Source organism: Blastococcus sp. OS1-29 (genome assembly GCF_057628075.1).
This window is the reverse complement of the sequence record NZ_JBXXJK010000004.1, coordinates 1-225,389: the sequence shown is the minus strand read 5'-3', so window position 1 is coordinate 225,389 and position 225,389 is coordinate 1. Positions and strand designations below refer to the sequence as shown.

The following is a 225,389-nucleotide window of genomic DNA, read 5'->3' as shown; positions in this document are numbered from 1 at the left end:
GACGTCGACCGTCACGCCGTCGTCGGCCGCCCCCGGCGCGAACGCGTAGGACAGCGGCAGGGTCAGTCCCTGCGAGAGGTGGACCTCGTCGGGATAGTCCTCGGCGCGCACCTGCCCCGCGGTGGCGGCGTTGGTGAGCATCTCCGGCGTGAACGTCAGCAGGTCCGGCTGCCGGCGGCGGACGTCCTTCCACCAGCGGTCGAAGTGGCGGGTCGAGACGACGTCGGGCGGGATGCGCTCGTCGTAGAGCTCGAACACCGTCTCCTCGTCGACGCGGATGTCGCGGCGGCGGGCCCGTTCCTCGAGTGCGGCCACCTGTTCGACGGCACGCTGGTTGTCGGCCCAGAAGCGGTGGTGCGTCGTCCATTCACCCTCGACGAGCGCGTGGCGGATGAACAGCTCCCGGGACACGACCGGGTCGATCGAGCCGTACTGCACGCGCCGGCCGACGACGAGCGGCAGCCCGTAGAGGGTGACCCGTTCGGTGGCGACCACCGAGCCGCGCTTCGCGTCCCACCGCGGCTCGGAGTACTGCCGCTTCACCAGGTGGTCGGCGAGCTTCTCCACGGTCTCGGGGTCGATGCGCGCCACCGTCCGGGCGAACAGCCGGCTGGTCTCGACCAGTTCGGCGGCGACGACCCAGCGCGGCGGCTTCTTGGCCAGCGGCGTCCCCGGCGCGATCACGAAGCGGGTGCTGCGGGTGCCGAGGTACTCGCGGCTCGGCCGCTTGTCGCCCTTCGCCTGCTCGGCCTGGAGGCCGACGTGCGACAGCAGCCCGGCGAGCAGGGCGGCGGTGATCCCGCGCTCGTCGGGCTCGGGCGCCGGCTCCCCCACCGTCATGCCCAGGCGCCGGGCGGTGCCGCGCAACTGGCCGTGCAGGTCCTGCCACTCGCGGATGCGCAGGTAGTGCAGGAACTCCCGCTTCACCGTGCGCCGGAACTGGCTGCCGGAGAGGGCTCGCTGCTGCTCGCCGAGGTACCGCCAGAGGTTGAGCAGCGCCAGGAAGTCGGAGTTGTCGTCGGCGAAGCGGGCGTGCAGCTGATCGGCCGCCTGCTGGTGGTCGGTCGGCCGCTCGCGGGGGTCCTGGATGGTCAGGCCGGCCGCGATGACCAGCACCTCGTCGAGGACGCCCCGCCGGTCGGCCTCGACCACCATCCGGGCCATCCGCGGGTCGAGCGGCAGCGCCGCCAGCGACCGCCCGGTCTGCGTGAGCTTTCCCTGCTCGTCGAGCGCGTGCAGCTCCTCGAGCAGCGCGACGCCGTCGGCCACCGCGCGGCGGTCCGGCGGGTCGACGAACGGGAAATCCTCGACGTCGCCCAGGTCGAGCGCGGCCATCTGCAGCAGCACCGACGCGAGGTTGGTCCGCAGGATCTCCGGATCGGTGAACTCCGGCCGGCTCTCGAAGTCGGCTTCCGTGTAGAGGCGGACGGCGATGCCGGGCCCGAGGCGGCCGCAGCGGCCCGACCGCTGCCGCGCCGACGCCTGGCTGACCGGCTCGATCGGCAGCCGCTGCACCTTCGTGCGATGGCTGTACCGCGAGATGCGGGCGGTCCCCGGGTCGATGACGTAGCGGATGCCCGGCACGGTCAGGGAGGTCTCGGCGACGTTCGTCGAGAGGACGATCCGCCGTCCGCTGTGGGGGGTGAAGACCTTGTGCTGGTCCGCGGCCGAGAGGCGCGAGTAGAGCGGGATGATCTCGGTGCTCTGCAGCGCCCGTTCGGCCAGCGCGTCCTGGGTGTCGCGGATCTCGCGCTCGCCGGCCAGGAACACCAGGATGTCGCCCGGCCCCTCGGCGACCAGCTCGTCGACGGCGTCCACGATCGCGCTGACCTGGTCGCGGTCCGGATCGGCGTCCTCGTCGTCGGGGTCGACGACCGGGCGGTACCGGACCTCGACCGGATACGTCCGACCGCTGACCTCGACGATGGGCGCACCCCGGAAATGCGCCGCCACGCGCTCCACGTCGATCGTCGCCGACGTGATGACCAGCTTCAGGTCGGGGCGGCGCGGCAGGATCTGCGCGAGATAGCCGAGGAGGAAGTCGATGTTGAGGCTCCGCTCGTGCGCCTCGTCGAGGATGATCGTGTCGTACTGCCGTAGCAGCCGGTCGTGGGCGATCTCGGCCAGCAGCACGCCGTCGGTCATGAGCTTGACCAGCGTCGAGTCGCTCACCTGGTCGGCGAACCGCATCTTGAATCCCACGACCTCGCCCAGCGGGGTCTCGAGCTCCTCGGCGATCCGCTCGGCGACGCTGCGCGCGGCGATCCGGCGCGGCTGGGTGTGCCCGATCCGGCCGCGGACGCCGCGCCCGAGCTCCAGGGCGATCTTGGGCAGCTGGGTCGTCTTGCCCGACCCCGTCTCCCCGGCGACGACCACGACCTGGGCGTCCCGCAGCGCCGCGGCGATGTCGTCGCGACGGGCGCTGACCGGCAGCTCCTCCGGATAGGACACCTTCGGGACGGCGGCCCGGCGCCCGGCGATGCGCGCCTCCGCGGTGGCGACGTCCGCCGCGATGCGCTCCTTCGCACGCGCGCGGGCCTGCGGGTCCCGGGTGCGCCGCAGCGCGTCGAGTCGCCGCCGGAGCCGGTGCTCGTCGAGGATGGTGAGGTCCGGCAGCCGGGCGCGCAGATCGTCGGCGGGGGCGCTCACGGCAGGGCTCGGATCCTCTCGAAAAGCTGTGGGGCGATCGCTCGCGTACGCCGAAACTGTCGGACGCGGCACCAAGGATCCCACTGCAGGAACGCCGCGCAGCCGAGTTGCCCAGATCACGATCCGTGTATCGCACAACTGATTGCGTGCGTCGTACAACGGGTTGTACGGTGCATTGTCTTCATCCACCCTCTGTTCGGAGCGTCATGACCACCCCCGTCGCCAGCACCGGCGCGGTCGAACCCGTCGACCGCGCGACCGCCGTGCGCGTCCTCTCGGAGCAGGTGCCGAGGTTCATGCGGCTGGTGCACGCCCTCAAGACCCAGGCGGCCAAGAACGACAGCGGCGATCGCGCGGCACTCGTGCTGCTCTTCCCGCTGGTCCGCATGGGGCCGCTGCGCCAGGGGGCGCTCGCCGAACTCGTGCACGCCGACCCGTCGACCGTCAGCCGGCACGTCGCCGCCCTCGTGGAGCGCGGCCTCGTCCAGCGGGTGGCCGACGAGTCCGACGGTCGGGCCAGCCGGCTACACGTCACCGATGCCGGCCACGCCGCTCTCGACGCCTTCCGCCGTGACCGCGAGAACCACTTCGCGCAGGTCACGGCCAATTGGGACGCCGCGGACCTCACGGCCCTCACGACCCTGCTCGGCCGCTTCCTGGACGACATGTCCAGCCTCGCGGCCGCCTCCCCGGACGCCTGCGTTCCCGAGGGCAGCACCTCCACCGACCCCACGAGAGAGATCCGATGAGCCAGTCCACCCGCACCGACCGCCGGGATGCCCGTGCGGCCGCCGCCGCACCGGACGCCAGCGGTGTCTTCACGCACCGCCAGATCCTGACGATCCTCGGCGGCCTGATGCTCGGCATGTTCCTGGCCGCGCTCGACCAGACCGTCGTCTCCACCGCGATCCGCACGATCGCCGACGACCTGAACGGCTACGACCTCCAGGCCTGGGCCACGACGGCGTTCCTCATCACCTCGACGATCGCCACCCCGCTCTACGGCAAGCTGTCCGACCTCTACGGACGCCGGCCGTTCTACCTGTTCGCGATCGGCATCTTCGTCGCCGGCTCGATGCTGTGCGGCCTGTCCAACTCGATGTACGAGATGGCCGCCTTCCGCGCCATCCAGGGCATCGGCGCCGGCGGACTCATGTCGCTGGCGCTCGCGATCATCGGCGACATCGTCCCGCCGCGTGAGCGCTCGAAGTACCAGGGCATGTTCATGGCCGTCTTCGGCACGTCGAGCGTGCTCGGCCCGGTCATCGGCGGCTTCTTCGCCGGCCAGGGCTCCTTGCTGGGCATCACCGGCTGGCGCTGGATCTTCTACCTCAACGTCCCGCTGGGCATCGCCGCGTTCGTCGTCGTCATGCGCGTGCTGCACCTGCCACACACCCGCCGCGACCACCGCATCGACTGGCCCGGCGCGCTGGCGCTGGTCACCTGCCTGGTGCCCCTGCTGATCGTCGCCGAGCAGGGCCGCATCTGGGGCTGGGGCTCGGGCCGCGCGCTGCTCTGCTACGCCATCGGCGTGATCGGGCTGGCCGCGTTCATCCTGGCCGAGCGGGCGTACCGGGACGACGCTCTGCTGCCGCTGCGGATGTTCAAGAACCGCAGCTTCGCCGTGAGCAGCGTGGGCAGCATCGTGCTGGGCGCCGGCATGTTCGGCGGCATCCTGCTGCTGCCGCAGTACCTGCAGATCGTGCACGGCTCCAGCCCCACGGTCGCCGGCCTGCAGATGATCCCGCTGGTCGCCGGCATCATGACCGGGGCGATGAGCTCGGGCATCATCATCGGGAGGACCGGCAAGTACAAGATCTACCCGCTGGCCGGCATCGTCTTCATCGTCGTCGCGCTCGTCTCGATGTCCTTCATCATCGGCGCCGACACCTCGGTGTGGAGCCTCGTGCCGTTCATGGTGCTGCTGGGCCTCGGGCTGGGCTTCAACTTCCAGCCGGTGATCCTGGCGGTGCAGAACGCGGTGCGCCCGCAGGAGATGGGCGTCGCGACGTCCTCGGTCACGTTCTTCCGCCAGATGGGCGGCACGATCGGGGTCGCTGCGTTCCTGTCCATCCTGTTCACGACGCTGCCCGACAAGATCAGCAACGCGTTCGCCTCCGCGGCGACCAAGGACCCGCGGGTCGCCCAGGCGCTGCAGAGCGGTCAGCTGAAGGGGAGCGGCGACCTGTCCGACACCTCGTTCATCCAGAAGCTGCCCGAGTTCCTCGCCACCCCGTTCAAGACCGGGTTCTCCGACTCGATCGACCTGGTGTTCCTGGTGGCGGCCGTGGTCGTGGCCCTCGGGTTCTTCGTCATGTGGTTCCTCCCGGAGGTCCCGCTGCGCAACCAGTCGGGCATCCAGGCCCAGCAGTCGGGTGCCGGCGAGATCACCGGAACAGGAACAGCGGTCAGCCCGGAGGTCCCGGCCGACCAGCCGACGCAGGCCGTCGGCGCTACGGCTCCGACCTCCACTCCCCCGCCGGCCGGCACGGCGGAGGACCCGCGTCACTGACGCGCTGAGCACCACCTGCCGAGGGCTGTCTCTCCGATCGGAGGGGCAGCCCTCAGCGCATTCGGAACAGCTGTGGGCCGGCTGCGATCAGAAGGGCGGCGGGTCGTAGGGCGGTGGATGGGGTGGTGGGGGTCGCAGGCCCGGTGGTCGGGTGGTGCGGGTGATCCCGGTCGGGCTGGTGACGTGCAGGGTGCCGTCGGGGTCCATGCGGAAGGTCCAGCCGCGGGCGAAGGTCTTCAGCCGGTGGTGGGACCGGCACAGGCAGCACAGGTTGGCGCACGAGGTCTCACCGCCGCAGGAGTGCGCGATCACGTGATCCAGATCCGCCCAGCCGACCCGCTGCCCGCAGTTGGGCGTCCGGCAGGTGCGGTCCCGGGTCGTGACGAGCGTCTTCTGCCGGCCGGTCGGCGTGTAGGCGTGCGTGTCCGCCGCCATCCCGAGCACCGGACACCCGCAGTCACCCTCCCCCTCCCCGTCGGGGTGGTCGGGACAGCCCTTTTTCGCGATCCGCAGCAGTTCGGCGACGGTGGTGGTGGCCAGCAGCCGCCCGTCGGCGTCGGTGATCGCGAACACCAGGCTGCCGCCCTCGGGACAGGTCAGGCCGAGCGAGCCGATCCGGGCCAGCAGCTCCCGGACGTGCGCGGCGGTGATCGTCAGCCCGTTCACCGACCCGGCCTGCACCGAGGGTCCGGTCAGCGAGTCCAGGGTGGCGGTGATCGTCAGGTGCGCGGCCACCCCGGGTTGGCCGTGCCCGCCGGGGCGGCGCAGCAGAAGGGAGAACAGCTCGGCGCGGAGCTGCCGGATCGGCCGCTCGTCACCGTCGGCCTTGGCCATCTTCGCCAGCTCGTCGAGCACCGCGTAGGCCTCGCCGGCCTCGTCGGCGGCCAGGTCCGCCCCGAGAGTGGCCCGCCCGTCGGCGCCCGGCTGCAGGAACACGTCCGCGTTCCGCTCGGCCTCGGCCCGCCGCTGCTCGACCGCGGTGGCGTCCAGCTCGGCCAGCAGCTCCAACGCCCGGGCCTTCAACCGCGCCACCGACAGGTCGCAGGCTTCGGGGAGGAGGATCGTCTCCACCGCCTGCGCGAGTTCCGGGCTGGTGGACTGCAGCACCTCGGCCAGCACCCCGGCCCGGCGCTCGTCGATCTCCCCGCGGTGCAGCGCCGTCAACGTGGCCGGCAGGTTCTGCGACCAGGCGTAGGCCCGCCGGGTGCGGAACGCGGCGGTGCCCCGACCCACGTTGAGCACGTGCGCCAGCCCATCGGGAAAGAACTCGCTCACCCCGGCAAACTCCGGGGCGGTCTTCCGCCAGGTGCGGCTGCGCGCCCCCGGGCTGTCCGGGCCCGGGTCGTCGACGTCGGGGCGCAGCTGCGCCAGCCGCACGATCAGCTCCGCCTCACGCGCAGCATCCCGCGCCCGGTTGCGCTGGATCCGCGTCAACTCCGCGGCGACCTCCGCATCGCCCAGCCAGCCCGCAGGCAGCCGCGGACCCGGCTCCGGCCGGCACACCACCCAGTCGAACAGCATCTGCTCGACCCGGGAGGTACCCGCCCACCGCTGCATGACCCGAACATAGGTTCGACATCTGACAGTTTCGGTCTCGGCCTACTCTGGCGACCGTGCCGTCGTCCCTGATCCTGTCCCGCCGCGACCTCGACTTCCTGCTGCACGAGTGGCTCGACGTCGAGTCGATGACCAAGCGGCCACGGTTCGCCGAGCACTCCCGGGAGACGTTCGACGCCGTCCTCGATCTGGCCGAACAGATCGCCACCGACCACTTCGCGCCGCACAACCGCAAGGCCGACGAGAACGAGCCGCGGTTCGTCGACGGCAGGGTCGAGATGATCCCGGAGGTCGCGAAGGCGCTGAAGGTCTTCACCGACGCCGGGCTGATGGCCGGGTCCTTCGACGAGGAGTACGGCGGCATGCAGCTGCCGCACACCGTGGGCCAGGCCGTGTTCGCCTGGTTCAAGGCGGCGAACGTCGGCACGTCGTCCTATCCGTTCCTGACGATGGGCAACGCCCGGCTCCTGCTCGCCCACGGCAGCCAGGAGCAGATCGACACCTACGTCCGACCGGAGCTGGAGGGCCGCTGGTTCGGCACCATGGCGCTGTCGGAGCCGCAGGCCGGCTCGTCGCTGTCGGACATCACCACGCGGGCGGAGCCGCAGGACGACGGCACGTACCGGCTGACCGGCAACAAGATGTGGATCTCCGCCGGCGACCACGAGCTGACCGAGAACATCGTCCACCTCGTCCTGGCCAAGATCCCGGGTGGGCCGCCCGGCGTGAAGGGCATCTCGCTGTTCGTCGTCCCCAAGTTCCTGGTGCAGGACGACGGCTCCCTGGGCGAACGCAACGACGTCGTGCTGGCCGGCCTGAACCACAAGATGGGCTATCGCGGGACGACGAACACCCTGCTCAACTTCGGCGAGGGCGTGCACCGGCCCGGCGGGAGGCCCGGCGCCGTCGGCTACCTGGTCGGCGAGCAGCACCGCGGCCTGACCTACATGTTCCACATGATGAACGAGGCCCGGATCGGCGTCGGGATGGGCGCGACCGTGCTCGGCTACACCGGCTACCTGCACGCGCTGGAGTACGCGCGCACCCGCACGCAGGGCCGGCCGGCCGGCGCGAAGGACCCGGCCTCACCGCCGGTGCCGATCATCGAGCACCCCGACGTGCGGCGGATGCTGCTGGCGGCGAAGTCCTACGCCGAGGGCGGGATGGCGCTGGGCCTGTACTGCGCGCGACTGGTCGACGAGGAGCAGACCGCGGAGACCGAGGAGGATCGCGCCCGCGCGCACCTGCTGTTGGAGATGCTGACCCCGATCGCGAAAGCCTGGCCGTCGCAGTGGGGACCGGTCGCCGACGACCTCGCCATCCAGGTGCACGGCGGCTACGGCTACACCCGCGACTACCCCGTCGAGCAGTTCTACCGGGACAACCGGCTCAACCCCATCCACGAGGGCACCAACGGGATCCAGGCGCTGGACCTGCTCGGGCGCAAGGTGGTCATGCAGGGCGGCGCAGGGCTCGCGCTGCTGGCGGAGACGATCGGCGCCACCACGGCGCGGGCCGGGGGCACCGGGTGGGCAGGCTTCGCCACCGACCTCGACGCCGCGCTCGCGCGCCTCACGGCGGTGACAGGGACGCTCTGGGGCACCGGCGACGCGGACCTCGCGCTGGCCAATGCGCACGTCTACCTCGAGGCGGCCGGCCACCTCGTGGTCGGCTGGCTCTGGCTGGAGCAGGCGCTCGCCACCGGTGAGCACCGCAGCGACTTCCACGAGGGCAAGCGGCAGGCGGCGCGGTACTTCTGGAAGTGGGAGCTGCCGCGCGTCCACCACCGGTTCGACCTGCTCGAGTCGCTGGATCGGACGGTGCTGGACGCCGAGACCAGCTGGTTCTGAGCCCCATCGAACGACCGAAGCCCCGCTCGCTCCGGGCGGAGCGGCGGGGCTTCGGTAGGTCGTGCCATGAATGCGCTACACGCTCACGGCGCCCATCGCGTCGGCGTGCGCGGGCAGCGCGGCGGTGTTCCGCTCCTCGCGCTCACGCTCGTACCGGGCGGTGGACTGCGTGCCCATCGCGATGACCAGGGCGGTCAGGACCAGGAACCCGAGAAGGGTCAAGGCCGGCCACACCATCATCTGTCTGCTCCCCCATTGCTGTTCGGATGACTCCGCCGGGTTCACGGGCGGAGCACGTCGTCGAGGGAGTCATCCCCCATCGGACGAGGTCTCAATCGTCGAATCGTGTACTTCACCTGACCGTGTGTGAGCAGCGTCACGAGGCGTAGCCCGATAACGGCGGCCCGTCGCGGATTCCCCCGGGTTCCCGAGCGCTGGACATCGGCTGGTGTGGGGCACGACACGCCGGGGCGCACGGGCAGCGGCATGGAACACGATCCTCCGGGGAACCGCTGCGGCGACGCCCCATCGCCCGACCGGAGGACCCCCATGGCCCGAGCCACCGGCTCGCACAGCCGCACCGCGGACACGAAGTTCACGGAGAACCGCGCCGGCGATCCCGCGCCCGAGACCGATGAGATCAGCGGGACCCGTGCGGACTACGCACCGACCGGCACGGATCCGAAGCCGACGACCGGTGGCACCCTCAAGCGGACGCTCAAGGAGTTCAGCGAGGACGGCCTGACCGACTGGGCCGCCGCGCTCACGTACTACGGCGTGCTGGCGATCTTCCCCGCGCTCGTCGGGCTGCTGTCGATCATCGGCCTGCTGGTCGACCCGAAGACCCTCACCGACGCGCTCACCTCGGTGGTTCCGGGTAGCGCCTCCAGCGCGCTCACTCCCGTCATCCAGCAGTTGGCCAGCAACGACAAGGCCGCCGGCTTCGGCCTCGTCCTCGGTCTCGCCGGCGCCGTATGGTCGGCGTCGGGCTACGTGGGCGCGTTCACCCGGGCGGCCAACGTCGCGTACGAGACGCCCGAAGGCCGCAAGATCTGGAAGCTCAAGCCGCTGCAGCTGCTGATCACCCTGGTCGGCATCCTCTTCGCGGCGATCATCCTGGCCACGCTCGTGCTCAGCGGGCCGGTCGTCGACGCCATCGGCTCCGCCCTCGGGATCGGGGAGACCGGTCGGACGGTCTGGAACATCATCAAGTGGCCGATCGCGCTGGTGATGCTCGCCCTCATGATCGCCGTCCTCTACTACGCGACGCCCAACGTCCGGCTGCGCGGGTTCAAGTGGGTGAGCCCGGGTGCCGCGGTCGCCATCGTGGTCGCCATCGTGGCGTCGGGCCTGTTCGCGGTCTACGTGGGCAACTTCGGCAGTTACAACAAGACCTACGGGGCGCTCGCCGGCGTGATCGTCTTCCTCATCTGGTTCTGGCTGATCAACCTCGCCCTGCTCTTCGGCATCGAGCTGGACGCCGAGATCGAGCGGACCCGGGAGCTGAAGGAGGGTGTGCCGCGCGCCGAGAAGGAGATCCAGCTCGACGCGCGGCAGGACCCGAAGCCGCAGCAGACGTCGTGAGCGACGCGGCGGCGTCAGGACGCAGGCGGAGCGGCGCGCTCGCCTGACGCCGCCGAGTGCAGCCGGTCGACGAGCCGGTCCATCGCGCTGGGGCTGTCACCGGGGCGCAGCGGCCCGGAGGGCATCAGCACCCAGAGCAGCAGGTAGACGACGAGGCCGGCGCCGCCGGCGACGGTGAGGCCGACGAAGCCGACCCGCCACAGGACGGGGTCGATGCCGCTGTACTCGGCGAGGCCGCCGCAGACACCGCCGAGCATCTTCTCGGTGCCGCTGCGGCGCAGCTGCGGACGTGCGGTCGGCTGGTCGGGCGACGGGGTGGAGAACGGTGCGGATGTCATGAGCACGAGCTTGCGTGCCGGCGGGCCCCGCGCCTATCGGGGAAGACCCCGATCCGTCCCTGGTTCCATGGTCGGGGTGGCGGGTAGGGGCCGCCCATGAGCGCCGCAGAGAACATCGTCACCTCGGACTTCTACGACCTCGAAGGCCTCCTGGACGACGACGACCGGGCGCTGCTCCACCGGGTGCGGACCTTCATGGACACGCAGGTGGAGCCCGTCATCAACGACTGGTGGACGCGCGGCAAGTTCCCGATGGACCTGATCCCCGGGCTGGCCGAGCTCGGCATCGCGGGCACCCAGTACTCGGGGTACGGCTGCCCCGGACGCTCGCCGCTGACCGACGGCATGATCGCGATGGAGCTGTCCCGGGGCGACCCGTCGATCTCCACCTTCATGGGCGTCCACGGCGGTTTGGCGATGGGCACGATCTACCTCTGCGGCTCCGAGGAGCAGAAGGAGCGCTGGCTCCCCGCGATGGCGCGCATGGAGCTGATCGGGGCGTTCGGGCTCACCGAGCCCGACCACGGGTCGGACATCGCGCGCGGGGTGCGGACGACGGCACGCCGCGACGGCGACGGGTGGGTGCTCGACGGCCAGAAGAAGTGGATCGGGAACGCGAGCTTCGCCGACCTCACCATCATCTGGGCCAAGGACGTCGACACCGACCGCGTGCTGGGCTTCGTGGTGGAGAAGGAGACCCCCGGCTTCTCGACGGTCGACCTCGAGGACAAGATCGCGCTGCGGGCCGTGCAGAACGCACTGATCACGCTGGAGGGCGTGCGGGTGCCGGAGGAGAACCGGCTGCAGGAGGCACACAGCTTCCGCGAGACGGCGAACGTGCTGCGGATGACCCGGGCCGGGGTGGCCTGGTCGGCCGTCGGCTGCTCCCGCGGCGCCTACGAGCACGCCCTGCGGTACGCGATGAACCGCACGCAGTTCGAGAAGCCGATCATCGAGTTCCAGCTGGTGCAGGACCTGCTGGTACGGATGCTCGGCAACATCACCGCGTCGGCCGCGATGTGCGCCCGGCTCTCGCAGCTGCAGGGTGCCGGCCGGATGGCGGACGAGCACGCCTCCATGGCCAAGGCGTTCTGCACGGTGCGGATGCGGGAGACCGTCGGATGGGCACGGGAGCTCATGGGCGGCAACGGCATCCTACTGGAGAACCACGTGGGCCGGTACGTCGCCGACGCCGAGGCCATCTACTCCTACGAGGGCACCCGCGAGGTCAACACGCTGATCGTGGGTCGGGCGGTGACCGGCGCCAGCGCCATCGTCTGAAAGAGGATCCCCTCCTCCCCACCCTTCGCAGGCTCGGGGCGGCCCCCGCGAGGGGGCCATTACTGGCGGTCCCACCACTTCCGGGCAGCCTGGGCCGGCGTCAGCCCCTCGGTCTCCACTGCCCGGTTGAGCGCCACCAGCTCCTCGGTCGTCAGCCGGGCGCTGGTGTGGTCGAGGGCGTCGCGCAGCCGGTGTCCCTGCCGGTCGAGCACGGCGGTGCGCACCAGGGGCACGACGTTCTCCCGCGGCTGCAGCCCACGGTCGTCGACCAGCAACAGCACCGGCGCGGAGCCCACCCGGGCGTCGGTGGTCTCCAGCAGTCCCACGTCGATCTCCCCGGCGGCCAGAGCCTCGACCGTTGCCGCCCGCGAGGGCATCGTGCGCACCTGGCCGAACCGCAGGCCGTAGACCTTGCGCAGGCCGGGCAGGCACAACGGCCGGTCGGCGCACTCGGGCGGCCCGCCGAAGACCAGTCGGGGGGCCAGTGGGACGAGCTCGGACAGGCTGCCCACCCGGTGCTCGGCGGCGAAGGCGGTGGCCACGGCGAAGCCGTTCTGGTCCTCGGCCGGCGCGGCGCCCAGGACGGTGACCCCGCGGCCGGCCAGCGCGTGCGACAGGCCCTCCCGGAGCTGTCCGGGATCGTCCGCCGGCGGGACGCCGACGAACCGCGACGCCGTCCCCAGGTAGTCGACGACGACGTCGACCACGCCCTGCTCCAGCGCCGGGACGACGATCTCGCGGGTGCCGACGCCGGGGTCGACCGTCACCCGCAGCCCCGCGCGGCGGGCCGCCTCCGCGTAGACGGCGACCAGGACCCGGTTCTCGGAGAAGTCGTAGGAGGCGAACCGGATGCTCCCGTCCGGCGCCGGCGTGGGAGCCGCGGAACAGCCGGCCAGCAGCACCAGTACGACCGCCACTGCGCAGCGGATCGCCCGGAGCACTCGCACGACGCCTCCCTCCAGACGGGAGGGAGCCAGGTTAGCCGTGCCGGGAGGGCCCGAGGGGGTATCGGACGTCCCCGGTCCGGAGGACCATCCATCGCCATGGCGACACTGCCCCCGGCAGTGACCGCGACGGGGACGGTCACCCGCCCACAGCCTCCGGCGCTGCGCCGCGTCCGCCGGCGCCGCCGTCCCTCGGGCGAGCCACCTCCGCTGCCGCGGCACCTGAACGCGTCCGGCAAGTGGTGGCTGGCGGCGTTCGGCGCCGTCGTCCTCGCGTGGATCGCCGTGGCCGTGACCGGGAGCGCGTCACTGTTCGACGCCGCCGACACCCGGGTGCTCCAGGCGTTCGCGCAGGTGCGCTCGCCGACGCTGACCCGCGTGGCCCTGATCGCCGGCGGCCTGGCCACCCCTGTGGCGGTGTACGTCCTCTGGGTCACCAATTTCGCCGTGCTGATCGTGCTGCGGCGGTGGCGGCACCTGTTCGTCTGGATCGGCGTAGGGCTGCTGATCGTGAGCCTCGGCTCGGGTCTGCTCACGCTGCTCCAGCGACCGCGGCCCTACGAGGTCCAGTTGCTCGGCCGGTGGGCCGGGTACTCGATGCCGTCGCTGCCGCTCATGGTGCTCAGCGCGTTCCTGGTGAGCACGCTCTACTCGATGGTCCCGGCGGGCCGGTTCCGGACGTTGGGCAAGTGGGTCATCGCCGGGCTGCTGGCGGTCACCGCGCTGTCCCGGCTCTACCTCGCCCAGGACCACCCGACCGACGTCCTCGCCGGCGTCGTCCTCGGGGTGGCGGTCTCCCTGGCCGCGTTCCGCTGGCTGGCCCCCAACGACGTGTTCCCGGTCACCTATCACCGCGGCCGCACCGCCCATCTCGACGTCACCGGGCCGCGCGGCGAGGCGATCGTCCGTGCGCTGCAGGACCAGCTCGGCCTGCTCGCGACGTCGGTGCAGCCCTTCAACCTGGCCGGCTCGGGCGGCTCCACCCCGCTGCGGATCTGCGTCAAGTCCGACGACGGCGACACCTACGTGTTCGCGAAGCTCTACGCGGCCACGCACGTCCGCTCCGACCGCTGGTACAAGCTCGGCCGCACCCTGCTGTACGGCCGCCTCGAGGACGAGCAGCCGTTCCACAGCGTCCGCCGGCTGGTGCAGTACGAGGACTACGTCCTGCGCCTGATGAACGACGCCGGGCTGCCCGTGTCGCACCCGCTGGGCATCGTGGAGATCACGCCGGAGCGGGAGTACCTGCTGGTCACCGAGTTCATCGCCGGCTCCCGGGAGATCGGCGAGGCCGACGTGGACGACTCGGTCATCGACCAGGGACTGTCCGCCGTCCGCCGGATGTGGGAGATCGGCCTGGCCCACCGCGACATCAAGCCGGCCAACCTGCTCGTGCGCGACGGGCAGCTCGTGATCATCGACACCGCCTTCGCCGAGGTGCGGCCGAGCCCATGGCGTCAGGCGGTCGACCTGGCCAACATGATGCTGGTCCTGGCCCTGCGCACCGACGCCGAGCGGGTGTACCGGCGGGCCCGCCGGCAGTTCACCGACGAGGAGATCGCCGAGGCCTTCGCCGCGACACGTGGGCTGACGATGCCCACCCAGCTGCGGCGGATGCTCCGGCAGCAGGGGCGTGACCTGCACGCGGAGTTCCTCGGGCTGCTCCCCTACCGGCTGCCGCCGGTCCGGATCCAGCTGTGGAGCTGGCGCCGGGGGATGCTCACGATCGCCACCCTCTTCGGCGCGCTGCTGGCCGTGATGATCGCGATCAGCGTGCTGGGACAGCCGCTGTGAGGGCGGCCCGCGCCGCGGCGGTGCCGGTCCTGACCGTCGCGGGACTGCTCACCGGCTGCGCGAGCGACTCGACGGCCATCACCTCGCCACCGCTGTGCGCGGCGCGCTCCCACGGAGCCGACAACAGCGTGATCCTCATGGCCCAGTCCGTGCCGACGGCGACCTGGGTCCCGTGCATCAGCAGTGCGCTGCCCCTGGGCTGGACGTTCCACCACCTGGACGCCCGCAACGGCGTCTCCCGGTTCTGGCTGGACTCCGACCGGGACGGCCAGCAGGCCGTCGAGGTCCGGCTCGAGAAGTCCTGCGACACCGCGGGCGCCACCGAGGTCCCCAGCGACCGCGAGGGCATGACGCGGCTGGAACGGGTCGACCGGATCAGCCCGGCCTATGCCGGACAACGCTTCTACCTGTTCGACGGCGGCTGCCTCACGGTCGTGTTCGCCCTCGATGGTGACAACGCGGGCGAGGCCCTGGCGCTCTCCTCCCAGGTGGTCGGGGTGATCCCCCGCACCGACCTCGCCGCGCAGGTGCGGCAGGAGAGCGGGGGACGGCTGTCCCTCGACCCGGGTGCGAAGGACGGCGGGTGAGCCGTGGCCACCGTCGAGTCGTCCTCGACCGGCCGCCGGCCCACCTGGCGGCGGGTACTGCCGCCGGTGCTGTCGCTGGTGCTCGTCGGCGCGGTCTTCTTCTGGTTCCTGCCGCAGTTCACCAGCATCTCCGGCATCTGGACGACGGTCCGCGACATGAGCGGGCTGCAGATCGGCGTCCTGCTCGCGGCGGCGCTCTGGAACCTGGCGACCTACCAGTTCGTCATGGTCGCGACGACGCCCGGCATGAACCTGCGGCAGGCGACGGTGTCGACCGAGACGACGACGGCGGTGTCCAACACGGTCGTCGGCGGGGCGGCGATCTCGCTGGGACTGACGTACGCCATGAACACCTCGTGGGGGTTCTCCCGCTCGCGGACGACGGTCTCGCTGCTGGTGTCGGGGCTGTGGAACAACTTCGTGAAGCTCGGGCTGCCGGTGCTGGCGCTGGTCCTGCTGGCGTTCTCGTCGCCGCCCACCCCGGGTCGGGTGCTGTCCGGCCTCCTGGGCGTCGGCGCGCTGGTCGCCGCGGTGGTGCTGCTCGGCCTGCTCCTGCGCAGCGAAGCGGCCGCGGCACGCATCGGCCGCGGCGCCGCGGCGGTCGTGTCGGCGCTGCGCCGGCCGTTCGGCGGCGGTCCCGTGACCGGCTGGGACCGGGCGACGGCGAAGTTCCGCGAGCGCACCGTGCTGCTGCTGCACGCCCGCTGGCACTGGATCACCCTCGCGACGCTGGTCAGCCACCTGTCGCTGTTCGCCGTCCTGCTGCTGACCCTGCGCATCACCGGGGTCGGCGCCGCGGAGGTGAACCTGGCCGAGGCGCTGGCCGTGTTCGCCTTCGCCCGCCTGCTCACCGCCGTCCCGTTCACGCCCGGCGGGCTCGGGATCATCGAGGTCGCGCTCATCACCGGGTTGGCGGCGGCCGGCGGCGAGCGGGTGGAGGTGGCGGCCGCCGTCCTGATCTTCCGGGCCCTGACGTACGTGCTGCCGATCCCGCTCGGGCTGGCCACCTACGTCTTCTGGCGGCGCAACCACTCCTGGCGGCGTGCGCCGAACACCGCCCCGCGCACTCCCCTCGTGCCGGAGTCGGTGTGACCGCGATCGCGGCACCCGGACGGCGGTCGACCCGGTCGTGGTCGGACGGCGTCCTGATCGCGGTCGGGGCGCTCGTGCTCGTGCTGGCGGCGCTGCCGGTCCACCGTTCCTCGGTGTCGCCGGCGGAGGCCGCCGTGTTCTCCGTGCTGAACGGCACCACCGTGCTGCCGTTCGCCGTCGTCTGGACCGTCATGCAGCTCGGCAACGTCCTCGTCGTGCCCGCCTCGGTCGTGGTCGCCGCGGCCCTGCGCCGGTGGCTGCTCGCGGTGCAGTTGCTCCTCGCGGGCGCGGGCACCTACGCGGCGGCCAAGGTCGTGAAGGGGCTGGTCCCCCGCGGCCGGCCGGACGGCCTGCTCTCCGGCGTCGTGATCCGCGGTGCCGAAGCCCTGGGCCGCGGCTTCGTCTCGGGCCACGCCGCCACGCTCGCGGGGCTCGCGACGGTGGCCTGGCCATGGCTGGGGCGCCGCGCGCGGATCGTCGTCGTCACGCTGGTGGTCGTCGTCTGCCTGACCCGGGTCTACGTCGGCGCCCACCTGCCCCTCGACCTGGTCGGCGGGGTCGGGCTGGGCGTCGCCGTGGGCGGGTGCGTCCGGCTCCTGCTGGGACACCCGCGCTGAGGCCCTGCCGTCGGGCGACCGGCCTGCCCTGTTCCGCAATCTGTGGTTGAGTGATCGGGGTCACGGAAACGCCTCGGGGGACGGCGCAGCGGACCTTTCCCCGGGAGCCGTCCCGCTGCCGCGCGTCCGGAGGAGAGTCCCGATGGCCCAGCCCGCCACCACCACCCGCCCGAAGAAGGCTGCGAAGGCCGCGCCGGAACCCGAGCGCCCCGGGCCGGCCGAGTCGTCCGGGGACGCCGCCGAGGCCGTGATGGGCCTGGACATGGTGCTCGTGGACGCCGCCCGGGGACCCCTGCGCCGGCTCGTGCCCCCGGCGGGCACCGCCCTGCGCTTCGGGTCCGCCCTGGCTCAGCAGCCCGGAACGGTGGTCAAGCGGGCCGGCGAGTTCGTCCGCGAGCTGGGCAAGGTGGCCGCCGGCAGCTCGGAGCTCGCGCCCGGGAAGAAGGACAAGCGCTTCGCCGACCCGGCGTGGACCGGCAACCCGCTGCTGAAGCGCGCCATGCAGGCGCACCTGGCCACGGCGCGCGCCGCGTGGGAGCTGATCGAGGACGCCGACCTCTCCTGGCAGGACGACGAACGGATCCGGTTCACCGCCACCAACATCGTCGACGCCCTCGCCCCCAGCAACGTGCCCGTGCTCAACCCGCTGTCGGTCAAGGCGGCCATCGACACCGGCGGCGCCAGCGTGGTGCGCGGCGTGCGCCAGATGCTGCGCGACCTCACCACGCCCCCGCGGGTGCCGTCGATGATCGACCCGGACGCGTTCACCGTCGGCGAGGACCTCGCCCACACCCCGGGGGCAGTGGTCTTCCGCACCGACGTGTTCGAGCTGATCCGCTACACGCCGACCACGGAGAACGTGCGCGCCGTCCCGCTGCTGATGGTGCCGCCGACGATCAACAAGTTCTACATCGCCGACCTCGCGCCCGGCCGCAGCATCGTCGAGCACTACGTGTCGGCCGGCCAGCAGGTCTTCATGATGTCCTGGCGCAACCCCGACGAGCGGCACGCGGGGTGGAACCTCGACACCTACGGCCAGGCGATCATCGACGCGATGGACGCCGTCCAGCGTGTCACCGGTCAGGAGAAGGTGTCGCTCCAGGCGTTCTGCTCCGGCGGCATCATCACCACGATGCTGCTGGCCCACCTGGCCGCCACCGGGGGGCTGGACCGGGTCGCCGCGCTGAGCCTCGCCGTCACCGTCCTGGACTGGTCGAAGGCCGGCACGGTGGGCGCGCTCATGGACGAGGAGTCGGTGAAGGCCGCCACCGAGAAGTCGCGCCGCAAGGGCTACCTGGACGGCGCCCAGCTGGCCGAGGTGTTCGCCTGGCTGCGGCCCAACGACCTGGTGTGGAACTACTGGGTGAACAACTACCTGCAGGGGAAGCGGCCCCCCAACTTCGACATCCTCTACTGGAACGCCGACACGACGCGGATGTCGGCGGGGCTGCACCGCGACTTCATCGACATCGCGATCGGCAACGCCCTGACCGAGCCGGGCAAGGCGACGATGCTCGGCACCCCGGTCGACCTGTCCACGGTCGACGTCGACTCCTACGTCACCGCCGGCATCGCCGACCACCTGTGCCCGTGGCAGGCCTGCTACCGCACCACGCAGCTGCTCGGCGGTGACAGCCGGTTCATCCTGTCGACCAGCGGGCACATCGCGTCGCTGGTCAACCCGCCGGGCAACCCGAAGTCGACGTTCCAGGTCGCGGAGTCCAACCCGCCGAGCGCCGAGAAGTGGCTGGCGAACGCCGAGACGGTGCAGGGCTCCTGGTGGCCCGACTTCATGACCTGGCTCGGCGAGCGCTCCGGCGAGGAGGTGCCGGCGGCATCCGTCGCGGCCGATGTGGAGGAGCTGGCGGCGGCGCCCGGCACGTATGTCTTCGACAAGTAGTCGGGAGTACGTCCGGACGGTCACTGCGGCCGGCCGGACGCTGCGCGTATCCGTCCGGCCCGGCACGGACTCGAGCGTGACGCCGTTCCTGCTGATGAACGGCATCGGCGCCAGCCTCGAGGTGCTTCAGCCCTTCCTCGACGCCCTCGATCCGCGGCGCACGGTGATCCGCTTCGACGTCCCGGGGGTGGGCGGCTCCCCGCGGCCGGTGGTGCCCTACAACCTGTTCACGTTCAGCCCGGTGGTCGCCGGCATGCTCACCCGGCTCGGATTCGACGGGCAGCTCGACGTCCTCGGGCTGTCCTGGGGCGGCGGCCTCGCCCAGCACTTCGCCGTCCAGTACCGGAACCGGGTGCGCCGGCTCGTGCTGACCGCCACCGCCACCGGGTCGCTCATGGTGCCGGCCGACCCGCGGGTGCTGGCCCACATGCTCACGCCGCGTCGGCACCGGGACCCGGAGTACGCGCGCAGCATCGCCGGGGAGATCTACGGCGGCACGATGCGCACGCACCCGGAGCGCGCCGCGCAAGCGTTGCACTCGGCGACCCGGCTCGGCCCGCGGCGGGGCTACTACTACCAGCTGGCCGCGAGCACCGGCTGGAGCAGCCTGCCGTTCCTGAAGCTCATCCGGCAGCCCACGCTGCTGGTCATGGGGGACGACGACCCGATCATCCCGGCGGCGAACGCACGGATCATGGCCCGCCTGCTGCCGAACGCCCGGCTGCACCTCTATCCGGGCGGCCACATCGCGCTGATCACCGAGGCCGACGTGCTCGCGCCGGTCATCGAGGAGTTCCTCGACGCCTGAACCGCCGATGAACACCTGGTTCTCGACATGCGCGGGACGGCCCGGCGCGGCACGGTGCCTGCGTGGACCTCACCCGCCGCGGCATGCTGACCGCGTGCGGCGCCACCGCCCTCGGCGGGCTGGCGCTCGCCGTCCCGTGGACCGCCGCGGCCGGCAGCCGACTGCCCGCACCGGCGCGCAGCGGCATCGACCACGTGATCGTGGTGATGATGGAGAACCGCTCGTTCGACCACTTCACCGGGTGGGTGCGCGGGGCCGACGGCCGGCAGGCCGGGCTGCGCTTCGTCGACCGCTACGGCGTACCGCACACGACCTGGCACCTGTCGGACTTCCAGGGCTGCGCCCACCCCGATCCCGATCACTCCTACGAGGGCGGCCGGATCGAGTTCAACCGGGGCAGGTGCGACGGCTGGCTGCGGGCGGGCCGGAACGATCCCTTCGCGATCGGCTACTACACCGCCGCCGACCTGGACTTCTGGCGCCAGGCCGCGACCGACTGGACGGTGTGCGACCGGTACTTCGCCGCCACGATGGCCGAGACCTATCCCAACCGCTTCTACCAGCACGCGGCCCGCACCGACCGCGTCCACAACTCCTTCGACACCACCACCCTGCCGACCATCTGGGACCGGCTCGCCGACGCCGGCCTCACCGGGCGCTACTACTTCTCCGACGTCCCGTTCATCGCGCTGTGGGGTTCGACGTACCTCGGCATCTCCGCGCCGTTCCCCCAGTTCCTCGCCGACTGCGCCGGCGGGAACCTCCCCGAGGTGTCCTTCGTCGACCCGCGGTTCGAGGACGAGGACCGCGGCACGTCGGGTGACGACCATCCGCACGGCGACGTCCGGTCGGGCGAGGAGTTCCTCGCGCAGGTGTACAACGCGGTCGTCACGGGCCCGGCGTGGGAACGGACGCTGCTCGTCGTCAACTACGACGAGTGGGGCGGCTTCTACGACCACGTGCCACCGCAGAAGGCGCCGGACGCCGACCCCGCGAACGCACTGCGCGGCTTCCGGGTGCCGGCCCTCGTCGTCTCGCCGAGGGCCCGCCGCGGTGCCGTGGCGCACGGCGTGTACGACCACACCTCGGTGCTGCGCGCGATCGAGTGGCGCTGGGGTCTGGCGCCGCTGACCCCGCGGGACGCGAACGCGCGGAATCTCGCCGAGGTGCTCGACTTCCAGGCGCCGCTGCGCCGCAGACCCGCGCCCTACGTCGTCCGTCCTGCTCCGGCGGGCGTGCCGTGCCCGGCGGCCCAGGCGGAGTCGGCGGAGTGGGGCCCGCTCCGAGACCTGGCCGTGGCGGCCGGATGGGACCTGGGATGACACACGGACGACGCCGGCTGCTGCTGATCCTCACCGCGGCGGCGCTGGCGGTCACGGGTCTCACCGGCTCGGCGACCGCGCGCCCCGGCCCCGCGTCGGCCTACCTGCCGCCCGCGCACCACGTCTTCGTGGTGAACCTGGAGAACAAGGGCTACGACGAGACCTGGGGACCGGACTCGAAGGCCCCGTACCTCGCGCAGACGCTGCGCGGGCAAGGGGTGCTCCTCACCCAGTACTACGGGACGGCGCACAACTCGCTGCCCAACTACCTCGGCCAGATCTCCGGGCAGGGGCCGAACCCGCAGACGCGGGGCGACTGCCAGCTCTACACCGACTTCGTCGGCGGCGGAACCGTGGCTCCCGGCCAGGCGGTCGGGCAGGGCTGCGTCTACCCCGCCACGGTGCCGACCGTCGCGGGTCAGCTCACCGCCGCCGGGTTGAGCTGGAAGGGCTACATGGAGGACATGGGGACGCCGTGCCGCCATCCGGTCCTCGACACCCAGGACGACACCCAGCAGGCCGAGGTCGGCGACCAGTACGCGGCGCGGCACAACCCGTTCGTCTACTTCCACTCGATCATCGACTCGCCGTCCTGCGCGCAGCGGGTCGTCGACCTGTCCGCGCTGCCGACGGACCTGCGCTCAGCGTCGACGACGCCGTCGCTCTCCTACATCACGCCGAACCTCTGCCACGACGGGCACGACGCGCCCTGCGTCGACGGGCAGCCGGGCGGCCTGGTCAGCGCCGACGCATGGCTGGAGCAGTGGATCCCGCTGATCACGTCGTCACCGGCCTTCCGGAGCGACGGCGTCCTGGTCATCACCTTCGACGAGTCCGACGGTCCGCAGTCGGATTCCGCCGCCTGCTGCGGCGAGGGGCCGGCCCCGAACTCGGCGCTGCCCGGGATCACCGGACTCGGCGGTGGCCGGGTCGGCGCCCTGGTCATCAGCCCCTTCGTCCGCCCGGGCACCTGGTCGACGACGCCGTACAACCACTACAGCCTGCTGGCCAGCATCGAGGAGCTCTTCGGGCTGCCGAGGCTCGGCTACGCGGCCACGCCGGGCCTCGACCGGTTCGGCCTGGACGTGTACAACGCACGCGTCTGACGGACCCTGCTCTCCTCCGCAGGGGTGAGTGGAGCGACTCCACCCATCATCCCTCCAGCTTCGCCGGTCGATGCCGATGCAGAAGGAACACCCCACGGCATCGGGCGGAAGGAGACCGGCGATGACCTCGGCGCCGCTCGCCGTCCGCAATCGGATCGTCCTGCTCGTGGCCGTCCTCGCGACGGCCGCCGGAGCACTGTGTGCCGCCGTGGTCCCGCACCTGCCCGGCCCGGTCTCCGGGCTGCACCTGCCGTGGATCGCCTGGGTCGCCGCCTTCGCGCTCACCGAGGTCCTGGTCGTGCACGTCCAGCTCCAGCGGGACTCGCACTCCTTCTCGATGACCGACCTGGTGTTCGTCGCCGGGCTGTACCTCCTCGCACCGGGCGCGCTGGTCGCCGCCCAGGTGGCAGGCGCGGCCGTCGGCCTGGCCCTGCACCGGCGCCAGTTCGGGCTCAAGCTCGCGTTCAACGCCGCCCAGTACGCGCTGGCCGCGTCGTTGGGCACCATCGTGTTCGGCACGCTCGCCCGGGCGACCGCGCTGACCGGGGCCTGGGCCTGGATCGCCGCCCTGGCCGCCGTCGCGGTGTCGACCATGACCGCGTCCGCCTGCGTGTACGCGGTCATGCGGGTCTCCGGCGCATCCCTGGCGCTGCGCGAGCTGCCGCGCATGCTCGCCCTGTCGCTGCCCTTCGCGCTCGGCATCGCGGCGATGGGGCTGCTCGCGGCTCAGACCGCGGCCCAGAACCCCGCCTCGCTGGTCCTGCTCGCCTTGCCCTCGGGCCTGCTGATCGCCGCCTACCGCGCATACACCAAGGCACGCGAGCAGCAGACCAACCTGCGCCTGCTGCACGAGGTCACGTCGCTGCTGTACAACAGCGACGACGCCCCGACCGCGCTCACCGACTTCCTCACCGCCGTGCGCGGCGCGTTCCGTGCCGGGTCCGCCGAGCTCGTGCTGTTCGGCGAGGACGACGCCCTCCCCACGCTGAGCCGCAGCCGGGACGGCGAGAAACCCGTCGCGCTGCTCCCGCTGGAGCGCCGCGAGGACGCCGACCGCCTGGTCGCCTGGTCCGCCGAGCACGAGTCGTTCACCCTGCGCACCGGCACCGCGCACGCCGCCGAGCTCGACCGCTATGCCGCCCGGCACGGGCTCAAGGACGCGATGATCTCCGTGCTGATCACCGACGGCCGGGTGCAGGGACTGCTGCTGGTCTCCGGTCGCCTGGGCGACGTCGGCACCTTCGCCGGCAGCGACCTCGCGCTGCTCGAGACCTTCGCCCGGCACGTCGCCACCTCCCTGGACCGGGGACGGCTGGAGACCGACCTGCGGCGGGTCGTCGAGCTCCAGGAGGAGCTGCGGCACGCGGCGATGCACGACCCGCTGACCGAGCTGCCCAACCGCACCCTGTTCCTGGACCGCACCCAGCACGACCTGCACCTGGCCGGCCGCAACGGCCAGTGGCCGGCCGTGCTGTACATCGACCTCGACGGGTTCAAGCCGGTCAACGACACGTTCGGCCACCAGGCCGGCGACCTGCTGCTGAAGGTGTTCGCCCAGCGACTGCACGAGTGCGTGCGCAGCGCCGACACCGCCGCCCGCCTCGGCGGCGACGAGTTCGCGGTGCTGCTGCACGGCCCGATCGACGACGGCGGCGTGCAGACCGCACTCGACCGCATCCGCGCCGCGCTCGCCCTCGACGTGGACCTCGGCGGCGGGCGGACGGCGAAGGTCGACGCGAGCATCGGCGTGGCCTTCTCCGGCCCCGACACCGACATCGACGGGCTGATCCGGCGGGCCGACCTGGCCATGTACACGGCCAAGCGGGGCGGCCGCGGCATCTCGGTGTTCTACGACCCGGCCCTCGAGCAGGACCAGCCCCAGCCGGCGCCGGTGACGACGTCCGGCTGATGTACAGCCATCGCACAGCTTCCTGCGGCACGCTGGACGCGTGACGGCGGAGATCCGGCTGGACCAGGCCGCCCCGGTCACCGGACTGTCCAGCGACGAGGCCGCGGCCCGGCTGCGGCGCGGCGATAGCAACGTCTCGGTGACCGGCACCTCCCGGACCTATGCCCGGATCCTGCGCACCAACGTCTTCTCCCTCTACAACACGATCCTGTTCGTCATCGGCGGCGCGCTGCTGGCGATGGGACGGTTCAGCGACGCCTTCATCAGCGTCGGGATCGGCGTGCTCAACGCCGCGATCAGCGCGGTGCAGGAGATCCGGGCGAAACGGCAGCTCGACCGGCTCCAGCTGCTCGCCCGGGGCACCGTCGTCGTCGTCCGGGACGGCCGGGACACCGACGTGATCCCGGAAGCGGTGGTGCGCGGCGACGTCGTCCGGCTGCGGCCCGGCGACCAGGTGGTCGTCGACGGGCCGCTGATCGAGGGCGCGATCGAGGTGGACGAGTCGCTGCTCACCGGCGAGTCGGAGGCGCTGCGCCGGCTGCCGGGTGAGGGCCTGCTGTCGGGGTCGCACTGCGCCGGCGGTGCCGGCCTGCAGCTGGCGCGCGACGTGGGCGCGTCCAGCTACGCCAACCGGCTGACCGCCGAGGCCCGCCGCGACTCCACCGACATCACCCCGCTGCAACGCCGGATCGCCTTCGTCATCCGGCTCACGATGGTGCTCGTCGTCCTCATGGGCGGGGCGATCCTGCTGCAGGCGGCGCTGGAGGGCTTCAGCCTGCTGCGCGTCGTCCAGACCTCGGCGGTGCTGTCCGGACTCGTGCCCTACGGCCTGTTCTTCCTCATCGCGCTGGCCTACACCGCGGGGGCGGTGACCAGCTCCCGCGCAGGCGCCCTGGTGCAGCGGGTGAACGCCGTGGAATCGGTCAGCAACGTCGACGTCGTGTGCACCGACAAGACCGGCACCCTGACCACGGGCCGGCTCGGGGTGGCCGAGGTGCTCCCCGCCGGGGACACGGACGCCACAGCGGTGACGGAGGCCCTCGGCGCGATGGCCCGCAGCACCGGGGCGCCGAACCTGACCAGCTCGGCGCTGGCCGCTCACCTGCCCGGCGATCCGGTGCCGGTGCGGGACGAGGTGGCGTTCAGCTCGGCGCTGCGGTGGAGCGCCCTGCAGACCGACGGCGCGACCTGGGTGCTCGGCGCCCCCGAAGCCCTCACCCCTGCACTGGACGGTGTCGACCTGACCGACGTGGTGCGCGCGCGGACCGCCGCCGGGCTGCGCGTGCTGGTGTTCGCCCGCGCCACCGATCCCGCTGTGACGTTGCGCGGGGCGGACGGCCGGGCCGTGCTCCCGGCGCTCGAGCCCCTGGCCGTGGTCGCCCTCGCGGACGAGCTGCGCCCCGACGTGCCGGCGACCCTCGCCCGGTTCGGCGAGGAGGGCATCGCTCTGAAGGTGCTCTCCGGCGACGACCCCGACACCGTCGCCGCCCTCGCGGCACGCGCCGGGCTGCCCGACACCGCTCCGGTGCACGCGGGCGGGCTGCACGAGCTCTCCGACACCGAGCTGGAGGCGGTGGTCGCCGGCGGATCGGTCTTCGGCCGGGTCGCCCCCGAGCAGAAGGAGCGGATCGTGCTGGCCCTGCGCCGTCAGGGCGGCTACGTCGCGATGGTCGGGGACGGCGTCAACGACGCGCGCGCCCTGAAGGCCGCGCACGTGGGCGTCGCGATGCGCAGCGGCAGCGCGGTGACCCGCGACGTCGCCGACATCGTGCTGCTGGACGACTCGATCGGCGCCCTCCTGCCGGCCCGCCTGCAGGGGCGCCGGATCATCTCCGGGATCGCCACGTCGACCCAGGTGTTCCTCGCGCGAGTGGCGACCCAGGGGCTGGTCATCGTCGCGGTCACCATGCTCGGGCTCGGCTTCCCGTACGCCCCCGCGCAGGGCGGCCTCACCTTGTTCACGGTCGGCGTCCCGACCCTCTTCCTCACCGCCTGGGCGCGGCCCACGGCCCCCGATCCGTACCTGCTCGGCACCCTGGGCCGCTTCGTCGTCCCGGCCGCCCTGCTGACCGCGGGCGGCGGGGTCGCCGTGTACGCGGCCCTGTACACGAGGGTCGCGTCAGCGTTCACCGACGACCACGTGCCGGCAGCCGTCGTCGCCGAGTTCGAGCGCTACACCGGGCTGACTCGGGGCGACCCGGGCTTCACCGACGCGGCGGCCACCATCGGCGCGCAGACCGGCCTGTCCACCTTCGTGTCGATCGCGTCGATCCTGCTGATCCTCTTCCTCGCTCCGCCGACGCGGTTGTTCGCCGCCTGGACCCGCCCGACCGGCGACAAGCGGCCCACCATCCTCGTGGCCGGGCTGCTCGCGGTGCTCGCCGGGGCACTGTTCACCCCGGCGGTGTCGGCCTACTTCGACCTCACCGGCGCGGCCCCGCCCGTGTACACCACCGTGCTGCCGGTGCTGGCGGTCTGGTTCGTCGGCCTCTCCGCCGCGTACCGGTTCCGGGTCCTCGACCGGCTCCTGGGAGTCGCGCACCTCCCGATGGCGTCGAGGAACTGACCGTCAGGCGGCCGATCGGACGACGTGGCCGGTGGCACCCCCGAAGGTGTCGACGACGAATCCGCGGGCGGCGAGCACATCGGCCACGGCGCGGTTCATCACGTGCTGGACGGACGCAGTGGGCGTGGAGCCGTGGACCTGGTCGATGGTCATGCGGTCGTGCTGCCGCCAGGTGACCACGATGCCGCCGAGCTCGGGCTGCGGGATCAGGCAGGCGCCGCCGATCTCCGCGCCGGCCCCGTCGGCGTCGTGCAGGGGCAGGCCGGCCTCCGCGAGCGAGGCGGTGATCTCGACGACCAGCGTCGTCAGCGGGTCCTCGTCGGACAGCAGCGTGTCCCAGTCGTCGGTCAGGCGCTCCAGCTGGTCACCGAGGTGGGCGAGCCACGCCCAGTCCTGGGGGGAGGGTCGCCGGTTGAGGACGCCGTCCGCTCGACGGACGCCGTAGACCGAACGGACACCCAGGGGCAGCTCACCCTCGTAGGAATCCGCGGCCCACCGGGCCTCGGACCGATCCGGGAACGGCCCGGCGACGATCCGGCCGGGGCCGTTCTCGTCGTCGACGAACAACCACCAGCCCTGACAGACGGGGGCGTCGAGGACGACCTCACCGCTGGAAACACCACGCACGAAACTCACCAAGCCCACTCCGTGAACACACTGTCGCCGGGGAAGGAACGACAGCCACCGCCAGCCATGGCGGACACGAGAAAGATAGGTGCACGAGGGCTCACATCCGGGACCCTCGACACGTCGAGTCGCGCGCGTTCTCGAATCGTTGCCGACGCCCCGGAACGGGCGCGCCGACCACGCTCAGAGCCCGCCTACTTGTCGACAGGGCGACCCTTCCCGAGCGTGGAAAACCACCAAAGACCTGCGCTGACTCTGTCGACGACCGACCACGGCGGCGTGTCATCGCCGCTGGTAGGGGCGCCTCGGTCAGCCGGAGGAGCCGGGCTCCCCCGCGTTCACCGCTCGGGTGCTCAGGTGGACCTCGTGGTGCAGTCCCGCCGCCTTGAGCGCCCTCTCCGCGGCGACGTAGGCCGCCGCCTCGGCGGACCAGCCCTCCCGGTGCCACTCGGCGTCCAACCGGTCCGCGGCCCGCTGCGCGACCTCCAACGGCACGACCACCTCGAGGGTGACCGCGAAACCGGCGATCTGCGGATCGGGAGCAGCCATGGGATCACGCTCGACCCTCGCGCCGGGGGCGTCAACAGTCGAAGACCGACCAGCAGATCTCGTTGCGCATGCGCTGGTCGTCCAGGACGAGTTCACGGACGGCGTCGGGGAGCTGGTCGCGCTGCCAGCGGCACTCGCGCCGTCCGGCGTCCTCGGCCTCGGCTGCGGGCACCGCGGCACGCACCGCCTTGATGGCGTACGCCGCCGCGCCCAGCTCGTGCGCGGCGACGTGCGCGACCACCGCGGCCTGGCCGGCGGCGAATGCCGCGTGCCGAGCCGGTCCCCTCAGCACCCGGGCCGCCGCCATCGCGTGACCGCCCGCCGCGCGGGACTGCGACATCGCGATCTCGCCGCGCGCCCATGCCCGGATTTCCTCGACGGCCTGGCGGGGCCGGGGGTCCGCCGGCTGCACCGCCTCGAAGAGAGGTAGGACGTGCTCCGCGCAGGCGGCCGCCCACAGGGCCAGGAGGCGATGGTCGTCGTCGGTCAGCGTTCCGCCGCGGCGCACGGTGATGAATCGTGGGTCCCGGACGTTCGGCAGGATCACCGTGCGACCGTAAGGCGGTACGGACCCGATCGCGGCGTGCGATGACCGGCGCGCCGGTCGTCCGCGGCACAGGGTCCTTCCCACGCGGATCGGGCGTCCTCATACTTTTCCCGCGAGACTGCTAGGAGCCGTTGCGGAAGCGGGGTGACGCTATCGCCGCCGACATCTCCGACGCCTTGATCGTCTCGTGCGACATCGTCGGCCACTCCGGGGTCGCGGAGCACAGCATTCAGGTCTCCCGCGAACAAGGGCTCAACGCCGTCGTCCACGAGGCGATGGCCAAGCCCGCCCTCCGTGGCGCGGTATGGGCCTCGGGCGGCGACGGGGGTCACGTCCTGATACCTGGCGCTGCCCTTGCCGACGCCATCGACCTCGCGGCAGCGCTCAGGGGGTGGGCACTCCGCGAGCACGTCCCACTCCGGGTCACCTGCCACGCCGGCAAGGTGTCCTACTTCCCGGGCGCGGACGGACGTCAGCAGCCGGTGGGCCAAGGAATCAACCAGGCCGGCGCCATCCTCGCCGCGGTGGGAGACGAGGGAATCGTCGTCTCCGACGAGTTCCGCGCCGCGGTCGAGGCGAGGGGGCTGACCATTGCCACCTTCCATGAGCCACGGACCCTCTCCTACAAGGGAAAGGGCCCGTATCCCGTGCATCTGATGTCGCTGTCACAACCCGAGCTCGAGTCACGGTGGCCGCCTCCCGTGGAACCGCAGGTGCCCTTACCGACCACGGCCGCGGCGAACGCATGGGAAGCGCTCTACGTCGCCAAGCGGCGCCTGCAGATCAACGCCTTCGATCGCGACGTCGATCGCGTCTTGCGTCAGCTCATGCCCATGGACTTCTGGTACGAGTCGACCGGCGAGAAGCCCGGTCACGACTTCAACCCGTTCTTCCAGAACCTCGATGCCAGAGCGTTGCGGGAAGTCGTTCGGGTCGGACAGCTGGTGGAGAGACGCTACAACGAGGTCATCTGCCACTACGGGGACGACGGCGACACCATGTTCGTGATCCTGCGCGGCCAGGTGGGCGTCTTCCACGTCGGGGCCGACGGCGAAGGCCGCGCCAAGAATCCTGCTGCCATTCTCCGGCAGGGCCACGTTGTCGGCGAACTCGCATTCGCGCTCAACCGGAAGCGGACGGCGGACCTGATCACTCTTGCCGACACCGCTCTGCTGGCCTTCTCCTTCGAGGAGTTCCTGGCTCGCCTGGATCGAACGCCTGGCAAGGACGAGATTCGCAAGGGTGTTGATGCGTTCATCACCGCCCGCGCGCTCGAGCACGTGGCGAAGCAGGCCGGATACCTCGTCGGGCCCGGCGAGAAGGGCCCGTTGACCCAGGCCGAAGCTGTCTGGGACAGCCTGCTGCAGGACATGCGGAACTACTGCTGCGTCATCACGTGGCAGTCCTCTTCCGGCCCCGTCAGTCTGAGCCGGCTCACCGAAGCGCGTCCGGAGACGAAGGGTGAGGGTCTGTTCGTCCTGGTGTCGGGCCGTCTGGAGAGCCGCTCGAACAGTCAGAAGAACCTGCGTGGCTCCGAACTTCCGCTGACGTACGCGAACCTCCCGGGCAGAGTCGTCTTCCCCGATCACGAGTACGTCCTCACCAAGGGGCCGGCGAAGTTCCTCCACATCGGAGCGACAGCCCTGGAGGTCCTGCCGGAGACGAACCAGAACGAGGTCGTGTCCGCGGTCACGCGTGAGCTCGCCGGCCGCTACTACTACGACGCGTTTCTCTCTTACAACTTCGGCGACGGCGAGACCGTAGAGCGATGGAAGGAGCGACTGGAAGGTGCCGGACTCCGCGTCTATGTCGACAAGCCGGAGGCTGGGACGCACTTCACGGCCAGCATCCAGACGTCGTTGCTCGACTCCCTGGTGCTGCTCGCCTTCATCTCACCGCAGGTGATGGTCAAGCAGCAGGACAAGAACTGGGTTCAGAAGGAGATCGACTTCAGGGAAGGCAATTTCACGCAGCCCTGGATCGTCCCGGTCGCTCTCCGCGGCGGCGACCTCGACGACTACAAGCTGCCCTACACCATGATCGATGCGCGATCCGACGAAGAGGGGGCCATCGCGGAGGCCATCGCCACGGTGCGCGACATACGGTCGGGTCTCAAGGAGACGCCCCTGCTCAGCAGCCGCGAGATCGGTCATGTCTTCGGTGCAGCTGCCCCGCGGACATGATCGGTCAGCGCGCGGTCAGAGGGCTGAGAATCCTGAGGGGAGAGGGGCGATGGTGACCTCCGCACCCGCGCCGCAGGGTTCGTCCCGGACGCCCGCAAAGCCTTCTCCTGTCCAGCGGGCGCTCGACAGGTACGTCCGAACCGCCCCCTCCCCGGCGCTCGACTCCGTCCGACGGGCTCTGTGGGCCCCGTCCGGACCGGTCCGCCCGGAGGAGAGTGCCGACGACCGCGCCCTCGTCCTGGAGCAGTACAAGATCTACGTCGAGATGGCCGACCGGGTCAGCGCGCGACGCGGGCTGGCCAACACGTTCTTCCTCACCTTGAACACCGCGATCTTCACGCTGATCGGTGTCCTCTGGCAGCACCCCGCACAGTCCACGCGTGCCCTTGTCGTCGTTCCCTGGCTCGTGCTGGTGGGCCAGTGCCTGGCATGGTTCTGGCTGCTTCGGTCGTACCGGCAGCTCAACTCCGCCAAGTACGCCGTGGTGGGAGCGCTCGAGGAGCGGCTGCCCGCGTCCCCGTACTGGGCGGCGGAGTGGGAGGCGCTGGGTCGCGGTGAGGACCCATCGCGCTACTGGCCGCTGAGCCACGTGGAGCAAGTGGTGCCGGCCTTCTTCGCTACCGCCTACACCGTGGGCCTCGTCGTCCTGTTGCTCGCCTGAGAGCCCGGAGCACGAGCCACCCGGGAGCTGCCGACCGGAGGTGCCCCAGCGGGCCCGTGCTTCAGCCCGGACCGCTGGGATGGAGGAGGTCGTACCCCCGGGAGAGCTTCTTCGGCACGACCATGCGCCAGGCGTCGACGACGAGCTCCCGGGCCTCGGTCCGATCCAGGGCGGCGAGGTCTGCGTGGACCCAGTGAAAGCGCAGGTCGGACGCCGCCGGCAGCTGGAACTTGCGCGGCTCGCCCAGGACGAGCGCGTCCCGCTCCTCCTTGGGGTATGCGAACCCCATCGTGGTCTCGTCGAGGGAGAACGCCACGTAGACGATCTGCTTGACGCGGAACTTCAGCCTGCCGCGCACGTACACCTCGTACGAGCGCTCCAACTCGGCGCCCAGCGGCCGGACGTCCGCGATCACCGCCACGATCAGAACCGACTCCCCATCGGAGGAGTGTCGAGGGTCAGCCGGAGCAGGTGTCAAGCATCAGCCGAACCGGGCCCGGACGAACCGGAACTCGAACTCGCTGGTGGTGGGCCCCGTGGGGATCGAACCCACAACCCGCGGATTAAAAGTCCGCTGCTCTGCCAATTGAGCTAGAGGCCCGGTGGGTGCAGAAAATCCTCCAGACAACTCACCAGACAACGCGTGAGACATCCGGGGCTCTGCGGCCCGGTGCGAGGCTACCGCCCGCTTCCCGACACCCGGCCTCGCCGACAGGAGCGCCGCGAGCTACTCGCCGACCGCCAGCGAGGTGCCGGTGGCCCCGGCCGCGGAGCTGACCCTGGTCCGGGCGGACTACCCGCTGGACGAGGAGCTCGCCGCCCGCACGCTGGTCACCCGCGCCCGCCGCTGCTGAAGAGCCGGTCCAGCCGGTACGCCAGCAGGGCCAGGGCCTCCTCCGCGCTGCGCTGTCCCGCGACCACGCCGTCGGTGAGGCCGTTGGTCAACGCCAGCAGGGTGGCCGCCTCCATCACGGGGGACCGCTCGGCCGCGACATCGCCGGTTTCCTGCCCTCGGGCCACCACCCCCGCGAGGTACCCCTCGAGGGCCTCGGGGTAGTTCGTCGCGCCACCGAGCAGCGCCGGGTCGGTGAGGGCGACGGCGAAGTAGGCGGCCCAGGCCCGGCGGTCGTCCAGCGACGCGTCGTCGTCGGGGACGATGCTGCCGAGCACCACCTCCAGCACGGTGCGCGGCGGGAGTCCCTCCCCGAGTGCCGCCGCACGTTCCCGCACCCGCCGGTCGAGCCGCGCAGCCAGCTCCGCCAGGCCGGAGGCGAGCAGCCCTGCCTTGTCAGTGAAGTAGTACTGGACCAGCCGGAGCGAGACCCCGGCCTCCGCGGCGACCTCCCGCATGGTCACCGCCTGCAGACCGCGGGTGCCGGCGACCGTCAGGAGCGCCGCCGTGATGTGCCGGCGGCGCTCCTCGTGGTCGACGTGTCGGGGCATCAGTCCGCCGATGCCGCCACGGTCAGCACGGTCCCGGCGATGAGTGACAGGGGCACCAGGCACACGAGCACGTGGGACCAGGGCTCCTCGGGTGCTGATGCCCGGCCACCGGCGAGGGCGAGCCCACCGACGGCGAGCGACAGGACGACGATCTGCAGCAGCATGTTCCTCCTGGGTGGGTGCCGGCGGGTCAGGCGTCGGTCGTCGGGCAGAAGGCGAGCACGCGGTCGAGGACCAGATCAGGTGCCTCCACCGGCAGCGCGTGGCCCGTGCCCTCGACGATCTCGACCCGCCAGGACGGCGCTACTGCGGCGATCCGCGCGGCGACGGCGGTCGAGTCGTGCAGGGCACTGCGGGCGCCGAGCAGCAGCTGCACCGGCGTCCGGACGGCGGCGAGCTCCTCGTCGGACCACACCGGGGGGTTCGGCAGGCGGCGGCGGAAGCCTCGCGCGGCCAATCCGAGGCGCATCAGGTCGTCCTCGAGCAGCGTGCCGTTGACCAGCCGCCGGGCGGCGCGGTGGCGCAGCCGGGCAGGCAGCAGGACGGTGAGGCCGCCCAGGATGACCCAGCGGTAGAAGCGACCGGTCACGGACGACAGCCCGGCCGGGTCGACGAGCGTCACCGCCGCGACCCGACCAGGAGCACGGCGCGCGAGCTCCAGAGCGAGCCAGCCGCCGAAGGAGGAGCCGACCAGGTGGGCGCGCTCGGCGCCGAGCGCGGCCAGGACGTCCTCGAGCCATCGGGCGGCCGCCGCACCGTCGGTGATCGGCTGCGTCTGCACCGACCGGCCGGCCTCACCCAGGGGGTCGACCGCCACGACGGGCCGCTGCCGGGCCAGCGGAGCCACGTACCGGTACCAGCCCAGCGCGTTCCCGCCGGCGCCGCTGAGCAGCACCACAGGGTCCGGTCCACGACCGCCGGCGCGGTAGACCCGCACTCGACCGGCCCAGGTGTCGACGTCGTCGGCCTCCACGGGCAGCGGCCACAGGCGCGCCAGCGTGCGGTCGTAGGCCGACCAGAATCGCGTTCGTGCGGCCTCGCTGGTAAAGGTCGACAGCTGCTGGTCCTCGGTCACGGCTACGCCCCCCGCTCGTTGTGATACAGGTGTATCACAACGAGTGTCCTGGTGGCCACGGCGCGGTACCGGTCATACGCCGAGCTGCCTGGGTGGACCGCGGCGAGCCGTTCCAGGAGACGCAGCGGCGCATTCCCCGGCGACCATGCGGGCGTACCGAGAACACCCGACCGGGCCGTTCGGAGTCAGGACGAAAACGCAGGCAGAAGGGTTTCTGCATCCACCAGAGGCCCGGTGGGTGCACAAGGACGCTCCGGACCACGCAGGCGACGTCCGGATGCCTCGCGGCCCGGGCCGAGGCTACCGCCGGGCGCGTTCACACCTGCGGCGAGCGGGCCCTGCGCGGGGCCGCGTCCCGTTGTGCCTGGTCGGCGGGGCGGCTTAGGTGAGCCTGGAAGTCGCCCGTGCCGAAGACCACTGCCCGCGAAGGAGATCCGTGAACAAGTCCGAACTCGTCACCAGGCTGACCGATCGGCTCGGCGGCGACCGGGCGACCGCCACGGCCGCCGTCAACGGCGTCCTCGAGGAGATCTCGAGCAGCGTCGCCCGCGGCGAGCGCGTGACCCTGGTCGGGTTCGGCACCTTCGATCGCCGCGAGCGGGCGGCGAGGACCGGACGCAACCCGCGGACGGGAGTGGCGATCCAGGTCGCCGCATCGGTCGCACCGACGTTTCGTCCTGGCGCCGGGTTCCGGTCGCTGCTCACGCCGGATGGCGCCACCACGGCGGTCAGCGAAACAGCGACGGCCGTCGCACCGCCGGTTGTCGTATCCGGTCCCGCCGTCCGGGAGAAGCCCAAGAAGCCCGCGAAGGGCGGCAAGAAGGCGACGAAGAAGGCCACCGGCAAGAACGGGAAGAAGGCGAAGAAGAAGGCCGGCTGAGCTGGATCAGGCCCGGACCGTGCCGGAAGCCATCGGGCCTGCGTCTTCCTCGAGCACATCGGCGGCCGATCCGACGATCCGCGCATCGGGGACGCCGACCTTGGCCGGGTCCTTGTCCTCATAGTCCAGTTGCGACAGCACGTGCCGCATGGCGGCGAGGCGGGCCCGCTTCTTGTCGTTGCTCTTGATGACCGTCCACGGCGCGTGCGACGTGTCGGTGTGCAGGAACATCGCCTCCTTGGCCTCGGTGTAGTCCTCCCACTTGTCGAGAGAGGCGAGGTCGGTCGGCGACAGCTTCCACCGTCGCACCGGGTCGATCTGTCGCACGATGAAGCGCGTCCGCTGCTCGCCCCGGGACACCGAGAAGTACAGCTTGATCAGGTGGATGCCGCTGTTGACGATCATCTGCTCGAAGACCGGCGCCTGGCGGAGGAACTGCTGGTACTCCTCCTCGGTGCAGTACCCCATCACCCGTTCCACGCCGGCGCGGTTGTACCAGGACCGGTCGAACAGCACGATCTCCCCGCCCGAGGGGAGGTGCTGCACATATCGCTGGAAATACCACTGGGTGCGCTCGCGCTCCGTGGGCTTGTCGAGGGCGACGACGCGCGCTCCGCGGGGATTGAGATGCTCGGTGAATCGCTTGATCGTGCCGCCCTTGCCCGCGGCGTCCCGGCCCTCGAAGACCACGACCAGCTTCTGGCCGGTCTCCTTCACCCAGCCCTGCAGCTTGAGCAGCTCGATCTGCAGCCGCCGCTTGGCGATCTCGTACTCCCGGCGCTGCATGCGGTCGTCGTATGGGTAGCCCTCGCGCCACGTCTGGACCAGCTGCCCGTCGGGGCCGAAGAGTTCCCGGTCGTCGTCCCAGTCCTCGTCCGAGTTCTCGTCGGGCAGGTCGTTGAGCCGCCACTTGGTGAGGTCGATGACGTCGCCGTCACCTCCCAGGGAGGGCAGGAATCGGGGATGTGACACGACGGGCGCTCCCCCCGGGCGATGACGCACGGCGCCGCCATCTTCCTCCCGCGCGAGGGCCCCGCGGACGACACCCGGAACGGTGCAGGTGTGCGGTGAGTCACCGCCTCGGCGGCTCTTCCACCCGATCAGGGGATGCCGTGAGTAGTCACCGACTACGTACCGTCATCACCGTCCGGTCGGGTGGCGGACGACGTCGTCCTGCCCCCGGCCCACGGAAGTGTCCGCGGCGCCAGCGCCCGCGGTACCGACCCCGGCCCGGCTGACCCGTTCCCCCCGGGGCGGCCGGGCCGGCTTCTTCTCAGCGGTTGCGCGGCTCCACCCTTGCCTGCACCCGGCCCGCGGACATCCGCACCGTCAGCTTCTCCTGCGCGACGGCCGAGGGCCCGCGCCGCGGCTCACCCGAGTCGAGGTCGAACGCCGATCCGTGCCACGGGCAGACCAGGCACTCCGCCCCGCGGACCACCTCGACCGACCCATCGTCCAGCGGTCCCGACAGGTGCGAACACGTCGCCACGAAGACGTCGACCCGGCTTCCCCGGCGGACGACGGCCAGCGGGACGGCGACGCTGCTCCCCTTGCCGGTCCGCAGCGTCGGCCGCCCCTCGGGCAGGTCGTCCATCGGCCCGAGGTCGATCCAGTCGGACGTGAGCGCCCGCGCCGTGGTCGCCGAGTGGGACACCCCCGCCGACTGCGAGTAGGACATGTGGCCGCCGACCGCCGCAGACGTGCCGGCAATGCTCAGGCCCACGTAGGCCAACCCCCGTCCGAGCGCCCCGTGGCCCTTCCGGCGCGCCACCAGCGACCCCACGTAGAGGCCGAGCGCGGTGGTGTTGGCGGCGGCATGGACGATACCCAGGCGCCGGACCCCCGGCCCCGCCTCCGACCAGTCCGCGGCCCCGGCGAGCGCCGTCGGCACCGCGGCGGCGACGCCGGCACCGATGAGCGTGGTGGCGGCCGGCCGCAGCGGCGGGACCAGGTCCAGCAGGCCGGCGGACAGCCACGTCCCCACCGGCACCTGCGCCAGGACCGGGTGCACCGGATGCCCCAGCCACGTGCCGTGCAGCAGGTCCTTGACCGGCTGTGCCCTCAGCGCTCCCTGGACGACGCGACGGACCGGTTCGGCCACCTTGTCGATCGCGGAGGCGTCGGCCACCCGATCGAGGATCCCCATGAGGCTCATGCGCCCACCCCTACCCCCGTCACGCCCCCGCGACGCCCGGAGAAGGCACCGGACGTGATCAAGGACACGGGGGATTGTCCGATCCGTCGGGCATGTTCGTGCCGAAGACCTGTTTGCCGAGGTGAGGAGCCCTGAACCCGCTCACCCGAGGACCGAGAGGATGACCGTGACCTGCCCGTCGCTGCTGCAGCGCTACCGGCCCGCCGCCGAGTTCCTCGGCGACGTGTCGCGCGCGCGACACCTCCGGGCGGCGGTTCGCGGAATCGTCGCGCGGCTGCGACGGGACGACGCCGCCGCGCAGTTCGGCCGGTTCGTGATCGTCGGCGGCGCCGCCACCCTCGTGTACGGACTCGTCTTCCTCGCCCTCAGTGCTCTGGGCTACCTGCCGGCGCACCTCGCGGCGACCGTGGCGTCCACAGTCCTCGCCAACGAGATGCACCGCCGGCTGACCTTCCGGGCCGAGGACCGGGTGAGCTGGCTCAGCGCCCAGGTCGAGGCCGGCGGTGTCGCCGTCGTCGGATTGCTGGCCACCACCGCCGCCCTGGGCTGGGTGCACTCGGCGGCCGACGACGTCCCGGCCGGCCTCCAGATCGCACTGGTCACGGCGGTGACCGGAGCCATCGGCCTCATCCGGTTCATCGCGCTGCGCTGGATCTTCCGCCCGACGGGTCTGCCCGCCGCTCGATAGCCTGGCGCGGGTGAGCGCGTCGACCGAAGCCGGCACCACCGGCAGCGACCCGACCGCGGCCCCGCCCGCGGTGTGGCCGCACCGGGCGCACGTCGCCGGCCGCTGGGCGCTGCGCCTCGCGGTCGCCGTGGCCGGTGCCGTGATCGCCGTCCTGCTGCTGGGCCGGATATCGGCACCCATCGGCCCGTTCGACGCCTCCCTCGCCTTCCGGCCGGTGGGCGGCGGGGCCGCCGTCGCCGTCCCCCCGCTCGGCGCGCTGTCCGTCGACGTCTACGACGGGCCGTTGCGCCTCGACATCGGGCTGCAGCGGGTCGACCCGGAGCGCGCCCGCGCCCTCGCGAGCGACCCGGTCCGGCTCGCCGGCGTGGTGAACCAGGTGTCCGACGACCTGCGCAGCGCGGTCGTCCGCCTGGCACTGGTGACCACCGGAGTGGCGATCCTCGGTGCCGCGGCGGCCTCGCTCCTCACCTTTCGCCGGTGGCGGGAGACGGCCATCGCCGGCGGCCTCACCGCCGTGCTGCTCGTCGCCACGGCCGGACTCGGTGCCGCGACCTGGCGGCCCGAGGCACTGTCCCAGCCGAAGTACACCGGGCTGCTGGTGAACGCCAACAGCCTGATCGGCAATGCGCAGGACATCGTGGCGCGCTTCGACGCCTACCGCGCCTCCCTCGAGGATCTGGTCGCCAACGTCGGCACGCTCTACGCGACGATCTCCGCCCTACCCTCGCCCGGCGGCACCGACGACACGGTCGCCCTCCTGCACGTGTCCGACCTCCACCTCAACCCGGCCGGGTTCGACCTGATGCGGCAGGTGGTGGAGCAGTTCAAGGTCGACGGCGTCCTCGACACCGGCGACATCACCGACTGGGGCAGCGCACCGGAGAACCAGCTGATCGGATCGGTCGGCAGCCTCGGCGTCCCCTACGTGTACATCCGCGGGAACCACGACTCCGAGACCACGGCTGCCCTCATCGCCGCGCAGCCGAACGCGACCGTGCTCGACGACTCCGCGATGACGGTTGCCGGGATCGAGATCGTCGGCACCAAGGATCCGCGCTTCACCCCGGACAAGACCACAGGCGACGACACGGCCAGCGACTCGGTGCTCACCGCCTCCGGGCAGGCCCTGGACGCCGTCGTGAAGAAACTTCCGGAGGCACCGGCCATCGCGATGGTGCACGACCCGAAGCAGGCGGTCCCGCTCGACGGTGACGTGCCGCTCGTGCTGGCGGGGCACACCCACAAGCGCAAGGTCTCCGTGCTCGACGGCGGTACCCGGCTGATGGTCGAGGGCTCCACCGGCGGGGCCGGTCTGCGCGGGTTGCAGGGCGAGAAGCCCACGCCGCTCACCTGCACGGTTCTCTACCTCGACCCGACGACCGGGGCGCTGCGGGCCTACGACGAGATCACCCTCGGCGGCCTCGGGGTGACCGAGGTGACCATCCAGCGGACCGTCGTGCCCAAGGACGACGCCACGGTGGGCACCGGCTCCCCGGCGGACGGCGCGCCGTCGTCCCCGACCGGCTGACCCGGCCTCCCCGTTCCGGCGCCGTGCGCCCCCTACTCTCGCGCCCATGTCCTCTTCGCGTGCCCGTGCCGTCCGGACAGCCGTCGGGCTGCTCGCGGGGGCGTTCGTGCTGACCGGCTGCTCGCTCAGCTCGGACAACGTCTCCTGCTCCGGCACGAAGTGCACCGCCAGCCTGAGCAGCGAGGGAGCATCGGCCGAGATCCTCGGCCAGAAGCTCGAGTTCGCCGGCACGAAGGACGGGCGCGCCACCCTCGGCGTCGGGGACACGAGCGTGTCCTGCGCCGAGGGAGAGAGCGTCAGCGCGGGTCCCCTGTCGGTCACCTGCACCACGGTGGGAGACGGAACGCTGGAGATCACGGCGTCGCTCGGCTGACCCCGTCAGGCCCCCGGCCGGAGTGCGCCAGGACGGCATGTATTGTTTCTTCCGCCCCCGGCGAACTACGAGCCCCCATCGTCTAGTGGTCCAGGACGCCGCCCTTTCAAGGCGGTAGCACGGGTTCGAACCCCGTTGGGGGCACGCACGACAGCAATGCAGTTCCACAGCACGCGGTTCCACAGCAAGGCCCTGTAGCGCAGTTGGTTAGCGCGCCGCCCTGTCACGGCGGAGGTCGCGGGTTCGAGTCCCGTCAGGGTCGCCGCCCGGTGCTCGTCACCGGCCGGGGCAGGTAGCTCAGTCGGTACGAGCGCTCGCCTGAAAAGCGAGAGGTCGGCGGTTCGACCCCGCCCCTGCCCACAGCACGACATCGCCAGTGCGACATCGCACCCGCAGGCACCTCGCGACGAGCGGCCTGCACCCGGTCAGCCGTGAGCATCACCCGGACGCACGACGCTCGCCGTCCGCGGTCGCGGCGGAGTGAGGCTCGGTCAGGTGCGGACCCGGTCCGCGGCGACCTGCCGGTAGACGGCCGCGTGCACCTCCTGCACGGCGGCACGCTGCTCGGCGCGCCATGCGCGGTCGGCCGGGCGTGGCATCGGCCGGGCGAGGGCCGCGGCCACCGCACCGGTCAGCGAGAGCGGGTCGAGCCGGCCCCGCACATCGGTCGCGTACGGCACCACCTCCGACCACTGCTCGGCGAACCAGCCGCAGGTGGGTGCCACGACCCGCGTGCCCACGTCGCGGCAGGCCTCGAGGTCTCGTGAGTGCGTGCCGCAGGGCTCGGGCAGCACCGCGACGTGCAGCTCCTGCAGCTGCCCCGCCAGGTCATCAGCTGAGTGCACGACCAGCTCGAGCTCCCCGCGGGCCGCCATGCCGCGGACGGTCGAGCCGACCCAGCGCTCCTCCGCGGCCAGCACCCGCAGCCGACCGCCGCCGGACACCGCCCCGGAGAGCGTCGCCCGCACGAGCGCCCCGGCCTCGGGCATGCCCGGCGCGGGCGGCCCGAGCCGCAGCCCGACCAAGCCGCGTTCCGCGCCCCGTTCCGGGTCGGGCGCTGCGACGGAGGGATGGGCCACGACGATCGCCGTCCGCCCGAACCGGTCGGCGATCTCGTCCGCCGCGCCCGGGGTGAGCGTCAGCACCACCTCGGCGGTCGCGAGCACGGCCTCCAGATGCGCGTCGTGCCGGGCCTCGAGCGCGCTGGGAACAGCGCCGGCAGCCCGCGGCAGCCGGTGCACGGTCACCACCAGGGGCACCCCGAGCCGGCGCACCGTCTCCGCCCAGCATTCCCCCGCGAGCGCCGCCACCCCGGCGTCGCCGGTGTGCAGGTGCAGGACGTCGATGTCGTCGGCGTCGGCCTCCAGCCGCGACACGTCCAGCCACGGGGACGGCGTGGCCGGCTGCAGGTGGACGACGTCCGGCGGCAGGACGGCCGACACGTACGCGTCGTCGTGCGGGATGGTCGCCACCCGGATCGGGCCGCCCTCGGGCGGCCCGGGTGGCGGGGGTTCTGCGCTCACGCGGTGGTTCGGCTCCTCGGACGTCGGCGATGCGGCCGCGCGTTTCGAGCCGACCTGGTCCGTCCGTCCTACCCGGTGCCCCTGACGCTGAACCAGTGACACAACTCCAACGGGTGACCGAGCGCACCCACGAAGCGGTTGCACCGCAGCTCAGGGGGTTGGTGAGGCCTGTGGGACGACTGTGTACATGTGTCGGAACGGGTGTCCTCGACATTGCGCAGGAATCGGCGAAGTCTGTGCAACTGAGCGCGGATGTTCGGTCACATCTGCCCGTACCCGCCGGGTGACACGGACCGTTCCTCTCACTTACGTTCAGTGCATGCTCTCGGAGTTCCTGGTTCTCGGCGGAGTCCTCGTGGGGTTGTTCGTCCTGCTCGCCCTGATCGTGAGCCTGAGCGCCCGGCCGCAGGCCGGCCCCCGACGCGACGCCGTCGGCGATGCCCCGGCCCGGCCGGCACGCACCTGGGCCGCCGACGCCGGCCGGCCGCACCCGGACGCCTGGTCGCCGCTGTCGACCACCAGCACCAGCGAGATCCCGGCGATCCGCTGAGGCCCCGTCCCGGGGCCCGCCCTGAGCCTGCGAAGGGTGGGGAGGACGGGGTCCTTCTACTACTCGAAGTAGCGCCGGGGGTTCGTCACCAGCATCGTCTCGATCTGCTCCTCGCTGACCCCGTGCTCCCGGAGGTAGGGCAGCACCTCCTCGTGGATGTGCGTGTAGTGCCACTGCGTGAGCAGTGACATGACGAACGGGTCGACCCAGTCGATGTAGCAGGCGGCGTCCTGCGACAGCACCATGCTCCCTGCGTATCCCCGGCGGCACAGCTCCACCACCGTGTCGGCGCGGGCCTCGAACGTCGTGTCCAGGTTGATGCCGAAGCGGTCCATCCCGAGCACGAAGCCGGCATCGGCGAGCTCGGTCAGATGGTCGACGTCCGTGGTGTCCCCGCTGTGGCCCAGCACCACCCGACGGGGGTCCACCCCCTCCTCGCCGAACACGCGCTGGACCGCCAGCCCCTGGCGACTCCCGGGGTGGGTGTGCACGGTGATCGGCACGCCGGTGTGGTGGTGGGCCTTCGCAACGGCCCGCATGACCCGCTCCACGCCGCGCGTGAGGCCGGGCTTGTCGATCGCGCACTTCAGGAAGGCGGCGCGGACGCCGGTGCCGGCGATGCCCTCGGTGACGTCGCGGACGAACATGCCCACCATCGGGTCGGGCACGGAGGTGCCGAGGGCAGCGTCGAGCGCCGGCCCACGGTGGTGGAAGAAGAACGGCACGTCCTGGTAGGTGTAGCAGCCGGTCGCCACCACGATGTTGAGGTCGACCTGCTCGGCCACGCGCTGGATGCGCGGGATGTAGCGGCCGAGCCCGATCACGGTCGGGTCGACGATCGTGGTGACCCCCGTGGCCGCCAGGGCGGTGAGCTTCGCGACGGCATCGGCCACGCGGTCGTCCTCGCTGCCCCACTCCTCGGGATGGTTCTGCTGCACGTCGGGCGTCAGCACGAACACGTGCTCGTGCATGAGCACCTGGCCGAGCTCGGCGGTGTCGACCGGGCCGGTCACCGTCTGGACCTGCGGCACTGTTCCTCCTGCGTGTGGAGTCCGGGGCGCGCAGTGACCGCGCTCACATGGGGCAGCCGATGATGCACTGCGGGTCAGGGGCTCCCGGCGGCGGTCCCCGCGCGAGCGTTCGTCTTCCGGGGCGGGCCGCCGGGGGTCATCCTCGAACTGCGCCGACCGTGCCGACAGGAGACGAAGGCGCGCAGGTCCGTGCCCGCGACCACCCGCGTCCGGGGGCGGAGGGGGAGCGAGGTGGCCGGTGAATCAACGCGCCCACCCGCGGCTGCGTGCGTTCGCCTCGCTGTTCCTGGTCGCCGTCCCTCTGGCCGGCGCCCTGACCGCCGGGATGCTCGTTCCCTGGGTGGTCGGGCCGGGCCTGATGGCGCGCTCCTCGGCCGACCTGCTGGCGCCGCTCCCGGGGGTGCTCAGTGACGAGACGCCCGCGGGCAACTCCGCCGTCCTGGCCGTCGACGGCTCGCTGATCACCTGGTTCTACCGCCACAACCGCACGCCGGTCGCGGCCGACCAGATCTCCCCGGTCATGGAGCAGGCGATCGTCGACATCGAGGACTCCCGCTTCTACGAGCACCACGGTCTCGACGTCGAGGGCACCGTCCGGGCGCTGGCCCGCAACCTGGTCGCCGGCGAGGTGATGGAGGGCGGGTCGACCATCACCCAGCAGTTGGTGAAGCAGACCCTGCTGCAGGCGGCCACGACCGATCAGGAGCGCCGGGCCGCCACCGAGTCCAGCGTGGGCCGCAAACTGCACGAGGCCCGGCTGGCGCTGGCCCTGGAGCAGCGGTACTCGAAGTCGGAGATCCTCACCCGGTACCTCAACCTGGTGTACTTCGGCGAGGGTGCCTACGGGGTCCAGGCGGCCGCTCAGCGCTACTTCAGCGTCAACGCCGCCGACCTCACGCTGCCCCAGGCCGCGACGCTCGCCGGTCTCGTGCAGACCCCCTCGCTCGACGATCCGCTCGCCGATCCCGAGCGGGCGCGGGTCCGGCGCAACCAGGTGCTCCAGCGGATGGTGCACCTGCATCACGCCTCCGCGGGGGACGTCGCCGCGCTGCTGCCCGCACCGGTGGCCGTGGCGCCGTCGGCCCCCCCGCCGAACGGCTGCGTGAACGCGGTGCGCGCCGGGTTCTTCTGCGACTACGTCCAACGTCACCTGACCCAGGACCTCGGCATCTCGCAGGCACAGCTGGAGACCGGCGGACTGACCGTCAAGACCACCCTGCGGCCGGACCTGCAGGACTCCGCCGACCAGGCGGTGCTCGACCACCTGGCCATGGGTGACCCGCTCGCGGGCATGTTCACCGCCGTCGAACCGGGCACCGGACACGTCCTCGCGATGAGCGTCAACCGCCGGTTCGGCTTCGACGTCAACGACCCGGCCCAGGAGTCGGTCGCGCTCAACGTCGTGGCCAGCCAGGGGGCCGGCTCGACCTACAAGGTCTTCGTCGCCGCCAGCGCGCTGGAGCAGGGCGTGCCCCCGTGGAACACGATCACGACCAGCGATCCCTACGTCTCGCACGTCTACAAGAAGCTCGGCGGCACCGTCGGCGCGCCCTACGTCGTCCAGAACGTCGGCCATTACCCGCCGACGCTGACCATGGTCGAGGCGCTGGTCCGCTCGTCGAACACCTACTTCGTGGCCCTGGAGGACCAGCTGGGCAGCGTCGAGGGCCCGGTGCGCATGGCGCAGCGCATGGGCCTGTTCTCCATCGACCCGGTGGCCGACCAGGTGATCGCCGATCGCCGCGGCTCGTTCACCCTCGGGGCGGAGGCGACCAGCCCCCTCGCCCTGGCCAGCGCCTACTCGACCCTCGCCGCGAACGGCACGCAGTGCGACCCGACCCCGGTCACCGCCGTCCTCGACCGCTACGGGGCGCCCCTCACCGGCGCGGACGGGGCGCCGCTGAACACCGGCGACTCGTGCAAGCCCGACGCGGTGCCCGCCGCCGTCGCCACCACGCTGAACCAGATCCTGATCGGCGACGTGGGGTCGTCCATCGGCACCGGCACGGCCGCCGCGATCCCGGGGCACACCATCGCGGGCAAGACGGGCACCAGCCAGGATCGGTTCTCCGTCGCCTTCGTCGGCTACACCCCGCAGTTCGCCGCGAGCGTCATGGTGCTCAATCCCAAGCACAACCAGGACGTCGGCGCGTACGGCGGCCGTGGCGCCGCACCGATCTGGCACGACGCGATGGCGCCGATCCTGGCCGGGCAGCCCGACGTCCCGTTCCCGCCCGCGGGCATCCCGCTGGAGAACCCGCGGCCGACCCCTCCTCCGCGCCCGGCGCCCGAGAGCGCCCCGCTCGACCTGCCGCAGACCGACCAGCCGTCCGACCAGCCGGCCCAGCAGCCGGCCCAGCAGCAGGCCGAACCGCCCTCGAGTCCCCAGGACCAGCCGCAGAACCGCCCCCGCGGCCCGCGTCACCGGCCACGGAACGGCACGTGACCGCGACCGGTGTCAGGTCATGAGCTCGGCGGCGCGCTCCCCGAGCATCACGGCGGTGGTTGCCGGGCCGCGCGAGGGCACCCGGGGCAGCACGGAGGTGTCGACCACGCGCAGGCCGCTCACCCCTCGGACGCGCAGCTCCTGGTCCACGACGGCCCCGGAGTCGGACTCCGGTCCCATCCGGGCGGTGCCGGACAGGTGGATGGCGGTGGTCAGGTGCGCCCGTATCCAGCCGTCCAGCTCGCGGTCGTCACCCAGGACGTCGTCCGGCAGGCCGGTGCGCTCTCCGACGAGTGGGGCGAGGGACGCCGACCGCAGCAGCGCGGCCGCCAACCGGACGCCGTCGCGCAGCCGGCGCCGATCGGAGGCCTCGGCCAGATAGCCGTAGGCCAGCCGAGGCTGACGCTCGGGGTCGCCGTCGTCCAGGCTGAGCCGGCCGCGGCTGTCCGGGCGCTGCAGGCCGACCCCGATCATCAGCTCGGCCGTGTGTGCACCGTCCGGTCCGCCGGTGATGCGGTCGAACGGCGTGAGCCAGGGCAGGATCTCCAAGTCGCCGGGCAGCTCCGATCCGCAGGCCGTCGCGTGCAGGACGCCGTGCAGCGGGAGATCCGGCACGGGCAGCGCGCGGGCGGGCAGATAGCCGACGTAGACGTTCGGGTGGTCGCTGAGCCGGGCGCCCACGCCGGGCACGTCGACGGTGACGGGGATGCCGGCCCGGCGCAGGTCCGCGGCCGGACCGATGCCGGACAGCAGCAGCAGGTGGGGCGATTCCACGGCGCCGGCACACAGCACCACCTCGGCGGCCCGGACCACGCCGTCTGCGGTCGCGACGCCCACCGCCCGACCGTGCTCGACGACCACCCGCCGGACGGTGACGCCGCCCCGGACCGTGAGCGTCGCCAGGTCGCGGCGGGGCGACAGATAGGCCATCGCGGTGTTCACCCGCACGCCGTCGACCACGTTCATCGGCACCGGGCCGTAGCCCGGAGTCGTGCCGCCGGAGTTCTTGTCGGGCTCGTCCGGGTGTCCCAGCTCGGCGGCAGCGGCGGCGAACGCGTCGGCGAGCGGATGGCCCTCCTGCACCCGGGTGACCGGCACGGGCCCGTGGGAGCCGTGCTCCGGGCGGTCCCCGAACTCCCGGTCGGCCTCCAGACGGCGGAAGGCCGGCAGGACGACGTCGGCGGACCACAGGTCGTTGCCGTCCGCCGCCCAGCCGTCGAGATCGGCGCGGGTGGCCCGGATGAACGATCCCGCGTTGAGCGTGCTCGAGCCGCCGACCACCCGGCCCCGCGGGACCGGCACGGTGCGCCCGTCGGTCAGCTCGCCGGTCAGGTCCCAGTTCGCCGGGTGCCCGGGCACCGCGGCCCGCATCCTCGCGGCATCCCGCAGCTCCGGCGGGAAGTCGGACGGTCGCCGATGGTCGCCCCCCGCCTCCAGGAGCAGCACGCGGCGTCCGGCGTCGGCCAGCCGCGCGGCCAGGGCGCAGCCCGCCGTCCCGGCCCCGACGACCACGACGTCCCAGTCAGCCACCGTCGAGACCGAGCACCTCGGGCAGGTCGAGCCGGCGCACCTTGCCGGTGGACGTGCGGGGCAGCTCGTCGAGCCGGTGCAGGCTCTTCGGCCGCTTCGCCGCGGCCAGCCGCTCCCCGGCCCAGCGGCCCAGGTCGTCCGGCGCCGCGCTGCCGACGTAGGCGGCCACCACCCGCTGGCCCCACTCCTCGTCCGGGATCCCGAACACCGCGCTCTCGACCACGTCGGGGTGTGCGTCCAGCACGGCTTCGACCTCGGCCGGATAGACGTTCACGCCGCCGGAGATGACGAGGTCCGCGCGCCGCCCGTCGAGCCACACGACGCCCTCGTCGTCGACCCGGCCCAGGTCGCCGACCGTCACCCGGTCCCCGCGCCAGGCGGCCGCCGTCTTCTCCGGCGCCCGCCAGTACTCGAACCGGGCCCACCGGGGCACCGCGCACCAGAGCTGCCCGCGTTCGTCGGTGTCCAGCCGCCGCCCCGGCCGGGCCCGGCCGACGCTGCCGGGGTGCGCGAGCCAGTCGTCGGGCGAGCAGACGGTGAACTGGGCCTCGGTGGAGCCGTAGAACTCCCAGACGCTGCCGCTCGGCAGGGCCTCGAGCACGGCCCGCTTGAGCGGCTCGGGACACGGTGCGCCTGCGTGGACGAGCCGCCGGAACGAGGACCAGTCGGGGCCCTGGGCCAGCAGGCGCTGGAGGTGGGTGGGCACGCAGAACGTCGTCGTCGGCCGCTGGTCGGTGATCACCGCCGCGGCACGGGCCGCGTCGAAGGGGCCGGGCAGCAGCACCTCGCCGCCGGCCAGCAGGGTGTGGATCGCGAATCGCAGCGGAGCGCTGTGGTGCAGCGGGGAGAGCACGAGATGACGGTCGCCCGGCCCGAAGTCCCAGAGCTCGATCTCCTCGGCGGCCAGCCGCCGGGCGTCGTCCTCGGGCAGGAGCCCGGACCACACGCCCTTCCGCCGGCCGGTCGTCCCCGACGTGTAGTGCATCGGCCGCGCCAGCGGCACGTCGGCGAGTTCCGCCTCGTCGTCGCCGAGCAGCCGGCCGGGATCCCCGGCCAGGTCGAGAGCTGGGTCGGCGTCCTCGGCGAGGGCCGCCCGCTCGCCCGCCGGCATACCCGGGTCCAGGACGACGGGGACGATTCCGGTGCGCAGCGCGCCGAGGACGACGGCGATCAGCTCGGGCGACGCGGCCGCGGAGACCAGCAGCCGGTCGCCCGCCAAGAGACCGGCCGCCGCCAGTCCGGCGGCCGCGCGACGCTGGTCGCGCTCGCTGTCCGCGCTGGTGACCGCCGGGACGCTCACGCCAGGCGCACCCGGTCGACGTCGGACTCGTCGGTGCCCCACCACACGACGCGCTCCTCCCGGACGAGCTTGTCCAGGGTGGCGCGGGTCGACTGGGCGGCCGCCGGCCACACCTCCCGCGGCACCTCGGCGTACACGGACGCCACGAGCTCGTCGACCGTCGCCGTTCCCTGCGCGAGGAGATCGAGCAGCTGGCGCTCCCGGTACGCCCGGTGGGCGAGGTAGAAGTCGAGGACGGCGCCCGGGTCCTCGGTCAGCTCGGGGCCGTGGCCGCAGTAGAGCGCGCTGGGACCCAGGTCGTGCACCCTGCGCAGCGACTCCAGGTAGGCGAGGACGTCGCCCTCCGGATGCGTCACCACCGAGGTCCCGCGGCCCAGCACGTGGTCACCCACGAGCACGGCTCCCGACTCCAGCCGGAACGCGAGGTGGTCGTGCGTGTGGCCCGGGGTGGGGACGACGCCGATCGTGGTGCCGGCGAGCGCCAGCCGCTCCCCCGGTTCCAGCACCCGCCCGCGCGGCCCGGCGACGGCAGCGCTGGCGGCGGCGACCGGGACGCCGAAGTGGACGCCCCACGGCAGTGCCGCCTCGGCATGGTCGATGTGGTGGTGGGTGACGAGCACGGCCACGCACTCCGCGTCGCGCGCGGCCAGGACCGCCAGCACGGCGGCCAGGTGCGTGGCGTCGTCCGGACCGGGGTCGACCAGGACCGCCTGGCCGCTGCCCGGGTCGCCGACGACATAGGTGTTGGTGCCGTCCAGGCTCATGCTGCCCGGGTTCGGCGCGAGCACGCGCGTGACCAGGGGCTCGAGGTGCACCGTCGGTGCCATCCGCCCCGGAGGGGGCAGCTGCCAGCCGGCGCGCGGGTCGACGGGCGCGGTCACGTCCGGCACCGTAGCCCGACCGGTTCTGCGCTGCGCGCCCGGCCGCTAGCCTCGCGGAATGCTCCGAACCCTCCCGATCGTCCGCTCCGGACTTGCCGTGGCCGCGGCCCTCGTCCTGCTCACCGCGTGCAGCGGTTCGGACAAGGGGAACGGCGCCTCCTCCTCGACCACGGCCGGCTCCAGCGCCTCGGAGACGACTGCACAGGCGGCGGGCTCGGAGTTCTGCACCAAGGCCGCGGCGATCCAGTCGAGCGTCACATCCGCGGTGGGCAACCAGTCCGACCCCGCGTCCCTCCAGAAGGGGCTGCAGGCGGCGGTCACCCAGATCCGGACCATCGACCCGCCCAGCGAGATCGCCTCCGACTGGTCCGCCCTGGCCGACGGTCTCGAGCAGTTGGCCACCGCCTTCGCCGGCGTCGACTTCAACGACCAGGCCGCGGTGGCGACCTTCCAGCAGACGGCCAGCAACCTCGAGACGCAGCTCAGCGGCGCGTCGGCGAACGTCCAGAAGTACCTGTCCGAGAAGTGCGGGATCACCTCGTCCACCGAGTCCGCCGCCCCGACCAGCTGAGGTCGGCAGCGACAGCAACGGCCCGCCACTCATCCCCGAAGTGGCGGGCCGTAGCTGTGGCGGGGCGCGGTTATCCGCCGCAGCCCCCGAGGAAGATGCCGCGGGCGTTGAGCCACGGCACCGGGTTGATCTGGTTGCTGTAGAGCTGGCCACCGGTGTGCACCTCGAAGTGCAGGTGCGGCCCGGTCGACTGACCGCGGTTGCCCACCTCGGCGATCTGCTCGCCGGCCCGGACACGCTCGCCGGCGTTCACGAAGTACTGGTTCACGTGGCCGTACACAGTCACCGCCCCGTCGTCGCCGAGGATGTAGACGGCCAGCCCGAAGCCGGTCGCCGGCCCGGCGCGCTTGACCACGCCCGACGTGGCGGCGTAGATCGGCGTGCCGATGGCGGCGGCGATGTCGACGCCGAAGTGGGTGACGCCCCACCGGGCACCGAAGCAGCTGGAGACGCGGCCGTAGGCCGGCTGCACGTAGTTCCCGCCGCCACCTCCCCCGCCGCCGCCTCCCCCGCTGCTGGCGTTGTCCCGGGCCGCCGCGGCGGCCGCGTCACGGGCGGCCTTCTCGGCCGCGGCCCGGGCGGCCGCCTCCTCGGCCGCCTTCTGGGCGACCCACTGGTCGTAGGCGTTCCGCGCGCCCTGCAGCTCGAGCAGGTGGATCTGCGCGGCCTGCAGCTGCTGGTCGTACGCGGCCTTCTGCGCCGAGACCTGCTGGTAGGCCGTCTGCTGGGCGGCCAGCTGCGCGTCCGCCCGCTGCTTCGCGGAGTGCGCGGCGGTCTCGGCGGCGGCCATCGCGTCGCGTGCCGCGCGGGCCGAGGAGTCGGCGTTGGCCTGGGCGACCTTCGCCACCTCCAGTGCACCCAGGACGTCGACCTGGTTCGCCGCCACGTAGTCGAGCAGCGCCGCCCGCTGGATCAGCTCGCCGGGCCCGGCGGAGTCGAGCAGCGCGGCGGTCTTGCTGAGGTTCGAGCCGTTCATGTAGCTGTCGTGCGAGAACGTCGCGATCCGGGCCTCGGCCGCGCCGACGGCCGCCGCGGCGGCCATGAGGTCGGCGGCGGTCCGCGCCGCCTTCTCCTGGGCGATCTCCAGCGCCTCCTGGGCGGCCTCGTAGGCGGTGCCGGCTGCCTCGGCCTGCACGCCGACCTTCTCGAGCTCCGCTTCGGCGGTGGCGACGAGGCCGGCGATCCGGCCGACCTCGGCGGCGGCGGCATCCTGCTCGGATTTTGCGGCGCCGAGCTGGCTGTCGGTGGGGTTGGGCGGCGGCGGAGCGGCCAGGGCCGGGCCCGCGGTTCCCACGAGGACGACGGCGGAGACCACGCCGGCGAGAAGCGTTCGCAGCGGACGGCCCGCGGAGGGCCGGCGAGAGCCGGGACGACGCGAGATCGCCGGTCCGGACGGACGGCGAGAGGACATGTGCTCGCTCCCTGGGGAAGAGGGTGGCGCGGTGGGCGGTGCAGCCCACGAAGAGTCCCAGCGTCACCCGGAGTCACAAAGGCAACACGCGGCACATCCGACACACACAACTGAATTCGCTAAGTGACCGTCCCCCTACGGAGAGACATGTCGACAACCGGGACTTTATGTACAGAAAGTCCCCGGCGGGATCAGCTGGTGGGGCGCTCCAGCTCGTGGGCGAGCTGGTCGAGCTCGGCGCCGCCGGCCATGAGCCGGGTGAGCTCGTCGCGGGTGACGTCGGCCTTGCCGAAGCTGCCGAGGCTGCGCCCACGGTTCAGCACGAGGAAGCGGTCGCCCACCGGGTAGGCGTGGTGCGGGTTGTGCGTGATCAGGACGACGCCGACCCCACGGTCGCGCGCCGCGGCGACGTACCGCAGCACGACGCCGGCCTGCTTGACCCCCAGCGCAGACGTCGGCTCGTCGAGGATCAGCACGCGGGCACCGAAGTGGACGGCGCGCGCGATCGCCACGGACTGGCGCTCGCCTCCCGACAGCGTGCCCACCGGCTGGTCGGGGTCGCGGATGTCGATGCCCATCTCGCCCAGCGCCTGACGGGTCACCTGCCGCGCCCGCCCGGCATCGAACCGGCGGAACGGGCCCCAGCCGCGGGTGGGCTCCGCGCCCAGGAAGAAGTTCCGCCAGATCGCCATCAGCGGGATCATCGCCAGGTCCTGGTAGACGGTCGCGATGCCGGCGTCCAGCGCCTCCCGGGGTGCGCCGAAGGTGACCGGTTCGCCGTCCAGCAGCACCTCGCCGCGGGTCGGCTGGTGCACCCCCGCGAGGATCTTGATCAGCGTCGACTTGCCCGCGCCGTTGTCACCCAGCACGCAGGTGACCTCGCCGGCGCGCACGGTCGTCGTGATGCCGTCGAGGGCGACCACGGCGCCGTAGTCCTTGCCGACGTCGCGCAGTTCCAGCAGTGGGGTGGTCATCACCGGAGGGGTGGGTGGGGGAGTCATCTGTGCGCCGCCTCGGCGTAGCGGCGCACCAGGCGGTTGGCCAGCACGGCGAGCAGCAGCATCGCGCCGAGGAAGAAGTAGAACCAGTCGGCGTCCCAGTGCAGGTACGGGATGCCCAGCTGGGTCATGCCGAAGATCAGCGCGCCGAGCGACGCTCCGACGGCCGAGCCGAATCCACCGGTGAGGAGGCACCCGCCGATGACGGCGGCGACGATGTAGATGAGCTCCTGCCCGACCCCGGTGTTGGCCTGCACCGAGGTCAGGCGGACGGCGAGCGTCGTCCCGACGAACCAGGCCGCCGTCGCCGTCGTCATGAACAGGGTGATCGTGGTCCGCCGGGCCGGGACGCCGACGTTGCGGGCGGCCACCTCGTCCCCGCCGGTGGCGAACACCCAGTTGCCGAACCGCGTGCGCAGCAGCACCCAGGTCGCGAGCGCGGTGAACAGCAGCCACCAGAAGATGGCGATCCGGAACTGCGTGCCCCCGACGGCGAGCTTGGAGGCGAAGATCCATTCCGCGACGGCGTAGCCGGGCACCTCGTCGATGCCACCGACGGTCACCGTGTTCGTGAACAGCTTGGTCAGGCCCACGTTCAGGCCCTCCAGCATCAGGAACATGCCCAGCGTGATGATGAAACTGGGCAGGCCGGTGCGGGTGACCAGCCAGCCGTTGACGAAACCGACCCCGAGCGCGACGACCAGGGCGACCGCGATCCCGACCCAGAGGTTCTGGTGGAACTCGACGGCCACGATGCCCACCGTCAGCGCCGTCGTCCCCGTGAGCACGCCGGCCGACAGGTCGAAGTGGCCGCCGATCATCAGCAGCGCCACCGCGACGGCCATGATGCCGAGCGTCGACGCCGGGTCCAGCCAGTTGGCCACGCCGCGGGCGGACCGGAACACCGGTGACTGGACGGCGAAGAACGCGAAGACGACGACCGCGCCGACCAGCGCTCCGAGCTCGGGCGTGACCAGCAACCGGCGCAGCGGCCCCCGCGTGGTCAGCCGCTCGTCGGCCACACGCTGCGCCGTTCCGGCGTCCGCCCCGGCGTCCGTGCCGGTGCCCGTGCCGCTCAGCGCGTGCCGGCCGACGCCAGGTCCGCGATCTCGTCGACGTTCTTCTTGTCGACGATCCCGGGACCGGTGAGGACGGGCTGGCCGCCGCCCACCGTGTTCAGGTTCTTCGCGTACAGCCGGAGCATCACGATCGGCAGGTAACCCTGCTCGTACTGCTGCTGGTCGACGGCGAAGGCGATCGAGCCCTTCTGGATGCCCTTGATGACGTCGGAGTTCAGGTCGAACGTGGCCACGATCGCCTTCGAGCCGGCGTCCTTCACGGCGCTGACCGCCACCGCGGCGACGGCGGAGTTCAGCGTCAGCACGGCGTCGATGCTCGGGTCGCTCTGCAACTGCGAGGCGATGGTCGACTGCGCGCTCTGCAGGTCGTTGATGTCCACCTGCAGCGGCGTCACCTCGGTGCCCAGTCCCTGCGACGCGCCGGAGCACCGCTGCTCGAGGCCGATGTTGCCCGCCTCGTGCACGACGCAGAGCACCTTCTTGGCGCCTTCGGTGGCGAGCTGACGGCCGGCGCCCTGCCCGGCGATCGACTCGTCCTGGCCGACGTGGCCGATGGCCCCGAACTCCGCCGACCGGTCGCCGCCGGAGTTGATGGTGACCACCGGGATGCCTGCGTGCACGGCGGCCTCGACGGAGTCCTTCAGCGCGTCCGGGTTGGCCATCGAGACCACGATGCCGTCGACGCGCTGGTTGACCGCCGCGTCGATGAGCTGCGCCTGCCGCTGCGGGTCGCCGTCGCTCTGGTAGTCGACGGAGACGCCGAGGTCCTTGCCGGCCTGCTCGGCGCCGTGCTGGACGACGTCCCAGAACGCGTCACCGGCCGAACCGTGGGTGATGACGGCGAAGCTGAGGTCACCGCTGCCGCCGCCGCTCTTCTTGCCGGAGCTGCCGCCGTCCGACGAGTGGTCGGTCGTGCACGCCGCGGCGAGGAAGAGCGGTACGGCCAGGGCGAGTGCCAGCAGTCGCTTGGGTCCGGCCATCGAGGTCCTCCTGTGCTCGCGGACGCAGCCCTGGTCCGCTGTGTCTTCGCCCCAGGATCATGCCTGGCCCGCCCCGCGGGCGCGGCCGGACCCGCGCCCGCGCCCACCGGACGGGCGACGTCGCAGATCGATCTACGCTGGTCGGCGTGGAGATCTTCAGCTCGGACCATGAGCAGGTCGTGTTCTGCAGGGACCCGGAGTCGGGGCTGAAGGCGATCGTCGCCGTCCACTCCACGGCGCTCGGTCCGGCGCTCGGCGGCACCCGCTTCTACCCCTACGCGAGCGAGGCCGACGCACTCGCCGACGTCCTCGCCCTCTCCCGGGGGATGACCTACAAGAACAGCCTCGCCGGCCTCGACCTCGGCGGCGGGAAGGCCGTGATCATCGGCGATCCGCGCACCGACAAGACCGAGGTGCTGCTGCGCGCCTACGGCCGGTTCGTCGAGGCGCTGGGCGGGCGTTACCTCACCGCCTGCGACGTCGGCACCTACAACGCCGACCTGGACGTCGTCGCACGGGAGACCCGCTACGCGCACGGCCGGTCCGAGGCCTACGGCGGCTGCGGCGACTCGTCGGTGCTCACCGCTTTCGGGGTCTTCCAGGGCATGCGTGCGGCCGCCCAGCACACCTGGGGCGCGCCGACCCTGTCCGGCCGCACGGTCGCCGTCGCCGGCGTCGGCAAGGTCGGGTCCTGGCTGGTCGGGCACCTGGTCGACGACGGCGCCGACGTGCTGGTCACCGATGTCGACCCGGCCGCCGTCGCCCGGCTGCAGGCCCGCTACCCGGCAGTGAAGGCCGCGGCCGACACCGCCGAGCTGCTCGCGACGCCGCACGACGTGTACGCACCCTGCGCGCTCGGCGGCGCGCTGGACGAGGCGACCGTGGCCATGCTGCCCGGCAGCATCGTGTGCGGCGGCGCGAACAACCAGCTGGCCACCCCGGAGGTCGCCGAGCAGCTGCGCGGCCGCGGCATCCTCTACGCGCCCGACTACCTGGTGAACGCCGGCGGCGTCATCCAGGTCGAGGACGAACGGCACGGATTCTCGTTCGCCCGGGCGCAGTCGAAGACCACCACGATCTTCGACGTCGCCCTCCGGGTGTTCCAGGCGGCGGACGCGGAGGACGTCTCGCCCGCGGTCGCCGCCGACCGTCTCGCGGAGAAGCGGATCCGGTCGGTCGGGCGGCTCGCCACCATCCGGCTGCCGCACTGACCGGCCGCGGGCACGCCCATCCGCCCTCCCGGGGGAGGGACGTGTGCTCGGGCTCGATCCGTGTCGTAAGGTTGTCCAAGACATTGTCACTCAGTCGGGGTCGCCACGCGGGCCGTTTTCAGCCCGGGGGCTGAGCTCCCGCACTCCGTAGCGAGGGGGTCGAGCCGATGGGGCGCGGCCGAGCGAAGGCCAAGCAGACACGCGTGGCCCGTGAGCTCAAGTACAGCTCACCGAACACCGACCTTTCTGCGCTGCAGAAGGAACTGACCGGCGCACCGTCGTCGTACACCGCCCCCGCACGGGCGACGGACGACGACGATGACGACGAGTACGCCGACAAGTGGGCGGACGACGACGCGGACGACGACTGGGCCGCCAGCCCTCGATGACGCACGCGCTCTGAACGACCGACACCGCAGTGCCGCGAGGCGCTGCGGTGTCGCCGTGCGCTGTCGGCCCCCTGCCGGGTCCCGCCGCCGGCCCCGTCCAGAGGCTCATCCCGAGCGTGCGAGGGGTGAGGAGGACGGGGTCCTTTCACGGTGGGGAGCAGGGGGTCCCTGCTCAGCGGTAGGAGCCGACGAGGTAGGCGGCGGGGTCGTCGGACGTGCGCCGACCGATCGTGCCCGCCACCCAGGCGGGGACGCCGGACGACGCCAACTGGGCCAGCGCCGCCTCGGCGACGTCCGCGGACACGGCGGCGACCATGCCCACCCCGCAGTTGAAGGCGCGCTCGGACTCCTCCCGCGGCACGCCGTGCTCCTCCATCAACCGCACGGCCGCGGGCAGCGCCCAGGTGCCGCGGTCGAGCACGGCGACGAGCCCGTCGGGGACCACGCGCGCGGTGTTGCCCGCCAGTCCCCCTCCGGTGATGTGCGCGAAGGCGTGCACCTGCTCGACGCCGAGCGCTTCGACCAGCGCGAGGCAGTCACGGGCGTAGATGCGGGTGGGCTCGAGCAGTGCCTCACCCAGCGTGCGGTCGAATCCCGCCGGCGTGCCGGACAGGTCGAGGCCCGCCGCGCTCACCACCCGACGCACCAGCGAGTAGCCGTTGGAGTGGAACCCGGACGACGCCATCCCGATCACCACGTCGCCGTCGGTCACCCGCTCCGGCCCCAGGACGGCGTCGGCCTCCACCACGCCCACCGCGGTGGCGGCCAGGTCGTATTCGTCGGCGTCCATGAGGTCGCCGTGCTCGGCCGTCTCCCCGCCGACCAGCGCCGCCCCGGCCTGCGTGCAGCCGGCCGCGATACCGGTGACGATCGCCGCGATCCGCTCGGGGACCACCTTGCCGCAGGCCACGTAGTCCTGGAGGAACAGCGGCTCGGCACCGCAGGCGACCAGGTCGTCGACGACCATCGCCACGAGGTCGATGCCGACGGTGTCGTGCCGGTCGAGCTGCCGCGCCAGGGCGATCTTCGTGCCGACGCCGTCGGTGGAGGACGCCAGGAGCGGGCGACGGTACTTCTGCACGTCGAGGGCGAACAGGCCGGCGAACCCGCCGAGCCCGCCGACCACCTCGGGCCGGTTGGTCTTCTCGACGGCGGCCTTCATCAGGGTGACCGCCCGCTCGCCCGCGTCGATGTCGACGCCGGCGGCCGCGTAGGTGAACTCGCTGCTCACGGTCGGGTCAGGGCGTCTTCGGCACCGACACCGACCATCGGCAGCGGCGTCCGGCCGAGCCCCTCGAGCACGTTCTTGCCGAGCAGCTCCGACTCTCCCAGCGGGATCGGGTACTGGCCGGTGAAGCAGGCGGTGCACAGCCGGCTGGCGGGCTGCTCGGTGGCCGCGATCAGGCCCTGCTCGGAGACGTACCCGAGCGAGTCGGCGTTGATCGAGGCGCGGACACCGTCGACCTCCAGGCCGTTGGCGATCAGCTCGGCCCGGCTGGCGAAGTCGATGCCGTAGAAGCACGGCCACTTGACCGGCGGCGAGGCGATGCGCACGTGCACCTCGAGCGCGCCGGCCTCCCGGAGCATCCGGATCAGCGCCCGCTGGGTGTTGCCGCGCACGATCGAGTCGTCGACGACGACGAGCCGCTTGCCGCGGATGACGTCGCGCAGCGGGTTGAGCTTCAGCCGGATGCCCAGCTGCCGGATCGTCTGCGACGGCTGGATGAACGTGCGCCCGACGTAGGAGTTCTTGACCAGCCCCAGGCCGTACGGGATACCGCTGGCCTCGGCGTAGCCGACGGCGGCGGGCGTACCCGACTCGGGCACCGGGATGACGAGGTCCGCCTCGACGGGGTGCTCCTTCGCCAGCCGGCGGCCGATCTCCACCCGGGCGGCGTGCACGCCCCGGCCGGAGATCGTGGTGTCGGGGCGGGCCAGGTAGACGTACTCGAAGACGCAGCCCTTGGGCTCGGCGACCGCGAAGTGCTGGCTGCGCAGGCCGTTCTCGTCGATCGCGATCAGCTCGCCGGGCTCGACCTCGCGGACGACGGAGGCGCCGACGATGTCCAGCGCCGCGGTCTCGCTGGCGACCACCCAGCCGCGCTCGAGCCGGCCCAGCACCAGCGGGCGGACGCCCTGCGGGTCGCGGGCCGCGTAGAGGGTGTCCTCGTCCATGAACGTGAAGCTGAAGGCGCCGCGCAGCTGCGGCAGGACCTCCATGGCGGCGGCCTCGACCGAGAGGTCGGGGCGCGCGGCGATCAGCGCGGTGACGAGGTCGGAGTCGTTGGTGGCGACGAACGCCCCGGGCACGCCGGCGTCGGCGGCCTTCGCGGCCAGCTCGCCGGTGTTGACCAGGTTGCCGTTGTGGCACAGCGCCAGTCCGGTGCCCGCTTCCGTCGTCCGGAAGGTGGGCTGCGCGTTCTCCCAGGTGGAGGCGCCCGTCGTGGAGTACCGGGTGTGGCCGACCGCGAGGAAGCCGCGCAGGCTCCCCAACGTGGCCTCGTCGAAGACCTGGCTGACCAGGCCGAGGTCCTTGTAGACCACGACCGAGCTGCCGTCGGACACCGCGATCCCGGCCGCCTCCTGACCGCGGTGCTGGAGGGCGTACAGGCCGAAATAGGTCAGCTTCGCGACCTCTTCCCCCGGGGCCCAGACGCCGAAGACGCCACAGGCGTCCTGAGGTCCGGGATTCGAGGGGTCGAGGTCGTGCGTCAGCCGTCCATCACCGCGAGGCACAGACCGAGGGTACCGGCGCGGACGACGATCCCGGGTGCCGGTGTGGTGAAGGTGGCCACTGTTCGATCCGCTTGCCGGAACTGTGGGGGAGTGCGCGGACGTTGTAGCGTGGTCCGTCCTCTCTGCGGAGGTCTTGCGTGCCCGACGTCCTGCCACCCCTGCCCTCCCCCGTCGATCAGGCCGACCGGCTGATCGCACTCGGCGTCCACGAGATCGCCGGTCTCCCGGCGGCCGCCCTGCGCAGCGCAGCGACGAGCACGCCGCCCGGGTCACTTCTCGTGGTGCACCCCGACCGGGCACCTGCCTCGGCGCTGGCTCCGCTGGTGGATCTCGGCGGCAAACGCGGGTTCGTCGTCGTCGACATGACCGACGTGGACGCGTTCACTCCGATCGACGACGTGAAGCTCCCCGAGGCGCCGATCTATGCCGTGGACGACGTGCGGCGCGGGGACGAGATGGCGAACTGGAGCCCGAACGAGGCGCTGCCGGCCATCACCGCGGAGGGGCGGACACCGCTGACGCTGACCGAGGGCCTCCACTGGCTGCTCCAGGTCCCCCAGGTGCTCGACCGCAACCACTGCTTCATGACGATCGGCTCGCGGCTGCGCAAGTCGACCGGTGCCCTCGACTCCCGTACCCCGGCCCTCTGGATCAGCAACGGCACCGGCCGCGATGGCCGCGACCGGAAGAACGCGCCGAAGGTCGGCTGGTGCTGGGCGGGGAACCGGCACACCTGGCTCGGGTTCGCATCGGCTGCCGAGCGTGGCACGGCGGGCTGACCCACCCGGCGATCGGTCGTTCAGGTCGATCGCCGTGCTCCACCTAGCGACAGGAGAAACGGGATGGCGACCGACCGACCCGACCCCAGCGAGTTCCTGGCAGCCGCCCAGCGCATGCTGCGCGACCTCTTCGGGGACGCGCACAGCGACGACGACCCCTGGGGGGAGGCGACCCGCTCGGCGCGCGAGTCCCGCCCCCGCGAGCCCAGCCCCGACCAGCAGCGCGAGAACCTCACGTTCGCGCTCGCGACCCGCGCGGTCGAGGCCCTCGAGGACCTCGCGCTGAACGTCGCCGCCATCCGGCAGCGCATGGAGCGCACGAGCCCGCCGCCCGACGGCGACTGAACTCAGGCCACGTTCGCGCTCTCCGCCGCGATCGTCGTGTCGTCGCCGTGCCCGGTGCGGACGACGGTGTCGGCGGGCAGCGTCAGCAGCCGGGTGCGGATCGACTCGACGATCGTCGGGTGATCGCTGTAGGACCGTCCGGTCGCGCCCGGGCCACCGGAGAACAGCGTGTCGCCGGTGAAGACGGTGCCGAGGCCCTCGGCGTACAGGCACGTGCTCCCCGGCGAGTGCCCGGGGGTGGCGACCGCGACGAGCGTCGTCCCGGCGACGTCGAACGTCGTCCCCTCGGTCAGCTCGTGATCGGGTTGCGCATCCGGATGGACGACGTCCCAGAGCATCCGGTCGGCCGGGTTGAACCAGATCGGCGCGCCGGTGGCCTCGCGCAGGGCGACCGCGGCGGTGATGTGGTCGTTGTGTCCGTGGGTGAGCACGATCGCGGTCACCCGTCGTCCGCTGATGGCGTCCACGATGGGCGCCACCTCGTGCGGCGCGTCGATCACCAGCACCTCGTCGTCGTCGCCGACGAGCCAGACGTTGTTGTCGACGTCGAAGTCCTGGCCGTCGAGGCTGAACACCCCGCTGACGACGGCCTTCTCGATGCGCGCGGCCATCAGAAGACGACGACCGACCGCAGCACGTCGCCGTGGTGCATCTTCTCGAACGCGGACTCGACGTCGTCCAGGCCGATGGTCTCGGAGACGAAGGCGTCGAGGTCGAGGCGGCCCTGCAGGTACAGGTCGATCAGCATCGGGAAGTCACGGCTGGGCAGGCAGTCGCCGTACCAGGAGGACTTCAGCGCCCCGCCGCGGCCGAAGACCTCGATCAGCGGCAGTTCGATGGTCATGGTCGGGTTGGGGACGCCGACCAGCACGACGGTGCCGGCCAGGTCGCGCGCGTTGAAGGCCTGCTCGTAGACGGCGGGGTGACCGACGGCGTCGATCGCCACGTCGACGCCGAACCCGCCGGTGAGCGCCTTGATGGCCTCGACCGGGTCGGCGTCCTTCGAGTTGACGGTGTGGGTGGCGCCCATGCCCTTCGCCCACTCGAGCTTCCGGTCGTCGATGTCGACCGCGATGATCTTCGACGCACCCGCCAGCCGGGAGCCGGCGATCGCCGCGTCGCCCACGCCACCGCAGCCGAACACCGCCACGGTGTCGCCACGGTCCACGCCGCCGGTGTTGATGGCCGCGCCGATGCCGGCCATGACGCCGCAGCCGAGCAGACCGGCGGCGGTCGGCGGCGCGGCCGGGTCGACCTTCGTGCACTGCCCGGAGTGCACCAGCGTCTTCTCCGCGAACGCGCCGATGCCCAGCGCCGGGGACAGCTCCGTGCCGTCGGCCAGCGTCATCTTCTGCGCGGCGTTGTGGGTGTTGAAGCAGTACCAGGGCTTGCCCTTGGCGCACGCGCGGCACTGCCCGCACACCGCGCGCCAGTTGAGGATCACGTAGTCGCCCACCGCCACGTTGGTGACGCCCTCGCCGACCGCCGAGACGACGCCGGCGGCCTCGTGGCCGAGCAGGAAGGGGAAGTCGTCGTTGATCCCGCCCTCGCGGTAGTGCAGGTCGGTGTGGCAGACCCCGCAGGCCTGCACGTCCACCACGGCCTCGCCGGGGCCCGGATCGGGCACGTGGATCGTCTCGATCGTGACCGGCGCACCCTTGCTGCGGGCGACGACGCCCCTCACCTCGTAAGCCATGACCCGAGCCTAGGTTCCCGGCGCCCTCGAGTTGCCACCGGATGCGGCTGGGCCGAACCTTCTCCGCAGTGGGGGACCGCGGCGGAAGGACGGGACCATGGCACAGGTAGAGGACAGCACCGAAAAGGTCACTCCCGGCGGCAATCGCTGGCTGCTGGTGGCAGCCGCCCTGCTCCTCCAGTTCTCCATCGGCGCCGTCTACGCCTGGAGCGTCTTCGCCAAGGCGCTGAAGGAGGCTCCCGACTTCAAGCTGACCACGGTGGAGGCGTCACTCCCGTTCACCGTCACCATCGGGATGATCTTCATCGGCAGCTACCTCGGGGGCCGGATCCAGGACCGCAGAGGCCCCCGGCCGGTCGCGATCGTGGGTGGGGTCATCTACGCCGTCGGCGTCGTCCTCGCCTCGTTCGCGCAGAACGGCGACCAGCTGTGGCTGATCATCCTGGGCTACGGCGTGATCAGCGGATTCGGCCTCGGGTTCGCCTACATCGTGCCGATCGCGATGCTGCTGAAGTGGTTCCCCGACAAGCGCGGGCTGATCACCGGCCTCGCCGTGGGCGGATTCGGGTTCGGTGCCGTGCTGACGTCGCCGGTCGCCCACTGGCTGATCGCGAAGGACCCGGGCCGTCCGACCAGCGCGTTCCTCTGGCTGGGCATCGCCTACCTGGTGATGTCGCTGGTCGGGGCGTCGATCTTCCGCAATCCCCCGGCGGGCTACACCGTGCCCGGCTACGAGCCGGCCGCCAGCGGCTCGGCGACCGACGGCGGGAACGACTACACGCAGGGCGAGGCGCTGCGGACGCCGCAGTGGTACCTGCTCACCGCGATCCTCACCCTCAACGTCACGGCGGGCATCGCGCTGATCTCCCAAGCGGCCGCGAGCGCCGAGGACATCGCCGGCTACACGGCGACCGGGGCTGCGGCGATCGTCGGTGTGCTCGCGGTCTTCAACGGCGGCGGCCGGATCATCTGGGCAGCCGCCTCGGACTTCACCGGCCGCATGCCCTCGTTCGCCCTCATGCTCGGGCTGCAGGGCATCTGCCTGCTGATCCTCCCGCACGCGTCGAACTCGGTGCTGTTCTTCATCCTCGCCGCGGTCGTCTACCTCTGCTACGGCGGCGGTTTCGGCACCATGCCGGCCACCGCCGGCGACTACTTCGGCGTGAAGTACGCCGGCGCCATCTACGGCCTGATGCTGGTCGGCTGGAGCCTGGGCGGCGTCATCGGCCCGATCCTCATCTCCGCCCTGATCGGCGGCGAAGGGAAGTACACGCTCGGGTACACGACCATCGGCATCATCGCCCTGGTCTCGGTCGTGCTGACCCTCATCACCAAGATCCCCAGCCGGACCCGGGAGACGGCTCAGGTCAGCCGCTGACGTTCAGCGCAGCGGGCGCAGCGGGAGGTGGGCGCTCAAGTCGGCACGATTGCCGCTGGCGCTGACCTTCCCCGCCGCGACGGCGTCAGCCCAGGCCACCTGCCCCGACGCCAGGCACAACCAGGTGGCGGCGTCGGTCTCGATCACGTTCGGGGGCGTCCCCCGCGTGTGGCGCGGGCCCTCGACGCACTGGACGGCGACGTGCGGAGGCACCCGCAGCTCGACCGACCGGCCCGGCACGTGCTGGGCCAGCCAGCGGGCCGACGTCTTCACCGCGGCGCCGACGACGGCGCGCGGCGGCTGCTCGGCCTCGCCGGCCAGCCACGGCCGGACCGGGTCGAGCGCGGCCCGCAGCTGCTCGGCCGCGATCGGTGCGGGCATCAGCTCGAGGGGACGGCGCCCGCGGGAACGGCGCCGACGGCGGCCTCCGGGGTGCCGAACAGCGCCGGCAGCGTGGCCGACCAGGCGGCCCGCAGCTCGGCGATGCCCAGGTCGAGCAGTCCCTCCACGCTCAGGCTGTCGCCGCCCGTCGTCCCGAGCTCGGTGACGGCCACACCGGCGCGCTCCGCCGCGGCGCGGACGGCTGCGGCGTCCGCCGTCGTGACGACGGCGCGGGCGGTGGACTCGCTGAACAGTGCGGTGAACGGGTCGCCGTCCAGCCGCAGGCGCGCGCCCACGCCGTGGCGCAGGGCCGACTCCGCGAGCGCCTGGGCCAGCCCGCCGTCGGCCAGGTCGTGGGCGGACGTGACCAGTCCGTCCCGGCCGAGGGCGCTGAGCAGCTCACCCAGCGCGCGATCCGCGGGGAGGTCCACGACCGGCGGCCGCCCGCCGAGGTGGCCGTGCACGACGGCGGCCCAGGCCGACCCGCCGAACTCGGGACGCGTCTCGCCGAGCAGCAGGACCGTCTCGCCGTCCGCCCGCCAGCCGCCCGGGATCCGCTTCCGGACGTCGTCGTGCACGCCCAGGACGCCGATCACCGGCGTCGGGTTGATCGGCACGTCGCCGGTCTGGTTGTACAGGCTGACGTTGCCGCCGGTGACCGGCAGGCCCAGCTCACGGCAGCCGTCGGCCAGGCCGCGGACGGCCTCGGCGAACTGCCACATCACCTCGGGCTCCTCCGGGGAGCCGAAGTTCAGGCAGTTCGTCACGGCGAGCGGCTTCGCGCCGGAGACGGCGACGTTGCGGTAGGCCTCGGCCAGGTTCAGCTGGGCGCCGGCGTACGGGTCGAGCCGGGCGAAGCGGGCGTTGCCGTCCAGCGCGAGCGCGATGCCGCGGTGCGACTCCTCGTCGATGCGGACGACCCCGGCGTCCTCGGGCTGCGCCAGCACGGTGTTGCCGCGGACGTAGCGGTCGTACTGCTCGGTGACCCACGTCTTGTCCGCGCCGTCCGGGCTGCTGACGACGGCCAGCCAGTGGGCCTGGAGCTCCTCCGGCGTCGTCGGGCGGGGCAGGTTTGCCGCGTCGTCGGCCTGCAGCGCGTCGAGGTCGCGCGGGCGGGCCATGGGGCGCTCGTAGACCGGACCCTCGTGCGCCACCGTGCGCGGCGGGACGTCGACGATGCGCTCGCCGTGCCAGTCGACGGTGAGCCGGTCGCCCTCGGTGACCTCACCGATGACGGTGGCCAGCACGTCCCACTTCCGGCAGACGGCGAGGAACTGCTCGACCTTGGCCGGCTCGACGATGGCGCACATGCGCTCCTGCGACTCGCTCATCAGGATCTCGGCCGGGGTGAGCGTCGAGTCCCGCAGCGGGACGGCGTCCAGGTCGACGTGCATGCCCCCGGTGCCGGCGCTGGCCAGCTCGGACGTCGCGCACGACAGGCCGGCGCCGCCGAGGTCCTGGATGCCGGTGACCAGGTCCTGGGCGAAGATCTCCAGGCACGCCTCGATGAGCAGCTTCTCGGTGAACGGGTCGCCCACCTGCACGGACGGCCGCTTGGCCGGGCCGTGCTCGTCGAAGGTCTCCGACGCCAGGACGGAGACGCCGCCGATGCCGTCGCCGCCGGTGCGGGCGCCGAAGAGGATCACCTTGTTGCCCAGGCCCTCCGCCTTGGCCAGGCGGACGTCCTCGTGCTTCATGACACCGACGCACAGCGCGTTGACCAGCGGGTTCCCGGCGTAGCAGTCGTCGAAGAGCAGCTCGCCGCCGATGTTGGGCAGGCCCAGGCAGTTGCCGTAGCCGCCGACCCCGGCGACGACTCCGGGCAGCACGCGGGCGGTGTCGGGCGCGTCGGCGCGGCCGAACCGGAGCGAGTCCATGACGGCGACCGGGCGGGCCCCCATGGTGAGGATGTCGCGGACGATGCCGCCGACGCCGGTCGCGGCGCCCTGGTACGGCTCGACGTAGCTCGGGTGGTTGTGCGACTCGACCTTGAAGGTGACCGCGTAGCCGTCGCCGACGTCGACCACGCCGGCGTTCTCGCCGATGCCGACGAGCAGCGCGTCGCTGTGCGGGAGCTCGCCGAACCGGCGCAGGTGCACCTTGGACGACTTGTAGGAGCAGTGCTCGCTCCACATGACGCTGTACATGGCGAGCTCGGCGGTGGTGGGACGGCGGCCGAGGATGTCACGGATCCGCTGGTACTCGTCGGGCTTGAGCCCGAGCTCGGCCCAGGGCTGCTCGTCGTCGGGAGTCTTCGCCGCGATCTCGACGGTGTCGATCATGCGTTCACGACCGCCTTCAGAACGGAGGTGAAGAAGCCCAGGCCGTCGGTCGACGGGCCGGTGAGGTCCTCGACGGCGTGCTCCGGGTGCGGCATGAGTCCGACGACGCGGCCGTTCTCGCTGGTGACGCCGGCGATGTCACGGCTGGATCCGTTCGGGTTGCCGCCGGCGTAGCGGAACACCACCCGGCCCTCGCCCTCGAGCCGGTCGAGGTCGGCGCCCGAGGCCACGTAGCGGCCCTCGCCGTTCTTGACCGGGATGACGATGCGCTGCCCCTCCGCGTAGTTCGACGTCCACGAGGTGTCGGCCCGCTCCACGACCAGCACCTGGTCGCGGTTGCGGAAGTGCAGGTGGCTGTTGCGGGTCAGTGCGCCGGGGAGCAGACCCGCCTCGCAGAGCACCTGGAAGCCGTTGCAGATGCCCAGGACCGGCATGCCGGCCTGCGCGCGGGCGACGACGTCACGCATCAGGGGTGCGCGGGCCGCGATGGCCCCCGCCCGCAGGTAGTCGCCGTAGGAGAAGCCGCCGGGGAGGATCACGGCGTCGACGTCCTTGAGGTCGTGGTCGGCGTGCCAGAGCGCGACCGGCTCGCCTCCGGCCAGGCGCACCGCGCGAGCGGCGTCGACGTCGTCCAGCGATCCCGGGAAGGTCAGCACACCGATACGCACGGGGTCTCTCTCAGTCGGTGGTGAGGTGCAGTTCGACGTCCTCGATGACGGGGTTGGCCAGCAGCGTCTCCGCGATCTGCTTCAGCTCCGCCTCGTCGGGCGTGCCGACGACCTCGAGCACGAAGTGCTTGCCCTGGCGGACGCTCGAGATGCTGTCGTGGCCGAGGCGCCCCAGCGCGCCCAGTACCGCCTGCCCCTGGGGGTCGGAGATCTCCGGCTTGAGGACCACGTCGACGACCACCCGGGACACGCCTGCGAGGGTACCGGCCCACGCCGACGCGCCCGCCGCGGTCCCGGTGACCCTCGTCTCCTCCGACCGCCGTCCATCCGCCGAGTGCGACGAAGTTGTGGCCATGGCGGCCTGATGACCACCACTTCGTCGCACTCGGCTGATCAGCCCAGCCCGAGCGCGGCCGCGATGGTTCGCACCGTCGCGGCCGGCCGACCGAGTACGTCGGCCGACGTGAACCGCAGGATCTGCCAGCCGGCCAGCACCAGGCCGTTCTGCCGGCGCAGATCCTTCACGAACACCCGGCGGTCGCGGTGAAGGTCGCCGTCGAACTCCACGACGACGCGTCGCTCGGGCCAGGCGAGGTCCACCTGACCGAGGAAGTCGCCCCCGGCGTCGCGGATGACGTACTGGAGCACCGGACGTGGCAGGCCGTTGTCGTGGAGGACCCATCGCAGAACCGACTCCATCGGCGAGCCGGCCAGCGCATCGGCGCACGGCAGGACCGACCGAGCCCGGGCGACCCCCCGCCGTCCCTTCGACCGGGCCAGGATCCGTGGAAACCCGCCGGCCGGGAACCCCTGCGCGAGCATCTGATCGGTGAGGGCCAGGAGCGCACCGGCGGGCAGGTCGGCGGCGAGGTCGATCCAGGTCCGGCTCGGTGACGTCACCGTGAGCCCCCGGACCACGCGTGTCTCGGGCTCGGGAACGACCGAGCAGTGGATGTGGCGGTCGCGACGGGAACGCACCCGCGAACCGGGAGGGACGGTGAGATGCACCCGCTCGTCCGCGGAGAGCAGCGGGAGGTCGTACCCCCACAGCTCCGCGGCGGTCCGATGGCTCAGTACCGCTCCGGAGGGGGCGCCGAGGAGGACGGCATCGATCCGCGGCCGGAGGCTCGGGGCCAGAGCGGCGGGAAGATAGGTGTCCCGCGAGGTCCGGAGGATCTCGCGGTGGCGCAACTGCCACTCCGAGATGCCGTCGGCCCGAGCCCGACGGCGATCGGTCGGTCGGCGCACACGCGGCGGGACCGGTGGGGTGGGCACCGCGAGAGCCTGGCCCGAAGTGCCTCCCCACCGCTGAGGCTGTCCACAGGCGCGGCGAGTGCGACGAACTGGTGGTGATCAGACGCCGATGGCCACCACTTCGTCGCACTCGGCGGGACGGGTCAGGCGAAGGCGCGGCCGGTCAGCTGTTCGTAGGCGGTGATGTAGCGCTCGCGGGTGGCGGCGACGACCTCGGAGGGCAGCTCCGGCGGCGGCGAGACGCGGTCCCAGCCGGACGACGTCAGCCAGTCGCGCACGTACTGCTTGTCGTAGGAGGGCTGCACCGATCCCGGAGCCCACGAGGAAGCCGGCCAGAAGCGCGACGAGTCGGGCGTGAGCACCTCGTCGCCGAGCACCAGGGAGTCCCCCGCGAGCCCGAACTCGAACTTGGTGTCGGCCAGCACGATCCCCGCGCCCGTGGCGATCTCCGCCGCTCGCGCGTAGAGCGCCAGGGTGAGGTCGCGCAGTTCGCCGGCGCGCCCGGCTCCGACGGCGTCCACGACCGCGGAGAAGTCGATCGCCTCGTCGTGCTCGCCCACCTCGGCCTTGGTGGACGGCGTGAACACCGGCGCCGGCAGCTGCGACCCCTCGACCAGCCCGGGCGGGAGGACGACGTCCCGGATCGACCCGGTCCGCGAGTACTCGACGGTCCCGGAGCCGGACAGGTAGCCACGCGCCACGCACTCCACCGGCAGCATCGAGAGCTTCCGGACCAGCATCGCGCGGCCGGCCACCGATGCGGGCACGTCGGTGGCGCTGATCAGGTGGTGGGACGCCCCGAAGTCGGCCAGCACCGGCGTCAGCTGCTCGAACCACCACACCGACAGCTGCGTGAGCACCCGCCCCTTGTCCGGGATGGGAGTGGGCAGCACGTGGTCGTAGGCCGAGATGCGGTCGGAGGCGACCAGCAGCAGGCGGCCGTCGCCGGCGTCGTAGATCTCGCGCACCTTGCCCCGAGCGACCAGGGGCAGGTCCAGGGTCATGACAGCGCAGCCAGCCGGTCGAACAGCGGGCCCAGGTTCGCCACGTACCGCTCCGGGCGGCAGATCTCGTCCAGCCGGGCCTCGTCCAGCACCACGCCGTCGGCCTCGGCCCGCGAGCGGAGGGTGGCGCGGAACGGCGTCCCGCTGTTCCAGGTCTCCATGGCCGCGCCCTGCACCAGCGCGTACGCGTCCTCGCGGGACAGCCCGCCCTCGACCAGCTCCAGCAGCACCGACGAGGTGTAGATCAGCCCGCCGGTCGACTCGAGGTTGGCCCGCATCCGGTCGGCGTCCACGACCAGGTTCTCCACGAGGCCCGCGGTGAGGTTCAGCAGGTAGTCGGTGGTGATCGCCGCGTCGGGCAGGAAGACGCGCTCGGTCGAGGAGTGCGAGATGTCGCGCTCGTGCCAGAGCGGGATGCCCTCCATGATCGGCACGATCGCCGCCCGCACCACCCGGGCCAACCCGGCGATCCGCTCGGACCGGATCGGGTTCTTCTTGTGCGGCATCGCGCTCGAGCCCTTCTGGCCCGACCCGAACGCCTCCGACAGCTCGCGCACCTCGGTGCGCTGCCCGTGCCGGACCTCCAGGGCGACCGCCTCGCAGACCGTCGCGAGGATCGCCAGCGCCGAGACCCACTCGGAGATCGAGTCGCGGATGACCACCTGCGTCGAGGCGTCGGCCGCCCGCAGCCCCAGCGCGGCGGCGACGTGCTGCTCCACCGACGGATCGATGAGCGAGTACGTGCCGACCGCACCGGAGATGGCCACGACGCCGACGCGGGCACGCGCCTCCCGCAGCCGGTCGCGGGACCTGGCGGCGGCGAAGGCCAGGTCGGCGACCCGGTGACCCCACACGTCGGGCTCGGCGTGCACCCCGTGCGTGCGGCCCACCTTGATCGTGTTCCGGTGCGCCAGCCCGTGGTCGCGGAGGGCCGCCACCAGCCGGTCGGCCTTCGCGAGCAGGACGTCGGTCGCGTCGGTGAGCTGCACGGCCAGCGCCGTGTCGAGCAGGTCGGACGACGTCATGCCGTGGTGCACGTACGCGGCGGCCGAGCGGGGCGTGGTGTTGTCGGCCCACGCGGTGAGGAAGGCGATGACGTCGTGCTGCGTCGTCTCCTCGATCTCCGCGACCCGCTCGGGCGTCGGCGGCGGCGCGTTGCGCACCGGCTCCACGACGTCGGCCGGCACCCGACCGGCCGCCACGTGCGCCTCCAGCACCAGCGTCTCCACGCGGCACCACAGCTCGTACTTGTGCTCGTCGCTCCAGACCCGACCCATCTCGGGGAGCGTGTAGCGCTCGATCATGCGGGTATCGCCAGACACGGCTCAGCTCGTCGCACCACGAGGACATCCTCCCGCAGGGCTAACGTGATCATGGACGGCCCCTACCGTCCCCGCCGGAGGTGCCTGATGCTGCGACGGGCCAACGACCTCACCGAACGGGCGCGCGCCCGCATCCGCGCCGCCCGCGAGCACGATCCGCACGCCTGGCCGGAGCTCGATCCCGACCGCGTGATCCTCGTCCACGACGATCCCGCGCCGATCGACTTCGTCCAGGACCCCACCGAGCACGACGAGGACGACGGCGCGACGCGACCGCCCCTGGGCAGCCCCGAGCCGGGAGCGCCGGACGTCGACGGCGCGGTCGGCCCGGGCGGCGTCAGCGGACCCCCGGAAGGTGGCCGGCCGCACCGCCCCGGCGAACGCACCCGGCGGTTGATGACCGGTGCGCGGCGGGACTCGTCGCCGGAGGCGGCCGTCCCGAACGGCCTGCGGACGGCGGCGTCCTGGTCCTGGCGGCTGATCGTGGTGATCGCCGGCTTCTACGTGCTGCTCTACGCCGCCGCGTACGTGGCCGTGGTCGTCGTCCCGGTGATCGTCGCGCTGCTGCTCGCCGCGCTGCTCCAGCCGGGCGCCGCCTACCTGGTCCGGCACCACTGGCCGCGGGCCCTGGCGGCGTTCACGATGCTGGTCGTCGGCCTCGGCGTGGTCGCCGGGATCATCACGCTGGTCGTGGAGCGCTTCACCGCGGGGTTCGCCGACCTCGCCGCGCAGGTGAGCAAGGGCCTGGAGCGGGTGGAGAGCCTCGTCGTCCGCACGTTCCCGATCACCAAGGGCCAGCTCGAGGACGCCGTCGGCCAGTTCCAGCACACCCTGGTCGACAACAAGGACTCGCTCGCCTCGGGCGCGCTGACCACGGCCGCGACGGTCGGCGAGGTGATCACCGGCTTCTTCCTCGCCCTGTTCACGCTGTTCTTCTTCCTCAAGGACGGCCGGTCGATCTGGCTGTGGCTGGTCGGGCTGTTCCCGCGCGACTCCAGGGCCTACCTCGACGAGGCCGCCCGGCGGGCCTGGCGCACCCTGATCTCCTACGTGCGCGCGACCGCGGCCGTCGCCCTGATCGACGCCATCGGCATCGGCATCGGGCTGGCGATCCTCCGCGTGCCGCTGGTCATCCCGCTCGCGGCGCTGGTGTTCCTCGGGGCGTTCGTCCCGATCCTCGGCTCGTTCCTGGCCGGGTCGGTGGCCGTCCTGGTCGCCCTGGTGTCGAAGGGCCCGATCACCGCGCTCATCGCGCTCGCGGTCGTCGTGGCGGTCATGCAGGTGGAGGGACACATCCTGCAGCCGCTGCTGCTGGGCCGCGCGGTGCGCGTGCACCCCCTCGCCGTCGTGCTGGCGATCGCGGCCGGGCTGCTCGTCGGCGGCATCTTCGGCGCGCTGATCGCCGTCCCCGTCGTGGCGTGCGCGAACGTGGCCGGCACCTATCTCAGCCGACGGCACGACGGGCCGCGGCCGCCGGAACCGAGGCCCGACCGGGCCAAACCGGCGGTCACCGCGACAGCGTAATCCGTCCCTCCACCGCGGCCAGGGCGATGTCGGTGCGCCACTGGGCGTCGGCCAGCCGGACGCCGGCCACCCGCTCGTAGGCGGCCTGCCGGGCGGCCGCGAGGTCCGCGCCCACGCCCACGACCGAGAGCACCCGTCCGCCGGCGGAGACCACCGAGCCGTCGGCTGCGAGCGCGGTGCCGGCGTGCAGCACACCGTCGCCGTCGGCCCCGGCGACCGGCGATCCGGTGCGCGGCGACTCGGGGTAGCCCGGAGCCGCGACCACGACCGTCACCGCCGCACCGGGGCGCCAGCGCAGCGGCGGGTGGTCGGCCAGCGTGCCCGTGGCGGCCGCGTGCAGCAGGCCCGCCAGGGGCGTCTCCAGCAGCGGCAGCACGACCTGGGTCTCGGGGTCGCCGAAGCGGGCGTTGAACTCCACGACCCGGACGCCGCGGGAGGTGAGGGCCAGCCCGGCGTAGAGCAGACCGCTGAAGGTCTCGCCGCGGCGCGCCATCTCGTCGACGGTCGGCTGCAGCACGGTGGCCAGCACGTCGTCGACCAGCCCGGGCGGCGCCCAGGGCAGTGGCGCGTAGGCGCCCATCCCGCCGGTGTTCGGGCCGCCGTCGCCGTCGTCCCGCCGCTTGAAGTCCTGCGCGGGCACCAGCGGCAGCACCGTCGTCCCGTCGGTGACGGCGAACAGCGACACCTCCGGCCCGTCGAGGAACTCCTCGACCAGCACCGCCCCGCCGGCGTCGAGCACCCGATGGCCGTGCGCCACGGCGGCGGCCCGGTCGTCGGTGACCAGCACGCCCTTGCCCGCGGCCAGCCCGTCGTCCTTCACCACGTACGGCGCGCCGGCCTCGCCGAGCGCCGTCTCCAGCTCCGCCGGCCCGCCGACCGGCCAGGAGCGCGCTGTCGGCACCCCGGCGGCGGACATCACGTGCTTGGCGAAGGACTTGCTGCCCTCGAGCTGCGCGGCCTCCGCCGACGGCCCGAAGCAGGCGATGCCGGCGTCCCGGACGGCGTCGGCCGCGCCGGCCACGAGCGGCACCTCGGGCCCGATCACGACGAGCTCGGCGCCCCAGTCGACGGCGACCCGGGCCACCGCATCGGGGTCGGCCGCATCGACGGCGAGCGGCTCGGCGAGCGCGCGGGTGCCGGCGTTGCCGGGGGCGCAGGCCAGCGCGGTCACCGCGGGGTCGGAGGAGAGAGCCACGCACAGGGCGTGCTCCCGGGCACCGGAGCCGATCACCAGCACGCGCACGGGAGTCGAATCTAGGGGACGGTCACCGCTGCCTGTTGGGCTGCTCCCGGATCGCGCGGTGGAACGACCGCATCTTCGCCTTCTCCGCCGCCCGCGCGCGGGCGTCGACGCGCAGCAGCTGGCGGTGCCCCTCGGCCTGCAGCTTGCGCCACGCCGAGTAGCGGGCTGGGTCGAGCGAGCCGTCGTCGATCGCGGCGGCGACCGCGCAGCCCGGCTCGGTGCGGTGCCGGCAGTCGCGGAAGCGGCAGTCGGCCGCGAGACCGGACACGTCGGCGTAGGCGGTGTCGACCCCCTCGGCGTCGTCGTAGAGCGAGAGCTCACGCATGCCCGGAGTGTCGACCAGGAGTCCACCGCCGGGCAGCAGGTGGAGTTCGCGGGCGGTGGTCGTGTGCCGGCCGCGCCCGTCGCTCCCCCGGATCCGGCCGGTCTCCGCGATCACGTCCCCGCAGAGCGCGTTCACCAGGCTGGACTTCCCGACGCCGGACGGTCCGACCAGGGCGCCGGTGCGTCCGGGCGGCACCAGGGCACGGACGGCGTCCAGCCCCTCCCCGGTCACCGAGCTCACCGCGAGCACGTCGACGCCGAGCGCGTCCTCGCGCACCTGCTCCACGAGCGCGGCCACGTCGTCGCACAGGTCGGCCTTGGTCAGCACCACCACCGGCGTCGCCCCGCTGCTCCACGCGACGGCGAGGTAGCGCTCCACCCGCCGGAGCCGCGTCTCGCCGGTCAGGGCGTCGACCACCAGCACCGCGTCGAGGTTCGCCGCCACGACCTGCGCGGCCGAGGTCCGGCCGGCGACCGTCCGCACGAAGGCGCCGGCCCGCGGGAGGACGGCGACCGCGAGCTCGCCGCGCAGCGCCACCCAGTCCCCCACGGCCGGCCCGGACAGTCCGCTCCCGTCATGGAGGGCGGCCGCCGGGTGCACCCGGCGCTCCCCCCGGGCGGTCAGCACGGTCAGCCGGCCGCGGTCGACGCGGGACACCCGGCCCGGCTCGCTGCCGGCCGGCAGGGCGCCGGCCCGGGTCGCCGTCCACCCGAGCTCTGAGACATCGATCACGACGGGCATGGTGGCTCGCTGGTCAACGCACTGTCGCGTGAATTTGACCCCGACACGTTCGCTTCAGTTCGCCGTCCGTCCATCCGATTCATGTCTCGTGAGGGACATGCGCGCGACCGAGTCGCTGGCAGTGCGACCAGCGACCCGCTTTGCCCAGCCCGTGGTCATCGGCCACCGGGGGGCCCCGGCCTACCGTCCGGAGCACACCGCCGCCAGCTACCAGCTCGCCATCGACCTCGGCGCCGAACTCATCGAGCCCGACGTCGTGGTCAGCCGGGACGGCGTGCTCGTCGTCCGGCACGAGAGCGAGCTGTCGCTGTCGACCGACGTCGCGGGCCGCGCCGACTTCGCCGGCCGCCGCACGACCAAGGAGGTCGACGGGACCGTCTGCACCGGCTGGTTCGCCGAGGACTTCACCCTCGCCGAGCTGCGCACCCTGCGCGCCGTCGAGCGGATGCCCGAGCTGCGACCCATGAACACCGCCTACGACGGGCACTTCGGCATCCTCACGCTCGGCGAGGTGGTGTCACTCGCCCGCAGCCGCTCGACCGACGACCGTCCGATCCGGGTGCTCGCCGAACTCAAGCACGCCGACTGGACCACCGCGCAGGGGCTGCCGATGGCCGAGCTGGTCGCCGCCGAGCTGTGCCGCCTCGACGCGGCCGGCACCGACGGGCCGGTGGTCGTGCAGTCCTTCGATCCCGCGGTGCTGCGCGACGTGCGCGCGCTGCTCGGCGAGCACGGGCCGCAGATGGTCCAGCTCGTCGACGACGACGCGGTGGGAGACCGGATGGTCAGCCGCCCCGGCCTGCGCGAGATCTCCACCTACGCCCAGGGCGTCGGCCCCAGCCGCGACCGCATCCTCGGCGGCCACGGACGACGGACGTCGAACCTGGTCGCCGAGGCACACCGCGCCGCTCTCTCGGTGTTCTGCTGGACCCTGCGCGCGGAGAACGCGTTCCTGCCGGAGGACCTGCGCGTGGGCACCGCCCCCCACGGGCTCGGCGACGCGCTCGCCGACGCCCGCCGGCTGCTCGCGCTCGGCGTCGACGGTCTCATCACCGACGCACCGGACTACGCCGTCCAAGCCGTGAGAGAACTGAGGATCTCGACGCTGGTCTGACGGCCCTCCCGCAGGGTCCCGCCGCGAGCCTGCGAGCGGTGGGGGCAGGAGGGTCCTTACTCGATCAGGTCGTGGATGAGCACGTTCTCGTCGCGGCCGGGGCCGACACCGATCACGCTGATCCGGGCACCGGAGAGTTCCTCCAGCCGACGCACGTAGGCCTGCGCGTTCGGCGGCAGCTCGCCGAACGTGCGGCAGTGCCGGATGTCCTCGAACCAGCCCGGCATCTCCTCGTAGACCGGCGTCGCGTGGTGGAAGTCGGTCTGCGTCATCGGCATCTCGTCGTGCCGGACGCCGTCGACCTCGTAGGCCACGCAGATCGGCACCGTCTCCAGGCCCGAGAGGACGTCGAGCTTGGTCAGGAAGTAGTCGGTGATGCCGTTGACCCGGCTGGCATACCGCGCGACGACGGCGTCGAACCAGCCGCAACGCCGGTCGCGGCCGGTGGTCACACCGACCTCGCCGCCCTGCTTGCGCAGGTACTCGCCGTTGGCGTCGAACAGCTCCGTCGGGAACGGGCCGGATCCCACGCGGGTCGTGTACGCCTTGAGGATGCCGACCACCCGCTCGATGCGGGTGGGCCCGATGCCCGAGCCCGTGGCGGCGCCGCCCGCGGTCGGGTTGGACGACGTGACGAACGGATACGTGCCGTGGTCGACGTCGAGCAGCGTGCCCTGCGACCCCTCCAGCAGCACCCATTCGCCGGCGTCGAGCGCGTTGCCCAGCAGCAGCCGGGTGTCGACGATGCGGTGCTTGAGCTGCTCGGCGTAGGCGGTGTACTCCTCCACCACCTCGTCGACGTCGATCGCCTTGCGGTTGTAGACCTTGACCAGGATCTGGTTCTTCTCCTGGAGCGTCCCCTCGAGCTTCTGCCGCAGGATCCCCAGGTCCAGCAGGTCCTGCACGCGGATGCCGACCCGGGCGACCTTGTCGCCGTACGCCGGGCCGATGCCGCGGCCGGTGGTGCCGATCTTGCGATTGCCCAGGAATCGCTCGGTGACCTTATCCAGGGCCCGGTGGTGCGGCATGATCAGGTGCGCGTCGGAGGAGATCACCAAGCGCGAGGTGTCCACGCCGCGCTCCTCCAGGCCGGCGAGTTCGCCGATCAGCACCTCGGGGTCGATGACCACGCCGTTGCCGATCACCGGGGTGCAGCCCGGCGTGAGGATCCCGGACGGGATCAGGTGCAGCGCGTACTTCTCGCCGTCCGGCGTGATCACCGTGTGACCGGCGTTGTTGCCGCCCTGGTAGCGAACGACGTAGGGCACGCGACCACCGAGCAGGTCGGTGGCCTTTCCCTTCCCCTCGTCGCCCCACTGGGCGCCGATCAGCACGACAGCCGGCATCGGGTCCTGGATCTCCTCGTCGATTCGGCAGGCCGGAGGGTCCCCGGCGGGTCAGGTGGCAGGGTATCCGCATGCCGTCGGTGCGTCTGGACCTCCGCCGCCTGGAACCGGGCCAGGCACCCCGGCCGCAGGACGTCGCCGCGGCGAAGGACGCCGAGGCGCTGGCCGTCCGCGGGCCGGTGCCGGCGCTCGCCGCCGTCCTCACCGTGCTGCTCAAGGCGGAGCGCTCGGCCACGGTTCCGGTCGCCTGGGAGCCGACCGGCGACAAGGACTCGCTGGGCCTGGCCCGCGACATCGGCGTCGGCACCGGCGAACAGCGCGAGCTCGGCCTCGTCCGGGACGACCACGGCGGGGTCCTGCTGCACCATGGCCGGATCGAGGCCGCGGGGGACGGACGACGGTCGCTGAGCCGTCGCATCGGTCTGCAGGCCCACCACGACGACATCAAGGTGGCCGACGGCGAGATCACCCGCATCGACGTCCGCCCGGACTGGCGTGCCGTCGACACGATCGGTGTGACGGTGATGCTGCAGCCGCTGCGGCCGACCCGGCAGACCAGCGGCCGCGCCCTCCAGGTCGCCTCGGATCCCGCCCGGATCGTGCGCGACGGCGTCCCGTACCCACGGCCGATCACCCGCTGGACGTGGTACGCCGACCACCGGCTGCGCTGGCTCCTGCAGCCCTGATGTGCCGGGACCTGCCCGCCGGGGCCGTGTCATGGACACTGGACCACACCCGGCCCGTCGAGGAGGTCCCGCTGCCGCCGTCCTGCGCCCCGACCGGGCGGACCCGCCGGTGATCGGAGATCGCCTGCCCCTGCTGGGTGCGTCGCCGGTCGCCCTCTCCCGCGGCCGTCGACTGGTCAGCGAGGCCCTCGCGCGGCCCAGCCTCCCGGCGCAGCTCGGCCTCGTCGTCGTGGTGGTGTTCTTCGGGATCCGGACGCCTTCGCTGCTCACGACCGGCGGGCTCGCGAGCGTGCTCGACCCGGCCGCGCTGCTCGGCATCGGCGGTGTGGCGGTCGCCCTGCTGCTGATCGCGGGACAGTTCGACCTGTCCATCGGCGTCACCGCGGTCGCGACGTCGTTGGTGACCGCGCTGCTGATCGAGCAGGCCGGCTGGAACACCTGGGCCGCCCTGCTCGGTTCGCTGGCGGCCGCGGTCCTGGTGGGCCTGGTCAACGGTTTCCTGGTGGTCAACACCGGACTGCCGAGCTTCCTGGTGACCCTGGCGACGTTCCTCGTGCTGCAGGGCGCGTCGCAGGTCGGCGTCCAGGCGCTGGCGGGCTCGGCCCGGGTGAGCGGCCTCGACGGCAATCCCGGCTGGGCCGCGGCCGAGACGGTGTTCGCGTCGACGATGCGGTTCGGGGAGGGGCGGTTCCGGGTCTCGTTGCTGTGGTGGCTGGTCCTGACCGCGGTGGCCAGCTGGGCGCTGTGGCGGACCCGGTTCGGCAACGCCGTGTTCGCCAGCGGCGGCGCGCGCCGGGCGGCACGCCAGCTGGGTGTGCCGGTCCAGCGGACGACGCTCACCCTGTTCTGCCTGACCGCGACCGCGGGGTGGCTGATCGGCACCCTCGGCCTGGTCCGGCTGGACGGCGTGCAGGTGGGTGCACCGGGTCTGGGCACTGCCGTGGACTTCGTCGTCGTCGCCGTCATCGGCGGCTGCCTGCTGACCGGCGGCTACGGGTCCACGATCGGGGCGGCCATCGGTGCCCTGGTCTACGCGGTGGCGCGCGAGGGCATCGCGCTCGCCCGCTGGGACCCGCCGTGGTTCCAGGTGTTCCTCGGGGTGCTCCTGCTCCTGGCCCTGCTGACCAACGGCGTCGTGCGCTACCGGCTGAAGGCGGTGCCGCGCTCGTGACCGCTCCCTCCCCCGCCACGGTGCCCGAGCTGGAACTGCAGCGGCTGAGCGTCCGCTACGGCAGCGTCCATGCCTTGTCCCGGGTCAGCGCCACGCTGCCGGCCGGTCAGATCACCTGCGTGCTGGGCGAGAACGGTTCCGGCAAGTCCACGCTGGTGGCCGTCGTCTCGGGGCTGCAACGGCACGACGAGGGCCTGCTCCTGATGCGCGGCGAGCCCGTGCGCTTCCGCTCCCCCCGGCAGGCCCGTGCCGCCGGGGTCGCCACCGTCTGGCAGGACCTCGCCGTCGCGCCGCTGCTGTCGATCTGGCGGAACTTCTTCCTGGGCGCCGAGCCCACCCGCGGGTTCTGGCCGTTGCGCCGTCTCGACGTCGAGCGGGCGCGGGAGATCACCGTGCGGGAGATGGAGCGCGTGGGGGTCGCCGGGCTGGACCCTGACCAGCCGGCGAGCACCCTGCAGGCCGGGGCACGACAGAGTCTCGCCATCGCCCGGGCCCGGCACTTCGGCGCCCGCGTCCTCGTGGTCGACGAGCCGACGGCGCCGCTGACAGTCGCGCAGCAGACGCTGCTGCTGCAGGCGATCGTCGCGGCCCGGAGCCACGGACTGGCGGTGCTCCTGGTGACGAACAATCCGCGTTACGCGCACCTGGTCGGCGACCGGTTCCTGTTGCTGGCCCACGGGTCGGTGGCCGGCTCGCTCACCAGGGAGGACGTCGACGCCGCGGACCTGATGCGGCTCATGGCCGGCGGGGAGGAGTTCAGCGCCCTGACCTCGGCGCTGACCGATCTGCATTCGGAGCTGGGCGACCGCTGATCGCCCCCGTCCGGGCGGCGTCCCCACGCGGGTGCGCGGCGGACGCCGTCCCGGTCCTTCGTCAGGTGAAGATGCTGACCCCACCGGGGCCGACGAGCAGACCCACGATGATCAGCACGATCCCCCAGAGCATCTGGCCTCGGAAGATCGCGAAGATGCCCGCGACCACCAGGACGACTGCGAGGATCCACAGAAGCGTGACCATGGCAACACTTCCCATCTGGACGAGCGCCGGTGTGGCGCCATGCACAGTTGTTAGTGATCACCGCAGCGCTCACCGAAACCGCGATTCGCGAATCGACCGGACGGACGGCGCGTCCAAACCCGCGGAACGGGACGATCTGTTCCGGAACCGTTCGTGAACCGCAATTCCTGTCTCGGCGGACCTGAGGTTCAGGGCGCCATCGAGGGGTCGCAGTCGCGCAGCAGCTGGACGCACCGCTCGTGCTCGTCGACCTCGCCGATCGCCTCCGCCGCCTTGGCCAGCTCGGTGACGCAGCGCAGGAAGCCCCGGTTCGGCTCGTGCGACCACGGCACCGGCCCGAAACCCTTCCAGCCGTTGCGGCGCAGCGCGTCCAGGCCGCGGTGGTAGCCGGTGCGCGCGTAGGCGTAGCCCTCGATCGTGTCGCTGAGGACGCGTTCGGACCGGCCGAGCGCCTGCTCGGCCAGCGCCGCCCAGGCGGCGCTCACGGTCGGGTGCCGGGAGGCGACCTCGGCGGGCGGGGTGCCCTCGGCGAGCTCCTCGTCGGCCTCGGGATTGGCCGGCAGCAGGGTGGCCGGCGGCTCGCCGAGCAGGTTGTGGGTGTGGGTCACGCCGTTCAGCCCGCCGTCGACTGGCCGGCGGACAGCAGGTCCTCGCACGCGGTGACGATGCGCTCGGCCATGCCGGTCTCAGCGGCCTTCAGGTAGCTGCGCGGGTCGTAGGTCTTCTTGTTGCCGACCTCGCCGTCGACCTTCAGGACGCCGTCGTAGTTGCTGAACATGTGCCCGGCGATCGGCCGGGTGAAGGCGTACTGGGTGTCGGTGTCGACGTTCATCTTCACGACGCCGTAGGACAGCGCCTCGCGGATCTCCGACTGCGCGGAGCCGGAGCCGCCGTGGAAGACCAGGTTGAAGGGCTTGTCCTCGGACAGGCCGAACTCCTTGGCGACGACGTCCTGACCCTGCTTGAGGATCTCCGGGCGCAGCTTCACGTTGCCGGGCTTGTAGACCCCGTGGACGTTGCCGAACGTCGCCGCGAGCAGGTAGATGCCCTTCTCACCGAGGCCGAGCGCCTTCGCCGTGGCCACGAAGTCGCCGGGCGCGGTGTACAGCTTCTCGTTGATCTCGTGGGCGACGCCGTCCTCCTCGCCGCCCACGACACCGATCTCGACCTCGAGCACGATCTTGGCGGCGGACGCCTTGCCGATCAGCTCCTCGGCGATCTGCAGGTTCTCGTTCAGGTCGATCGCCGAGCCGTCCCACATGTGCGACTGGAACAGCGGCTCCTGGCCGGCGTTCACGCGGTCCTGCGAGAGCGCGACCAGCGGGCGGACGTAGCCGTCGAGCTTGTCCTTGGGGCAGTGGTCGGTGTGCAGCGCGACGTTGACCGGGTACTTCTCGGCGACGACGTGCGCGAACTCGGCCAGGGCGACGGCGCCGGTGACCATGTCCTTCACCTTGGTGCCGGAGGCGAACTCGGCACCGCCGGTGGAGAACTGGATGATCCCGTCACTGCCGGCGTCGGCGAACCCGCGCAGCGCGGCGTTCACCGTCTCCGAGGACGTGCAGTTGATCGCCGGGTAGGCGAACCCGCCCTCCTTGGCCCGGCGGATCATGTCGGCGTAGACCTCGGGGGTCGCGATGGGCATGCGGGGCACTCCTGACGTGGGGACTCGACAGCTGGCTCGCGTCCAGTATCCGCTGCGCCGGTCGCCGCGGGGAGTCGGGCGGCTGCTCAGCCGTGCTCGACGCGGCTGGCCACCCGGGCCGCCACCACCACGGGGTCGTAGACCGGCGAGAACGGGGGCGCGTAGGACAGGTCGGAGCCCGAGAGCTGCTCGGCGGTCATGCGCGCCCAGATCGCGGTGGCGAACACGTCGATGCGCTTGCCGCTGCCGGGGCCGCCGACGACCTGGGCGCCGAGCAGCAGCCCGGAGCCGCGCTCGCTGATCAGCTTCACCGCGATCGGCGCAGAACCCGGGAAGTAGCCGGCCTTCGTCGTCGACTCGATCAGCTCGGACCGGAAGTCGTAGCCGGCGTCCGTGGCCTGGGTGGTGCACAGCCCGGTGCGCGCCACCTCCAGGTCGCCGACCTTCGTCATCGCCGTGCCCAGGACACCGTCGAACCGGGCCGGCCGCCCGCCGATCACCGAGCCCGCCACCCGGCCCTGCTTGTTGGCGTGCGTCCCCAGCGCCACGTGGATCGCCTCGCCGGTGAGCCGGTGCACGGTCTGCGCGCAGTCGCCGGCGGCGAAGACCTCCGGGTGCGAGCGGCTGCGCTGGGTCTGCCGGACGTCGATCGCGCCGGTGGCACCCAGCCGCAGCCCGGCCTCGCGGGCGAGCTCCACCTCCGGGCCCATGCCGAGGCCGAGGACGACGAGATCGGCGTCGTAGCTCCCCTGATCGGTGCGCACGGCCCGCACCACGCCGTCGGCATCGGTCTCGATCTCCCGGACCGGCTGGCCCGTCTGCACATCGATGCCCATGTCGCACATGGCCGCGCACACCCGCTCGCCCATGTCGTCGTCCAACTGGGCCATCGGCAGCGGGTCGGCGAGCACCACGGTGACCTCCAGCCCGCGGGTCTGCAGCACCTCGGCCATCTCCAGGCCGATGTAGCCGCCGCCGAGGACGACGGCCCGCTTCGCCCCGGCCGCGATCGCCGCGCGGATCTCGGCGCCGTCGGCCAACCGGTGCACGCCGTACACGCCGGCGGCGTCCAGCCCCGGCACCTTCGGGCGCAGCGGGCGGCCGCCGGTCGCGACGACCAGGTTGTCGTAGCCGATCGTCTCCCCGCCGGCGGCGACGACCTTTCCGGCCGCCAGATCGATCGCCTCGGCGCGGGTGTCGGTGCGCACCGTGATGTCCTGCTCGAGGAACGACTGCGGCGTGCGGGCGAGCAGCCTGTCGCGGTCGGACACCTGGTCGCCGATCCAGTACGGGATGCCGCAGGCGGAGTAGGAGATCTCCGGCCCCTGCTCGAGGACGACGATCTCCAGGTCCGCGGCATCGCGCAGCCGCCGCGCCTGGGCGGCCGCCGACAGGCCCGCGGCATCCCCACCGATGACGACCAGCCGCTGGGTGCTCACGGCGCCCAGCCTGTCATCGCGGGCCGGTCCGTGGGGAGGTCAGCCACCCGTCAGGGCGTCCACCGCCGCCAGGTCCCGCACCCCCGCCCGGCGGAACACCTTGCCTGGGTTGAGCAGGCCCTGCGGATCGAGGGCGTCCTTGATGGCCCGGTGCACGTCGAGCGCCACCGGCCCGATCTCCCGCTCCAGCCAGTCGACCTTGATGTTTCCGACGCCGTGCTCGCCGGTGATCGTGCCGCCCAGGGACAGGCCCAGCTCGAGGATGTCGTCGAAGGCGCCGTAGGCACGCTCCCGCTGACCGTCGTCGCCGCCGTCGAAGCAGACCGTGGGGTGCATGTTGCCGTCGCCGGCATGGCCCACCACGCCGATCGTGACGTCCCGCTGGGCGGCGATGTCGTCGCAGCCGTCGAGGAAGGCGGCGATCCGCGACCGCGGCACGGCCACGTCGTCGATCAGCACCGCCCCGCCGACCGCCTCCAGTGCGGGCAGCGCCATGCGCCGGGCGGCGAGCAGCAGGTCGCCCTCCGCCGGGTCGTCGGTGGAGTGGACGAAGTCGGCCCCCGCCTCCTCGCACAGCCGGGTGAGGACGGCGATCTCCTCGGCCGCGGCAGCCCCGCCGGCGTCGGACTGGGCGAGCAGCAGCGCGCGCGAGTTCGGGTCCAGGTCGGTCTTCAGCGCCGCGTTGACCGTGCGGATGCAGGTCTGGTCCATGATCTCGAGCAGGCTGGGCACCAGGCCGGAGGTGACCACCCGTTCGACGACCTGCCCGGCCTGCGCGGTCGTGCCGAACGCGGCGGCGAGAGTGGTCGGCCGCTGCGGCGCAGGCCGGAGGGCCAGGGTGGCCTCGGTGATGACACCGAGCGTTCCCTCCGAGCCCACGAACAGCCGCGCCAGGTCGTAGCCGGCGACGCCCTTGACGGTGCGGCGTCCGGTCCGCAGAACCCGGCCGTCGGCGAGGACCACCTCCAGGCCGAGGACGTAGTCGGTGGTGACGCCGTACTTCACACAGCACAGACCGCCGGAGTTCTGGGCGAGGTTGCCGCCGATCGTGCACCAGTCGTAGCTGGAGGGATCCGGGGGATAGAACAGCCCCGAGCCGGCGACCGCGTCGCGCAGGGTCTTGTTGACCACGCCCGGCTGGACGACGGCCAGCCGGTCGGCCGGCGCCACCTCGAGGACGGCGTCCATCCGGGTCATCACCATGGTGATCGCGCCGTCGACGGCGTTGCTCGCGCCGGCGAGCCCCGATCCGGCGCCGCGCGGCACGACCGGGACGCCGTGGCGCGAGGCCACCTGCATCACCGCGACCACCTCCGCGGTGCTCCGCGGCAGCACGACCGCGGCCGGGACGCCCGCCGGGGCGAGCATCGCCTGGTCCCGCGCGTAGGCCGCTGTCACGTCCGGATCGAGGAGCACGCTGTCGGCACCGAGCGCGTCCTGCAGCTCGGTCGCCCACCGCGTCGTGGTCGTCGTCACATTTCCCACGGTAGCGGGCGCCGAGTCTGCCCGTTCCGGGTCCGCGGTTGGTTGGATGGCGCCATGGCTCAGCGACGACGGTGGAGCGACCTCAGCGAGGACACCCGCAGGCGGATCGTGGTGGTCGGAGCCGTCGAGGCCGTCCTGAAGATCGTGGCCCTGGTCGACCTGAAGCGACGGCCGGCCGCCGAGGTCCGCGGCCGCAAGTGGGTCTGGGCGATCGTGCTGACGGTCGCCAACTCGGCGGGCGCCGTGCCCCTCGGCTACCTCCTCTGGGGCAGGCGGCGCTAGGCCAGACCGAGGTCGGCGAGCTCGAAGGCGGCGCGGTACTCGAACCCGGCGGCCTCGACGGCCTCCTGGGCGCCGCGGTTCACGATGACCGCCACCCCGATCACCTCTGCGCCGGCCTCCTGCAGCGCCTCCGCGGCGGCGAGCGGGCTGCCGCCGGTGGTGGAGACGTCCTCGACGACGAGCACCGCGCGGCCGGCGACGTCCGGGCCCTCGATCCGCCGCTGCAGCCCGTGCGCCTTGCCGGCCTTGCGGACGACGCACGCGTCGAGGAAGCCCTCGCCGTCGGCCGCGGCGTGCAGCATCGCCGTCGCCACCGGGTCCGCGCCCAGGGTCAGGCCGCCGACGACGTCGTAGCGCAGGTCGGCGGTCAGCTGGCGCATCACGCGGCCCACCAGCGGGGCGCCCTCGTGGTGCAAGGTCAGCCGGCGCATGTCGATGTACCAGTCGGCCTCGCGGCCGGAGGACAGCGTCACCTTCCCGTGGACGACGGCCAGTTCGACGATGAGTTCGAGCAGCCGGTCACGGTCGGGCAGGACGGCCCCGTGCCAGGGGCCCGCCCCGAGGGACGAGGGGTGGGGGGGTACGGGGTCCTTCTCCATAGCGCGGAACCCTACTGAGGCGCAGGATCGGCCCATGTCGACCCGTCGGACCCGCCTCCTGGCAGCCGCGGGACCGCCCGCCGCCGCAGCGCTCGGGGGTCTGGCCACGGACCCGGACAGCCGCTGGTTCCGCGAGTTGGAGAAGCCCTCCTGGTACCCGCCGCCGCAGGCCTTCGGCATCGTCTGGACCGGTCTGTACGCCGGGCTCGCCTGGGCCTCGGGCGAGGTGCTGGCCCGGGGCGGCGCACCGGGTTTCCGACCGGCGTATGCCGCCAACCTGGTGCTGAACACCGCCTGGACGCCGGTGTTCTTCCGGGCCCACCGCCCCTGGGCCGCCGCGGCCGAGAGCGCGCTGCTCACCGCCTCCACCGCCGACCTCGTCCGCCGGGCCCGCCACGTCTCCCCGGCCGCGGCCGCCGTCCTCGCCCCGTACGCCGCCTGGACGGCGTACGCCACGGCGCTCACGGTCGCGATCGCGCGGCGCAACCCGTCGGGCTGAGGGTCGACCGCCTCAGGACGTCGGCTTGAGCACCTGGTCGATGACGTACACGGTGGCGTTCGCCGTCCGCACGTTGCCGCAGACCACCGACGCCGCCGTCCCCACGAGCGTGCCCTCGCCGGCGATCGTGAAGTTCGTCCCGGAGCCCGCGATGGTGAGGTCGTCGTTGTTGAGCGTCGTGTGCGCGCCGGCCAGCCGGTCCGGGGTCAGCCGGCCCTGGATGACGTGGTGCAGGAGCGTGGCGGTCAGCTTCGCCGTGTCGCCCGTCAACGCCTGGAGCTGGTCGGCGGGAACCGCCGCGAACGCCGGGTCGGCCGGGATCAGCACAGTGAGTTCCGGCGTGGTGTTGAGCGGGTCCATCAGGTTCGCCGTCGTCAGCGCCTGCACGAACGCCTTCAGCGCGGGATTGCTGCTGGCCGCGGTCGCGACCGGCGCCGCGGCCATGTCGGCGAAGCTGCCCGGGCCGGTGGCGGGGACGGCGGCGCAGCCGGGACCGAAAGGCGTGTCCGCGGCCGCGGTGGCGGTGCTGGCGGCGGTCTCGCTCGCGCCGGCCGTCGTGCTCGAGGACGCGTCGCTCGCCGGCGGGCTGTCCGAACCGCAGGCGGTCAGCGCGAGGGCGAGGACGGTGGCAGCGGCAACGAGCACGCCGCGGTGGCGCAGGGAACGCTTCACGGGAATGGGGCTCCTTGTCCGGTCCGGTCGACGCATTGTCGCGGAGGAGCGCGAAACCACACGCGCCGGCCGGTCTGTCAGGCTTGCCGGGTGTCGACCATGCCCCCCGAGTCCGAGTCCCAGCCCACGCCGAGCGCCCCGCCGGTCATGCCCCCGTCCGTGCGGGTGGGCGCGATCGTCATGGGCGTGCTCGCCGCGCTGTTGCTCACCTACGCCGGGCTGCTCTGGTACAGCTTCGACGACTCCGTCGCGCAGATCGCGGACGCCGCGAAGGGCATCACCGTGGACGCCGCCCGCCAATTCGTGCTGACCCTGCTGATCCCCTGCCTGCTGATCGGGGTCCTGCTGGCGCTCTCCGCCTGGTTCCTGCCGCGCCGGCAGGCCTGGGCCCGCTGGATCGGGCTCGCCGCGAGCGGCGTGCTCGCCCTGCTGATGCTCTTCTCGATGGTGGCCGGTGGCGGGATCACCCTGCTGCCGCTGGTGCTGTTCCTCCTCGCCGCGGTCGCCGTCCGGAGCCTGCTCCGCGGCTCGACCGCCGGCTGGGTGCCCTCGCTGCGCGCCCGGCGCTGACGCCTCGGGAACCAGAACCTCCCGGTTTCCCGGGAACACTCCCTCTGCAGCCTGGGCGGCCGCGGCGATGGGCTGTCCCCATGACCACTCACTCCCTGCGCCGCTGGGGCGTCGTCCTGATCTCCGGTGGCGTCGTCATCTTCGTCTCCTACCTGTTCTTCCCCTCCACCGCGAACGACCCGCTCCTGCCGGTGTGCGCCGCAGGCGTCCTCGTCGGGCTGCTGCTGCTCATTCCGGGCCTGTTCGCGCTGCAGCGAGGGCAGTCCGAACGCGCCGCCGTGAACGGCTGGATCGGTGCCGGGGTGCTGGCCGCGGGAATCGTGCTGCTGGAGTTCCCGCACTGCATCCTCGCCCTGGTCGACATCGATCGGTTGGAGGACCTGGACGGCTACCACGCCAGCTTCTTCGGCCAGGCCGCGTTCTACGCGATCATCGCCGTCGCGGTCGGCCAGTTGGTGCTCGCCGTCGCGATGCTGCGGGCGCGGGTCTATCCGCGCTGGGCGGCCGGGATCATCTTCCTCGATGCCGCGCTCTCGGTGGCTTCTCAGGTGGTGCCCGGCCTCGCGGACTGGATCCGCATCCCGGCGCCGAACTACCTGCTCTTCGGCCTCCTGGGGACGGCGATGATCCGGCTGGCCGACCGGCGCGAGTCGTCAGTCCCAGGCGTGAACACCGCAGCAGAGGCCGTGGTCTGATCCATGCTGTCTCCCGTGCCCGCCCGCACCCAGGAGAGCGACTCGCTCGGCGCGGACCGGGCCGCCGTACCCACGTACGGCGGCCCCGTCCGCGCCGCGTGGGCCACCCTGGCCGCCCTGTGCCTGACCGGCGCAGCCGCGCTCGTCGCGGACGAGGGAGTGGCGGGCTACGCGGCGACGTTGCGGATGATCTCGGCCGCCGTCTGGATCGGGTCCGGCGCGCTCCTCGTGCTGCGGGCCCGCCCGTCGGGTCTGGTGCTCCTGACGGGCGCGATGCTCCTGGCTCAGGGCCTGGCGCCCGCCGTCGACACCGGCACCGCCGGTGGCCCGTCCGCCTGGCTGGGCCGGCTCGCCACCGCCGTGGCGCTGAGCCTCGCCGTCCTCACCCTGGCGGTCCTTCCCGACGGGCGGTTCGTGCCGGGCTGGCTGCGCTGGACGACGGGGGCCTTCGTCGTCTGGGAGCTGGCCACCGTCGTCCTCGGCCCGCTGCACGGGACGGCGGACGTCGTCGGCGGCTTCGTCTTCTTCGCCGGCGTCGGCGTCCCGATCGGCGCGCAGGTCCACCGCTACCGGCGGATGACTGATCCAGCGATGCGCGAGCGCATGAAGTGGGTGGTCTACGGCCTCACGGTCTCGATCGCCATCGAGCTGCTCGTCTCGCTGCCCTACCTGTTCCCCGGCTGGTCCGACCACCTCGTCGACCCGGGCTCTCCGTACGACCGCTTCCAGGACGCCGCGAGCACCCTCGGGCTGCTCGTCATCCCGGTCTGCCTGACCGCGTCCATGCTGTCGGCCCGGCTGTTCGACGTCGACGTCGTCATCTCCCGGACGCTCGTGTACGGCGGACTCACCCTGGCCGTCACCGCTGGATACCTCGCGATCGTCTCGGGCCTCGGCCTGCTCGTCGACCGGCGCGGCGACCAGCTCTCGCCGCTGATCGCCGTGGCCGTCATCGCGGTGCTCTTCGGCCCGTTGCGCTCGTGGCTCCAGCAGCGGACCCGCCGGCTGGTCTACGGCCTGCGCGCCGAGCCCTACGCGGCGCTGACCGAGCTCGGCCGACGGCTGAGCGAGAGCATGCCGAGCGAGGAGGTCCCCGCCCGGCTGGTGGACACGGTGCGGAGGTCGCTGCGGGTGCCCTGGGTCGCCGTGGGCATCGGTGCCGACGGCGACTTCCCGATCGCGGCGGAGAGCGGGGTGCGCCCGGCCGGACAGGTCAGCGTTCCCGTGCTGCACCGCGGCAAGCAGGTGGGGCTGCTCCTGATCGGTCATGACGACCGGCGGCCGCTGCCGGCCGCCGACCGCCGGCTGCTCTCCGATCTCGCGCACCAGCTGGGCAGCTCGATCCACGGCGTGCAGCTGACGGAGGGTCTGCGCCGGGGCGCCGCCGACCTGCAGGCGGCGCGGGAGCGGTTGGTGCTGGCCCGCGAGGAGGAACGCCGCCGGATCCGACGTGACCTGCACGACGGCCTGGCGCCGACGCTCGCCTCGGCCGGGCTGCAGCTCTCCACCGCCGCGGACCTGCGGAGGCGCGACCCCGAGGCGGGCGACCGGGTGCTCCAGCATCTCGGGCGGACCCTGCAGTCCGCCGTTGCCGACGTGCGGGCGCTGGTCGACGGCCTGCGCCCGCCGGCGCTGGACGAGCTCGGTCTGGTCCGTGCGGTCCGCGACCGCGCCGAGGAACTGGGCCCCGCCATGGAGGTCACCGTCGACGCCGACGCCCCGCTCCCCCCGCTCCCGGCCGCGATCGAGGTGGCCGCCTACCGGATCTGCCAGGAGGCGCTGATGAACGTGCGCACCCACTCGGGGGCCCACCGTGTGCGGGTCGGCCTCTCCGCCGGGTCCTCCCTCGAACTCCGGGTGGAGGACGACGGCGTGGGTGTGCGCCGGGTGCGGCCGGGCGGCGTGGGGCTGGCCTCCATGCGCGAGCGGGCGCGCGAGGTGGGCGGGGAATGCGTCGTCGAGGACGGCGCCTGGGACGACGGCCGCCGCGGGACGACGGTCCGGGTCACCCTGCCCCTGCACCCGCACGGCGAGCGCCGGTGATCCGCGTGCTGGTGGCCGACGACCACCCCATGTTCCGCGACGGCCTGCGGATGATGATCGCGGCGACCGAGGACGTGGAGGTGGTGGCCGAGGTGGCCGACGGCACCGACGTCGTCAGCGCGATCGCCGGCCTGGAGGTGGACCTGGCCCTGCTCGACGTCAACATGCCGGGCCTGAACGGCATCGACGCCGCGGCCCGGCTGACGGCGTCGAGGCCCGAGGTGGCCGTGCTGATGCTGACCATGTTCGATGACGACGCCTCGGTGTTCGCCGCGCTACGGGCCGGCGCCCGCGGATACGTGCTCAAGGACTCCGGCCGGGACGGGCTGCTCCGCGCCATCCGGGCCGTGGCGGAGGGTGAGGCGATCTTCAGTCCCTCGATCGCCGGTCGCGTGCTGGACTTCTTCGCCCGCCGCCGTCCGTCGGTGGCGCCGGACGACTTCCCGATGCTCACCGCGCGCGAGCGCGACGTCCTGCACCTGATCGCCCAGGGGCGCAGTAACCCGCAGATCTCGGCGCGGCTGGGGCTGAGCCCGAAGACCACGAGCAACTACGTCTCGGCCATCCTGACCAAACTGCAGGTCCGGGACCGAGCCGAGGCGGCCGCGCGCGCTCGCGGCGGAGCCCCGCACCCCGGAGCGCGGTGAACTCAGCGCTGGCCGTTGGCCAGCTGCCACTTCCGGAAGCGGTACCACTCGTTGGACGGCTTGAGGGCCAGCAGGATGACGCCGGCCAGCGTGAGCAGGAAGCTGAAGAGGCTCAGGCCCACCAGGAATCCCGGCTGCCCCGCCCGCGGTGTCGCGATGCCGATCAGCCCGCTCGCGACACCCAGCCCGCCGAGCACCCACAGCACGACGCGCGCCCAGTTGCGCCCGTTCCAGGCGAACCAGATGAACATGACCTGCAGTGCCGCCATGACCAGCCCGATCACCACTCCGACGATCAGCACCATGCGGACGAAGCTCTCCTGGTCGACGCCGAGGTCGGCGGTGCTCGTGCCCTGCGCCGCGAGCGCCGCGTTCATGATGTTGTCGAAGTCGGCGAACGTCACGATCGACGAGACCAGGCCCAGGATCAGGACGGCGATGAACGCCCCCAGACCCGCGCGGACGGTGGTCGGCCGCTCCATCGGCTGCGGAGCGCCGTAGCCCGTGGGGGCGGACGGCGCAGGCGCATAGCCGGGGTACTGCGGAGGTTGCGGTGCGTTCCACCCCTCCGGCGGGCCGTACGGGTTGCCGCCCTGTCCTGACGTCATTCGCGTGCTCCTCACATCGTCGGCCTCCGGCCGACACCGCCCTCACGAGCCCACTCTCGTTGCGACGAGCGTGTCATGGCATCCCGGCGGGGAGCCTCCGGCCCCCACACCGGGACGCCGGCGTGTCACCCCTTCCGAACCGTCAGGCCGCCCTCGCCGGCGCCGGTGAAGTCCTCCGGCGCGTCGACGACGACCTCGTCGCCGTCGCGGATGTCGCCGGCGAGCAGCGCCTTGGCGAGCTGGTCGCCGATCGCGGACTGCACCAGCCGCCGCAGCGGCCGGGCGCCGTAGACCGGGTCGAAGCCGTTGAGCGCCAGCCACTCCCGCGCGGCATCGGTCACCTCCAGCGTGAGGCGGCGGGCGGCGAGGCGCCGGGCCAGGACACCGACCTGGATGTCCACGATCCCGGTCAGCTCCTCGCTGCCCAGCGCACGGAACACGACGACGTCGTCGAGCCGGTTGAGGAACTCGGGCTTGAAGTGCGTGCGCACGACCTCGAGCACCGCCTCGCGGCGCCGCTCCTCCGGTACCGACTGGTCGGCGATCAGCTGCGAGCCGAGGTTCGACGTCAGGATCAGGATGGTGTTGCGGAAGTCGACCGTGCGGCCCTGGCCGTCGGTCAGCCGGCCGTCGTCCAGGACCTGGAGCAGGACGTCGAAGACGTCGGGGTGGGCCTTCTCCACCTCGTCGAGCAGGACGACGGTGTACGGACGACGTCGCACCGCCTCGGTGAGCTGGCCACCGGCCTCGTACCCGACGTAGCCGGGCGGCGCACCGACCAGGCGGGCCACCGAGTGCTTCTCGGAGTACTCGCTCATGTCGATGCGGACCATCGCCCGCTCGTCGTCGAACAGGAACTCCGCCAGCGCCTTGGCCAGCTCGGTCTTGCCGACGCCGGTGGGGCCCAGGAACAGGAACGACCCGGTGGGCCGGTCGGGGTCGGAGACCCCGGAGCGGGCCCGGCGGACGGCGTCGGAGACTGCTCGCACCGCGTCCGGCTGGCCGACGACCCGCCGGGTCAGCCCGTCCTCCATGCGCAGCAGCTTCTGCGTCTCGCCCTCCAGCAGCCGGCCGGCGGGGATGCCGGTCCAGGCCTGCACGACCTCGGCGATGTCGTCGGGGCCGACCTCCTCCTTGAGCATCGACTCGCCGGTCTGCACCGACTCCTCGGCGCTGGTCAGCGAGCGTTCCAGCTCCGGCAGCCGGCCGTAGCGCAGCTCTGCGGCCCGGGCCAGGTCGCCGTCCCGCTCGGCGCGCTCGGCGTCGAGGCGGACGGTCTCCAGCTCCTCCTTGATCCGCTGGATCCGCTCGATCGCCGTCTTGTCCTGCTGCCACTTGAACGTGAGCTCGGCCAGCTCCTGCCGGCGGTTGGCCAGGTCCTCGCGGAGGGCGGCGAGCCGCTGCTGGGAGGACTCGTCGTCCTCCTTCGACAGCGCCATCTCCTCGATCTCCATGCGGCGGACGGCGCGCTCCACCTCGTCGACCTCGACCGGACGGCTGTCGATCTCCATGCGCAGCCGGCTCGCGGCCTCGTCGACCAGGTCGATCGCCTTGTCCGGCAGGAAGCGGGCCGTGACGTACCGGTCCGACAAGGTGGCCGCCGCGACGATCGCGCCGTCGGTGATGCGGACGCCGTGGTGGACCTCGTAGCGCTCCTTGAGCCCGCGGAGGATGCCGATGGTGTCCTCCACGCTCGGCTCGCCGACGAAGACCTGCTGGAAGCGGCGCTCCAGGGCCGGGTCCTTCTCGATGTGCTCGCGGAACTCGTCCAGCGTGGTCGCGCCGACCATGCGCAGCTCGCCGCGGGCGAGCATCGGCTTGATCATGTTGCCGGCGTCCATGGCGGAGTCACCGCTGGCGCCGGCGCCCACGATGGTGTGCAGCTCGTCGATGAACGTGACGATCTGGCCCTCGGAGTCGGTGATCTCCTGCAGCACCGCCTTCAGCCGCTCCTCGAACTCGCCGCGGTACTTGGCGCCGGCGACCATCGAGGCCAGGTCCAGGGCCATCAGGCGCTTGCCCTTGAGGCTCTCGGGGACGTCGCCCGCGACCATCCGCTGGGCCAGGCCCTCGACGATCGCGGTCTTGCCGACGCCGGGCTCGCCGATCAGCACCGGGTTGTTCTTGGTCCGGCGGGACAGCACCTGCACGACGCGGCGGATCTCGGTGTCCCGGCCGATGACGGGGTCGATCTTGCCGTCGCGAGCACGCTGGGTGAGGTCGACGGCGTACTTCTCCAAGGCCTGGAACGTGCCCTCGGGATCGGGCGTGGTGACCTTGCGGTTGCCACGCACCGTCCGGAACGCCGCCAGCAGGGTGTCGCGGGTGGCGCCCGCACCGACGAGGACGTTGCCCGCCTCCCCCTCGGAGCCCGCGAGACCGACCAGCAGATGCTCGGTCGACACGTACTCGTCGCCCAGGGCGCTGGCCTGCTCACCGGCGGCGTTGATGGCGCGGAGCAGCTCGCGCGACGGTGACGGCGCGGAGACCGTCGCCCCGCTGACGCTCGGCATGCGCTTGAGCGCGGCGTCCGCCTTCGCGCGCACGTCGGCCGGGTCGGCGCCGACCGCGCTGAGCAGCGGCCCGGCGATGCCGTCGGTCTGCTCCAGCAGCGCGACGAGCAGGTGCAGCGGCTCGAGCGCGGCCTGGCCGCGGTCGACGGCGAGCCGCTGAGCAGCGGCGATGGCTTCCTGCGAACGGGTGGTGAGCTTGCTCTCCATGGTCGGGGGCGCGCGTCCTCTCGGGCTGACGGGAGCGGCCGGGTGTGCCGGCCGCGGAAGTGTTCACCGGGATCAACGATCCCAAGGTTGAGTCTGTTCCACTCAACCTTGCGACGTCCACACACGAGTTGCCGAACCGGCCCGGGCGGGGCCTGGACCTGGGGTTCTAGACTTCGTGCATGACCGCCCTGCCGGCACCGAGCGTGACGCTCGACGACCAGCTGTGCTTCGCGCTCTACGCCGCCTCCCGCGCCGTCACCGCGCGCTACCGGCCCATGCTCGATGCCATCGGCCTCACCTATCCGCAGTACCTGGTCATGATGCTGCTCTGGGAGGCCGACCACCAGACCGTCGGGCAGCTCGGCTCACGTCTCGCGCTCGACAGCGGCACGCTCTCCCCGCTGCTCAAGCGGCTGACCGCCGCCGGCCTCGTCACCCGGCACCGACGGGTGGAGGACGAGCGCTCGGTGTCCATCGAGCTCACCGACGACGGTCGCGCGCTGCGCGACAAGGCGTTCGCCATCTCCGAGGAGATGATCGGCACGATCGGGTTCGACACCGGCGAATTCGACGACCTCAAGGCCAAGCTCCGACTTCTGGCGGAGCGGGTCAGCACCCCGTCCTGAAGGAGCCCGCAATGCCCACACGTACCGCCCGCACCGCGTGGAACGGCACACTGCAGGAAGGGTCCGGCCAGGTCGAGCTGTCCAGCTCGAAGGTCGGCACCTACGAGGTGTCCTTTCCCAAGCGCGCCGCCGAGGACGCCGGTGGGACGACGAGCCCCGAGGAGCTCATCGCGGCCGCCCACTCGGCCTGCTTCGCGATGCAACTGTCGGCGAACGTCGCCGCGGCGGGCGGCACACCGCAGGCTCTCGACGTGACGGCCGCCGTGTCGCTCGGTCCCGACGAGCAGAACGGCGGCTTCCGGCTGACCGGCATCACGCTGACCGTCCGCGGCGAGGTCGAGGGACTGGACGCGGCGGGCTTCGAGAAGGCCGCGCAGGCCGCGAAGGCCGGTTGCCCGGTCAGCAAGGCCCTGACGGGGGTCGAGATCACCCTGGACGCCGCCCTGGAGTGAAGAAAAGGACCCCCTCCTGCCCACCCCTCGCACGCTCGGGGCGGGGCCCTGGAGGGGGCCTTCTCCGTGCTCTCAGACTGCGGCCGGCTCCTCCGCCTCCGCGTGCGCCCGCGCGTCGCCGCTCTGCGTCCGCAGCGCGACCTCGCGGATGAACACGATCGCGACCAGCGCGACCACCGACATCACCGCCGAGATCAGGAAGATCCGGCCGGTGGCGTCGCCGTAGGACACCCGGATCAGCGTGCGGATGACCGGCGGGGCCTGGTTGAAGTCGGCGAGGCCCACCGAGCCCGACGACGCGGCCGCCTGCGCCGCGCCGGGGATTTCCGCCAACCCCTGCTTGATCAGGTCTCCGACGTGACTGCTGAGCACAGCGCCCAGCACCGAGACACCGATCGTGCCGCCCAGGCTCCGGAAGAACGCCACGGCCGAACTCGCGGCACCCAGGTCGGTGGCCGCCACCGTGTTCTGCACGGCCAGCACCAGGTTCTGCATGGTCATGCCGATGCCGACACCGAGCACGAACAGGAACGACCCGAACAGGACCATGTTCGTCGCGTGGTCGATGGTCGAGAGCAGGCCGAAGCCGAGCGCGACGAGGATCGCGCCCACCACCAGGAAGGCCTTCCACCGGCCGGTCCTGGTGATCAGAGCACCTGACAGGGTCGAGGAGAGCACCAGTCCCCCGATCATGGGGATGGTCAGGAGGCCCGCCACCGTCGGCGAGTAACCGCGCGAGATCTGCAGGTACTGCCCGAGGAAGACCGACGCCCCGAACATCGCGACACCGACGGCCACGCTCGCGATGATGGCCAGCGTCGTCGTCCGGTCGCGGAACAGCCGCAGCGGGACGATCGGCTCCTTGGCCCGCGTCTCGGTGACCAGGAAGGCGAGGATCGCCAGCACCCCGCCGGCCACGAACAGACCGCTCTCCAGCGACGCCCACGCGAAGGTGCTGCCGGCCAGGGTGACCCAGATCAGCAGGGTCGAGACACCGGCGCCCAGGAGTGCCGCGCCGAGGTAGTCGATGTGCACCTCGCGCTTGACGACCGGCAGGTGGAGCGTCTTCTGCAGGAGCACCAGGGCCACCGCGGCGAAGGGCACGCCCACGTAGAAGCACCAGCGCCAGCCGAGCCAGCTGGTGTCGACGAGCAGGCCGCCGAGCAGCGGGCCGCCGACGGTGGCCAGCGCCATCACGCCACCGAGGAAGCCGGAGTACCGACCCCGCTCGCGGGGGCTGATCATCGCGGCCATCGCGATCTGCACCAGCGCCTGCAGTCCGCCGAGGCCGAGGCCCTGCAGCACGCGCCAGGCGATGAGCGTCTCCACCGACTGCGACAGGCCGGCCAGCATCGAGCCGGCGATGAACACGACGATCGCCAGCTGGATCAGCAGCTTCTTGCTGAACAGGTCGGCGAGCTTGCCCCAGATCGGCGTGGACGCCGTCGAGGCGAGCAGGGTCGCGGTGACCACCCAGGTGTACTGGCTCTGGGTGCCACGCAGATCGGTGATGATCGTCGGCAGGGCGTTGGAGACGACGGTCGAGGACAGGAACGCCACGAACATCGCGAGCAACATCCCCGACAGCGCCGACAGGATCTCGCGGTGGGTCATCTGACCCTGCTGCTCGACCGGCGCCACGTCAACCGTCGACGCGGGCCCATCCTCCTCCCGCAGGTCGTCGGCGGTCGGGATGGTGCTGCTCATGGTTCTCCTGAGGGGAAGTGCCGTGCGGGTGGTCGGCGGGGTCATCGAGGGGTGGGAACGGCGGACCGGGCGGACGCCGGCACACCGGCCGTCGCCAGGTCGGCCACCAGGCGGTCGAGCAGGTCGCTGAGCGCGCGGGCGTCGGACTCGTCCCAGCCGGCCAGGGCGGTCAGCGACCACTCGGCGCGGAGCTCGCGGGCGGCGTCGAGGGCGCGCGCACCCTCCGAGGTGAGGCTGAGCAGGCTGGCCCGCCCGTCTTGCGGGTCGGGACGGCGCTCGACGTAGCCCAGGCGCTCGAGGACGGCCAGCTGCCGGCTCGCGACGGAGACGTCGACGCCCACCTGGTGGGCGAGGGCGCTGCAGCGCTGGTCGCCGCTGCGCTGGAGGGGGACGAGCAGAGCCCAGCCGAACGACGGCAGATCGCCGTAGAGCTGGGTGGCCGCCCGGGCGCTCACGTGCCGCCCGGTGCGCACGAGCGCGGCGATGCTCGAGGTCAGGCGGTCCCGGGTCGACGGGGTGATGGGCATGGGATGTCCTCGCTGATGCGGATGCTTGCAGAACGCAACTTTACAAACCTTGGTTGCGGTCTACAACATTCCCGGCCGCGCGTGTCCCTCACTGTGAGCAGGAACTCACGCTGATCAGCGGGTGGTGCGGTCGATCCGGCCTTCGGTCTCGCGGGCCTCCCGGGCGTCGCCGAGGCGGTTGAGCCGGTGCAGCAGCCCGGCGAGCGTCGCGACGTCGGACGCCGGCCAGTCGGAGAGGTCGTCCTCCCATCGCGCCCGCCGGACGTCACGGATCCGCGCCAGGCGGGCGGACCCCTCCGGTGACGGCGTCAGCACCTGGGCGCGGCCGTCGTCGGGATCCGCCTCACGGTGCACGAGGCCGAGATCGACCAGGTGCGCCACCTGGCGGCTGACCGTGCTCTTGTCCAGGCCGATGCGCGCGACGAGATCGCTGGCGCGGAGGGACCCGGCGTCCTGCAACAGGGACAGCAGGCCGTAGGCGGCGCCGTCCAGGTCCGGGTGCAGCTCGCCGGCCAGCCGGGCCGAGATGGCCCGCGAGCGACGCAGGAGCAGGCCGATCTCCCGTTCGAGCCCGACGAATGCCTCGTGAGCGTCGGAGGGCTCGCTCACCGCTGCGCCCGCGGGCGCCAGACGACCAGGGACGAGCCCGGCCGGCTCTGCGGCACGAGATCACGCCCGTAGGTGGCCGACATCGCCTGCACGCTGGTCTCCGCGTGGATGCGGCGGGACTCGGACACGGCGAGTTCCTCCAGCAGTTCGTGCACCCGGGTCTGCAACGCCTCGACCTGCGACTCGAGGTCGATGATCCGCTTGATCCCGGCGAGGTTGACGCCGTCCTCCTGCGAGAGCCGCTGCACCTCGCGGAGCAGCGCGACGTCCCGTGGGCTGTACCGGCGGCCGCCGCCGGGGGTGCGGCCGGGGCTCACCAGACCCAGCCGGTCGTACTGCCGCAGGGTCTGGGCGTGCATGCCGGCGAGCTCCGCGGCCACCGAGATCACGAACACGGCGGCGTCGTCCGACACGGCGCGGGCCGCCTCCTGCGGGCTGGTCACTTCTCGCCTCCTGCCTGCACCGCCGCGGTGATCTGCGGACGTGGGTCCTCGTTCATCTCCTCGGCGAGGTTCTCGATGACCTTGCGCTGCGCCGGGGTCAGGCGCACGGGGACGGCGACGTCGAGGGTGACGAGCAGGTCGCCGTTCTTTCCCTTCGCGGGCACCCCGCGACCGCGCACCCGCAGCGTCCGGCCGCTGGCGGTGCCGGCCGGCACCTTCAGCGAGACGCTGCCGTCGAGTGTGGGCACGGTGAGCGTCGTCCCGAGGGTGGCCTCGGCGAAGGTGATCGGGACGGTCAGCGTGAGGTCGTCGCCCTTGCGCCCGAACAGCGTGTGCTCGGCGACGTGGACGACGACGAACAGGTCGCCGGCCGGACCGCCGCGCCGTCCCGGGGCGCCCTTGCCGGCCAGCCGGATGCGCTGGCCGTCCTTGACGCCGGCCGGGATGCGCACCGTGATGGTGCGGGTCTGGCTGGTCACGCCGCTTCCGGCGCAGGTGGGGCACGGGTCGTCGACCACCGAGCCGGTGCCGCGGCAGTTGCGGCACGGCTCGGAGAACGCGAACGCGCCCTGGCTCCGGCTGGTGACGCCGGCGCCCTGGCAGACCGGGCACGTGTGCGGGCTGGTGCCGGGCTTGGCGCCGTTGCCGTGACAGGTCGGGCAGGTGCCCGGGCTCTGCATGCGCAGCGGCACCGTCACCCCGAGGACCGCCTCCTCGAAGGAGAGCGTGGCCTCGGTCTCGACGTCCTGACCGCGGGCGGGGCCGGACGCGGCCTGGCTGCGCGAGCGGGCCGAGCCGGCCGTTCCGCCGCCGCCGCCGAAGAGGCCGCCGAGCAGGTCGCCGAGACCGCCGCTGCCGGCCCGGCCGCCCGCGGAACCGGCGGTGCCGAACAGGTCGTTGATGTCGAAGGTCTGCGAGCCGCCCCCACCGCCCGGGAAGCCACCCGGGAAGCCGCCGGCACGCCCACCCGCGCCGAAGAGGCGGCGCGCCTCGTCGTACTCCGCACGGCGCTTGGTGTCCGACAGCACGTCGTAGGCCTCGGACACGTCCTTGAAGCGCGCCTCGGCCTCGGCGTTGCCCGGGTTCTTGTCCGGGTGCAGTTCCGTGGCCAGCTTGCGGTAGGCCTTCTTGATCGCCGCGGCGTCGGAGTCCTTGGGGACGCCCAGCGCGGCGTAGTAGTCCTTCTCGATGAAGTCCCGGGTGCTCACCGGGCGCCCCCCTTCCGCGGGTGTCGGTCGGTCAGTCGGTGGACGCGGTCTCGTCCGTCGTCTCCGGCGGCATCGCCGCCGCCGGGGACTCGGGGTCGGTCACCCCGACCATCGCCGTCCGCAGGACGCGGTCGCCGCGGCGGAAACCCTGCCGCAGCACGGTGGTCGCGGTCGGGACGCTCACCTCCGACGACGTGTCGTGGATGACCGCCTCGTGCAGCGTCGGGTCGAACGGGTCACCCGCCACGCCGAACGCCTCGACGCCGAGGCCGTCGAGCAGGCCCACGATCCGGTCGGCCACGAGCTTGAAACCGCCGGTCAGCTCGTCGTGGTCACGCGCCCGCTCGATGTCGTCGACGATCGGGAACAGCTGCGTCGCGAACCGTTCGGCCGCCTGGTCGACGACCAAGGCGCGGTCGCGGTCGACCCGCCGTCGGTAGTTGGCGTACTCGGCAGTGACCCGCTGCAGGTCGTCGGTGCGCTCGGCCAGTTGCTGGGCCAGGTCGTCCCCTGCGGCGGGCTGGTCGACCACCGGCGTCTCGTGCTCGCTCATCTGCTCCCCTGTCGTCGCGGTCTGGCCGGGCAGGGTGCCGGCCGGCTGGTCGCCGGCCGGCACCCGGACCTCGCCGGTCACCGGGTCGATGCGCCGCTTGTCGCGGATGACGACCCGCGGCTGATCTTCCCTGTCACTCATCGGCGGTCGGTGCCCTCGTCGTCCACGATCTCGGCGTCGACGACGTCGTCGTCGCTGCCGGCCGCGCCGTCCGCCGTCGGACCGTCGCCGGCAGGCGCCTCGGCACCCTCGGCCTGCTGCGCGTAGAGCGCGCCGCCGACCTCCTGCGACACCCGGGCCACCTTCTCCTGCGCGGCCTTGATGGCGGCGATGTCGGACCCGCCGAGGGCGGAGCGCAGCTCGGTCAGGGCCTCGCCGAGCTCCTCCTTCTTCTCCGCGGGGATCTTGTCGCCGTTCTCGGCGAGGAACTTCTCGGTCTGGTACTGCAGCGACTCGGCCAGGTTGCGGGTCTCGGCCTCCTCGCGGCGCTTCTTGTCCTCCTCGGCGTGCGCCTCGGCGTCCTTCATCATCCGCTCGATGTCGTCCTTGGGCAGGGCCGAGCCACCGGTGATGGTCATCGACTGCTCCTTGCCCGTGCCGAGGTCCTTGGCGTGGACGTGGACGATGCCGTTGGCGTCGATGTCGAACGCGACCTCGATCTGCGGGACGCCACGGGGCGCCGGCGGCAGACCGGTCAGCTCGAACATGCCGAGCTTCTTGTTGTAGATCGCCATCTCGCGCTCACCCTGGAAGACCTGGATCTGCACGGACGGCTGGTTGTCGTCGGCCGTCGTGAAGATCTCCGAGCGCTTGGTCGGGATCGTGGTGTTGCGCTCGATGAGCTTGGTCATGATCCCGCCCTTGGTCTCGATCCCCAGGGACAGCGGGGTGACGTCGAGGAGCAGGACGTCCTTGACCTCGCCGCGGAGGACACCGGCCTGCAGCGCGGCGCCCACGGCGACGACCTCGTCCGGGTTGACGCCCTTGTTGGGCTCCTTGCCGCCGGTCAGCTCGCGCACCAGGTCGGTGACGGCGGGCATGCGGGTCGAGCCACCGACGAGCACGACGTGGTCGATCTGGCCCACGGAGATGCCGGCGTCGCGGATGGCCTGGTTGAACGGCGCGCGGGCCCGGTCGAGCAGGTCCTGGGTCATGCGCTGGAACTCGGCGCGGGTGATCGTGACGTCGAGGTGCAGCGGGCCCTCGGCCCCGGCGGTGATGTAGGGCAGGTTGATGTTGGTCGACTGCGCGCCGGAGAGCTCGATCTTGGCCTTCTCCGCGGCCTCGCGGAGGCGCTGCATGGCCAGCTTGTCCTTGGACAGGTCGATGCCGTTGCTGGCGTTGAAGGTCTTCACCAGGTGGTCCATGACCTTCTGGTCCCAGTCGTCACCACCGAGGTGGTTGTCACCGGCGGTGGCCTTGACCTCGATGACGCCGTCCCCGATCTCGAGCAGGGAGACGTCGAACGTCCCGCCGCCGAGGTCGAAGACGAGGATCGTCTGCTCGGTCTCGCCCTTGTCCAGGCCGTAGGCCAGCGCGGCCGCGGTCGGCTCGTTGACGATGCGCAGGACGTTGAGGCCCGCGATCTCACCGGCCTCCTTGGTGGCCTGGCGCTGCGCGTCCTCGAAGTAGGCCGGCACCGTGATGACCGCGTCGGTGACCGGCTCGCCCAGGTAGGTCTCGGCGTCCCGCTTGAGCTTCTGCAGGATGCGGGCGGAGATCTCCTGCGGCGTGTACTTCTTGCCGTCGATCTCTTCGGTCGTCCAGTTCGTGCCCATGTGGCGCTTGACGGACCGGATGGTGCGGTCGACGTTGGTGACGGCCTGGTTCTTGGCCGACTGGCCGACGAGGACCTCGCCGTTCTTGGCGAACGCGACGACCGACGGGGTGGTGCGGGAACCCTCGGAGTTCGCGATGACCGTCGGCTCGCCGCCCTCCAGGACGGTGACGACGGAGTTCGTGGTGCCGAGGTCGATACCGACCGCTCGAGCCATGGAATGGCCTCTCTTCCGTGTGCTGGGGTGATGCCTGGTCTCTGTCTCTGGTCAGTCGGAGCCCCAGCGTGCCTTGCGCGGGGTCCACTCAACTTTCCTGCCCAGACTAACGGCAGGCATGGCGGTCCTGTTCCCCGGGGCGCGTCGAATTTCCTGCCGTTCTCCACCGACTTCACGTTCCGTCCGCGAAGGTCACGCTGCACCGCATGGTCCGCGGACGAAACGCATGGGTCGCCCTCCACAGGAGTGGGCGCCATCCACGTGCGACGAGCGGGCCGGCCACGACGGGTCGCACGTCCGCAAGCTCTGCCCATGCATCCTGCGTCGAGAGCCCGGGCAGAGCGACGGTTCGACCTGTTCACGACTGCCGAGGCGATCGCAGCGGGGTACCGACACAGCGAGATACGCAGTCTCTGCGGGACCGGCCGCTGGTTTCGGATCCGCCGCGGCGTCCTGATCAGCGCGTCCGACCTACAGCCGCCGAGCAACGGGGGCGCCGCCACGACGTGGACTGCCTCGCCGTCCTGATGAGCCTCGGCCGCTCGACAGCATTCGCCGGTCACGGCTCCGCGGCCCGCCTCTGGAGGCTGCCCGTCCCACGGCTCCTGGATCCCACGATCCGCTTGACCGACACGGAACAGTGGCGACGCGGGCGGGACCGGCGCATGGTGCGCGCACCGCTCGACCCCTCGGAACGTTGGCGAACCGGGCCGGTCCGGCTCACGTCCGCCGCGCGGACCCTCGTGGATCGCCCCCGGGAGTGGCCGCTCGAGGATGCCGTCATCGCCATGGATGCCGCACTACTGGCCGAGGGGACGACGCCCGACCAGCTGCGCAGCGCCGCCGCGGCGGTCCGTCACTGGCCGGGCGCCTCCGGGAGTGGAGCAACGACTCCGTGAACTACTGGCCTCGCCGGGGCCGGCGATCCGCCGCTTCACCGCCGTCCCGCGCAGGCGGGGAGTGATCCGCGCGGCGTGAGACGTACCGACCTCACGTCCGGTCCGCCGTCCTCCTGCTGCAACGTGAGGACGGCGGACCGAACCTGCGGTGGCGACGCGTCAGTTGCCGGGGTCAGGGGCGACCGACGCCGCCGGGAACGTGGGCAGGGGGACGTCGGGCCGCGGTCGGTCCGGGACGCAGGCGCCGGGGGCCATCGCGGTGCCGTAGATGCTCACGTTGCCCGGCACGAGCTCGTAGGACTGCGGGTACGAGTTGGGCACGGGCACGCCGTCGGCCGCCTCCGGCTGCTGGAGCCGGCGGGCACACTGGTCGGCCCACCACTCCTGGAGGCCGACCTTGAGCGGCCGCCCGTCCTGGTCGTAGAGGAGGACCCCCTCGAGCGGCGTCCCGTCGGCGGCGTAGGGAAAGACGTCGGTGACGGGCCCATGGCGCGAGAGCAGCGGGTAGGTCTCGTCCGGCACCTGCGGTCCGGGCGCCCAGGCCGCGGCGTTGATCTTCCCGGCGACGTCGTGCCGCACGTCCCCGGCGACGGTCACCGACGCCAGGACCAACAGGACCCCTCCCGCGACGACGACCGCACCCAGCGCCTTGGGCAGCTTCCGCCGGCCCAGGGTCACCGACCCGGCGATCGCCCCGAGCACCAGCACGACGCCCAGTGCGTGGCTGCCCATCGGCGCCGGCACCGGAAGGTCGTCCACGTAGTCGGAACCCAGCAGGCAGGGCACCAGGACGAGCAGATATCCGCGCAGCACCCACCAGGCGGGCCGCAACTCGACCAGCAGCCGCCCGGTCGCACGCAGGGCCGGCAACGCCCGCCGGTAGGCGGCCGAGGAGAGCACGGCGTCCACGCGTGGGCGCACCCCCGGCCGGCCGCCGGTCGCCCGCGGCGGCAGGCCGGCGGCGGCACGGAGATCGGCCGCGTAGGCGTCCGGCGAACCGAGCCGGACGGCGAGCGGACGGTCGTCGTCCTCGGCGGCGAGCGCGTCCAGATGGAGGGCGAGATCCTCCAGGAGGGCGCTGCGGTCCTCGGCGGGCAGGTCGCTCAGCTCCCGCTCCACCGCGGCCAGATAGTCCGGGGCCTGCGTGGGTGAGACCGTCGGCGCGCTCATGCCGCCACCGGTCCGCCCACGAGACGGTCGACGGTGTCGGCGAACGTCCTCCACGTCTTGGTCGAGTCCTCCAGCACCGAACGCCCCCTGTCGTTGATCGCGTAGTACTTGCGGTGTGGCCCTTCGTCGCTCGGGACGACGTAGGACGTGAGCGCGCCGGCGGAGTAGAGCCGCCGCAGCGTTCCGTAGACCGACGCGTCGCCGACGTCCTCGAGCCCGGCGACACGGAGCCGGCGGACGACGTCGTAGCCGTAGCCGTCGGCATCGCGGACGACGGCGAGCACGGCCACGTCGAGCACCCCCTTGAGCAACTGACTGGCGTCCACTCCACCTCCCGGTCCCGTGCACTGCGACGGACGGGACGGTAGTGCTCAATGCGGAGTACCGTCCGGAACTGAGGACCGGCGGCGTGTCGGGTTACCCATGAGTAGGCGCCGAGGGCGACCGCTATCGTGCGGGGGGCGCCGCGTGCGCCGATGATCACTCTGGCGTCGCCGAGTGGCGGACGTGAGCGAAGAACGCCACCAGGCGTACGCGGGAGGAAAAGATGACCGGCCCGTTGCAGATCGTGCTGGGCACGATCAGCGTCCTGTTCCTGATCGTGTCGTCGGTCATGGCCTACCGGGCGGTGCGCGCGATGGTGCGGATCATCCGCACCGGCCAGCCCGACGGGACGCGGTTCGGGCCGGCGAAGGACCGCTTCAAGACGCTGGCGATCGAGTCGCTCGGCCACACGCGGATGCTGAAGTGGTCGACGATCGGCGTCGCCCACTGGTTCGTCTTCGTCGGCTTCTACGGCCTGTTCCTGAGCCTCGTCGAGGCGTTCGGGGAGGTCTGGAACCCGGCGTTCCACCTGCCGCTGATCGGTGAGTGGTTCCTCTGGAACATCTTCGCCGACGTCATCGGCACCGGCACGATCCTCGGGATCGTCTACCTGATCTACCGGCGCCAGAAGGACCACCCGCGCCGACTGGGCCGCAAGAGCCGCTTCGCCGGCACGAACGAGGGCCGCGGCTACTTCGTCGAGTTCGTCGTCATCACCGTCGGCATCTGCATCCTGCTGATCCGCGCGCTGAAGATCTCCAGCGACCTCACCGACGCGCCGGGCTGGTCGCACCCCATCTCCGGGGCCCTGGCCACGGTCCTGCCGTCCAGCCCCGACCTGCTCACGGTCGTGGCGTTCGTCAAGATCGTCGTGAGCCTGACCTGGCTCGTGGTCATCAGCCGGATCCTGAACATGGGCGTCGCCTGGCACCGGTTCAGCGCCTTCTTCAACATCTACTTCAAGCGCAACCCCGACGGCGCCCCCGCGCTCGGCCCGCTGCTGCCGATGACCAGCGGCGGCAAGCCGATCGACTTCGAGGATCCCGGCGAGGACGACATCTTCGGCCGCGGCAAGATCGAGGACTTCACGTGGAAGGGGATGCTCGACTTCACCACCTGCACCGAGTGCGGGCGGTGCCAGAGCCAGTGCCCGGCCTGGAACACGGGCAAGCCGCTGAGCCCGAAGATGCTGATCATGGACCTGCGGGACCACCTGTACGCCAAGGCCCCGTACCTGCTCGGCGCGCAGACGGCGAGTGAGACCGTCCCCGACTTCGACGTCCTGCGGCCCAGCGACGAGCAGGCCTGGGCGTCCGGCTACGCGCGCATCGAGGGCACCAACGACGCCCAGGCCCACCGCCCGCTGGTCGGCACCCTCGAGGAGGGCGGGGTCATCGACCCCGACGTCCTGTGGAGCTGCACGAACTGCGGCGCCTGCGTCGAGCAGTGCCCGGTCGACATCGAGCACGTCGACCACATCCTCGACATGCGCCGCTACCAGACGCTGATCGAGAGCAACTTCCCCTCCGAGGCCGGCGTGATGCTGCGCAACCTGGAGAACCGGGGCAACCCGTGGGGCGTGGGCGGCAACGTCCGCGAGGAGTGGATCAAGGAGCTCGACTTCGAGGTCCGCATGGTCGACGGCCCGATCCCCTACGAGGTCGAGTACCTGTTCTGGGTCGGCTGCGCCGGCGCCATCGACGACCGCGCCAAGAAGGTCACCAAGGCCGTCGCCGAGCTGATGCACATCGCCGGCGTCGAGTTCGCCGTCCTCGGCTCGGGCGAGACCTGCTCGGGCGACCCGGCCCGCCGCATGGGTAACGAGTTCGTCTTCCAGCAACTGGCCATGGAGAACGTCGAGACCCTGAACGCCGCCTTCGAGGGCCGCGTGCCGGGCATGCGGAAGATCGTCGCGACCTGTCCGCACTGCTTCAACTCCCTCGGCCGGGAGTACCCGCAGGTCGGCGGTGAGTACGAGGTCATCCACCACACGCAGCTGCTCAGCACCCTGGTGGAGGAGGGCCGGCTGACGCCGGTCACGCCGGTCGACCGCAAGGTCACCTACCACGACCCGTGCTTCCTCGGCCGGCACAACAAGGTCTACACGCCGCCGCGCGAGATCCTCGACTCCGTCCAGGGCCTCTCCACCCAGGAGATGCACCGCTGCAAGGACCGCGGCTTCTGCTGCGGCGCCGGCGGCGCGCGCATGTGGATGGAGGAGAAGATCGGCAAGCGGATCAACGCCGAGCGCACCGAGGAAGCCCTCGAGCTCGATCCGGACGTCATCTCCACGGCCTGCCCGTTCTGCATCACGATGCTCAGCGACGCGCTGAACACCAAGAAGCAGAACGGCGAGGCGAAGGACCACGTGGAGGTCCTGGACGTCAGCCAGATCCTGCTGCGCTCGATGGCACCGGTCGGGGCCCAGGGCACGGCGTCGGGCCCCGAAGTCGGCGACGTGGCCGACGACCCGGCGGGCACCGGCTCCCCCGCCACGGGACACGGCGACCCGAGCTAGCCGCCACACGTGCTGCTCCAGCTCCGGGTCACCGTGCCCCCGGACCGCACCGACCGGGTGCGCGAGCTGTTCGAGAGCGACGCGGGGACGGCGCACCTCGCCGTCCTGCCGGGGGCGTCGGTGTCCCCCGCCGGCGACCTGGTGCTCGCTGACGTCGCCCGGGAGTCCGCGGACGCGCTCGTGAGCGCCCTGCGCGAGCTCGGCGTGCACCGTGACGGCGCGATCGCCCTCACGTCGATCGACGCGGCGGTGTCCCACGCGGCGGAGGAGGCCGAGGAGCGGGCGCCCGGCGACGCGGCGGACGCCGTCGTCTGGGAGCAGGTGGTCCGGACGACGGACGCCGACTCCACGCTCTCGGTCTCCTACCTGGCGTTTCTGAGCATCGCGACGATGCTGGCCGCGATCGCGATCATCAACGACTCGGCCATCCTCACCATCGGCGCGATGGTGCTGGGCCCGGAGTTCGTACCGCTGGCCGGCCTGGCCGTCGCCGCCGTGCAGCGCAGGCCGGCGCACGCGCGCCGGGCCGCGACCACCCTGGTCCTGGGCTTCGTGGTCGCGATCGGGCTGACGGCATGCCTGACCCTCGCGGGTCGCGGTCTGGGCTGGGTCGGTCGCGAGATGCTGGGTGCCGACCGTCCGCAGACCGGTTTCATCACCCATCCCGACACGTGGTCGCTCGTGGTCGCGGTCCTGGCCGGAGTGGCCGGCGTCCTGTCGCTGACCTCGGCGAAGAGCGGAGCCCTGGTGGGCGTGTTCATCTCCGTCACCACGGTGCCGGCGGCCGCGGACATGGCGATCTCGCTGGCGCTCGGCGGCGGCCCGGAGTTCCGCAGCTCGGCCACCCAGCTGGGGATCAACCTGGCGGGCATCCTGGTCGCGGCGACGATCACGCTCGCCGTCCAGCGCACCGTGTGGCGCCGGGTGCCGGGCGTCGTGCCCCGGATGCACACCGCCAGGCGGTGACCTCGCGGGCCGGGCGTGGGTCACAGCCCGGCCTGGAGGACCATGCCGGGGTGACCCGCACTACCGCAGCCTCCGCCCCGTCCGCGCCCGGCCAGCACCGCCGGGGGCTGCTGCTGATCGGCGTGGCGATCGTCCTGACCGGCGTCAACCTGCGGACGGCGGTCACCAGCATCGGGCCCGTGCTCCGCGAGATCGAGCACGGGCTGGGCATCTCCAGCGGACTGGCCGGCCTGGTGACGACGATGCCGGTGCTCTGCTTCGCTCTGATCGGGTTCGCCGGTCCCGGGTTGTCGGCGCGCTTCCGCGACTCCCACGTGCTCAGCGGGGCGCTGGCCACCATGGCCGCGGGGCTCGTGGTCCGCGCCGTCGCGCCGGCGTTCTGGCTGTTCCTGCTCGGCACGGTGCTGGCGATGGTGGGCGGCGCCCTGGGCAACGTCCTCCTGCCCAGCCTGGTGAAGCGCTACTTCCCGACCCGGACCGGCCTCCTGGTCGGCGCGTACAGCACCGCGATGTCGGTCGGCGCCACCGTGGCGGCCGTGTCCACCGCGCCGATCGCCGCGGCCATGGGCGACGGCGGATGGCGATGGGCACTCGGCGTCTGGGCGGTCTTCGCCCTGCTCGCCGCCGGGCCCTGGTTGTTCGTCCGGGCGAATCCCGGCGCCTCCCGCGGCACGCACACCGCCGTCCGGCTGCTCGACCTGCGGCACAGCCGGATGGCGCTGGCCCTGATGGTGTTCTTCGGGGTCCAGGGCCTGGAGGCCTACATCGTGATCGGCTGGTCGGCCTCCTACCTCCGGGACGCCGGCCTCACCGCCGCGGCCGCCGGGCTGCTGCTCGGCCTCAACCAGGTCATCGGCATCCCGCTGAGTGCCCTCATCCCGGCGCTGACCGTGCGCCCGCGCGCCCAGCGACCGCTGCTGCTCGGGTTCCTGGTCTGCTACTCGGTCGGCTGGATCGGGCTCTGGGCCGCCCCGCGCACCGCCCCGTGGCTGTGGATGATCGTGCTGTCGGTCGCCATGGCGTGCTTCCCGATGATCCTCACCCTCATCGGGCTACGGGCGCGCACCCCCGAGACGACCGCCGCCCTGTCCACCTACGTGCAGAGCTGGGGATACGTCATCTCCGCCGTCGGCCCCCTGCTCGTCGGTGTGCTGCTCGGCGCCACCGGCAGTTACGTGCCGATGTTCGTCCTGGTGCTCGCCGGGGTGGTGGTGCTCGCGGTCACCGGCTGGTTCATGACGCGGGAGCGGTACGCCGACGACGAGGTGAACCGGTTCGTACCGGGATGGTCGTCGACCGCGCACTGCGACGACGTCCTGGAGGTGGCCGGCGCCGAGGCGCCGGTCAGCGTCCACGTCAGGACGGACCCCGGGTCCCACGGCTAGGCACGTCGCGTCTCCGCGCGGGTGAAGTTGCGGTAGGAGCGGGACGGCGTGGGGCCGCGCTGGTCCTGGTAGCGGGAGCCGTACACCGCCGACCCGTACGGGTGCTCGGACGCGCTGGTCAGCCGGAACATGCAGAGCTGGCCGATCTTCATGCCGGGCCAGAGCGTGATCGGCAGGTTGGCCACGTTGGAGAGCTCGAGCGTGATGTGGCCCGAGAACCCGGGATCGACGAACCCTGCCGTGGAGTGCGTGAGCAGCCCGAGCCGGCCGAGAGAGCTCTTCCCCTCGAGCCGGGCCGCCAGGTCGTCGGGGAGCGTGACGACCTCGAGGGTGGACCCGAGCACGAACTCGCCGGGGTGCAGCACGAACGGCTCGTCGTGGTCCGGCTCCACCTGCGTCGTCAGGTCGTCCTGCTGCAGGGCGGGGTCGATGTGGGTGTACCGCGAGTTGTTGAAGACCCGGAAGTACCGGTCCAGCCGGACGTCGATGCTCGAGGGCTGCACCAGCCCGGCGTCGTAGGGATCGAGCCCGAGGCGCCCCTCGGCGATCGAGGCCTTGATGTCGCGGTCGGACAGCAGCATGGCGCGGAGTCTAGGGAATCGCCTGGATCACCCGACCGGGCGAACCTCCTCAATGAGCTCACCGGACACGCCGTTCACCACCGGAGTAGACGCACGCCCGCCGCCGGCCATCCGGTGCGGACGACTCCGGACGGCCCGGGGGTCCGCGTCCGGAGGGCGACGGATGACGACCAAGCGGGTCCAGGCGCTGATCCTGGCCGCCGCCGTGACCGCGGGGTACGCGGGCGCGGCCGTCTATTCGGCGTGGGCGCTGCCTTCGGTCGCCGTGGCGACCGACTTCGGTCCCGGCGACGGCCTGACCCGTTACGTGCTCACCGCCTCGTCCGGGGATGCCGCGGCGCTGCTGCCGGCGCTGGAGGCCACCGACGGCATCGTCAGTGCCCAGCGACTCAGCGGCGGCCGGGCCCTGGTGGCCACCAAGGGGCTGCCGCCGCAGGCCCTCGAGGTGGTGCCCGGTGTCGCCGACGCCGAGTTCTCCACCTCGGTGCCGGTGCTCGGCACGATCACCGACCCGTACTTCCCCCGGTACGGCTACAACCTCGACAACACCGGCACCAACTCCTACGACCAGCCCTCCCCGGCCGTGGCGAACGCCGACGTCGACGCACCCGAGGGCTGGGCCGGCGGCACCGGCAACGGCCGGATCGTCGCGGTCGTCGACACCGGCTACGACTCCGACCACCCCGAGCTCGCCGGTGCGCTGTGGACGAACCCGGCCGAGTCCTGCGGGTCGACCGACACCGACGGCAACGGCAAGGCCGGCGACTGCCACGGGTGGAACTTCGCGAGCAACTCCCCCGACGTCGACAACGGCGCCGACGGCCAGCACGGCGCGAGCGTGGCGGGCGTCATCGGCGGCCGCGTGGGCAACGGCCTGGGCACGGCCGGCGTGGCCCCCGACGTCACGATCATGCCGCTGGTCATCGGCAGCGGCTCCGGCGTCGACGTGAACCTCGGCGCCGAGGCGATCCGCTACGCCGTCGACCACGGCGCCGACGTCATCAACGCCTCCTGGGGCGGTGCGGTCACCGGCTCGGCCCTCACCAGCCTGGAGTCGGCCATCGCCTACGCCGGCGCGCACGGCGTGCTGGTGGTCGCGGCGGCGGGCAACGACGCCGCGAACCGCGACACGTCGCCGCTGTACCCGGCGGCGCTGGCCGACACCAACATCGTGACGGTCGGCAGCTCGACCGCCGCCGACCACATCTCGCCCTTCTCGGCCTACGGTGCCACCACCGTCGACCTGTTCGCGCCGGGCCAGCTGGTCCTCACGACGTGGAACGACGGCGGTTTCCGTCTGGTCAGCGGCACCTCGATCGCCGCCCCGCAGGTGGCGGCCGCGTACGCCCTGTACCGCGCCGCCTGGCCGGACGCCACCGCCACGGAGCTCAAGCAGGCCCTGCTGGACGACGTGGACCCGATGCCGGCGTTCGCGGGCAGGTCGGTGACCGGCGGACGGCTGTCGATCGGCTCGCTGGCCGACGGCGCGCTCGGTGCGGTCCGATACACGTTCACGTCGATGACCGCGCCGGCCGGCGTGGTCGCGCCGGGCATCGCGGCGGCCGGGGCGGACGCGACGGGCGACTACTCGGTCGCGCTCGGACTCGGCATGGAGCAGCGCGGCGAGATCTTCGCCCTCTCGGGCAAGGACCTGACGCTGGGCGGCACGACCCTGACGACCGACGACACGGGCGAGGCGCTGTTCTCCCTCGGAACGGCGAGCTCGCTGTCCGGCCTGAGTCTCTCCCCCTCGATGGAGCTCGGCGACGGGCGTTACGTGCTGACGGTGCAGCTGTACCGCGACGGCACCATCCTCGGGCGGACCTTCGCGGCGCCCCTGCTGGTCGGCATCGCGGTGACAGCGCCGGGGACCGGCACAGGTTCAGGCACTGGCACCGGCACCGGTTCCGGCACGGGCTCCGGCACCGGTTCGGGTTCGGGCACCGGCTCCGGCACGGGCACCGGCACCGGCACGGGCACGGGGACCGGCACAGGCACAGGGACGGGCACGGGGACCGGCACAGGGACGGGTTCGGGCTCCGGCACGGGCGCTGGCCCGGGCTCGGGCACGCCCGCTCCGGACCCGGTGGTCGTCGCCGAAGGCACCGCGTCGCCGGGCACGGGCACGGGTTCCAGCGACCCCGGCGCCGGTCCGGGCTCCGGCAGCGGCACGGGCTCCGGCACCGGCACGGGCTCCGGCAGCGGCAGCGGCTCCGGCAGCGGCAGCGGCAGCGGCACCGGCTCGGGGGGCGCCGGCTCGGGCACCGCCCCGGCCCCGGGGGTTGGTGGCTCCGCGTCCTTCCCGGGATCGGGCCCCTTCGGGATCACCGCGATGACTCCCACCACGGTCGACATCGCCGGCGGCACGCTCGTGACCATCACGGGGACGTCGCTGCCCAGCAACCCCCGGGTGCTGATCGGCGCATCGGCCACGGCATCGGTCGTCTCGTCCTCGTCGACGAGCATCGCCTTCCGGACCCCCGCCCGGGCCACCGGCGCGTACGGCGTGCACGTCTTCGCCACCGACGGGACCGAGCAGGTGCTCACCGATGCGCTCACCTACGTCGCCGGCGCGGCCTCCGGCGGATCGGGAGCCGGAACCGGAACCCCAGGGACGGGGACCGGAACCGGCAGCGGCACCGGCACCGGCACCGGCACCGACACCGGCTCCGGCTCCGGCGCGACGGGCACCGGCACGGGGACGGGCACCGGGGGCAGCCCCGGCAGCGGCACGGGCACCGGCGGCTCCGGCTCCAGCGGGTCGGGGTCCTCGGCTCCGGTAGTCGTGACCGGGCCGAACGGTGAGCGTCTCGTGCGGACGACGAAGTTCACCGCCATCGGCGCGATCTGGTCGATGGACTGCTCGGCGTCCTGCTCCGGGGTGGCCATCTAGGCACCGCACGAACCGCTGGGCCCCGTCCGACTTCCCCCCTGCGGACGGGGCGCAGCACGTCCGGAACCGTTCCGATAACCCCCTCGACTGCCGATGACTGAGCGGACATCAATTCGACGAGGGAGGCACGTGCTGGGCACCCAGCCCGCGGTTCAGGCGCCACGCGCCGCGCACCGCGACATCCGGCCGACCGGCCGGGAACGGTCGTTCGCCGCAGACGAGCTCATCGTCTCCAAGACGGACCCCCGCGGGGTCATCACCTACGCGAACGACGTCTTCCTGCGCGTCAGCGGCTACGACATGCACCAGGTCGTGGGGCAGCCGCACAACCTCATCCGGCATCCGGAGATGCCACGCGCGGTGTACAAGCTGCTCTGGGACACCCTGGGCGAGGGCCGGGAGATCTTCGCCTACATCAACAACCTGGCCTGCGACGGCGGGCACTACTGGGTGCTCGCCCACGTGACGCCGTCCTACGGCATCGACGGTCGGGTGATCGGGTACCACTCGAACCGCCGCAAGCCGTCAGCACGCGCCGTCGAGGTCGTCCAGCCGCTGTACACGCGGCTGCTCGCCGAGGAGCGTCGCCAGCCGAACGCCAAGGCGGCGGTGCAGGCGTCCAGCGCGCTCCTCCAGCAGGTCCTCGCGGAGCAGGCGAGCTCCTACGACGAGTTCGTCTGGTCGATCATCAATCGCGAGGAGACGTGATGGGACGCGGCGGCGCCCGGGGCCAGAGCGCGCACGAGGAGCTCGAGGCCTACCGCGCCTTCGTGGCCCGGCTGACGCAGACGTGCGAGGCGGCCGCCCGGGGCGATCTCGAGGCGCGCCTCGAGCTCGCCCCTGAGGCTGCGTCGATCCCCGAGCTGAACGCCGCCCACCACTCGGTCAACCGGGTCCTCGACGTGTCCGACGCGTTCGTCCGCGAATCGTCCGCGGCGCTGACGTCGGCAGCGGAGGGCAGGTTCCACCGGCAGCTGCTGCTGACCGGACTGCTCGGCGCGTTCCGCAAGAGCGCCGTCGACATCAACGGCGCCCGCGATGCCATGCGCGAGACGGCGGGACGGGTGACCGAGGCGCAGACGTCGCGGCTGCGGCTGGCCGACGAGTTCGAGTCCGTCGTCCTCGCGATGTCCGAGCAGGTGGCGACGGCGTCGACGGAGATGAGCGCGTCCGCCTCGAGCCTCACCGCGGCGGCGGAGGCGGCGAGCACGGAGGTCGGCACCGCCCAGGAGACGATCACCTCGCTGACGCAGTCGTCGGCCGAGATCAAGGAGATCATCGCCATGATCGACTCGATCGCAGCGCAGACCCGGTTGCTGGCACTGAACGCCACCATCGAGGCGGCGCGCGCCGGTGAGGCCGGCAAGGGGTTCGCGGTCGTCGCCTCGGAGGTCAAGGACCTGGCCGACCAGACCGGTCGCGCCACCGAGCAGGTCACGGCCCAGGTCGAGCAGATCCGGCAGGCGTCGGAAGGCGTCGCCAGCGGCATGAGCAACGTGGGGACGACGGTCGACGAGATGAACGCCCTGGTCGACGGGATCGCCGCGGCGGTGGACGGCTCGTCGTCCCTGGCCGCCGGTGGGGACGACATCACGGGGCTCTCGCAGATGGCCGAGCGGCTGCGCTCGGAGGCGACCGGATTCCTGGCGGAGATGCGCCGCTGATCAGGGGGCTACTGCCGAACGCGAACGGCCGCCAGGTACTCTGGCGGCCGTTCGCGGGTGTAGTTCAATGGTAGAACATCAGCTTCCCAAGCTGACAGTGCGAGTTCGATTCTCGTCACCCGCTCCACGTCCGCTGCCCCGTCCTTCCTGCGGTGATCACTGGTCCGGCACGGCGAAGACGAAGGCGTTGTCCAGGTAGTCGTGGTTCACGACCTGTCCTGAGCAGGTCACGAGCACCAGCCGTCCGCACGCGGGACCGCCGGCGTCCGACCAGGCGCCCTCGAAGTCGAAGATGCGAGCGCGCAGGCCGGGATCGTCGTCCAGCTGCCTCTTGTCGACGACGAGCGCCGTCGCCGTGGTGGGGAAACCCATGGAGGCTGCCGTCACCACGTGATAGCCCAGCGTTCTGCCGTCGCTCAGCGCGACACTGATGCGCTGGCCCGGCCGATACGTCGTGAGGTCGCCGAAGGCGCCGAGCACGCGGTCGTAGTTGACGTGGGTGGTCAGGACGGCCGAGCCGTGGTCAGCGCCCGGCCCCACCGCCGCGTAGTCCAGCCATCCGGCCACCGTCGGATCCTGCGGCACGTACAGGGTGCCGTCGTTCTGCAATCCGTGCGCCTCCACCGGGGTGTTCTGGGCCCGTGCCCCCTCGACCGTGATCCCGACCGGTACGCCCGGACGATCAGCGCAGGTCGATCCGTGTCCCGGGGGCGCCCCGGCGGCGAGGACCGTCGCGGCGCCAGAAGGCTCCGCATCCGGAACAGCCACCGGGGCCAACTGCGGGCCGGCCTGGCTGGGGGAGCGGCCGCTCACGATCAGGGCGAGGCCCAGGATCAGTGCGACTGCTCCGCCCAGCCAGGCGAGCCGACGAGCCCGGTGTCGGCGCTCAGGCGTGGACACGCCCCAGCCGGCGGCGAGTCACGGCAACCCCGGCGCCCAGAGCGGCGGTGGCCACCAGTGCGATCCCGACGCCCTGCGCGGCGGAGAGGCCGTCGTCGAACTGGCCGGCGTGGACGCTGCCCGACGGCGCCGCGTAGGTGGTGCGCGGCGAGCGGACCGCCGTCCCGGCGCCGCGCGTGGGCACGACGCCCACGCCGGCCGGGGTCACCACCGGGGTCCCCGCCGACGTGCCGGGGGTGCCGGGCGTACCCGGGGTGCCGGGCGTGCCGGGCGTGCCCGGGGTCCCCGGAGTGCCGGACGTGCTCGGCGGCGTGCAGCCGTTGTCGTAGGTGGCCCTGCCCTGGCTGTCCCAGTTCTGGCCGGGGTAGGACTGCCCGTCGTACGTGAACGGCGGAATGATGTCCCGCTGGTCCTGGTGACCGTAGTGGCCTTCGATGACGCCCTCGGCATCCGGAGAGATCACGACGAAGGGATTCGTCTGCGAGCCGGTCGCGTGGCAGATGGTCACCTTCAGCGTGTCGCCGCCCGAGTGCCCACCGTCGCCACCGGGGTGGTCACCCTCGCCGGAGGGGCCGTCGCCCCCCGGGGCCTCCGGGGTGCCGGAGCCGCCCGGCACGCGGCAGCCGTTGTCGAAGGTCGACTTGCCGGAGTCCCAGTTGAGGCCCGGGTAGGACTCTCCGCGCAGGGTGAACGGCGGGATGATGTCCCGCTGGTCCTGGTGGTCGTAGTGGCCGTGCAGAACACCCTCGGCGCTGGGCGTGATGACGACGAAGGGATTGCTGGCCGATCCTGTGGCGTGGCAGATGGTGACCTTGTCGCCGCTGGCACCGTGGTCGGCTCCCGGGGCGGCCAGGGCCGCTCCTGCGCCGAACATCAGCGTCGCGCTGCCGACGAAGACACCGGTTCCGATCCGGACAGCAGTTCTCCGCACGCTCATTCTGGTTCTCCTTCTCCCCGTCGGGGGAGGCGGCGCGGCGCGCCGTACCCGCATGACCGCGATGACCGCAGCGCCATGCGCCCCCCGTATGTGACGGGGCCCGGGTTGCCACGCACCCGGGCGGCCATGCGGGCGGAGCAGCCGGATAGGGGCAGGTTCAGCCGATCAGGTGAACCGGCTGTCGCCTGATCGGGTGACGGTCGGTCACGCAGCGTCGACGATGTCGCCGGGAGAAGCCCCCGCGGGCACCTGGAACGTCGGCGCCGGTGACTCTCGGTGAGTACCGCCGATCCGCCCCCGGCATCGGCGTCAGGCCTTCAGGACCTCCGCGGCGGCGCGGCGGCCCGACGAGATCGCGCCGTCCATGTAGCCGTGCCAGAAGGTCGCCGTCTCGGTGCCCGCCCAGTGGATCCGCCCGACCGGCGCCCAGATCGCGTCGCGGTCCTGGGTGAGCGCGCCGGGCGGGAGCAGGTGCACCGGACCGCCGCGGTTCCACGCCTCGTCGCTCCAGTCCTGGACGACGACGGCGGTCGGCGTCGCGGCCTGCGGCCCGAAGAAGGCGACGAACTGCTCGACGACCGCGGCCTTCAGCGCCTCGTGGTCGTCCCCCCACGTCCGCGCCTCGTCGCCGCCCACGAATGCGAGCAGGCCGCCGAGGCTGTTGTCGGCCGGCGTCACGTCGTAGCAGATCTTGCCCGGCCCGGTGTCGCTCACCACTGCTCCGGACAGCCCGGCGTCGCGCCAGAACGGTCGGGGATAGAGAGCCTCGACCTTGATCAGGCGGCCCGCAGGACTGTGCTGCGTGTAGTGGTCGCGCGCGCTGGGCAGCGGCGGGTCGTACTCGATCCGGGCCGCCAGGTTCGGCGGCAGCGCCAGCACCGCGTGACGGGCCCGCACGGTCAGCCGGTCGCTCACCACCTGCACGCCGTCCGCCGTCTGCAGCACCTTCCGCACGGGCGTCGAGAGCTGGACACGGTCGCCGAGTGCGGCCGCCATGCGCAACGACATCGACTGGGCGCCGTCGACGAACCGGCGCTCCTGCGCCCCGCCCCGCACGTCGATGAGCCGCTCGAAGGTGCCCGGGTTGTGCTCGTCGCCCGCGCACGCGACGTACCAGAGCGCGTACAGCAGCGAGATCTCCCGCGCCTCGCCGCCGAACAGGGCGTTGAACGCGGCTGCGGCGACCCTGCGGGTCTGCGGCGACACGGTGTGCTCCCGCAGCCAGGTGTCGAACGTCTGGCTGTCCCACTCCTCGGCCTTGTCCGCGGTCCACGGCGCCTCGACCGGCACCTCGGTGGACAGCTGGTCGACCAGCGCGATGACAGCCACCAGGTCGGCCAGGATCGTCGGGTCCGGCGGCGCCCCGCCGGTGGGCCCGCCACTGGGGTACGGGAGCAGGGTCCCGTCGCGGTTGTAGAGCGCGTTCCCCTCGTCGACCTGGGCGAACGTCGCCAGGCCGAGCTCGGCGGCCAGCGCCGCGACGGCGTTCTGTGTGGGTCCGATCCAGGTGCCGCCCAGGTCGGCCACGTGCCCGCCGGGCAGCGCGTGGTTGAGCGTGCGTCCGCCGACCCGGTCGCGCGCCTCGAGGACGGCGACCCGGCGACCGGCGGCGCTGAGCACGCGGGCCGCGGTCAGGCCCGCCAGGCCCGCGCCCACGACGACGACGTCGGCATCGACCGCGCGGCCGCCGACGGGAGCCGCCATGGCCGGACCCGGACGGAGCACGAGGGCACCCGCGGCCGCGAAAGCGGCGCCGGACACCAGCTGACGGCGAGAGAGCTCAGGCATGCGACGTCAACGAGCGACGTCACCGATCGTCACGCTCACGCGCCGGTACGGACCGTGCCCTCGGGGTCGTGGATCGAGCCGACCCGGTCGAGCAGCTCGCCGAGCGCCTCGCCGAGCATGGGCCGGGCGTAGTGGTAGCCCTGCGCGATGTCGCAGCCGAGCGCCCGCAGCGCGTGCACGTGCTCGGCGCCCTCGACCCCCTCGGCGACGACGGTCAGGCCGAGGTTGTGGCCGAGGTCGATCGCGGTGCGCACCAGGACGGCGTCCGCGGTGTTGGTCGTCATGCCGAGCACGAACGAGCGGTCGACCTTGAGCTCGTCGACGGGCAGCCGGCGGAGATAGGCCATGGAGCTGTAACCGGTGCCGAAGTCGTCGATCGACAGTCGGACGCCCAGGTCGTGCAGCCGCTGGAGGACCTCCATGCAGCGCGCCGCGTCACCCATGACGGCGCTCTCCGTGACCTCCAGGCGCAGCAGGCGGGCCGGGACGCGGTGCTCGGCCAGCAGCCGCTGCACCATGTCGGGCAGGCCCGCGTCGAGCAGGCAACGGGTGGACAGGTTCACCGCCACGGGGACGGCGTGGCCTGCGTCCAGCCAGGCGCGCATCTGCGAGAGGGCCATGTTCAGGACTCGTTCGGTCAGCCGCAGGATGATGCCGGTGCCCTCGGCGACCGGGATGAACTGATCGGGTGGGATGAGCCCCTCGGTCGGGTGCTGCCAGCGCAGCAGCGCCTCGACGCCCTCGATCCGCTCGCCGTCGAGCGTGTACTTCGGCTGGTAGTTCAGGAAGAGCTCGTCGGTGCCCTCGAGCGCGCGGCGGAGATCGCCCAGCAGCGTCAGCCGCCAGGGTGCGGTGACGTGCCGGTCGGCCTCGAAGACCACGGCGCCGGCCTTGAGCTCCTTCGCGGCGTACATCGCGATGTCGGCGTTGCGCAGGAGCTCCTCGGTGTCGGTGCCGTGCCAGGGGGAGAGCACGATGCCGATGCTCGCCTCGATGTCCAGGGCGACGCCGTCGACGTCGAAGGGCAGGTGCAGCGACCGGCTGAGCCGGTCGGCGACGGCCTGGGCCTCGGCGACGCCGTCCACCGACGGCAGGAGGACGGCGAACTCGTCGCCACCCAGGCGCGCGACGGTGTCCCCGTCCCGCAGGACCGACTGCAGGCGCGGGCCCACCTGGCGCAGCAGCTTGTCGCCGTAGGTGTGACCCAGGCTGTCGTTGATCTCCTTGAAGCGGTCCAGATCGATCAGCAGCAGCGCGATCTCGTGCTCGGACCGGGTGGCGGCGGCCAGGCCCTGCTCGAGGCGGTCGCGCAGCAGCTCCCAGTTGGGCAGGCCGGTCAGCGCGTCATGGGTGGCCTGGTGCCGGTCGCGGACGGCGGAGTCCCGCAGCTCCTCGCCCTGTCGCTGCAGCCGGCGCGAGGCCGAGGCGACGAAGCGGAACAGCACGGCGTAGAAGACCGCCAGGCCGACGGCCAGCGTGGTCAGGAGGGTGCGGACGTCGTGGCTGACCGCCGCGGCGACCGGGCCGTAGGGCAGGTAGAGCTCGACGGCGCCGTCCGGCGTGGCGGAGCCCTCGTACTGGACCGGGACGTAGACCTCCAGCAGGCGGCGGGAGCCGCTCTCGCTGTCGGCGGAGTCGTCGGCGGTGTGCGAGAAGCCGGACACCACCTTCCCCGCCAGTGCGTCGCCCAGCTCCTCGGACGTCGACGTGGTGCCGATCTCTTCGGGGTCGCCGGAGTAGACGATGGTGCGGTCGGAGTTGAAGATGGTCAGCTCGACGGGGTCGAGATCGTCCAGGCGGCCACCACCGGCTCGCAGCTGGGATCCGGCCGCGTCGATGGCCTGCGCGACACCGGCCAGCCGCTCCCCGTCGAATCCACGGGCGAAGTCCTCCGGGGTCAGCTGCGGCATGAGCCCCAGCCGGACGGCGACGATCACGGTGGACTCGGCCTGCTGCTGGGCGCGCTCGGTGATCGAGCTGCTGAGCACGGATGCGAGCACCCCGCCCACGGCGAGCGTCAGCAGCAGGCTGATCGCGCCGAAGCGGATCAGCATGCTCGCGCCGCGCAGCCGACGGAGGAGGCCCATACCCGTCTATCGGGACGTGGCGCAGATCCCTTGAGCGCGCTCGGGCCGCTCCCCCCGACGGGGTGATCCCTACGCTGCGTGCCGAACGCGCACACGATTGCGGAGACACTGCGGGAAATCCCTCACCAAGCTGGTTTTCCTCATCACTCTGAGTACGGACACGCAGCCTCCTGGAGACGGAACGGCGTCGTCACGCTCTGATGGTCCCGCCCCGGGTCCTTGGTCCCTGCCGGACTCCCGGAACGGCCGCGACGATCGGTTCATGAGCGACATCCGACCTGCCCGGGAGCCCGAGTCGGCCCCCGACGCGGAGCCGCCCGCGACGGAGCCCGAGTCGACCGAACCGGCCACCTCGGCGCGCGGCCAGGGCGTCGAGCCACTGCGCCTGCCCCCGCTGCTCCCCCGTCGCCAGAACCCGTGGCTGGTCGTCGAGGTGGACGGCTCGACCGCCGGCCATGGCGCGCTCGTGTGGGCGCTGCGCGAGGCCGCCCGCCGCGAGGCCACCGTCGTCGCCGTCGCCGTCCTGCACGCCCCCGACGGCGATCCACTGGACGGGGGCGGTCGAGCCCTCGTGCGCGCCCACCTCATCGCCCGCGAGCGTCTCGAGGCCCAGGTGCTGCGGGCGATCGCCGAGACGGGGGTGCACGGACGGACGCAGACCGCTGTCCTCGAGCGGCCCGTCTTCGAGGCCCTGGCCGCAGCGAGGAGCGGTGCCGACCTCGTGTTCGTCGGAGCCCGGGGGAAGACGCTGCTCCGCCAGGCCGTGCCCCGCCCACCGACCCGGCGTCCGCTCGCCCGTGGCGCCTGACACGGCGTCCTTCGGTCGCTCGCGGGGGGACCGCTTCCGGTCACCGGCCGCGCCTTCTACCGTCGGGCCGTGACCCCGCCCGACGGCGCCCCGGCGGATGCCCCCAGCGACATCACGGTCGCGCCGGCACTGACCGCCGCGCTCCAGGCCGCGGCCTCCGGCAGCCAACTCGAAGCGACGCTGCACCACATCGTGCAGGCGGCGGTACGGCAGTTCGACGCCGCCTACGGGGCGATGGGCGTGCTCTCGCCCGACGGCCGACGGCTCGACCGGTTCGTGACCGTGGGGGCGGGCACCGCGGACCCCGGGCCCTTCGGGCAGCCGCCGGACGAACACGGGATCCTCACCCTGCTCGGGACCGGGGAGGCTCAGCGCGACGACCCCGCGCAGCGCTCGTTCCTCGGGGTCCCCGTCTGCGTCGGCGACGAGGTCTTCGGCCACCTCTACCTCACCGAGAAGAGCACCGGTGGCGCGTTCACGGCGGCCGACGAGGAGGTGGCGCGGGCCCTGGCCACGGTCGCCGGGATGGCGATCGAGAACGCCCGCATGGCCGAGCGCGCCGAGACGCGCAGCCGCTGGGGCGCGGCCGCCACGGAGATGGCCACGGCGCTGCTGTCCGGCGCGGACGTCGACCACGTGCTCCGGGCCGTCTCGACCCAGGTGTGCGAGCTCTGCAACGCCGACATGGCCGGCGTCCTGGCCCCCAGCGTCGACGACGACTCGGCGATGACGATCGTGGCGGCCGTGGGCCCCGCGGCCGGCGACGTCGAAGGCGTCCGGTTCCCCTCGGGCCCCGGCAGCTACCTGGAGCAGCTGCAGCAGGCCCGCGCCCCCCGCCTGATCGAGAATGTCAACGCCGCACCCCTGCTCGGGCTGAGATCGCCCGCCGCCCTCGAGGTGACCACCGGCTTCGGCCCCGCGATGACCGCTCCGCTCGGCGACGGCCCCGGCCGGGGGTTGCTCGCGGTGGTCCGCACGGCGGGACGGGAGCAGTTCACCCCCGACGAGCTGGAGCTGCTCGCCGGGTTCGCCGCCCAGGCGTCGGTGGTGCTCGAGCTGGCCCGCGCGCAGGAGCGGGAACGGCGCCTGCAGGTCCAGGCCGACCGGGACCGCATCGCCCGCGACCTCCACGACCACGTCGTCCAGCGGATCTTCGCCACCGGCCTGGCCCTGGACCGGATCAGTCGCTCGCTCGCCGAGAAGGAGCCCGAGGTGGCCGCCCGCATCGGCGAGCGGGTCGACGAGCTGGACGGCACCATCGCCCGCATCCGCACCGCGATCTTCGCGCTCCAGGAGGCGGACGACGCCTCGCCGGTCACCGTCCGGCGGCGGCTGGGCGAGGTGGTGCGATCGGTGACCGAGGGGCGCGACCTGCGCCCGGACCTGCGTGTCCGCAACGAGGTCGAGGATCTCCCCCCGGACCTGGTGCACGAGATGGTGGCGGTCGTGCGGGAGCTGGTCACCAACGTCGTCCGGCACGCCGGGGCGTCCCGGTTCACCGTCGAGGTGACCGTCGGCGACACCGTGTCGGTGGTGGTCACCGACGACGGCTGCGGACTCCCGTCGATCACCGTGCGCAGCGGCCTGGCCAACCTCGACGACCGCGCGGAGCGGCGCGGCGGCCGGATGGTCTGCTCCAGCGGCCGGTCCGGGACCATGGTCAGCTGGACGGTGCCCCGGCCGGCGGCCGGCTGATCCTCACCCCCGCGGCGGTTCCCGCAGCTGTGTGGCCAGGATGGCCGCCTGCGTCCGCCGCTCGAGGCCCAGCTTGGCGAGCAGGTGGCTGGTGTAGTTCTTGACGGTCTTCTCCGCGAGCCCCATCCGCTGGCCGATCTGCCGATTGGTCAGCCCCTCGCCGATCAACCGCAGCACCGAGCGCTCCTGGTCGGTGAGCGTGCCCAGCCGGTCGCCCCCCGCGCCCGCACTTCCGCGCGACCGGGGGACGGCGGCCGTGACGTCGTCCCACAGGCTGCCGCCGCGCGCCACGGTGTGCACCGCCGACACCAGCGCCGGCCCGCGCACCTGCTTGAGCAGGAAGCCCGCCGCCCCGGCGCGCAGGGCGGCCTCCTGCGCGTCCTGCTCCGAGTAGCTCGTCAGCACCAGGCAGTGCAACCCCGGCATCCGCGCGATCAGCTGCCGGCAGAGCGTCGCGCCGTCCCCGTCGGGCAACCGCATGTCGAGCAGGACGACGTCCGGGCGTACGGCGGGCACCCGGGCGAGCGCCTCGGCGCACGACCCCGCTTCGCCCGCGACGACGATCCTGGTGTCGTCCTCGAGGACCTCGGCGACACCGCGGCGCACGACCTCGTGATCGTCGACCAGGAACGCCCGCACAGGCGGGGGCAGTGGGTCCACGGCCTGCCTCCTCCCGGCGCGTGGGGAACCAGGAAGCTCGGAGACTAGGGCCTTCCGACCCTCTCCGGAACCAGAACGGTCACGCCGGCAGCAGGAGGGCGGCGTAGAGCGTGAGCCCGGGGCCGAAGGCCATCGCCACCACCGGCCCGTCGACGTCGGCGAGCTCCTGCAGCACGAGCAGCACCGTGGCCGACGAGCAGTTGCCGTGTTCGGCGAGCACCCGCCGGGAGGCCCCCATCTGCTCCTCGGTCAGGCCCAGCTCGTCGCGGACCACGTCCAGGATGCGCGGACCTCCGGGGTGCACCGCCCACCCGGCGACGTCCTCCGTGCGCAGCCCTGCCGTGCCGAGCAGCTCGTCGACGACGCCGCCCACGTGGCGGGAGAGCACGTCCGGCACCCGCGGGGACAGCCCCATCCGGAAGCCGAGGTCGGTGACGTCCCAGGTCATGTGGTCGGCGGTGGACGGATCGGTGCGAGCGACGATCCCCGCGAGCCGGCGACCGCGCCCGGCGTCGGGCTCGACGACCACCGCGGTGGCGGCGTCGGAGAACAGGGCGTGGGCCACGACCTGCTCGAGGTCGGGCTGCGCCGGCTGCACGTGCAGGCTGGTCAGCTCGCAGCAGAGCAGCACCGCGGGACGGGTGCGCGCCGTCACGAAGTCGCTCACCGCGGCGAGCCCCGGGATCGCGGCGTAGCAGCCCATGTGGCCGACCAGCAGCCGCTGCAGCCCGGGCGGCATGCCGAGATCGCTGGCCAGGCGGATGTCCAGGCCGGGGGTGGCGTAGCCGGTGCAGGTGGCGACGGCGAACAGGCCGACCTCCCCCGGCGGCAGGCCCGCGGCGTCGAGGGCGCCCGCGACGGCCTGCTTGCCCAGCGGCAGCGCCTCCTGGACGTAGCGCTCCATCCGGGCGCCGGTGCCCCAGGTGCTGAGGTCCTCGTCGAGCGGGCTCGCGACCGCGTGCCGGCTGCGCACACCGGCGCCGGCGAAGATGCGGCGGGCCGCCCGCACCCCGTCGTAGTGGCGGGCGAAGTAGCCCTCCCAGACCGCGTCCTGGTCCAGCGTCGCCGGCAGCGCGGAGCCGGCCCCGGTGACGACTGCGCTGCTCATGCGGGCGGCTCGGGGGCCGACGGACTCCGCGTCATGCCTTCGACGGTACGTCGCAGCCTTCCCGCACGCCGTCTCAGCGCTTCCGGCCGATCCCGGCGAAGACGCTGCCGGTCCACCGGTGCGTCTTCATGGTCACCAGATCGCGTCGGCCGAACCTCCAGGCGATCGCCTCGCGCATCGACGGGCGCAGCCCCACCAGTTCGAGGTCCAGGCCCAGTCGTCCGGCAGCGGCCAGCAGCTGCTTCCGGTCCACGAACAGCGCCGGGTCGTGCAGGCCCCGGGGCGGCCCGCCGGGGAGCCGCTCCAGCAGGTGCACGTTGATCAGCACCGACAACCGTGTGGCCGCGAGCGTGTCGAGCAGCAGCAGGCCACCCGGCTTCAGCAGCCGCGCGCACTCCGCGAGCACGGCGACGTCGTCCTCGACGTGCTCGAGCACCTCGCAGGCCAGCACCACGTCCGCGCAGCCGTCGGCCAGCGGCACCTGCAGCGCGGACCCGGCCACGGGCCGCACCCCGTGTGCTCGGGCCAGCTCCAGGCCGGGCCGTCCGATGTCGACGCCGACGTGCAGGTAGCCCAGCGGCGCCACGTGCGGGCCCATGAGTCCCCCGCCGCACCCCAGGTCGACCAGGACGGCGCCCTCGCGGCCGGCCGGCGGGAGGTGCTGGGCACGCCAGGCCGCCAGCCAGTGCAGCGCGGCGAACTCCCCGTGCGGGGCCCACCACTCGTCGTTGAGCTCGGCGTACTGGGCCGGGTCGTTGCGCTGTCGCCCCGTCACGGCACCATGATCGCTGTTCGTCGCCCGTCCCGTCTGCCCCGGAGGTACCGCGAAGTGTCCGTCACCGTCGTCGGCAGCCTGAACGAGGACGTCCTCGTCGCCGTCCCCCGGCTGCCCGGACGGGGGGAGACCGTCATCGGCGGCGGTGTGGAGGTGGCGCCGGGCGGGAAGGGCGCCAACCAGGCAGCGGCGGCGGGCCGGCTCGGGCGTGGCGTGCACATGGTCGGCCGGGTGGGCGAGGACGCCCCCGGCCACCGGCAGCTCGCCGCGCTGGCCGCCGCCGGGGTGAACGTGAGCCGGGTGCACGCGACCGCGGGCGCGCCCACCGGCAGCGCCACCATCCCGGTCGAGGAGGGCACCGGCGAGAACCTGATCGTCGTGGTGCCCGGCGCGAACGCCGCGCTGCGGCCCGCGGACGCCGACGTCGAGTCGGTGCACCGGGCCACCGTGCTGCTGCTGCAGCTGGAGGTGCCGCTGGAGACGGTGCTCGCCGCCGCCCGGGCGACCACCGGGACCGTCGTCCTCAACCCGGCGCCGCCCGCCGTCCTGCCGGACGAGCTGCTGGCCGAGGTCGACGTCCTGGTGCCCAACGAGCACGAGCTGGCCCGGCTCGCCGGCGTGACGGACGGCGAGCGGTCGCCGTCGGAACTCGCGGAGCTCGCCCGCGCGGTCGGCTCCGGCTCGGTGGTGGTGACGCTGGGCGCCCGGGGTGCCCTCGTGGTGCCGGCCGACGGCGCCGCGCTGCTCCAGGCCCCACCCGCCGTGACGCCGGTCGACACCACCGGCGCCGGCGACTGCTTCTGCGGCGCGCTGGCCCAGGCCCTGGCCGGGGGCGCGGAGCTGGGCCCCGCCGTCCGGTACGCGGTCACCGCGGCGGCGCTGTCGACCACCGGGCCGGGCGCCCGCGGCGCGCTGCCCGACGACGACGCCGTCCGCGCGCTCCTCCCCCGGGTGCCCGACGCCGTCCCGGTGGACTGAGTTTCCGGCGCGCGGAGACGGGCACAGGCTCGGCATGACCGAGCCCGACGACCAGCAGCACACCGCCGAACCGGCCGAGGGCGGCGACCCCCCGGGCACCGGCGCCGGCGGACAGACGCCGCACCCCGAGGATCCCGCGGAGGGCGCCGACACCGGCGGAGGGGCCGACACCCCGAGCTCCTAGCCCTCCCGCACCCGCAGCTCCCGGCGGAGGATCTTGCCGCTGGCGGACTTCGGCACCGCGTCGATGAACTCGACCCGGCGCACGCGCTTGTACGGCGCCGCGCGCTCGGCGACGAACGCCAGGACGTCGTCCTCGGTCGCCCCGCTGCCCGGCGCACGGACGACGAACGCCTTGGGCACCTCGTCGCCCCTCTCGTCGTAGACCCCGATGACCGCCGCGTCGGCGACGTCCGGCGAGGTGAGGAGCAGCGCCTCCAGCTCCGCCGGCGCCACCTGGTAGCCCTTGTACTTGATCAGCTCCTTGACGCGGTCGACCACGAACCACCAGCCGTCGTCGTCGACGATGCCGATGTCGCCGGTGTGCAGCCATTCCTCGGCGTCGATGAGGGTGTCGGTCTCCTCCTGCCGCCCGAAGTAGCCCTTCATCCGCTGCGGCCCGCGGATCCAGATCTCGCCCTCCTCGCCCGGGCCGACGTCCTGCCCGGTGGCGACGTCGACCAGCCGCGCCTCGGAGCTCGGCACGAGCTTGCCGACGGTCCCCGGCGGGGCGGCCGCCTCCTGGGGGATCGGGACGAGGTGCGTCCCGGGCGAGAGCTCGGTCATCCCGTAGGCCTGGGTGATCGGCACGCCCAGCCGTTCGGCGGCGATCCCGGCCACCTCGGCGTCCAGCGGCGCTGCGGCGGAGACGATCGACGTGACCGCGGACAGGTCGCGGCCGGCCACCGCGGGGTGCTTGGCGAAGACGACGACCACCGGCGGCGCGACGAAGACCTTGGTGATCCGCTCGCGCTCGAGGACGGAGAGGAACTGCTCGAGGTCGAACCGGGGCAGCACCACGACCGTCGCGCCGGCCTGCAGCGGCAGGTTCATCAGCGCCGTCATGCCGTAGATGTGGAAGAACGGCAGGACGGCGATGATCCGGTCCTCCGGCGTCATCGGGCGGAGCGCCGCGATCTGCCGCAGGTTCACGCCGATGCTGGCGTGGGTGAGCATCACGCCCTTGGGCAGGCTCGTGGTGCCGCTGGAGTAGGGCAGCACCGCGACGTCCTCGGCGGCGTCCGTGGCGACCTCCGGGACCGGCCCGGTCGACGCGAGCAGCTCCTGGACGCTGCGATGGCCCTCGACGACGTCACACGTCCAGACCGGCCGGTCGCCGGCGGCCTCGACGGCGACCGGGAGCAGCGCGCCGACGGTGACCACGAGGATGGCCTTGCTGTCGTCGAGCTGGTTGGCCATGTCCTTGGCCGTGGTCATCGCCGACAGCGTGGTGACCGTGGCGCCCGCGCGGCTCGCTGCGTAGAAGACGACCGGGTAGAGCACGGTGTTCGGGCTGTGCAGCGCGACGACGTCTCCGGGCGTCACGCCGATCTCGGCGAACCCCGCGGCCATCCGCTCGACCATCTGCGCGAGCTGCCCGTAGCTGATCGTCTGCCCGGTGACGCCGTCGACCAGCGCCGGGTGGTCCCCGCGGGCCGCGGCGCCGGCCAGCACGGTCTCGTAGATGGGTGTCGAGGGGATCTCGACCGCGGGGAACTCGCTGGTGTGCATGCGCGGCTCGGACATCGTCGTCCTCCGGGTTGTCCGACGGTTTGTGCACAAACCGTCGCGTTGGGGGGTCAGTAGGAGCGGGGGAGCTGCAGGTCGTGCTGGGCGACGAAGCTGAGGATCATCTCCCGGCTCACCGGGGCGATCCGGCTCACGCGGGACATCGCCAGCAGCGCGGCGACGCCGTACTCCTGCGACAGCCCGTTGCCGCCGTGGGTCTGGATCGCCTGGTCGACGGCGTGCACCGCGGCCTCGGCGGCGGCGTACTTGGCGCTGTTCGCCGCCGTGCCGGCGTCCTGCCCGGCATCGATCAGCCACGCCGCCTTCTGCGTCATCAGCCGGGCGCACTCGATCTCGATCTGGCAGGCCGCCAGCGGATGCGCGAGGCCCTGGTGGGCGCCGATCGGCGTGCCCCAGACCTGCCGCTCCCGGGCGTAGGCAGTGGCCTTGCGCATCGCCAGCCGGGCCACCCCCAGCGAGTAGGCGGCCGCCATGACCCGCTCCGGGTTGAGCCCCGCGAACAGCTGCGCGATGCCCTGGTCCGGGTGGCCCACGAGAGCATCGGCGGGCAGCCGGACGTCGTCGAGGAACAGCTGGAACTGCCCCTCCGGCGAGATGATCTCCATCGGGATCCGGTGCGCGGTCAGCCCCGGGGCATCCGTGGGGACGACGAACAGCGCCGGCCGCAGCGTGCCCTTGCCGGAATCGGCCAGCTTGCCGACGACGAGCAGCGCATCCGCCTGGTCGACGCCGCTGATCCAGACCTTCTGCCCCGACAGCACCCACTCGTCGCCGTCGCGGCGGGCCGCGGTGCTGATCTCGTGCGAGTTGGAGCCGGCGTCGGGTTCGGTGATCGCGAACGCCATGGTCAGCGACCCGTCGGCGAGCCCGGGCAGCCAGCGCTGCTTCTGCTCGTCGGTGCCGAACTTCCCGATGACCGTGCCGCAGATCGCCGGCGACACGACCATCATCAGCAGCGGGCACCCGGCGGCGCCCAGCTCCTCGAGCACGATCGACAGCTCCACCAGGCCGCCGCCCCCACCGCCGTACTCCTCGGGCAGGTTGACGCCGAGGAACCCGGCCTTGCCCGCCTCGGCCCACAGCGCGTCGGTGCGCCCGCCGGCCCGCGCCTGCTCCAGGAAGTAGGCCTGCCCGTACCGGGAGCCGAGGTCGGCGACGGCCGATCGCAGCGCGCGCAGCTCGTCGCCCTCGTCGAAGTCCAGACTCACTCTTCTCCCTCGATCACGGCCAGCACCGCGCCTGCGTCCACCTGGGCCCCCTGGACGACGTCCAGGGAGCGCACCACGCCGGGGGCCCCGGCCACAACGGGGTGCTGCATCTTCATGGCCTCGAGCACGAGCAGCGACTGCCCCGCGCTCACCTCGTCGCCGACCGCCACGTGGACGGCGGTCACCGTGCCGGGCATCGGGGCGACGTGCGAACCCTCGGCGAGCGTCGCCCCGGCCTCCGGGAAGCGCGGCACCGGGCGGAGCGCCACCGACCAGCCGTCGCCCTCCACGTCGGCCTCGGAACCGTCGGCACCGGAGATCCGGAGGCGGTGCTCCACGCCGGCGACCTCGAGCACGACGTCGTCCGGGGTCGCCGACACGAGGACTACGTCGTCGCGGCCCTCGACGAGCAACCCGCCCCGGGCCTGCCGGTAGCCGATCTCGACCGTCTCGCCGGCGACGTCGAACGCGGCGCGCCGGAACTGGGACGGGACGTTCCGCCACCCGCTGGGCAGCTCCCCCAGGACCCGCGCGTCCCGGCGCCGGGTGGCGGCGCCCGCGAGGGCTGCGGCCAGCGCCGCGAGCTCCCGCTCCGGCGGGCCGGCCAGCGGCGCGGCGAGGACGTCGACCCCGATCCGGTCGAAGAAGCCGGTATCGGTGCGGCCGGACAGGAAGTCGGGGTGCCGCAGCGTGCGGACCAGCAGATCGCGGTTGGTGGCCACGCCGCGCACCTGGGCTCCGGCGAGGGCCGCGGCCAGACGGGCGGCGGCCTCCGCACGCGTCGGCGCCCAGGCGATCACCTTGGCCAGCATCGGGTCGTAGGCCGTGCCCACGGGCGTGCCGTCGACGACGCCCGCGTCCAGGCGGATCCCCGGCCGGTCGAGGACGTCGAACTCCGCCCGCACCGCGGGAACCGCCAGCCGGCGGACCACCCCGCCGGTGGGCCGCCAGCCCTGTGCGGGGTCCTCGGCGTAGAGCCGCACCTCGATCGACGCCCCGCGGGGCTCCGGCGGGGCGGCCGCCAGGCGCTCCCCCGCCGCGATCCGCAGCTGCTCCGCGACCAGGTCCAGCCCGGTGACGCACTCGGTCACCGGGTGCTCGACCTGCAGCCGGGTGTTGGTCTCGAGGAACCAGAACGTGCCGTCGCCACGGGCCAGGAACTCCACCGTGCCGGCGCCGACGTAGTCGATCGCCTTCGCCGCGGCCACGGCAGCCGCCGACAGGTCGGCCCGCAGGGCGTCGTCCACCGTCGGCGACGGGGTCTCCTCCACGACCTTCTGATGCCGGCGCTGCAGCGAGCACTCGCGTTCGCCGAGTGACCAGACCGTGCCGTGGGCGTCGGCGAGCACCTGCACCTCGAGGTGGCGCCCGGCCTCGACATAGGGCTCGCAGAAGACGGTGGGATCGCCGAAGGCCCGTTCGGCCTCTCCCCTGGCCGACTCGACGGCTCCCGGCAGCTCGGCGACGTCGCGCACGATCCGCATGCCGCGACCGCCACCGCCGGCGCTCGCCTTGATCAGCACCGGAAGGTCGGCGTCGGTCAGCTGCGCCGGGTCCAGCTCGGGCAGCACGGGCACGCCCGCGGCGGCCATCAGCTTCTTCGCCTCGACCTTCGAGCCCATCGCGGCGATCGCGGCCGGCGGCGGCCCGATCCAGGTCAGCCCCGCGTCGAGCACCGCCTGCGCGAAGCCGGCGTTCTCCGACAGGAACCCGTAGCCGGGGTGCACCGCGTCCGCGCCGGCGCTGCGGGCGGCGTCGATCAGCAGGTCGGCGCGCAGGTAGGTGTCGGCGGGCGCTGAGCCGGGCAGCCGGACGGCGCGGTCGGCCTCGGCGCGGTGCGGACTGTCGGCGTCCGCGTCGGAGTAGACGGCGACGGTGCCGATGCCGAGGTCGCGGCAGGTGCGGAAGACCCGGCGGGCGATCTCGCCGCGGTTGGCCACGAGTACACGGGTTGGCTGCTTCTTGGGGTATGGCATTCGGGCGCTCACATCCGGAAGACGCCGAAGCCGGCGTCTCCCCTGCCAGCACCTACGCCTTCGATCTCGCGGTTGGCGATGGCCGAGAGGCACAGCCCGAGGACGGTCCGGGTGTCGCGGGGGTCGATGACGCCGTCGTCGTACACGCGGCCGGACAGGAACATCGGCAGCGACTCCGCCTCGATCTGCGCCTCGACGGCCGCGCGCATCGCGGCGTCGCCGTCCTCGTCGTAGGGCATCCCGCGCGCCTCGGCGGCGGCGCGGGCCACGATCGAGAGCACGCCGGCCAGCTGCGCCGGACCCATGACCGCGGACTTGGCCGACGGCCAGGCGAACAGGAAACGCGGGTCGTAGGCCCGGCCGCACATGCCGTAGTGGCCGGCGCCGTAGGAGGCGCCCAGCAGCACCGACAGGTGCGGCACCCGGCTGTTCGAGACGGCGTTGATCATCATCGCGCCGTGCTTGATGATGCCGGCCTGCTCGTACTCGCGCCCGACCATGTAGCCGGTGGTGTTGTGCAGGAACACCAGCGGGATGTCGGTCTGGTTGGCCAGCTGGATGAACTGCGCGGCCTTCTGCGCCTCCTGGCTGAACAGCACGCCCTGCGCGTTGGCCAGGACGCCGACCGGATGACCGTGGATGCGGGCCCACGCGGTCACCAGCGACGGCCCGTACCGCGGCTTGACCTCGTCGAAGTCGGAGTCGTCGACGACGCGGGCGAGCACCTCGCGCGGGTCGAAGGGTCGGGACAGGTCGTCGCCGACGATGCCGAGCAGTTCCTCCTCGGCGTACCGCGGCACCACCGAGGGACCCGGCACCGGGCCGCGCTTGCGCCAGTTCAGCCGCGCGACGATCCGCCGTCCCATGCGCAGCGCGTCCAGCTCGTCGGCAGCGACGTGGTCGGCGAGGCCGCTGACCCGGCCGTGCATGGCCGCGCCACCGAGCTCCTCCTCGCCGGCGACCTCGCCGGTCGCCATCCGCACGAGGGGCGGGCCGCCGAGGAAGACCTTGGCCCCGCCGTCGACCATCACGACGTGATCGCTCATGCCGGGCACGTACGCGCCGCCGGCGGTGGAGTTGCCGAAGACCAGCGCGATGGTCGGGATGCCGGCCGCCGAGAGCCGGGTCAGGTCGCGGAACAGCTGTCCGCCGGGGATGAAGATCTCCTTCTGCGTCGGCAGGTCCGCGCCGCCGGACTCGACCAGGTTGATCAGCGGCAGCCGGTTCTCCCGGGAGATCTGCATCGCCCGCAGCGTCTTCTTCAGCGTCCACGGGTTGCTCGCGCCGCCGCGGACGGTCGGGTCGTTCGCGATCAGCACGCACTCGACGCCCTCGACCACACCCACCCCGGTGACCACGCTGGCGCCGACGGCGAAGTCGCTGCCCCACGCGGCCAGCGGCGAGAGCTCGAGGAACGGGCTGTCGACGTCGACCAGCAGCTCGATCCGCTCGCGGGGCAGCAGCTTGCCGCGCTTCCGGTGCCGGGCTACGGCCTTGTCGCCACCGCCTGCCAGCGCCTTGGCGTGCTCGGCGTCCAGCGCGTCGAGCGCCGCCAGCATGGCGTCGCGATTCGCCGCGAACTGCCCCGACGCGGGGTCGAGCGTCGAACGGAAGCGGGTCACAGAAGAGCCTCCGGGATGTCGAGGGTGCGGCCACGCAGCCATTCACCGACGGCCTTGCCCTGCGGGTCGAACCGGGTGCTGGCGGCCACCCCGCGGCCGAGCAGGCCGTCGATGACGACGTTCACGGCCCGCAGGTTCGGCAGGACGTGCACGGTCACCGGCAGCTCCGCCGCCTCCGGCAGCAGCTCGCGGATCTTCGCGGGCGTGAGGGTCGCGGCCAGCCAGGCCGCGGCGTCGTCCGTCCGCGCCCAGAGACCGACGTTCGCCGTCCCGCCCTTGTCCCCGCTCCGCGCCTGCGCCACCGCACCCAGCGGCGCCCGCTGGGTGGGTCCGCCGACAGTTGCGCTCTGCTCCGCCGGTGTGAGCGGAGCGCAACTGTCCGGGGAGGAGGTCACTGCCGGCGGGGGGACGCCGATCCGGGTGCCGTCGGGCCGGACGGCGACGTGCGGGACGGCGTCCTGTGGCACGTAGGCCGCCGTGTAGACGCCGAACGGTGAACCGTTGCCCGGCGGCGCGGTCAGGTGGAACCCGGGATAGCCGGCCAGCGCCATCTCGACGGCGGCGCCGCTGAACGCCCGGCCCACGACGTCCGCCGAGGGGTCGAGCGCGGCGCAGCGCAGCAGCACGCTGGCGCCGGCCTCGGTGTCGGCATCCGGGCGCTCGACCCCGACGGTCGACCACGTCATCTCCGCGGGCCGCGCGGGCAGGGCCGCCTCGAACTGGGCGCGGGCGAACGCCGCCTTGGCCTCGATCCGGTCGCCGGTGAGCACGAAGGTGACCTCGTTGCGGTGGCCGCCGAGGGCGTTGAGGCAGACCTTCGTCGTGGGGGGCGGAGCCTCTCCGCGCACGCCCGAGATGCGCACGCGGTCGGGGCCGTCGTCGGAGAGCCGGATCGTGTCGAACCGGGCCACCACGTCCGGGCCGGCGTACCGCGGGCCGGTGATCTCGTAGAGCAGCTGCGCGGTGACGGTGTCCCGGTCGACGACGCCGCCGGTACCCGGGTGCTTGGTGATGACGCACGAGCCGTCGGCGGCCAGCTCGGCCAGCGGGAACCCGGGGTGCAGCAGCTGCTCGATCGGGTGCTCGTCGAACGCGGAGAGGTTGCCGCCGGTGGCCTGGGCCCCGCACTCGAGGACGTGCCCGGCCACGACCGCGCCGGCCAGCGCGTCCAGGTCGTCGCGCCCCCAGCCGAAGTGCGCGATCCCGGGCCCCACCACGAGCGAGGCGTCGGTGACCCGCCCGGTGACGACGACGTCCGCGGCGGCGCGCAGGCACTCGGCGATCCCGAACGCGCCGAGGTAGGCGTTGGCGGTCAGCGGCACGCCGAGACCGAGCTCGGCCGCGCGCGGGAGCAGGTCGTCGCCCTCGACGTGCGCGATCGCGGAGGGCACCCCCAGCCGCTCCGCGAGTTCCCGCAGCGCAGCAGCGAGCCCGGCGGGGTGCAGCCCGCCGGCGTTGACGACGATCCGGACGCCGCGGTCCGCCGCCAGCCCGAGGCACTCCTCCATCTGCGCGAGGAAGGTGCGGGCATAGCCCCGGGCGGGGTCCTTCGCGCGGTCCCGTCCGAGGATCAGCATCGTCAGCTCGGCGAGGTAGTCACCGGTGAGGACGTCGAGCGGTCCGCCCTCGAGCATCTCCCGGACGGCGGACCGCCGGTCGCCGTAGAAGCCCGACGCGTTGCCGATCCGCAGCGGCGCGGTCATGCGCCGGCACCCGCAGCGGGGCGGTCCTTCCCCGGCGGGCCGGCGAAGGCCTGGGCGATGTCCAGCCAGCGGTCGGCATCGGCACCGGTGGCCTCCAGGGCGAGGTCGGCCCGGTGCCGGCGGCGGGTGACCCGCAGGCAGAAGTCCAGCGCCGGGCCGGTCACCCGCTGCGCGGCGTCGTCCGGCCCCCACGCCCAGATCGAGCCGTCGGGCGCCGTCAGTTCCACGTGGAACGCTTCGGCGGGCGCGGGAAGCCCCCGCTGCGCGAACGCGAAGTCCCGGGTCCGGACGCCGATGTGGGCGACGTGCCGCAGCCGCGCGGAGACCGACGGCGGCAGGCCGAGGGCGTCGGTGACGTCCAGCCCGTGCGCCCAGGTCTCCATGAGTCGCGCCGTGGCCATGGACGCCACGCTCATCGGCGGCCCGTACCAGGGGAGCTTGGTGCCGGCGGGAAGGGAGCCCAGCGCCTCGGCGAGCGCCGCGCGCCCGGTCCGCCATCGCGTCAGGAGCTGCTCGGGGGCGGTCGTGGCCCCCTCGGCAGCAGCGTCGTCGACCGCGCGGGCCAGCGTGTCCGCCGCCGCGCTGGCGCCCTGCCGGAACGCATCAGGGTCCCGCGCGGCCTGGAGGGCCTGCTCGTCGGTCCACGCCAGGTGAGCGATCACGTGGGCGGTCGTCCAACCCTCCGCGGGGGTGGGCATCAGCCAGGCGGTGTCCTCGAGACCGGCGACGACCGCCTCGAGGGCGTCCCCCTCGGCGGCCAGGTCGGCGAGCAGCCCTGCCGGGTCCGCCATGTCACCTCCACCCGCGGCGATCGCATTGACCGCCCGTACGGTCAGCCTGCGGTGGAACCGGCGTCGCCGTCAAGGGCCGCGCTCAGCGCCTCCTCCACGACGCGCGCGACCTGCCCGTCCGGGGCGGCCAGTGCCCTAGCCGCAGCGGGATCGACGAGGACGCCCGCGAGGACGGAGTCGGCGAACGACTCCGCCACCTCGGCGACCGATCGTGGGCCGGCCGGGTCGAACCAGGTCCACATCCAGTGCACCGCGCCGAAGAGCTGCAGCGTGCGCAGCCGCTCGTCCCCCGGTCGGAAGCGGCCGGTGGCCACGCCGTCGGCGAGCACGCTCTCGACCAGCTCGCGGTACTCGCCGCGCAGCGCCTGGGACGTCTCCATGCCCGGATCGGCGGCGAAGCGGACCACCTCGCGCTGGAAGGCGACCGTCGCCCACCGGTCGACCACCTGGTAGCGGACGCCGAGATGGACGAAGGCCGCCAGCCGCTCGGCCGGCTCGACCAGCCGGGTCCAGACAGCGCGCACCTCGGCCAGGCGGCGGCGCATGTAGTTCTCGTGCAGCTCGCGCAGCAGCGCGTCCTTCGTGCCGAAGTGGTGGACGATGGTGCCCTTGCTGATGCCCAGCTCGGCCGCCAGGTCGCCGAAGTTGGTGCCGTCGTAGCCGCGCTCGGCGACGGCCCGGGTGAACGCATCCAGAATCTCCGCACGGCGGCTGTCGCGACGCGGCACGGAGTCCTGCGCGGTGACCACGCGCTGACCGTACGGACGGACAGTCGGGTCTGGCCAGCACCGGCGCCGTGCGGCAGTCTTCCGAGTCGTGCTCCTCGATGCCGCCCTGCTCTCCGCCGGATTCGACGACGTGCCGGCCACGGCCCGCGACATCGAGGCGCGCGGCTACTCCGCGCTCTGGGCCTCCGAGGTGGCTCACGATCCGTTCCTGCAGTTGCTCGCCGCTGGCCAGGCCACCGAGCGCCTGCAGGTCGGGACGGCCATCGCGGTGGCCTTCGCACGCTCCCCGATGACGCTGGCGACCACGGCCTACGACCTCCAGCGCTACACCCGCGGACGGTTCGTCCTCGGCCTGGGCACCCAGATCAAGGCGCACGTCGAGCGGCGGTTCTCGATGCCGTGGACCGCGCCGGCCGCTCGCATGCGGGAGTTCATCGGGGCGCTGCACGCGATCTGGGATGCCTGGCAGCACAGTTCGCCGCTCCGGTTCCAGGGCGAGCACTACCGGCACACCCTCATGACTCCGATGTTCTCGCCGGAACCGCACGAGTGGGGCGCACCGCCGGTCTACCTGGCCGCCGTCGGGCCGCTGATGACCCGGCTGGCCGGCGAGGTCGCCGACGGGCTGCTGGTGCACGGCTTCACGACCGAGCGATACCTGCGCGAGCGGACGCTCCCGGCGCTGGAGGAGGGCCTGTCCGCCGCCGGCCGCGAGCGCTCCGCGGTGGCCGTCACCCTGCCCGGTCTGGTCGTCAGCGGGCGCACGGAGGAGGAGATGGCGGCCGCAGCGGCCGCGGTGAAGGGCACGATCGCGTTCTACGGCAGCACACCCGCCTACCGACCCGTCCTCGCACTGCACGGCTGGGAGAGCCTCGCCGACGAGTTGCATGCGCTGTCGGTCGGCCGCCGCGAGGACAAGTGGACGGCGATGCGCGACCTGGTCGACGACGAGGTGCTCGGCACCTTCGCCGTCGTCGCGGAGCCGGACGACGTGGCCGCGCAGGTGCGCCGGCGCTACGACGGCCTGGTCGACCGGTTCAGCGTGTACGCCTCCTACCCGGCGTCCCTGGACCTGTGGGATCCCCTCGTCCGCGCCTTCCACTGATCCTGGCCGTCCCCAGGCCGGACGTCTCGGGCATACTGGCATTGGGAATCATTGTCAGTAACGAGGAGTTCCGCCGTCGTGCACCGGACCACCGCCGCCGCCGCTCTGGCGTCCCTCGTCGCGCTCACCGTCTCGGGGTGCTCGGCCGGCGCCGCGACCAGCGCCGTCTCCCCGGGCGATCCGGCGACCTGCCCGGGCGAGGTCGTCGACGTGGTGGTGTCCGTGGGCCAGTGGGGTGACCTCGTCCGGCAGCTGGGCGGCGCGTGCGCCACGGTGACGACCCTCATCTCCTCCGCGGCGATCGACCCGCACGACTTCGAACCGGGCACGTCCGCGCTCGCCGCCATCTCCTCCGCCGACCTCGTGGTGCTCAACGGCGCCGACTACGACCACTGGGCGGAGAACGCCGTGTCCGCCCTCGATCCCGAGCCCGCCGTGGTCAGCGCTGCCGACGTCGCCGGCGTCGCGGCCTCGGGCGCCGACCCGCACCTCTGGTACTCCCCCGACGTCGTGCACGAGATGTCCGACGCGGTGCACGGCGCGCTGTCGCGGCTCGCGACGGCGAAGGCGGCCGACTACCTCGCTGCGCGGGCCACCGCCTGGACCGACGCGTTGGTCCCGTACGACGCCGCCGTCCGGAGGCTGTCCGCGCTGGCTCCGGGACACACGTACGCCGCCACCGAGCCCGTGTTCGACCGGATGGCCGCCGCGATCGGACTGCGGGACGCAACCCCCGAGGGTTACCGCCGCGCCTCGAGCAACGACAGCGAGCCCGCGCCCGCCGATCTCACCGGGTTCGATGCCGCGCTGGCCGACGGCAGCATCGACGTCCTCGTCTACAACACCCAGACCAGCGGAACCGTCCCGACGCAGCTGCGCACCGCCGCGGAGCGCGCGGGCGTGCCGGTGGTCGAGGTCTCGGAATCGCCGCCCGACGCGGAGGGTTCCTTCGTCGCGTGGCAACTGGCCCAGCTCACGGAGCTCTCGAACGCCCTGGGCGGGACCTCGTGACCGCCCCGGACGAGCGCCCGCCCGCCCTCGCGATGACTGACGTCAGCGTCGTCCGCGGGGGTCGCACGGTCTGGTCGGAGGGCACGTTCAGCGTGCGGTCCGGCGCCGTCGTCGGCGTCATCGGGCCCAACGGCGCCGGCAAGACGACGCTCTTCCAGCTCGCCCTCGGCCTGCTGCCCGCCGCCACCGGCCGGGTCGAGGTACTGGGCGCCGCCCCCCGACGCGGCAACCGGCGGATCGGCTACGTGCCGCAGAACTACACCGCCGCCCTCGGACACGCGATCCGCTGCCGCGACCTGGTCACCCTCGGTCTCACCGGGGGCCGGTTCGGCCTGCGGCCCACCTCCGCGGCCGAGCGGGCGCGCGTGGACGACGCGCTGCGCCGGGTCGGGGCACTCGAGTTCGCCGACCGGCGGATGTCGGAGCTCTCCGGCGGCCAGCAGCAGCGGGTCGCCATCGCCCAGGCGATCGTCGACGACGCCGAGCTTCTGCTGCTCGACGAGCCGCTGGCCAACCTCGACCTGCGCAACCAGCAGGAGATCGTGCGGCTGCTCGGAGAGCTGCACCGGGACCGCGACGTCACGATCATGGTGGTCGCCCACGACCTGAACCCCATGCTGCCGGTGCTCACCGAGGCGATCTACCTGCTCGACGGCCACCCGCACCACGACCCGATCACCGATGTGGTGCAGGAGGAGCTGCTCACCCACCTCTACGGCACCCCGGTGGGCGTCGTCCGGACGGCGCAGGGCGACCTGTTCACCCGCGCCGCCTGGCGGGACATCCGATGAGCGCACTGGCGTCGGTTCAGTTCCAGTCGAACTGGCTGCAGATCCTGCAGAGCCCGTTCATGGTGCACGCGCTGATCGGCGGCTCGTTCGTGGCCGTCGCCGCGGGCCTGCTCGGCTACTTCGTCATCACCCGGCAGAACGCCTTCGCTGCGCACGCGCTCGCACACATCGGCTTCCCGGGCGCCACCGGCGCGATCCTCATCGGTGCGCCGGTGACCCTCGGGCTGGCCGTCTTCTGCATCGGTGGCGGCCTGCTGATCGGGCTGTTCGGACGGCGGGTGGCCGACCGGGAGATGGCCACCGGCACGATCCTCGCCCTCGCCACGGCGCTGGGCGTGCTGTTCGCCTCGCTGGCCAGCGCCAACGCCAGCACCACGACCTCGGTGCTCTTCGGCAACCTGCTCGCGATCTCGCGCGACCAGTTGCTGATCTACGGCGCCTTCACCCTCGCTGTCGTCGGCACGCTCGCCGTCCTCGCCCGGCCGCTCGTCTTCGCCTCCGTCGATCCCGCGGTGGCCGAGGCCCGCGGGGTCCCGGTGCGCGCCCTCGGCCTGGCGTTCGTCGTCCTCCTGGCCCTAACCATCACCATGGCGGTCCAGGTGGTCGGCACCCTGCTGCTCTTCGCCCTGGTCGTGACTCCGGCCGCGACCGCGCTCCGGATCACGGCCCGGCCGATCCGGGTGGCGCTGATCTCCGTCGCGCTCGCGCTCGGCGCCGTGTGGGGCGGCCTGGTGCTGGCGGCGATGGTCGACCTGCCGCCGAGCTTCTTCATCGTGTCACTGGCGGTGAGCGCCTGGGTCCTCGTCCTCGCGGTGGTCGGACGGCGGCAACGACGTCCGGCGGAACCCCTCGTGGACGCCCACCACCGCCACTGACCTGGGCCGGCGTGAGCGATCTCTCAGCGGTTGCGGCACAGATCACCGGTTCGGGCGTTTGCCCGCGCGCCGAGCGGGGGCACGCTGTGTACATGGCCGACTCTGCTCACGACGTCCGCGTATCCGACGACTCCACCGAGGCCCAGACCGATGAGTCCGGCACCCCCGAGCAGGCGACCGTGACCGTCGCCCGCATGCTGGCCAACCCCCGCCGGGTCCGCCGCAACTGAACCGACGCTGACGCAGAGTCACGTCGCCCACCCCAGGAGCCCCACCGCTCCCCGGCGTCCCGGGTAACCCGGACGCCTCTCGTCACCCAGAGCAACCATCTCCGGCGTGCCGCGAACTGCTCCGTCACGGATGTGCGGCACGATCGCTGACGTGACCGCCGCCCTGTCCCTCGCTCCCGCAGACGACGCAACCGGACCCGTTCGCCGCAGCCGTGCCGAGCGCCAGGCGATCGTGCTGGACACCGCCGAGCGACTCTTCGCCGGTCGCAGCTCCCGCAGCGTCGGCATGGACGAGCTGGTCCGCGAGACCGGCCTGGGCAAGATGACGGTCTACCGGCTCTTCAAGAGCAAGGACGACCTGGTCGGCGCCTACCTCGCCCGCAAGTCCGCCACCGTGCTCGCGTTCATCGACGCCGAGCTGGTCCGCCTCCAGGGCGACCCGCGGGCCGCACTGCTGTCGGTGGTCGACGCCGTCGAGCGGGACGTCACCCGCACCGGCTTCCGCGGCTGCCCGTTCAACAACGTCAGCAGCGAGTACGACGACCCGCAGCACCCCGCCCGCAGTGCGGCCGCCGACTACAAGTTCGAGCTGTACGGCAGGCTCGAGCGGCTGGCCGAGCAGATCGTCCCGGGTGCCGGTGAGGACCTGGCGGCGCAGATCCACCTGATCATCGACGGCATGTACCTCTCCGGCGGCCTCCTCGGCCCCGACGGTCCCGCTGCGCACGGCCGCCAGCTCGCCGAGCGCCTGATCGAGCTGGCCGCGTCCCGCGTCTGACCTGAGGATGGGAGCGTGTCCGACGACCGCACCCGCCCCGACCTCGACGACGCGACGGTCGAGGGGCTCGGCAAGCTCTCCGAGGCCCTCGAGACCGTCGACCAGGCCCGCGGCCTGCTGTACGGCTTCCACCAGCTGACCGGCAAGGCCGACCGCCTGCTCCAGGACGCCGTGCGGATGTTGCGGGACGCCGGCCATGGCGCGCTGGCCGACGACCTCGACCGCGACCTGGTCGGCCGCAACGTCATCGCCGACCGGTGGACCTTCCAGGTCGTCGAGGACTTCGACGCGAACTACTGGGGCGCCTTCCGCGACCTCGACGCGCGCGCACGCGACGAGCTGGCCGACGGCGACCGGCACGTGTTCGAGGCGCGGATGAAGCAGTCCGAGCGGACGAAGGGCCACCCCGAGCACGAGGCGGGACCAGCCCTCCACGAGTGAACGGCCGTGGACCGCTCAGCGGCGCCGGGGAACGGCACCTGGTCGCGGTGTCGCCCGGAGGGTGACAGTGTCATTGCCGTGACGACGCCGACACCGGACGACGAGCGCGAGGCCGGCCCACTCGGCAGCGAGGTGGCGCCGCCCGGGGACGAGGAATCCCAGGGCGGAGGCGGGGACTCGGTCGCGGGGCCGAGCTATCCCCCGGCGGAGACCGAGCCCGACGCACACTGAGGTCACGGGGACGGCGCGCTGAGCAGCGGGCGTCCCGTGCGGCACCCACACTCAGGGCGTGACCACTTCCGAGCCCCGACCAACCAGCGCTCCCGGCACCGACCCGACGATCGGGGTCCCGGCCGCGGACGCCGCGAACCCGCCGACCATCGCCACGGGCGGGACCACGCCCGCACCACCGCAGCAGGCACCGCCGCGACCGCGGCGCACCGGGCGGACGATCGGCCGCAGCCTCGCCGCCGCCCTGCTGGTCTTCGTCACCGTCGTGCTCGTGCTGTTCGTCATGTTCAACACGCAGACGGTGCAGATCAGCCTCGTGTTCACCGACGTCCAGGCGCCGCTGGTGCTCGCCCTCGTGATCGCTGCCGTCCTCGGCGCGCTCGTGGCCGGCCTCCTGGGGGCGGTGATGCGGGCGCGGCGCCGCAACCGCTGAGAACCGGCTCCTCATCGTCCTGGGACCGGTGGAATCCGACCCCTATGAGCGTGTCACCGGCGATGGACTTGCTCGTTGCTACTCGTGAGTAATACCGTTTGTTACTGGTGAGTAGGAAACCGCCGCTCACCGGCACGGAGCACGGGAGCGCAGCGTCATGAGCCACTACACCGCCAATCTCCGCGACCTCGAGTTCAACCTCTTCGAGTTCCTGGACACCAAGGACCGCTTCGGCACGGGGCCGTTCGAGCAGATGGACACCGAGACCGCCCGCGGGGTGCTGGCTGAGATCCGCAAGCTCGCCGAGGGCCCGATCGCCGCGTCCTTCACCGACGCCGACCGCAACCCGCCGGTGTTCGACCCGGCCACGCACTCGGTCACGCTTCCCGAGTCGTTCAAGAAGTCGATGAAGGCGATCAACGACGGCGAGTGGTGGCGTCTCGACGTCCCCGAGCACCTGGGCGGCTTCGGCGCCCCGCATGCGCTGACCTGGGCCGCGTTCGAGATGGTCCTGGGCGCGAACCCGGCCGTCTTCATGTACGGCTCGGGTGCGGCGTTCGCCGCCGTCCTCGACGAGCTGGGCACCCCGGACCAGAAGAAGCTCGCCGAGCTCATGCTGGAGAAGGGCTGGGGCGCCACGATGGTGCTCACCGAGCCCGACGCCGGCTCCGACGTCGGCGCCGGCACCACGAAGGCCGTGCAGCAGCCCGACGGCTCGTGGCACATCACCGGCGTGAAGCGGTTCATCACGTCGGCCGAGCACGACCTGAGCGACAACATCATCCACCTGGTGCTGGCCCGTCCCGAGGGCGCGAAGGCCGGCACGAAGGGGCTGTCCCTGTTCGTCGTCCCCAAGTTCCACGTCGATCTCGAGACCGGCGAACTGGGCGAGCGCAACGGTGTGTACGTCACCAACGTCGAGAAGAAGATGGGCCTGAAGGTCTCCACGACCTGCGAGCTCACCTTCGGCGACGGTCCGCTGCCGGCGCAGGGCTGGTTGGTCGGCGAGGTGCACGACGGCATCGCGCAGATGTTCAAGGTCATCGAGCACGCGCGCATGTTCGTCGGCGCCAAGGCCATCGCGACGCTGTCGGCGGGCTACCAGGTGGCGCTGGACTACGCGAAGACCCGCGTGCAGGGCGCCGACCTCACCGCCACGTCCAAGGACGCCCCGCGCGTGACGATCACCCACCACCCCGACGTCCGCCGCTCGCTGATGCTGCAGAAGTCCTACGCCGAGGGCATGCGGGCGCTCTACCTGTACGCCGCCAGCTTCCGCGACCAGGTCATCGACGCCGACGCGGTGGGCGATGCGGAGAAGGCCAAGCTGGCCGAGCGCATCAACGACCTGCTGCTGCCGATCGTGAAGGGCTTCGGCTCAGAGCGGGCCACCCAGCTGCTCACCGCGGAGTCGCTGCAGACCCTCGGCGGCTCGGGCTACCTGCAGGACTACCCGATCGAGCAGTACATCCGCGACTCCAAGATCGACACCCTGTACGAGGGCACGACGGCGATCCAGGGCCAGGACTTCTTCTTCCGGAAGATCGTCAAGGACGGCGGCGTCGCCCTCACCTGGGTCGCGGAGCAGATCCAGGCGACGATCGACGCCGAGGTCGGGAACGGCCGCCTCAAGGAGGAGCGGGCGCTGCTGGCCACCGCCCTCTCCGACGTCCAGGGCATGCTCACCGCGATGTTCGGCCACCTCACGGCCGCTCAGGAGGACATGACCTCGCTCTACAAGGTCGCGCAGAACACCAGCCGGCTGCTGCTGGCCACCGGTGACCTGATCACCGCGTGGCTGCTGATCCGCCAGTCCGAGGTGGCACTCGCCGCGCTGGGTGGCGAGGTGAGCGAGAAGGACCGGTTCTTCTACGAGGGCAAGCTCGCCGCGACCCGCTTCTTCGCCACGCAGGTCCTGCCGCGGCTCACCTCCGAGCGGCTGATCGTCGAGAACACCGACAACGCCCTGATGGAGGTCGACGAAGCGGCCTTCTGAGAAAGGACCCCGCTGCCCCCCACCGCTCGCAAGCTCGCGGCGGGCCCCTGCAGCGGAGCCACACCAGCGGCCGCCCCCACACCGTCGTGGGGGCGGCCGCTGTCGTTTCGGGCCGCGCACCAGGGGCATGGCTGGAGACATGACCGAGCCCGAGAACACCGGCTACCAGGACTCGCCCGACACCACCGACCCCGCCGCGGGCACCCAGGGCACGGATGAGGGCGGCGCCCCGCTCACGACGGACGACGACGCGCAGGCCGACGACGGCGTCGTCCGGCCCGGCAACGAGCCGGACTAAGCGCTCATCCCGCCGTCGACGACGAGCGTGCTCCCGGTCGTGAAGCTGCTCTGGGCCGAGGCGAGGTAGAGCACCGACTTCGCGATCTCCTCCGGGCGAGCGTGCCGTCCCAGCGGGATCTGCCGGTTCAGCGACGCGGTCGCGTCGGTGCCGAGCACCGGCGTCAGCCGCTCCTCGACACCCGCCTGGAAGTCGTTCGCCATGGGCCCCGGGTGCAGGGTGTTGACCCGGATGTGGCGGGTGGCCGCCTCCTTCGCCACCGACCGCATCAAGCCCACCTGCGCATGCTCGACGGCCGCGCGGACGCTCTCCCCGGCCGCGGCGCGCAGCCCGGCGACACTCGACACGATCACCACGCTGCCGCCGTCGCTCAGCACGCGCAGCCCGTGCTTGCAGGCCAGCAGCACTCCGCGCACGTGGACGGCGACCAGGTCGTCGAACTCCTCGACGTCGACCTCCGTGACCGGCACGGTGGAGGCCGGCGTCCCGGCGCTCGCCACCAGCACGTCGAGCGACCCGTGCCGGTCGACGACGATCTCCATCGCACGGGCCACGTCGCCCTCGCTCGTCGCGTCGCACGCCACCCCGGACACGTTCACGTCGTCGAGTGCGGCCTCTGCGGCCTTGAGGGCGTCGGGATTCCGATCGGCCAGGACGACCCGGGCGCCCTCCTTCAGGAAGAGCCTCGCCGTGGCGCGCCCCAGGCTGCCCCCGCCGCCGGTGATGAGGGCGACCCGGCCCTCCAGCAGATTCCGCCGGTCGGGGTCGTGCACACGCATGGGCTGCGCCTCCGCTGGGTCGTCGATCGGATCGGGTGGTGTGGCCGCCCGAGTTTGTCAGCCGGTGCCGGGTGGCGCTCGACCGACCGACCGCGCGGCGGGCCGTGGTGCCGTCGCCCATAAGCACGGCCTCCACCGTGTGCGTGACAGCCCTAGGGACAGCCGGGACCAGCGCCTAGCCTCCCCGACATGGCGGCTCCCACGACCCTCTCCGGACGGCGTGCCCTGATCACTGGTGGGGCTTCCGGGATCGGCCGCGCGTGCGCGGAACGGCTCGCGGCCGACGGTGCGCACGTCCTCGTCGTCGACCGGGACGCCGACGCGGCCGAGGCGGTCGCGGCGCAGGTGGGCGGCACAGCCGTGGCCGTCGACCTGTCCGACCTGACGGCCGTCGACGGCCTGGACCTCGCCGTGGACATCCTGGTCAACAACGCCGGCCTGCAGCACGTGGCGCCCATCCACGAGTTCCCGGTCGACCGGTTCTCCTACATCCTGCGGCTGATGCTCGAAGCGCCCTTCCGGCTGGTCCGCGGCGCCCTTCCGCACATGTACGCGCAGGGCTGGGGGCGCGTCGTGAACATCAGCTCCATCCACGGCCTGCGCGCCTCGGCGTACAAGTCCGCCTACGTCACGGCCAAGCACGGCCTGGAGGGGCTCTCCAAGGTCATCGCCCTGGAGGGGGCGGAGCACGGGGTCACCTCGAACTGCGTGAACCCGGCCTACGTGCGCACCCCCCTGGTCGAGGGCCAGATCGCCGACCAGGCGCGGGCCCACGCACTGAGCGAGGACGACGTCGTCGAGCAGGTCATGCTCGCCCCCGCGGCGATCAAGCGGCTGATCGAGCCGGCCGAGGTCGCCGACGCGGTGTCCTGGCTCTGCTCGCCGTCGGCCACGTCGGTGACCGGCACGTCGATGGTCATGGACGGTGGCTGGAGCGCGCATTGAGTGCCCAACCGGCGAGAATGCCCGGCGTGAACCGTTCCCCTGCGCGAGCGCCCGCCGGAGAGGGGCCCCGGCCCGCCGGAGGCCGCGCGGCCGAGTACTTCCACCTGCTGCTCGAGGACGCGGCCGCGATCGCCTACGAGCGGCCGGTCGTGCGGGCCCGCGCGGCGGGCGTGGACGGCGACGAGCTCGCCGAGCTCGAACGCCTCAAGCTGCTCGCTCTGCAGGTGCGCGAGGCCTTCGCGGCGCGACGGCGGCGGGAGTCGGAGCTGTCGGCGCTGTTCGACACCGCGAACGACCTGGCTGCGCTGCGGGGGGTGGACTCGGTGCTCACCGCCATCGTCCGCCGGGCGCGCCAGCTGCTCGGCACCGACGTCTCGTACCTGACGCTCAACGACAACGCGCGCCGCGACACCTACATGCGGGTGACCGACGGCTCGGTGTCGGCGCGCTTCCAGGCCCTGCGGCTGCCGATGGGCAGCGGGCTCGGCGGCCTCGTCGCCCAGACGTCGGCGCCGTACGCCACCTCCAGCTACTTCGCCGACGCCCGGTTCCGGCACACCACCGAGATCAACGACGGCGTCCGCGACGAGGGGCTGGTGGCCATCCTCGGCGTTCCACTGATCCGCGGATCGCAGGTCATCGGGGTGCTCTACGCGGCCGACCGGAGCGAGCGCGCCTTCGACCGGTCCGAGGTGGCGCTGCTCGGCTCCCTGGCGGCGCACGCGGCGATCGCGCTGGACAACGCCCGCCTGCTGGAGGAGACCCGCGCGGCGCTGGACGAGCTGTCCGCGGCCAGCCGCGAGCTGCGCGCGCACACCACGTCGGTCGAGCGGGCCGCCGGTGCCCACGACCGGTTCATCGACGTCGTCCTGCGGGGCGGCGGGGTCGAGGACGTCGCCGTCGCGGTGACAGAGGCGCTCGGCGGCACCATCACCGTGCTGGACGAGGAGGGGCGGCCGACGCCGCGGCCCGCGGACGGTGCGGAGTGCTGCGGGCTCCCACCCGACCCGGCCGGGGCGCTCACCCTGGCCCGCTCGACCGGTCGCACCGTGCGGGACGGCAGCTGGTGGACCGCCGCGGTCACCGTCGACAACGAGCTGCTCGGCGGGCTGGTCCTGCAACGCGATGCCGTCCTGTCGGACGCCGATCAGCGAATCCTCGAGCGGGCAGCCCTGGTGACCGCCCTCCTGCTGCTGATCCGGCGCACGGCCGGGGAGGCCGAGAACCGGGTGCGGGGGGAGCTGCTCGAGGAGCTGCTCGGCGCCCAGGTGCGCGACCCGGAGGGCGTGCGCGAGCGGGCCCGCCGACTGGGTGCCGACCTGGACCGGCCGCTCGCGGTGGTGGTGGCCCGGGTCGACGAGCGCGCGGTCGGCCGGGCGCTGGCCGGGGCCAGCCACCTGGCGGCCACCCGGGGCGGTCTCGCCGCCCTGCACGACGGGTCCGTGGTGCTCTGCCTGCCCGACCTGGCACCGGCCGACGCGGCGAGCACGGTGCGGCGCGAACTGGCCGCCGCCGGGGTCGATCCCGTGACGGTCGGCGGCGCCGGGCCGGTGCGAGGACCGGCCGCGGTGGCCACGGCCTACGCCGAGGCCGGGCGCTGCGCGGCGACCCTCGTCGCCCTCGGGCGCACCGGTGATTCCGCGAGCGCCGCGGATCTGGGGTTTTTCGGGCTGCTCGTCGGCGAGGGCCGCGACGTGCGGAGCTTCGTGCAGACCACCCTGGCCCCCGTCCTGGAGTACGACGGACGCCGTGGCACCGACCTGGTCGCCACGCTGCAGGCGTACTTCGCGGCAGGCGCGTCCCCGGCGCGGGCCGCCGAGGGGCTCCAGGTTCACGTCAACACCGTCACCCAGCGGTTGGAGCGGGTCAGCCGGCTGATCGGCAAGGACTGGTCGACGCCGGAGCGGGCGCTGGAGATCCAGCTCGCGCTCCGCCTGCATCGCCTCACCGGCGACACCCCGGGCAGCTGACCGCGCCGCTTACCCTGGGCGGGTGCTTCCCGCCCCGCCGACCCTGCTCCCGGTGGAGCAGTGGGCGGCACGGACGGCGGCGCACGAGGCGCGGATCGACCGGTGGACGGCGCCGCACCGGGAGCGCCGCCGCCGGGGCGAGAACCACCCGGTGCACGACTTCCTCTTCACCTACTACTCGCAGGTCCCGGGGCGGCTGCGCCGCTGGGATCCGGGACCGGGGGTGGCTCTGGCCGGCCCTGCTCCGCACGCGGGCCGGCGCGGGTACGCCACCGAACCGGACGGTGCGGTGCGGCTGGACGTCCCGGCCTTCCTCGCCGATCGCGGGAACACTGTCCGCTTCGTCCGGGATCTGCTCGCTGCGACCGCGTCGCGGCCGGCCTTCGGCGGGTGCTTCGGGTTGCACGAGTGGGCGATGGTCTACCGCGACCGCGAGACCCGCCATGCGGTGCCGCTGCGGCTGGGCGCCGACGGCACGGACGCCGTCGTCGAGTCGCACCAGATCCGGTGCACGCACTTCGACGCGTTCCGCTTCTTCACGCCGTCCGCCGTGCCGCGCAACCGGCTGCAGCCGACCCGGGAGACCCAGCCCGCGCTGGAGCAGCCCGGCTGCCTGCACGCCGGCATGGACCTCTACAAGTGGGCCTACAAGCTCAGCCCGGCCACCCCGGGCGAGCTGGTCGCCGACTGCTTCGAGCTGGCCGCCGAGATCCGCGAGCTGGACATGCGTGCGTCCCCCTACGACCTCACCGGCCACGGGTACGCGCCGGTCGCGATCGAGACGCCCGAGGGCAAGGCGATCTACGTGGCCGCCCAACGCGGGTTCGCCGAGCGCGGTGCCGTCCTGCGCCGGCGGCTCCTGGAGGTCTGCGACGTCCTGCTGCGCGACGCCGTACCGTCGCACGGGTGACTGCCACGCGCACCGACCGCTGGGTGCGGCTCGACGGGACGACCAACATGCGCGACCTCGGTGGCCTGCCGACCGCCGACGGCGCGCGCACGGTGCCCGGCCGGATCCTGCGCAGCGACAACCTGCAGACCCTGAGTGCGGACGACGTCGTCCGCCTGCGCACGCAGTTCGGCCTGCGCGAGGTGATCGACCTGCGGACGACCGCCGAGATCCTGCTCGAGGGCCGCGGCCCGCTGCGCGACGTCCCGGACGTCGTCCATCGGCACTTCAGCCTGCTCCCCGAGCGGGGCCACCACACCGACGTGTTCGCGGTCGAGGAGGAGGACGCCCCGCTGGGCGACCTGTCCTCCGGCTGGGTGGAGACCCTCCTCCCACGCATGACGGCGGAGCACGACCAGGGTTTGCCGCCCGCCGTCCGCTCGTACCTCGGGTACCTCAGCGACCGGTCCGATCACGTGGTCGACGCGCTGCGCGCGCTCACCGTCGCGGAGCCCGGCTCGTCGGTCGTGCACTGCGCCGCCGGCAAGGACCGCACCGGGGTCGTCGTGGCGCTCGCCCTGGCGGTGGCCGACGTCCCGCACGAGGAGATCGTCGCCGACTACGCCATGACGGCCGACGTCATCGAGGCGCTGGTCGCCAAGCTGGCCGCCTCCCCGACCTACGCCGAGGACATGGAGCAGCGCGACATCGCCAGCCACACCCCCCGGGCGGAGACGATGGACCGTCTGCTCACCGTGCTGGACGAGCGGTTCAGTGGTCCGGTCGGGTGGCTCGACGCGCACGGCTTCGGCACCGGGGAGCGGTCGGCGCTGCGGGCGCGGCTGCGCGGATAGCGGTCAGGAGCCGGCACGGAGCGGTCCGGGCTGCGTGGTGCGCCCGCGCTCCTTGTGCCGGTACATCGCTGCATCGGCCTGGCGCAACAGCTGCTCGGCCGTCCGCTCCGAGGCGGCGTCGTGCAGGGCGATGCCGACGCTCGTCCCGACCGTCACCGCGGTGCCGTCCAGCCGGAACGGCTCGGTGAAGCACTCCGCGACGCGCTGGGCGAGACCGTCGGCGTCGTCGACCAGGCCGGGCAGGATGATCGCGAACTCGTCGCCGCTGAGCCGTCCGACGGTGTCCCCGGGACGGACGGCGGCGCGGAGCCGGGCCGACACCTGGCGCAGCAGCTCGTCGCCCGCGGCGTGCCCCAGGGTGTCGTTGACCTGCTTGAACCGGTCCAGGTCGCAGAAGAGGACGCCGAGGCGCGCACCGTCGTCGACCTCGGGCAGGGCTGCCTCGAGCCGCTCCAGGAACAGGGTCCGGTTCGGCAGCCCGGTGAGCGCGTCGTGCGTGGCCTGGTGGCGGACGGTCGCCAGCAGGCGCGCCTTCTGGAGAGCCGTCGTGGCCTGGTCGCCGACGCCCCGGAGACGGGCCAGGACCTCGCCGTCGAGGGTCTGGGGGGCCTCGCCGGCACCCCAGCCTGCGGTGGCGACGCCGAGGAAGGTGGTGCCGGCCAGCAGCGGCACGGCGACGACGTCCTCGGTGCCGACCCCCTGCAACAACTCCCGGAGGGCCGGGCTGCTGGTCGTGCTGCTGAGGACGATCGGCTCGCGGTTGGTCAGGATGCCGACGAGCTCGGGCACGTCCTCGGCCCGCAGCATCGTCGTGCGGAGCAGCTCGCTGCCCTCCTGGCTGAGGCCCACCGAGGAGTGGGACTGCAGCGAACCGCTGGCGGGGTCCCACATCAGGATGCCCGCGCTGGTGCAGCCGACGATCCGGGGCAGCGCCTCGCTGACGACCGCGGTCACCGCACCCGAGTCGGTCGCGCCGGAGAGTTCGTGGGCCAGCGCGAGCAGCGCCCCCGCCCGGTCGGCCTCCCGGCGCGCGCCGGCCAGGGCGATGATCAGGTCCAGGGCCGCCGCCGCATGGCCGGCGTAGGCCGCGAGCAACGTGGACTCGTCGCCCATGACGCCGTCGCTGGTCCGGTAGATCGCCGCGAGCCGGCCGTGCCGACGCCGGGCGGAAGCCACGTCCACCACCACGGCGTCCGGTCCGAGATCGGCACCGGCGAGCAGCGCCGTCGACATCGACGCGACCTCGTCGGGTTCGAGCCCGGCGCTGTGCACCACGGGTGCTCCGCCGTCGGGCCCCTCGACCGCGAGCAGGTAGGCGGGTGCGAGGACGGCCTCGCCGGCGCGGGCGATGAGCCGCTCCAGCGCCGTGTCGACGTCGTCGCTGCCCACGAGGTCGGTGGCCGCCGACTGCAGGGTGCGCAACTGGGCGCGCAGCGCCGCGAGCTCCAGGTCCCTGGCCCGTCCGTCGCGGCGCCGCCCCGGTAGCCGGCTGCGGCGGTCCCAGGTGAGCCGGTAGATGCAGGCCGGCGCGCCGTCGGACTCGCACTGGTGGTGCTCGATCTCCGCCGGGGGGAGGCCGAACACCGTGGGTACGGTGGTGAGCAGCCCCTGGGCGTAGAGGCAGTCGAGTCGGGAGTGCTGGAACCCTGCGTGCAGGGTGAACCGGATGGTGGCCGAGGTCGCGCCCGAGTCGACGATCTCCATCGTGGAGGTGGTGCTGAACTTGGCGACGGCGCGGGGCAGCTGCCGGAAGACCTGCCGAGGGGTGCCCATCGCCCGGAGCAGGATCACGATCCCGTGTGCGAGTCCGGACTGGAGCGCGGCGGCGCCCACGCGGAACATCAACCGCGGGTCGCCGACGACCTCGGTCGCGGCCTCGAACAGGCGGATGCGGGTGTCGTAGCTCCACCAGCGCGCCTGGTCCTCGAGCTCCTCGGCGGTGTGCGGCACGCAGGCGGTGGCGAGCACCTCCTCGACTCCGGCATCGCCTGCGACCGAGCGCACGTAGCGCAGGAGTCCACCGGTGGTTGCGCCCGAGGTCTCCCGCGCCTCGCCGATCCCGTCACTCATCGCGCGCACCCTGTCACGGAGAACGCCGGGGTCACCGCCGGGGTCCGCCGTGCGGCGGACGGCCCGGAGGCGGTCGACGTCCCTGCGAGGTGCACAGGTTCTCAACGGCAGTTGCACGCTGAAACCTGAATGCCCTGACCCACCCGGGTGAGGGGTTTCCGCAGGTCACCGGACGGGTCGCTCGACCCCCGGAATGCAGCCGACCCCGGCCTCCGCGGGGAGGTCGGGGTCGTGGCATCGCGCGCCGCCCTCGGGGCGGCGGCGACTCAGCGGAGGGTCGAGCCGGCGCTGTTGGCGAGAGCCACCAGCTCGTTCCGCATGGAGGGGGTGGTGGCGCCCTCGATCGCCCGGTTGATGGCCCGCCGGTTACGCGCGGCCTGACGACGCTGACGCCAGCTGGACACGGTGCTCATCGTGGTGCCTTTCATCGAAGTTGATCGTCTACGCCTCAGATAATGCAGGCGTACACCAATGTATTCCGACGAATCACAGGCAGACCTGAAGTTTCACCGTGTTTCTCTCACCTGGAAGGGTGGGAGTCCTCACCCGGCGGCGGCCAGCACCTCCCGCACCGCCGCACGTGCCGCGGCCGGGTCGTCCTGCGCCAGCGCGGCCTCGGCCGCCTGCCGGCAGATCGCGAGCTCGACCGTGGCCAGCCGGGCCCCGACGCCCGCGACCGCCGAGGCGGCGCAGGACAGAGAGGTGATGCCCAGCCCGACGAGCACGCAGGCCAGCAGCGGGTCGGCGGCGGCCTCGCCGCAGACCCCCACCGGCTTACCCGTGCGGCGTCCCGCCTCCGCCGTGATGGCGACCAGGGCCAGCAGGGCCGGCTGCCACGGGTCGGTCAGGTCGGCGAGGTCGGCGGACAACCGGTCGGCCGCCAGCGTGTACTGCGACAGGTCGTTGGTGCCGATCGACAGGAAGTCGACGTGCTGGAGGAGCCGCTCGGCGTGCAGCGCCGCCGACGGCACCTCGATCATCACGCCGGGCACGAGGTCGCGAGCGCGGACCGCGGCGGCGAACTCCGCGGCCTCCGGAACGGTCGCGACCATGGGCGCCATCACCCAGGGCGTCGAACCGGTACGCCGGGCCGCCTCGGCCACCGCGTCCAACTGCCGCTCGAGGATGCCGGGGTTCGCGCGGGCCACGCGGAGGCCGCGCACCCCCAGCGACGGGTTGGGCTCGTCCGGCGCGGTGGCGAAGGCCAGCGGCTTGTCCGAACCGGCGTCCAGCGTGCGCAGCACCACCTTGCGCCCGGCGAACGCCTCGAACACCTCCGCGTAGCCGGCCGCCTGCTCCTCGACCGACGGCTCCTGCGCGCGGCCGAGGAAGGCCAGCTCGGTGCGCAGGAGGCCGACCCCTTCCGCGTGGGCCGCCGCCGCACCCCGCGCCCCCGCGCCGTCCTGCACGTTGGCGAGCACGGCGACGGCGTGCCCGTCCTTCGTGGTTCCCGGGCCGGTGTAGCCGGCCAGGAGGGCGGCGGCCTCCCGCGCCGCGGCGACCCGGCGATTCGCCTGGTCGGGATCCGGGCCCACCGTCACCGTGCCCCGCTCGCCGTCGAGCAGCACCGTCGCACCCTCGGGCACCCCGTCGAGGTCGGATACCGCGACGACGCACGGCAGCCCGAGCTGTCGGGCGATGATCGCGGTGTGGCTCGTCGTGCCGCCCAGCCGGGTGGCCAGTCCGATCACGCGCGCCGGGTCCAGCCCGGCGGTGTCGGCCGGGGCCAGGTCGTCGGCCAGCAGCACCGAGGGGACGGCAGGGCTGGGGACGCCGGGCTCCCCCTGTCCGGTCAGGTGCGCCACGATGCGGTCGCGGATGTCGCGGACGTCGGTGACGCGCTCGGCCATCAGCCCGCCGAGCGACGTGAACATGTCCATGAACTGCTGGGCGGCCTGGACCGTGGCCACCGCCGCCGGGGCGCCCGCGTCGATCCGCTGCTCGACCGACGACAGCAGGCCGCGGTCGCGAGCCAGGCCGGCCGTGGTGGACAGCACCTCGGCGCTCACACCCGTGGCGGCCGCCGCACGCTCGGTCAGCCGCCCCGCCACGGTCTCCGCCGCCGCGACGAACCGCGCACGCTCGGCCGGCCGGTCGGCCTCGGGCACGACCTCGTGCTCCTCGGCGGGCAACCGGACCGCACCCGCGGGGCGGATGACGGGCCCGAGCGCCACCCCGGGCACGACGGGCGTGCCGATGAGGACGAGGGGGCCGGCGCCCGGCGCCGAGGGAACGGTGGAGGTGCTGCCGGTGGCGGTGGTCGACATGTGAGGCCTCGAAGGTCGGGAGGGTGGCCCGAGCGGTCGCACTGTGGTTCGCGCTCTGGCCCGCAGGGGTCCATTGTCCGGTGCGGTGACCAGCGTCACGAACAAGGGTTGACTTGTCAACGGATCGGACGTAAAACAACGTAACCGCAATCACAAACCCACACATCCGGGCATCTATGGTGACGCCGGACACATCCGAGGGGAGACGCTGTGTACGCCGAGGAACGCCAGCACGCGATCGCCGCCCTCGTGCAGGAGCGCGGCCGCCTGGCGGTCGGCGCGGTTGCCGAGCAGTTCGGCGTCACCACCGAGACCGTCCGCCGCGACCTCGCGCTGCTCGAGCGCGCCGGGATGCTGCGCCGGGTACACGGCGGCGCGGTCCAGGCCGGCGCGCTCACGCTGGTCGAACCGGGCCTGGGCGAGCGGCACGACACCCGCACCGAGGCGAAGCGGAAGATCGCGGCGGCGGCACTCGACCTGCTGCCGGCAGCCGACGGCAGCGTGATCCTCGACGGCGGGAGCACCACCGCCGCGCTGGCGGAGCTGCTGCCGTCCGACCGCGGCCTCTACGTCGCCACCAACTCGGTGCCGATCGCCGCCCGGGTGTCGTCGACCGCCGGCGTCACGCTGCACCTGCTCGGCGGCCGGGTGCGCGGCGTCACGTTGACCGCATCGGGCGACGCGACCGTGCGGGCGATGAACGACCTGCGGGTCGACGTCGTCTTCCTCGGCACCAACGGCATCAGCCCGGTGCACGGCTTCAGCACACCCGACGAGGCCGAGGCGGCCACCAAGCGCGCCATGGTGCGCGCGGCGCAGCGGGTCATCGTGCTGGGGGACAGCAGCAAGCTGGGCCGCGAGCACCTCGTGCGGTTCGCCGCCGTCGAGGACGTCGACGTCCTCGTCACCGACAGCGAGGCCGACCCCGGCCTCGTGGCAGAACTGGAGACGATGGGGATCGAGGTCCTGGTCGCATGACTTCCACTCGTGACGGGCACGTCGTCACGCTCACGGCCAACCCGAGCCTGGACCGGACGCTCGACCTGCCCGGCCCGCTCGTCGCGGGCGGGATCATCCGCCTGGCCGGCGGGAGCACCGAGCCCGGCGGCAAGGGCGTCAACGTGGCCCGCGCGATCGCGGCGGCAGGGCGCAGCGCGGTGTCCGTACTGCCGGCCGCGGCGTCCGACCCGATCGTGACGGCGCTGCGGGCGCTCGGCCTCGAACTGGCGACCGTGCCGGTGCACATCCCGGTCCGCACCAACTACACCCTCGTCGACCCGGAGGGGACGACGACGAAGCTCAACGAACCGGGCGCCGCCCTCTCCGACGCCACCCGCGGGGCGCTCACCGGCGTCCTGCACGGGCACGCCGCGGGCGCTGCCTGGGTGGTGCTGTCCGGCTCCCTCCCGCCGGGCACCCCGGTGGACTGGTACGCCGTGCTCGTCCGGTCGCTGCGCGACACCGGCGCCAGGGTGGCCGTGGACACGAGCGAGGCTCCGCTGCTCGCCCTGTTGTCCGCGGGCCGGGACGCGGCGCCGCACCTGCTCAAGCCCAACGCCGAGGAGCTGGCCCAGCTGGCCGGCGTCGCCGAGGACGACGTGCTCCGCGACCCCGAGGCCACGCTCGCCGCCGTTCGCACCCTGCACGACCGCGGGGTCAGCGAGGTCCTGTTGACCCTCGGCGCCGACGGGGCGCTGCTGTCGCGTGCCGACGGCGACGTCTGGTCGGCCCGTCCGCCCGCGGTCACGGTCCGCAGCACCGTGGGCGCCGGCGACTCCAGCCTCGCGGGGTACCTCCTCGCCGACCTGGCCGGTGCACCGCCGGCCGAGCGACTGCGCACCGCCGTCGCGTACGGAGCGGCCAGCGCGTCGCTCCCCGGATCCGCCGTCCCCACCCCGGCCCAGGTGGACGTCGCAGCTGTTCGGGCCACCGCCGGCGCGCCCGGCAGCTCCATCCCCACCGCCGCCGGCCAGAGCAGCCCGGCCACCGCCCCCGTCCCGGCCGCCGGCCGGGACGCCCGCTGACCTCCGGAAGAGACCACCATGCCCGACCTGATCACCCCCGACCTGGTCGTCCTCGACGCCGACCTGGGTGCCGACAAGAGCGCCGTGGTGCGCCGGCTGGCCGAGCTCGTCGCCACGGCCGGCCGCGCGAGCAGCGCCGACGGACTGCACGCCGACGCCATGGCCCGCGAGGGCCAGGCGGCCACGGGGCTCCCCGGCGGCCTCGCGATCCCGCACTGCCGCTCGGCCGCGGTCACCGAGGCCTCTCTCGCCTTCGCCCGGCTGAATCCGAAGGTCGACTTCGGCGCCCCGGACGGACCGGCCGAACTCGTCTTCCTGATCGCCGCACCCGCCGAGGGCGACGCCGACCACCTGACCCTGCTCACCGCACTCGCCCGGGCGCTGGTGCGGCCGGACTTCGTGGCGTCGCTGCGATCGGCCGGCTCGGCCGAAGAGATCGTCGCGCTCGTGCAGGAGGTCGTCGCCCCGGCGGCTCCGGCCGCGGCTCCGGCCGCAACTCCTGCCCCGGTCGCGGCGCCCGCCGCAGCCTCGGGAGCCCGGAAGAGCGTGGTCGTGGTGAGCGCCTGCCCCACCGGGATCGCCCACACCTACATGGCCGCGGACAAGCTCAGCGCCGCCGGTGCGGCGGCCGACGTCGACGTCCACGTGGAGACCCAGGGCTCCTCCGGTTCGACGCCCCTGGACCCGGCGGTCATCCGCGCCGCCGACGCCGTGATCTTCGCCGTCGACGTCGGCGTCCGGGACCAGGGCCGGTTCGCGGGCAAGCCGGTCGTGCAGAGCGGCACCAAGCGCGCGATCAACGAGCCGGACGTCATGATCCGGGAGGCGCTCGCCGCCTCGGACGACCCGAACGCCCGCCGCGTGCCCGGCGGAGGGTCGGCCCAGGTAGCCGCCCCGTCCAGCGGTGGCGGCGGCGCCCGGGGTGCCACCGAGGTCCGCCGCTGGCTGCTGACCGGCGTCAGCTACATGATCCCGTTCGTCGCCGCGGGAGGTCTGCTCATCGCGCTGGGTTTCCTCCTGGGCGGATACAAGATCGTCACCGACAACCCCGACGTCGCCGGCAAGAGCTACGCGCTGAGCTGGGTGCTCAACAACTCACTCTTCGACCTCCCGACCGCCACCGGCATCGCGCACCTCAACGGCGGTTTCCTCGGCTACCTCGGCGCGGTCTGCACGGTGCTCGGCCAGGCCGCGTTCGGCTTCCTGGTCCCGGCGCTGGCCGGGTACATCGCCTTCGCGATCGCCGACCGGCCGGGCATCGTCCCCGGCTTCGTCGTCGGCGCCGTGTCCGTCACCGTGGGCGCCGGCTTCCTCGGCGGCCTCGTGGGCGGCATCATCGCCGGCTTCGCCGCGCTGTGGATCAGCCGGTGGAAGCTCCCGACCGGCGTCCGCGGGCTCCAGCCGGTCGTCATCATCCCGCTGCTGGCCACGCTCATCTCCAGCGGTCTGATGGCGGTCCTGCTCGGCCGCCCGCTGGCCGCCGCGCTGTCCGGCCTGGGCAACTGGCTCACCGGCCTGACCGGCACCTCGGCGATCCTGCTCGGCATCCTGCTGGGCCTGATGATGTGCTTCGACCTGGGCGGCCCGATCAACAAGGCGGCCTACGTCTTCGCCACCACGGGCCTGGCGGCCGGCACCCACGCCAACCTCGTCATCATGGCCACGGTCATGGCCGCCGGCATGGTGCCCCCGCTGGCGATGGCGCTGAGCACGGCCATCCGCCCCAAGCTCTACACGCCGGCCGAGCGGGACAACGGCAAGGCCGCCTGGCTGCTGGGCGCCTCGTTCATCTCCGAGGGCGCCATCCCGTTCGCCGCGGCGGACCCCCTGCGGGTCATCCCGTCGATGATGCTGGGCGGGGCCACCACGGGAGCGATCGTGGCGGCGTCCGGTATCGAGCTGCGCGCCCCGCACGGCGGCATCTTCGTGTTCTTCGCGATCAGCAACTTCCTGGTGTTCGTGCTGGCGCTGGCCATCGGCGCGGTGGTCGGCGGGCTGGCGGTCACCTTTGCCAAGAGCATCGGCCGGTCGGACGCGGACGACGCCCCCGAGGACGCCGTCGACCTCGAGCACGCCCACGCCCCGGTGCACGTCCCGGCGAGCGCAGCCAGCGCCTGACCGGCAAGCTCACCACCACCGTCCCGATCAGCGAGGAAGAATCGATGCCCAGTCAGACCGTCACCGTCGGCTCCCGGGTCGGGCTGCACGCCCGCCCGGCCGCCCTCATCGCCGAGGCCGTCGGGAAGGCCGGCGTGCCGGTCACCCTGGCCACGTCCGGCGGGATGCCGGTCGACGCCGGCTCGCCGCTGATGATCATGACGCTCGGCGCCAAGCAGGGCGCCGAGGTCGTGGTCACCAGCGACGACCCGGCCGTGCTCGAGCAGATCGCGGGCATGGTCGCCCAGGACCTGGACGCGGAGTAGCAGCAGACGACGGCGCCGGCTTCCGCTCTCGGGAAGCCGGCGCCGTCGTCCGCCGTTCCGCTGGGCCGCTCGACGTCCCCGCGCCAGGCGCCGGTCTCGCTGCCGCGGCTCTCGATGTACTCCTTGAACCGCTTGGCGTCGGCCTTCACCTGGTGGTCGTCGATGCCGACGGCGGCGCCGGCCTTCTCGACCAGACCCTCGGGTTCCCAGTCGATCTGGATCATCACGCGCGTCTTCGCCTCGTCCAGCCGGTGGAAGGTGACGACGCCGGCGTGCTTGGCCTCACCGCTGGTGCTGGTCCACGCGATGCGCTCCTCGGGGTGCTGCTCGGTGATCTCCGCGTCGAACTCCCGCTCGACCCCGCCGATCTTGGTCACCCAGTGGGTGTGCCTGTCGTCGAGCTGCGTGATGCGCTCGACCCCGCCCATGAAGTGGGGGAAGGACTCGAACTGCGTCCACTGGTCGTAGGCCACGCGGATGGGGACGTCGACGTCGATGGCTTCCTGCACGCTGGCCACGTTTCTGCTCCTCTGCATCTCCGAACTCGGTCGTGCACCACCTACCCGGGTGGCGTCCCGGAGACACCTGGACCAGGCAGGTCAGCCGTCCGTCAGGTGATCAGGAGCGCCAGCCGCTCGGTGCAGGGCCGCCGGCGGAGGCGTTCGACCAGCCGCTCGATCCCCAGCACGAGGCGCGACTCGATCGGGTAGTGGCGGCGGATCGTCGCCCGCGCCCGGTCGACGTCCGCCCTGGACTTCCGCACCTCTGCCGTCGCGGCCACCGGGACGACGCCGTCGTCCAACGCGCCGAACCGGCTGCAGCGCGCGAGCTCCACGCGGGGATCCAGTCGCAGCCGCGCGACCTTGCCGCTCCTGGCCGGGGTGAGCACGACGAGGGCGTCTCCGTCCCGTCCGATCCAGACCGGGGTGGAGACCCGCTCGCCGGTGCGGCGGAAGGTGGTCAGCGAGACGAACCGGGCGTCGGCCAGCGACAGCAACGAGGTCACCGGCGCACGGTAGGTCGACCCGGCACGGCCCGCACGACGGCCCTCAGCGCAGCGCGGCCGCCACGCTTCCCCGGACCGGTCGACCGTCGAGCAGGAGCATCTGCGCCAGGTGGTACGCGTCCGGCTGGCCGGCCCAGGTGCTCGTCGCGACCTCTCCGGTGGGCGTGAGCTCGTGGTGCCAGTTGCCGGTCGACGGGTCGGCGAACAGCCGCTCGCCGAGATCCCGCCAGGCGTCGGCCCGCATCCGGTAGGACTCGTCCCCGGTGGCGGCCGCCAGCACGTAGCCGGCGGCGATCGCCTCGCAGAGGACCCAGTGCATCCGCGCAGGGACGACGACCCGGCCCTCCCGGTCGACGGTGTACGGGATCCCCACGCCGCCGTCGGCAACCCCCGCCGCGACCGAGAACAGGATCCGTGCGCCGTCGCCCAGCACGGCACTGGGCCCGGTGACCGACTGGAGGTGCGTGGCCAGCCGCGCCCACTCGAAGAGGTGCCCCGGCGTGGCCCCGTACGGACGGAACGGGTCGGCCGGGCGGTCGCGGTTGTAGTCGGGCAGCGGGGTCCAGTCGGCGGTGAAGTGCTCGGGGAGGAGCCAGTGGAACGGCGGCCCCCAGCCGAGGGCCCGCTCGGTCGTGCGCCGGGCCTGGTCGCGCAGCCGCCGCTTGACCGCCTGGTCGGCGCTCGGCACCGCGTCGGCGGCGGCCAGCGAGGCCTCGACGCCGTGCATGTTGGCGTTCAGTCCGCGGTAGTCGTCCAGCCGGCTCCAGGAACGGTCCCACTGCTCGACCGCCATGCCCTCGGCGTCGTCCCAGAACCGCTCCTGCCAGACGTCGACGGCGTCGCGCAGCAGCTCGGGGCCGCCGTCGATCCCGGCGGTCGCCGCGGTCGACCCGGCCAGCATCACGAAGGCGTGCGGATAGGCGGCCTTCGCGTCGTCGTCCGTGCTGGCGAGCCACCCACCGTGCTCGGCGTCCCGCAACGGACCATCGGTGAGCGCCACGACCCCGTGCCGGGCCAGGTCGGCCGCGCCGGGGCGTCCGAGCAGGTGCGCCAGCCCGAAGACGTGGGTCATCCGCGCGACGATCCAGGTCTCGACCGGCCGGTCGGCCAGCACCCGGCCGTCGTCCCCGAGGTAGCCGAACCCGCCCTCCGGGAGCCGAGAACGCGCCGCGAACGCGAGCAGCCCGTCGAGATCGGTCACCGGCCGCGCCCTGATGCCAGCGTGCTGGTCAGGAGTCGCGCGGCCACCGCCACGATGACGGCGAGGCAGACCAGCCGCAGGAAGCCCGCGCCGATGTCGGGGCCGCCAGCCGCGAACACGTCGACCAGGACCATGCCCGCCACCGCCACCAGCAGGGCGCCGCCCAGCTTCCGGTCCGCGCCGGCCGGAGAGGCCGCCGGCAGGAGCAGCTCGACGGCGGCCAGCACGGCGCACACGTAGCCGACCCCCTGGACGAGCGTCGGCGCCATGCCCTGCGCCGTCGCCGGCCTCGCACCACTGATCGCGATCGCCACAGCCGTGGCGATCGCGAACGCGACCAGCGCGTAGAGCGCGGCTCGACGACGGTCCATCGCGGAGATCTTGCCGGTGGCCCGCTCAGAAGGCCAGGGCGACCCCCGGGTCGTGCAGCATCGCGCCGACGTCGGCCAGGAAGCGGGATCCCAGCTCGCCGTCGACGATCCGGTGGTCGAAGGAGAGCGCCAGCTGCGTGACCTGCCGCGGCACGACCTTGCCCTTGTGCACCCACGGCATCTCGCGCACGGCGCCGAACGCCAGGATCGCCGACTCCCCCGGGTTGAGGATCGGGGTGCCGGTGTCGACGCCGAACACGCCCACGTTGGTGATCGTGATCGTGCCGCCGGACATGTCCGCCGGGGCGGTCCGGCCCTCCCGCGCGGTGGCGGTCAGCTCGCCCAGGGCGCCGGCGAGCTCGGCGAGCGACATCCGGTCGGCGTCCTTGATGTTCGGCACGACGAGACCGCGGGGCGTCGCCGCGGCGATGCCGAGGTTCACGTAGTCCTTGACCACGATCTCCTGGGCCGCCTCGTCCCAGCTGCTGTTGATCATCGGGTGCCGACGGGTGGCGAGGATCAGCGCACGGGCGACGAACAGCAGCGGGCTGACTTTGACGCCGGCCAGTTCGGGCCGCAGCGCCAGTCGCTGGCGCAGCTTCATCATCCGGGTCACGTCGACGGTGAGGAACTCCGTGACGTGCGGCGCGGTGAAGGCGCTGGCCACCATGGCCGCCGCGGTGTGCTTGCGCACGCCCTTGATCGGGATCCGCCGCTCCCGCTCCCCCGCGCCCAACGCACCGACGGCCACGAGTGCCGGGCGGGCGGGCGCCGACGCGGCGGCGTCGACGTCGGCCCGGGTGATCACGCCGCCGTTGCCCGTGCCGCTGACCGTGGTGAGGTCGATGCCGAGGTCCTTGGCGTACTTGCGCACCGGCGGCTTGGCCAGCGGCCGGGGACGACGGTGGCCGTGCTCGACGCCGGAAGCGGGAGCGGCGTCGCCGGCCAGCGCGTGCGCCTCGGCCTGCCGGCCGACCTCCAGCCCACCGTGCCGGACCGGCTTCACGCCGGCGTCCGGTGCGGTGGCCAGCAGCGGGGGCCGGTCGGTGCCCGACCCGTAGTCGGCCTCGGGCAGCACTGGGCGGGCGGGGGACGGCGCAGGAGCGGTGGCGCGCGCGGCCACCGTCTCGCCGCCGCGCCGCGGACGTCGTCGGGCCTCGGTGTTGCGGGGGCCGTACCCGACGAGCACCGCCGTCCGCCCGCCCGGGGCCGCGCCACCGATCAGACCGGCGGCCGGCTCGGCTTCCGCCGGGGCCGGGGCCGCATCGCCACCGACGTCGATCGTGATGATCGGCGTGCCGACGTCGACCATCGTCCCGGCCTCGAAGAGCAGCTCGGTGACCGTGCCGGCGAACGGCGAGGGCAGCTCGACCGCGGCCTTGGCGGTCTCCACCTCGCAGAGCGGCTGGTTCACGGTGACCGTGTCGCCGACGGCGACGAGCCACTGCAGGATCTCGCCCTCGGTCAGGCCTTCACCGACGTCGGGCAGCTTGAACTGCTTGGTCGCCATGCCTCAGAACCCCATCGATCGGTCGACGGCGTCGAGCACCCGGTCCAGGTCGGGCAGGTACTCCTCCTCCAGCTTCGACGGCGGGTAGGGGGTGTCGTAGCCGCCGACGCGCAGCACGGGGGCCTCGAGCGAGTGGAAGCAGGTCTCGGTCACCCGGGCGGCGATCTCCGCGCCGAGACCGAGGGTCACGGCCGCCTCGTGGACGACGACGCAACGGCCGGTCCGGCGGACGGACTCGTAGACCGGGTCCAGGTCCAGCGGCGAGACCGTGCGCAGGTCGATCACCTCGAGCGAGCGGCCTTCCTCCGCGGCGGCCTCGGCCGCCTGCAGGGCGGTCTTCACCATCGGGCCGTAGGCCAGCACGGTGACGTCGTCGCCCCCACGGACCACCCGGGAACGGAACAACGGCTCCGGCGTCGCGTCGGTGTCGACCTCGGCCTTCTCCCAGTACCGGCGCTTGGGCTCGAGGAAGACGATCGGGTCGGGGTGGGCGATGGCCTGCTGGATGCCCCAGTAGGCGTCGACCGGGTTGCTGACCGCCACGACCTTCAGGCCGGGCGTGTGGGCGAAGTAGGCCTCTGGGCTCTCGCTGTGGTGCTCGACCGCGCCGATGCCGCCGCCGAACGGGATGCGGATGACGATCGGCATCGGCAGCATGCCCTTGGAGCGGGCGTGAATCTTGGCGACCTGGGTGACGATCTGGTTGTAGGCGGGGAAGACGAACCCGTCGAACTGGATCTCGCAGACCGGCCGGTACCCGCGCATGGCCAGGCCGACGGCGGTGCCGAGGATGCCGGCCTCGGCGAGCGGGGTGTCGACGACGCGCTGGTCGCCGAAGTCCTTCTGCAGGCCGTCGGTGATGCGGAAGACGCCGCCGAGCTTGCCGATGTCCTCGCCCATGAGCACGACCTTGGCGTCGTCCTCCATGGCCTTGCGCAGGCCGAGGTTGAGCGCCTTGCCGATGGTGAGGGTCTGGCTCACTTCTCCCCCTCGAAGCTGGCGTGGTACTTCACGAACTCGTCGCGCTGGGCCGCGAGCGGCGGCGTCTGCTCGGCGTAGACGTGGTCGAACATGCTGGCCGGGTCGGGGTCAGGCATCTCGAGGGTGCCCGTGCGGATGCGCGCGGCGAGCTCGTCGCCCTCGGCGTCCACGGACTCGAAGAAGGCGGCGTCGGCGATGCCGCTGCGCGACAGGTAGGCCTTGAGCCGGGCGATCGGATCGCGCAGCTTCCACTCCTCCAGCTCGCTGGCCAGCCGGTAGCGGGTCGGGTCGTCGGACGTGGTGTGCGCGCCCATCCGGTAGGTGAACGCCTCGATGAAGGTCGGGCCCTGGCCCTCGCGAGCCGCCTGCAGGGCGGCCCGCGTGACGGCCAGGACGGCGAGGACGTCGTTGCCGTCGACCCGCACGCCGGGGAAGCCGAAGCCGGCGGCGCGCTGGAACAGCGGCACCCGCGCCTGGCGCTCGATCGGCACGCTGATCGCGTACTGGTTGTTCTGGCAGAAGAAGACCACCGGCGCCGAGAAGCTGGCGGCGAAGATCATCGCCTCGTTGACCTCGCCCTGGCTGGTGGCGCCGTCGCCGAGGAACGCGAGGACGGCGCTCTCCGCGCCGTCGCGCTGCACGCCCATGGCGTAGCCGGTCGCGTGCAGGCACTGCGAGCCGATGACGATCGTGTACAGGTTGAAGCCGCGCTCGACGGGGTTCCAGCCGCCGTTGTCGACGCCGCGGAACAGCCCCATGACGTGCAGCGGGTCGACGCCGCGCGCCCAGGCCACGCCGTGCTCGCGGTAGGTCGGGAAGGCCATGTCGGTGGGCGCCATCGCCCGGCCGGCACCGACCTGCGCGGCCTCCTGGCCCAGCAGGGAGGCCCAGATGCCCAGCTCGCCCTGGCGCTGCAGGGCGGTCGCCTCGACGTCCCAGCGGCGGACCAGCGCGAGGTCGCGGTACAGGCCGCGCAGCTCGTCGTCGCTGATGTCGAGGGAGTACTCGGGGTGCTCGACGCGCTCGCCCTCGGGCGTGAGCAGCTGGATCAGGTCCGGCTGCTGCGGAAGATGCGGAGCGGACGCCCCGGGGACGGGATCGACCACCTCGGTGGCCTGATGCAACGCAGTCACGGAACTCTCCTCGCGTCTTCCGCTGCTGCCGGGGTCGCCGACGGGCCGCGGGTACTGGACGTGCGGGCACCGGGGTGTGGTGCCACTCACACATCCTGACACGACACCCCGCGCACGCGACAACACCACCCCACAACCGATCTGCGCAAGATCCCTCGAAGTGATTGCGCAGAAAGAGCACTAGTAGGACGTCCTTGCATGTCAGACTGAGCAGCATGCCTGAGGTCGACGCCACCGATGCGCGACTGCTGCTCGCCCTGGCCGAGGACCCCCGCGCGAGCGTGATGGCGTTGTCCCAGCGGCTCGGTCTGGCGCGCAACACGGTGCAGGCGCGGCTGTCCCGGCTGGAGAGCAACGACGTCCTGGCGCCGCTGGACCGGCGGATCCGTCCCGAGGCCCTCGGCTACCGGCTCGGCGCGTACATGACCGTCACCGTCATGCAGCGCAGCCTGGCCGAGGTGAGCGAGGCGCTGGCCGACATCCCCGAGGTCATCGAGGTCACCGGCCTCTCGGGTGTGGTCGACCTGCTCGTCGAGGTGGTGGCCAGGGACGCCGACGACCTGTGGCGGATCACCGAGCAGGTGCTGGCCATCCCGGGCGTGCAGCGCACCGACACCGCGCTCGCCCTGCGCCGCTTCGTCGACCACCGGCTCGCGCCACTGCTCGAGCGGGCGGCCGGCGGGGCCCCGCTGCGCCCCGCGTCCGACGCGGACTGAGCGCGGTCAGCGGGGACGCCGCACCCGCACCGGACCCGTGGCGCTTCCGACGTCGACGACGTCCCCGCGCTGCGTGACCTCGACGGCGCCGGTGGCGGCGAGCCGGCCCGCGGCGGCCCGGGCGGCCGGCATCAGCTCGCGCCAGCCCTCGGGGTCGACGGCGCGCGCGGCCTCCGACGGGCAGATCGACGCGCCCGCCCGCCGGTCGTCGAGCAGCGCGTCGATCGCGCGCTCCAGGCGGGCGTCGACGTCGTCCATGCCGTCGAGGCTAGCCACGCACCGGGGCACGGGGGATGCTCCACGCGTGTCGCCCCTCCCGTTCGACGACGGTCGCCACGAACGCCTGTCGATCCTCGACGCCCTGGACACGGCCCTGGCCGATCCGGTTCGCCTGATCGGCATCCTCCTCGAGGCCGTGGACGACGACGACGCCATCGCCCGCCTCGTCGACGCCTACGGCGTGGACGCGGCGGGCGCGCAGGCCCTGCTGGATCTGCAGGTGCGCCGGGTGATTCCGGCCCACCGCGCCCGGATCGCCGAGGAGCGCCGGGTGCTGCGCGCGGAGTGGGGTCCGCCGGTCCACGCCCTGGTCCGGTTCTCCGGGCGGCGCTCCGCGGTCGTGTCGATCGACGGCGCCCAGCACTCCTTCCGCGCGGGTGGGGTCGACGCCGTGCTGCAGCGGGTCGGGCGGTTCCTGCGTGAAGAGGTCGCCGTACCTCGGCTGCGCCCGGTCGTCGCCACGGTCACCGGCCTTCCCGAGGGACCGATCCGCATCACGTACACCCCCGGCGGGAGCGCGCGCGCCGAGTACGGGGACGAGCCGGCGCAGATCGCGAAGTCCTCCCGCTGACCACACGGGGGGCCCGGAGGGGCGCCCCGCGCGACGGCCTGACTGTCAGTACACCTGGCGATGCCTGGGTGCAGGCACCGGGGGCAGCTCGGCGGCGCGCGGGGTGGCGGCGACCTCATCCGGGGCCGCCGTCGGCGGGAGCGGCACCCTCAGCGGGGGCCGGATCACGAGTCGCACCGACACCGGCCGGGGCTCTGGCGCCCACAACGGCGGGGTGATCTCAGCGAACGTCAAGGAGGCGGCCAGGGACGCAAGTGCGCAGACGACCGTCTCGATCGCGCCGCGGCGCACGACCAGGGAGGTCTCGCCGAGATTCACGCCCACGCGCAGGCAGAAGGGAAACGCGGCGATCTCCTCATGGTCGGCGGAGAGCGCAACCTCGAACGGATCGGCCCACGTCACCGGGTGGGGATCGAGCAGGACGACGGTCACCTCCTGATCGCCGGTGTCCTCCAGCGTCTCCCGCGCGGCATCGACCACCCGCTGGTAGGCAGCGAGTCCCGCGGCGAGCGGGCCGGCGACGTCCTGGTGGAAGCAGCCGAGGGCGGCGTGCAGCACCCGACTGTCCAGCAGTCGCAGGGTCGTATCCCGGAGGGAGAAGTGCCGGCGCACGCGCTCGGCAGTCAGTCCCCCCGGCGGAAGGCGGCGGGCGATCGCCGACAGGACCTCGTCGGCATCGACCCCCTGGCACGCCACTCGCCACAGCGTTGTCGGATAGCTCAGCTCAACGGTGGGCACCGTCGCCAGCGAGGTCTGGAACCTCGTCGTAGCCGGGGTCGTGAGCGCCGTTTCGGGCACGGTGCACCTCCTGGAGTTGCTGCGCGCCGGATGCGGACCGGACGTGAAGGCGCAGACTCACACCCGGCGCGTCACCGATCGGGGTCCCCGAGAACTCCCGGGACGGGCGCGGCTCCACCAGCCGGGCAGACACGTGGTCCAGCCAGCGACGCTCGCGCCGCCATCGCCGGCCCCGCCACAGGAAAGCCGACATGGTCGCCACCGCGACGAGGAGACCGACCGCCGCGATCAGCAACGGCGCGCGACTCGTCGTCGGCCGGCTCTCGGCGGCCAGGACGATGCGGACAGGACTCGCCGGCGTCGTCAGCGTGCCTGCCGGCGGGCTCTGTCGACTGACCCGTCCGCTCCCTTCGCGGTCGGCGAGGACCAACCCGGCATCCCTCAGGCGGTCGCGTGCCTGCGCCTCCGTGAGGCCGGACAGGTCCGGGACCGCGACCTGGGCGACGGGTGGAGCGCTCGGGGACGAGGAGGCCGGCGACGAGGAGGAGGTCCGCGACGGTGGGGCCGGCGGCACGGTCGGGTTCCGGGACGACGTCGAGGGCGAAGGCGGGACGACCGCCACCACGGTCAGGTCCTGCCCTCCGCCGCAGGACGTACTGACGCGGTGCGGGCCGGGCGACAGGTCGGGCACGCTGAAGCCGGCAGGCCCGAACTGCCCGTCCGGGCGGACCCTCACGCGCCCCACCACAGCTCCCTCCAGGAGGAGGGTGACCTCCTCGCTGGACGTCGGACAGGTCCCGGTCGCCGTCACGTCCTGCCCGACGCGGGTACTGGAAGGGTTCAGCGCGAGCGTGGGGTCGATGGGCGGCGGGACCGTCACAGCGGCGACGGCCGTGTCGGTCGTGCTGTAGGGACCGTGCGGACAGGTCAGCGTGGTGGTGTAGGTGCCGGGGGCCAGCGTCTCGGGCAACGAGAAGTGCTGCTCTTCCAGGAACTCGCCTCCGGAGTCGAGTTTCACGTCTATCGAGTCCACACCCGCCGCCGGGAAGGCCAGTTGCGCCTCCTGGGGGTAGATGTAGGTGATCTCGAACTCGGAGCCGTTCTGATCGGTCGCCGGACAACTTCCGGTGGCGACGACCGTCGCCGGAACCCCGGTCTCCGTCGGCACGACCTGGAGCCGCGGGGTGGTGTGATCGGGGACCGCGGCAGCCGGCGACGGTACGGCAATCAGGGCCATCGGCAGCAGCACGGCGGCCGTCACCGCCGCTACCGCTGCCGATCGATCACGCGCCATTCGCTTCCCCCACGGACAGTGTCAGAGCCGGGGCGAGGGGAAGGAACCGACTTTCGTCCCGCCTCTGTTCCGGCTCTGCCGGGACCTGCGGCAGGCGTGATCGGCCAGATGCTCGGACGCCCGGTTGCCGAAGAATGCGAGGGGTAGGCAGCGCCTATGGCGACTGAGGGCGGTTCCGGCTTGGTGGGCTGGGTGCTCCGGGGTGCGGCGGCCGGCGCCGCCGGGACGACGGCGCTCAACGTGGTCACCTACATCGACATGGCGCTGCGCGGCCGCCCGCCGAGCTCGACCCCACAGCGCACGGTGGAGCGGCTGGCCGAGACGGCGCACCTGTCGATCCCGGGCCAGGGCGACCGGCGGGCGAGCCGCGTCGAGGGGCTCGGCGCGTTGACCGGCCTGGTCGCCGGGGTGGGCGTCGGCAGCGGGTTCGGGCTGGCGCGGGCCCTGGGGTTCAGGGCCGGCCCGCTGGTGACCACGGCAGCCGTCCTGGTGTCGACGAACGGGCCGATGACCGTCCTGGGTGTCACCGACCCGCGCACCTGGTCGGCGGTCGACTGGATCAGCGACCTGGTGCCACACCTGGCCTACGGTGCGGTGATGACCCGGACCCTGGACGCTCTCGGGCCGCGGTGACCCGTTAGCGCCAGCCGCGCTCGTCGACCCCGCCCGGCACCGGCGCGTCGGGGTCGTACGGGGTGCGGGTGAAGACGAACGTGCCCAGGTCGAGGTGGTCGTCGGCGATCGTCAGCGGCTCGCCGGCGTAGTAGCCGTCCAGCCCGACCCAGGTGCCGTCCTCCCGGCGGACGAACCGGCTGGCGCGGCCGACGCGCCCCGGCAGCGGACCCAGGTGGAGCAGGCCGCCGCCGATCGACCGCAGCACGTACGCGCCCGGACCCCAGAACCAGACCCCGAGCCGGCCCAGTGGCACCGGGGACGGCGACGGCGTCCACGGCTCGGCGATCCGCGGTTCGGCCGCGCGCAGGTCCTCCAGCAGTCCGAAGACGACGTTGTCCAGCCCGGTCGTCGTGTTGGCCAGCGACACCGCGCCGGTCTGCTCCTCGCGGTCGACGAACACCCCGGCCAGGAATCCGGGCATGGAGCCCCCGTGGCCGACCAGGGTGCGCCCGTCGACGCGCAGCACCTGCAGGCCGAGCCCGTAGGCGGCCCAGCCGACGGCGGAGGAGTCGACCCCGGCCGGAACGGTCATCTCGTCGAGCGTCGCCGGCCTCAGCACGTCCCCCGTGTCGCCCAGCAGGAAGGCGGCGAACCGGCCGAGGTCGGTCAGCGTCGCCCACAGCTGTCCGGCCGCGGCCATGACGCCGGCGTGGTGCTCGGGCTCGGGCAGCACGACGTCGGCCCAGGGATGGACCGCGTGCCCCTCGGCCGCCGGGGCGACGGGGCGCGGCGTCGTGCGCGTCATCCCCAGCGGTGCGAGCACCTCCGCGGCCACGGCGTCCTCCCACGAGCTGCCGCGCAGCCGGGCGACCAGCTCTCCCAGCAGGCCGAACCCCAGGTTCGAGTAGTGGAACCGTCGCGCGGCGCCGAGGACGACGTCCTTCTCCGCCAGTCCGAGGTCGTCGAGCGTGCCGCCCGGAGTGCGCTCCCACCACCCGCCGGGGCTCTCCGCCGAGGCGCCGGCGAGGTGGGACAGCAACTGGCCGATCGTGCGGTCACCCAGCGGTGTACCGGGCAGGTGCCGGTCGAGCATGTCGTCCAGGTGCAGCAGCCCCTCGTCGCGGAGCCGCATCACGACGACGGCGGTGACGGTCTTGCTGATCGAGCCGAGCCGGTACTGGACGTCGGTGTGCGGCTCCGGCACGTCGCCGCGCCCGGCCGACCAGGCGAGCCCGCCGTCCCGCACGACGCCCGCGACCAGACTCGGTGCGCGCCCCTCCCGCTGCGCACGGGCGGTGCGCGCCAGGAGCGTGCGGGCGGTCGAGGGCAGGACGGGCTCGGGCATGACCGCGACGGTAGCGAGGCCGGCCGCGCCCGGGGCGGTCAGGCGGCGGGAACGGCCTGCTGGCGGGGCAGCCGGTCGTTGCGCGTGGCCAGGCGCTCGAACCACACGGTGGCCAGCGGCGGGACGGAGCAGATCAGCGCCAGGACCGTCGTCCGCGGCGACCACCGCAACACCCGGCTCGTCACCAGGGCCACGACGACGTAGGCGACGAAGATCGCGCCGTGGATCGGGCCGAAGACGTGCACGCCGACCTCGGAGGCCTTCAGGATCCACTTGACGAACATGCCGGCCAGCAGGCCGATCCAGGAGCAGGCCTCGGCGACGGCGACGATGCGGAAGGCGGTGGCGACGGTACGGGGAGTCACCCCCCGATCCTCCCCGACCCCTCAGCCCAGGTAGGCCCGCCCGCGGGGTGAGATTTCATACCCGACGGCCAGGCTGTGGGTGAGCCCCAGTTCCTTGAGCTTGCGGACGTCGATCTTGAACGGCTGGGTCTCGCGGCCCAGGGAGGCCGCCAGGTCCGGCGCCCGCACCCCGGGCCGTTCGGCGATCAGCGCCAGCACCTGACGGGTCCAGGGGGTCCCGCGGGCGGAGTCGAGGCGGTCGAGTCGCCGGTCGACGGCGAGCCGGTCCTCCTCCGACAGCGCGGCCTGCTGCCGCAGCTCCACCCGGGGGTCGGCTCCCGCGAAGGAGACCTCCATCCGGTACACGTGCGCACCGTCGCGGCGGTCGAGCAGTTTCAGCAGGGCGGCGAGCGAGCGGACGCCGGCCCGCGCGGCGTCGTCCTCGGTCAGGGTCGCCGGGTCGATCGGCTCGACCGTGTCGAAGCGGACCACGCCCACAACCGTGCGCTGGGTGCTCCCGGGCCGCACGCGCGGGCGGTCCCAGCGGCGGAAGGCGAGCGTGACGGAACCGTCCGCCATGCCCTCGGCGGTGACCCTGCTGATCAGCACCCCGTGATCCTGGCAGGGGACGGCAAGGTGGCAAGGTCGGGCACGTGCGGGGTCTGGCGCGGCGCGAGTTCTGCCTCGTGCTGCTGCGCCGGATGGCCGACCTGCGGCCCGACCTGGTCGCCGACGCGCTCCCCCAGCTGCGCGCGACCCGTGCGGAGGCTCATGCCGCTCACACCCGCTGGCAGGCGCTCCAGCACTCCCGCCGCGCCCCACGAGGGCTGGCTCTCCGGACGGCGGTTCTCGGCCCCCCCGAGGAACTCGAGGACCGGCGGTTCGGCGATCTCGATGTCCAGGTGCGCCGGTGGCCGTTGCCGCTGTGGCCGTATCTCTACTGGGAGGTGCTGAGCGGCCCCGGTGGTGCCGTGCTCAACGAGCAGCTCGCGCGGGCGCCCGGGTCGCCGGTCCCGCCTGCAACCGCGCGAGACCTGCGGGTCTGGCAGCACGTCCTGGACGACGTCATCACGGTGCCCGGAGCGAGACACCTCGGGCCGGGGGTGCCGACCCGGCAGGACGTCCTGCTGCCCGGCGACGTGCGGGCGGCCTTCGTGTGGGGTCTCTTGCTCCAGGTCAGGACGGCGGAGCCGACAGCAGGGAGCTGAGCAGCGCGGCGGCGGCCAGGACGACCGCCGGCACGGGGTGGCCGGTGGCGAACAAGGCCAGGACCGCGGCGCCGAACACGACGACCTTCACCAGCACCGTCAGCGCAGGGACCTGGACCGGCGCACGTGGAGCGGCGAACACGCCCCACAGCACGCCGGCCACGGCTGGGGCAGCCACGGCCAGGACCAGCCGCCAGGCCGTCGGGTCGACCGCCGACCAGCCCCAGACGGCGAACGCCGCCAGCGCGGCCAGTTCCGCGAGGAACGCGACCGCCAGCCACAGCCAGTTCCAGGCCTGCGTCATGGGCCCAGCCTGCCCCGCAGTGGGGTCCCGGCGTCAGGCGGCGATCCGTCGTCCGCCGGCGAAGCCGCCCATCGAGTCCACGCTGGCAACCTTGACGACGTCACCGGTCGTCGGGGCGTGCACCATCTGACCGTTGCCGATGTAGATGCCGACGTGGCTGACCGGGCTGTAGAAGAAGACCAGGTCGCCGGGCTGCAGGTTGGCGCGGCTGACGGCCTGCCCCATCGTGGACTGCAGGGCGCTGGAGTGCGGCAGGCTGACGCCGGCGGCACGGTAGGCGTACGCCGTCAGCCCCGAGCAGTCGAAGGAACCCGGCCCGCCGGCCGCCCAGACGTAGGGCTTGCCGCGCTGGGCCATCGCGGTGTCGATCGCGACCTGCGCCGCGTCACTGCTGGCCACCACCGGGCCGCTGGGGGCGGCGGCCTCGCGGTCGGCCGACCGGCTGGCCCGGCCCGGCGTCGCCTCGGCCGCGGCGCGCTTCTCGGCCGCGCTGAGCCGGTCGTAGACCGCCTGGTACTCGGCGACCTGCTTCTTCAGGTCGGCCTGCTGGGCGGCCACCTTGTCGTAGGTCGCCTTCGCGGTGGCGGCCGCGTCCTGGGCCTGGGCCTGTGCCTGCGCGGCGGCGACGTTCGCAGCGGCGGCTGACTGGAGGACCTGGGACTGGTGCCCGGCGACGAGCTGCAGCGTCGACATCCGGTCGACGAAGTCATCGGCGGAGTCGCTGGTCATGAGTGCCTGGAACGAGCTCAGCCCCTCGCCGGTCCACGCGGAGCGGGCGATGCCGCGCACCTGCTGCTGCGCGGCGCCGAGCGTGGCGGCTGCCTGCTGCAGCGTGGCCGTCGCTGCCTCGGCGGCGGCGCGCTGGGTGTCGAGCGTGGCGCGGGCCTCGTTGAACTGCTCGGTGACGACCTCGAGCTCGTGGGCGCGGGCGGCGACCATGCCGGCGGCCTCGGCCGAGGTGCCCGGCGCGGCCTGGGCGGGGGCCGCGGCGAGCAGGACGCCGACGACGCCGGCGACGGCCAGACCGGCGCGGGCGAGGCGGGCCGGCGTGCGGCCGAGGGGGGTCGCCATGACGCGGCGGCTCCGTTTCTCATCCAGAAGCCGCCTACCGGGTTAGCTGACGGGTTCAGGCGGGAGATCGCCCGGTGCGAGGGCTGGCGGTCCCCGCACTGCACCCCAGTACTGCCCTGGGTCCCCGGTCCGGTCTCCGCACGAGGTGCGAACGGCCGGCTCGACGGCGTCCTCGGGGTGCCACTCAGGCAGTGACTGATTGCCCCGACGGACACACAGACCGTAACTGTGTTACCGAGCCGTGACAATGACAGAGATGTTATTTGTCGGTTTTTTCTGGGCACAGGAGACGGTTCTGTCGGACTGCCCTGGTAAGCGCCCTGATCGCCGCTCGTGGGGTCCGGATACGGTCTTTCGATGACAGGCAGCAGGTACGACGTGGTGGTGGTCGGCGGCGGCCACAACGGCCTCGTGGCGGCGGCGTACCTGTCCCGCGCCGGCCGGTCGGTGCTGGTCCTGGAACGCGCCGCCCAGGTGGGCGGGGCCGCGGTCAGCCGGCAGGTCTTCGAGGGCGTCGACGTCCGGCTGTCGGCCTACTCCTACCTGGTCAGCCTGCTGCCCGACCGCATCGTGACCGACCTCGGGCTCGACGTGCGGCTGGCCGACCGGGCCGTGGCGTCCTACACCACGACCGTGCGTGCGGGCCGGCCGGCCGGGTTGCTGGTGGAGCGGGACGAGGGCCCGGCCACCGCGACGTCCTTCCGCGCGCTCACCGGCGACGACGCGGAGTTCGCCGGCTGGCAACGCTTCTACCGCCGCCTGGCGACGCTCGCCGAGGACCTCGCGCCCACGCTCACCGAGCCGCTGCTCGCCGCGGACGACGTGCCCGGCCGCCTGCGGGACCCACAGCTGTGGCACGACCTGCGGGAGCGCCCGCTGGCCGACGTGGTCGCCGACCACCTGACCGACGACGTCGTCCGCGGGATCGCGCTGACCGACGGCCTGATCGGGACCTTCGCCGACGTGCACGCGGCGGACGGACTCGCCGGCCGCTGCTTCCTCTACCACCTGATCGGCAACGGCACCGGCCGCTGGCGGGTACCGGTCGGCGGCATGGGCGCGGTGAGCGGGGCCATGGCAGCCGCGGCGCGCCGAGGCGGGTCGGAGCTCGTCACCCGTGCCACCGTGACGCACGTCGATCCGCGTCCGGACGGCGTCAGGGTGCACTGGACCGACGACGACGGCACCGAGCGGTCGGTCGAGGCGGCACACGTCGTCTGCGGCGCCGCGCCCGCCGTGCTGGCCGAGCTGACCGGCGCGGAGCCCGGCCCGCGGCCGTCGGGCTCGCAGCTGAAGATCAACATGGTCCTCGCCCGGCTGCCCCGGCTGCGGTCCGGCGCGGACCCGGGCACGGCCTTCGCCGGCACGTTCCACGTCGACGAGGCGGCCGGCCAGCTGGACGCCGCCCATGCCCAGGCCGCGGCCGGGCGGCTGCCCGACGTGATCCCGTTCGAGGTGTACTGCCACACCCTCGCCGACCCCTCGATCCTCGGCCCGGTCGAGCGGGCCACCGGGCAGCACACGCTGACCCTGTTCGGTCTGCACACGCCCGCCGAGCTCTACCGCGCGGACCCGGTCGGGACCCGCCGCGAAGCGGTGCGGCGGGTGGTCGCCCAGCTCGACGCGCACCTGGAGGAGCCGCTGCTGGACTGCCTGGCGCGCGACGCGCACGGCGACCCGTGCCTGCAGGCGGCCTCGCCGCTGGACGTCGAGGAGTCCCTGGCCATGCCCGGCGGCCACATCTTCCACGGTGACCTGGCGTGGCCGGTCGCCCGCACGCCGGAGGAGGTCGGGGGGTGGGGGGTCAGCACCGCACACCCGCGGATCGTCGCCGCGTCCTCCGGCGGCACGGTCCGGGGCGGCGCCGTGAGCGGGCTCGGCGGCTACGCCGCGGCACGCCACCTGCTCGACCTCGGCTGACGCGGGAGGAGTCTCAGCCCTGGCCCGGCGGCGTCCGACCGGGCTGTGGTCCCTGGCCGCGCCCCGGCCCAGGCGGCTGCGCGGGCGCCACCGGCTGGTCGGGCGTGCCGGGTGACACGGGTGGCTCGACGGGGCCCCCGACCGGAGGGTCGGCACCCTGGGTGGGCGGCGTGGTCTCGGGCGCGGGCTCGGTGTACGCCGAGCCGTTGCTGACCAGGATCGTGACGAGCTGACCGGGAACCGCCCGGCCACCGCGCGGCGGGCTGGTGCCGACGAGCTCGCCGTCCTGCTTGTCGCTGTCGACGTTCGCCGTCGCGGTCTGGAACCCCGCGGCGATCAGCACACTGCGGCACTGGCTCACCGTGGAGCAGCCGGGCACGGGCTTCGTGTTGCCGTTGACGACGGCCGGGTCGGCCGGCGGGAACACCCCGCTCCCCCGCGCCTGCAGGATCGGCGCCATCGCGTCGTGCCAGACCGTCGCACCCTTGCCACCGCCGAAGCCACCGACGTCCCGGTTCTCCTTCGGGTCGAAGACCATGACGCTCGCGGTGATCTCCGGGGTGTAGCCGACGAAGGCCACCGACCAGTTGTTCTGCGTCGTGCCGGTCTTGCCGGCGATCTGGTGGCCGGGGACGTACGCCCGCGAGGCGGTCTGGCCGGGATTGCCGGGTTCGACGTCCTTGCGCAGCATCTGGTTCAGCGTGTTCGCGACGCCGGGCGGGATCGCCTCGGGGGTGCACCGGTCGCCGGTCGCGACGAGGTGACCGGCGGAGTCCTTCAGCGGCTGCCCGTGCGCGTCCAGGATCCCGGTCACCGGGTTGACGTCGCACTGGGTGCCGCCGGCGGCCAGCGTCGAGTACGCGCTGGCGAGCGCCAGCGGGCTGGTCGCGTCCGGCCCTAGCGTGAACGCCCCGCGGTTCTCGTCGATGGTCTTCTGGGCCAGGTCGGCCGGCCCGAACTGGTAGAGGCCCATCTTCTCGGCCATGTGCACCGGCTCCTCGACGCTGCCCAGCGCGTCCTCGAGCGCGACGAAGTAGGTGTTGGACGACTGGTAGAGCGCGGTGGTCAGGTCCAGCGTCGCCCGGTAGTGGCCGGCGTTGGAGACCGGCCACGGACCGCCGTCCTTCTTGTAGACCCGCGAGATGTAGGGATCCGAGGTCGTCTGCGTGTAGGACGTCGAGTAACCGCGCGCCAGCGCGGCCGCGGCGACGAACACCTTGTAGGTCGACCCCGCCCCGCGGCTGGGCGCCCAGTTGAGGTTGTAGGACTCCTGCCGCGGGTCGGTGCGGTCGTAGCCGAAGATCCGGTTGACGCTGAGCGCCAGCAGGTGCCCGGTGCCGGGCTCGACGGCGTTGAAGGTGGCGACCCGGTTGTCCTCCAGCGGCAGCGTGTTCAGGACGGCGGCGTCGCCGGAGCGCTGCAGCTCGGGGTCGAGCGTGGTCTGGATGGTGTAGCCACCGTGCTCGAGCTGGGCCTGGGTGAGGTGCAGGTCCTGGATCAGGTACCGCTGCACGAAGTCGCAGACGTAGGGCCCGACGCTGGCCTCGACGCACCCGCGGCGCGGCGCCGGCGCCGGCGCGAGGCCGAGCGGGGCGGCGATCGCCGCGTCCTTCTCCGCCGGCGTGATGTAGTGCTGCGCCGCCATCCGCGAGAGCACCTGGTTGCGCCGCACGGTGGCGCCCTCGGGCGTGAGGAACGGGTTGTCGTGCGTGGGGCTCTGCACCAGCCCGGCGAGCAGGGCCGCCTGGGGGAGGTTCAGGGCCGCGGCGTCGACGCTGAAGAAGGCACGCGCGGCGGCCTGGATGCCGTAGGCGTTCTGCCCGAAGTAGACGATGTTGAGGTACCGGGTGAGCAGCTCGTCCTTGGTGTAGGTCTCCTCGAGCGCCAGGGCCAGTCGTGCCTCGCGCAGCTTGCGGCCGACCGACTCCTCGATCGCCGCGTCCCGGTCCTCCGGGCTCTTGGCCGACTGCAGCAGCGTCTGCTTGACCAGCTGCTGGGTGAGCGTCGAGCCGCCCTCCTGCACCTCACCGGCCGCGATGTTCTTCACGAGGGCCCGCACCGTGCCCTCGACGTCCAGGCCGTTGTGCTCGTAGAACCGCGCGTCCTCGATGGCCACCATGGCGTTCTTCATCACCGGCGCGATCTGGTCGCCGGCCACCGGGGCGCGGTTCTGCTCGTAGAAGGAGGTGATCACCTCGCCGTTGGCCGCGAGCAGGGTGGTGTTGCCCGGCGGCGGCTCGTCGGTCAGCTCGACCGGGGCGTCGCCGAGCAGGCTCGACGACTCGGCGGCCAGGAGTGCCGGCCCGCCCACCCAGGGGAGCAGCACACCGGCGAGGAGGGCACCGGCCAGCACCGTGCTGAGGGCCAGCTTGAGCAGCGTGCGGACGCCATGCCATGACGAGCTCTGCACGAACGAACTCACCGGCCCTCCCGTCGGAATCCGGAGCTCACCTCAACAGAGAACCGGGAGGCTCACAATCCCCCGCGCCGTCCGTAGCCGCCCCGTGACGGAACGGAACGGGCAGGTGGGAAGCGCGTGGTCAGAGCGTCAAGGGTGCTGGGAGGTCCGACCGGTGCAGCACGACGAGGGTGCTGACGGCGCGCGTGAGGACGACGTACAGCCGGTGCAGACCCCGCGGTTCGGCGGCCACGATCGCGGCGGGGTCCACGACCACGACCGCGTCGAACTCGAGCCCCTTCGCGAGGGTCGCCGGCACGACCGCGACCGCGGGGACGTCGGCGCCGTCGTCGGAGAGCGCACCGGCGGGCACCCCGGCGGCGGCCAGCAGACCGGTCACCTCGGGAAGGGCGGTATCGGCGCAGACGATCCCGATCGACCCCGGGACGGCCCGCAGCCCGGCCACCACGTCGGCGAGCGCCGGCCCGAGGGTCGACACCGGACGGATGGTCAGCGCGCCGGGTTCGGACCGGATCGCGGTCGCGGCGGGCAGCCCCGGGGCGATGTGCGGGAGCAGCCGGTTCGCGAAGTCGAGGACCTCGCCCGGCACGCGGTAACCCCTGGTCAGCGGGCGGACGACGGTGTCGGGGCGGCCCAGGCCGGCGAGTGTCTGCTGCCAGTCCGACGGTGACCACGGGCTGGTGGCCTGCGCCAGGTCGCCGAGCACCGTGAGCGATCCCGCGGCCAGCCGGCGGGCCACCGCACGGCACTGCATGGGCGAGAGGTCCTGGGCCTCGTCGACGACGACGTGCCCGTACCCGGGAGTGCGGTCCAGGAGGCCGGCGACCTCGTCGACGAGGACGGCGTCCGCCTCGGTCCATGGCGCGGCGCGCACCGACCGCGGAGTCGCCGGCCGGCGGAGCAACGCCCGCTCCTCGTCGGTCAGGATGCCGCGCGCCGCGCGGGCCAGCCGGTCGGGATCGGTCCAGAGATCGTGCACGAGCCCGGTGGCGTCGCGGGCCGGCCACACCTCCTCGCAGAAGGCGCGCACCTCGGCGCTGCGGGCGGCCTTGCCGGTCTCGGCGTCGCTCGGGCTGCCGCCGGCCTCCTCCTTCTGGCGGCGCGCATCCTCCGCGACCAGCATGGCCAGCCGCTCGCGCCCGGCCGCGTAGTGCAGCAGCTGCTGGTCGTCCTCGGCGCGGCCCCGGCGGCGGACGTCGTCCACGTACCGCTTCAGCCGCTCGACCGTCACCCGGTACCTCCGCCCGGCCAGCGGCACCTGGATCGAGTCGACCGGCTTCGCGATCTCGCCCCACAGCGCCCGGCGCAGCACCTCGGCCATCCGCGCATCCCCCTTGAGGACGGCGACGTCCGGCGCATCCACCGCCCGGACCGGCACCCGCGCGGTCAGCCCGGCGACCGTCGTCTGGGCCACCTCGACCTCGCCCAGCGTGGGCAGCACCTCCTCGATGTAGCGCAGGAAGGCCCGGTTCGGGCCGACCACGAGGACGCCGGACCGGGCCAGCTGCCCGCCGTGCGTGTAGAGCAGATACGCGGCGCGGTGCAGCCCGACCGCCGTCTTGCCGGTGCCGGGTGCGCCCTGCACGCAGATCGACTCGCTCAGCGGGGCGCGGACGATGTCGTCCTGGTCGGGCTGGATCGTGGCGACGATGTCGCGCATCGGACCGCTGCGGGGCCGCTCGATCTCCTCCCGGAGGAACCGGCTCTCCGCCTGGTCGCCGGCGGCCAGGAGTTCGTCCTCGTAGCCGGTCAGCTCCCCGCCCGCGAACCCGAACCGGCGGCGGCGCCGCAACCCCTGCGGTTCGACGGCGCTGGCCTGGTAGAACGGCCGGCTCATCGGCGCCCGCCAGTCGATGACGACCGGATCGCCGACGGCATCGCGGACGTGTCGCCGTCCGATGTGGAAGGTCTCGCTCACTCCGTCCGCCGGCAGGGTGTCCGTGCGGCCGAAGAACGGTGGCACGCCGGGGTCGGCGGCCAGGTGGCGAAGGCGTTCCGCGCGGGCGGCGCCGAGCCGCTCGGAGGCCCACGCATCCACGCCGGCGTCGACCACCGCGGTGGCGGCGGCGCGCATCGCGGTCAGGCACTCGGCCGCACGGGCCAGGTGGGCACGCTCGGCTTCGAGGACGGGATCCGGGGACACGATCGGTGCACGTTACGCCGTCCCCCCGCGACGGTTGGTGCACTAACCGTCGCGGTCGCCGGGCTCGACGATGTGGACGGCGACGGCGCGGAACTGCTTCGGGGTCTCCAGCAGCACGGCCTTCGTCGGGTCGCCGACGTCCAGCGCGGGCTCGCGGCGCAGCGCCGCCAGCGGTGCCAGCCGGCGGTCGGCCAGCACCTCGTCGACCAGGCCGCGGTCACCGCCGGTGAACAGCGCGGCCACTGAGGCGGCGTGCGGCAGCAGCACCCGCACCGCCGTCTCGACCGCGTGCTCGACCACGGCATCGGTCTGGTTCCCACGACGCCGGGCGAACCGCTGCTGCGACCACCCGCCGGCCGCCGTTCGCCCCTGGACCTGGCGGGCGTCGACCTTCGACACGACCAGCTGGTCGCCGTCGAACAGCCCGACCGCCCACCGTCCCCGGCGGACGAGCAACACCGCGGCCCGATGGGGCTCGCGCGCGGCCGTGGTCAGGGACGTGAGCAGCGCCGGCCCCGGCGTCCAGCCGAACGGCGGTTCGAGGGTGAGCGTCGTGGTGTCCGCGCAGGTGACGTGCACCCGGCCGTAGGCGAGGGTCACCTCGGCGAACGCGCCGTGCCGGTCGGCGACGCCGTCCAGCCATCGGCCGAGCCGTTCGGGCGGCACGCCCAGGCGGCGTCCGCCGCCGGCCGCGGGGCGGGCGCGGGTCACGCCGCGAGGTCCTCCGCCGTGGCCGCGACGGTGGGCAGGCCGGCCGCCACCCAGGCCACGAAACCACCGATGACGTCGACGGTGCGCGCGAGCCCGAGCGATCGCAGGGTGTCCGCGACCAGGCTGGAGCTGTAGCCCTCGTTGCAGAGGACGACCACCTCGAGGTCGTAGCCCGTGACCTGGGGGATGCGGTGCGGACTGGCCGGGTCCAGGCGCCACTCGAGCACGTTGCGGTCGACGACGACGGCCCCCGGCACCAGGCCGTCCCGGCAGCGTTGCTCCCACGGGCGGGTGTCGACGAGCAGGGCGCCCGCGGCCAGGCGCGCGGGCACGTCGATCGGGTGGACCCGGTCGATCCGGGCGCGGACCGTCGCCAGCAGCTCGTCGATCGTCCGGGCGCCGGGGGGAGGCGGGGGTTGCGTCATAGCGCCAATGCCGGCTCGGCCGCGTGCTCGGCGGGTACGCGCAGGAACCGTTGGCCCAGGGCGACCACGATCGCGGCCACCGCGGCGGCGACGGTGGCCACCACGAACGCCGCGTTGGCGCCCGCCACGTCGACGATCTTCCCCGAGACCGAGGCGCCGACGGCCACCCCGAGACCTAGCGCCGTCCCGATCCAGGTGAACGCCTCGGTGACCACCGCCCGTGGCACGAGCCCCTCGGCGAGGGTGAACGAGCTGATCAGGGACGGCGAGACGGCCACGCCGGCGAGTGCGACGAACGGGACCATCACCCAGATGTCGTGGACCATGAGCAGCGGCAGACTGCACAGGGTCAGCAGGACCAGCACCCAGGCGAGCCGCCGGCGCAGCGGCACCTCCCAGTGCACCGTGCCCCACCCGATGCCGCTGGCCATCGAGCCGAGAGCGAGCGCGGCGATGAGGACGCCGGACATCGACCGGGCCCCCACCTGGTCGGCGAACCCGACCAGCGCGATCTCCAGCGTCCCGAGGATCGCACCAACCGACGCGCCGACGACGAAGAGCACCCGCAGGCCCCGGGTCCGCATCGCCGACGGCCCGGAGCGGCTCTCGTGCCCACCCGGCGGCGGCTCGGTGCGCGCCTGCGCCGCGAACAGCAGGCTGCCGACCGTGGCCAGGGTGAAGGCGGTGACCACTCCGCTGGTGGCGTGGCCGGTGGTGGACAGGAAGGTCACCAGGACGGGCCCGACGATGAACACGAACTCGTCGACCACGGACTCCATCGCCAGCGCCGTGGGCAGTTGGCGGCCGCCGCGCAGCAGGTGCGTCCAGCGGACCCGGATCATCGAGGAGACCGGTGGGATGCAGGCGCCGGAGATGCCGGCGGCGAGGAAAACGGTCCACAGGGGCCAGTCGTGCTTGATCGCCGCGAGGAAGGTGACGCCGGAGACCACGAAGATCAACAGCACCGGCAGCAGCACGCGCCGCTGACCGCGACTGTCGGCCAGGCGGCCGATGACCGGCCCGGCCAGTGCGGTGGTCACCGCGCCGACGGCGGCGATCGCCCCGCCGAGCCCGTAGGAGCCCGTCTCCGAGGCGACCAGCAGCACGCAGCCCAGCCCGACCATCGACAGCGGCAACCGCCCGATGAACGCGGCCGCCACCATCGGCAGGGCGTGCGGGGTGCGCAGCACCTGCAGGTAGGGATTGGCCACGAGCGGGGTTGCCTCCGGTACGGACGGTAGGGCGGCCTCACGCTAACGGACCGCGCGTCCACCCGCTGCGGAAGATCGACCGCCGCTTGATGATCAGGTTCCCTGATCAACAAGGGTCCTCCCCCGCCGTCGACCGTGAGGGAGGACCCAGAACGATCAGGTCCCCTGATCAACATCGGGGCCGGGACAAGCAGCGAGGCCCGGAACCGTGCGGTTCCGGGCCTCGTCGTCGCGCTGTGCCTATGCCAGCCGGCTCTTGAGGATCTCCAGCTCGTCCCACATGGTGCTGGGCAGCTTCTCGCCGAACTTCTCGAACCACTCGGTGATCTGCGGGATCTCCGCGCGCCACTCGTCCTTGTCGACGGCGAGGGCCTTCTCCACCTGCTCGGGCGTCATGTCCAGGCCCGAGACGTCGAGGGAGTCCGGCGTCGGCACGTGGCCGACCGGCGTCTCGACGGCGGCCGCGGTGCCCTCGAGGCGCTCGACGACCCACTTGAGCACGCGACTGTTCTCCCCGAAGCCCGGCCACAGGAAGCCGCCGTCCTCGTCGCGCCGGAACCAGTTGACGTAGAAGATCCGCGGCAGCTTGGTGGCATCGGCCTGCTTGCCGGTGTTCACCCAGTGGCCGAAGTAGTCACCGGCGTTGTAGCCGATGAACGGCAGCATGGCGAAGGGGTCGCGGCGGACGACGCCGACGGCGCCCGTGGCGGCGGCGGTGGTCTCCGAGGAGAGCGTCGCGCCCATGAACACGCCGTGGTTCCAGTCCCGGGCCTCGCTGACCAGCGGGATCGTGGTCTTGCGGCGGCCGCCGAAGAGGATCGCCGAGATCGGCACGCCCTTCGGGTCGTCGTACTCCGGCGCCAGGATCGGGCACTGGGTGATCGGGGTGCAGAACCTGCTGTTCGGGTGGCTGGAGGGCTCGTCGCTCTCCGGCGTCCAGTCCCGGCCCTTCCAGTCGGTGAGGTGGGCCGGGGTCTCGTCGGTCATGCCCTCCCACCAGACGTCCCCATCGTCGGTCAGGGCGACGTTGGTGAAGACCGAGTTGCCCTTCTCGATCGTGCGCATGGCATTCGGGTTGGTGTCGTAACCGGTGCCCGGGGCGACGCCGAAGAGGCCGTACTCCGGGTTGAGGGCGTAGAGGCGGCCGTCCTCGCCGAAGCGCATCCACGCGATGTCGTCGCCGAGGGTCTCGACCTTCCAGCCCGGGATGGTCGGCTCGAGCATCGCCAGGTTGGTCTTGCCGCAGGCGCTCGGGAACGCGGCGGCGACGTAGTAGGTCTTCTGCTGCGGGCTGGTCAGCTTGAGGATCAGCATGTGCTCGGCCAGCCAGCCCTCGTCGCGCGCCATCACCGAGGCGATGCGCAGCGAGTAGCACTTCTTGCCGAGCAGCGCGTTGCCGCCGTAGCCCGAGCCGTAGGACCAGATCATCCGCTCCTCGGGGAACTGGACGATGTACTTGGTCTCACTGCAGGGCCACGGCACGTCCTGCTGGCCCTCGTCGAGCGGGGCGCCGATCGAGTGCATGGCCGGCACGAAGGGCCGGTCCTCGCCCAGGGCGTCCAGCACGTACTGGCCGATCCGGGCCATGACCCGCATCGAGACGACGACGTACTCGGAGTCGGTGAGCTCGACGCCGAACATCGGGTTCTCGGCCTCGACCGGCCCCATGCAGAACGGGATGACGTACATGGTCCGGCCGCGCATGCACCCGCGGTACAGCTCGGTCATGACCGACTTCATCTCGGCCGGGTCCATCCAGTTGTTGGTGGGACCGGCGTCGGCCTCGTCGACCGAGCAGATGAAGGTGCGGTCCTCGACCCGGGCGACGTCGCGCGGGTCGGAGGCGCACCAGAAGGAGTTGGGTTTCGCCTCAAGGCGGCGGAAGGTGCCGGCCTCGACCAGCTTCTGGGTGAGCCGCTCCCACTCCTCGTCGCTTCCGTCCACCCAGACCACCTGGTCCGGGGTGGTCAGCGCGGCCATCTCCTGCACCCATGCCAGCAGTCGGGCGTGCGTGGTGGGTGCGTTGTCGAGACCGGGAGTGGCCACGGAAGTCATGCGTCTCCATCCTCGTGGATTGCGGGGGCGGCGTCCTGCCCCGGCGGCGATGCCAGTCGACCCGGCTGTTGCACTGATGCAACGAACCGGGTCGGGTCAGGTTACCGACGTTCTAGACGTCTGTAACCGTGAGAGATGTTACGTCTAGGACGTCTTGTGTTCAGGCCGGAAGACCCTGGTGGGCGATCGCGTTCACCACAGTTCGTGAGTACTCCCGCCCTGCTCCAGCCCCTGACCCTGCGCGGGCTGACCCTGCGCAACCGCCTCGTCGTCGCCCCGATGTGCCAGTACTCCGTCACCGGCGGAGTGGTCGGCGACTACCACCTCGTGCACCTCGGGCGCTTCGCCCTGGGCGGTTTCGGGTTGGTGATCGTGGAGGCCACCGGCGTGACGGCGGACGGCCGGATCAGCCACGGCGACGTCGGCCTGTGGTCCGACGAGCACATCCCGGGTCTGGCCCGGATCGCAGACTTCCTGCACGCGGAGGGTGCCGCCGCCGGGATCCAGCTCGCGCACGCGGGCGCGAAGGCGAGCAGCCGCCGCCCGTGGGACGGGGGTGGCCCGGTGACCCCGGAGAACGCGCGGCCCGGTGAGGCGCCGTGGCCGACGGTGTCCGCGAGCGACGTCCCGGCGGGGTCCGGCTGGCCGCGGCCGCGCGCGCTGACGGTCGAGGAACTGACCGACATCCGGGACGCGTTCGTGGCCGCCGCCGGGCGGGCGCTGACCGCGGGCTTCGACGTCGTCGAGCTGCACGCCGCCCACGGCTACTTGCTGCACCAGTTCCTGTCCCCGCTGTCCAACCGGCGGACCGACGAGTACGGCGGCTCGCTGAAGGGGCGGATGCGGTTCCCGCTCGAGGTGGTGGACGCGGTGCGCGCCGCCTGGCCGGCCGACCGGCCCCTGCTCGTGCGCGTCTCGGCGGTGGACGGCTCCGGGAACGGGATCACGCTGGACGACACGGTCGCCTTCTCCCGCGAGCTGAAGGCGCGCGGCATCGACGCGGTGGACGTCTCCGGCGGCGGCATCGGCGGCGGCTGGGAGCACCCGCTCGGCTACGGCTACCAGGTGCCCTACGCCGCGCGGATCCGCGACGAGGCGGGGATCGCCACGATGGCGGTCGGGCTGATCGTCGACGCCCGGCAGGCCGAGGCTGTCGTCGCGGACGGCGCGGCGGACCTGGTGGCGCTGGCCCGCGAGGCGCAGGACGACCCGAACTTCGCCGTCCACGCCGCCCGTGAGCTGACCGACGGGTCGTACGAGCTCTACCCGGTGCAGGCCGGGCCGCGGCTGGCCGGCCGCGGGAAGCTGCTCGGCTCGCTCGGGCCGTGGACGGGCCCGGATCCCGTCCAGGTGCGCGAGCCTGCATAGTCGGGGCCGGCGGGTCTACCGTGCGGGGACATGAGGCCCCGTGCGGCGCTGGTCTCGTTGTCGTCGGCGCAGCTGGCGGTGCAGCTCGCCGGGATGGCGGTCGCCGCCCGCCGGCGGCGCAACTTCGACGTCGGTTTCCTGCGCGGCAGTCCCACGACCGTCGTCCGCGACTCCCTGTGGGCCGGCACGGCGTACAGCGCCCCGGTGTACCTGCTCGCGGCGCAGTGGTGGGCGACCAACCGGCTCCGCCGGCAACCGGACGACGGCGCCCGGCGGCTGCTCGGCATGCTCGGCGTCCTCTACGGCCCGGGTTACCTGTGCGAGCGGTACGTGCGAGCCCACCTCGTCCGGCTCGACCCGGTGGAGACGCCGATCGCGCTGGCGAGCATCTGGCTGGCCGCCGGGATGGGCGTCCTGGGCCACTTGGAGTCGTCGAGCGGTCAGTAGACCGCACGCACGTCGGCGACGAAGGCGTCCCAGTCCGTGGGCGCGGTACCGCCGCCGATCTCTGCGCCGAGCTTGTCGAGGTACCAGTGCCAGCCCATCGCCATGTCGGTGACGTCGGTGTCGGCGGGGAAGTGCTGGACGAAGCGGAGCACCGTGCGGCCGTCGTCGCTCCACAGGTCCAGCTCGACGCGCCAGTGCCCGTAGTCCGACGGCTCCCACTCGACGACCAGCCGCCGGGGTGGCTCGCACTCGACGATCGTCACGCCCTGGCCGGACTGGTCGCCCTCCTCCTGCGTCATGACGAAGCGGCCGGTCGCTCCGGCGCCGCGCGGACCGTCGTAGCGGCCGATCCAGCGGGCGAGGCGGTCGGGCTCGGTGAGCGCGGACCAGACGTCGTCGATCGGGTCCGGCCAGGAGCGGCGGAACTCCAGTCGCTGCCGGCCGTCGTCCTCTCGCGTGACGACGCCGCGCCTGGTCTCGAGGTCCTCGTTCATGGGGCTTCTCCTGTTCGGGCCCGGCGCCCCCGGGCGATCTCGGTGTCGAGTGCATCCAGCCGCTGGGCCCAGAGGTCGCGGTAGGGCTCCAGCCATTCGTCGAGCTCGCGCAGCGGCCGTGGGTCCAGGGCGTAGAGGCGCCGTCGTCCGTCGGTGCGTGAGCGGACCAGGCCGGCCTCGCGAAGCACCCGGAGGTGGCGACTGATCGCCGGCCGGCTCACCGGGAAGCGATCGGCCAGGTCCCCGGCCGCGAGCTCACCGGCCGCGAGCAGGGCTACCAGTTCCCGCCGCGTGGGGTCGGCCAGTGCGCCGAGGGTCTGCACAGTGAATGCGTAACAGAGGAGTTACGCGTTGACCAGAGGTTCCGTGTCGTCTCCCGCCGGGCAAGGACGGCACATGACCGTCACCGATCCCGATGTCCCTGACCCGCTGAACGACCCGCGCACGTTGCAGGCCGACCCCGGTGCGCTCGGCCAGGGCGAGGACCTCGCCTCGACCGAGGACGATCCAGCGAGCACCGGAGAGGACGAGTTGGCCACCAGCGCCACCGAGGCCGACGAGGCCGGCGGCGGTGACGTCACCGGTGGGGCAGCTTCGGCTGGTTCGTGACGGATCGGTCCGTTTCGCGCGCGTGTCACGGGGAATCCATCGCTGTTGCCTGAACCACTCCTGATCGAGGAGGACCCGATGGCCACTGGTGAGACCGGCTTCGCCGACGTCACGTTCGACCTCATCTCGGTGCAGTACCACTCGCTCAAGGCCGGGCACGACTACGGCCAGTACGTCCGGGACGCCGAGAACGCGAATCTGGACGACGTCGCGAGCTTCTTCCGCGAGGTGATGGACCAGGACTCCCAGCGGGCCAGGCGCTGCCACGAGTTCCTGGCCCGCCTCGCGGGCACCGAGCACGGGGGCCCGGCTACCGCGTGAGCCCGGTCGGCGGCACGATGGCTGGGTGATCACGACTCCGCTGACCCGCTGGTTCGACCTGTCGACGCCGATCATCGGCGCCCCGATGGCGGGGGTGGCCGGTGGGGAGCTGGCGCGCGCCGTCTCCAGAGGCGGCGGCCTGGGGATGATCGGCATCAGCGGCAGGCATTCCGCGGAGTTCATCACCGAGCAGTGCGCCATGCCTGCGGCCGAGCAGGTGCCGTTCGGCGTCGGGCTGATGATCTGGGTGTTGGAGAGCAAGCCGGAGCTGTTCGACGCGACCATCGCGGCGGCGCCCAGCCTCGTGTCGGTGTCGTTCGGGGACCCGGCTCCCTACGTGGGACCGCTGCACGACGCGGGGATCGCGGTCTGCGCGCAGGTCAACACCACCGAGGACGTGCACCGGGTGCTGGACGCCGGGGTCGACATCGTCGTGGTGCAGGGCACCGAGGCCGGCGGGCACACGGGTCGCCGGGCCACCCTGCCGCTGCTGCAGGAGGCGCTCACGCTGACCGACCGGCCGGTGGTGGCCGCCGGCGGGATCGCGACCGGTCGGGGGATGGCGGCCGCCCTCGCCGCCGGGGCCGCGGGCGTCTGGATCGGGACGCCGCTGCTGTCCTGCCCGGAAGGGCTGAACAAGCAGTCGGCGAAGGAGCGCATCCGGGAGGCGACCGGGGACGAGACCGTGCTGACCCGCGCCTTCGACGTCGCCGAGGGCGTGGCCTGGCCGGTCCGCTGGCCCGGTCGGGCCCTGGTCAACGACTTCAGCCGCACCTGGCACGGCCGCGAGGAGGAGCTTGTCCACGACACCGACGCCCGGCAGCTGGTCGTGGAGGGCCGGCGGACCGGAAACCCCGCCCACGCGCCCCTCTACGCCGGGGAATCCGTGGGGCTGGTCACCCGCGAGCGGTCGGCGACGGACGTCGTCCGGGAGATGGACGCCGAGGCGGAGAAGGCCCTCCGTGCGGTGCCCGGCCTGCTCAGCTGATCAGACGGCGCAGCTGTCGTCGGTGCAGCCGTCGGCGGCCGGCACGGTGATCAGGGGGTTCGCCTCGACCCAGGCCCGCTCGAGGATCTGCAGCAGCAGCTCGGCGGGCTGGGCGCCCGCGGCGCCGTACTTGCGGTCCACCACGAAGAACGGGACGCCGGTCGCGCCGAGCGCCTGGGCCGTCGCGCCGTCCTGGCGCACCGCGGCCAGGTAGCGGCGGTCGGCGAGTGCCTCGCGGACCTCGGCCTCGTCGAGACCCACCTCGACCGCGAAGGGGACGAGCGAGTCGACGTCGAAGACCGAACGCCCCTCCTCGAAGTAGGCGTGCAGGAGGCGCTCCTTGAGCTCGTTGCGCCTGCCGTGCTCGGCGGCGAGGTGCAGCAACTCGTGGGCGAGCAGGGTGTTGCCGCTGACGGCGTCGGCGAGGTGGTACTCGAGCCCCTCACCGGCGGCGGTCTGCTCGACGTGGCTCATGTTCGCCTGCATCTGCTCGACGGTGGTGCCGTACTTGGCGGCCAACGCCGGCAGGGTCGGGTGCGTCTCGCCCTCGGGAACCGACGGGTCGAGCTGGAAGGAGCGCCAGACGACCTCGACCTGATCGCGGTGGGGGAACTGCTCGAGAGCGCTCTCCAACCGGCGCTTGCCGATGTAGCACCACGGACACACGACGTCGGACCAGACCTCTACCTGCATGCCCGCCTCAACCTCGTTGCCGCTTCAAGCATTCCGGGGTCCGTCAGCTGCCGTCCGGGCGGTGGGCCTGGGCCCGCGCCGGGCGGTCGCCCCGGGTGGGGTCGAGGAAGACGTACTGCACGCCCTCGTGCCGTTCGACGAGGCGCTTCTCCACCTCGTCGGCGGTCCGCTCGACGTCGGCCACGGAGGAGGTGTCGTCGAAGTCCACCTTGGCGGCGACCAGGATCTTCCCGGGTCCGATGACCGAGGTCAGGAGCAGGGGGACGCCGTCCACGTGCGGCATGTTCTCGATCTCGGCCTTCAGTTCCGCCTCGATGCGGGGCGAGGCCGACTGCCCGATGAGCAGCGACTTGTTCGCCCGCGCCAGGACGAAGGCGACGACCAGGAGCAGGAGTCCGATGGCGATCGCCGCGACGCCGTCCCACAGCGGGTCGCCGGTCAGCTCCTCCAGGAACAGGCCCAGCCCGGCGAGCACCAGGCCGACGAGCGCCGCGGCGTCCTCGAAGGTCACGGCCTTGACCGTCGTGTCCGTCGTCCGGTTCAGGTACGCGCCCGGCTTGATCCCCCACTTGCGCGCGGCACCGCGCACCTGCCGGACGGCCTTCGAGAAGGAGATGCCCTCGAGGACGAACGACACCGCCAGGACGATGTAGGAGATCATCGGATCGCCCTCGGGCTTGCGTTCGATGATCGTCGTGATGCCCTGGTAGAAGGAGAAGCCGGCGCCGACCAGGAACGTCGCCATCGAGGCGATGAACGCCCAGAAGTACGTCTCGCGGCCGTAGCCGAACGGATGCTTCTCGTCCGGCGGCTGCTCCCCGCGCTTGAGGGCGACGAACAGGAACACCTCGGTGACCGTGTCGGCCACCGAGTGCGCGGCCTCCGACAGCATCGCCGAGGAGTGGCTGATCAGTCCGCCGATGAGCTTGGCGATGGCGATGGCCAGGTTGGCCAGCCCGGCGACGATGACCGTGCCGGCCGACTCGCCCCCGGAGTCCTGCGCCTCCGCGGGAGCCCCGCCGTTCGCTCCCGTGTTGGCCTTCGCCCCGGGACGGTGGGGGTCGTCGGCGCTCCGGATGGTGTCGGCGTCCGTCGCGGCGTCGGGAGGCGTCATGCCGTCCCGATGCCCCGATCCGGTCGCCCCCAACCGAATGCGCCGTGTCGCGCCGAGTGGGGCCCGGAGGGCTCCGCGCCGGCGCGGCGACAGGGCTCAGTTCAGGAGGGGTACGGCTCCTGGCCGCGGTGCGACCCGGAGGGTCGCACTGTCACAGTGTTACCGGATGCCGACCAGGTCGACGACGAACACCAGCGTGGCCCCGGGCTTGATGACGCCGCCCGCTCCCCGCTCGCCATAGGCCTTGTGGGCCGGGATCGTCAGCCGGCGCCGTCCGCCGACCTTCATGCCGGTGATCCCCTCGTCCCACCCCTGGATGACCATGCCGACGCCGAGACGGAACTCCAGCGGGTCGCCGCGGTCCCAGGAGGCGTCGAACTGCTCGCCGCCGTCGTGGGTGACGCCCACGTAGTGCGCGCTCACCAGGCTGCCGGGCGTCGCCTCGGGCCCGTCACCGACGACGATGTCCTCGATGACCAGGTCGTCCGGCGCCGGCCCGGTGGGGGGCTCGACGTCGGGTCGCGTCAGCTCGGCCACGAGACCTCCTCGCTGGCGCTCGTCGGCGTCGTGGCCGACGGCACTGCATCTCTGCGTGCCCTCGCAAGCTCGGTCACCGGTTCTCCCTCCTGCGCCGGGAAGGTCCCGGCGCCGTCCACTCATCCAAGCAGCGACACGAGTGACCCGCTCAGACGCGGTCCAGACGTCCCTCCTCGAGCGCCTCCTGCAGCAGCTCCGGGACGACGTCCAGCGGGTGGGCGATCTCGTCGGCCGGCAGTCGGGCCGCCACGATCGCCACGACGGCCATGAGCGTCGGCGCCAGCCCGGCGACGAGGAACGTGGTCGTCAGGCCGATCACCTCACTCACCGTGCCGGCCAGCGCCATCGACAGCGGCATGAAGCTCAGCGACACGAAGAAGTCGAGGCTCGACACCCGCCCCAGCAGGGCCGGCGGGACGCGGCGCTGCAGCAGCGTGCCCCAGATGACCATCCCGGCCTGGAACGTCGCGCCCATGACGGCGCCGGCCGCGATCATCAGCCAGAGACCGGAGCCGAGGCCGAACACGATCAGCGGGACGCAGCCGAGGCCCCAGCACAGGTTCATCACCGTGAGATAGCGCCGCGGCAGCCGGAACGAGGCGACCACCAGCGACCCGAGCGCGCCACCGATGCCGAACGCGGCCAGGACGTAGGCGTGCTGACGGGGGCCGCCCCCGCCGTCCTTGATGGCGAAGGGGACCAGCACCTCCAGCGGGCCGATGAAGACCAGCAGCATGAGCGAGGCGAACAGGAGCGTGGCCAGCAGCCAGGGCGTGCGCACCATGTACACGAAGCCCTCGCGGACGTCGGCGAACAGTCCGGTCGCCGCGCCGTCGGCGGGCGGATCTCGGCGCACCGGCGTGGTCATCAGCGACGAGAGACAGCCGGCGGCCAGCAGGAACGCCGTCGCCGTGGCGGCGAGGGCCGCGCCGGGACTGAACGCAGCGACCAGGAACCCGGCGGCCGCCGGGCCTGCCGCGTTCTGCAGCACCGGGCGCACCATGCCCTCGAGGCCGTTCACCGCGAGCAGCTCGCCCTCGGACACGAGCGAGGGGACCAGCGCCGAGTACGCCGGGTAGTAGAGACCCATCGCCAGCCCGCTGACCAGCGCCATCGCGGCGAGGTGCGCGAGGCGGACGGCACCGACCAGGGACAGCGTGGCGACGACGGCCATCGCCGTGCCCTGGACCAGCTCGGTGGCCAGCAGGATGCGCCGCTGCGGGACGCGGTCGGCCAGCGCCCCACCGAGCAGGGTGCTCGCCAGCATGCCGCCCGCGCCCAGGGCGGCGACGACGGACAGCGCCGCGGGGCCACCGCCCAGCGCCACGACCTGCCAGACGAGGGCGACCGCCCACAGACCCGCCGCCAGCAAGGAGAACGCCATCGACGCGACGAGCAGACGGTACTGGCGGTGCCGCAGGGGCGAGAAGGCCCTGGGCAGGCTGGTCATGGCGGTCCTCCGGGGTAGGCCGCCATGGTGGCCGAGAGGTACGACAGGACGCATCCGAATTCGCCGACGGCGCAGCGACGGTCTGCCGCTGTCACTCCCCCGGTCTAGCGTCCCGGTCATGCTCGACCACCTGGCACTGCAGTGCGCGGACGTCGGCGCCGCGGCCGCCTTCTACACGCGGGTGTTCGCGGCCTGCGGGGTGCACGAGGGCATGCGCATGGAGCACCCCGAAGGTCTGGTCGTGGGTCTCGCCGGCCCGGACGGCTTCCCGAAGCTGTGGCTGGGGCCGATGGAGGGTCCCGGCGATCGGCCCGTGCACCTCGCGCTCACCGCGCCGTCCCGCGCGGCGGTCGACGAGGTCTTCGCCGCAGCGCGCGACGCGGGTGCGGAGATCCTGCACGAACCGCGCGTCTGGCCCGAGTACCACCCGGGCTACTACGGCGCCTTCTTCCGGGATCCCGACGGCAACAACGTCGAAGCCGTGCACCACACGTTCGGCGCCTGATGGATCCCGACAACCCGCCGTGGTGGACCAGCGCGGTCGTCTACCAGGTCTATCCGCGCTCCTTCCAGGACTCCGACGGCGACGGCATCGGTGACCTCGGCGGCATCCTGCAGCGCCTGGACCACCTGGCCGATCTCGGCGTGGACGTGCTGTGGCTCTCCCCGGTCTATCCCTCGCCGCAGGCCGACAACGGCTACGACATCAGCGACTACCAGGGCATCGACCCGCTGTTCGGCACGCTCGCGCAACTCGACGAGCTCGTCGCCGCCCTGCACACCCGCGGGATGCGCTTGGTGATGGACCTCGTCGTCAACCACACCAGCGATGAGCACCCGTGGTTCGTCGACAGCAGGTCGTCACGGACCTCGGCACGGCGCGACTGGTACTGGTGGCGGCCGCCCCGCGGCGGTTTCGGCGGCGGGCACCCCGGCGCCGAGCCGACCAACTGGCAGTCGTTCTTCTCGGGGCCGGCCTGGGAGCTCGACGAGGCCGGCGGGGAGTACTACCTGCACCTGTTCGACCGGAAACAGCCCGACCTGAACTGGGAGAACCCCGAGGTCCGCCAGGCGGTGTACGCGATGATGCGCTGGTGGCTCGACCGCGGGGTCGACGGCTTCCGGATGGACGTCATCAACATGATCTCCAAGGACGTCGCCGACGACGGTCACCTGCACGACGGGCCGCCGATCCCCGGCACCGGCCTCGGCGACGGCTCGGCGTCCTACATCTGCGGCCCCCGGATCCACGAGTTCCTGCAGGAGATGCACCGCGAGGTCTTCACCGGCCGGGATGCCGCACTGCTGACCGTCGGCGAGATGCCGGGGGTCACCGTGGAACAGGCGAAGCTGTTCACCGACCCGGCGCGCGCCGAGGTGGACATGGTCTTCCAGTTCGAGCACGTGGGCCTCGATCAGGGGACGTCGAAGTGGGACGTGCGCCCACTGCGGCTGCTCGACCTGAAGGCGTCGTTCGGTCGGTGGCAGGCCGGGCTGGCCGACGTGGGCTGGAACTCCCTCTACTGGGACAACCACGACCAGCCGCGCGCGGTCTCCCGGTTCGGCGACGACTCCCCCGCCTACCGGCGGGACTCCGCCACCTGCCTGGCCAGCCTGCTGCACCTGCACCGCGGAACGCCGTACGTCTACCAGGGCGAGGAGATCGGGATGGCCAACTTCCCGTTCTCCTCCGTCGACGACTTCCGGGACGTCGAGTCGGTGAACCACTTCGCCGCCGCGATGGTGGCCGGTCAGGATCCGGCCACGGTCCTGGCGGCGATGCGCCGGATGAGCCGCGACAACGCACGGACGCCGGTGCAGTGGGACGACACCGAGCACGCCGGCTTCACGCTCGGCACGCCGTGGCTGCCCGTGAACCCCGACCACGGGCAGTGGAACGCCGCCGCGCAGCGGCAGGACCCCACGTCGGTGCTCGCGCACTACCGTCGGCTGATCGCGCTGCGGCACGAGAACCCGGTGGTCGCCCTCGGCGACTTCGCGATGCTGCTGCCGCAGCACGAGCACGTGTACGCCTTCACCCGCACCCTCGGCGACCGGGCGCTGCTGGTCGTCTGCAACGTGAGCGCGACGCCCTACCCGCTCGCCGACCTGCTGCCGCAGGCGCTGGGCGCCGAACTGGTGCTCGGCAACCTCGCCGAGCCCGGCGACACCCTCCGCCCGTGGGAGGCCCGGGTCCTGCGCCTCTCCTGACCCGGCTCAGCGGGGGTGGTCGAACTGCGCGTGGTGGAACTCGTGGCCCTGGCCACCGGCCAGCGCACCGACGGCGCCCGCACCCACGAACAGCAGCGCCAGGACGGCGGCCATCGCGATCGCCATCCGCGGCCGCGCCTGGACGCCGCGCCAGGAGATGCCGGCGAGCGCCGTCCGCAGCTGGAGCCAGGCCAACGCCAGCAGGGCCCGCCACCCGGGCGCGACGGGCGCGGACGGCGTCGCCGGCGGGAGGTCGGCCGTCAGCGGCGGGAGCTCGCGCAGATACCGGGACGCGTAGGCGGCGGCCACCCGCTCATCGCACTCCTCGATCGTCAGCAGGCCCTTCACGACCGCGTCGTGCAGCGTCCGGACGACGGCCCCGCGGTCGTCGTCCGAGGCTCGGAAGTCGGTCGACCGGCCGGCGTCGGGCTGGGCGGATGACGTCATGGCAGCGCTCCTGGAGATCCGGATCCGGTGTGCGCGCCAGCCTGACCGCTCGACCTGTCAAGGCGCTGTGATCGTCAGGGGAGCGGGCTCCGCGGCAGCAGGCGATCACTGATGATCCGCTTCTGGATCTCGCTGGTCCCCTCGAAGATCGTGGTCAGCCGGGCGTCACGCCAGTGCCGCTCCACCTGCCGCTCGGTCGTGTAGCCGTTGCCACCGTGCAGCTGCATGGCCTGGTTGGTCACCCGCACCGACATCTCGGTGGCCTCGAGCTTCACCATCGACGCCTCCTTGTGCACCGGCAGGCCGAGGTCGAGCAGGTGCGCCACCTGGCGGTAGAACGTCCGTGACTGCTCGATCTGCGCGGCCATCTCGGCCACGGTGAAGCGCAGCGCCTGGAAGTCGGCGATCGGGTGGCCGAACTGCTCGCGCTCCTGCAGGTACAGGATCGAGTCCTCCAGCGCGGCGCGGGCCAGGCCGACGGCACGGGCGGCGGTGTGCACGCGGGCGGTGTTGAGGAACTTCTGCGCCTCGGCGAAACCGGCCTGCTCGGCTGCCTTGCCCTCCTCCGCGCTCTCCTCCTGCGCGGCCTTCGCCTGGTCGATCACGTTCTCCCGCGGGATCCGCACCCCGTCGAACTCCAGGTCCCAGGTCAGGAAGCCGTGGTAGCCGACCTTGTCGATCGGATAGCCGGAGAGCCCCTCGGGGAACTCGCCGCGCTTCTTCTCCAGCAGCAGGTTCACCAGCCCGGCCGACCGCGACTCCCCCTCCTCCGGGTCGCGCTCACGCACCAGCACCTGGATGAAGTCGGCGGCCTTGGCGTTGCCGCACCAGCGCTTGTGGCCGGTCACCACCCACTCGTCCCCCTCGAGGACGGCGCGGGTCGAGACGCCGGCCAGGTCGGAGCCGGCATCGGGCTCGGACAGGGCGATCGCGCCGATCCAGTCGCCGCGTGCGCTGCGGGCGAGCAGGTCGTGGCGGCGGTCGGCGTCGGCCACCGCCGTCCCCAGGCCCTGCGAGCGGGCCAGGATGCTGGCAGTCGACATCCACGCCCGGGCCAGCTCCTCGCTGACCATGCAGTACTCGAAGACGCCGAGCCCGAGGCCGCCCTGCTCGGCCGGCACGGTGATGCCGAAGTAGCCGAGCTCGGCCAGCCGCGCCAACAGCGAGGCCGGGATCTCGCCCTTCTGCGGGTCGAGCTCGTTGGCGACCGGCAGCACCTCGTCCATCGCGAAGCGGCGGGCCTGTTCCTGCAGCTTCTCCCGCTCCGGCGTGTGCCACGGGGGCAGCAGCGCCGGCGGCTCGGGCTGCCAGGTCTCGTTCTCGCTCGACGTCATCGTCGGTCGTCTCCACTTCGCGGGCGGATGATCACGTACACCTTGGCCGGTGGGCATGCCCGCCGCACGCCGTGGTCATCCGCGCAGGTGAGCAAGACCACCCCTAGGGTCGGCGCGTGAACGTGCCCGGCATCGACGTCCCCGATCACCGCGGGAGGACCGGCCTGGACCAGGTGGGCCGCGACCTCACGGGCAACCCGGACGTCGTCGTGGAGGACGTCGAGCTGCTCGCCAGCGGCTGGCACGTGCTGCGGCGGACGACGCTGCGGCGGCGCCGTCCGGACGGCGCCTGGACCACCGAGCAGCGGGAGACCTACGACCGCGGCAACGGCGCCACGCTGCTGGTGTACGACGTCGACCGGCGCACCGTCCTGCTCAGCCGCCAGTTCCGCTTCCCCGTCTACGTCAACGGCCACCCCGACGGGATGCTGCTGGAGACCGCGGCCGGCCTGCTCGACGACGAGTCGCCGGAGGACGCCGTGCGCCGCGAGGTCGAGGAGGAGCTGGGCGTCACCGTGGGCGACGTGCAGCACGTGTTCGACGTCTTCATGAGCCCGGGCTCGGTGACCGAGCGGCTGCACTTCTTCGCCGCGCCCTACTCCCCCGCCGACCGCACCGGCGACCGCGGCGGGGTCGAGGAGGAAGGAGAGGACATCGAGGTCGTGGAGCTCGGCTTCGACGAGGCGCTCGACATGATCGACGACGGCCGGATCGCCGACGCCAAGACCGTGATGCTCCTGTACTGGGCCGCGCTGCGTGGCCCGTTCAGGAGCTGAGGCGGCCCTTCGCCAGCCCGATGTAGTGGTCGACCAGGGAGGCGTCGTCGACCGCACCCGGGTTGACCGCCTTCGCCGGGTCGACGCCCTGGAACAGCCGCTTGAGCGGCACCTCCAGCCGCTTGCCGGTGCGGGTGTGCGGCACCCCGGGGACGGCGACGATCTCGTCGGGCACGTGCCGCGGTGAGGCCTGCGACCGGATCGCCTGCCTCAGCCGGTCGCGGAGCTCGTCGGTGAGCTCCGCACCGGGCGCGAGCTGCACGAACAGCGGCATCCAGTAGCCCCCGTCGGGCTGTTCGACGCCCAGGACGACGCAGTCGAGGACCTCGGGGACCGACTCGACCGCGGCATAGATGTCGGCGGTGCCCATCCGCACGCCGCCGCGGTTGAGCGTGGAGTCCGAGCGGCCGGTGATGAGGCAGGTGCCCCGCTCGGTGATCTCCAGCCAGTCGCCGTGCCGCCAGACCCCGGGCCACGGCTCGAAGTAGGCCTCCCGGTAGCGGACGTCGCCCGGGTCGTTCCAGAAGCGCAGCGGCATCGAGGGCATCGGCTCGGTGATCACCAGCTCGCCCAGCTCACCGATCACCGGCTCCCCGTCCTCGTTCCAGGACGCCGCGGCGACGCCGAGCATCGGCCGCTGCAGCTCCCCGACGGTCACCGGCAGGAGCGGGGAGGCGCCGATGAAACCGGTGGCGACGTCCGTTCCGCCCGACAGCGAGCCCAGGAACACGTCGGACTTCACCGCGTCGTAGACCCAGCGGAAGGACGCCGACGGCAGCGGGGAGCCCGTGACCCCGATCGAGCGCAGCGTCGACAGGTCATGCTGCTCGCCCGGCTCGACGCCGGCCTTCTCGCAGGCCATCAGGTAGCCCGGGCTGGTGCCGAGGTAGTTCAGGCCGGTCCGCGCGACGAGGGCGAACTGGGCGTCGACCGTGGGATAGGCCGGCGCGCCGTCGTAGACGACGATCGTGGCGCCGGTGAGCAGCCCGCAGGTCGCGATGTTCCACATGATCCAGGCGGTCGAGGCGTACCAGAACAACCGGTCGCCGGCGCCGACGTCGAGATGCATGCCCAGCTGCTTGCGCTGCTCGAGGACGACGCCGCCGTGCCCGTGCACGATCCCCTTCGGCAGCCCGGTGGTGCCCGAGGAGTAGACGATCCACAGCGGTGCGTCGAACGGCAGCGCCGCGAACGACGGCTCCTGCTCGTCCGCGACCGCCTCGGCCCACGCCAGCGCACCGTCGGGCACGTCGTCCGGGAACAGCCGGGGGACGGCGACCGTCGTCCGCACCGTCGGCAGTGCGGTCCGGAGCTCGGCGACGACGTCCCGGCGGTCGTACTCCTTGCCGTTGAACCGGTACCCGTCGACGGCGACCAGCACCGTGGGCTCGATCTGGGCGAACCGGTCGAGGACGGCGCGGGTGCCGAAATCGGGCGCGCAGGAGGACCAGACGGCTCCGATCGAGGCCGCGCCGAGGAACGCGATCACCGCCTCGGGCACGTTCGGCAGATAGCCCACCACCCGGTCACCGGGCTGCACGCCGAGCCGCCGCAGGGTCGCGGCGAAGGCCCCCACCTGGCCGCGCAGCGTGGCCCACGAGATCTCGACCGGGTCGGTGTCCTCCGCGACCACGATCAGCGCCGGCCGCTCGTCACTGGCGTACCGCAGGGCCTGCTCGGCGAAGTTGATCGTGCGGCCGGGGAACCAGACGGCCCTGGGCATCTCGCGGGAGGCCAGGACCTCGTCGTCGGGGACGCCGGGCAGCACGTCGCTCCAGGTGGCCACGTCGGCCCAGAACTGGTCGAGGTGCTCCACCGACCAACGCCACAGGGCGTCGTAGTCCGTCGGGTCGCCGAAGTCGAGGCCGCGGCGCTCGGCCACCCAGGCGGCGAACTGCGCGAGGCGGGTCGTGCGGATGCTCTCGGGGGTGGGCGCCCAGAGCACCTGAGGAGACTCAGTCACGTCCGCACCATGCCATCCTGTGCCGACGTCGACCACGGCACGCCCCCCAGCCGCCCAGGAGCACCCGTGCAGCCCGAATCCCCGGCCGAGCACAACGTGCTGGGCGGCCCGCTGCAGCCCTGCGGGATCGACCCGGTCACCGGTTTCTACCGCGACGGGCACTGCACCAGCGGCCCGGAGGACCTGGGCTCGCACACGGTCTGCACGGTCGTCTCGGCCGACTTCCTGGCCCTGCAGCGCGACCTCGGCAACGACCTGTCGACGCCGCGTCCGGAGTACGGCTTCCCCGGGCTGAAGCCCGGAGACCGGTGGTGCGTCGTCGCCGTCCGGTGGCTGCAGGCCTACCAGGCGGGCGCCGCCGCGGGCGTCGTGCTGGCCGCCACGAACGAGCGCGCGCTGGAGATCGTCCCGATCGAGGCCCTGCGCCAGCACGCGGTCGACGTCCCCGACGACATCAGCGGCCTGGAGTGAACCCATCTCGCGGCCGGGTACCGCGTCGTCCGTGACCCACCCCGACCTCACCTTCTACCTCGACCCCGTGTGCCCGTTCGCCTGGATGACCAGCAGGTGGATCCGCTCGGTCGCGGCCCAGCGTGACTACACCGTCGACTGGCGATTCATCTCCCTGCGCCTGCTCAACGCCCACGTCGACTACGCGGCGCAGTTCCCGCCCGACTACGAGGCCGGCCACACCGACGGCCTGCGCCTGCTCCGGGTCGCCGCTGCCGCCCGGGCCGAGTCCGGGCCGACCGCCGTCGGCCCGCTGTACGAGGCGTTCGGCCGCCGGATCTTCGAGGTGGAGCAGCCGCCGGCTTCGGGTCAGCGGGGCACGGCCGACGTCGCCGAGCCGGCTCTCGTCGAGGCCGGGTTGCCTGCCCGGCTGGCCGAGGCGCTGGACGACGAGAGCTGGGACGCCGAGATCCGGGCGGAGACCGACGAGGCGCTGGCACTGACCGGCAAGGACGTCGGGACGCCGATCCTGCACTTCCGGCCGCCGGACGGCGCCGCCTTCTTCGGGCCGGTCATCAGCCGGCTCCCCTCGGACGAGGACGCGGTCGCCCTGTGGGACCACGTGGTCTCCCTCGCGGCGTTCCCGGGCTTCGCCGAGCTGAAGCGGAGCCTGCGCGAGCAGCCGCAGCTGCCCTCGTTCGGGGTGCGGCCCGGTGAGGTCGGCAAGCAGGAGGACTGGCACGGCGGCAGCCGCCGCCTGAAGCGGTAGCCCGGCCTCGTGCCCGGCGGACAGTTGCGCTCTGCTCCGTCCTGGTCAGCAGAGCTCAACTGTCGCCGAGGAAGGTGCCCGAAGGCGGAATGGGCAGGCCGGGCCAGGCGCTGACGGCGGCATGAGCGATCTCCTCGACCTGCCGATCACCACTCTGGACGGCGAACCGACCACGCTGGGCGCGCTGACCGGCGGCCGGCCGGCGCTCCTGGTCAACGTGGCCAGCCGTTGCGGGCTGACCCCGCAGTACGCCGGACTCGAGAAGCTGCACGAAGAGTTCGCCGACCGCGGGTTCACGGTCGTGGGGTTTCCCTGCAACCAGTTCATGGGCCAGGAACCCGGCACGTCCGAGGAGATCGCGGAGTTCTGCTCGGCGACCTACGGCGTCACCTTCCCGATGACGGAGAAGGTCGAGGTCAACGGCCCGGACGCGCACCCGGTCTTCCAGCGGCTGACCGCCGTCCCGGACGCCGACGGTGAGGCCGGCCCCGTGCAGTGGAACTTCGAGAAGTTCGTCATCGACGGCACCGGCGAGGTCGTGGGCCGGTTCCGTCCCCGGACCGAGCCGGACGCCGCCGAGATCCGCGCTGCGATCGAGTCGGTACTCCCCGTCTGAGCTACGAGGACAGCGCGGCAGGCACCTCGGGAAGCGGGGTCGGCACCGGCGTCGCGCGGGCGGTCTGGGCCAGGACGATCCCGGTGAGGACGACGACGCCGCCGGCCACCTGCCACCCCGACAGCACCTGCTGGACCCACAGCCACGCCACGATCGAGGCGAACACGGGCTCCGCCGTGGCGACCAGCCCGGCGGCGGTCGGCGAGAGATGTCGCAGAGCGGCGATCGAGAGCCAGAACGGCAGGATCGCGCCGAGGACGACGATCCAGAGGACCAGCACCCACAGCGGCACGGTCAGCGTGCCGAGTTGCACCGGGACAGGCGTGCCGAGGTCGGTGTCGAACTCCCACCAGGGGGCGGCTCCCGCCCAGAACACGGCCGCGGCGACGAAGCTCCAGCAGGTGAGGGCCACCGGATCGCGGGTCGCGGTGCCGCGCTCGCCCAGCAGGTAGTAGGCGGCCAGGCACAGCGCCGCGATGAGCGCCGCCCCCACGCCGCGCGCGTTGAGCGACCCGCCGTCCTGCCACACCTCGGCGACGAGGATCAGCCCCGACAGCGAGAGCAGCAGCGCCAGCCACAGCCGGCTGCGCACCTTCTCCTTGCGCACCAGCCAGACGTAGAGCGCGATGAACACCGGTGCCGTCATCTCGAAGACGAGCGCGATGCCGACCGGCATCCGGCGGATCGCGTAGTAGTAGAGGAACTGCGTCATGGCGACGCCCACGACGCCGAAGACGGCGAGGAACGGCACCTCGCGCCACGTGACCCGCAGCCGCCGTGGCGCCACCGCCGCCAGGACGGCGAGCATGCAGACGGCGGCGCCCGTGCAGCGCAGCGCGGTCAGCCGGGTCGGCGGGATCCCGGCCTGCAGGGCGAGCATCGACACCGTGCCGTTGACTCCGAACAGCGCGGCCGAGGCGAGGGTCAGCGCGTAGCCGGCGGCGGGGCGGGCAGCGCGGGTCACAGCGGGACGGTAGTCCCCAACCGCGCCCGAGCCACCTACTGGTCCGCCGGGTCTAGCGTGGCGCCGTGCCCACCCCCGACGAGATGCTGAGTGCCGTCACCGACTCGATGGCCGACCGGACCGGGCGCACGCTCGAGGAATGGGTCGAGCTGGTGGCCGGCTCGGGCGTCGACCCGCTGGACCAGAACGCCGTGCGGCGCTGGCTGCGCGAGGTGCACGGGGTGAAGCAGAACAGCCAGTGGGCGATCGCCGACGCCGCCGCCCGCACCTCGGGGTGGGTCCGGCCGTCCGTCGAGGAGTACGTCGACGGCCAGTTCACCGGGAAGAAGGCCGCGCTGCGGCCGGTGTTCGACGCGGTGCGGGCGGCCGCGCTGGCGCTCGGCGACGACGTCACGGTCGAAGGCAGGGGGACGATCGTGCCCTTCGTCCGGCGCCGCCAGTTCGCCGCCACGGCGACGACGACGTCGCGGCTTGACCTCGGCCTCCGCCTGCCCGACCCGCCCGCCGGCACGCGGCTCACGCCGGCCACCGCCCCCGGGCAGGCGACCCACAAGCTGGCACTGCACACGCCGGACGACGTCGACGACGAGGTGCGCGCCCTGCTGCGGGCGGCGTACGAGCAGAACGGCTGAGCGGCACACTGGGCCGGGTGGAGACCAAGTCACCGTGGTCGGTGCGGCGCCGCCGCACCCTGCTGGGTCTCGGCGCCGCCGTCGTGCTGTGCGGGATCGGCGCCGCGGCGTTGCCCGACGAGTGGGGTGCGACATCCCTCTACCTCGCGGCCCTCTGCGCGTTCCTGCTGGTCGTCGCCGTCGTGGTGTTCGTCGCGATCCCCGGACCGGGCACCCTGCAGGCCCTGGCGCGCACCGTCCCGCTCGCCGGAGCGGTGCTGGTCGTCGCCGTCCTGCTGCTGCTGTCGGCCCCCGGACTGCGGTGGCCGTGGGCGCTGATCTCGATCGCTGCGGCGACCTGGACGGCCGCGGCGGTGTGGGAGACCCGCCGCTCGGGGGGCTGACCGACGACGGAAGACTGCCCTGTATGGATCTGCCCGCCTCCCTCTACGTGCCGGTCGACGGTGGCTACGAGGCCACCGCGCTGACCATCGGCCCGTGGGACCCCGGCCTGCAGCACGCCGGTCCCCCGGCGGCCCTGCTGCTCCGCGAGGCGGAGTCGGCCAGCGCCATCGACGGCGGCCAGACCGTGCGCCTGGCGTACGACATCTTCGGGCCGGTGCCGGTCGGGCCGATCCGGGTGGCTGCGTCCGTCGTCCGTCCCGGACGGCGGATCGAGCTGGTGGAGGCCGTCATCACGGCCGGCAGCGACCGCCCGCTCATGCGGCTGTCGGCCTGGCGCATGCGCACCCGGGAGGGTGACGTCGCCGCGACGGAGGCCGGCCCGCACCCGGCCGCCGTCGGGTGGCAGGACAGCCGGTCGGAGGTCGCCGAGTTCTTCACCGAGGACGTCGCCTACCACCGGGCGCTGGAGTGGCGGTTCCCGACGGGCAGCTTCAACGCGCCCGGCCCGGCCTCGGCCTGGACGCGGCCGGAGTGCGAGCTGGTGGCCGGCGAGCCGATGACGCCGCTGCAGCACCTGCTCGTGATGACCGACGCCGCCAGCGGCATCTCGGCCGAGCTCGACTGGAACACGAACTCGTTCGCCAACGTCGACCTGAGCCTCGCGCTGCACCGCGCACCGCAGGGGGAGTGGCTGGGGATGGACGCACGGACGGTCTACGGCGGCACCGGCGCCGCCCAGTGCTATGCCGTCCTGTTCGACGAGGCCGGAGCGGTCGGACGCTCGACGCACGCGCTGTTCGTGGAGCCGCGATGATGGCACCGATGACGAACGAACTCCTCGCCGCACAGGCCAGCCCCGTCACGGAGCTGCGCGACTGGTTGTCCGGGCGTGGCCTGGAGGTCGTGCTGATCGTCCTCGGCTCGATCCTGCTCGCCCGGTTCGTGGCCTGGATCGGTGCGCGCACCACCGAGCGGATCGATCGCCGGGCGACGGGGGGCGACGTCCTGGTCCGCTCCGAGGCGGCCAAGCACCGGCACTCCCTCACCCAGGTGCTCACCTGGGCGGCCATCGTGCTCATCTACTCGATCGCCGTCTTCTTCGTGCTCGACCGGCTGGGCGTCCCCGTGACCGGCCTGGTCGCGCCGGCCACCGTGCTCGGCGTCGGACTGGGCTTCGGCGCCCAGCGGATCGTCGGTGACGTGCTGGCCGGGTTCTTCATCATCACCGAGCGGCAGTACGGCTTCGGCGACGTCGTGTCCATCCAGGTGGTCGGCGGGGGTGACCCGGCGACCGGGACCATCGAGGACGTCACCCTGCGCGTCACGCGGATGCGCTCCCCCAACGGCGAGGTCGTGACCGTTCCGAACGGCCAGATCGTCAAGGTGACCAACCTGTCGCGCGACTGGGCGCGGGCCGTGGTCGACGTCCCGATCCCGACCACCGTCGACGTCAACCGGGTGAACGAGATCCTGCGGGAGGTGGGGCGGGCGGCCTTCCGCGACCCGGGCCTGCGACCGCTGCTGCTCGACCCGCCGACCGTCATGGGCGTCGAGAGCCTGGGCCTGGACCAGGTGAACGTGCGCGTGGTCGCCCGCACCCTGCCCGGCAAGCAGTTCGAGGTCGGCCGTGACCTGCGCGCCCGCGTGGTCCTCGCGTTCCGCGACCAGGGGCTCAGCGTGCCCCCGCCGCCGCCGGTCGAGACCCAGTCGGCCGCGGACGAGCTCGCGCGGGAGGAGCGATGAGCGACACGACCCCGCAGCCCGCCGCCACGCCCGAGGTCACCCGCTCGCCCTGGCACATCTCCCGCATCCCGGGACATCTCGGTCGGGCGCGCACGTCGACCCTCGTCCTGGCCGTCCTGTTCGTCGCGATCTTCGCGCTGTACCTGTACGTCAAGCCGGAGACGCCGGCCCCGGCGACCGGTGGCACCGAGGTGCCCGTGTCCACGACGGCCCCGGCGCCGACGACGGCGGCCCGGACCACGACGCCGGAGCAGACCTCGGAGCAGCAGCCGACGACGTCCGAGGCGCCCACGACCACCGCGCCCTCCGAGGACACCACGACGGCGACCCTGCCGAGCGACAGCGGCGTGCCGACCACGACCTCGCCCTCACTGCCGACACCGACCGTGAGCCCACCGACCGGCTGACGATCTCGACGGTCGCCCACAGGAGTGACGATCGGGACCGTGACTCCGTCGAGACCGGCGGAGCGGCCGGATCGGGCATGATCACCCCGTCGGACACACCAGTCGGACACACGAAGGAGATGCTCCGTTGTCCAGAACCCCCCTGACCCGCCGCGCCGGCGTCGCGACGCTCGCCGCCATGGCGCTCGTCCTCACGGCCTGTGGGGACAATTCCGGCGGCAGCTCGGCCGGGGGCAGCTCCGCCTCCGGCACGGCGTCGCTCCCGTCGGTCTCCGCCGACGACCAGCTGGCCGGGATGGTTCCCGACGCCGTCAAGAAGGACGGCGTCATCACCGTCGGCAGCGACACCACCTACGCGCCCAGTGAGTTCATCGCCGAGGACGGCGAGACGATCGTCGGGTTCGACGTCGACCTGTTCACCCTGGTCGCGCAGAAGCTCGGCCTGAAGGCCAAGTTCGAGACCGCGCCGTTCGACTCGATCATCGCCGGCGTCGGATCGCAGAAGTACGAGGCGGGTGTCTCCTCGTTCACGATCAACCCCGACCGGCTCCAGCAGGCCAACATGATCAGCTACTTCTCCGCCGGTACCCAGTGGGCGACCAAGAAGGGCAACCCGGAGAAGGTCGACATCGACAACGCCTGCGGCCTGAAGATCGCCGTCCAGAAGGCCACCGTCCAGGTCGACGACCTGACCAAGCGGTCCGACGACTGCACCGCCGCCGGCAAGAAGGCCATCACCATCGACCAGTACGACGGGCAGGACGAGGCGACCGCTGCCGTCGTCTCGGGCAAGGACGTCGCCGGGCTCGCCGACTCCCCGGTCGAGGCCTACGCCGTGAGCCAGACCAAGGGCCAGCTCGAACTGCTCGGCGACATCTACGACTCCGCCCCCTACGGCTACGTCGTCGCCAAGGATCAGACCCAGTTCGCCGACGCGATCCAGAAGGCCCTGGAGTCGCTGATCCAGGACGGCACCTACAAGAAGGTGCTCGCGAAGTGGGGCGTCGAGGCCGGTGCCATCGACAACCCGACGGTGAACCCCCCGGCCAGCTGACGCCATGACGCTGGAGAGCACGACCCGGCCGGCACCGCCCGAGGAGATCCGGGCGGTGCCGGTCCGGCACCCCGGCCGCTGGGTCGCCGCGGCCGTCATCGCCGTCCTGGCGCTGATGTTCGTGCACATGCTGATCACGAACCCCGTGTTCCAGTGGGGGTTCATGTTCGACAACATGTTCCGGCCGCCGGTTCTGCGCGGCGTGCAGACGACGCTGGTCATGACCGTCCTCGCGATGCTGGTCGGCGTCCTGCTGGGCATCGTCATCGCGGTCATGCGGCTCTCGCCGAACCCGGTCGTCTCCGGCGCCGCCTGGGCCTACGTGTGGTTCTTCCGGGCCATCCCGCGCCTGGTCCTGCTGTTCTTCTGCGCCAGCCTCGGCGCGCTCTACGGCACCTACGCCATCGGCATCCCGTTCGACCACCAGCTCATGAGCCTGCTCGGCCTCCACGGCGACCTGCGCTTCCTCGGCCTCGACGGCAACCAGATCTTCAGCGGTTTCTTCGCCGGTCTGCTGGGCCTGTCGCTGTCCGAGGGGGCCTACATGGCCGAGATCGTGCGAGCCGGCATCCAGTCGGTCGACCCGGGCCAGACCGAGGCCGCGACCGCGCTGGGCATGAGCCGCGGCCGGGCACTGCGCCGCATCGTGCTGCCCCAGGCGATGCGGGTGATCATCCCGCCCACGGGCAACGAGACGATCGCGATGCTCAAGGACACCTCGCTGCTCATCGCGGTCCCGGTCAGCAACGAGCTGAACTTCCAGCTGCGCGCCATCGGCAGCCGCACGTTCCAGGTCATCCCGATGGCCGTGGCCTCGATCCTCTGGTACCTCGCGCTGTCGAGCGTGCTGATGGTGGGCCAGTACTTCCTCGAGCGGCGGTTCAGCCGCGGGTTCGGCGCGCGGGAGACGCGCGCCCAGCGGGCCGAGCGGGTCGCCCGGTCGGTGGGAGGCACGCATTGACCGAGACCAGCGGGCGGACGCCGATGGTGAAGGCTCCGAGCAGGTGCACAAGGCGTTCGGCCACCTCGAGGTGCTCAAGGGCATCGACCTGGAGGTCGCCGAGCGCGAGGTCATGTGCATCATCGGTCCCTCCGGGTCCGGGAAGTCCACGTTCCTGCGCTGCATCAACCACCTGGAGAAGATCGACGCCGGCCGGCTGTCGGTGGGCGGCAACCTGGTCGGCTACCGCGAGTCCGGCGGGAAGCTGCACGAGCTGCGCGACCGCGAGGTGGCCGAGCGCCGCCGCGACATCGGCATGGTCTTCCAGCGGTTCAACCTCTTCCCGCACATGACGGCGCTGGAGAACGTCACCGAGGCGCCGATCCAGGTCCGCGGCGTGGCCAAGGCGGCCGCCCGCGAGCGGGGCCGGGAGCTGCTCGATCGGGTGGGCCTCGGCGACAAGGCGAACGCCTATCCCAACCAGCTCTCCGGCGGCCAGCAGCAGCGCGTGGCGATCGCCCGCGCGCTGGCCATGGAGCCCAAGCTGATGCTCTTCGACGAGCCGACGTCGGCGCTGGACCCCGAGCTGGTCGGCGAGGTGCTCGACGTCATGCGCGACCTCGCCCGGGCCGGCATGACGATGGTGGTCGTCACCCACGAGATGGGCTTCGCCCGCGAGGTCGGTGACACCCTGGTGTTCATGGACGGCGGGGTGGTCGTCGAGTCCGGAGACCCGCGGCAGGTGCTGACCGACCCCCAGCACACCCGCACGAAGGCGTTCCTCTCCAAGGCGCTCTAGAAGCTCGTCACGACCGCGATCCCGGGCTGCCGGCCGACGTCGGCCAGCGCGGCCGCGGCGTCGTCGAGGCCGAGGCGGCGGGTAATCAGCGGCCGCGGGTCCAGGCGGCCGGCGGCGATCAGGCCGAGCAGCTCCGGATAGGCGTGCGCCGGCATGCCGTGACTGCCGAGGACCTGGAGCTCACGGCTGATGACCCGCTCCATGGGCACCTCCGGGCGCCCCTGCGCGGGGGGCAGCAGACCGACCTGCACGTGCCGCCCCCGCGGGCGGAGGCTGTTGATCGAGTTCCCGCAGGTGACGGCGGCGCCGAGGGCATCGAGGGAGACGTGGGCGCCCCCGCCGCTCAGCTCGGCCACCGCGTCCGGCACGTCCGCGCCGCCGTCCACGGCGTGCTCCGCACCCAGCGCGCGGGCCAGCTGCAGGGCGCCCGGGGCCACGTCGACGGCGATCACCCGCGCGCCGGCCGCCGACGCGATCTGCACGGCCGACAGGCCCACCCCGCCGCAGCCGTGCACGGCCACCCACTCCCCGGCCCGCACCCGGGCCACGTGCACGACGGCCCGGAAGGCGGTCGCGTACCGGCAGCCCAGCGCGGCCGCCGTCGCGAGGTCCAGCTCGTCGGGGACGGCGACCAGGTTCACGTCGGCTGCGTCGAGCGCGACGAACTCGGCCATCGACCCCCAGTGCGTGAAACCCGGCTGGGTCTGGCGGGCGCACACCTGCTGGTCGCCCGCCGCGCACTGCGCACAGGTGCCGCAGGCGTTGACGAACGGCACGGTCACCCGCTCCCCGACGCGCCAGTCCGCCACTCCCGGGCCGACCGCGGCCACCGTGCCGGCCAGCTCGTGACCGGGCACGTGGGGCAGGACGACGTCCGGGTCGTGCCCCTGCCAGGCGTGCCAGTCGCTGCGGCAGACGCCGCTGGCCGCGACCCGCACGACGACGCCGCCCGGCGGCGGCTCCGGGGCAGCGACCTCCCGCACCTCGAGCGGACCACCGAAGGAGTCGAAGACCAGCGCGCGCACGCCCTCAGCCTGCCGGATCCCTCGGACCCGCCATCCGTCCGCCTGCCGACCCGCTCGGCGCGTCCCACGGTGCTCCCACCAGGCAGACGATGATCAACATCACCATGGGCACCCGGTCCACTGTGTGAGACGGATGTTTCACGTGAGACATCGTCCCTCTACGATCGGTACTGGCTCACGAGAGGCAGCGACAAGCACCTGGCTGGCTGCCCGGCAACCTCTACTCCGTCTGAGGTGCTCCAGGGGAAGAGCCGGTCGGACGGCGCCCGTCGTCCGGCAAGACGGAGTCCTCGCGCGCCGCGGGTTCTCCCGACCGAGAGGAGACGGCGCATGAGCGACCCGCAGAGCTGGAGCTTCGAGACCCGGCAGATCCACGCCGGCACCACCCCCGACCCGACCACGGGCGCCCGCGCGCTGCCCATCTACGCGACCACGGCATATCAGTTCCGCGACAGCCAGCACGCCGCCGACCTGTTCGCGCTGGCCGAGATGGGCAACATCTACACGCGGATCATGAACCCGACGCAGGACGCGCTCGAGCAGCGCGTCGCTTCGCTCGAGGGCGGTGTGGCAGCCCTGGCGGTGGCGAGCGGCATGTCCGCCACCACCCTCGCGCTCCTCAACGTGGCAGAGAACGGGGACCACGTCGTCGCGTCCGCCTCGCTCTACGGAGGCACGTACAACCTGCTGCACCACTCGCTGCCCAAGCTGGGCATCACCGTCTCCTTCGTCGAGGACCCCGACGACCCCGAGGCGTGGCAGGCGCTCGTGCAGGAGAACACCAAGGCGTTCTTCGGCGAGACCATCGGCAACCCCAAGGGCGACATCCTCGACATCGAGGCCGTCGCCGGGGTCGCGCACCGCAACGGCGTCCCGCTGATCGTCGACAACACCATCGGGACGCCGTTCCTCGTCCGGCCGTTCGAGTTCGGCGCCGACGTCGTCGTCCACTCCGCGACCAAGTACCTGGGCGGCCATGGCACGGCGATCGCCGGGATCATCGTCGACGGCGGCACCTTCGACTGGGGCAGCGGGAAGTTCCCCGGCTTCACCACGCCGGACCCGACGTACCACGGCGTGGTCTACAAGGACCTGGGTGCGCCCGCGTACGCGCTCAAGGCACGGGTGCAGCTGCTGCGCGACCTGGGGCCGGCGATCTCGCCGTTCAACGCGTTCCTCGTCGTCCAGGGCATCGAGACGCTGTCCCTGCGCATGGAGCGGCACGTCGAGAACACCCTGAAGGTCGCGCAGTTCCTCGAGGCCCACGACGAGGTCGACTCGGTGAACTACCCGAGCCTGGCGTCGTCCCCGTGGCACGCGGCGCAGCAGAAGTACGCCCCGCGGGGCGCCGGTGCGGTGCTGACCTTCGAGCTGCACGGGGGCCGCGAGGCCGGCCGGAAGTTCGTCGAGGCGCTCGAGCTGCACAGCCACGTCGCCAACATCGGCGACGTCCGCAGCCTGGTGATCCACCCCGCGTCGACGACGCACTCGCAGCTCACCGCCGAGGAGCAGCTCACCACCGGTGTCACGCCGGGCCTGGTGCGCCTGGCCGTCGGCCTGGAGGGCATCGAGGACATCCTCGCCGACCTCGAGGCCGGCTTCCGGGCCGCCAAGAGCGCCTGAGATGGGCGGGTGGGTCGAGGGTGATCCGGCGGGCGACCGCCGGTTCCTCGACCTGCCCGGCTCGTTCCGACCCGAGCGCGGGGGCCTGATCCCCGGGGTACGGGTCGCCTACGAGACGTGGGGCACGCTCGACGGGGACGGCGGCAACGCGGTCCTCGTCGAGCACGCGCTCACCGGGGACAGCCACGTGGTCGGCCCGGCCGGCCCCGGGCACCCGACCGGCGGTTGGTGGGACGGGCTGATCGGCCCGGGGCGCGCGCTGGACACCGATCGATTCTTCGTCGTCTGCGCGAACGTCCTCGGCGGCTGCCAGGGGACGACGGGCCCGTCCTCCCCCGGTCCGGACGGCGGCCGGTGGGGCGCCCGGTTCCCGGAGGTGACCGTCGGTGACCAGGTGCGCGTGGAGGCGGCCCTGGCGGACGCCCTCGGCATCGACCGCTGGGCGTGCGTCGTGGGTGGCTCGATGGGCGGCATGCGGGCCCTGGAGTGGGCGGTGGCCCTGCCCGACCGGGTCGCGACGCTGCTCTTCCTGGCCTCCAGCGCGGTCGCCTCGGGTGACCAGATCGGCACCCAGACCACGCAGCAGGCCGCGATCCGCTCCGATCCCCGCTGGCGGGGTGGGGACTACCCGCTCGACGACCCGCCGCTGGCCGGCCTGGGCATCGCCCGCCGTATCGCGCACCTGACCTACCGCAGCGCCTGGGAGCTGAGCGAGCGCTTCGGCAACGAGGTGCAGGACGACGGCCGGTTCGCCGTGGCCTCCTACCTCGAGCACCACGCCGACAAGCTGGGACGACGGTTCGACGCGGGCAGCTACCTGCTGCTGACCGAGACCATGAACAGCTGGGACGTCGGCCGGGGCCGCGGCGGCGTGCAGGCGGCGCTGCGCCGGGTGACCGCGCGGACCCTGGTCGCCGGCGTCGACAGCGACCGCCTCTACCCGCTGGAGCAGCAGGCCCAGGTCGCCGACGCGCTCGGCGTCCCCCTGCGGGTGATCGCCTCGCCGTACGGGCACGACGGCTTCCTGATCGAGGTGGGCGCCGTCGGCGACCTGCTCCGCGAGCTGCTCGCCTCCTAGGGTCAGATCAGCCCGTGGGCGTGTACCGCCTGGGCGACCTCGAGGAAGCCGGCGACGTTCGCGCCGAGCACCAGGTCACCCGGTGAGCCGTACACCTCGGCGGTCTCGGCGCAGCGGGCGTGGATGCCGCGCATGATCTCCTCGAGCTTGGCCTCGCTGCGCTCGAAGCTCCAACTGTCCCGCGAGGCGTTCTGCTGCATCTCCAGGGCCGACGTCGCGACCCCGCCCGCGTTGGCGGCCTTGCCCGGGGCGAAGCCGATCCCGGCGGCGCGGAACAGCGCGACCGCCTCGGGGGTGGCGGGCATGTTGGCCCCCTCGACGACGTACTGACAGCCGTTGCGGGCCAGCGTGCGCGCGTCGCGGCCGTCCAGCTCGTTCTGGGTGGCACTGGGCATGGCGACGTCGCACGGGACGTCCCAGATGCGGCCCCGCGAGATGAAGTGGGCGCTGCCCACCCGGTCGGCGTAGTCGCTGATCCGGCCGCGCTCGCCCTCCTTGACGGTCTTGAGCACCTCGAGGTCGATGCCCTTCTCGTCGACGACGTAGCCGCTGGAGTCCGAGCAGGCCACCACCGTGCCGCCGAGCTGGTGCACCTTCTCGATGCCGTAGACGGCGACGTTGCCCGAGCCGCTGATCACGACCCGGCGGCCGTGGAACGACTCGTCGCGCGCGCTCATCATCGCGTCGGCGAAGTACGCGGCTCCGTAACCGGTCGCCTCGGTGCGGACCAGCGCGCCGCCCCAGCCGAGGCCCTTGCCCGTGATCACGCCGGACTCGTACCGGTTGGTGATCCGCTTGTACTGGCCGAACAGGTAGCCGATCTCGCGCGCGCCGACGCCGATGTCGCCGGCCGGGACGTCGGTGTACTCGCCGATGTGCCGGTAGAGCTCGGTCATGAACGACTGGCAGAACCGCATGACCTCGGCGTCCGAGCGGCCCTTCGGATCGAAATCGGAGCCGCCCTTGCCCCCGCCGATCGGCATGCCGGTCAGCGCGTTCTTGAACACCTGCTCGAAGCCGAGGAACTTGACGATGCCCAGGTTGACCGAGGGGTGGAACCGCAGGCCGCCCTTGTAGGGCCCCAGGGCGGAGTTGAACTCGACCCGGAAACCGCGGTTGATCTGCACCTCGCCGCGGTCGTCCTGCCACGGGACGCGGAAGATGATCTGGCGCTCGGGCTCGCAGATCCGCTCGACCGTCTTCATCTCGCTGAACTCGCGGTGACGTTGCAGCACGACGGCGAGGGAGTCGAGGACCTCCCGGACAGCCTGGTGGAACTCCTCCTCACCGCGGTTGCGGCGCAGCACCTCGTCATAGATGCCCTGCACCGTCGCGGACACGTCGACGGTCATGCCGCCCCACCGGACTGCTCGCGTGCGATCACGCTCCGACGGTACGGCCGGCCCTCCGCGTCCCTGCAGGGACCCACCCCGAGCAGGCGAGTGGTGGGGGCAGGGAGGTCCCCGCTCAGCTCATGTAGTCGCCGGGCACCATTCCCGCGGGTGGCAGCGGACGCCGGACCACGGGGCGCACCTTGCGCGCCGACGGCAGCCGCTCGGTGTAGCTGGCCGCGTTGCCGCGGATGTGCGCCATGTCGTCGTCCGTCGCCGGGCGGAGCACCTTGGCCGGGATGCCGCCGACGACGGAGTTCGGCGGCACCACGGTGCCGGGGGTCACCACCGCCCCGGCGGCGACGATCGACCCCGAGCCGATGTGCGCGCCGTTCATGACGATGCTGCCCATGCCGACGAGGACGTCGTCGTCGACCCGCGCCCCGTGCAGGACGACCCGGTGCCCCACGGTGACGCCCTTGCCGATGAGGAGCGGGAAGCCGGCGTCGGAGTGCAGCGTGCAGCCGTCCTGGACGTTGGAGCCCTCACCGATCTCGATCTGGTCGGCATCCGCCCGGGCGACGGCGCCGTACCAGATGCTGGCGTGCGGGCCCATCGTCACGGCCCCGACCACGACCGCCGTCGGGGCCACGAAGGCCTGGTCGTCGATCTGCGGCTTCCCGAAGTCCAGTTCCGCGATGTAGTTGTCGTGTTGCACGCCGTCCTCCTCGTTGCGCGTCGTCGGCGGCAGTCTGGCAGTCAGCCGGTGATCTCGGCGAGTGCTCTCGGAATCTCCGGGGGCAGCTCGCGGGCCAGGAAACCCAGCCGGCCCACGGTGGAGGAGAGCCGCTCCCCGCACCGGCCGTGCAGGAAGGCGGCCCAGACGGCCGCCTGGGCCGGATCGGCGCCGCGGGCGAGCAGGCCAGCGGTGATCCCGGCGCGGACGTCACCGGAACCCGAGACCCCGAGCCCCGCCGCGCCGCTGTCGTCGCGCCACAGGGCGCCGTCCGGACTCGCCACCCACGAGGTGACCCCGCCCAACCCGACGACGGCCCGGGCGCGGGCGGCGAGGTCCGCGGTGCCGGCCGCGGGATCCTCGGCGAGCTCGTCCTGCTCGATGTGCAGGGCGTACGCCAGCTCCAGCGGGTTCGGCGTGAGCACCACGCGGCCGTTCAGGTGGTGCAGGCAGGCGTCGTCGGCCGTGACGCAGGCCAGCCCCAGGGCGTCGAGCGCGAGGGGGCCCTTCAGGTGGGGGAGCAGGCGGGCCCCGAACTCCTGGGTCACCTCCTTGTCGGCCATGCCGGGGCCGATGAGGACGGCGTCCGCCGACTCGGCGAGGTCGCGGACGGCGTCGGCCGCATCGACGCTGATCGCCCCGCTGTCGGTCTCGGGCAGCGACCGCACGAGTGCCTCGGGCAGCGCGGCGGCGGCGAACGGCGCGACGGAGGCCACGGTGGCCACCTGCAGCTTGCCCGCACCCGCCCGCATCGCGGCCTCCCCCGCCAGGAGGACGGCCCCGAGGGTCTCCGAGCTGCCCCCGATCACCAGGACCGACCCGCGTTTGTTCTTGTCGCCGGTCGGCTCGGGGAGCTGCCAGCCGCGCAGGACCTCCGGGGTGACGATCGTCGGGTCACTGCGCTGCGACTCAGGTGCTGGGCGCGGCATCGGGCTCCTCGGTGACCTCTTCGGCCTCGGCGGTCAGGTGGTCGACGTCGTTGAAGTTGGTCAGTCGCAGGTTGCCGTCGGCGTCGCGGTCGTAGCGGGTCAGCGACGCGTTGGCGACCTGCTCCTCCTTGTCGAGCTCCAGCAGTTCCTGCTCGGTCAGCTCCTCCAGCACGTACCGGAAGACCATGATCACCGCCTGGTGGGCGACGATGATCAGCCGCTCGCAGTCGTAGCGCAGGCCCTCGGTGGCCAGCACGCTGCGGATCCGCAGGGCGACGTCGGACCAGCTCTCGCCGCCCGGCGGCCGGTAGTAGAACTTGCCGAGCAGGTCGCGCCGCTTCGCCTCGTCCGGGAACTGCTCGCGGATACCGGCGCCGGTCATGCCGTCGAAGGCGCCGAAGTCGCGCTCCCGCAGCCGCTCGTCGGTGCGCACCCGGATGCCGAGGTCGGCCGTGGCCAGCTCCGCCGTGGTCATGGCCCGGTTGAACGGCGAGCTGAGCGCGGCGGTGGGGCGCTCCTCCGCCGGCAGCTCCGCCAGCCACTTGCCCAGCGCCTCGGCCTGGGAGCGGCCGGTGTCGGACAGCGGGACGTCGGGGTCGCGGACGTCGAGCTCCAGCCGCCCGGCGCGCGCCTGCTGGGCGCGTGCGTCGGCCACGTTGCCCATGCTCTCGCCGTGCCGCACCAGCCAGACGACCTGCGGACCGGGTTCCCTGTCGTCCACGCGTCACCTCCGCCCGGCCGCACGGTGCGGCCCTCCGAGAAGCCGGTAGCCGCCCCGCACTCCCCCGAAACCGGCCGCCACCGGCAGGATGTCCGCGTGACGCTGCCGACCGACCTGCCCGTGCTCGGCTTCCCCGACCAGGCCGCCCTCGAGGCGTGGCTCGAGGCCGAGGGGGAGACCGCTGCGGGGGTCTACGTGAAGCTGGCCAAGAAGGGGGCGGGCGTGCCGTCGGTGAGCTACGCGGAGCTCGTCGAGTCGTGCCTGTGCTTCGGCTGGATCGACGGCCGCTCCAACCGGCTCGACGACCGGTTCTACCTGCAGCGGATCACCCCGCGACGGGCGCGCAGCATCTGGTCGCAGAAGAACGTCGCGGCGGTCGAGGCCCTGATCCTGGCCGGCCGGATGCGTCCCGCCGGCCTCGCAGCGGTCGACGCGGCGCGCGCGGACGGCCGCTGGGAACGGGCCTACGCCGGCTCGGCCGACATCAGCGTGCCCGACGACCTCGCCGCTGCGCTCCAGGCAGAGCCGGCCGCGGAGAGGGAGTTCGCCGCGCTCGACGGCGCCAATCGGTACGCCGTCCTCTGGCGGGTGCACACGGCGACCAGCGACACGTCACGGGCCCGCCGGATCGCGTCCCTGGTGCAGATGCTCGCCGAGGGCCGCCGGATCCACTGAGCCGGCGTCACCGAGCCGGCGTCACTGGGGGAGTCGGACGCCGAACCGGAAGCCGCGCTGATCGACACTGGTCACGGCCACCGGGGAGCCGAACGTGCGCGCGTGGACCATCATGCCGTCGCCGATGTACAGGCCGACGTGGCTGATCGGGGTGTAGAAGAAGACCAGGTCACCCGGCAGGAGCTCCGCGCGCGTCACCTGGGTGCCCAGGGTGGACTGGCTGCGACTGGAGTGGGGCAGCGACATGCCGGCCGAGGCGTAGGCGAACATCGTGAGGCCGGAGCAGTCGAAGGCGTCGGGGCCGACCCCGGCGCTCCGGTACGGGTCGCCGACCTGCGCCAGAGCGGTGGCGATCGCCCTGCCGGCGGCGCCGGGGGGCAGCGGCAGGTTCCGGGGCGGGGTGATGGCCCGGCCCGCCACCGCGGTGGTCACCGCGGTCTGCTCGGCGGCCGACAGCCGGGCGAAGTCCGCCTGGTAGGCCGCGACCTGCTTCTGCACCTCGGCCTGCTGCGACTTGAGCTGCTCGAGGCCGGCCTGAGCGGTCGCCGCCGCCTGGTCGGCTGCGGTCTGGGCCTGCTGGGCCGCGGCCTGGGCGACAGCGACCGAGGAGACGACCGAGTTCGTGTGGGCGGCGAGCATGTCCAGCGTCGTCATCTGCTGGACGAGTTCCGCCGCCGAGGCACTGGTCAGGAAGGCCGCGACCCGCGACTGCGTCTTGCCGGTGTATCCGCTCTGCGCGATGGCCCGCAGCTGGGGCTCGTAGGCGGCGACGGCGGAGTGCGCCGCGGCGGCCTCCGCGGCCGCGGCGGCCGCCGCCTCCTGCTGGGCGGCCACCGTCACCTCGGCCTGGCGCACCTGCTCGTCGATGGCGGCCAACTGCTCGGCGGCCTTGCGCACCATGGTGCTGGCCTGCGCAGCGGACCCCGGGGCGGCGTCGGCGGGCGTCGGTGCCAGCAGCCCCGTCGCCACGGCGACGAGCGCGACTCCGACGGCCATGACGGCGCGGGACCGACGGCGAGGGGTCGTGCGCGCGGATTGCACCGTCGGCCTCCGTCAGCATGCGCCGGGCCCGGGGAAGGGGCCACGTTCTCTGCGCGTCAGCACCGACGGTAGGGAAGTGCTGTCGACAAGTAGCGGAGGGCGCGCTGGTCAGCTTGTGTGCATCGCCTCGTCCGTCACAGGACTATCGCTGCGCACCGTTCGTCACTCGCACATCGAATGGCCGGTGTGCACATAAATGTGCGCCCAGGACGCATTTCATCCACGAAAATGCATCCTGGGCGCACGGTGTCCCCGCTGATCAGGCGGGGAATTGGTCTGTTGTTCAGCCGGCGAGGGGCTCCTGGGCCTGCAGGCTGGTGACGGCGTCGAGGTCGCGCAGGATCGCGGCGAGCTCGCCCGCGGTCCACGGCTCGCAGCAGTCGCAGCCACCCTCGCGGAACGTGGCGAGGCCGAGGGTGCCGCCGGCCTGGTCCTCCTCGATCGAGAGGTGTCCCGCGGACGGGTCCCGGTGACACGCGCAACCTTCGGCGCAGAGGCCGAGGCCCCACCCGGAGATGACGACCGTGCGGCCGTCGTCGCGGACCTTGCCGACCTGGAAGACGGACGGCTTGCGACTCCTGGTCACGGAGTCCTCCCCTCGACAGTTCCGCCGGGAAGTGCGGAACCCTGTGCATGTGAAAGGTGCATCTGGACGAGATATCGGCAGGAATGGGTCGGACCTGAATCCCTGCGCGAGATTTCGCCCTTATTGGTGCGAAGCAGCGTCGCTTTCGCCCGGAACCGAGAGTAATGAGAGGAGCACGCGTCGTCGCCGTCAGTTCTTCCCAGGGTCGGCGGATGCGCTTGTCGGAACTCCACCGCTCGGTGGGTGCGGAGTGAGCGGTGTGATTCCTGGGATCAGCTGGCCGGGCTGATGCTGCTCATGTTGAAGTCCGGCACCCGCAGCGTCGGCATCGCCGCGCGCGTGAACCAGTCGTTCCACTCGCGCGGCAGGGTGCGCTCGGTGCGCCCGGCCTGCACCGTGCGGCCGAGCAGGTCGACCGGCGACTCGTTGAAGCGGAAGTTGTTCACCGCGCCGGTCACCTCGCCGCCCTCGACGAGGAAGACGCCGTCCCGGGTGAGCCCGGTGAGCAGCAGCGTCTGCGGGTCGACCTCGCGGATGTACCAGAGCGTGGTGAGCAGCAGGCCGCGGTCGGTCGCGGCCAGCATCTCCTCCTGGGACGCCGTCGCGGTCGGGTCCTCGAGGATCAGGTTGTCGACGGCGGCGGTGGCGGGCGCCGTCGTCCGCAGGGCCCACGCCCGCGGCCGGACGAGGTTGGTGAGGACGCCGCCCTCGATCCAGTTCACCGCCGGGGTCGACATGCCGTTGTCGAAGACGGACGCCGCCCCCGACGAGGCGCCCACGACCTGGAACGGGGCGGTCTCCAGCCCCGGGGCGGCCGGATCGCTGCGCAGGGTCAGCGGCAGCTCGGCCAGCCGGTCGCCGACCCGGTTGCCGCCGCCCGGCTTGGCGAAGACGTTGCGGCCCTCGTCGGCGTCGCGGGCCTCCATCGTCCAGTAGAGGTAGATCATCAGGTCGCTGACGGCCGACGGCGGCAGCAGCGTCTCGTAGCGGCCGGCGGGCAGATCGATCCGGCGGGCCGACCAGCCCATCTTCTTCTGCACGTCGGCCGCGAGGTCGGCCACGGAGACGTCCTGGAAGTCGCGGGTGCCCACGCCCGACCAGACCGAGCGGGAGAAGTCGGGGCTCTTGCCGTTGAGTTCCACCCGGCCGGTGGGTTGGTCGGTGCGCAGCCGCAGGCCGGTGGAGGTGCCGAGGTACGTCGTCCGCATGGCGTGCTCGGCGAAGCCGAACAGCAGCTCGCCGCGGTCGCGGGCCTCCCCGAACGCCTGGCCCAGGTGCGGCGCGAAGTCGGTGAACACCTCGATCGAGGTCTCGGCGGGGGCGGCGCCCCAGTCGCCGTTGCCCGCCGGCGTCTCGCTCACCAGCGGGACGGCGTCCTCCGCCGGGCCCGCGTCCCGCGCCGCCTGCTCGCTGGCCGCGACGAGGGCCGCGACGTCCGGCGTCCCGGTCCGCGCCACCGTGCCGGCGGCCATCCCGGCGCCGCCGTCGACGAACGAGACGACGACGACGTGCCGCGACCGCATCGCGCCGTTGGTGGTGAGGCTGTTCGCCGCCCAGCGGAGGTTGGCCTCCGACGACTCGGTGACGAAGGCGACCTGACCGTCGGCGGTGGAGGCGGCCAGCGCCTGCTCCACCAGCTCCTGCGGTCTCATCGGCCGGCCTCCTGGACGGTGTTGAGGATGTTCACGTGCTCGAACATCGCGGTCGGGCAGCCGTGGCTCACGGGGGCGACCTGTCCGGGCTGGGCCTTGCCGCAGTTGAAGGCACCGCCGAGGACGTAGGTCTGCGGGCCGCCGACGACCGCCATCGAGCCCCAGAAGTCGGTCGTCGTGGCCTGGTAGGCCACGTCGCGCAGCTGGCCGGCCAGCCGCCCGTTCTCGATCCGGTAGAACCGCTGGCCGGTGAACTGGAAGTTGTAGCGCTGCATGTCGATCGACCAGCTCTTGTCGCCGACCACGTAGATGCCGCGCTCGACGCCGGCGATGATCTCGTCGGTGCTGGGCCCGTCGGGGTCCGGCTGGAGCGACACGTTCGCCATCCGCTGCACCGGCACGTGGCTCGGGGAGTCGGCGAAGGCGCAGCCGTTGGACCGCGGCATGCCGGTGTGCCGGGCGATGTTGCGGTCGACCTGGTAGCCGACGAGGACGCCGTCGGTCACGATGTCCCACTGCTGGCCGGCGACGCCCTCGTCGTCCCAGCCGACCGTCGAGAGCCCGTGCACAGCGGTGCGGTCGCCGATGACGTTCATCAGCGGCGACCCGTACTGCAGGGTGCCGAGCTTGTCGATGGTCGCGAAGGACGTGCCGGCGTACGCGGCCTCGTAGCCCAGGGCCCGGTCCAGCTCGGTCGCGTGCCCGATCGACTCGTGGATGGTGAGGAAGAGGTTGGACGGGTCGACCACGAGGTCGTAGCGGCCGGCCTCGACCGACGGGGCCTTGGTCTTCTCGCGCAGCAATTCGGGGAGTTCCGACAACTCCCGATGCCAGTCCCAGTGGCCGCCGGTCAGGTACTCCCAGCCCCTGCCCACCGGCGGGGCCAGCGTGCGCATGCTCTCGAACTGCCCGGTGGCGCGGTCGACGGTGAGCGCCGTGAACTCGGGGTGGATGCGCACCCGCTGCTGCCGGGTGCGGGTGCCGGCGGTGTCGGCGTAGTACTTCTGCTCCTTCACGTGCATGCAGCTGCTCTGCACGTGCTCGACGCCGTCGGCGGCCATCAGTTGCTCGGACAGCCCGATGAGCAGCGCGCTCTTCTCGCCGTCCGGCACGCCGAACGGGTCGATCTCGTAATCGGAGACCCAGCTCCCGTCATAGGTCGGTTCGGGCGCGAGCTCGACCCGGTCGCTGTTGATGGCCGCGGAGACCGTGGCGACGGCGACGGCCTCCTCGGCCAGGCGGACGGCCTCGACGGGCGTGAGGACGACGCCCGCTGCGAAGCCCCACGTGCCCCCGTGCACCACCCGCACGGCCAGGCCGAGGTCCTCGCCGTCGGTGAACGACTCCGGCCGGGCGTCGCGCAGGCTCACCGTCTGCGTGTGGATGCGCTCGACGCGCAGGTCGGCGTGCTCGCAGCCGAGCTCGGCCGCCCGGGTGAGCGCGGCGTCGGTGAGCGCGGCCAGCGGCAGGGCGAGGAACGTCTCGTCGACGCTGCGGGAAGGTGCCACGCGGCTTGTCTACCAGCCCGGCCGAGCGGGTAGCGGGCCCTGCATGGCCGGCCCCGCGGACGACGTGACGCTCACCTTCGGCGGCACCGCCACGATGCTGCTGCGGATCGGCGCGTTCACGCTGCTGACCGACCCGAACTTCCTGCACCGCGGCCAGCGGGCGCACCTCGGTTACGGGCTGCGGGCGAAGCGGCGCACCGAACCGGCGCTCCAGCCGACCCAGCTGCCGGCGCTCGACGCGATCCTGCTGTCGCACATGCACGGCGACCACTGGGACCGCATCGCCACGAAGGCCCTCCCGAAAGGCACCCCGGTGGTGACGACGAAGGAGGCCGCGAGGTGCCTGTCCGACCGCGGGTTCACGGCGACCTCCGACCTCGCCGCCTGGCAGACGCACGAGGTGACCCGCGGGGGCGACACCCTGCGGATCACCTCGGTGCCCGGCGTCCACGGCCCCGGGCCGCTCGCGAAGGTCCTGCCGCAGGTGATGGGCAGCGTCGTCGAGCTGGTCCGGGACGGGGACGTCTCGTGGCGGGGCTACATCAGCGGCGACACCCTCTACCGCCCGTTCCTCGGCGAGGTGCTGGAACGGTGCGGGCCCCTCGACGTCCTGATCCCGCACCTCGGCGGCACCAAGGTCCTGGGCATCACCGTCACGATGGACGCCCGGCAGGGCGCCGACCTCGTCGAGCTGCTGAAGCCACCCGTCACCGTGCCGGTGCACTACGACGACTACAGCCGCTTCCGGTCACCGCTGGGCGACTTCCTCGCCGAGGTCGGCCGCCGCGAGCTGCCGGGACAGCTGCGCCCGGTGCGTCGCGGCGACACCATCTCGTTGCGGGCCTAGAAGCCCTCGCCCCGCCGCCAGGCCATCTCCTGCAAGGTCCAGGAGTTGCCGTCGGGGTCGCTGAACCCGGAGTACCGCACGCCGCCGCCGACGTCCTGGATCTCCCCCATCTCCACCCCGCGGCCCAGCAGCTCCGCGCGCGCCTTCTCGATGTCGTCGACGACGAGGTGCAGCGCCCGGATGGTGCCGGGCGTCGCCTCGTACGCCGCGAGGCCGGTGCCGAGCCCGATGGAGCAGGCGGACCCGGGCGGGGTCAGCTGCACCACCCGGATGCCGTCGGCCGGTTGCACGTCGACGTCCTCGGCGAAGCCCACCTTCTCGACGTAGAAGGCCTTCGCGCGGTCGACGTCGCTGACAGGGATCGGCACCAGTTCGAGCTTCATGCGCATCAGGATGCGGCCAGGATCTCGTCGAGCCGCTCGTACCCCTCGACGACGCCGGTCTCCATGCCGCTGGCCACGAAGGCGTCGCGGTCGGCGAAGGAGTCGACCAGCGAGGTGGCGGTCAGCCGCGTGCGACCGTTGCCGAGGTCCTCCAGCCGCAGCTTCTCCAGGGCCACCTGGTCGGGGAAGCCCTCGAACGTGAACGTCTGCACGATGAGCTCGTTCGGCCGGACCTCGTGGAAGCTGCCGTGGAAGCCGTACTCCTCGCCGTCCCGCTTGTGGACGTACCGGTAGGAGCCCCCTGTGCGGCAGTCGTACCGGTCGATCGTCATCGTCAGCCCCCGCGGGCCGAGCCACTGGACGACGAGGTCCGGGTCGGTGTGGGCGCGGAACACCTTCTCCACGGGTGCGTCGAACTCGCGGACGATCCGCACGAGCGGGACGTCGGGGTCGGCCACGATCTGGGTCTCGTGGTGGGTCGTGCTGGTCATGACGCGCTTCCTTCCTTCGGTGCGGGCGGCTCGTCCGGCATCGTGCGCAGGACGTCGTCCAGACGGCGGTACCGCTCCTCGGCCTGCTGCCGGTAGCGCTCGATCCACTTGGTCATCAGCTCGAAGACATTCGCCTCGAGGTGCACCGGGCGGCGCTGGGCCTCCCGGCTCCGACTCACCAGACCGGCGTCCTCGAGCACCTTGAGGTGCTTGGACACGGCCTGGACGGTCACGTCGTAGGGCGCGGCGAGTTCGTTCACCGTGGCGTCGCCGACCGCAAGTCGCGCCACGATGTCCCGCCGGGTGGGGTCGGCGAGCGCCGAGAACACCCGGGAGAGCGGATCCGCCGCCACTGCGTCCTCCTTTTTCAACCTTTCGGTTGAAGAAGAGGCTAGGACCGCCGCGACGGCGTTGTCAACCTCTGGGTTGAGAAGCCGTCAACCGGCAGCGAGACGGGCAGCGCGCCGGGCGACGTCCTGCCGCAGTTCCCCGGCATCGACAGCCGCGACGGAGCGGTCCGCCACGACCTGTCGACCCTCGACCCAGACGTCGCGGACGTGCCGGCCGGTGCCGGACCAGACGAGGTGCGCCAGCCAGTCGCCCGGGTTGCCGACCGGCTCGAAGACGAGGTCGCGGGTGTCGACGTGCACCAGGTCGGCCCGGCGTCCGGCCTCGAGTTGCCCGAGGTCGGGCCGGCCCACCGCATCCGCGGCGGCGCCCGTGGCCAGCCAGATCGCCTCGCCGGCGGTCAGGGCGGTCGCCGACCCGGCGGCGAGCCGAGCCAGGGACGCAGCCAGCCGCAGGTCGGCGAGCAGGTCCAGCCCGTCATTCGACGCCGGACCGTCCGTGCCCACACCGACCCGGATGCCGCGGTCGAGCATGTCCCTCAGCCGCGCGATCCCGCTGGCGAGCTTGGCGTTGCTGGCCGGGCAGTGGGCGACGGCGACGTCGTGCGCGCGCCAGATGTCGAGGTCGGCGTCGTCCATGTGCACGCAGTGCGCGGCCAGTACCCGCCCGCCCAGCACGTCGTGCTCGGCCAGCAGTGCCGGGACCGACCGGCCGTGCTCGGCGAGCAGCGCGGCGCCCTCGGTGGCGGTCTCGGCGACGTGCAGGTGCAGCAGCAGGCCGTGTTCCCGCGCAGCCGCCCCGACGTCGCGGAGCACCGGCAGGGGCACGGTGTAGGCGGCGTGCGGCCCGAGGCCGTACTCCACCGTGCCGTCGCCCGGCGCCGCGGCGGCCAGCTCCACCGCGGCCTTCAGTTGCTCCTCGAACGGCGGCATCCCGGGCAGCGGCAGGATGGGAGTGGCGATGATCGCGCGCGCACCGGTGCGGCCCACCGCTGACGCGATGTGCTCGGGGAAGAAGTACATCTCGACGCTCGTGGTCACCCCGTTGCGCAACATCTCCGCCGAGGCGGCCGCCATCGCGACCTCGACGTCCTCGGGGGTCAACCGCGCCTCGCGCGGCCACATGACCTCCCTCAGCCAGCGGTCGAGCGGCAGCCCCTCGCCCTGCGCCCGGAAGAGCACCATCGGCGCGTGCGAGTGGGTGTTCACCAGCCCGGGCATCAGGACGCCGGGCAGCGCGACGACCTGGGCGTCGTCGGCTCGCGGCGCCTCGTCGGCCGGCCCGACCCAGGCGATGCGCCCGTCGGCCACATCCAGGACGGCGTCCACGATCACCGTGCCCGCGCGATCCCCGACGACGACCGCCCGGGCGGTGAAGCGCTGCAGCACGGTGTCCGAACCTAGTCGTGTCGGTGGGAGCGGCTACGTTCGCGCGGTGCCGCGTCCGCTGACCCTGCAGGCTCTCGAGGCCGCCGTCCGCGCGTCGTGGGGTCCCGACGTGTGCGAGGACCCGGCCGACCTGCCGCTGTGGTCGCCGGCCAACCCCGCGCGCGGCCAGTGCGGGCCGACGGCGCTCGTCGTGAACGACCTGCTCGGTGGCGACCTGTGCGTGGCGGACGTTCGGCTGCGGGACGGCTCCCGGCGTGGCGTCCACTGGTGGAACCGGCTGGCCGGCGTCGACATCGACCTGACGCTCGAGCAGTTCGGCTCCGACGAGCGCGTGCAGGAGCCGCGGGTCGTCCCCCGGCCGAGCGGTCCGCTGCGGCGCGGGGAGACCGAGTACCGGCTGCTGCGGTCGCGGGTGCTCGCCCGGCTCGAGGAGCGCTGAGCCGGGGCGCCGATACCGTAGCGTCCATGACAGCTCTCGCCGTCCCGTCCCAGCAGGGCGGCATCACCGGTTGGTTGCTCGAGCTCGTCGACACGCTGGGGCCGCTCGGCGTGGGCATCAGCATCCTGCTCGAGACCGTCGTCCCGCCGATCCCGAGCGAGGCCGTGCTCGGGCTCTCCGGCGTCCTCATCAACCAGGGGCGGATGTCGATCGTCCCGGTGATCGTCTTCGCCACCCTGGGCTCGGTCCTGGGGGCGCTCTTCCTCTACTACGTGGGCCGGGCACTCGGCCCGCGTCGCTCGCACGCGTTCCTCGACCGGCTGCCGCTCGTGGAAACCCACGACGTCGACCGCACCTTCGCCTGGTTCGAGCGGCACGGGCGCTGGGCGGTGTTCCTCGGCCGCATGGTGCCGATCGTGCGCAGCTTCATCTCGGTGCCGGCGGGCGTGGTGCGCATGCCGCTCGGCCGTTTCGTGCTCCTGACCGCCGCCGGCAGCCTGATCTGGAACACCGTGCTGATCACTCTCGGTGTCGCCGCCGGCGACTTCATCGAGGCGAACCTGCACTACCTGGACTACCTGGTGGCCGCGGCCGTGGTGCTCGCCGTCGCCTGGTTCGTCTACCGCAAGGCCTCCGGCAAGCTGCGCCGCCCGCGGACGGCGGGCCACGACCTGCCCGCCGACGACCGGGACCAGCCATGACCCGCCTGCGTCCCGACGTCGTGGCGTTCGACGTCAACGAGACGCTGCTGGACCTCGCCCCTGTGCGCGCCGCGCTGGTGGAGGCCGGCCAGCCGGAGTCGTTGCTGCCGACGGTGTTCGCGCGCACGCTGCTCACCGGCTTCGCGGCAGTGACGGTGGGCTCCTGGTGCCGGTTCCGCGACGCGTTCGACGCCGCGCTGGCGCAGGCGAGCGACCTGAGCGCCGCCCAGCGGGAGACGGTGCTCGAGGGCTTCGGCGAGCTGGCACCGCACCCGGACGTCGAGCCGGCGCTGCGGCGGCTCGTGGAAGCCGGCTTCCGCGTCGTCACCCTGAGCCAGGGATCCCCCGGCGTCGCCGAGGCCGGGCTGGAACGAGGGGGCATCACCTCGTTGGTCGAGCGCTGCCTGTCGTCGGAGTCCATCCGGGCCTGGAAGCCCTCCCGGGAGGCCTACCTCTGGGGGGCCGGTTCCTGCGGGGTGGCACCCGACCGGATGGCGCTGGTGGCATCGCACGGCTGGGACGTGCTGGGCGCGCAGCGGGCCGGACTGACCGGGGTCTGGTTCCCGCGCAGCGAGCGGACGTATCCGGCCGTCTACGAGGCGCCGCACCTGTCCGCGCCCGACCTCGCCGGTGTCGTCGACGCGCTGCTGACCCTGCCCTCGTCGTGATCGTCGACGTCGACACCGCCCCAGGCCTGGCGCGGGCGCACGTCACCGACGGCGGCCGGCGCGGCACCCTCGTGCTCGGTCACGGTGCCGGCGGGGGCATCGAGTCCGCCGATCTGGTCGAGGTCACCGCCGAGGCGGCCGCCGCGGGCTGGCGGGTCGTGCAGGTCGAGCAGCCGTGGCGGGTGGCCGGCAAACGCATCGCCGCGGCGCCGCCGAAGCTCGACGAGGCATGGACCGCCGTCCTCCAGCAGCTGCGTTCCGGCGGCGTGCTGACCGGCCCGCTCGTGCTGGGCGGGCGCAGCGCCGGCGCCCGGGTCGCCTGCCGGACCGCGGCCGCGCACGGTGCCGCCGGGGTGCTCGCCCTCGCCTTCCCCCTGCACCCGCCCGGCAAGCCGGAGAAGAGCCGGGCCGGCGAACTGACCTCCGTGACGGCTCCCCTCTGCGTGGTGCAGGGGGAGACGGACGCGATGGGGCGTCCGGAGGCGGTCGCCGCGGTGCTCTCCGGGCGCGCCAACGCCTCGGTCTACGCCGTCGCCGGTGACCACTCGCTCAAGAAGGACGTGCACATCGTCGCCGCCGCCGCGATGTCCTGGCTCGACGAATTCTTCTGACGTCCAGTCATACGAACTCGGGGCGATCAGCGCCTGATGACCACGACTTCGCATGACTGGACGAAGGGTGAACGGTCAGCCGAGGCCGAGGGCGGCGCGGATGGTGGCCACCACGTGCGCCGGCCGACCCAGCACGTCCGCCGAGGTGAAGCGCAGCACCGTCCAGCCCTCGAGCACCAGCAGGTTCTGCCGCCGAAGGTCGTCGACGAAGACCCGTCGCTCCCGGTGCACGTTGCCGTCGAATTCGACGAGTACCCGCCGGTCGGGCCACGCGAGGTCCACCTCGCCCAGGAACTGGCCGCCTCCATCACGGACGACGTGCTGCAGTACGGGGGCCGGCAGCCCCGCCTCGTGGATGAGCCAGCGCAGGACCGACTCCATCGGGGATCCCGACTTCGGGTTCGCCACCGCGAGCACCGCACGCGCCGTCCGCTTCCCACGGACCCTCGGCGCAGCGGCGAGCACCTGGTCGAAGCCCGAGCGCGGATAGCGCCGCGCCAGCAATTGATCTGCGACGGCGAGCAGGGCTGCCGGCGGGAGGTGCGCGCAGAGGTCGAGCCAGGTCCGGCCCGGGGAGGTCAGAGACACACCCGCCCGCCGCTGGATCTGCGCCGCAGGGACCGAGGACACGTGGATCCGTCGGTCGGCCCGGTTCCGGAGCCGCGTCGGAGGAGGAACGGCGGGGGCGAGCGGGATCTCCAGCCCGAACAGCGATGCGGCGGTCCGGTGGCTGACGACCGCATCGCTCGGAGCGCCCAGAAGAACGGCCCGGACACGCTGCAGGAGGTCAGGAGCCGCCAGCAGGGGCAGGTAGGTGTCTCGCGAGAGACGACGCACTCCACGGTGGCGAAGGTGCCAGTCGGTGATGCCCGAGGCCGTGGCCCTCCGGCGGTCGGTGGGCGCGGTGACCCGGGGAGGAACAGGCGGCGTCGGCACCGGTGGAGGATGCCTCCCGAGCCCCCCGCTCCGCCGGCGCCGTCCACAGGCTCATCGAGTCATACGAAGTCGGGGCGATCAGCGCCTCGGGTTCAAGGGGTCGATGCAACACCCCGGTGATTTGGGGTGGTGTCGATGGCGCGTCTGCGGCTGCCGAAGGAGATCGAGCGCAGGTTCTGGAGGCTGATCGCTGAGGGGCTGCCGACCG

General features: G+C 72.8%; 222 protein-coding genes, 5 tRNA genes, 1 pseudogene and 2 riboswitches (1 of these 230 running past the window's edge). Of the genes and pseudogenes, 108 read left to right on the top strand and 120 right to left on the bottom strand.

The window, feature by feature from the left end:
- Nucleotides 1-2,649, bottom strand: the 5' portion of a protein-coding gene (gene hrpA / locus AC2H4J_RS12090; RefSeq protein ID WP_487465122.1) for an ATP-dependent RNA helicase HrpA. The gene continues 1,278 nt to the left of window position 1, outside the view; 2,649 of the gene's 3,927 nt are visible here — the first part of the coding sequence; its start codon is at nt 2,647-2,649; the stop codon falls past the left edge of the window.
- A gap of 206 nt (nt 2,650-2,855) precedes the next feature.
- On the opposite strand from hrpA, the gene AC2H4J_RS12085 reads away from it, so the two are divergent.
- Both AC2H4J_RS12085 and AC2H4J_RS12080 read left to right on the top strand, forming a co-directional pair.
- Nucleotides 2,856-3,398, top strand: coding sequence for a MarR family winged helix-turn-helix transcriptional regulator (locus AC2H4J_RS12085; RefSeq protein WP_487465121.1), 543 nt, complete (start codon nt 2,856-2,858; stop codon nt 3,396-3,398).
- Nucleotides 3,395-5,161, top strand: coding sequence for an MDR family MFS transporter (locus AC2H4J_RS12080; RefSeq protein ID WP_487465120.1), 1,767 nt, complete (start codon nt 3,395-3,397; stop codon nt 5,159-5,161). The genes AC2H4J_RS12085 and AC2H4J_RS12080 overlap by 4 nt, the downstream gene beginning before the upstream one ends.
- An 87-nt stretch (nt 5,162-5,248) precedes the next feature.
- Here AC2H4J_RS12080 and AC2H4J_RS12075 read toward each other — a convergent pair whose 3' ends face one another.
- Nucleotides 5,249-6,718, bottom strand: coding sequence for an HNH endonuclease signature motif containing protein (locus AC2H4J_RS12075; RefSeq protein WP_487465119.1), 1,470 nt, complete (start codon nt 6,716-6,718; stop codon nt 5,249-5,251).
- Between the two features lie 56 nt (nt 6,719-6,774).
- Here AC2H4J_RS12075 and AC2H4J_RS12070 point away from each other — a divergent pair, with 56 nt between their 5' ends.
- A complete protein-coding gene (locus AC2H4J_RS12070) occupies nt 6,775-8,568 on the top strand; it encodes an acyl-CoA dehydrogenase (protein WP_487465118.1) in 1,794 nt (597 codons plus the stop codon).
- Nucleotides 8,569-8,643: 75 nt separating this feature from the next.
- Here the strand turns inward: AC2H4J_RS12070 and AC2H4J_RS12065 are convergent, their stop codons facing one another.
- Nucleotides 8,644-8,790: a hypothetical protein gene (locus AC2H4J_RS12065; RefSeq protein ID WP_487465117.1), complete on the bottom strand. Its 147-nt coding sequence runs from the start codon at nt 8,788-8,790 to the stop codon at nt 8,644-8,646.
- A 327-nt stretch (nt 8,791-9,117) separates the two neighbouring features.
- On the opposite strand from AC2H4J_RS12065, the gene AC2H4J_RS12060 reads away from it, so the two are divergent.
- A complete protein-coding gene (locus tag AC2H4J_RS12060; protein WP_487465116.1) occupies nt 9,118-10,152 on the top strand; it encodes a YihY/virulence factor BrkB family protein in 1,035 nt (344 codons plus the stop codon).
- A gap of 14 nt (nt 10,153-10,166) precedes the next feature.
- Here the strand turns inward: AC2H4J_RS12060 and AC2H4J_RS12055 are convergent, their stop codons facing one another.
- On the bottom strand, nt 10,167-10,490 hold the full coding sequence (locus AC2H4J_RS12055; RefSeq protein ID WP_487465115.1) for a PspC domain-containing protein: 324 nt from the start codon (nt 10,488-10,490) through the stop codon (nt 10,167-10,169).
- A 96-nt stretch (nt 10,491-10,586) separates the two neighbouring features.
- Here AC2H4J_RS12055 and AC2H4J_RS12050 point away from each other — a divergent pair, with 96 nt between their 5' ends.
- On the top strand, nt 10,587-11,771 hold the full coding sequence (locus tag AC2H4J_RS12050) for an acyl-CoA dehydrogenase family protein (protein ID WP_487465114.1): 1,185 nt from the start codon (nt 10,587-10,589) through the stop codon (nt 11,769-11,771).
- A 59-nt stretch (nt 11,772-11,830) separates the two neighbouring features.
- Here AC2H4J_RS12050 and AC2H4J_RS12045 read toward each other — a convergent pair whose 3' ends face one another.
- Nucleotides 11,831-12,718, bottom strand: a complete 888-nt coding sequence (locus AC2H4J_RS12045; RefSeq protein ID WP_487465113.1) for an ABC transporter substrate-binding protein — start codon at nt 12,716-12,718, stop codon at nt 11,831-11,833.
- Between the two features lie 96 nt (nt 12,719-12,814).
- Here AC2H4J_RS12045 and AC2H4J_RS12040 point away from each other — a divergent pair, with 96 nt between their 5' ends.
- The 10 genes from AC2H4J_RS12040 (at nt 12,815) to AC2H4J_RS11995 (ending at nt 26,416) form a co-directional block, all read left to right on the top strand.
- Nucleotides 12,815-14,509, top strand: coding sequence for a phosphatase PAP2 family protein (locus tag AC2H4J_RS12040; protein WP_487465112.1), 1,695 nt, complete (start codon nt 12,815-12,817; stop codon nt 14,507-14,509).
- Nucleotides 14,506-15,096, top strand: a complete 591-nt coding sequence (locus AC2H4J_RS12035; protein ID WP_487465111.1) for a hypothetical protein — start codon at nt 14,506-14,508, stop codon at nt 15,094-15,096. Before AC2H4J_RS12040 ends, AC2H4J_RS12035 begins: the two co-directional genes overlap by 4 nt.
- A 3-nt stretch (nt 15,097-15,099) precedes the next feature.
- Nucleotides 15,100-16,188, top strand: coding sequence for a lysylphosphatidylglycerol synthase transmembrane domain-containing protein (locus AC2H4J_RS12030; protein WP_487465110.1), 1,089 nt, complete (start codon nt 15,100-15,102; stop codon nt 16,186-16,188).
- On the top strand, nt 16,185-16,805 hold the full coding sequence (locus AC2H4J_RS12025; protein ID WP_487465109.1) for a phosphatase PAP2 family protein: 621 nt from the start codon (nt 16,185-16,187) through the stop codon (nt 16,803-16,805). The genes AC2H4J_RS12030 and AC2H4J_RS12025 overlap by 4 nt, the downstream gene beginning before the upstream one ends.
- A 142-nt stretch (nt 16,806-16,947) precedes the next feature.
- On the top strand, nt 16,948-18,705 hold the full coding sequence (locus AC2H4J_RS12020; RefSeq protein WP_487465108.1) for a PHA/PHB synthase family protein: 1,758 nt from the start codon (nt 16,948-16,950) through the stop codon (nt 18,703-18,705).
- The gene (gene phaZ, locus AC2H4J_RS12015; RefSeq protein ID WP_487465107.1) at nt 18,656-19,513 is read left to right on the top strand and encodes a poly(3-hydroxyalkanoate) depolymerase; all 858 of its coding nucleotides are present in this window, start codon (nt 18,656-18,658) and stop codon (nt 19,511-19,513) included. The genes AC2H4J_RS12020 and phaZ overlap by 50 nt, the downstream gene beginning before the upstream one ends.
- Before the next feature lie 62 nt (nt 19,514-19,575).
- A complete protein-coding gene (locus AC2H4J_RS12010; protein WP_487465106.1) occupies nt 19,576-20,835 on the top strand; it encodes an alkaline phosphatase family protein in 1,260 nt (419 codons plus the stop codon).
- Nucleotides 20,832-21,941, top strand: a complete 1,110-nt coding sequence (locus AC2H4J_RS12005; RefSeq protein WP_487465105.1) for an alkaline phosphatase family protein — start codon at nt 20,832-20,834, stop codon at nt 21,939-21,941. Before AC2H4J_RS12010 ends, AC2H4J_RS12005 begins: the two co-directional genes overlap by 4 nt.
- Nucleotides 21,942-22,062: 121 nt before the next feature.
- Nucleotides 22,063-23,850 carry a diguanylate cyclase domain-containing protein gene (locus AC2H4J_RS12000; RefSeq protein WP_487465104.1) on the top strand — a complete coding sequence of 596 codons (1,788 nt, stop codon included), beginning with the start codon at nt 22,063-22,065 and terminating at the stop codon, nt 23,848-23,850.
- A gap of 40 nt (nt 23,851-23,890) precedes the next feature.
- Nucleotides 23,891-26,416, top strand: a complete 2,526-nt coding sequence (locus tag AC2H4J_RS11995) for an HAD-IC family P-type ATPase (protein WP_487465103.1) — start codon at nt 23,891-23,893, stop codon at nt 26,414-26,416.
- Nucleotides 26,417-26,419: 3 nt separating this feature from the next.
- Here AC2H4J_RS11995 and AC2H4J_RS11990 read toward each other — a convergent pair whose 3' ends face one another.
- From AC2H4J_RS11990 to AC2H4J_RS11980, 3 genes are all read right to left on the bottom strand, one after another.
- Complete coding sequence (locus tag AC2H4J_RS11990; RefSeq protein ID WP_487465102.1) at nt 26,420-27,052, bottom strand: hypothetical protein; 633 nt, start codon at nt 27,050-27,052, stop codon at nt 26,420-26,422.
- A gap of 300 nt (nt 27,053-27,352) precedes the next feature.
- Nucleotides 27,353-27,592 carry a hypothetical protein gene (locus tag AC2H4J_RS11985; RefSeq protein WP_487465101.1) on the bottom strand — a complete coding sequence of 80 codons (240 nt, stop codon included), beginning with the start codon at nt 27,590-27,592 and terminating at the stop codon, nt 27,353-27,355.
- A gap of 31 nt (nt 27,593-27,623) precedes the next feature.
- Nucleotides 27,624-28,139 (bottom strand): putative immunity protein, encoded by a 516-nt coding sequence (locus tag AC2H4J_RS11980; RefSeq protein WP_487465100.1) that lies wholly within the window; start codon nt 28,137-28,139, stop codon nt 27,624-27,626.
- 131 nt (nt 28,140-28,270) lie between these two features.
- Between AC2H4J_RS11980 and AC2H4J_RS11975 the strand changes: the two genes are divergently transcribed.
- Both AC2H4J_RS11975 and AC2H4J_RS11970 read left to right on the top strand, forming a co-directional pair.
- Nucleotides 28,271-30,322, top strand: a complete 2,052-nt coding sequence (locus AC2H4J_RS11975) for a cyclic nucleotide-binding domain-containing protein (RefSeq protein WP_487465099.1) — start codon at nt 28,271-28,273, stop codon at nt 30,320-30,322.
- A gap of 49 nt (nt 30,323-30,371) precedes the next feature.
- Nucleotides 30,372-30,983: a RipA family octameric membrane protein gene (locus AC2H4J_RS11970; RefSeq protein WP_487465098.1), complete on the top strand. Its 612-nt coding sequence runs from the start codon at nt 30,372-30,374 to the stop codon at nt 30,981-30,983.
- A gap of 61 nt (nt 30,984-31,044) precedes the next feature.
- Here AC2H4J_RS11970 and AC2H4J_RS11965 read toward each other — a convergent pair whose 3' ends face one another.
- The 5 genes from AC2H4J_RS11965 to AC2H4J_RS11945 form a co-directional block, all read right to left on the bottom strand.
- Nucleotides 31,045-31,404: an MmcQ/YjbR family DNA-binding protein gene (locus tag AC2H4J_RS11965; RefSeq protein ID WP_487465097.1), complete on the bottom strand. Its 360-nt coding sequence runs from the start codon at nt 31,402-31,404 to the stop codon at nt 31,045-31,047.
- Nucleotides 31,405-31,508: 104 nt separating this feature from the next.
- Nucleotides 31,509-31,584, bottom strand: a tRNA-Lys gene (locus tag AC2H4J_RS11960).
- 230 nt (nt 31,585-31,814) lie between these two features.
- A complete protein-coding gene (locus tag AC2H4J_RS11955) occupies nt 31,815-32,426 on the bottom strand; it encodes a TetR/AcrR family transcriptional regulator (RefSeq protein ID WP_487465096.1) in 612 nt (203 codons plus the stop codon).
- Nucleotides 32,426-32,590 (bottom strand): hypothetical protein, encoded by a 165-nt coding sequence (locus tag AC2H4J_RS11950; RefSeq protein ID WP_487465095.1) that lies wholly within the window; start codon nt 32,588-32,590, stop codon nt 32,426-32,428. Before AC2H4J_RS11950 ends, AC2H4J_RS11955 begins: the two co-directional genes overlap by 1 nt.
- 26 nt (nt 32,591-32,616) lie before the next feature.
- Nucleotides 32,617-33,501: an alpha/beta fold hydrolase gene (locus AC2H4J_RS11945; RefSeq protein WP_487465094.1), complete on the bottom strand. Its 885-nt coding sequence runs from the start codon at nt 33,499-33,501 to the stop codon at nt 32,617-32,619.
- 436 nt (nt 33,502-33,937) lie between these two features.
- Between AC2H4J_RS11945 and AC2H4J_RS11940 the strand changes: the two genes are divergently transcribed.
- Nucleotides 33,938-34,381 (top strand): HU family DNA-binding protein, encoded by a 444-nt coding sequence (locus tag AC2H4J_RS11940; protein WP_487465093.1) that lies wholly within the window; start codon nt 33,938-33,940, stop codon nt 34,379-34,381.
- A 6-nt stretch (nt 34,382-34,387) separates the two neighbouring features.
- On the opposite strand, the gene ppk2 is transcribed toward AC2H4J_RS11940, so the two are convergent.
- The gene (gene ppk2, locus AC2H4J_RS11935) at nt 34,388-35,353 is read right to left on the bottom strand and encodes a polyphosphate kinase 2 (protein ID WP_487465092.1); all 966 of its coding nucleotides are present in this window, start codon (nt 35,351-35,353) and stop codon (nt 34,388-34,390) included.
- A gap of 301 nt (nt 35,354-35,654) precedes the next feature.
- Nucleotides 35,655-36,536: a Rieske (2Fe-2S) protein gene (locus AC2H4J_RS11930; RefSeq protein WP_487465091.1), complete on the bottom strand. Its 882-nt coding sequence runs from the start codon at nt 36,534-36,536 to the stop codon at nt 35,655-35,657.
- Nucleotides 36,537-36,696: 160 nt separating this feature from the next.
- Between AC2H4J_RS11930 and AC2H4J_RS11925 the strand changes: the two genes are divergently transcribed.
- The 6 genes from AC2H4J_RS11925 to AC2H4J_RS11900 all read left to right on the top strand — a co-directional run bounded on the left by AC2H4J_RS11925 (nt 36,697) and on the right by AC2H4J_RS11900 (nt 39,485).
- A complete protein-coding gene (locus AC2H4J_RS11925; protein ID WP_487465090.1) occupies nt 36,697-37,224 on the top strand; it encodes a GtrA family protein in 528 nt (175 codons plus the stop codon).
- 10 nt (nt 37,225-37,234) lie between these two features.
- Nucleotides 37,235-38,752 carry a metallophosphoesterase family protein gene (locus AC2H4J_RS11920; protein ID WP_487465089.1) on the top strand — a complete coding sequence of 506 codons (1,518 nt, stop codon included), beginning with the start codon at nt 37,235-37,237 and terminating at the stop codon, nt 38,750-38,752.
- 46 nt (nt 38,753-38,798) lie between these two features.
- Nucleotides 38,799-39,125, top strand: a complete 327-nt coding sequence (locus AC2H4J_RS11915; RefSeq protein WP_487465088.1) for a hypothetical protein — start codon at nt 38,799-38,801, stop codon at nt 39,123-39,125.
- Nucleotides 39,126-39,196: 71 nt separating this feature from the next.
- A tRNA-Glu gene (locus AC2H4J_RS11910) sits at nt 39,197-39,269 on the top strand.
- 44 nt (nt 39,270-39,313) lie between these two features.
- Nucleotides 39,314-39,387 (top strand) — tRNA-Asp (locus tag AC2H4J_RS11905).
- Between the two features lie 24 nt (nt 39,388-39,411).
- Nucleotides 39,412-39,485, top strand: a tRNA-Phe gene (locus tag AC2H4J_RS11900).
- Nucleotides 39,486-39,616: 131 nt separating this feature from the next.
- On the opposite strand, the gene AC2H4J_RS11895 is transcribed toward AC2H4J_RS11900, so the two are convergent.
- On the bottom strand, nt 39,617-40,648 hold the full coding sequence (locus tag AC2H4J_RS11895) for a glycosyltransferase (protein WP_487465087.1): 1,032 nt from the start codon (nt 40,646-40,648) through the stop codon (nt 39,617-39,619).
- Nucleotides 40,649-40,967: 319 nt separating this feature from the next.
- Here AC2H4J_RS11895 and AC2H4J_RS11890 point away from each other — a divergent pair, with 319 nt between their 5' ends.
- Nucleotides 40,968-41,198 carry a hypothetical protein gene (locus AC2H4J_RS11890; RefSeq protein WP_487465086.1) on the top strand — a complete coding sequence of 77 codons (231 nt, stop codon included), beginning with the start codon at nt 40,968-40,970 and terminating at the stop codon, nt 41,196-41,198.
- Nucleotides 41,199-41,257: 59 nt separating this feature from the next.
- Here the strand turns inward: AC2H4J_RS11890 and AC2H4J_RS11885 are convergent, their stop codons facing one another.
- Nucleotides 41,258-42,229 carry a phosphotriesterase family protein gene (locus AC2H4J_RS11885; protein ID WP_487465085.1) on the bottom strand — a complete coding sequence of 324 codons (972 nt, stop codon included), beginning with the start codon at nt 42,227-42,229 and terminating at the stop codon, nt 41,258-41,260.
- A 238-nt stretch (nt 42,230-42,467) separates the two neighbouring features.
- On the opposite strand from AC2H4J_RS11885, the gene AC2H4J_RS11880 reads away from it, so the two are divergent.
- Entirely contained in the window at nt 42,468-44,675 is a 2,208-nt protein-coding gene (locus AC2H4J_RS11880) for a transglycosylase domain-containing protein (RefSeq protein ID WP_487465084.1), read from the top strand.
- A gap of 12 nt (nt 44,676-44,687) precedes the next feature.
- Here the strand turns inward: AC2H4J_RS11880 and mftG are convergent, their stop codons facing one another.
- The 3 genes from mftG to AC2H4J_RS11865 are packed head-to-tail and all read right to left on the bottom strand — an operon-like array spanning nt 44,688 to nt 48,386.
- A complete protein-coding gene (mftG, locus tag AC2H4J_RS11875) occupies nt 44,688-46,205 on the bottom strand; it encodes a mycofactocin dehydrogenase MftG (protein WP_487465083.1) in 1,518 nt (505 codons plus the stop codon).
- A complete protein-coding gene (locus AC2H4J_RS11870; protein WP_487465082.1) occupies nt 46,198-47,505 on the bottom strand; it encodes a class I adenylate-forming enzyme family protein in 1,308 nt (435 codons plus the stop codon). The genes mftG and AC2H4J_RS11870 overlap by 8 nt, the downstream gene beginning before the upstream one ends.
- On the bottom strand, nt 47,502-48,386 hold the full coding sequence (locus tag AC2H4J_RS11865) for an MBL fold metallo-hydrolase (protein WP_487465081.1): 885 nt from the start codon (nt 48,384-48,386) through the stop codon (nt 47,502-47,504). Before AC2H4J_RS11865 ends, AC2H4J_RS11870 begins: the two co-directional genes overlap by 4 nt.
- 58 nt (nt 48,387-48,444) lie before the next feature.
- Here AC2H4J_RS11865 and AC2H4J_RS11860 point away from each other — a divergent pair, with 58 nt between their 5' ends.
- Nucleotides 48,445-48,957, top strand: coding sequence for a hypothetical protein (locus AC2H4J_RS11860; protein ID WP_487465080.1), 513 nt, complete (start codon nt 48,445-48,447; stop codon nt 48,955-48,957).
- Nucleotides 48,958-49,027: 70 nt separating this feature from the next.
- On the opposite strand, the gene AC2H4J_RS11855 is transcribed toward AC2H4J_RS11860, so the two are convergent.
- The 4 genes from AC2H4J_RS11855 to AC2H4J_RS11840 all read right to left on the bottom strand — a co-directional run bounded on the left by AC2H4J_RS11855 (nt 49,028) and on the right by AC2H4J_RS11840 (nt 53,425).
- The gene (locus AC2H4J_RS11855; RefSeq protein ID WP_487465079.1) at nt 49,028-50,368 is read right to left on the bottom strand and encodes a M23 family metallopeptidase; all 1,341 of its coding nucleotides are present in this window, start codon (nt 50,366-50,368) and stop codon (nt 49,028-49,030) included.
- Between the two features lie 191 nt (nt 50,369-50,559).
- Nucleotides 50,560-51,342: an ATP-binding cassette domain-containing protein gene (locus AC2H4J_RS11850; protein WP_487465078.1), complete on the bottom strand. Its 783-nt coding sequence runs from the start codon at nt 51,340-51,342 to the stop codon at nt 50,560-50,562.
- A gap of 23 nt (nt 51,343-51,365) precedes the next feature.
- Complete coding sequence (locus tag AC2H4J_RS11845) at nt 51,366-52,388, bottom strand: ABC transporter permease (RefSeq protein WP_487465077.1); 1,023 nt, start codon at nt 52,386-52,388, stop codon at nt 51,366-51,368.
- Between the two features lie 53 nt (nt 52,389-52,441).
- The gene (locus AC2H4J_RS11840) at nt 52,442-53,425 is read right to left on the bottom strand and encodes a sugar ABC transporter substrate-binding protein (protein WP_487465076.1); all 984 of its coding nucleotides are present in this window, start codon (nt 53,423-53,425) and stop codon (nt 52,442-52,444) included.
- 146 nt (nt 53,426-53,571) lie between these two features.
- Here AC2H4J_RS11840 and AC2H4J_RS11835 point away from each other — a divergent pair, with 146 nt between their 5' ends.
- Nucleotides 53,572-54,636 (top strand): Glu/Leu/Phe/Val family dehydrogenase, encoded by a 1,065-nt coding sequence (locus AC2H4J_RS11835; RefSeq protein ID WP_487465075.1) that lies wholly within the window; start codon nt 53,572-53,574, stop codon nt 54,634-54,636.
- Between the two features lie 167 nt (nt 54,637-54,803).
- On the top strand, nt 54,804-55,025 hold the full coding sequence (locus AC2H4J_RS11830; protein ID WP_487465074.1) for a DUF3073 domain-containing protein: 222 nt from the start codon (nt 54,804-54,806) through the stop codon (nt 55,023-55,025).
- A 172-nt stretch (nt 55,026-55,197) separates the two neighbouring features.
- Here the strand turns inward: AC2H4J_RS11830 and purM are convergent, their stop codons facing one another.
- Together purM and purF are read right to left on the bottom strand one after the other, a co-directional pair.
- On the bottom strand, nt 55,198-56,256 hold the full coding sequence (gene purM / locus AC2H4J_RS11825) for a phosphoribosylformylglycinamidine cyclo-ligase (RefSeq protein WP_487465073.1): 1,059 nt from the start codon (nt 56,254-56,256) through the stop codon (nt 55,198-55,200).
- Entirely contained in the window at nt 56,253-57,761 is a 1,509-nt protein-coding gene (gene purF / locus AC2H4J_RS11820; protein WP_487465072.1) for an amidophosphoribosyltransferase, read from the bottom strand. Before purF ends, purM begins: the two co-directional genes overlap by 4 nt.
- Before the next feature lie 137 nt (nt 57,762-57,898).
- On the opposite strand from purF, the gene AC2H4J_RS11815 reads away from it, so the two are divergent.
- Complete coding sequence (locus tag AC2H4J_RS11815) at nt 57,899-58,540, top strand: DUF5701 family protein (protein WP_487465071.1); 642 nt, start codon at nt 57,899-57,901, stop codon at nt 58,538-58,540.
- Between the two features lie 63 nt (nt 58,541-58,603).
- Nucleotides 58,604-58,885, top strand: a complete 282-nt coding sequence (locus tag AC2H4J_RS11810; RefSeq protein ID WP_487465070.1) for a hypothetical protein — start codon at nt 58,604-58,606, stop codon at nt 58,883-58,885.
- A 2-nt stretch (nt 58,886-58,887) separates the two neighbouring features.
- Here AC2H4J_RS11810 and AC2H4J_RS11805 read toward each other — a convergent pair whose 3' ends face one another.
- Nucleotides 58,888-59,496, bottom strand: coding sequence for an MBL fold metallo-hydrolase (locus tag AC2H4J_RS11805; protein ID WP_487465069.1), 609 nt, complete (start codon nt 59,494-59,496; stop codon nt 58,888-58,890).
- Nucleotides 59,496-60,581, bottom strand: a complete 1,086-nt coding sequence (locus AC2H4J_RS11800; protein WP_487465068.1) for an S-(hydroxymethyl)mycothiol dehydrogenase — start codon at nt 60,579-60,581, stop codon at nt 59,496-59,498. The genes AC2H4J_RS11805 and AC2H4J_RS11800 overlap by 1 nt, the downstream gene beginning before the upstream one ends.
- A 97-nt stretch (nt 60,582-60,678) precedes the next feature.
- On the opposite strand from AC2H4J_RS11800, the gene AC2H4J_RS11795 reads away from it, so the two are divergent.
- Entirely contained in the window at nt 60,679-61,959 is a 1,281-nt protein-coding gene (locus tag AC2H4J_RS11795) for an L-lactate MFS transporter (RefSeq protein ID WP_487465067.1), read from the top strand.
- A gap of 3 nt (nt 61,960-61,962) precedes the next feature.
- Here the strand turns inward: AC2H4J_RS11795 and AC2H4J_RS11790 are convergent, their stop codons facing one another.
- From AC2H4J_RS11790 to purB, 7 genes are all read right to left on the bottom strand, one after another.
- On the bottom strand, nt 61,963-62,340 hold the full coding sequence (locus AC2H4J_RS11790) for a sterol carrier family protein (RefSeq protein ID WP_487465066.1): 378 nt from the start codon (nt 62,338-62,340) through the stop codon (nt 61,963-61,965).
- Nucleotides 62,340-64,622, bottom strand: a complete 2,283-nt coding sequence (purL, locus tag AC2H4J_RS11785) for a phosphoribosylformylglycinamidine synthase subunit PurL (protein ID WP_487465065.1) — start codon at nt 64,620-64,622, stop codon at nt 62,340-62,342. Before purL ends, AC2H4J_RS11790 begins: the two co-directional genes overlap by 1 nt.
- A complete protein-coding gene (purQ, locus tag AC2H4J_RS11780) occupies nt 64,619-65,290 on the bottom strand; it encodes a phosphoribosylformylglycinamidine synthase subunit PurQ (RefSeq protein WP_487465064.1) in 672 nt (223 codons plus the stop codon). Before purQ ends, purL begins: the two co-directional genes overlap by 4 nt.
- A 10-nt stretch (nt 65,291-65,300) precedes the next feature.
- Nucleotides 65,301-65,540: a phosphoribosylformylglycinamidine synthase subunit PurS gene (purS, locus tag AC2H4J_RS11775; RefSeq protein WP_487465063.1), complete on the bottom strand. Its 240-nt coding sequence runs from the start codon at nt 65,538-65,540 to the stop codon at nt 65,301-65,303.
- A gap of 143 nt (nt 65,541-65,683) precedes the next feature.
- Nucleotides 65,684-66,565 carry a DUF559 domain-containing protein gene (locus tag AC2H4J_RS11770; RefSeq protein WP_487465062.1) on the bottom strand — a complete coding sequence of 294 codons (882 nt, stop codon included), beginning with the start codon at nt 66,563-66,565 and terminating at the stop codon, nt 65,684-65,686.
- Nucleotides 66,566-66,687: 122 nt separating this feature from the next.
- A complete protein-coding gene (locus AC2H4J_RS11765; protein ID WP_487465061.1) occupies nt 66,688-67,548 on the bottom strand; it encodes a phosphoribosylaminoimidazolesuccinocarboxamide synthase in 861 nt (286 codons plus the stop codon).
- Nucleotides 67,545-68,870: an adenylosuccinate lyase gene (gene purB, locus AC2H4J_RS11760; RefSeq protein ID WP_487465060.1), complete on the bottom strand. Its 1,326-nt coding sequence runs from the start codon at nt 68,868-68,870 to the stop codon at nt 67,545-67,547. The genes AC2H4J_RS11765 and purB overlap by 4 nt, the downstream gene beginning before the upstream one ends.
- Nucleotides 68,871-68,957: 87 nt before the next feature.
- On the opposite strand from purB, the gene AC2H4J_RS11755 reads away from it, so the two are divergent.
- Entirely contained in the window at nt 68,958-70,394 is a 1,437-nt protein-coding gene (locus AC2H4J_RS11755; RefSeq protein WP_487465059.1) for an AI-2E family transporter, read from the top strand.
- Here the strand turns inward: AC2H4J_RS11755 and purD are convergent.
- Both purD and rsgA read right to left on the bottom strand, forming a co-directional pair.
- Nucleotides 70,378-71,637, bottom strand: coding sequence for a phosphoribosylamine--glycine ligase (gene purD, locus AC2H4J_RS11750; protein WP_487465058.1), 1,260 nt, complete (start codon nt 71,635-71,637; stop codon nt 70,378-70,380). The genes AC2H4J_RS11755 and purD overlap by 17 nt on opposite strands.
- 22 nt (nt 71,638-71,659) lie before the next feature.
- Nucleotides 71,660-72,703, bottom strand: a complete 1,044-nt coding sequence (gene rsgA / locus AC2H4J_RS11745; protein ID WP_487465057.1) for a ribosome small subunit-dependent GTPase A — start codon at nt 72,701-72,703, stop codon at nt 71,660-71,662.
- A gap of 97 nt (nt 72,704-72,800) precedes the next feature.
- Between rsgA and AC2H4J_RS11740 the strand changes: the two genes are divergently transcribed.
- A complete protein-coding gene (locus AC2H4J_RS11740; RefSeq protein WP_487465056.1) occupies nt 72,801-73,817 on the top strand; it encodes a glycerophosphodiester phosphodiesterase family protein in 1,017 nt (338 codons plus the stop codon).
- Nucleotides 73,818-73,873: 56 nt separating this feature from the next.
- Here AC2H4J_RS11740 and AC2H4J_RS11735 read toward each other — a convergent pair whose 3' ends face one another.
- Nucleotides 73,874-75,163, bottom strand: coding sequence for an adenylosuccinate synthase (locus AC2H4J_RS11735; protein ID WP_487465055.1), 1,290 nt, complete (start codon nt 75,161-75,163; stop codon nt 73,874-73,876).
- Between the two features lie 71 nt (nt 75,164-75,234).
- Between AC2H4J_RS11735 and AC2H4J_RS11730 the strand changes: the two genes are divergently transcribed.
- From AC2H4J_RS11730 to AC2H4J_RS11720, 3 genes are all read left to right on the top strand, one after another.
- Nucleotides 75,235-75,849 carry a hypothetical protein gene (locus AC2H4J_RS11730; protein ID WP_487465054.1) on the top strand — a complete coding sequence of 205 codons (615 nt, stop codon included), beginning with the start codon at nt 75,235-75,237 and terminating at the stop codon, nt 75,847-75,849.
- Nucleotides 75,850-75,958: 109 nt separating this feature from the next.
- Nucleotides 75,959-77,020: an ABC transporter permease gene (locus AC2H4J_RS11725; RefSeq protein ID WP_487465053.1), complete on the top strand. Its 1,062-nt coding sequence runs from the start codon at nt 75,959-75,961 to the stop codon at nt 77,018-77,020.
- Nucleotides 77,017-77,832: an ATP-binding cassette domain-containing protein gene (locus tag AC2H4J_RS11720; protein WP_487465052.1), complete on the top strand. Its 816-nt coding sequence runs from the start codon at nt 77,017-77,019 to the stop codon at nt 77,830-77,832. Before AC2H4J_RS11725 ends, AC2H4J_RS11720 begins: the two co-directional genes overlap by 4 nt.
- A gap of 61 nt (nt 77,833-77,893) precedes the next feature.
- On the opposite strand, the gene AC2H4J_RS11715 is transcribed toward AC2H4J_RS11720, so the two are convergent.
- From AC2H4J_RS11715 to AC2H4J_RS11695, 5 genes are all read right to left on the bottom strand, one after another.
- Nucleotides 77,894-78,037, bottom strand: coding sequence for a GPGG-motif small membrane protein (locus tag AC2H4J_RS11715; protein ID WP_487465051.1), 144 nt, complete (start codon nt 78,035-78,037; stop codon nt 77,894-77,896).
- 188 nt (nt 78,038-78,225) lie between these two features.
- Entirely contained in the window at nt 78,226-78,645 is a 420-nt protein-coding gene (locus tag AC2H4J_RS11710; protein ID WP_487465050.1) for a DUF3151 domain-containing protein, read from the bottom strand.
- Between the two features lie 5 nt (nt 78,646-78,650).
- Nucleotides 78,651-79,682 carry a class II fructose-bisphosphate aldolase gene (fbaA, locus tag AC2H4J_RS11705; protein ID WP_487465049.1) on the bottom strand — a complete coding sequence of 344 codons (1,032 nt, stop codon included), beginning with the start codon at nt 79,680-79,682 and terminating at the stop codon, nt 78,651-78,653.
- An 86-nt stretch (nt 79,683-79,768) separates the two neighbouring features.
- Nucleotides 79,769-81,121 (bottom strand): FAD-dependent oxidoreductase, encoded by a 1,353-nt coding sequence (locus AC2H4J_RS11700; RefSeq protein ID WP_487465048.1) that lies wholly within the window; start codon nt 81,119-81,121, stop codon nt 79,769-79,771.
- A gap of 39 nt (nt 81,122-81,160) precedes the next feature.
- Nucleotides 81,161-82,597, bottom strand: coding sequence for an FAD-binding oxidoreductase (locus tag AC2H4J_RS11695; protein WP_487465047.1), 1,437 nt, complete (start codon nt 82,595-82,597; stop codon nt 81,161-81,163).
- Nucleotides 82,598-82,660: 63 nt separating this feature from the next.
- On the opposite strand from AC2H4J_RS11695, the gene AC2H4J_RS11690 reads away from it, so the two are divergent.
- Entirely contained in the window at nt 82,661-82,888 is a 228-nt protein-coding gene (locus tag AC2H4J_RS11690; protein WP_487465046.1) for a hypothetical protein, read from the top strand.
- Here the strand turns inward: AC2H4J_RS11690 and pyrE are convergent.
- Nucleotides 82,885-83,487 (bottom strand): orotate phosphoribosyltransferase, encoded by a 603-nt coding sequence (pyrE, locus tag AC2H4J_RS11685; RefSeq protein ID WP_487465045.1) that lies wholly within the window; start codon nt 83,485-83,487, stop codon nt 82,885-82,887. The two genes, AC2H4J_RS11690 and pyrE, sit on opposite strands and share 4 nt — an antisense overlap.
- 34 nt (nt 83,488-83,521) lie before the next feature.
- Between pyrE and AC2H4J_RS11680 the strand changes: the two genes are divergently transcribed.
- Nucleotides 83,522-83,986, top strand: a complete 465-nt coding sequence (locus AC2H4J_RS11680; protein WP_487465044.1) for a TspO/MBR family protein — start codon at nt 83,522-83,524, stop codon at nt 83,984-83,986.
- Between the two features lie 12 nt (nt 83,987-83,998).
- On the opposite strand, the gene AC2H4J_RS11675 is transcribed toward AC2H4J_RS11680, so the two are convergent.
- A complete protein-coding gene (locus AC2H4J_RS11675) occupies nt 83,999-84,658 on the bottom strand; it encodes a fasciclin domain-containing protein (protein WP_487465043.1) in 660 nt (219 codons plus the stop codon).
- Between the two features lie 99 nt (nt 84,659-84,757).
- Between AC2H4J_RS11675 and AC2H4J_RS11670 the strand changes: the two genes are divergently transcribed.
- From AC2H4J_RS11670 to AC2H4J_RS11655, 4 genes are all read left to right on the top strand, one after another.
- The gene (locus AC2H4J_RS11670; protein WP_487465042.1) at nt 84,758-85,228 is read left to right on the top strand and encodes a hypothetical protein; all 471 of its coding nucleotides are present in this window, start codon (nt 84,758-84,760) and stop codon (nt 85,226-85,228) included.
- Nucleotides 85,229-85,308: 80 nt separating this feature from the next.
- On the top strand, nt 85,309-85,923 hold the full coding sequence (locus AC2H4J_RS11665) for a hypothetical protein (RefSeq protein ID WP_487465041.1): 615 nt from the start codon (nt 85,309-85,311) through the stop codon (nt 85,921-85,923).
- A 15-nt stretch (nt 85,924-85,938) separates the two neighbouring features.
- Nucleotides 85,939-87,966, top strand: a complete 2,028-nt coding sequence (locus AC2H4J_RS11660) for a histidine kinase (RefSeq protein WP_487465040.1) — start codon at nt 85,939-85,941, stop codon at nt 87,964-87,966.
- Nucleotides 87,963-88,613, top strand: coding sequence for a response regulator transcription factor (locus tag AC2H4J_RS11655; RefSeq protein WP_487465039.1), 651 nt, complete (start codon nt 87,963-87,965; stop codon nt 88,611-88,613). Before AC2H4J_RS11660 ends, AC2H4J_RS11655 begins: the two co-directional genes overlap by 4 nt.
- A gap of 2 nt (nt 88,614-88,615) precedes the next feature.
- Here AC2H4J_RS11655 and AC2H4J_RS11650 read toward each other — a convergent pair whose 3' ends face one another.
- A complete protein-coding gene (locus AC2H4J_RS11650; RefSeq protein WP_487465038.1) occupies nt 88,616-89,221 on the bottom strand; it encodes a hypothetical protein in 606 nt (201 codons plus the stop codon).
- A gap of 125 nt (nt 89,222-89,346) precedes the next feature.
- Nucleotides 89,347-91,941 carry an ATP-dependent chaperone ClpB gene (gene clpB / locus AC2H4J_RS11645; RefSeq protein WP_487465037.1) on the bottom strand — a complete coding sequence of 865 codons (2,595 nt, stop codon included), beginning with the start codon at nt 91,939-91,941 and terminating at the stop codon, nt 89,347-89,349.
- Nucleotides 91,942-92,120: 179 nt separating this feature from the next.
- Here clpB and AC2H4J_RS11640 point away from each other — a divergent pair, with 179 nt between their 5' ends.
- Together AC2H4J_RS11640 and AC2H4J_RS11635 are read left to right on the top strand one after the other, a co-directional pair.
- The gene (locus AC2H4J_RS11640; protein WP_487465036.1) at nt 92,121-92,567 is read left to right on the top strand and encodes a MarR family winged helix-turn-helix transcriptional regulator; all 447 of its coding nucleotides are present in this window, start codon (nt 92,121-92,123) and stop codon (nt 92,565-92,567) included.
- Nucleotides 92,568-92,578: 11 nt separating this feature from the next.
- Nucleotides 92,579-93,019: an OsmC family peroxiredoxin gene (locus AC2H4J_RS11635; RefSeq protein ID WP_487465035.1), complete on the top strand. Its 441-nt coding sequence runs from the start codon at nt 92,579-92,581 to the stop codon at nt 93,017-93,019.
- Between the two features lie 72 nt (nt 93,020-93,091).
- Here AC2H4J_RS11635 and AC2H4J_RS11630 read toward each other — a convergent pair whose 3' ends face one another.
- From AC2H4J_RS11630 to dnaK, 7 genes are all read right to left on the bottom strand, one after another.
- Nucleotides 93,092-94,726: an MFS transporter gene (locus AC2H4J_RS11630; RefSeq protein WP_487465034.1), complete on the bottom strand. Its 1,635-nt coding sequence runs from the start codon at nt 94,724-94,726 to the stop codon at nt 93,092-93,094.
- A 41-nt stretch (nt 94,727-94,767) separates the two neighbouring features.
- The gene (locus AC2H4J_RS11625; protein ID WP_487465033.1) at nt 94,768-95,253 is read right to left on the bottom strand and encodes a MarR family winged helix-turn-helix transcriptional regulator; all 486 of its coding nucleotides are present in this window, start codon (nt 95,251-95,253) and stop codon (nt 94,768-94,770) included.
- Between the two features lie 114 nt (nt 95,254-95,367).
- Nucleotides 95,368-95,862 (bottom strand): MarR family winged helix-turn-helix transcriptional regulator, encoded by a 495-nt coding sequence (locus tag AC2H4J_RS11620; protein ID WP_487465032.1) that lies wholly within the window; start codon nt 95,860-95,862, stop codon nt 95,368-95,370.
- Nucleotides 95,859-96,305: a heat shock protein transcriptional repressor HspR gene (locus AC2H4J_RS11615; RefSeq protein ID WP_487465031.1), complete on the bottom strand. Its 447-nt coding sequence runs from the start codon at nt 96,303-96,305 to the stop codon at nt 95,859-95,861. The genes AC2H4J_RS11620 and AC2H4J_RS11615 overlap by 4 nt, the downstream gene beginning before the upstream one ends.
- Nucleotides 96,302-97,513, bottom strand: a complete 1,212-nt coding sequence (gene dnaJ / locus AC2H4J_RS11610) for a molecular chaperone DnaJ (protein ID WP_487465030.1) — start codon at nt 97,511-97,513, stop codon at nt 96,302-96,304. Before dnaJ ends, AC2H4J_RS11615 begins: the two co-directional genes overlap by 4 nt.
- Nucleotides 97,514-97,544: 31 nt before the next feature.
- The gene (grpE, locus tag AC2H4J_RS11605; RefSeq protein ID WP_487465029.1) at nt 97,545-98,207 is read right to left on the bottom strand and encodes a nucleotide exchange factor GrpE; all 663 of its coding nucleotides are present in this window, start codon (nt 98,205-98,207) and stop codon (nt 97,545-97,547) included.
- Nucleotides 98,204-100,060 (bottom strand): molecular chaperone DnaK, encoded by a 1,857-nt coding sequence (gene dnaK / locus AC2H4J_RS11600; RefSeq protein ID WP_487465028.1) that lies wholly within the window; start codon nt 100,058-100,060, stop codon nt 98,204-98,206. Before dnaK ends, grpE begins: the two co-directional genes overlap by 4 nt.
- Before the next feature lie 3 nt (nt 100,061-100,063).
- On the opposite strand from dnaK, the gene AC2H4J_RS11595 reads away from it, so the two are divergent.
- Nucleotides 100,064-100,588, top strand: a complete 525-nt coding sequence (locus tag AC2H4J_RS11595; protein WP_487465027.1) for a type IV toxin-antitoxin system AbiEi family antitoxin domain-containing protein — start codon at nt 100,064-100,066, stop codon at nt 100,586-100,588.
- 530 nt (nt 100,589-101,118) lie between these two features.
- On the opposite strand, the gene AC2H4J_RS11590 is transcribed toward AC2H4J_RS11595, so the two are convergent.
- Nucleotides 101,119-102,129 (bottom strand): HAAS signaling domain-containing protein, encoded by a 1,011-nt coding sequence (locus AC2H4J_RS11590; protein ID WP_487465026.1) that lies wholly within the window; start codon nt 102,127-102,129, stop codon nt 101,119-101,121.
- Entirely contained in the window at nt 102,126-102,455 is a 330-nt protein-coding gene (locus AC2H4J_RS11585; protein ID WP_487465025.1) for a PadR family transcriptional regulator, read from the bottom strand. Before AC2H4J_RS11585 ends, AC2H4J_RS11590 begins: the two co-directional genes overlap by 4 nt.
- Nucleotides 102,456-102,676: 221 nt before the next feature.
- Here AC2H4J_RS11585 and AC2H4J_RS11580 point away from each other — a divergent pair, with 221 nt between their 5' ends.
- From AC2H4J_RS11580 to AC2H4J_RS11570, 3 genes are read left to right on the top strand one after another with little or no spacing between them, the layout of a single operon-like run.
- Nucleotides 102,677-104,971, top strand: coding sequence for a heterodisulfide reductase-related iron-sulfur binding cluster (locus AC2H4J_RS11580; protein ID WP_487465024.1), 2,295 nt, complete (start codon nt 102,677-102,679; stop codon nt 104,969-104,971).
- Nucleotides 104,972-104,980: 9 nt separating this feature from the next.
- Entirely contained in the window at nt 104,981-105,937 is a 957-nt protein-coding gene (locus tag AC2H4J_RS11575) for a DUF389 domain-containing protein (RefSeq protein ID WP_487465023.1), read from the top strand.
- 50 nt (nt 105,938-105,987) lie between these two features.
- Nucleotides 105,988-107,322: an MFS transporter gene (locus AC2H4J_RS11570; protein ID WP_487465022.1), complete on the top strand. Its 1,335-nt coding sequence runs from the start codon at nt 105,988-105,990 to the stop codon at nt 107,320-107,322.
- On the opposite strand, the gene dcd is transcribed toward AC2H4J_RS11570, so the two are convergent.
- On the bottom strand, nt 107,319-107,903 hold the full coding sequence (gene dcd, locus AC2H4J_RS11565) for a dCTP deaminase (protein WP_487465021.1): 585 nt from the start codon (nt 107,901-107,903) through the stop codon (nt 107,319-107,321). The genes AC2H4J_RS11570 and dcd overlap by 4 nt on opposite strands.
- Before the next feature lie 163 nt (nt 107,904-108,066).
- Between dcd and AC2H4J_RS11560 the strand changes: the two genes are divergently transcribed.
- From AC2H4J_RS11560 to AC2H4J_RS11545, 4 genes are all read left to right on the top strand, one after another.
- Nucleotides 108,067-110,796, top strand: coding sequence for a S8 family serine peptidase (locus AC2H4J_RS11560; RefSeq protein WP_487465020.1), 2,730 nt, complete (start codon nt 108,067-108,069; stop codon nt 110,794-110,796).
- Between the two features lie 129 nt (nt 110,797-110,925).
- Complete coding sequence (locus AC2H4J_RS11555) at nt 110,926-111,504, top strand: PAS domain-containing protein (RefSeq protein WP_487465019.1); 579 nt, start codon at nt 110,926-110,928, stop codon at nt 111,502-111,504.
- Nucleotides 111,504-112,460, top strand: coding sequence for a methyl-accepting chemotaxis protein (locus tag AC2H4J_RS11550; protein WP_487465018.1), 957 nt, complete (start codon nt 111,504-111,506; stop codon nt 112,458-112,460). The genes AC2H4J_RS11555 and AC2H4J_RS11550 overlap by 1 nt, the downstream gene beginning before the upstream one ends.
- A 53-nt stretch (nt 112,461-112,513) precedes the next feature.
- Nucleotides 112,514-112,587 (top strand) — tRNA-Gly (locus AC2H4J_RS11545).
- Between the two features lie 29 nt (nt 112,588-112,616).
- Here the strand turns inward: AC2H4J_RS11545 and AC2H4J_RS11540 are convergent.
- From AC2H4J_RS11540 to AC2H4J_RS11525, 4 genes are all read right to left on the bottom strand, one after another.
- Nucleotides 112,617-113,360 (bottom strand): class F sortase, encoded by a 744-nt coding sequence (locus AC2H4J_RS11540; RefSeq protein ID WP_487465017.1) that lies wholly within the window; start codon nt 113,358-113,360, stop codon nt 112,617-112,619.
- A complete protein-coding gene (locus AC2H4J_RS11535; protein WP_487465016.1) occupies nt 113,347-114,297 on the bottom strand; it encodes a hypothetical protein in 951 nt (316 codons plus the stop codon). Before AC2H4J_RS11535 ends, AC2H4J_RS11540 begins: the two co-directional genes overlap by 14 nt.
- A gap of 309 nt (nt 114,298-114,606) precedes the next feature.
- Nucleotides 114,607-116,085, bottom strand: a complete 1,479-nt coding sequence (locus tag AC2H4J_RS11530) for a flavin monoamine oxidase family protein (protein ID WP_487465015.1) — start codon at nt 116,083-116,085, stop codon at nt 114,607-114,609.
- Nucleotides 116,086-116,120: 35 nt separating this feature from the next.
- Nucleotides 116,121-118,139 (bottom strand): putative bifunctional diguanylate cyclase/phosphodiesterase, encoded by a 2,019-nt coding sequence (locus AC2H4J_RS11525; protein ID WP_487465014.1) that lies wholly within the window; start codon nt 118,137-118,139, stop codon nt 116,121-116,123.
- A 295-nt stretch (nt 118,140-118,434) separates the two neighbouring features.
- Between AC2H4J_RS11525 and AC2H4J_RS11520 the strand changes: the two genes are divergently transcribed.
- Nucleotides 118,435-118,980 (top strand): universal stress protein, encoded by a 546-nt coding sequence (locus AC2H4J_RS11520; RefSeq protein WP_487465013.1) that lies wholly within the window; start codon nt 118,435-118,437, stop codon nt 118,978-118,980.
- Nucleotides 118,981-119,049: 69 nt separating this feature from the next.
- On the top strand, nt 119,050-120,675 hold the full coding sequence (locus AC2H4J_RS11515) for a GAF domain-containing sensor histidine kinase (RefSeq protein ID WP_487465012.1): 1,626 nt from the start codon (nt 119,050-119,052) through the stop codon (nt 120,673-120,675).
- A gap of 3 nt (nt 120,676-120,678) precedes the next feature.
- Here the strand turns inward: AC2H4J_RS11515 and AC2H4J_RS11510 are convergent, their stop codons facing one another.
- The 3 genes from AC2H4J_RS11510 to AC2H4J_RS11500 all read right to left on the bottom strand — a co-directional run bounded on the left by AC2H4J_RS11510 (nt 120,679) and on the right by AC2H4J_RS11500 (nt 123,218).
- Nucleotides 120,679-121,335: a response regulator gene (locus AC2H4J_RS11510; protein ID WP_487465011.1), complete on the bottom strand. Its 657-nt coding sequence runs from the start codon at nt 121,333-121,335 to the stop codon at nt 120,679-120,681.
- Between the two features lie 79 nt (nt 121,336-121,414).
- Nucleotides 121,415-122,443 (bottom strand): type III polyketide synthase, encoded by a 1,029-nt coding sequence (locus AC2H4J_RS11505; RefSeq protein ID WP_487465010.1) that lies wholly within the window; start codon nt 122,441-122,443, stop codon nt 121,415-121,417.
- Nucleotides 122,444-122,516: 73 nt separating this feature from the next.
- The gene (locus AC2H4J_RS11500; protein ID WP_487465009.1) at nt 122,517-123,218 is read right to left on the bottom strand and encodes a class I SAM-dependent methyltransferase; all 702 of its coding nucleotides are present in this window, start codon (nt 123,216-123,218) and stop codon (nt 122,517-122,519) included.
- Nucleotides 123,219-123,272: 54 nt separating this feature from the next.
- Here AC2H4J_RS11500 and AC2H4J_RS11495 point away from each other — a divergent pair, with 54 nt between their 5' ends.
- Nucleotides 123,273-124,196 (top strand): ribokinase, encoded by a 924-nt coding sequence (locus tag AC2H4J_RS11495; RefSeq protein ID WP_487465008.1) that lies wholly within the window; start codon nt 123,273-123,275, stop codon nt 124,194-124,196.
- 34 nt (nt 124,197-124,230) lie between these two features.
- Nucleotides 124,231-124,380, top strand: coding sequence for a hypothetical protein (locus AC2H4J_RS11490; protein ID WP_487465007.1), 150 nt, complete (start codon nt 124,231-124,233; stop codon nt 124,378-124,380).
- Here AC2H4J_RS11490 and AC2H4J_RS11485 read toward each other — a convergent pair.
- Genes AC2H4J_RS11485 through AC2H4J_RS11455 form a run of 7 tightly spaced genes read right to left on the bottom strand, consistent with a single transcriptional unit; the run spans nt 124,377 to nt 133,994 of the window.
- On the bottom strand, nt 124,377-125,942 hold the full coding sequence (locus AC2H4J_RS11485; protein WP_487465006.1) for an AMP-binding protein: 1,566 nt from the start codon (nt 125,940-125,942) through the stop codon (nt 124,377-124,379). The genes AC2H4J_RS11490 and AC2H4J_RS11485 overlap by 4 nt on opposite strands.
- A gap of 53 nt (nt 125,943-125,995) precedes the next feature.
- Nucleotides 125,996-127,153, bottom strand: a complete 1,158-nt coding sequence (locus AC2H4J_RS11480; protein WP_487465005.1) for an acyl-CoA dehydrogenase family protein — start codon at nt 127,151-127,153, stop codon at nt 125,996-125,998.
- Complete coding sequence (locus AC2H4J_RS11475) at nt 127,150-129,129, bottom strand: acetyl/propionyl/methylcrotonyl-CoA carboxylase subunit alpha (protein WP_487465004.1); 1,980 nt, start codon at nt 129,127-129,129, stop codon at nt 127,150-127,152. Before AC2H4J_RS11475 ends, AC2H4J_RS11480 begins: the two co-directional genes overlap by 4 nt.
- 8 nt (nt 129,130-129,137) lie before the next feature.
- On the bottom strand, nt 129,138-130,751 hold the full coding sequence (locus tag AC2H4J_RS11470; RefSeq protein ID WP_487465003.1) for an acyl-CoA carboxylase subunit beta: 1,614 nt from the start codon (nt 130,749-130,751) through the stop codon (nt 129,138-129,140).
- Nucleotides 130,748-132,454, bottom strand: coding sequence for an acyclic terpene utilization AtuA family protein (locus AC2H4J_RS11465; RefSeq protein WP_487465002.1), 1,707 nt, complete (start codon nt 132,452-132,454; stop codon nt 130,748-130,750). Before AC2H4J_RS11465 ends, AC2H4J_RS11470 begins: the two co-directional genes overlap by 4 nt.
- Nucleotides 132,451-133,245, bottom strand: coding sequence for a TIGR03084 family metal-binding protein (locus tag AC2H4J_RS11460; protein ID WP_487465001.1), 795 nt, complete (start codon nt 133,243-133,245; stop codon nt 132,451-132,453). Before AC2H4J_RS11460 ends, AC2H4J_RS11465 begins: the two co-directional genes overlap by 4 nt.
- A 41-nt stretch (nt 133,246-133,286) precedes the next feature.
- Complete coding sequence (locus AC2H4J_RS11455) at nt 133,287-133,994, bottom strand: TetR/AcrR family transcriptional regulator (RefSeq protein WP_487465000.1); 708 nt, start codon at nt 133,992-133,994, stop codon at nt 133,287-133,289.
- Nucleotides 133,995-134,061: 67 nt separating this feature from the next.
- Between AC2H4J_RS11455 and AC2H4J_RS11450 the strand changes: the two genes are divergently transcribed.
- The 11 genes from AC2H4J_RS11450 (at nt 134,062) to AC2H4J_RS11400 (ending at nt 142,162) form a co-directional block, all read left to right on the top strand.
- The gene (locus AC2H4J_RS11450; protein ID WP_487464999.1) at nt 134,062-135,078 is read left to right on the top strand and encodes a TIGR03617 family F420-dependent LLM class oxidoreductase; all 1,017 of its coding nucleotides are present in this window, start codon (nt 134,062-134,064) and stop codon (nt 135,076-135,078) included.
- A gap of 78 nt (nt 135,079-135,156) precedes the next feature.
- Nucleotides 135,157-136,089 carry a metal ABC transporter solute-binding protein, Zn/Mn family gene (locus AC2H4J_RS11445; protein WP_487464998.1) on the top strand — a complete coding sequence of 311 codons (933 nt, stop codon included), beginning with the start codon at nt 135,157-135,159 and terminating at the stop codon, nt 136,087-136,089.
- Nucleotides 136,086-136,880, top strand: coding sequence for a metal ABC transporter ATP-binding protein (locus tag AC2H4J_RS11440; protein ID WP_487464997.1), 795 nt, complete (start codon nt 136,086-136,088; stop codon nt 136,878-136,880). The genes AC2H4J_RS11445 and AC2H4J_RS11440 overlap by 4 nt, the downstream gene beginning before the upstream one ends.
- The gene (locus AC2H4J_RS11435) at nt 136,877-137,755 is read left to right on the top strand and encodes a metal ABC transporter permease (protein ID WP_487464996.1); all 879 of its coding nucleotides are present in this window, start codon (nt 136,877-136,879) and stop codon (nt 137,753-137,755) included. The genes AC2H4J_RS11440 and AC2H4J_RS11435 overlap by 4 nt, the downstream gene beginning before the upstream one ends.
- 92 nt (nt 137,756-137,847) lie before the next feature.
- Nucleotides 137,848-137,985: a hypothetical protein gene (locus tag AC2H4J_RS11430; protein WP_487464995.1), complete on the top strand. Its 138-nt coding sequence runs from the start codon at nt 137,848-137,850 to the stop codon at nt 137,983-137,985.
- A 151-nt stretch (nt 137,986-138,136) separates the two neighbouring features.
- Nucleotides 138,137-138,763: a TetR/AcrR family transcriptional regulator gene (locus AC2H4J_RS11425; protein WP_487464994.1), complete on the top strand. Its 627-nt coding sequence runs from the start codon at nt 138,137-138,139 to the stop codon at nt 138,761-138,763.
- Nucleotides 138,764-138,778: 15 nt separating this feature from the next.
- Nucleotides 138,779-139,204, top strand: a complete 426-nt coding sequence (locus AC2H4J_RS11420; protein WP_487464993.1) for a hypothetical protein — start codon at nt 138,779-138,781, stop codon at nt 139,202-139,204.
- 78 nt (nt 139,205-139,282) lie between these two features.
- Nucleotides 139,283-139,435 (top strand): hypothetical protein, encoded by a 153-nt coding sequence (locus tag AC2H4J_RS11415; RefSeq protein WP_487464992.1) that lies wholly within the window; start codon nt 139,283-139,285, stop codon nt 139,433-139,435.
- Between the two features lie 58 nt (nt 139,436-139,493).
- Nucleotides 139,494-139,868, top strand: a complete 375-nt coding sequence (locus AC2H4J_RS11410; protein ID WP_487464991.1) for a LapA family protein — start codon at nt 139,494-139,496, stop codon at nt 139,866-139,868.
- A gap of 157 nt (nt 139,869-140,025) precedes the next feature.
- Entirely contained in the window at nt 140,026-141,864 is a 1,839-nt protein-coding gene (locus AC2H4J_RS11405; RefSeq protein WP_487464990.1) for an acyl-CoA dehydrogenase, read from the top strand.
- 139 nt (nt 141,865-142,003) lie between these two features.
- Nucleotides 142,004-142,162 carry a hypothetical protein gene (locus tag AC2H4J_RS11400; RefSeq protein WP_487464989.1) on the top strand — a complete coding sequence of 53 codons (159 nt, stop codon included), beginning with the start codon at nt 142,004-142,006 and terminating at the stop codon, nt 142,160-142,162.
- Here AC2H4J_RS11400 and AC2H4J_RS11395 read toward each other — a convergent pair.
- Nucleotides 142,159-142,941 carry an SDR family NAD(P)-dependent oxidoreductase gene (locus AC2H4J_RS11395; RefSeq protein WP_487464988.1) on the bottom strand — a complete coding sequence of 261 codons (783 nt, stop codon included), beginning with the start codon at nt 142,939-142,941 and terminating at the stop codon, nt 142,159-142,161. The two genes, AC2H4J_RS11400 and AC2H4J_RS11395, sit on opposite strands and share 4 nt — an antisense overlap.
- Nucleotides 142,942-143,130: 189 nt before the next feature.
- Between AC2H4J_RS11395 and AC2H4J_RS11390 the strand changes: the two genes are divergently transcribed.
- The 4 genes from AC2H4J_RS11390 to AC2H4J_RS11375 are packed head-to-tail and all read left to right on the top strand — an operon-like array spanning nt 143,131 to nt 147,599.
- On the top strand, nt 143,131-143,886 hold the full coding sequence (locus AC2H4J_RS11390) for a 3-hydroxybutyrate dehydrogenase (protein ID WP_487464987.1): 756 nt from the start codon (nt 143,131-143,133) through the stop codon (nt 143,884-143,886).
- 17 nt (nt 143,887-143,903) lie between these two features.
- Nucleotides 143,904-145,856, top strand: a complete 1,953-nt coding sequence (locus AC2H4J_RS11385) for a helix-turn-helix domain-containing protein (RefSeq protein ID WP_487464986.1) — start codon at nt 143,904-143,906, stop codon at nt 145,854-145,856.
- Between the two features lie 22 nt (nt 145,857-145,878).
- Entirely contained in the window at nt 145,879-146,766 is an 888-nt protein-coding gene (locus tag AC2H4J_RS11380) for a 3-methyladenine DNA glycosylase (RefSeq protein WP_487464985.1), read from the top strand.
- Nucleotides 146,763-147,599 (top strand): tyrosine-protein phosphatase, encoded by an 837-nt coding sequence (locus AC2H4J_RS11375; RefSeq protein WP_487464984.1) that lies wholly within the window; start codon nt 146,763-146,765, stop codon nt 147,597-147,599. The genes AC2H4J_RS11380 and AC2H4J_RS11375 overlap by 4 nt, the downstream gene beginning before the upstream one ends.
- 3 nt (nt 147,600-147,602) lie before the next feature.
- Here the strand turns inward: AC2H4J_RS11375 and AC2H4J_RS11370 are convergent, their stop codons facing one another.
- The 3 genes from AC2H4J_RS11370 to AC2H4J_RS11360 form a co-directional block, all read right to left on the bottom strand.
- Nucleotides 147,603-149,669: a diguanylate cyclase domain-containing protein gene (locus AC2H4J_RS11370; protein ID WP_487464983.1), complete on the bottom strand. Its 2,067-nt coding sequence runs from the start codon at nt 149,667-149,669 to the stop codon at nt 147,603-147,605.
- 266 nt (nt 149,670-149,935) lie between these two features.
- The gene (locus AC2H4J_RS11365; protein ID WP_487464982.1) at nt 149,936-150,073 is read right to left on the bottom strand and encodes a hypothetical protein; all 138 of its coding nucleotides are present in this window, start codon (nt 150,071-150,073) and stop codon (nt 149,936-149,938) included.
- Between the two features lie 138 nt (nt 150,074-150,211).
- Nucleotides 150,212-151,936: a putative PEP-binding protein gene (locus tag AC2H4J_RS11360; protein WP_487464981.1), complete on the bottom strand. Its 1,725-nt coding sequence runs from the start codon at nt 151,934-151,936 to the stop codon at nt 150,212-150,214.
- Nucleotides 151,937-152,146: 210 nt separating this feature from the next.
- Here AC2H4J_RS11360 and AC2H4J_RS11355 point away from each other — a divergent pair, with 210 nt between their 5' ends.
- Genes AC2H4J_RS11355 through AC2H4J_RS11340 form a run of 4 tightly spaced genes read left to right on the top strand, consistent with a single transcriptional unit; the run spans nt 152,147 to nt 156,383 of the window.
- Nucleotides 152,147-152,914, top strand: a complete 768-nt coding sequence (locus AC2H4J_RS11355; protein WP_487464980.1) for a DeoR/GlpR family DNA-binding transcription regulator — start codon at nt 152,147-152,149, stop codon at nt 152,912-152,914.
- Nucleotides 152,911-153,960, top strand: a complete 1,050-nt coding sequence (locus AC2H4J_RS11350) for a 1-phosphofructokinase family hexose kinase (protein WP_487464979.1) — start codon at nt 152,911-152,913, stop codon at nt 153,958-153,960. Before AC2H4J_RS11355 ends, AC2H4J_RS11350 begins: the two co-directional genes overlap by 4 nt.
- Nucleotides 153,961-153,978: 18 nt before the next feature.
- Nucleotides 153,979-156,078, top strand: a complete 2,100-nt coding sequence (locus tag AC2H4J_RS11345; RefSeq protein ID WP_487464978.1) for a PTS fructose transporter subunit IIABC — start codon at nt 153,979-153,981, stop codon at nt 156,076-156,078.
- 44 nt (nt 156,079-156,122) lie between these two features.
- Entirely contained in the window at nt 156,123-156,383 is a 261-nt protein-coding gene (locus tag AC2H4J_RS11340; protein WP_487464977.1) for an HPr family phosphocarrier protein, read from the top strand.
- 143 nt (nt 156,384-156,526) lie between these two features.
- Here the strand turns inward: AC2H4J_RS11340 and AC2H4J_RS11335 are convergent.
- The 7 genes and pseudogenes from AC2H4J_RS11335 to pdhA all read right to left on the bottom strand — a co-directional run.
- A pseudogene (locus tag AC2H4J_RS11335) lies at nt 156,527-156,919 on the bottom strand (SRPBCC family protein); the annotation flags it as partial.
- 74 nt (nt 156,920-156,993) lie between these two features.
- The gene (locus tag AC2H4J_RS11330) at nt 156,994-157,389 is read right to left on the bottom strand and encodes a PPOX class F420-dependent oxidoreductase (RefSeq protein WP_487464976.1); all 396 of its coding nucleotides are present in this window, start codon (nt 157,387-157,389) and stop codon (nt 156,994-156,996) included.
- Nucleotides 157,390-157,432: 43 nt separating this feature from the next.
- Nucleotides 157,433-158,590 (bottom strand): AGE family epimerase/isomerase, encoded by a 1,158-nt coding sequence (locus AC2H4J_RS11325; protein WP_487464975.1) that lies wholly within the window; start codon nt 158,588-158,590, stop codon nt 157,433-157,435.
- Nucleotides 158,587-158,961, bottom strand: a complete 375-nt coding sequence (locus tag AC2H4J_RS11320; RefSeq protein ID WP_487464974.1) for a hypothetical protein — start codon at nt 158,959-158,961, stop codon at nt 158,587-158,589. Before AC2H4J_RS11320 ends, AC2H4J_RS11325 begins: the two co-directional genes overlap by 4 nt.
- Before the next feature lie 25 nt (nt 158,962-158,986).
- Nucleotides 158,987-160,471, bottom strand: coding sequence for a dihydrolipoamide acetyltransferase family protein (locus AC2H4J_RS11315; RefSeq protein WP_487464973.1), 1,485 nt, complete (start codon nt 160,469-160,471; stop codon nt 158,987-158,989).
- Between the two features lie 3 nt (nt 160,472-160,474).
- Complete coding sequence (locus AC2H4J_RS11310; RefSeq protein ID WP_487464972.1) at nt 160,475-161,452, bottom strand: alpha-ketoacid dehydrogenase subunit beta; 978 nt, start codon at nt 161,450-161,452, stop codon at nt 160,475-160,477.
- Complete coding sequence (pdhA, locus tag AC2H4J_RS11305; RefSeq protein ID WP_487464971.1) at nt 161,449-162,585, bottom strand: pyruvate dehydrogenase (acetyl-transferring) E1 component subunit alpha; 1,137 nt, start codon at nt 162,583-162,585, stop codon at nt 161,449-161,451. Before pdhA ends, AC2H4J_RS11310 begins: the two co-directional genes overlap by 4 nt.
- Nucleotides 162,586-162,800: 215 nt before the next feature.
- Between pdhA and AC2H4J_RS11300 the strand changes: the two genes are divergently transcribed.
- Entirely contained in the window at nt 162,801-163,301 is a 501-nt protein-coding gene (locus AC2H4J_RS11300; protein ID WP_487464970.1) for an Lrp/AsnC family transcriptional regulator, read from the top strand.
- A 6-nt stretch (nt 163,302-163,307) separates the two neighbouring features.
- On the opposite strand, the gene AC2H4J_RS11295 is transcribed toward AC2H4J_RS11300, so the two are convergent.
- Nucleotides 163,308-163,559 (bottom strand): DUF3253 domain-containing protein, encoded by a 252-nt coding sequence (locus tag AC2H4J_RS11295; RefSeq protein WP_487464969.1) that lies wholly within the window; start codon nt 163,557-163,559, stop codon nt 163,308-163,310.
- Between the two features lie 46 nt (nt 163,560-163,605).
- Here AC2H4J_RS11295 and AC2H4J_RS11290 point away from each other — a divergent pair, with 46 nt between their 5' ends.
- On the top strand, nt 163,606-164,151 hold the full coding sequence (locus AC2H4J_RS11290) for a hypothetical protein (protein WP_487464968.1): 546 nt from the start codon (nt 163,606-163,608) through the stop codon (nt 164,149-164,151).
- Between the two features lie 45 nt (nt 164,152-164,196).
- Here AC2H4J_RS11290 and AC2H4J_RS11285 read toward each other — a convergent pair whose 3' ends face one another.
- Nucleotides 164,197-164,889 carry a hypothetical protein gene (locus AC2H4J_RS11285; protein WP_487464967.1) on the bottom strand — a complete coding sequence of 231 codons (693 nt, stop codon included), beginning with the start codon at nt 164,887-164,889 and terminating at the stop codon, nt 164,197-164,199.
- Nucleotides 164,876-166,150: a PASTA domain-containing protein gene (locus AC2H4J_RS11280; RefSeq protein ID WP_487464966.1), complete on the bottom strand. Its 1,275-nt coding sequence runs from the start codon at nt 166,148-166,150 to the stop codon at nt 164,876-164,878. The genes AC2H4J_RS11285 and AC2H4J_RS11280 overlap by 14 nt, the downstream gene beginning before the upstream one ends.
- Before the next feature lie 189 nt (nt 166,151-166,339).
- On the opposite strand from AC2H4J_RS11280, the gene AC2H4J_RS11275 reads away from it, so the two are divergent.
- A complete protein-coding gene (locus tag AC2H4J_RS11275; RefSeq protein ID WP_487464965.1) occupies nt 166,340-166,816 on the top strand; it encodes a hypothetical protein in 477 nt (158 codons plus the stop codon).
- Nucleotides 166,817-166,820: 4 nt separating this feature from the next.
- Here the strand turns inward: AC2H4J_RS11275 and AC2H4J_RS11270 are convergent, their stop codons facing one another.
- From AC2H4J_RS11270 to AC2H4J_RS11260, 3 genes are read right to left on the bottom strand one after another with little or no spacing between them, the layout of a single operon-like run.
- Complete coding sequence (locus tag AC2H4J_RS11270) at nt 166,821-168,143, bottom strand: serine hydrolase domain-containing protein (protein WP_487464964.1); 1,323 nt, start codon at nt 168,141-168,143, stop codon at nt 166,821-166,823.
- 38 nt (nt 168,144-168,181) lie between these two features.
- Nucleotides 168,182-168,508: a DUF3817 domain-containing protein gene (locus AC2H4J_RS11265; RefSeq protein ID WP_487464963.1), complete on the bottom strand. Its 327-nt coding sequence runs from the start codon at nt 168,506-168,508 to the stop codon at nt 168,182-168,184.
- A gap of 21 nt (nt 168,509-168,529) precedes the next feature.
- Nucleotides 168,530-169,096 carry a hypothetical protein gene (locus AC2H4J_RS11260; protein WP_487464962.1) on the bottom strand — a complete coding sequence of 189 codons (567 nt, stop codon included), beginning with the start codon at nt 169,094-169,096 and terminating at the stop codon, nt 168,530-168,532.
- Nucleotides 169,097-169,140: 44 nt separating this feature from the next.
- Between AC2H4J_RS11260 and AC2H4J_RS11255 the strand changes: the two genes are divergently transcribed.
- The gene (locus tag AC2H4J_RS11255) at nt 169,141-169,695 is read left to right on the top strand and encodes a hypothetical protein (protein ID WP_487464961.1); all 555 of its coding nucleotides are present in this window, start codon (nt 169,141-169,143) and stop codon (nt 169,693-169,695) included.
- On the opposite strand, the gene AC2H4J_RS11250 is transcribed toward AC2H4J_RS11255, so the two are convergent.
- Both AC2H4J_RS11250 and AC2H4J_RS11245 read right to left on the bottom strand, forming a co-directional pair.
- Complete coding sequence (locus tag AC2H4J_RS11250) at nt 169,664-169,999, bottom strand: DUF2568 domain-containing protein (RefSeq protein ID WP_487464960.1); 336 nt, start codon at nt 169,997-169,999, stop codon at nt 169,664-169,666. The genes AC2H4J_RS11255 and AC2H4J_RS11250 overlap by 32 nt on opposite strands.
- A 33-nt stretch (nt 170,000-170,032) precedes the next feature.
- Complete coding sequence (locus AC2H4J_RS11245) at nt 170,033-171,070, bottom strand: C40 family peptidase (protein WP_487464959.1); 1,038 nt, start codon at nt 171,068-171,070, stop codon at nt 170,033-170,035.
- A gap of 16 nt (nt 171,071-171,086) precedes the next feature.
- Nucleotides 171,087-171,221, bottom strand: a riboswitch (cyclic di-AMP (ydaO/yuaA leader).
- 206 nt (nt 171,222-171,427) lie between these two features.
- Here AC2H4J_RS11245 and AC2H4J_RS11240 point away from each other — a divergent pair.
- Complete coding sequence (locus tag AC2H4J_RS11240; RefSeq protein WP_487464958.1) at nt 171,428-172,990, top strand: phytoene desaturase family protein; 1,563 nt, start codon at nt 171,428-171,430, stop codon at nt 172,988-172,990.
- Between the two features lie 13 nt (nt 172,991-173,003).
- Here the strand turns inward: AC2H4J_RS11240 and AC2H4J_RS11235 are convergent, their stop codons facing one another.
- The 6 genes from AC2H4J_RS11235 to AC2H4J_RS11210 all read right to left on the bottom strand — a co-directional run bounded on the left by AC2H4J_RS11235 (nt 173,004) and on the right by AC2H4J_RS11210 (nt 181,954).
- A complete protein-coding gene (locus AC2H4J_RS11235; RefSeq protein ID WP_487464957.1) occupies nt 173,004-175,412 on the bottom strand; it encodes a transglycosylase domain-containing protein in 2,409 nt (802 codons plus the stop codon).
- Between the two features lie 118 nt (nt 175,413-175,530).
- Nucleotides 175,531-177,552, bottom strand: coding sequence for a HelD family protein (locus AC2H4J_RS11230; RefSeq protein WP_487464956.1), 2,022 nt, complete (start codon nt 177,550-177,552; stop codon nt 175,531-175,533).
- A 42-nt stretch (nt 177,553-177,594) separates the two neighbouring features.
- A complete protein-coding gene (locus AC2H4J_RS11225) occupies nt 177,595-178,263 on the bottom strand; it encodes an acVLRF1 family peptidyl-tRNA hydrolase (protein ID WP_487464955.1) in 669 nt (222 codons plus the stop codon).
- Nucleotides 178,260-178,688 carry a rhodanese-like domain-containing protein gene (locus AC2H4J_RS11220; protein WP_487464954.1) on the bottom strand — a complete coding sequence of 143 codons (429 nt, stop codon included), beginning with the start codon at nt 178,686-178,688 and terminating at the stop codon, nt 178,260-178,262. The genes AC2H4J_RS11225 and AC2H4J_RS11220 overlap by 4 nt, the downstream gene beginning before the upstream one ends.
- On the bottom strand, nt 178,685-179,899 hold the full coding sequence (locus AC2H4J_RS11215) for an MFS transporter (protein ID WP_487464953.1): 1,215 nt from the start codon (nt 179,897-179,899) through the stop codon (nt 178,685-178,687). The genes AC2H4J_RS11220 and AC2H4J_RS11215 overlap by 4 nt, the downstream gene beginning before the upstream one ends.
- A 240-nt stretch (nt 179,900-180,139) precedes the next feature.
- Nucleotides 180,140-181,954, bottom strand: a complete 1,815-nt coding sequence (locus tag AC2H4J_RS11210; protein ID WP_487464952.1) for a phosphoenolpyruvate carboxykinase (GTP) — start codon at nt 181,952-181,954, stop codon at nt 180,140-180,142.
- A 204-nt stretch (nt 181,955-182,158) separates the two neighbouring features.
- Between AC2H4J_RS11210 and AC2H4J_RS11205 the strand changes: the two genes are divergently transcribed.
- The gene (locus AC2H4J_RS11205) at nt 182,159-183,322 is read left to right on the top strand and encodes an NADH:flavin oxidoreductase/NADH oxidase (RefSeq protein WP_487464951.1); all 1,164 of its coding nucleotides are present in this window, start codon (nt 182,159-182,161) and stop codon (nt 183,320-183,322) included.
- A 30-nt stretch (nt 183,323-183,352) separates the two neighbouring features.
- Nucleotides 183,353-183,769, top strand: a complete 417-nt coding sequence (locus AC2H4J_RS11200) for a hypothetical protein (RefSeq protein WP_487464950.1) — start codon at nt 183,353-183,355, stop codon at nt 183,767-183,769.
- Here AC2H4J_RS11200 and AC2H4J_RS11195 read toward each other — a convergent pair.
- Nucleotides 183,763-184,263, bottom strand: coding sequence for an SRPBCC family protein (locus tag AC2H4J_RS11195; protein WP_487464949.1), 501 nt, complete (start codon nt 184,261-184,263; stop codon nt 183,763-183,765). The genes AC2H4J_RS11200 and AC2H4J_RS11195 overlap by 7 nt on opposite strands.
- Nucleotides 184,260-184,586, bottom strand: coding sequence for an ArsR/SmtB family transcription factor (locus tag AC2H4J_RS11190; protein WP_487464948.1), 327 nt, complete (start codon nt 184,584-184,586; stop codon nt 184,260-184,262). The genes AC2H4J_RS11195 and AC2H4J_RS11190 overlap by 4 nt, the downstream gene beginning before the upstream one ends.
- 73 nt (nt 184,587-184,659) lie before the next feature.
- Here AC2H4J_RS11190 and AC2H4J_RS11185 point away from each other — a divergent pair, with 73 nt between their 5' ends.
- From AC2H4J_RS11185 to AC2H4J_RS11175, 3 genes are all read left to right on the top strand, one after another.
- On the top strand, nt 184,660-184,872 hold the full coding sequence (locus AC2H4J_RS11185; RefSeq protein WP_487464947.1) for a hypothetical protein: 213 nt from the start codon (nt 184,660-184,662) through the stop codon (nt 184,870-184,872).
- A gap of 78 nt (nt 184,873-184,950) precedes the next feature.
- Nucleotides 184,951-185,193, top strand: coding sequence for an acyl carrier protein (locus tag AC2H4J_RS11180; protein ID WP_487464946.1), 243 nt, complete (start codon nt 184,951-184,953; stop codon nt 185,191-185,193).
- Nucleotides 185,194-185,218: 25 nt separating this feature from the next.
- Complete coding sequence (locus AC2H4J_RS11175; RefSeq protein ID WP_487464945.1) at nt 185,219-186,181, top strand: NAD(P)H-dependent flavin oxidoreductase; 963 nt, start codon at nt 185,219-185,221, stop codon at nt 186,179-186,181.
- Here the strand turns inward: AC2H4J_RS11175 and AC2H4J_RS11170 are convergent, their stop codons facing one another.
- From AC2H4J_RS11170 to AC2H4J_RS11155, 4 genes are all read right to left on the bottom strand, one after another.
- Nucleotides 186,182-186,874 (bottom strand): DsbA family oxidoreductase, encoded by a 693-nt coding sequence (locus AC2H4J_RS11170; protein ID WP_487464944.1) that lies wholly within the window; start codon nt 186,872-186,874, stop codon nt 186,182-186,184.
- Nucleotides 186,875-186,917: 43 nt separating this feature from the next.
- Nucleotides 186,918-187,988: a cation diffusion facilitator family transporter gene (locus tag AC2H4J_RS11165; RefSeq protein ID WP_487464943.1), complete on the bottom strand. Its 1,071-nt coding sequence runs from the start codon at nt 187,986-187,988 to the stop codon at nt 186,918-186,920.
- A gap of 159 nt (nt 187,989-188,147) precedes the next feature.
- Nucleotides 188,148-188,525 carry an FKBP-type peptidyl-prolyl cis-trans isomerase gene (locus AC2H4J_RS11160; RefSeq protein ID WP_487464942.1) on the bottom strand — a complete coding sequence of 126 codons (378 nt, stop codon included), beginning with the start codon at nt 188,523-188,525 and terminating at the stop codon, nt 188,148-188,150.
- Between the two features lie 148 nt (nt 188,526-188,673).
- A complete protein-coding gene (locus tag AC2H4J_RS11155) occupies nt 188,674-189,975 on the bottom strand; it encodes an MFS transporter (RefSeq protein ID WP_487464941.1) in 1,302 nt (433 codons plus the stop codon).
- A gap of 118 nt (nt 189,976-190,093) precedes the next feature.
- Between AC2H4J_RS11155 and AC2H4J_RS11150 the strand changes: the two genes are divergently transcribed.
- Both AC2H4J_RS11150 and AC2H4J_RS11145 read left to right on the top strand, forming a co-directional pair.
- Entirely contained in the window at nt 190,094-190,480 is a 387-nt protein-coding gene (locus AC2H4J_RS11150) for a VOC family protein (protein WP_487464940.1), read from the top strand.
- A complete protein-coding gene (locus AC2H4J_RS11145; protein WP_487464939.1) occupies nt 190,480-192,186 on the top strand; it encodes a glycoside hydrolase family 13 protein in 1,707 nt (568 codons plus the stop codon). Before AC2H4J_RS11150 ends, AC2H4J_RS11145 begins: the two co-directional genes overlap by 1 nt.
- Before the next feature lie 6 nt (nt 192,187-192,192).
- Here AC2H4J_RS11145 and AC2H4J_RS11140 read toward each other — a convergent pair whose 3' ends face one another.
- Nucleotides 192,193-192,633: a DUF1707 SHOCT-like domain-containing protein gene (locus AC2H4J_RS11140; RefSeq protein WP_487464938.1), complete on the bottom strand. Its 441-nt coding sequence runs from the start codon at nt 192,631-192,633 to the stop codon at nt 192,193-192,195.
- 74 nt (nt 192,634-192,707) lie between these two features.
- Entirely contained in the window at nt 192,708-193,967 is a 1,260-nt protein-coding gene (locus AC2H4J_RS11135; protein WP_487464937.1) for an acyl-CoA dehydrogenase family protein, read from the bottom strand.
- Nucleotides 193,968-194,083: 116 nt separating this feature from the next.
- Between AC2H4J_RS11135 and AC2H4J_RS11130 the strand changes: the two genes are divergently transcribed.
- On the top strand, nt 194,084-194,743 hold the full coding sequence (locus tag AC2H4J_RS11130) for an NUDIX domain-containing protein (RefSeq protein WP_487464936.1): 660 nt from the start codon (nt 194,084-194,086) through the stop codon (nt 194,741-194,743).
- Here the strand turns inward: AC2H4J_RS11130 and AC2H4J_RS11125 are convergent.
- Nucleotides 194,733-196,706 carry an acetoacetate--CoA ligase gene (locus tag AC2H4J_RS11125; RefSeq protein ID WP_487464935.1) on the bottom strand — a complete coding sequence of 658 codons (1,974 nt, stop codon included), beginning with the start codon at nt 196,704-196,706 and terminating at the stop codon, nt 194,733-194,735. The two genes, AC2H4J_RS11130 and AC2H4J_RS11125, sit on opposite strands and share 11 nt — an antisense overlap.
- 66 nt (nt 196,707-196,772) lie before the next feature.
- Here AC2H4J_RS11125 and AC2H4J_RS11120 point away from each other — a divergent pair, with 66 nt between their 5' ends.
- From AC2H4J_RS11120 to AC2H4J_RS11110, 3 genes are all read left to right on the top strand, one after another.
- Nucleotides 196,773-197,177 carry a DUF2237 family protein gene (locus AC2H4J_RS11120; protein ID WP_487464934.1) on the top strand — a complete coding sequence of 135 codons (405 nt, stop codon included), beginning with the start codon at nt 196,773-196,775 and terminating at the stop codon, nt 197,175-197,177.
- Nucleotides 197,178-197,208: 31 nt separating this feature from the next.
- Nucleotides 197,209-197,925 carry a mycothiol-dependent nitroreductase Rv2466c family protein gene (locus tag AC2H4J_RS11115; RefSeq protein WP_487464933.1) on the top strand — a complete coding sequence of 239 codons (717 nt, stop codon included), beginning with the start codon at nt 197,209-197,211 and terminating at the stop codon, nt 197,923-197,925.
- Between the two features lie 121 nt (nt 197,926-198,046).
- Nucleotides 198,047-198,541, top strand: a complete 495-nt coding sequence (locus AC2H4J_RS11110) for a glutathione peroxidase (protein WP_487464932.1) — start codon at nt 198,047-198,049, stop codon at nt 198,539-198,541.
- 1 nt (nt 198,542) lies between these two features.
- On the opposite strand, the gene AC2H4J_RS11105 is transcribed toward AC2H4J_RS11110, so the two are convergent.
- On the bottom strand, nt 198,543-199,505 hold the full coding sequence (locus tag AC2H4J_RS11105; RefSeq protein ID WP_487464931.1) for an EamA family transporter: 963 nt from the start codon (nt 199,503-199,505) through the stop codon (nt 198,543-198,545).
- A 65-nt stretch (nt 199,506-199,570) separates the two neighbouring features.
- Here AC2H4J_RS11105 and AC2H4J_RS11100 point away from each other — a divergent pair, with 65 nt between their 5' ends.
- The 8 genes from AC2H4J_RS11100 to AC2H4J_RS11065 all read left to right on the top strand — a co-directional run bounded on the left by AC2H4J_RS11100 (nt 199,571) and on the right by AC2H4J_RS11065 (nt 205,464).
- Entirely contained in the window at nt 199,571-200,137 is a 567-nt protein-coding gene (locus AC2H4J_RS11100) for a DUF5655 domain-containing protein (protein ID WP_487464930.1), read from the top strand.
- A gap of 17 nt (nt 200,138-200,154) precedes the next feature.
- Complete coding sequence (locus AC2H4J_RS11095) at nt 200,155-200,520, top strand: hypothetical protein (RefSeq protein ID WP_487464929.1); 366 nt, start codon at nt 200,155-200,157, stop codon at nt 200,518-200,520.
- Nucleotides 200,521-200,543: 23 nt separating this feature from the next.
- A complete protein-coding gene (locus AC2H4J_RS11090) occupies nt 200,544-201,335 on the top strand; it encodes a thioesterase family protein (RefSeq protein WP_487464928.1) in 792 nt (263 codons plus the stop codon).
- 8 nt (nt 201,336-201,343) lie between these two features.
- A complete protein-coding gene (locus tag AC2H4J_RS11085; RefSeq protein ID WP_487464927.1) occupies nt 201,344-202,264 on the top strand; it encodes a mechanosensitive ion channel family protein in 921 nt (306 codons plus the stop codon).
- A complete protein-coding gene (locus AC2H4J_RS11080; RefSeq protein WP_487464926.1) occupies nt 202,261-202,671 on the top strand; it encodes an Rv3103c transmembrane domain-containing protein in 411 nt (136 codons plus the stop codon). Before AC2H4J_RS11085 ends, AC2H4J_RS11080 begins: the two co-directional genes overlap by 4 nt.
- A gap of 127 nt (nt 202,672-202,798) precedes the next feature.
- Entirely contained in the window at nt 202,799-203,725 is a 927-nt protein-coding gene (locus AC2H4J_RS11075) for an ABC transporter substrate-binding protein (protein WP_487464925.1), read from the top strand.
- Between the two features lie 4 nt (nt 203,726-203,729).
- The gene (locus AC2H4J_RS11070; RefSeq protein ID WP_487464924.1) at nt 203,730-204,686 is read left to right on the top strand and encodes an amino acid ABC transporter permease; all 957 of its coding nucleotides are present in this window, start codon (nt 203,730-203,732) and stop codon (nt 204,684-204,686) included.
- 43 nt (nt 204,687-204,729) lie between these two features.
- The gene (locus AC2H4J_RS11065; protein ID WP_487464923.1) at nt 204,730-205,464 is read left to right on the top strand and encodes an amino acid ABC transporter ATP-binding protein; all 735 of its coding nucleotides are present in this window, start codon (nt 204,730-204,732) and stop codon (nt 205,462-205,464) included.
- On the opposite strand, the gene AC2H4J_RS11060 is transcribed toward AC2H4J_RS11065, so the two are convergent.
- On the bottom strand, nt 205,461-206,489 hold the full coding sequence (locus tag AC2H4J_RS11060) for a zinc-dependent alcohol dehydrogenase family protein (RefSeq protein WP_487464922.1): 1,029 nt from the start codon (nt 206,487-206,489) through the stop codon (nt 205,461-205,463). The two genes, AC2H4J_RS11065 and AC2H4J_RS11060, sit on opposite strands and share 4 nt — an antisense overlap.
- 173 nt (nt 206,490-206,662) lie before the next feature.
- Nucleotides 206,663-206,778, top strand: a riboswitch (SAM riboswitch).
- A gap of 41 nt (nt 206,779-206,819) precedes the next feature.
- On the opposite strand from AC2H4J_RS11060, the gene AC2H4J_RS11055 reads away from it, so the two are divergent.
- Nucleotides 206,820-208,112 carry a bifunctional o-acetylhomoserine/o-acetylserine sulfhydrylase gene (locus AC2H4J_RS11055; RefSeq protein WP_487464921.1) on the top strand — a complete coding sequence of 431 codons (1,293 nt, stop codon included), beginning with the start codon at nt 206,820-206,822 and terminating at the stop codon, nt 208,110-208,112.
- 1 nt (nt 208,113) lies between these two features.
- On the top strand, nt 208,114-209,190 hold the full coding sequence (gene metX / locus AC2H4J_RS11050; RefSeq protein ID WP_487464920.1) for a homoserine O-acetyltransferase MetX: 1,077 nt from the start codon (nt 208,114-208,116) through the stop codon (nt 209,188-209,190).
- A 2-nt stretch (nt 209,191-209,192) separates the two neighbouring features.
- Here the strand turns inward: metX and gdhA are convergent, their stop codons facing one another.
- The 4 genes from gdhA to AC2H4J_RS11030 form a co-directional block, all read right to left on the bottom strand.
- The gene (gdhA, locus tag AC2H4J_RS11045; RefSeq protein WP_487464919.1) at nt 209,193-210,542 is read right to left on the bottom strand and encodes an NADP-specific glutamate dehydrogenase; all 1,350 of its coding nucleotides are present in this window, start codon (nt 210,540-210,542) and stop codon (nt 209,193-209,195) included.
- A gap of 115 nt (nt 210,543-210,657) precedes the next feature.
- A complete protein-coding gene (locus AC2H4J_RS11040) occupies nt 210,658-211,239 on the bottom strand; it encodes a gamma carbonic anhydrase family protein (RefSeq protein ID WP_487464918.1) in 582 nt (193 codons plus the stop codon).
- A 41-nt stretch (nt 211,240-211,280) separates the two neighbouring features.
- Nucleotides 211,281-212,186: an NAD(P)H-hydrate dehydratase gene (locus AC2H4J_RS11035; protein WP_487464917.1), complete on the bottom strand. Its 906-nt coding sequence runs from the start codon at nt 212,184-212,186 to the stop codon at nt 211,281-211,283.
- Complete coding sequence (locus AC2H4J_RS11030; protein ID WP_487464916.1) at nt 212,167-212,907, bottom strand: histidine phosphatase family protein; 741 nt, start codon at nt 212,905-212,907, stop codon at nt 212,167-212,169. The genes AC2H4J_RS11035 and AC2H4J_RS11030 overlap by 20 nt, the downstream gene beginning before the upstream one ends.
- A 96-nt stretch (nt 212,908-213,003) precedes the next feature.
- On the opposite strand from AC2H4J_RS11030, the gene AC2H4J_RS11025 reads away from it, so the two are divergent.
- Complete coding sequence (locus tag AC2H4J_RS11025) at nt 213,004-213,582, top strand: YdeI/OmpD-associated family protein (protein ID WP_487464915.1); 579 nt, start codon at nt 213,004-213,006, stop codon at nt 213,580-213,582.
- Between the two features lie 21 nt (nt 213,583-213,603).
- Here the strand turns inward: AC2H4J_RS11025 and AC2H4J_RS11020 are convergent, their stop codons facing one another.
- The 4 genes from AC2H4J_RS11020 to AC2H4J_RS11005 form a co-directional block, all read right to left on the bottom strand.
- Nucleotides 213,604-214,578, bottom strand: coding sequence for a C40 family peptidase (locus tag AC2H4J_RS11020; protein ID WP_487464914.1), 975 nt, complete (start codon nt 214,576-214,578; stop codon nt 213,604-213,606).
- Between the two features lie 328 nt (nt 214,579-214,906).
- Nucleotides 214,907-215,209, bottom strand: a complete 303-nt coding sequence (locus AC2H4J_RS11015; RefSeq protein WP_487464913.1) for a hypothetical protein — start codon at nt 215,207-215,209, stop codon at nt 214,907-214,909.
- Between the two features lie 272 nt (nt 215,210-215,481).
- Nucleotides 215,482-216,861, bottom strand: a complete 1,380-nt coding sequence (locus AC2H4J_RS11010; protein WP_487464912.1) for a metallopeptidase TldD-related protein — start codon at nt 216,859-216,861, stop codon at nt 215,482-215,484.
- A complete protein-coding gene (locus AC2H4J_RS11005; protein WP_487464911.1) occupies nt 216,858-218,369 on the bottom strand; it encodes a TldD/PmbA family protein in 1,512 nt (503 codons plus the stop codon). The genes AC2H4J_RS11010 and AC2H4J_RS11005 overlap by 4 nt, the downstream gene beginning before the upstream one ends.
- A 43-nt stretch (nt 218,370-218,412) precedes the next feature.
- On the opposite strand from AC2H4J_RS11005, the gene AC2H4J_RS11000 reads away from it, so the two are divergent.
- Complete coding sequence (locus AC2H4J_RS11000) at nt 218,413-219,216, top strand: MBL fold metallo-hydrolase (protein WP_487464910.1); 804 nt, start codon at nt 218,413-218,415, stop codon at nt 219,214-219,216.
- Here AC2H4J_RS11000 and AC2H4J_RS10995 read toward each other — a convergent pair.
- From AC2H4J_RS10995 to AC2H4J_RS10980, 4 genes are all read right to left on the bottom strand, one after another.
- Complete coding sequence (locus AC2H4J_RS10995; RefSeq protein ID WP_487464909.1) at nt 219,213-219,599, bottom strand: VOC family protein; 387 nt, start codon at nt 219,597-219,599, stop codon at nt 219,213-219,215. The two genes, AC2H4J_RS11000 and AC2H4J_RS10995, sit on opposite strands and share 4 nt — an antisense overlap.
- Nucleotides 219,600-219,604: 5 nt before the next feature.
- Nucleotides 219,605-220,090: an SRPBCC family protein gene (locus tag AC2H4J_RS10990; RefSeq protein WP_487464908.1), complete on the bottom strand. Its 486-nt coding sequence runs from the start codon at nt 220,088-220,090 to the stop codon at nt 219,605-219,607.
- On the bottom strand, nt 220,087-220,443 hold the full coding sequence (locus tag AC2H4J_RS10985; RefSeq protein ID WP_487464907.1) for an ArsR/SmtB family transcription factor: 357 nt from the start codon (nt 220,441-220,443) through the stop codon (nt 220,087-220,089). The genes AC2H4J_RS10990 and AC2H4J_RS10985 overlap by 4 nt, the downstream gene beginning before the upstream one ends.
- An 84-nt stretch (nt 220,444-220,527) precedes the next feature.
- Nucleotides 220,528-221,826 (bottom strand): amidohydrolase family protein, encoded by a 1,299-nt coding sequence (locus AC2H4J_RS10980; protein WP_487464906.1) that lies wholly within the window; start codon nt 221,824-221,826, stop codon nt 220,528-220,530.
- Nucleotides 221,827-221,872: 46 nt separating this feature from the next.
- On the opposite strand from AC2H4J_RS10980, the gene AC2H4J_RS10975 reads away from it, so the two are divergent.
- From AC2H4J_RS10975 to AC2H4J_RS10960, 4 genes are read left to right on the top strand one after another with little or no spacing between them, the layout of a single operon-like run.
- On the top strand, nt 221,873-222,265 hold the full coding sequence (locus tag AC2H4J_RS10975; RefSeq protein WP_487464905.1) for a YunG family protein: 393 nt from the start codon (nt 221,873-221,875) through the stop codon (nt 222,263-222,265).
- Between the two features lie 26 nt (nt 222,266-222,291).
- On the top strand, nt 222,292-222,966 hold the full coding sequence (locus AC2H4J_RS10970) for a DedA family protein (protein ID WP_487464904.1): 675 nt from the start codon (nt 222,292-222,294) through the stop codon (nt 222,964-222,966).
- Nucleotides 222,963-223,634, top strand: coding sequence for an HAD family hydrolase (locus tag AC2H4J_RS10965; RefSeq protein WP_487464903.1), 672 nt, complete (start codon nt 222,963-222,965; stop codon nt 223,632-223,634). The genes AC2H4J_RS10970 and AC2H4J_RS10965 overlap by 4 nt, the downstream gene beginning before the upstream one ends.
- Nucleotides 223,631-224,245, top strand: coding sequence for an alpha/beta hydrolase family protein (locus AC2H4J_RS10960; RefSeq protein ID WP_487464902.1), 615 nt, complete (start codon nt 223,631-223,633; stop codon nt 224,243-224,245). The genes AC2H4J_RS10965 and AC2H4J_RS10960 overlap by 4 nt, the downstream gene beginning before the upstream one ends.
- A 75-nt stretch (nt 224,246-224,320) precedes the next feature.
- Here the strand turns inward: AC2H4J_RS10960 and AC2H4J_RS10955 are convergent, their stop codons facing one another.
- Complete coding sequence (locus tag AC2H4J_RS10955; protein WP_487464901.1) at nt 224,321-224,875, bottom strand: endonuclease domain-containing protein; 555 nt, start codon at nt 224,873-224,875, stop codon at nt 224,321-224,323.
- Nucleotides 224,876-225,389 lie beyond the last annotated feature (514 nt).

Coding starts and splice junctions, on each gene's coding strand:
- AC2H4J_RS12085 (WP_487465121.1), top strand. CDS start 2,856: ATGACCACCCCCGTCGCCAGCACCGGCGCGGTCGAACCCGTCGACCGC.
- AC2H4J_RS12080 (WP_487465120.1), top strand. CDS start 3,395: ATGAGCCAGTCCACCCGCACCGACCGCCGGGATGCCCGTGCGGCCGCC.
- AC2H4J_RS12075 (WP_487465119.1), bottom strand. CDS start 6,718: ATGCAGCGGTGGGCGGGTACCTCCCGGGTCGAGCAGATGCTGTTCGAC.
- AC2H4J_RS12060 (WP_487465116.1), top strand. CDS start 9,118: ATGGCCCGAGCCACCGGCTCGCACAGCCGCACCGCGGACACGAAGTTC.
- AC2H4J_RS12055 (WP_487465115.1), bottom strand. CDS start 10,490: ATGACATCCGCACCGTTCTCCACCCCGTCGCCCGACCAGCCGACCGCA.
- AC2H4J_RS12050 (WP_487465114.1), top strand. CDS start 10,587: ATGAGCGCCGCAGAGAACATCGTCACCTCGGACTTCTACGACCTCGAA.
- AC2H4J_RS12040 (WP_487465112.1), top strand. CDS start 12,815: ATGGCGACACTGCCCCCGGCAGTGACCGCGACGGGGACGGTCACCCGC.
- AC2H4J_RS12020 (WP_487465108.1), top strand. CDS start 16,948: ATGGCCCAGCCCGCCACCACCACCCGCCCGAAGAAGGCTGCGAAGGCC.
- phaZ (WP_487465107.1), top strand. CDS start 18,656: ATGTGGAGGAGCTGGCGGCGGCGCCCGGCACGTATGTCTTCGACAAGT.
- AC2H4J_RS12005 (WP_487465105.1), top strand. CDS start 20,832: ATGACACACGGACGACGCCGGCTGCTGCTGATCCTCACCGCGGCGGCG.
- AC2H4J_RS12000 (WP_487465104.1), top strand. CDS start 22,063: ATGACCTCGGCGCCGCTCGCCGTCCGCAATCGGATCGTCCTGCTCGTG.
- AC2H4J_RS11985 (WP_487465101.1), bottom strand. CDS start 27,592: ATGGCTGCTCCCGATCCGCAGATCGCCGGTTTCGCGGTCACCCTCGAG.
- AC2H4J_RS11970 (WP_487465098.1), top strand. CDS start 30,372: ATGGTGACCTCCGCACCCGCGCCGCAGGGTTCGTCCCGGACGCCCGCA.
- AC2H4J_RS11955 (WP_487465096.1), bottom strand. CDS start 32,426: ATGCCCCGACACGTCGACCACGAGGAGCGCCGCCGGCACATCACGGCG.
- AC2H4J_RS11950 (WP_487465095.1), bottom strand. CDS start 32,590: ATGCTGCTGCAGATCGTCGTCCTGTCGCTCGCCGTCGGTGGGCTCGCC.
- AC2H4J_RS11930 (WP_487465091.1), bottom strand. CDS start 36,536: ATGAGCCTCATGGGGATCCTCGATCGGGTGGCCGACGCCTCCGCGATC.
- AC2H4J_RS11925 (WP_487465090.1), top strand. CDS start 36,697: ATGACCGTGACCTGCCCGTCGCTGCTGCAGCGCTACCGGCCCGCCGCC.
- AC2H4J_RS11915 (WP_487465088.1), top strand. CDS start 38,799: ATGTCCTCTTCGCGTGCCCGTGCCGTCCGGACAGCCGTCGGGCTGCTC.
- AC2H4J_RS11890 (WP_487465086.1), top strand. CDS start 40,968: ATGCTCTCGGAGTTCCTGGTTCTCGGCGGAGTCCTCGTGGGGTTGTTC.
- AC2H4J_RS11860 (WP_487465080.1), top strand. CDS start 48,445: ATGCTCCGAACCCTCCCGATCGTCCGCTCCGGACTTGCCGTGGCCGCG.
- AC2H4J_RS11855 (WP_487465079.1), bottom strand. CDS start 50,368: ATGTCCTCTCGCCGTCCGTCCGGACCGGCGATCTCGCGTCGTCCCGGC.
- AC2H4J_RS11850 (WP_487465078.1), bottom strand. CDS start 51,342: ATGACCACCCCACTGCTGGAACTGCGCGACGTCGGCAAGGACTACGGC.
- AC2H4J_RS11840 (WP_487465076.1), bottom strand. CDS start 53,425: ATGGCCGGACCCAAGCGACTGCTGGCACTCGCCCTGGCCGTACCGCTC.
- AC2H4J_RS11830 (WP_487465074.1), top strand. CDS start 54,804: ATGGGGCGCGGCCGAGCGAAGGCCAAGCAGACACGCGTGGCCCGTGAG.
- AC2H4J_RS11810 (WP_487465070.1), top strand. CDS start 58,604: ATGGCGACCGACCGACCCGACCCCAGCGAGTTCCTGGCAGCCGCCCAG.
- AC2H4J_RS11805 (WP_487465069.1), bottom strand. CDS start 59,496: ATGGCCGCGCGCATCGAGAAGGCCGTCGTCAGCGGGGTGTTCAGCCTC.
- AC2H4J_RS11800 (WP_487465068.1), bottom strand. CDS start 60,581: ATGGCTTACGAGGTGAGGGGCGTCGTCGCCCGCAGCAAGGGTGCGCCG.
- AC2H4J_RS11795 (WP_487465067.1), top strand. CDS start 60,679: ATGGCACAGGTAGAGGACAGCACCGAAAAGGTCACTCCCGGCGGCAAT.
- AC2H4J_RS11790 (WP_487465066.1), bottom strand. CDS start 62,340: ATGCCCGCACCGATCGCGGCCGAGCAGCTGCGGGCCGCGCTCGACCCG.
- purL (WP_487465065.1), bottom strand. CDS start 64,622: ATGATCGACACCGTCGAGATCGCGGCGAAGACTCCCGACGACGAGCAG.
- AC2H4J_RS11765 (WP_487465061.1), bottom strand. CDS start 67,548: ATGACCCTGGACCTGCCCCTGGTCGCTCGGGGCAAGGTGCGCGAGATC.
- AC2H4J_RS11755 (WP_487465059.1), top strand. CDS start 68,958: ATGCTGCGACGGGCCAACGACCTCACCGAACGGGCGCGCGCCCGCATC.
- rsgA (WP_487465057.1), bottom strand. CDS start 72,703: ATGCCCGTCGTGATCGATGTCTCAGAGCTCGGGTGGACGGCGACCCGG.
- AC2H4J_RS11740 (WP_487465056.1), top strand. CDS start 72,801: ATGCGCGCGACCGAGTCGCTGGCAGTGCGACCAGCGACCCGCTTTGCC.
- AC2H4J_RS11735 (WP_487465055.1), bottom strand. CDS start 75,163: ATGCCGGCTGTCGTGCTGATCGGCGCCCAGTGGGGCGACGAGGGGAAG.
- AC2H4J_RS11730 (WP_487465054.1), top strand. CDS start 75,235: ATGCCGTCGGTGCGTCTGGACCTCCGCCGCCTGGAACCGGGCCAGGCA.
- AC2H4J_RS11715 (WP_487465051.1), bottom strand. CDS start 78,037: ATGGTCACGCTTCTGTGGATCCTCGCAGTCGTCCTGGTGGTCGCGGGC.
- fbaA (WP_487465049.1), bottom strand. CDS start 79,682: ATGCCCATCGCGACCCCCGAGGTCTACGCCGACATGATCCGCCGGGCC.
- AC2H4J_RS11690 (WP_487465046.1), top strand. CDS start 82,661: ATGGCTCAGCGACGACGGTGGAGCGACCTCAGCGAGGACACCCGCAGG.
- pyrE (WP_487465045.1), bottom strand. CDS start 83,487: ATGGAGAAGGACCCCGTACCCCCCCACCCCTCGTCCCTCGGGGCGGGC.
- AC2H4J_RS11680 (WP_487465044.1), top strand. CDS start 83,522: ATGTCGACCCGTCGGACCCGCCTCCTGGCAGCCGCGGGACCGCCCGCC.
- AC2H4J_RS11670 (WP_487465042.1), top strand. CDS start 84,758: ATGCCCCCCGAGTCCGAGTCCCAGCCCACGCCGAGCGCCCCGCCGGTC.
- AC2H4J_RS11665 (WP_487465041.1), top strand. CDS start 85,309: ATGACCACTCACTCCCTGCGCCGCTGGGGCGTCGTCCTGATCTCCGGT.
- AC2H4J_RS11650 (WP_487465038.1), bottom strand. CDS start 89,221: ATGACGTCAGGACAGGGCGGCAACCCGTACGGCCCGCCGGAGGGGTGG.
- clpB (WP_487465037.1), bottom strand. CDS start 91,941: ATGGAGAGCAAGCTCACCACCCGTTCGCAGGAAGCCATCGCCGCTGCT.
- AC2H4J_RS11640 (WP_487465036.1), top strand. CDS start 92,121: ATGACCGCCCTGCCGGCACCGAGCGTGACGCTCGACGACCAGCTGTGC.
- AC2H4J_RS11635 (WP_487465035.1), top strand. CDS start 92,579: ATGCCCACACGTACCGCCCGCACCGCGTGGAACGGCACACTGCAGGAA.
- AC2H4J_RS11630 (WP_487465034.1), bottom strand. CDS start 94,726: ATGAGCAGCACCATCCCGACCGCCGACGACCTGCGGGAGGAGGATGGG.
- AC2H4J_RS11625 (WP_487465033.1), bottom strand. CDS start 95,253: ATGCCCATCACCCCGTCGACCCGGGACCGCCTGACCTCGAGCATCGCC.
- grpE (WP_487465029.1), bottom strand. CDS start 98,207: ATGAGTGACAGGGAAGATCAGCCGCGGGTCGTCATCCGCGACAAGCGG.
- dnaK (WP_487465028.1), bottom strand. CDS start 100,060: ATGGCTCGAGCGGTCGGTATCGACCTCGGCACCACGAACTCCGTCGTC.
- AC2H4J_RS11595 (WP_487465027.1), top strand. CDS start 100,064: ATGGCCTCTCTTCCGTGTGCTGGGGTGATGCCTGGTCTCTGTCTCTGG.
- AC2H4J_RS11590 (WP_487465026.1), bottom strand. CDS start 102,129: ATGAGCGCGCCGACGGTCTCACCCACGCAGGCCCCGGACTATCTGGCC.
- AC2H4J_RS11580 (WP_487465024.1), top strand. CDS start 102,677: ATGACCGGCCCGTTGCAGATCGTGCTGGGCACGATCAGCGTCCTGTTC.
- dcd (WP_487465021.1), bottom strand. CDS start 107,903: ATGCTGCTGTCCGACCGCGACATCAAGGCCTCGATCGCCGAGGGGCGC.
- AC2H4J_RS11560 (WP_487465020.1), top strand. CDS start 108,067: ATGACGACCAAGCGGGTCCAGGCGCTGATCCTGGCCGCCGCCGTGACC.
- AC2H4J_RS11550 (WP_487465018.1), top strand. CDS start 111,504: ATGGGACGCGGCGGCGCCCGGGGCCAGAGCGCGCACGAGGAGCTCGAG.
- AC2H4J_RS11535 (WP_487465016.1), bottom strand. CDS start 114,297: ATGAGCGTGCGGAGAACTGCTGTCCGGATCGGAACCGGTGTCTTCGTC.
- AC2H4J_RS11530 (WP_487465015.1), bottom strand. CDS start 116,085: ATGCCTGAGCTCTCTCGCCGTCAGCTGGTGTCCGGCGCCGCTTTCGCG.
- AC2H4J_RS11525 (WP_487465014.1), bottom strand. CDS start 118,139: ATGCTGATCCGCTTCGGCGCGATCAGCCTGCTGCTGACGCTCGCCGTG.
- AC2H4J_RS11520 (WP_487465013.1), top strand. CDS start 118,435: ATGAGCGACATCCGACCTGCCCGGGAGCCCGAGTCGGCCCCCGACGCG.
- AC2H4J_RS11505 (WP_487465010.1), bottom strand. CDS start 122,443: ATGAGCAGCGCAGTCGTCACCGGGGCCGGCTCCGCGCTGCCGGCGACG.
- AC2H4J_RS11490 (WP_487465007.1), top strand. CDS start 124,231: ATGACCGAGCCCGACGACCAGCAGCACACCGCCGAACCGGCCGAGGGC.
- AC2H4J_RS11485 (WP_487465006.1), bottom strand. CDS start 125,942: ATGTCCGAGCCGCGCATGCACACCAGCGAGTTCCCCGCGGTCGAGATC.
- AC2H4J_RS11475 (WP_487465004.1), bottom strand. CDS start 129,129: ATGCCATACCCCAAGAAGCAGCCAACCCGTGTACTCGTGGCCAACCGC.
- AC2H4J_RS11465 (WP_487465002.1), bottom strand. CDS start 132,454: ATGACCGCGCCGCTGCGGATCGGCAACGCGTCGGGCTTCTACGGCGAC.
- AC2H4J_RS11460 (WP_487465001.1), bottom strand. CDS start 133,245: ATGGCGGACCCGGCAGGGCTGCTCGCCGACCTGGCCGCCGAGGGGGAC.
- AC2H4J_RS11435 (WP_487464996.1), top strand. CDS start 136,877: ATGAGCGCACTGGCGTCGGTTCAGTTCCAGTCGAACTGGCTGCAGATC.
- AC2H4J_RS11430 (WP_487464995.1), top strand. CDS start 137,848: ATGGCCGACTCTGCTCACGACGTCCGCGTATCCGACGACTCCACCGAG.
- AC2H4J_RS11405 (WP_487464990.1), top strand. CDS start 140,026: ATGAGCCACTACACCGCCAATCTCCGCGACCTCGAGTTCAACCTCTTC.
- AC2H4J_RS11400 (WP_487464989.1), top strand. CDS start 142,004: ATGACCGAGCCCGAGAACACCGGCTACCAGGACTCGCCCGACACCACC.
- AC2H4J_RS11395 (WP_487464988.1), bottom strand. CDS start 142,941: ATGCGTGTGCACGACCCCGACCGGCGGAATCTGCTGGAGGGCCGGGTC.
- AC2H4J_RS11390 (WP_487464987.1), top strand. CDS start 143,131: ATGGCGGCTCCCACGACCCTCTCCGGACGGCGTGCCCTGATCACTGGT.
- AC2H4J_RS11385 (WP_487464986.1), top strand. CDS start 143,904: ATGCCCGGCGTGAACCGTTCCCCTGCGCGAGCGCCCGCCGGAGAGGGG.
- AC2H4J_RS11370 (WP_487464983.1), bottom strand. CDS start 149,669: ATGAGTGACGGGATCGGCGAGGCGCGGGAGACCTCGGGCGCAACCACC.
- AC2H4J_RS11360 (WP_487464981.1), bottom strand. CDS start 151,936: ATGTCGACCACCGCCACCGGCAGCACCTCCACCGTTCCCTCGGCGCCG.
- AC2H4J_RS11350 (WP_487464979.1), top strand. CDS start 152,911: ATGACTTCCACTCGTGACGGGCACGTCGTCACGCTCACGGCCAACCCG.
- AC2H4J_RS11345 (WP_487464978.1), top strand. CDS start 153,979: ATGCCCGACCTGATCACCCCCGACCTGGTCGTCCTCGACGCCGACCTG.
- AC2H4J_RS11340 (WP_487464977.1), top strand. CDS start 156,123: ATGCCCAGTCAGACCGTCACCGTCGGCTCCCGGGTCGGGCTGCACGCC.
- AC2H4J_RS11320 (WP_487464974.1), bottom strand. CDS start 158,961: ATGGACCGTCGTCGAGCCGCGCTCTACGCGCTGGTCGCGTTCGCGATC.
- AC2H4J_RS11315 (WP_487464973.1), bottom strand. CDS start 160,471: ATGGCGACCAAGCAGTTCAAGCTGCCCGACGTCGGTGAAGGCCTGACC.
- AC2H4J_RS11300 (WP_487464970.1), top strand. CDS start 162,801: ATGCCTGAGGTCGACGCCACCGATGCGCGACTGCTGCTCGCCCTGGCC.
- AC2H4J_RS11295 (WP_487464969.1), bottom strand. CDS start 163,559: ATGGACGACGTCGACGCCCGCCTGGAGCGCGCGATCGACGCGCTGCTC.
- AC2H4J_RS11275 (WP_487464965.1), top strand. CDS start 166,340: ATGGCGACTGAGGGCGGTTCCGGCTTGGTGGGCTGGGTGCTCCGGGGT.
- AC2H4J_RS11270 (WP_487464964.1), bottom strand. CDS start 168,143: ATGCCCGAGCCCGTCCTGCCCTCGACCGCCCGCACGCTCCTGGCGCGC.
- AC2H4J_RS11250 (WP_487464960.1), bottom strand. CDS start 169,999: ATGACGCAGGCCTGGAACTGGCTGTGGCTGGCGGTCGCGTTCCTCGCG.
- AC2H4J_RS11245 (WP_487464959.1), bottom strand. CDS start 171,070: ATGGCGACCCCCCTCGGCCGCACGCCGGCCCGCCTCGCCCGCGCCGGT.
- AC2H4J_RS11240 (WP_487464958.1), top strand. CDS start 171,428: ATGACAGGCAGCAGGTACGACGTGGTGGTGGTCGGCGGCGGCCACAAC.
- AC2H4J_RS11220 (WP_487464954.1), bottom strand. CDS start 178,688: ATGACGCAACCCCCGCCTCCCCCCGGCGCCCGGACGATCGACGAGCTG.
- AC2H4J_RS11210 (WP_487464952.1), bottom strand. CDS start 181,954: ATGACTTCCGTGGCCACTCCCGGTCTCGACAACGCACCCACCACGCAC.
- AC2H4J_RS11200 (WP_487464950.1), top strand. CDS start 183,353: ATGAGGCCCCGTGCGGCGCTGGTCTCGTTGTCGTCGGCGCAGCTGGCG.
- AC2H4J_RS11195 (WP_487464949.1), bottom strand. CDS start 184,263: ATGAACGAGGACCTCGAGACCAGGCGCGGCGTCGTCACGCGAGAGGAC.
- AC2H4J_RS11185 (WP_487464947.1), top strand. CDS start 184,660: ATGACCGTCACCGATCCCGATGTCCCTGACCCGCTGAACGACCCGCGC.
- AC2H4J_RS11180 (WP_487464946.1), top strand. CDS start 184,951: ATGGCCACTGGTGAGACCGGCTTCGCCGACGTCACGTTCGACCTCATC.
- AC2H4J_RS11170 (WP_487464944.1), bottom strand. CDS start 186,874: ATGCAGGTAGAGGTCTGGTCCGACGTCGTGTGTCCGTGGTGCTACATC.
- AC2H4J_RS11165 (WP_487464943.1), bottom strand. CDS start 187,988: ATGACGCCTCCCGACGCCGCGACGGACGCCGACACCATCCGGAGCGCC.
- AC2H4J_RS11155 (WP_487464941.1), bottom strand. CDS start 189,975: ATGACCAGCCTGCCCAGGGCCTTCTCGCCCCTGCGGCACCGCCAGTAC.
- AC2H4J_RS11150 (WP_487464940.1), top strand. CDS start 190,094: ATGCTCGACCACCTGGCACTGCAGTGCGCGGACGTCGGCGCCGCGGCC.
- AC2H4J_RS11145 (WP_487464939.1), top strand. CDS start 190,480: ATGGATCCCGACAACCCGCCGTGGTGGACCAGCGCGGTCGTCTACCAG.
- AC2H4J_RS11140 (WP_487464938.1), bottom strand. CDS start 192,633: ATGACGTCATCCGCCCAGCCCGACGCCGGCCGGTCGACCGACTTCCGA.
- AC2H4J_RS11135 (WP_487464937.1), bottom strand. CDS start 193,967: ATGACGTCGAGCGAGAACGAGACCTGGCAGCCCGAGCCGCCGGCGCTG.
- AC2H4J_RS11110 (WP_487464932.1), top strand. CDS start 198,047: ATGAGCGATCTCCTCGACCTGCCGATCACCACTCTGGACGGCGAACCG.
- AC2H4J_RS11090 (WP_487464928.1), top strand. CDS start 200,544: ATGGATCTGCCCGCCTCCCTCTACGTGCCGGTCGACGGTGGCTACGAG.
- AC2H4J_RS11085 (WP_487464927.1), top strand. CDS start 201,344: ATGACGAACGAACTCCTCGCCGCACAGGCCAGCCCCGTCACGGAGCTG.
- AC2H4J_RS11080 (WP_487464926.1), top strand. CDS start 202,261: ATGAGCGACACGACCCCGCAGCCCGCCGCCACGCCCGAGGTCACCCGC.
- AC2H4J_RS11070 (WP_487464924.1), top strand. CDS start 203,730: ATGACGCTGGAGAGCACGACCCGGCCGGCACCGCCCGAGGAGATCCGG.
- AC2H4J_RS11055 (WP_487464921.1), top strand. CDS start 206,820: ATGAGCGACCCGCAGAGCTGGAGCTTCGAGACCCGGCAGATCCACGCC.
- metX (WP_487464920.1), top strand. CDS start 208,114: ATGGGCGGGTGGGTCGAGGGTGATCCGGCGGGCGACCGCCGGTTCCTC.
- gdhA (WP_487464919.1), bottom strand. CDS start 210,542: ATGACCGTCGACGTGTCCGCGACGGTGCAGGGCATCTATGACGAGGTG.
- AC2H4J_RS11035 (WP_487464917.1), bottom strand. CDS start 212,186: ATGCCGCGCCCAGCACCTGAGTCGCAGCGCAGTGACCCGACGATCGTC.
- AC2H4J_RS11020 (WP_487464914.1), bottom strand. CDS start 214,578: ATGGCCGTCGGAGTCGCGCTCGTCGCCGTGGCGACGGGGCTGCTGGCA.
- AC2H4J_RS11010 (WP_487464912.1), bottom strand. CDS start 216,861: ATGAGACCGCAGGAGCTGGTGGAGCAGGCGCTGGCCGCCTCCACCGCC.
- AC2H4J_RS11000 (WP_487464910.1), top strand. CDS start 218,413: ATGGCCGGCCCCGCGGACGACGTGACGCTCACCTTCGGCGGCACCGCC.
- AC2H4J_RS10995 (WP_487464909.1), bottom strand. CDS start 219,599: ATGAAGCTCGAACTGGTGCCGATCCCTGTCAGCGACGTCGACCGCGCG.
- AC2H4J_RS10990 (WP_487464908.1), bottom strand. CDS start 220,090: ATGACCAGCACGACCCACCACGAGACCCAGATCGTGGCCGACCCCGAC.
- AC2H4J_RS10970 (WP_487464904.1), top strand. CDS start 222,292: ATGACAGCTCTCGCCGTCCCGTCCCAGCAGGGCGGCATCACCGGTTGG.
- AC2H4J_RS10965 (WP_487464903.1), top strand. CDS start 222,963: ATGACCCGCCTGCGTCCCGACGTCGTGGCGTTCGACGTCAACGAGACG.